Here is a 230,686-nt window from a genome sequence, read left to right as displayed (position 1 = left end):
GAGCAATTGAATACGATATGTTTCTACAAAACTGGAATTGCGTTTGAGGCTTCTCTAGTTATGCCTGCCATTCTCGCTAAGGTTCATGAGACGGAAATAGCATCATTGAAAAAATTTGCCTATCACGCAGGCATAGCCTTTCAAATTATGGATGATTTGCTTGATTTGGAAGGAGATCATCTCGTACTAGGTAAACCTATTGGCCAGGATGTTGAAAATAACAATTCAACTTTTGTCTCCATTCTTGGTCATGAGGGTGCCAGGAAAGAAATGTGGGAACACTACTGCCTAGCTATGGAAGCATTGCAAGAGATCCCTCGGAATATCGTGTTTCTGAAACACTTATTGAATTATATTGTTAATCGGGACCGTTAATAAGATTGTCGTACATGGTAGATATACTTTGTATAGCATAGGGGGCTATAGTATAATCTATTTATGACGGAAGGAGTTGTTGTTGCATGGAAGATTTAACTCAAGCGCACGGATCATGTAACTCTGATATACGAAAAAGTCATCATTCTGAAAATACTAAGAGCAATTTGGTCAGCAGGCTTAACAGAATTGAAGGCCAAATTAGAGGGCTAAAAGGATTAATCGAAAAAGACACTTACTGTGATGATGTGCTAAATCAGATCTCCTCAGTCCAATCTGCACTGAACGGCGTAGGAAAACTACTATTAGAGAATCATATGAAGAGTTGTGTCATCGAACGTATTCAGGATGGCGAGAACGAAGTTATTGATGAGTTACTTGTGACCATAAAAAAATTAATAAAATAATGCAGCACACCAAAGGGTTCGGAAGAATCCTTTTTTTGTTTGATTCAATTATAATTCATGCTGATTTTGCTTCCGAATCAAGGTTCGAGCACGGTATCGCTTTTTCTCTGCACATGATAAGTGAGCTCATTTTGGGGTATACAAATATAATGGGCTTGATGAAAGTAAGGACGTACTCTTGCTATTATAACTTGACACAATATAGGGTAGGGGGGTATACTAAATTTACGGTAGAGATGAGAAACGGTGAACGTCCTCGTTGACACTAAAGTATATGTGGCTTACTTACCCACTTGTTCACGCTGTATCTTATCTTAATCAGAAAGGTCTTTATAAAATAAAATCTCAAGTTAAAGGAGAAATGGTCCATGCAAAATGTAGTGCTAAGTGTAAAAGGAATGTCTTGCGGACACTGCGTCAACTCAATCGAAGGTGCTTTAACAATACTTGGAGTTAAGAATAGAGTAGATCTCAAGAATAACACTGTTACTGTAGAATTCGACGAAAACAAGCTAACTATAGATAGAATCAAGGGAGCTATTGAAGAACAGGGATACGAAGTCTAAAAAAACGAGGTGTTTATAGAATGGCAACTACTGAAACGGGACAATCACAAACTTCACTACAGATCACAGGGATGACTTGTGCTGCTTGTGCAAGTCGTATTGAAAAAGGCTTGAACAAACTAGAAGGTGTAACAGACGCCAACGTTAACTTTGCGATGGAAAGAGCCACAGTAACGTATGACCCAAGTAAAGTTGATGTTAGTAAGATGGAAGCGAGTATTCAGAAACTGGGTTATAGTACGGCAAAAGAAACTGTAGATTTGCAACTGGAAGGTATGACCTGTGCAGCCTGCGCAACGAGAATCGAGAAGACGTTAAACAAAATACCTGGTGTGAACACAGCTAACGTTAACTTTGCGATGGAAGTCGCACGTGTCGAATTTAATCCAGTTGAAGTATCGGTGTCCGATATGCAGAAGCGGGTGGAGAAGCTCGGATACAAAGCCGTTCCTAAGCAAGAACAAGGTGATCCATCACAACAACGTGAGAAAGAACTTTCCAGACAAAAGCGTAAACTTCTGGTCTCCGCGATTCTTTCATTGCCGTTATTGTGGGCGATGGTGAGCCACTTTTCGTTCACTTCATGGGTATGGTTACCGGAGCTCTTTATGAATCCATGGTTCCAATTAATATTGGCAACACCGGTTCAATTCTATATCGGAAGACAGTTTTACGTCGGTGCATATAAAGCGCTACGTAACGGCAGTGCCAACATGGATGTTCTGGTTTCACTAGGAACCTCAGCGGCCTACTTTTACAGCCTGTACCTGACCATTGTTTGGGCCATTGAAGGCGGTAACGCACATCACGGACCAGAAATGTATTATGAAACGAGTGCTGTACTGATTACCCTGGTTCTAATGGGGAAATTGTTCGAATCCCTGGCAAAAGGCCGGACATCAGAAGCTATTAAGTCCTTGATGGGTCTCCAAGCTAAGACAGCTTTGGTTGTTCGTGAGGGCCAAGAACTAAGTATTCCTGTAGAAGATGTTGTTGCAGGCGATATTGTTATTGTTCGTCCAGGTAATAAAGTACCTGTGGATGGCGAAGTTCTGGAAGGCACATCGTCGATCGATGAATCTATGCTGACAGGCGAAAGTCTCCCTGTTGAAAAGAAAGCTGGAGATACCGTTATTGGAGCAACGATTAATAAAAACGGGATGCTACGGATTAAAGCAACAAAAGTGGGTAAAGAAACAGCTCTCGCGCAGATCATTAAAGTGGTTGAAGAAGCACAGGGTTCCAAAGCTCCTATTCAACGGGTAGCCGACGTCATCTCTGGAATCTTTGTACCTATTGTTGTTGGGATCGCTGTAGTTGCATTCTTAGTATGGTTTTTCATCGTAACACCGGGTGACTTTGCAGGCGCTTTGGAGAAAGCAATCGCAGTTCTAGTTATCGCTTGTCCTTGTGCGCTCGGTCTAGCTACACCAACCTCTATTATGGCTGGTTCCGGCCGTGCAGCCGAACTAGGAATTCTGTTCAAGGGCGGGGAACATTTAGAGCAAACACATAAGATTGACACCATCATTTTGGATAAAACAGGTACAGTAACAAAAGGCAAACCCGAACTTACCGATGTTTTGACCCATGGAAACGAAACAGAATTTCTTAGACTTGTGGGTGCAGCAGAGAAAAACTCTGAACATCCACTCGCAGAAGCCATTGTTGCTGGCATTCTGGAAAGAAATATTGACCTACCAGGGACAGAATCCTTTGAAGCCATTCCGGGTTATGGGATCAAAGCGATTGTAGAAGGTAAAGAGTTGTTAATTGGCACAAGACGTCTCATGGATAAGTATGGTGTAGATGCAAAACATGCATATACCATAATGTCTACTTTAGAAGAATCCGGAAAAACAGCGATGCTTGTCGCCGTAGATAAAGAGTACATGGGTATGGTAGCTGTCGCAGACACTATTAAAGAAACCTCACAGGCTGCGGTCAGCCGGTTGAAGGAAATGGGTATAAAGGTCATCATGATCACCGGAGATAATGAACGGACGGCCAAGGCGATCGCGTCTCAGGTTGGCATTGATCATGTACTTGCTGAAGTTCTTCCAGAAGGCAAAGCGGAAGAAGTGAAAAAATTACAAGCCCAAGGCAAGAAAGTTGCCATGGTCGGTGATGGGATCAACGATGCTCCAGCCCTTGCTACAGCAGATATTGGGATGGCAATCGGCACGGGTACGGACGTTGCTATGGAAGCTGCGGATGTAACTTTGATGCGTGGCGATCTATCCAGCATCCCGGACGCCATCTTTATGAGTCGTAAAACGATGACTAATATTAAGCAAAATCTCTTCTGGGCACTTGGTTACAACACACTTGGTATTCCAATTGCTGCGCTTGGTTTCTTGGCTCCGTGGGTAGCAGGTGCAGCTATGGCGCTTAGCTCGGTTTCCGTTGTTCTTAATGCACTTCGTTTACAACGTGTGAAGATTCGTAACTAATCATCTACTGAGAGGGGAGTAGTTATGGGAGAAATAACGAAAATTGCAGTAGCCCCTCCAATCCAGGTGGGAGGAAGTCTATTTACGCCAGAACAGTTTGCTACAATCGGAGCTGCCCTAGGTACGAATGTGAAAATAGAAATGACACCTTTTAAACAGCTTTATTTGGAAGTTCACCTTGATCAACAAGAGTTGATTACAGCACAGCTCGAGCGTTCAGGCCTTGAAGTATATCCGGCGGGTTTTGTGACCAAAAGCTTAATCGCTTGTAATTTTTGCAAGGGGGCTGAGGAAGCAGGTCTGGAGGTAGCACAGCGATTAAATCAGTCCATAGCAGGCATTGAAACACCAATGCCACTTAAGATTGGTTATGCTGGTTGTGCACTTGGGACGAGTGAACCTTTGTTGAAAGACATTAGCGTTGTCAAAATGCGAAATACCTATGAGGTTTTTGTTGGTGGTGAACCCAAAGGCCTTAAGACTTCAATCGCTCAATCTCTTGTATCTGGCTTAACCGAAGACCAACTCGTTCCCGTTGTGACAACATTGATTAATTACTATAAGGCCAATGCCAAAGGTAAAGAAAAATTCAAGAAATTCATTGATCGAGTTACGTTAGAACAGCTGCAACAGCATGTTGCGGGTTTGTGAATACTGAACTGATAAACTAATTTTATTCTTCCCATAGAAAAGGATTGATCTTATATTTAATAAGATCAATCCTTTTTTGAATAACCAAAATAAGTAAGATACAATGGGCTCAAAGGCAAAATTAGCGCTTGGCCAACAATTGAATGTGATTGCGAATCGCTGTAACGGAACTCAGAGATGTTATTTGCGGTTTATTCCACTATTCTGGATTGTAACGGAACCAGCAGACGTTATTTCATCATTATTCATGCATTAGGGCTCATTTGGAAGGAATAAGGTCTTTCAGTTCCGTTAGAATTTGTTGTGACCCTCAAAACTTAAATTAAGGGCTGCTAGCGGTTCAACCCCCTAAATTTGGACACTTTCCACATCATTCTTAAGAAATCTCATCATAGCGCAATTTTTTGTGGGGGAATCAACCCCATGGTCATCAAACGTAAGTATTCCTTGGGTGGCCAATCCTTGAGACTGCCATGGATCCGTTCCGTATTGTAGTACCGAATGAATCGATCTACTTCTGCAAAGGCTTCTTCGTAATTTTCAAAACAATTGCGTTGGTAACATTCTCGCTCTATGATGCTGTGATACGACTCAATAAACGCGTTTTTGTTTGGTGTTTGGTTGGGGATCCGTTCGTGCTCTATGCCAGTTTGTTCGCAAAAAGTATAGAAAGCTTTACTAATAAACTGTGGCCCATTATCGGTCCGTATGACCAACTTGTGTTCTTGTTCGTGTATTCGCCGCTTTAGAAGCGCCTTCTGTACCGTACGTAAGATGTCCTGCGTGCTGCAAACCTTTCCGCGATGATGGGCGACAATGTTCCGATCAAACACGTCAATAATGCTTGCCAGGTAGAAATGCTGACGTTTACCGGCTACGTAACCGTACTTAATGTCCATCTGCCATAACTGGTTAGGTCCATCCACAACTCGGTTATTTGCAAGCCTTTTGGGTACAGGATTTGTCAGTTCACGCTGCGGATGAAGGATGCCCATTTCTTTGCATAAACGGTATACTTTCTTTTTGTTAATGATTAATTTATATTTTCGCCGCAACAACGTAGTTAGCTTTCGGTAGCCGAACGCTGAATTTGGCCCTTGGATAAGGCGTCTGAGGTACCCTCTAATACGAGCATCTACCACCTGTTTTCCATCCTTGTCAAATGAGTAACCCGGAATAGGCCGGCCGCTACTGACAGGTTGTTGGTGTTCAGGATGTTGCAGACGATAGTAGTAGGTTGAACGAGGGATTCCACACAGACGTAGTACTCTTTGAATAGGATATCCCTGTTCAATCCAGTGTGTTGCTACTTCCAATCGGGATACTTTTTTTTTACCAAGTCACGAAGGATGTTGTTTTCGAGTTCTTTTTCTCCCAACAGCTTCATGGCACTGTCATATTTCTTCTGCAAATCTTCGTAACTGGCTGCATTCTGTTTCAGTTTCTCGGCATCGATTTGCTTCTTTTTCATAAGGTCGTCCACCTCATCCTGATATTGGCGGACCCAGTTGCTTAACGTTTTAGGAGACATTCCGTGCTTCCGGGCTACCATCTCTACTCGGTAACCGGCAAGCACTTCAACCACTAGCTCCTTCTTCGTTTCAACAGGGCACCTGAATCGTCTTTTCATCGATTTACTCCTTACTCATTTTAGTGTATATGAGGTGGATTGGAGTGTCCAATTGGATTAGGGGGCTATATAGCTAGTTCCCTTAGAATGATGTTTGAATCCGTCAAACACTGATTATGGGTTAAGCCCTAAAATGTTACTGCCTTTTTTCTTTACTTGAAAAGAATTGAAATAGCGCTATATACCAATAACACCGCCATAATAATATTAAACTGTTGTCGGAACTGCGATAAGATCTTTTGAAAACTCGAACCAAATAGACTCCAACTATATGTACTCATTAAACCGACAATTCCCAAGAAGAGTGAGAAGACAAGGTAGCTAAAATATGAAGTGTAATAGGGAAGAATAAAGGTTGCTACTACTGTAATGCCAAAAAGAATACCCTTCGGATTAACAAATTGCAACAACGTACCTATTAAGAAAAAGTTTTTATTACCTTCCTCGTTGCTGTCTTCATTATGTTTACTAGTAAGTATTTTTAGAGCCAGATATAACATATAACCTACGCCAAAAATGGTCAAAGGAAATTCAATCATTGGCATTAGATTCTTAAGCAAAAGATTAAAAATAACACATAATAATGTGATAACAAAAAATCCGACACCGACTCCTAAACAGAATGTGGTTGTTCTTTTTAATCCATATTTGTTCGCAAACGCCATCGCCATGATATTGTTTGGACCTGGAGTAAAGCTGGTAACAAAAACAAATAACAAAAATGAAAATAATGGCACTATCGGACCTCCTAATCGTGTTGTATGTTATAATGACTGAAATAGACAGTATAACGTAATGCTATATATTGTACATAAAGGTCGCTATATTGTAAATGAGGTAGGAGTGATTTTATGGAAGAAATTCAACGTATTCTCGCTAAAAATTTAAAGGCAATTAGAGAGAAGGAAAAACTAAGTTTAGAGAAGGTCTCTGAATTAAGTGGAGTTAGTAAGACTATGATAGGGCAAATTGAAAGAGGCGAGTCTAGCCCAACTCTTACGACGATTTGGAAAATAGCTAATGGATTAAAGACTTCCTTTACGTCCCTAATAAATAATCCGCAACCTGATATTAAAGTTATTTTAAGAGATGAGATCCAAGTATTGTCTGAAGACAGTGGAAGGTGTAGAGTGTATCCCTCGTTTCCGTTCCATGAGGATAGACGTTTTGAAATTTACTCTGTTGAAATCGAAAAAGAGGGGGTATTAAGCTCTGATTCTCATAGAGAAGGCACCGAGGAATTTATTACTGTTTTTGAAGGAGAAGTAACTATCCATTTGAATGAATGTGAATATACCATAAAAAAAGGTGACTCCATCAGATTTAAGGCAGACAGACCTCACACTTATTATAATACTGGGGAAACCTTAACTCGTTTAAGTATGACAATATATTACCCAGCCTAACTGAGCTAAAAATTAAATCATTAATTAGTCTGTTGATTTGAATAACCTAAAGGGGAAACCAAAAATGAGCGATGTACAGTATAATTTACAATTCGAAAAACTGTGTAATACTCTAGAACTAGGTGAGATAATTGGTGTACCTGAAGAGATTTCGGGGGGACTCTTAAACCGAATGTACGCAGTTGAAACCACGCTGGGGAAATATGCGATTAAAGCATTGAACCCTCAGATTATGCTTAGACCTGAGGCAATGCAGAACTATATCAATGCAGAACGAATCGCTAATATTGCAGCGAAGAAAATCAATGCACTTCCTGCAATTCATGTTAATGGTACATCCATTCATGAAATAGAAGGTCAGTTCTATCTAGTGTTTCATTGGGTAGAGGGTAGAAGTCTGAAACTTCAAGAGATCAATATATATCACTGTGAAAAGATCGGTGCAATTCTTGCGGAAATACATAGATCTGATTATTCTAAATTAGAATTGGTTCATGATTTTTCAGATGATGTTCAGCTAACAGCTTGGAGATCCTACCTGCAAAAAGGACAGGAAAATGACTCGGAGTGGGTTAAACACCTACTTGAAATCATTGATAATCTTGACAATTGGACTGTGCAAGCAAATCAATCAGCTAGGCTCCTTGCAGCAGATAGTATTATAAGTCATCGGGATCTAGATCCCAAAAATGTTATGTGGCATAACGATAACCCCATGATTATTGATTGGGAAGCAGCTGGATTTATGAATGCAATGGTTGAAATGATCGAGACAGCAATGTACTGGTCTAAAAATGCAGAAGGAAATATGGACAAAGAGAAATTCATGGCATTTATAAGAGGATATAAAAGTATATATGGAACACTTCATGCAGATTGGAAAGTTATCTTTGATAATGGTTTCATAGGGAAATTAGGATGGCTTGAATATAACTTAAAGCGTTCATTATGGATTGAGTGTACAGATGAAGCCGAACAGCAGTTGGGAACAGCACAAGTGATAGGTACGATATACGAACTCAGAGGTTATGCAGATATGATTCCTGAATTAGAAGAATGGATAATAAATCTTCAAGGGTATGATTATTCAGCTGTGAACAGTGAGCCTCCAATTCAATTGTCGGATGACAATAATTCATAATTTCTAGAGGAGAAGGGCCAATTTGAAGAATAGTATCATAGATTACTGTATAAAGAAGCACGGAGCAACTAAAGAGTATCCCTTTGGAGACGATCCAATGGTGATCAAAATTGCGGGTAAAATGTTTGCACTTATTTTTGAGGATGAAGGGGATCATTTTCACTTGAACCTTAAATGTGACCCCGTGATTGCGGCAAACTTGAGAGAGCAACTTGAGGCAGTTCGACCTGGGTTCCACATGAACAAGAAGCACTGGAATACAGTTATGATCGATGGTTCCTTGTCTGAGTCGGAAGTCTATGACATGATTGACCACTCTTACGATTTGGTTGTCAACAATCTTCCTAAGAGATTAAAAGAATCTATAGCGGAAATGAACCCTAAAGATTAAGAAAAGCTCATTGCGAGAGGAACAGATTCCTCAACCTAATAGGTTAGAACCCATCAGAAACGGCCGTGATTATCACGGTTTTTTTTGTTGTGATGCGATCAAGAAAATCATATCGAGCACAAAATGTAGCATTGCATGATCGTTTACCGATCTCTCCTTTGATTGTTAACCATCAAATAAAATTCAGGTTTACAATAAACAAATATCAAGTTATCATATAAGCTAATACATAGACGTCGACTCTTGTAGGGATTAATTATTACAGTATTATAAACAATGGAGGTCAACAAGATGAAGACAAAAGATATGGTGTTTGCTGCGCTATTTGCTGCATTTTTAGGGGTATTAGGTATGATTCCACCGATTCCACTAGGATTTATTCCAGTACCCATTACCGTACAAACACTAGGTGTTATGTTGGCGGGATGCTTTTTAGGAAAGAAGACGGGTACGCTTAGCATAATTTTATTTATTGTAATAGTCGCTTTAGGTTTACCGTTATTATCTGGAGGACGTGGAGGTCTTGCTGTATTAGTATCACCGACTGCTGGATACTTACTAAGCTGGCCAGTGGCCGCTTTTTGCATCGGATATATGACAGAAAAGGTTTGGTCTAGGTTAAAAACATGGAAAGTTATTGCCATTAATGTGGTTTTTGGTGTGATACTTATTAGCTTAATTGGTGCTCCAGTCATGGCTCTCATAACACATACATCTGTGTGGGCCGGACTTGTGGGTGCTATCGCATTTTTACCTGGAGATTGTATCAAAGCCATTATCGCTGCCGTGATTGCAGTACAATTAAAAGGCATCAGCCCAATTGAGGAAAAAGTGCATAACTCATAGTAAATGAAATTTTGAATAGGTGTGATAAGCAATGAATCTAGTAGAACCTTTACTACGGTATGCAATGCAACAGCCTGACAAAGTTGCCTTATCCGACGGCCAAGTGTGCAATACTTATTCGTCATTGGTAATGAAGATGAAAAAGATAGCACAAGGTTTACAACAAAATGGACTCATCCATGACAAGGTAGTTATCTTATCGACGAACCGTATCGAATTCGTGGAGGTTTTTCTGGGAGCCATCTATGCAGGATGCGTTCCCATTCCTTTGGATCCAAAATGGAGTGCAAAAGAAATTAACACTATTTTACAGCAGTGTCAGCCGAGAATGATTTTTACAGAGAATACATTTACAGAGTTTCTAATTAATCAGGCCAGTGGAATCCCACTTTTCACCTATTCTGATGAAGAAATAGGTTCCTATGACAACTGGCTAGATACTTTAAAACCAGAAGCTGAAATAGATGACACCAACGAATTATTATTTATTGGTTTTACTTCAGGAACAACGGGTATGCCAAAAGGGTATATGCGCACACATTTATCGTGGATCAAAAGCTTTGAGGCGACGAGGGAAGCCTTCCAACTGAACAACATGGAGCATATTTTAGCCCCAGGTCCATTGGTTCACTCTTTATCATTATTTACCTTAATGCAGAGCCTTTACAGTGGTGCGACCTTTCATATAGTTAATCAATTTAATGCATCAAAGGTATTGCAGCTGTGCGAGCAGATCCCAGCTGCTGTTTTGTTTGTCGTACCAACCATGATTGAAGCGTTGATGAAGAAGGCCATCCCTGATCAGACGCAAATTCAAGCATTGATTAGCTCGGGCGGGAAGTGGTCTGAGGCATCGAAGAATAGATGCCAGGAGGTATTTGGCGGGGCAAAGTTATATGAATATTACGGTTCATCTGAAGCGAGCTATATCAGTTATTTAGATATTCGTTCCGAAGACAAGGCGAATTCAGTAGGCAAGCCCTTTCCTGGTGTACAAATATCGATTCGTGATGAATATTTTCAGGAGGTACCCACTGGCCGTATAGGACAGCTATACATTCGTAGTGATATGATGTTCAAAGGCTATTATCAACTACCTGAAGAAACAGCAGCTGTTTTTCGAGATGGATGGCTCATGCTTGGAGACTATGCCTCTATGGATCATGATGGATTTTTGTATATGGCCGGTCGAGCTAAAAATAGAATGGTATCAGGTGGCCTGAATATTTTCCCCGAGGAAGTAGAGGCGGTGCTAGAACAGATTCCGGAAATTCACGAAGTGATGGTATTTGGAATGCCAGATACATACTGGGGTGAACAGGTAACGGCACTCGTGAAGTGGAACGGTAAGCAGCGCTTATCTATAGAAGAAATAAAGAATTACTGTCGCCAGTATTTAGCTAGTTACAAAGCCCCGAAGCAGCTTATCACGGTGGATGAGTTCATCTATACAAGTAGTGGTAAATTGGCACGTCAGGCAATGAAAGACTACACGAAAAGAGTGATCCTATGACAGAGGCTGTCATTGTCATGGCTAAACGTACGCCAATTGGGAAGATGGGTGGCCTATTAAGCGTTCTTGAGCCGGAGGCATTATTAGCAGTTCTTATTCAGGATATCGTAGCAAATACGAAATTACCAAAAGACTTGATTGATGATGTCATCATAGGCAATGTCATTGGTCCAGGTGGTAATATTGCACGGGTTGCTGCGCTGGAAGCAGGGCTACCTGTCACAGTGGCAGGTGTTACGATCGATCGGCAGTGCGGTTCGGGCCTAGAAGCTATCAATATAGCAGCACGACTCATTCAAAGTGGCGCAGGTGAGGTGTATTTAGCAGGTGGTGTTGAAAGTACAAGTCGTGCACCATGGAAAATGGCCAAGCCACTGACGCTAATGGGTGTACCGCAGCTTTACACGCGCGCTCCCTTCACTCCGAGCTCCTATGGTGATCCCGATATGGGCATTGCGGCGGAGAATGTTGCCAAACTATATACGATTTCAAGGGAAGAACAAGATATATATGCTTTAAGGAGCCATCAAAAAGCGCTTGAATCCCAGCAAACGGGCCGATTTCAGCAAGAAATTGTTCCTGTTCAAGTGAATGGTGAGTGGGTTACCGTCGATGAATGTCCAAGAGCTAATACTAGCTTGGAAAAGCTGCAACAACTGTCACCAATCTTTCTGGAAGAGGGTACCGTAACTGCTGGCAATGCGTGTCCTATTAACGATGGGGCGGCTCTTGTTCTCATCATGTCCCTTGAGAAATGCCGGGCACTCCAACTAAAACCTATTTTACGTGTGGTGGATGCTCAGGTTGCAGGTGTAGATCCGCATTATTTAGGCATGGGTCCCGTTCCAGCTGTTCACAAAGTTCTAAGACGTCAGCTTCTGACGATTGCAGATCTAGATATAGTAGAGTTTAATGAAGCCTTTGCTTCGCAAGTATTAGCCTCATTAAGAGAGCTGCAGATCTCAGAGGAAAAGGTCAATCTTGGAGGTGGTGCACTTGCTATTGGCCATCCTTATGGTGCCTCAGGAGCCATCTTAATGACGAGATTATGTTCAGAGATGCTACATAAACCTTATAAGAGAGGTCTTGCAACACTAGGTATTGGCGGAGGAATAGGTCTCGCCACCTTAGTGGAGGCCATCGAATGAATAGGGTCAGGCATCAGCTCTATATCACAGCCGAATGGATTTCGCACTATGCGCAAAGTATCGAAGCGCCAATCCAGACAATCAATGGACATCTGATTGCACCTGCAACTATGCCCATTATTTTTTGGCAGGAATTCGATATTCCATGGCTGGTCAAAATTGAACCCTTGATTCACGGTTCGCAGCATTTTTCCTATGAGACACCAATTATAGCGGGTATGACTTTGGACTGTGAATTAACTTTAACGAGCGTGGAGAAAAAAACAGGCAGACAAGGAGGGCTAACATTGTATACTCATAGCCTTGTTTGTATGTATGATGGTGATCTCATTGTCACAGCGGAAACCGTATTAATCTCTGTAGGTGATGGTGTATGAATAAAAGAATTACAGCTGCGGCGATCCGGCAATACGCCGATGTCTCTAAAGACACGACTGCTATTCATCTGAACGCTGAAGCCGCAGCCAAGGTCGGCTACAAGCAACCTATCGCGCATGGCATGTATATCATGGGGCTAGCACAATCCATGTATTTAAACGAGCATCCATCACAATGGATCTCATCTTATAGCATGAAATTCCAAAAGCCACTATTAGTAGATTCGATTGCGATCTTTGACTTTGAAGTCTGTGACAGCACGATTCAAGTGACCATTACAGTAGAATCTGGCGAGGTGATCGCTTTGGGAGATTTTTCAGTGAAAGAGAGGCAGTGATGAATAAAGTAGCCGTAATTACAGGAGCGACTAGGGGAATAGGTCGCAGCATTGCCATACAGCTTGGGCAAGTCGGTTATCAGGTGATTGTTAACGGCATGAATCAAACGCTAATCGACGAAGTTGTGCGGGAGATTCAGCGAACTGGTGGTGAGGCAAACGGGTACGCTGCCAATGTGGCAGATCCGTCAGAGGTCACGGCGATGGTGGATGTTATAATAGCAAAGTATGGATGTATTGATGTATTCATTCATTCCGCCGGAAATTTGCATGACCATAAAATGATGAACATGTCGGATGAAACGTGGCAATCTGTACTAGACGTGCATTTAAATAGCGCCTTCTACTGTATTCAGCGGATATTACCCAATATGCACAATGGTGGGGACATTCTATTGATGACTTCGACTGCCGGATTGACCGGTTCTGTTGGGCAAGTGAATTACAGCGCAGCCAAAGCCGGAATACTCGGTATCGTGTGGACGCTAGCAGCCGAGCTACAGCACAATCAGATAAGAGTGAATGCCATTGCCCCTGCCGCTTTAACGGATATGACCAGACCTATCATCGAGCATGTGAAAGAAAAGTACGCCAACCGCAATGAGCCGTTCCCCGAGTTCTGGAAAGTGGGTAGTCCCGACGATGTCGCTAGATTCGTGGCCTTGCTGCTGGAACAGTCGGATCCGGATTTAACAGGTGAAATATTTGGTGTAAACGGTACGAAGGTGACAAAGTGGCAAAAGCCTACACCCGCCTTTTCCGCAAATAGCGTCGAGGAATTTTTCGGGACATGGCAGCACCAGAAGGGAAGATGAATCATGCTTACATTCGATCACGTCCATTTTTATTATAAAAAAGGACAACCTGTCATAGAGGATATGAGCTTTACAATAGAGTCAGGTGAATTTGTGACGATTGTCGGAGCAAATGGATGTGGCAAGTCCACGATTGCTAAGCTAATGGACGGATTGCTACTGCCGAAGGAAGGCCATGTGAAATTTAAGAGTCTAGATACGTCAAACTCTGTAGACCTTGATAAGATCCATAAACAAATAGGTTTTGTATTCCAAAATCCAGAGGACCAATTCATTACTACAACGGTTATGGAAGAGGTGATTTTTGGATTGGAAAATATTCGTGTCCCAAGAGAGGAAATTCGCAGCCGATTGGATTATGCACTACAAGCTGTTCAGATGGAGGATTACCTTGAGGCCATGCCACATCAGCTATCCGGTGGTCAAAAGCAACGTGTTGCTATTGCAGCGATACTAGCCATGCGCCCTCAGATCATTATCTTTGATGAAGCTACTTCCATGCTTGATCCACAGGGCAGGGAACAGGTGCTGTCCATTATGCATGAGCTACATACTAAGGGCATGACCATCATTCACATCACCCATCATATGGAGGAAGTGCTATCTGCAGAGCGTATTTTACTCATTCATGAAGGACGAATTGAATTTGATGGAGATCCATTGTCCTTTTTTGAAACAGTACCCGTTACAGAATATCAATTAGAACTGCCCTTTGCAGTGCGACTACATCACAAGCTCCAACTAAAGACGCCACTCATGGCAAATTGGAAGGAGATGATTTCTTTTCAATGATATATCAATTAAGTAATGTGAGCGTGAACTACGTCGATCGGGTGGCATTGCATAATGTCAGCTGTACGATTCAAGAAGGCAAATGGATTTCCGTCATTGGACAAACGGGCGCAGGCAAGTCTACGTTCGCTAAAGTGCTGAAAGGTCTGATTCCCAACATAGAGGGAGAATATTGGATTAATCAGCAACCTATTCATAAGGATGCCAAAGGACAATTAAAGGTAGTTCCTAATATAGGCTATGTTTTTCAGTATCCGGAGCATCAATTATTTGAAACAACGGTTTTAAAAGAGCTGGCCTTTGCTCCGAAGCTACAAGGGTATTCACATCAGCAAATAGCGAAATTAATTGAGACAATTCTGCCGCAAGTGGGTCTGACCAAGGATATTCTTCCATTGGTGCCGTTCCAATTAAGCGGGGGCGAAAAACGTCGTGTGGCTATAGCTTCGGTGTTGATGATGGATCCCAAACTGCTTATTTTAGATGAACCTACAGCAGGTCTTGATCCAGTAAGCCGAACGGCTCTACTACAGCTGCTAAAAAAGTGGCAGAAACAAGATAATCGCACCATTCTCTTCATTTCTCATCAGATGGATGATGTTGCCGAATATTCGAATGAAGTCATGGTATTACACGCAGGACAATTAATGGGACATTATGACACCAACACTTTGTTTCTAGAGAAGTCGGAATTACTGGAAGAAGTCGGATTGTCACTACCAGAACCTCTGCAACTTTTGAAGTTAGTGGAGGAACTATCCGGCCAGACAATTGAAGTTGCAAGTTGTAGGGAGCAGGTTATTATCGAACAAGTGCGGCCATTCTTGCAATCAAGGAGCTTCTAAATGGCGAAAACCGTATTAATTGGACAGTATGTGGAGACAAATTCAGTATTTCATCGTCTGGACCCTCGGACAAAGATTATAAGTATGATCATGATCATGCTAAGCTTCCTAACGCTAGAATCGTTCATTAGCTATGTAGTCGCAACTCTCTTCGTTGTTAGCATATTATTGCTATCCAAAATCTCATTTCACATTTTTGTGAGAGGGTTAAAGCCTATCTTGTTTATATTGATTTTTACTTTTATATATAATGTCGTATCCACGAAAGGAACCGTCATTTGGTCCTGGTCATTCATTGAGGTGACAGTGGAAGGGCTGTACAATGGGATACGTATCGTCTGGCGTATCATGTTACTTATTTTACTCGCTTCAATATTAACATTAACCACAAAACCGTTATCGCTAGCCCATGGTCTAGAAAAGTTACTAGCACCGTTATCCAAATTACACGTACCTGTAGAGCAGTTTTCTTTAATGATCGTAATAGCGATTCGATTTATTCCAACCATTGTGCAGGAGCTTGATCGGATTCTGCTAGCACAAAAGGCTAGGGGATATGATATTACGGTTTTAAAGCTACCGAAACGAATATTGGCTTATGTTCCGATTCTTATTCCTTTACTCTTCACGATCACTCAACGCGCCGAACAACTGACTTATGCTATTGATGCGCGTGCTTATGGGAATGGCAAGGGGCGGACTACTTTTAGGCCATTGAAATTTCAGCAAATCGATTATAAAGTAGGGGGAATACTCATTTTAATTACGGTGAGCCTACTATTATTAAATATGAGGGGAATTTAGATGGACATTTTTGGATCTGTCGTGGATAATCAAACACGATGTGTTCATTATCATACAGGAAAAGATATTATTGCTATTAAGTTTAAATGCTGCAATCGCTACTATCCTTGCTACAAATGCCATGAAGAACACGCAGATCATTGTATCGAGCGTTGGACACAAGATCAGTTCGACGAATTGGCTATTCTTTGCGGTAATTGCCACAAGGAATTAACGATTCACGAGTACATGAACACAACAAGTTGCTATCATTGCCGGGCTATATTTAATGAAAGATGTGCCAACCATTATCCCATATATTTCGAACCATCTACCGATAAAGAAAATAGGGAGAGATAAAGATGAAGTGGACAACACGAATAACTGAACTATTACAAATAAAATATCCTATTATTCAAGGTGGACTTGCCTATTTAGGTTATGCAGACCTTGCTGCTGCAGTTTCGAATGCTGGTGGATTGGGACAAGTTACAGCGATGAGTCTCCCAAACGCAGAGGCCTTGCGCGCAGAAATTCAGCGTACTCGTACCCTAACTGATAAGCCATTCGGAGTTAACTTTGCCATTGGTATGTATGGTTCTAACTATATGGATCGGGTACAAGTTGCAATAGATGAACAAGTACCTGTTGTGACCATTACGGGCGGGAACCCTACTGCAATTTTAGAGCTACTGCAGCCCACGGATATAAAGTCACTTGTACTCGTTTCTTCACGCCGACAAGCGCAAAAAGCTGAACAACTCGGAGCATCTGCTGTGATTGTTGTCGGACAAGAGGGTGGAGGACACTTAGGACGTGACGATGTTGGAACGATGGTGCTCGTACCTCAGGTCGTCGACGCGGTAGAAATCCCTGTCGTTGCCTCGGGAGGTATTGGAGATGGCCGCGGATGGATGGCCGCCCATGCACTTGGAGCGGAAGGAATCGAAATGGGCACGCGCTTTATCGCTACCCAGGAATGTGTGGATGCTTCGGATTCTTATAAAATGGCCTTAGTAGAGAGTTCAGAGTCAGATACAACGGTGATCAAACGTTCTATCGGTGCCCCAGCCAGGGTGTTGCGAAACGACTTCATCGATAATATTCTCGCAATTGAACGTGTGACACCTACCTATGAGGCGCTAAAAAACTATATTAGCGGTGAAGCCAATAAGCGGTGGATTTATGATGGCATCAAAGAAGACGGTTTTGGTTGGGCTGGTCAAGTGACGGGCATGATCCACGATATTCCTACGGTCGCCGAGCTGATAGATAGAATGGTTAAAGAGGCTGAGAGTATTCGTGGCAAATGGGGAGCTGTATAGCACAACAACTCCTAGCAATGATTTCAAGTCACAGTGAATAAGGATGACCATTGTAATGAAAATTCATATGAATGATCGTTTTGCGAACGAAAGTATTCCCAAGTTAATTTTTTTACTGGCTACTCCTGCCATCGTTGCGCAGTTGATAAATGCCATGTACAGTCTAGTTGACCGAATGTTCGTCGGAAGAATGGCTGAAAATGGAACGCTAGCCTTATCGGCTATTGGATTATCTTTTCCAATTATCATGGTGATTACAGCATTTGCGTCACTAATCGGAGTTGGCGGGGCACCTTTAGCTTCCATAAAGATGGGTGAAGGCGAACATAAAAAAGCAGAAGAACTGCTAGGTAGTTGTTTCTTAATGTTGTTAATTGCATCCGTAATTATTACATCTGTCTTTCTCATCTTTAAGTCACCACTCTTAACACTATTTGGCGCAAGCCCTGATACATTGCCGTTTGCTAACGATTTTTTAGGCATATACCTAATTGGCACAGTAGCGGTACTCGTATCTATGGGACTGAATCCATTCATTGCAGCACAAGGTTATGCTAAAACAGCCATGCTCACGATATGTGTTGGGGCAGTGGTAAACATTATTCTCGACGCTGTTTTCATCTTTGGGATGAATATGGGAATCAAGGGTGCAGCACTGGCTACTGTTATTGCACAATTCATTTCAGCTATTTGGGTATTGAGGTTTTTAACCTCCAAACGTGCCCATCTGCGCCTGCGCTTGGCCAATATGCGGATTAACCCAAAGGTAGTGACAAGTGTACTAGCCTTGGGACTTTCACCCTTCATTATGCAGTCGACCGAAAGTTTAATCCAAATTGTATTTAACACATCTCTCGGTAAATATGGGGGTGATCTCTATATAGCAGCCATGGGGATCTTGGGAACACTTATGCAAATATTTGCGCTTCTGTTATCTAGTTTTGCACAAGGGGCACAGCCTATTATTGGCTATAACTATGGAGCCCGCGATTTTGCTCGTGTTAAATCTACTATTAAATATAGTAGTGTTTTTTGCGCGGCTTTTGGTTTGGTCATGTGGGGAGTAGCCATCTTTATACCGGAGATTCCCATTATGATTTTTACTGATGATATTGAACTTATTGAGCTGACAGCTAGATTAATGAAGATATTTTTCTTAGGCACATGTATTTATGGTATTCAACTTGCCTTCCAGCAGATTTTTATTGCCCTGGGACAAGCTAAAGTTTCTATTTTCATTGCGATCTTGCGTAAAATTATCTTGCTTATTCCATTGGTTTACTTGCTTCCCACATTTATTAGTCCGAAAACTGATGCGGTTATTATTGCTGAACCGATTGCGGATTTCTGTGCGGCACTGACCTGCTGTGTTTTATTCGGACTCACGATCAAGAAGCTTCTTAAAGATGATTCAACATCACTAAGTAAGTGACTACAAGCACATTGAACATATAAGTAATTCAAACGTTGATGGCGATAAGGTCATCGCAAATGTAAAAGAGCCCGGTCATACGACCTGGTTCTTTTTAGTTTTGAACTTTAATTATGACTTTCGGGTTTTGTTAGAAAACAAGTGTGAAACAATGGGGGGGATAATGACGTATTATCATGTGAATTTTGCGGAGGGAGTTCAGAGTAAGAATAGATTAAAGTCTTTGATGGCGGAACAAATTGAAAGTATACTTGATAGGAGGTCATATTATAAGCATTGATAAGTGGCTAACAAAAACTAAAGAAATTGTGAGAGGTTTATATGACTGATTATCAATTGGTAAGTGACTACAAGGACATAGAAACATATAAGGAAAGCTTTAATGAATTGGCTAAAATAGTATTTGGACTGGATTTCAAAAAATGGTATGAAAAAGGATGCTGGAACGACAATTATATATGTTATTCATACGTTGATGGAGATAAAGTGATCGCAAATGCTTCCATAAACAAAATGCAATTTGTATCTAATGGTAAAGAGTACACAGCCATTCAAGTGGGTACAGTTATGACGCATCCCGACTACCGTAACCAAGGCTTATCGGGGAAACTGATGAATCATATTATTAAGAAATATGAACAAGAATTCGACTTTATTTACTTATTTGCGAATGAATCGGTTCTAGATTTTTATCCTAGATTTGGGTTTGGAAAAGTGCAAGAAAGTAGCTTCTCACTAAACAAGTTAGATCTAAAAGCACAAACGGCAACTACACATTCGATACGTAGGTTAGATACGGATAACACAGACGATTTCCGAATGATGGAGCAGTTTGCTGTGGAAAGAATACCTGTATCTTCAATAATGGGTGTGAAGAATAATGAACATCTATTGATGTTCTACTTCATATTAGCATTTAATGATGCGATTTATTATATCGAAGATGTTGATACCATTGTAATTTTTAAGCAGGATGATAAACATCTTCATATTTTTGATATCATCAGCAAACAAAAAGTTGATTACGATATAATTTTAAACAGTATAGTTTCTGCTGACACAGAGATTATTCATTTTTATTTTACACCAGATTACGATAATGAGAACCTTCATACTGAGTTCATAACAGAGAGTGATGATACATTGTTTGTTCGCCCGACATGTGACTTTGGAACAGAACATTTCTTAATTCCATTAACTTCACATTCATAACGGTTGTGCTGCTGTATATGGTTAGATGTTCGTTAGGGATAACAAAGAAGAAGCATTTAATACTAACGTTTCAAAAGTGGTGACTTTTTTGATGTGGAGTGGTGGACGTGGAAAAGAACCAATTAAAACATAAATATCGCAGGAAGCCGTAGTGGCATGCTCATTAGATGTCCAATGACATGACATAAAAGTGCAAACATAACGCAATGAAGTGAAGAAAAGCTTGATAAATCAGGCTTTTCTTTTTTTATGAGGAACATTTGTGTTATTGAATAGGCTAAGATTATATTCGATGGTCGATGATTTAACAAACTGGCAGGAAAGTTGAAAATGTAAGAGTCGTGTCGGAGCAAACGTTATATTGACAAATCAGCTACTAAGTGTTACTTTATAGCAGTAGTAAGTATTACTGCATACCGGTGATACAGAATAGAAAGAGGTGAGTGTGCTGGATAACCTAACTGAAATGCTCAAAGGGGTCCTTGAGGGCTGTGTCCTTGAAATTATAAGTCGCCAAGAAACCTATGGTTACGAAATCACACGACGGCTGAATGCCCTCGGCTTTACAGATATTGTGGACGGAACGGTGTACACCATCCTAATTCGGCTTGAAAAAAACAAGTTGGTGGAGATCACCAGGAAGCCCTCCGATATGGGACCGCCGCGAAAGTTTTTCACGATTAACGACGCGGGAAGCGAGGAACTGCTGAGGTTCTGGGAAAAGTGGGAGTTCGTATCATCAAAAATTAACGAGTTAAAGGAGAAAATATAATGAATTTTTGGGATAAAATCACGGGCAACGACATGACTAAAGATTTTAAAATTTTTGAATCTCGAGTCAAAAAGCTGCCAGTTGATTATCTAACAGCATGGACCGAAATTAATACCAATCTTTTTTCGTATTCAGATTTCACCGGTCGTAACCTCATGCCAATTCTTGACGGTGTGCTTGGCCTACTCGAAGAAACTGCGGCTGACGGTCAGCATGTTCAAGAGGTGTTAGGTGACGATATCAAAGGCTTCTGTTCAGCGCTGGCTGGTGAAGAAGGGGCAAAGTCTTATCGCGATAAGTGGCGTGAGCAACTCAACAATAATATCGCCAAAAAATTAGGTAAATAGGGAGGAAAAAATGAGCATAAACGATATCATCGTAGGCAAAAAAAAGTGGCGAGCGCATGTGGCGCGTGTCAAAGCGCTCCCGCAAGATTATCAGATTGTATATAAAGAAATTCAAAAATATCTCTTTAAAGTCGGCACTGTTGAACTAACCGACTGGACGGGTTTGCTCTCAGGGATTATTGATCTTTTTGAAGAGGGAGCGGTCTTGGGGAAAGGTGTGTTCGAAGTAACAGGCAGTGACGTTGCGGCTTTCTGCGACGATCTATTCAAAGATTCAAACACCTAAGCTGACATATATGAGAAGAACGAGTGATAAACTACGTACCTGATTGTTACGCTAACGGGTAGGTTTGCTGAAACGAATGTAAATCATGGCGGGAAGGAAGCGTAACAGTAAACTAGCAGGATGTCGAATAATATCTATACAACGTAGCCAAAATTGACTAAACCATTTTTCTAGGCTAAAATGTTTTAAATTATGTAATATAGAATAAACAGCTATGAAGAGAAGAGTAATTTTGATTAATTATTTCCAGAGAGCTCCGGTAGGTGGGAAGGAGTAATAATGATCTTAATGAAAAAGGGCTTGGAGCTTCGCACGGATCTAAGAATGTTCTTAGTGATGCTGCGACGGGATCTCCCGTTAAAGAGATAGGGTATAATCAATTATTTTAGTTGCCGTACCCGAAGAGGTTGGTAGGGTAACTTATCAACAAACTGAGGTGGTACCACGAAGTTAATAACTCTCGTCCTCAAGATGAATAATCTTGGGGGTGGGAGTTTTTTTGTCGTTTAGAAGTATAAATGCGAATTTACAAGCGAAAATATGCTTATAAAAATTGGAGTGGATAAGAATGAGTAATGAACAAACAACCCTTAGAATAGAAAAATTAGAGTCTATAAGATCGCAGGGGGTTCCAGTATATCCTGAAAGATTTCCGAGAAATTACGAACTTTACGAAGCATCTTCACTTGAGGATGGGACATCAGGGGTTCGAGTTGCAGCAAGAATCATGGGGATTCGTCAGTTTAATAAATTTAGTTTCATCACAATTTCAGACATACAAGGTAATTTACAACTTCTTCTGAAAAAAGGAGAGGTTGGGGAGCAGGCTTATAATGATTTCATCCACTTTTTCGATATAGGTGATTTTATTGGTGTAGAAGGAAATATGTATTCTACGAAAACAAATGAAAAAACGCTTCGTATCGAAAATTATGTTTTTCTTGGGAAAGCATTACACACACTACCAGATAAATGGCATGGATTAAGCAATATAGACACACGTTATAGACAACGTTATTTAGATTTAATGATGACAAAAGAAACACAAAATCGTATGTTAATGCGAGTAAAGTTAGTGCGTGCTGTTCGTAGATTCTTAGAAGAAAAAAACTTTTTAGAGGTGGAAACACCTGTATTACAACACACTTCCTCGGGTGCTTTAGCACGCCCATTTAGAACGTATCATAACTCGTTAGATACGGAATTGAATTTGCGAATTGCACCAGAGACTTACTTAAAAAGACTAATTGTGGGTGGCTTTACAAAAATATTTGAATTTGCAAAATGCTTTAGAAATGAAGGAGTCAGCCCTCAACACCTTCAAGAATTTACAATGGTTGAAGGTTATGCAGCTTATTGGAACTATGAAGATACAATGGCACTCATGCGTGAAATGATTTTATATGTTCTTAAACAAACATTTAATACAACAGAAATTAAAATACAAGGACAAACAATTGATTTTTCATTAGAGTGGAACGTTGTTTCATTTAGAGATTTAATTCTAAAAGATACGGGCATCGATATTGATTTGTATTCAAATGTAAATGACTTATATAGAGAAACAAAACGAAAAGATATTTATTTAGAACATGAGAATATCGAGACTTTAGGTAGAGGGAACTTTATTGATCTTCTATATAAAAAAATGTGTCGTCCACAATTAATAAAACCAACATTTTTAATCAAACACCCTATTGATCTATCACCATTAGCAAGAGCAAATAATGACAGTCCAGAAATTTCAGATCGATTCCAATTGGTAGTCAATGGTGCAGAGATTATCAATGCGTATTCAGAATTAGTGGACCCTGTTGAACAGAGAAAACGATTAGAGACACAAGCCACTCTGAAAAGTGGTGGCGATTTAGAAGCAATGGAAATGGATGAAGACTACTTATTGGCTATGGAATATGGAATGCCTCCAATTTCTGGTTGGGGATTCGGGATTGAACGTCTATTGATGGTTTTGACAGATAGTGAGACAATTAAAGATTGTATTTTATTCCCCTTAACTAAAAAAATATAATTTGGATCAGGGTCTCAGAAAAAATTTATACTTTCAAGCGCCATTGGCGAATATATATACGGTCTAACTCAACGAGCGATGGAACGGATCCATCGCTTTTGCTATGCTTAAGGGCAGACATGTACTGGAAGCCGCGTTGCGATTGGGCGGGATATGATATCTGGAAGAGTTCCAGATTAATAGTATAAGTCCAAGCAATTATATTAACCAATTCATACACTGTTACTATCTTATGTATAGGAGAGTGAAAGGAATGGGATTAATATTTAATCGAAATGTTAGAGTTACTTTTTTCTCGCGTTTTAACTTTACTGGAAGAAGTCTAACATTTAGACGGGGAGTGGCAGTTTCAAATCTGGGATTATTCGGTTTTAACAACATCATCTCCAGTTTTCGGCTAAGAAATGTTGTAATTCCAAGTCAAGTTACGTTAGTACTGTTTTCAGGCCGTAACTTTACAGGGAATTTCCGGATTTTCCGTGGTAGCCAGAATATTTCAAACTTACGAGCTTTTAACTTTAACAATGCAACCTCTTCGTTTATTCTGGTTGGATTTCGGATAACAACTTCTCAGATTCGTACCATTCAACACACAGGCATAGTTCCAAACGGAATTTCCAAATTATAGGATAATTAGACACTTCTAACATGTAACAATAGTTCAACAGAGCAAGGGTTACCGATTGGTAGCCCTTTTCTCAATGGGTAGGTTAGTTGAATAACCCAAGGAAAGCAGCGGCCATTGTTTAATCGCTCATTTTGATGTATAGCGAGTCTTTCTTTACCGATCGTTCTCAATATGTTATATTGACTATTAGGGAGGGAATAGAAGAATGGCAAGAAGCAAAGAATTCGATGAGAAAGTAGTATTAGATAGGGCGATGAAGCTCTTTTGGGAACAGGGTTACGAGAAGACATCTCTGACAGATCTTGTCGAGCATATGGGAGTTCATCGAAGAAGTATATATGACACATTCGGCGACAAGCATACGCTATTTTTGAAAGCAATGGACCGATTTCGCGATAAAGTGAATGCTGAGCTTACGGGTGAAGTTAAACGCTCTAAGACTGCAACTGAGGCACTTCAGCTTATCTTTAGTTTCATGATATATGGTGAAGAAGATTCACCCTCAGGCTGTTTGATGGTGAATTCAGCGGTGGAATTGGCAATGCGCGATGCAGATGTAGATTTGAAGTCCACTGAATCGTTCACATTATCAGAGCAGCTGCTCAAAGATATTATTCTGTGGGGCCAGCAGGATGGAGAATTTAACTCGGATTATAATGCCGATGATCTAGCGGAACATCTGCATGCTGTTTGTATTGGGCTAAGGGTAATGACAAGGACTACCATACCTAAAGAAAAGTTACACCGTATAGCCGATTTATCCATTAAACTTTTATAAAAATAATTATTATTTATATAGTTGTGGAGAATAAGAAGTAATTTGCTTTTGCATATTTTAGAATGAACGTTCTCACAATTGAGTATTGCCTTGTTTAAAGCTCACTTACAAGGGTCATTCTTTTGTTCTTTTTAGAATGATCGTTCTCAAAAACGTATTTCTTTCCTTGCTAAAGTACTTCAATGAATGATCTATTCTTGTGTGTATTTTAGAATGATCATTCCCATATAGTAAGAATATTCTATACCTATAACTTTTAAAAAAGTGAGTCACAGTTTGCTTAGTTTTATGAGGATTTGCACTCAAACAATGAATAAAAGGAGTTAATAAAATGAAAATTTCTGAACAAGTCGCATTTGTGACTGGAGCAAACCGAGGTTTTGGCCGCCATCTCACCCTTGAACTTCTATCCAGAGGGGCCAAAGTTTATGCTGGCGCAAGAAATCCGGAGACCATTGATATTCCAGGCGTTACACCTGTAAAGCTTGATATTACCAACCCTCAAGAAGTTGCAGCAGCTGCTATCCTCGCTAAGGATGTTACGCTTTTAATCAACAATGCAGGATCATCTACTGGCGCCTCTTTGCTGGACGATGATGTAGAAAAAATACATTTGGAGTTTGATACGCATTTCTTCGGTACATTATCCATGGTTCGTACTTTTGCACCGATACTAGAAAAAAATGGGGGAGGGTCCATATTGAATGTTCTTTCCGCATTATCTTGGTTTAGTTCAGGAACTGTGGGTGCTTATTCAGCTGCAAAGGCTGCAGAGTGGGCATTGACTAACGATTTACGTCTAAATCTGTATCCTCATAATATAAGAGTAGCAGGATTACATGTAGGCTTTATGGAGACAGATATGACAAACAGCTTAGAAGTTCCAAAATCCAACCCTGCAGATATCGCAAAAATAGCTGTTGATGGCATAGAATCTGGCAGCTTTGAAATTATTGCTGATGACGACAGCCGAAAGATACAAAGTGGACTTGCAGGGGGCGTTCCTGCACTATACCCATATCTTTCTTAATGACAATTTCGATGCCAACTTAATTTAAAGAGGAGTGTACAAAATGGACAAATTGTGGAGTAGAACTAAAATTGGAAATATGGAATTACCTCATCGTTTAGCAATGGCACCTATGACACGTAGTAGAGCGGAAAAGGACGGTACACCGGGAGAATTAAGCTCCCTTTATTATGCTCAAAGAGTATCTATGGGTTTAATTATTAGTGAAGGTACACAACCATCTGATGATGGACAAGGTTATTTAAATTCACCTGGTATCTATACTGAAAAACAAATAGAAGGTTGGAAAAAGGTTACGGATGCAGTGCATGAAGCAGATGGGTTTATGTATATACAATTAATGCATGTGGGACGAATTTCGCACCCCGACAATACTCCGCATCATCGTCAAGCAGTTGCACCCTCTGCGATCGCACCTGGTGTAGAAATGTTTACTGCTAAAGGAATGCAGGAAATACCCGTCCCACGAGAGCTGAGTGAAGAAGATATTCGAAATACTATTGCAGACTTCCGTAAAGCAGCCGCAGCAGCTATTAAGGCAGGTGCTGATGGGGTTGAAATTCATGGAGCCAACGGTTATCTAATCAATCAATTTATTGGAGAAAATTCGAATAAACGAATCGATAAATACGGAGGATCTGTGGAGAACCGTGCTCGCTTTGCAATCGAAGTAACGAAAGCAGTCGTTGAAGAAATTGGAGCAGAAAGAACTGGCTTCCGTATTTCACCAGGAACACCTCTTGGTGGGATTAATGAAGGCGAACAAGGACCGGAGGTTTATCTCCATCTTGTAAAAGAATTAGCTAAGTTTAATTTAGCATACCTCCATGTTATGCATTTAGGGAACGAAACACTGCTACGTAAAATTCGTTCGATTTGGACAAATCCATTATTGGTTAATCGAGCAGGACGGGCACTTGACGATATTAGTATAGATATTGATAACGGGACTGCTGATGTAGTGCCAGTCGGTATCTGGTCATTAGCTAATCCGGATTTAGTGGAACGTCTTAAAAAGGGATTTCCTTTAAATGAAGTTGATCCTAAAACATTATACGCAGGTAACGGAAGCTTAGGTTATACAGACTATCCTAAAATGGAAGAATTAAATTCTCAACAGCAGTAAGAATAAGTGAATCCAGAAATGGCGTACAACTAAAAATTGTACGCCATAAGATTTTTAAGTAGAAAGGACGCTGAAAGAACATGAGAGCTGCTCAAATGCAGAAATACTCAAAAGAAATACAATTGGAAATCAATAATGTGAAAATACCAGAAATCAATAACCATGAGGTACTCGTTAAAGTGAAAGCTGCAGGTGTAAATCCTTTAGATATTCTTATTTTGAATGGAAGTATCCGAATGATTGCTGATTATGATTTCCCATTAACATTAGGCAATGAACTATCTGGTGTTATAGAGGCAGTTGGTAAAGATGTTGTTGATTTTCAGGTTGGCGACCAAGTTTATACAAGGTTGCCAGTGAATAAAATAGGAGCTTTTGCTGAATATGTGGCGGTCAAAGATGACGCTATATCTAAAATGCCTAAAAATTTATCCTTTGTTGAAGCGGCTGCGGTTCCCCTTACTGCATTAACAGCTTATCAAGCATTGAAGGACGTATTAAATGCTCAGCCTAATGCAAAGCTATTTATTCCTGGGGGAACCGGCGGCTTCGGTGCTATGGCAATCCCTATTGCTAAATCAATGGGGTTATACGTTATTGCAAGTGGCAGTGAAAGAGGTCGATCACGTACACTGTCGATTGGGGCAGATGAATTTATAAATTATAAAGAGGAAAACTATGCTGAGGTTCTATCCAATATAGATTATGTTATAGACACCTTGGGTACAAATGAAATAAAAACTGAACTTGATATTTTAAAACCTCAAGGAAAATTAGTATCATTGAAAGGCTTACCAAATTATCGCTTCGCCGTTGAAAATAATTTTCCAATGTGGAAAAAAATGTTGTTTGGTTTAGTGGGTGCTCGTTTAGACCGATTAGCAGCTAGAGATAACAAAGAATATCACTTTTTATTTGTGCAAGCCAATGGAAGACAGTTACAAGAGATTACTTGTCTTATTGAAAATGAGAATATTACAACTTCAATTGATTCAACTTATACATTTGATGACATTAATAAGGCATTACATCAAGTTTCTACTGGTCATTCACAAGGCAAAGTTATTATAACTTTCTAATGGAAGCAAAATGCGTAAGCCTACAGATTTGTCATCACGTTCTGCAATCCCAATTTCGGTCACGAAATAGGTAACGTTGAAAAATCTCAAAAGCCAAAGGGGTAACCAATGAAAGAAAGCTCCCTTCACGAGAGCTTTCCATTCCATTCACCGCTATTCGTATCGAACCGCGGAAACTTCCTTCACGGGTGCAACCGGTGTTAATGCTACACCGCTTCTTGCAGGAAATCCAATTTATTGATCTCACATGAGAATGTATCGGGTAGGCGGTTAATAATTCTTTTTCAACAGTTCAAAAACTTCATCTTGGGTGAGGCCAAAGGATTTGTAGTATGAAACGTCGCTTTGCTTTAAGATCATTTCGTTACGCATTTGAAGCATTTCATCGGATGAGAACTTGGCTACAAAACAACCTTTACCTGATAATGTATTGATCAAACCACTTCGCTCGAGTTCTTCCCAAGCTTTCTTTACGGTGATGAAACTAACATGAAGCTCTAGTGCTGCTTGTCGAATTGGCGGCAAACACAAAATAACCACTATGAACTAGCATAAAAACACCAATATAAAGAGGCATGATAAACAACATTGGATAACGCTAATTTTAAATTACTAGGTTATACATACATATACTCCTTTTATACCGTACATCCTATTTATGTACAGTTTTTATCGAGGAAATTTTCATCTATTCCGAAAACAGATGCGTTTATTATTGCTGATATATAAGTAAATCAAAGTTTGCAGGAATTAAGATCCTCTTGTCGAATTGCTAGAACGAGTTACTATTGATAACAATAAATTCTATATGGATGTTGAGATATCACAAGTCTTTTAAAGGGGATGTTCTGTTCGATGGAATTTGAAAAAATCGCAACTCTTAAACCAAGAGAAATGGGGATTAAGCTTACCTTCCAGGAGATACACGACAAAATTTTTGAAAGCACTTTTCGTGGATATGATCAAAACCAGGTTAATGAGTTCTTGGATATAATCATTAAGGATTATGATCTCTATAACCAGATTATTAGAACACTCCAGGAGAAAATCATGCAGTTGCAGAAAAGCGAGAATCATTCGATGAATACCCAAGAAGATATTCTTCGACGTATCCGTGAACTTGAAACTTTCGCGTGGGGCAGTCCGAAAGCTTAATCAATACGATTCGGCGAAAATCGATGAGAGCGTTTATGCGTAATTATTAGTCGGCGTTCCTATAAAGGGTACCAGAGTAATAAAATCTAAGTCCATCACCTATAGTGGGTTCAGGAGCAGGGGAATTTGTTCTGAATAGAATGCCACTCCATTTACCTAGGGTTCCGTAGTCCTTATTATAGATAATTGATGCGGGAATATTCTCACTTGCTGCAAAGTCTCTTGAAATTGTAACGTTTCTTTGTAGATTATTAACCTCAATGGTGTCAGAAACAACAGTCAATTCATTAGATATGATAACAGATGGTGCAGGAGTAATGTTTAGAACTACTACATCTTTAGCAAAGGCGGAACCAGTAATTGAAAGTAGCATGATAGATAGCAGAAGTGCTACTTTGAAATGACGTTTCATAGATAATTTCCCCTTAGAATTTAATTTATGACTACTAAATTGTATTATTTAAACCATAATATGTAAAGTTAATATATTCTAATAAAATCACATACAGTTAAGCATCTAATGAACCTTTTTCCGTGATATATAGTAGATCGTTTTAGGACGATCTATTTTCCTTTGTTATGTTTAATATCTCCCCCTCATATTAATAAAGGAGAGGGGGAATATCGTGTGGAAAACGAGCAGCAAGTGATCGAATTTAAGAGGGACGTAGATCTTCGTATTGATAGTAAGAAGAGGTATTCTCCGCAGGGGGATGATCGGCTTCACCCGGAGGTTCATGAAGAGGAGATCTTCGAAAAGCGACTTCAAACCCTAATTCAGCATTTAGTCTCGAAGAATAACTTCAAAAATGTCGGTAATTTTTATGTAGATTCGCCAATAAAGCAGGAGAATCTGAAGAAGTATTTCAAAGCGTTAAACTCACATAATCCAGAATGGATGCTCCTCGGTGAAGCTCCAGGTATCCACGGCTGCGTAAAAACAGGAATACCCTTTACATCTCAACGACTTATCATGGATGGCAGCCTGAACAAACATTTTCCTAATACCCAATTTATTGCTGACGGAAATAAAGCTGAGGGTTCATCCACAGTAATATGGGGGTCCATAAATTCCCTTCTCAAGCCCCCAGTCTTATGGAATGCTTTCCCACTTCATCCGAAAAATGAGGTCGGCGGGAATCGTACTCCTACTCATGAAGAACTTAATTGGGGGATGGAGATCTTAAAACAAGTGTTATTTATCTTTCCAGACGTTAAGATTGTCACGGTCGGCCGGAAAGCCGAAGGTGTTTGTAAATCTCTAAACTTCCAAACATTCGCTCACTTAAATCATCCTTCTAGAAAGGCAAACCTCTTTAGAGAGCAATTTAAAGCGTGCTTTTCTTTATAAATCTATATCAGATTTAATAAAACTCCTTCAAGAGAATGGAACCATATCGTAAGATATGGAGACTACCTTGGAGGTTTTTTTGCATTGGTAACAAGAAATATTAAGAAGTTCTTCATTATTATCATAAATCTTTGTTAAGACTTTCGTTCTATAATTAAACTATGGAAGAATCGCAGTAGGAAGGTAGGTTGAGAAATGGAAGATTTTAATGTACTTGTTGTAGATGATGAAAAGGAAATACGGGACGTTATAGCGATTTACTTGAAAAATGAAGGAGTTACGGTGTTAAAAGCAAAGGATGGGATGGAAGCTTTAGAAATTATTAATGAACACCAAGTCCATCTGATTATATTAGATATTATGATGCCCAATATGGATGGGATTTCGACTACATATAAAATTCGTGAGCAGAAGAATATTCCTATCATTATTTTGAGTGCAAAAAGTGAGGATGCAGATAAGATATTAGGCCTCCATATGGGAGCGGATGATTATGTAACAAAACCGTTTAATCCAATGGAGCTCGTAGCCCGTGTTAAATCCCAGTTGAGAAGGTATATTACTCTCGGTACATATGAAGGTATCAAAAAAATAATTGATCTAAATGGGCTTACATTAGACAAATCAGCAAAAGAAGTGACAGTTCATGGAGACCTTGTGAAGCTTACACCGATTGAATTTAGAATTGTCGAATTACTAATAACTAACGCCGGCCGGGTGTTCTCGATCAGTGAAATCTATGAAAGAGTATGGAACGAGCCTTGCTATAACGCAGAAAATACGGTAGCCGTCCACATTAGAAAAATTCGTGAAAAAATTGAAATTGATCCGAAAAATCCTAGATTTATTAAGGTGGTATGGGGAATTGGCTACAAAATGGAAAAATAAATTTATCATTGGGGCTTGGGTTATCATGTTTACTTTTGGCCTAAGCGGGATCGTATCCTTTGTTACTTTCGGCAACAATTATTTTCAGCGGGATTATTTCCACACTTCTGAATTCCAAAACCTGCTCGCTCGATTCACTGGAGATTTAAACTTGTTCGAACTAAATAATATCACTTTGGAGGAAGCCAAAAGATCAATAATTGTCACTGAAGATGAAATTAATGCGCATCGTTATAGTTCTGGGTATCTAACTGATCAAATTACGAACATAAATGCTCAGTACGAAGATCTTATTCAGCAAGCATTAGTAATGGAGAACCAAGGGGCAGCGGATATATATCTTGAGGAGAGAGATAAGAAAATAGACGATACTATAAATGTATTCAAGAGTGATGACTATGTTTTAGCAAAGATTATAAAGGAGAAAGAACAGATATTAGAGGAGTTCTACAAGGAACGAGAAAATTACCGTCCAGAATATTTAAAATACAAAGAAGCTTTATATTTCTATTTTGAAAACAGTGCAACCGGAAAATTCTATACAAATCTGAACGAATCAGATGAAGAATCAGTAAAAAACCTTATGACTCCTAACAATATGTTGTATATTACCGATTATTCTATACCCAGTAATTATTCGATGTATTACAGCTTTGCAGGATTTGATGAACTGGAAAATTCTTTTATTCCATTCGAAGGAAAGATTGCGATATCTAAATCCCTGTCCTCATCAAACTGGGCTATGATCGAATACGAACGTTACAAACAGAAACAAATCATATGGTGGTTGTATTCCTTATCAAGCATCGTCGTTCTTATTTTGTGTTTCTATCTTCTGAAAAAAGCGAAAGTTATTCTTGCTGAAATTGAAAAATGGAGGACTTATTATAATAAGGTTCCCCTAGACTTGAGAGTTATTTTATTCGCTATCATAGGATTTTTTGCCGCTATCTTTCTGATTTTTATTAATGAACAAATCTTTTATGACATTGAAAATCCATTTGTTTACGGTCGGGATATAATTACCTGTATGGCAGTTGGATCGGTCCTTTGGTTTCTTACCCTTGTCCAAGGGAAATTACTTACTTTAGAATTTAAGGATCGGAAAAATGTAAAAAAAGTATGGGAAAAAGCGCTCTTTTATAAAACAGGACAGAGTATAAGGGTGCACTTCAATAAAGTAAAACGTAGTCTGAAAGACGCTTTTCTGAATACAAGCACGGGCATGCAGCTGTTTATTGTATTAGCTACAGTTTTTGGTTTAGGTTTTGCAGCGATCATGATTATCGCAGATCCATTTTTTCTTTTTATATATATATTATTGCTTGCGTTCATAGGGCTTCCAATTATTGTGGTATTGATCAAAAGCATTGGACATTTTAACCGGATCGTAAATAAAACGAATGAATTGGCTGTTGGAAATCTAGGGGAGGATCTACCGGTATCAGGGAAATCTGTTCTGGCAATGCTCGCTAGCAATATCAACGTGTTAAAGCAAGGGGTAAAGACGTCACAGAATGAGCAGGCAAAGAGCGAACGACTTAAAACAGAGTTGATTACCAATGTAAGTCATGACCTAAGGACACCACTAACATCTATTATTACTTATACAGAATTATTAAAATCGGAAGGGATATCCAATGAAGACAGGTTAGACTATCTCGACATCATTGATATGAAATCCAAGCGATTAAAGCTGTTAATTGATGATTTATTCGAAGTTTCGAAAATGGCCAGCGGAAATATGGAATTGACCTTGGAAAAAGTGGATCTCGTTCAGCTGCTACAACAGGCACTAGCGGAATATGATGACACTATTCAAGAGTCCAGTCTGCAATTCCGGATTACTTACACGGATATGCCAGTTTACGCCTTAGTAGATGGGAAAAAGCTGTGGCGTGTCTTTGATAACTTAATTGGAAATGTCCTGAAATATTCGTTAGAGAACTCGCGCGTTTATATTTCCGTATGTAGACTCGACACTCAGGTGATTATTTCGTTTAAAAATGTATCAAAATATGAGCTTAGTGAGAATATAGATGAGCTGTTTGAACGGTTTAAACGTGGAGATACTTCGCGTCATACCGAAGGTTCTGGCCTTGGGCTAGCCATTGCGAAATCAATCGTCGACATTCATGAAGGGAGTCTTGATATTGAAACAGACGGTGACTTATTTAAGGTGAGTATATCTCTGAAACTAGTGGTTTAATGAGGCGAAATGGTCTTTTAGCATCAAGGAAAACTTAGTACGGGTATCGGTCGAATGACACAAACATGCACACATTTAAAGTCGCTACTATAGCGGCTTTTTTATTTGCTGAGATAATTCCAACAGAGCGGCAGCTTTAAAAACATGAGATAGGGGTAAAATATCAATAAGTTTGATTTGATGGATAATAGATTGGTAGAAAATCCATTTGACAACATGTATATACAGGGTTAAAATCATTTTACTTGTATATACAAGATTCAATTTAAATTAATTAGGGGTGAAATTCACTGTGAACACTCTAACTCAACATGATTGGTGGAGAAGATCAACTGTATACCAGGTTTATCCTAAAAGCTTTAAAGATACTACAGGCACAGGATCAGGAGATATCAAAGGTTTAACTAGCAAACTTGATTATCTGAAAGAGTTAGGTATCGATATTGTTTGGTTGCAACCAGTCTATGTCAGTCCCCAAAATGATAACGGTTACGACGTAGCTGATTATTGTCGTATCAATCCTGACTTTGGTACCATGGAAGACTTTGATGAGTTGGTACAGGAATTAAAAAAGCGAGACATGCATCTGATGATCGATATTGTGGTGAACCATTCCTCAACAGAGCATGAATGGTTCAAGGCTTCACGATCATCGAAAGATAATCCATATCGTGACTATTACATTTGGCGAGATCCGGCACCGGATGGAGGAGTGCCGAACAATTGGCAGTCCAAATTTGGAGGTCCTGCCTGGCAGTACGACGAGACCACAGGACAATATTTCCTCACACTGTTCGATAAGACACAAGCTGATTTGAACTGGGAGAACGAGAAGCTCAGAGAAGAAGTTATTAAATTACTGACTTTTTGGGCCCAAAAAGGTGTCAAAGGTTTCCGGATGGACGTAATCAATCTAATATCTAAAAATCAGGAGTTTCCTAATGATGACGGTTCGATCGCTCCTGGTGACGGGCGTATTCATTACACGGATGGGCCACGTGTTCATGAATATATTAAAGAGCTTAATGAAAAGGTCTTCACACCTTATAACATCGTAACAGTTGGCGAAATGTCATCGACTTCTCTTCAACAATGCATCCGCTACTCGAATCCACAAGAAAAAGAGTTCTCGATGACGTTCAACTTCCACCATTTGAAGGTTGATTATCCGAATAACAACAAATGGGAGCTCATGCCTTATGACTTCGAGCAGCTCAAAAGTTTGCTTTCCGATTGGCAAATCGGAATACAACAGGGCGGAGGCTGGAATGCACTATTCTTCAACAATCATGATCAACCACGAGCATTGTCACGTTTTTTGAATGATGATATTTATTGGGTCGAAAGCGCAAAACTGCTAGCGATCACTCTTCATGGTTTACAGGGGACACCGTATGTCTATCAAGGTGAAGAAATCGGGATGCCCAATCCGAAGTGGAAGGATATGAGTGAATTCAGGGATATTGAATCCACTAATATGTACCGAATCTTGCAGGAGAGAGGCAAAACAGCTGAAGAGGCGTTTGCTATCATCAAAGAACGTTCTAGAGACAACTCGCGTACACCTATGCTTTGGGACAACAGTCCGCAAGCCGGGTTTACAACTGGAACTCCATGGATAAAGGTGGATGAACGCTATCCGCTATTGAATGTGGAGAAACAACTATCAGATCCAGACTCGGTTTTCCATCATTACCGTAAGCTGATTTCCTTCCGCAAAAACATTCAGGTGTTTACGGACGGAGATTATAAGCGTTTAGATGATGGCCATCCACAAATCTATAGCTACATCCGCAGTAATGAGAACGAATTGCTGATTGTCATGTCAAATTTTAGCGGAGACGAGACTTCGTTTGAATTTCCGGATTCGCTTTGGCAAAGCATTGGTCACAAAAGCATCGAGCTATTAATCGGAAACACAGGTGAAGAAAAAATACTTCGTCAGCAGATTACACTTAGTCCATATGCAGCATTTATGTGGATCGTTCGTTAACTATCGAGAAAATTCATGCAGAGGAGTGAGATAAATGGAAGTTAATAAGAAAAATGTAGAGAAAATCATTGAAGCCATCGGCGGGAAAAAGAACATTGAAGCGGCTACGCATTGTGTCACTCGCCTGCGTTTTGCGCTACAAGACGAAAGTAAGGTCGATGAAGCGGCGCTAGAAAACAATGATTTGGTCAAGGGACATTTCTCTTCGCAAGGTCAATACCAAGTCATTATCGGGCCAGGTCTTGTTGATAAGGTTTACGAAGAATTGATTCAAATTACGGGAGCGGAACGAGTATCTAAGGACGATGTAAAGAATCTCGCAAGTAACAAACAAAACCCGATCCAGCGTGCTATCAAAACGCTTTCCGATATATTTATTCCAATTTTGCCTGCCATCGTTACTGCCGGTTTACTACTGGGAATTAACAATATATTGACCGGTCCCGGTATTTTTTTCGCAGGAAAATCATTGATACAGGTCTATCCCCAGTGGGCGGATATTGCCTCAATAATCAATACTATCGCAAGTACTGCTTTTACATTTTTACCTGCCCTTATCGGATGGTCAGCTGTCGTCCGTTTCGGTGGCAGTCCTTTGCTGGGAATCGTGCTAGGCCTTATTCTTGTTCATCCTGATTTGTTAAGCGCATACAGCTATGCTGAAGCGAAGACTAATGGATCGGTACCAGTGTGGAATCTGTTTGGCTTCGAAATAAATAAAATCGGATATCAAGGCCAAGTTCTTCCCGTCCTGGTATCGGCTTATGTTCTGGCTAAAATTGAAACCTTCCTGAATAAAAGGGTACGAGACTCAATCAAACTGTTAATTGTAGCACCTATCACACTACTAATAACTGGTTTTCTTGCATTTACTGTGATCGGACCTGTTACGTTTGCTGCTGGAAACGCCATCACAACAGGGTTGGTGTATATATTTGACGCTGTACCAGCACTTGGCGGTTTAATTTATGGAGGATTGTACTCCCTTCTCGTTATTACAGGCATGCACCATACATTCCTGGCTGTAGACGTTCAATTGATCGGTTCCCAAGGAGGTACATTCCTTTGGCCGATGCTAGCTCTATCCAATATCGCGCAAGGTGCAGCAGCGCTGGCTATGATGTTCGTATTCAAGGAGCAGAAAAGCAAAGGTCTAGCTGTTACTTCTTCGGTCTCTGCTTTTCTAGGCGTTACAGAACCAGCTATCTTTGGTGTAAATGTAAGACATAAGTTTCCGTTTGTCTTTGGTATGATCGGTTCGGCTATAGCCGGTGTACTGCTGACCATAAACCATGTTCGTGCCACCTCGATTGGTGTGGGCGGAATTCCAGGATTCCTTTCTATTTTCCCGAATCAGTGGGGTGTATTTTTCCTGGGGATGGTCATCGTACTGGTGGTACCCTTCATTGCTACGGTAATTTACGGCAAGTGGAAAGGCAATAAGTCAGTAGACAATGGACAGATATTGGATAACGAGACAAAGAATAATTCAACTCGTCAACCTGAACCGGACCAGACCAATAAACAAGTTATTCCTACAAAAGAAGATAACGAAAAATCCGTTTTGTATATTAAAGCTCCTTTATCAGGAAATGGAGTGACACTCGAGAAAGTGCCTGATCCGGCATTTGCCAGTGGGGCGATGGGACAAGGCATTGCAATCGAACCTAAGGTGGGAAAGGTTGTTGCACCGTTTAATGGTGTCGTGGCTCATGTAATTAAAAGTAAACATGCTGTCATCCTAGAGCATGAGACCGGAATCCAAATTCTGATACACGTTGGAATTAATACCGTTGCGCTGAAAGGGGAAGGATACACGTCCTACGTTCAGACTGGAGATCAAGTCAAAGCTGGTCAACTTCTCTTGGAATTTGACCGTGACGTGATTACGAATGCCGGTTACCCTTTAATTACGCCTATTATTCTGCCGGATGGACAGGATCAAATAGAGCGAATCGAAATGATGGATCCAGCTCAGCTACAAAGCGATAAGGATGTTATATTGAAAGTTTACCTAAAAGATTAGTTGGTATTGTTCCTTACATCTAGCGCGTATTTAGCAACGGGTGTGCTGGATTTATGCTAAATACATGTTAAAATGAGTAGGGTGATTACATTGAATAAAAATATTTATTTACAGATTTATAATGATTACTCTGACAAGATTCAAAAAGGACAATTGGTTCCCGGGACCAAGCTGCCCTCAGAAAATGATATTACAGTCGAATACGGCACTTCTAGAGAGACCGTACGCAAGGCGCTAAATTTGCTGGTGCAGTATGGATACATTCATAAAGTTAGAGGGAAGGGCTCTTATGTGCTCGACATTGGACGAATGGATTTCCCGATTACCGGACTCATCTCATTCAAGCAAATGTCCAAGAAGTTTGGCTGGAATACGAAAACCCATGTGGATGAGGTCAAACGGGTACCAGCAAATGCTGAAGTCGCAAGACAACTTCACATCCCGGCAAATGAGCCTGTATGGAGAGTAACCCGGGCGAGAGAGATTGAAGGCGAACGGATCATCTTAGACAAGGATTACTTTCTATCATCCATTGTTGAACAGTTAAGCGAGGAAATTGCCAGTCACTCGATCTATGAGTATTTAGAGGGAGTACTTCAATTAAAAATCAGTTATGCGAAGAAAGAAATTTCTGTAGAGGAAGTTACAGCTGAAGATCGAAGACTGCTGGATTTACACGATTTCAACCACATTGTTGTGGTCAAAAACTATGTATTTTTAGAAAACACTACGCTATTTCAGTTTACAGAATCAAGACATAGGCTGGATAAGTTCCAATTTGTCGATTTTGCACGACGAGTTCATGGGGAAGATCTTCCCTAACACACTTTTCGAAATATAATAAAAGCAAAGTAGTCCTTGGCACGTTTGCCAAGGACTTTTTGTCTTTGAACATACGCCCTTTCGAGCGCAACAGGAAATATCTTCATGTCTACTTTTGAGAGAAAAATTGGTAAGGTAGAGAGATATCAATTTAAAAGAGGTGAAGACTTGTCATGATTAAGAAACACTGTTTATTCTGCGATGAGATTGTTTCGATAGAACCGGAAGGCGATTACGATAAATATTTAGGTTGTTCCTGTTCGCCCGGCAGGTTCTACACCCTACTAAGAGACAGTTACAAATCTATTCATTTACTGCCGCATCAACAGAAACGTACAATGCTTCATGTAGTATCGGCATATATACGAGAGCTGACAGATTGTGATGAAAAAGTTACTATAACGGCTAATGATTTGGAATCCATTGTGAATTCTCCGGAAATACCAGTGACCATTGAAGATAAAGGAAACCGTCTACTGCAGTATCTGTACAGACATTCCGAAGGTCCAGGGGAACCTGTTGTCATACAACCACTCTCCAGGAACTATAACTTGACGTACTCTCCAAGTCTACAAGAACTAGTATATATCATTGATAAGCTGAGTAATGAGAAGCTACTGGTCAGAGAAGGCGTAACTTATAAGCTTACAGATACGGGATGGAGTGTAGCGGCTGCAAGCGCCGGAGGCACAAAATTAAAACCATGTATGGTACTCATATCAGATGATGAAGATTTACACAAGGATTGGCTGGAAGAGTTGTTCCCAAGAATAGAGCAATGTGGTTATCTTCCACGTGTACTTACACAATCAAAAACTCAAAGTCATGAAGATTATTCCTTGGAGCATATCGCGGACAATAAGCTGATTATTGCGGATCTTACCGGCCAATCTCCAGGGGTATATTTTGCGGCTGGATATGCGCTCGGATTGAACATACCCGTGATATGGACCGTGAATAGCAGCGAAGCCGATAAACTTGTTGTGCAACTACAAGATATCCGTCCTATTGTTTGGGATACAGTCTCAGATCTGACAGTTATACTTCAGCAAAGATTGAGTAGATAGAGAGGGGAGCTTTTGAATAAAAAAATCACTCTAAATCCTTGATATTACTGCATATAAAAAGCCATCGTTTTGAATAAAGATTGTTCAAAATGATGGATTTCTTATATTTTATGAACTGATTTTCTATAAATAAATCAGTTCATCAGTGCTATCAATCAAGGAAACATCCCAGAATCGGCACAATGATTGTTCTGCCATTTCAGTTAAGCTGACCTTCCTATTTTGACGTTGACCATCAATCTCCTCATGCACATGGAGTACTAAAAGGACCAGAAGGAGTACTGTCAACACCCGGTGTATAAACATCCAGCGCTTCTTTAACTTTTTACGAAACATATAGGTGAGCGCAAGAAGCAAGGCGATAAAGAGGCAGGTAGTACCCAAATTAAGAGTAAAGAGTTTAGGCATCAATTCCATATCAAAAAGGTTAGTAGTTTCCTCGTTGCCAGCCAAAACACCATGCAGAAGGCCAGTGGTAATCATCCCTATCCCCAAGTGCTTGTGGGATTTACTAAAAAGGCGGTTTAACCGACGATTTTTGCAAATGCGTGCAATGTATTTCAGTGCTAACAGAATGGTAAATATCACTGCAACCCAAGCGAGTATTTCACTAATAATCATGATCTACTTTAAACCTGTAAATCTTTTTTCTATTTTTTCAAGCCACTTTCCTCTTTTTTCACTAGAACTGGCTTTTACCATATTCAAGCTCAACCATTTCACATTTTTAATACCTGATTTCTTTAGAGTTCCTTTTATGAGTGACTTTTTAATGGCATTACCATACGTTAACTTATACATAATTGCGGGTGTATTCATCGTGGTGATCACAGTAGCAGATTTAAGATTATTCATCAATGTAACCATTCCATAACCTGACTTTGTATAGTCGTAGGTTTCTCCAGGAAAGATGACTTTATCAATAAACCCTTTCATTAAAGCAGGCATCAATTCCCACCAAATAGGAAAGATAAAAACAAGATGATCTGCTGCTTTTATGCGCTGTATATATTCCAGAGCTTGTGGATCGATGGATTTTTTATTTCTAAATGCTAATAAATCTTCTGCTGTCATGACTGGGTTAAATTGATCATGATCTAAATGTATGACGTCAATTTCATGACCTGCTTTATTAAGACCCTTTTTAACTGAGTCTAAGATAGCATGACAATAACTTCCTACATAAGGATGATTAAAAACAATGGCAACTCTCATAATAAATATCCTCCAATTAATGATTTATTATTTACTATGAGATTTTAACTCGCTATGTCAGATAGACGCATTAACCATTGTTAATATCAGATGAAATCCTATTGCGAATCCTACTTAAAGAAACAGATGTTATGCCTAAATACGACGCAATATAATGGTGAGGAACGCGTTCTAAAAGTTGTGGATTTTGTGAGCATAACTCCATATACCTTTTTTGAGGAGAATCTTTTATTCGAGAAAGAAATAGTTTCGTATAATTCACAAATCTTTCAGCCAATATTTCTGATGCGTATTCCTTTAGTTGAGGAATCATTTTGAACATTTTTAGATAATTTTCTTTCTCAATTGTTATAAGATGTGAGAATTCAACCGTTTCTATGTTAAATAAACTCGTTTCATTATTGTAAAAGCTTTCAAAGGAAGATACCTCTTGTTGTTCAAAGAAAAATTGAAAGGTAATATCTCTTCCGTCATCATTAAACCATAATCTCAAGCAACCTTGATTTATAAAGTATATACGACTCGCTATTTCTCCTTCTCTTAAAAGAGTTGTCTTTGGGGGAACATGAATCTCAGTAAACATGCTTTGTAACTCTCCCCAATTATCTCTTATATAAGGTATATGATTAAAATATGACTTCATTATGCTGATCAGCTCCCTTTCTGCTCCATTTTTTCGATTATTTATAATTCCTTATTGGCTAATCTAACTCGTTGTATTCCATTTCGATGGATTCATGTCATCCGGGATCTTATGATTAAGAATATCTAGGTAGTGATTTGCTTTGTCTTCCATATATTTGGCTTTAAGTTTTGCTTCCTCCAATTGGGCCAGTGCAGTAGCTTTATGTTCCAAAATGATCTGATAGCGTTCCTGAACGGTAGAATCACCGGACAAACACAAGTCTACATAGTTCTTAATTGCTTTTACTGACATCCCGCATTGTTTTAAATATTTTACACCTGTAAGCCAATTGACTGATTCTTCATCAAAAAGCCGATTATTATTATTATCACGCTGTAAGGTGGGAACTAACCCCTTATCAGTATAGTAACGAATGGTATGTTCGGACAGATCAAGCAACTTTGCCACTTCTTTCACAGTATACATGGTGATCCTCCTCATTAATTGTATTTCAAAATCTTTCGTTTGCTCTTGACTTCGTGTTACTCGAATCTGATAGGCTAATAATTGTAATCCTAACAACAGAAGATGTAAATAGGATGAACCTTAGTAGGTCGACACTTACTACACAATAGGAGGATTCATATGCAAAAGGTAACTTTAAACAATGGTCTTGAGATGCCTATACTTGGTTTTGGTGTCTACCAGATTGAAGACGCAAATGAATGTGAACAGAGCGTTTATGATGCTATCATGGCAGGCTATCGTCTGATTGATACGGCTTCGGCTTATCAAAATGAAGAAGCAGTCGGTAGAGCACTTAGGAATCACAACAACTCCCCTTTGTGTCAGCCAACGATATGGAGTCGATTGCTGCATTAGATACGAAAAAAGGTTTATTCTTCTCACATCACGATCCCGAAATGGTGAAATGGCTTGGTAATACTAAATTTGATATTTAATCATTATCTAACAATAGATATCAGCAAGATTTATATATTAATGATTTAAGTGGCAAGCCAAATAGGCTTGTCTTTTTATATGGTAGACGAGCCTGGCTGAAAAGCTTTTTAACGATATAACAGTCGGGCTCGGTTTAGATCCACTGGAATGTTCGCCCTGATTTCTAAAAAATATTCCAATTGCCATTTTTGTGTTTTTTGAGCTTGAAGACTCAGCGGTCTGTCCCAAGGTGGATAGACGCGTATCGCCCTTTTTCCACCTTTTCCATCTTTTGATAAGATATCTTTTTCAAATAAAATGTTTTTTGGAAAAACAAAATGTCCAAAGTGATCATTTTGCCTTACGCAAATAACAAAGTAATCGATCGGATCAGAAACATCATAAGGCTGGATAGGTTTTTTGCCCACTCTTTCCCAAAGAGTAACGAATTGACCTATTTTCGTTGGTGTAATTTTGGCAGTTCGAAAACGAATCGAGAGATCATTCAGTTTAAATATATAGGCACCGTACTCCGCGTTTTGCTCTTCTGGCTTTAGATTAGAACATACAAATCCGCAGGGGAGGTAAATATATTTTTTTATCGCAATTAAATCGACGTGGACTTTTTTTTCATCCATGGTGGTCCCCCTTTTTAGGTCATTACAACATTATATATTAATATTTCGCTGAGAAGAAAGGGCTGCGTGCGTTATCGTCCTGGTTCAAAAAACAACAGTTAAGATAATCATATAAAAAAACGCATCGAATCCTTAGACTCGATGCGTTCATTTTTATAATTCATTATATAGCTCGCCATCAACAGGTTCTAACCATTCTGATTCCCCCGGTGTAATGGCTAGATGTACAAACCAACTGTCTTTTGTTGCACCATGCCAATAAGCCGAAGTATAGACCTGAAAGTACACTTTAACGAAAGTTATAATGAATAAATCAAATCCAGCAATATGGAATTGTCTAACATTGACTTAAAGTTAACTTTAAGTGATAGAGTGGCAAGAGATAAGAGAGGTGAAGATATTGAATATTACACAAGTGGCAAATCAGTTTGGTTTAGCAGCTTCGACACTGAGATATTACGAACGCGTAGGCTTGATTCCACCGGTTAACCGTAAAGAAAGTGGTGTGCGCGATTATGATCAGGATGATATCAACTGGATTGATTTTATCAAATGTATGCGAGACGCGGGTTTGACGATAGAGGCATTAATTGAATATACAACACTATTTATTGAAGGAAATCACACCATAGAGGCTCGCAAAAAAATCCTAGTTGACGAAAGAGAGAAACAAATACAGAAACGAATACAAATTGACAAAACAATTCAAAGGTTAGCTGGAAAAATTGAAGACTACGACGGGAAATTGCTAGAACGAGAGGCTGAACTCCAGCCAAAGTAGATCTTCGATCGATAAGAGGTTATTTAGTTTTTAAAGGTTGACTTAATGTTAACTTCAAGTTGTAAAGTGTAACTGTATTCATAATCAAGGAGGAATTCATCATGGCAAATATTGAAGGAAAAGTTGTTGTTATCATGGGGGCGTCAAGTGGAATTGGTGAAGCAACCACTAAGAAACTTGCAGAAGAAGGAGCAAGAGTAGTCATTGCCGCTCGTCGTGAAGATCGCTTACAAGCACTTGCCCAATCATTACCAAATGCTGAAATTTCATATCTAGTTGCGGATGTTTCTAACAAGGAAGAGGTCCAATCCGTAATCGATTTAGCAATTGAAAAATATGGCCGAGTAGATGTTCTTTTCAACAATGCTGGAGTCATGCCAACTGCGCCACTGTCGGAATCACGTTTTGATGAATGGCGTCAAATGTTAGACATCAACATCATGGGTGTATTGAATGGCATAGCTGCTGTTCTGCCTGTCATGAAAAAACAACAATCGGGTCATATCATTTCGACGGACTCTATAGCTGGACATGTTGTATATCCGGGTTCTGCTGTATATTGTGGAACTAAATTTGCTGTTCGTGCCATCATGGAAGGGTTACGCCAAGAAGAACGTGAGAACAATCTTCGCAGTACGATTATCTCTCCAGGGGCAGTGGATACCGAATTATATCTAACTTCGAAAGATCTTGAAACTCAAGAGTGGTTGAAGAATAATCAAAGCACAGAAGGTTTCGGATTAAAATCGAGCGATATCGCAGATGCTATAGCCTATGCAATTAGCACTCCTGAGACTGTGGCGGTTAGCGAAATCATGATTCGTCCAACAAAGCAAATGATCTAGTCTGGGTGAGGAGCATGACTTATTCAATTGGAGAATTTGCAGAAATCGTCGGAGTAATAAGAGCACGCTCAGATACTATGAAATGGAAGGATTACTAACTCCTCATCGAAATGAAAAGAATTTACGGATCATGATATTGGTTGGGTTCAATTCCTACTTCATTTGAAAAATTCCGGTATGACGATGGCAGAGCTAAAACAGTATACCCAGTGGCGTGCAATGGGAGACGATACGATTCCTGAAAGGCTGGATCTACTTGAACAGCGCAAGCATTTCGTAGAACAAGAAATTAAAGCATTGCAACAAAACTTGGATATATTAAATCGTAAAATTGTATTCTATCATGATCAGCTAACGGGGAATAAATACGATTTCGTCCTGTACCTAGATGAGCAACAACATGTAGATGAAAAAGTGAATTCATAACAAATTAAAGAGACTGATGGAAACTTTTTGATCCTAAAAATTTCAGTCAGTCTCTTTCTATATATGAGCTATTAGAAAGTTTTTTTAATCCATTTTGAAAAGAAGGGGAGATCAAACAAAATGAAGTCAGAAGATATATTTGAACGTGATAAATCAGGTGAACAAATTTCGCTGGAAGATCCAGGTTATCATAAAATTCGAGATGTAATTAACGAAGCACAAAAAATTACCGCAGAATTGAACAACTCATATCATGATGCGGAAGAGATCAGAAAATTATTTTCCAGGTTGACGGGAATAGAAGTCGATGGCACGTTCGATCTTCTTCCGCCTTTCTACACAGATTTTGGCAAAAATATCAGAGTAGGTAGAAATGTGTTTATCAATCACGCTTGTACTTTTATGGATAGAGGCGGTATAACGATAGAAGATGATGTACTAATTGGACCGAAAGTGAATTTGATTACAATTAACCATCCTCTGGATCCAGCTAAAAGACGATCTACTATATCTACACCTATCGTAATCAAGAAAAATGCATGGATAGGTGTAGGTGCGATGGTAATGCCTGGTGTTACGATTGGAGAAAATTCGATCGTGTCCGCCGGCGCTGTAGTCACGAAAGATGTTCCGCCCAATACTGTTGTTGCAGGCGTTCCAGCAAAAATTATAAAAACGATTGATTTAACGTGAAAATTGTAATGCTCTAACAAAGAAGAAGGCGCAATTTATTTATGATCCCGCCACGCATTCAACTGCGTTTGCACTTCTTTGAGTACCTCGTCGATGCCTGCTTGCTTTAGCTCCTCGTTAAAACGGGGGAGGATCGTATCGACATCGACTGAGCCAGTCATGAGACTTGGATAGTATTTCTTCCAAATCATTTGGATGTTATCGATTTGGGCGGTCATCTTGGATAGATCAGGAGTGAAGCCGAGCACGGTGGACTTGATAACTTCAGAGTTGTATTTACGGAATTGATCCCATTTATCGAGGGGTTCCGGATTATCACCGCCCATGGTTTTTAGGATAAACCAGTTCCCTTGTGTGTATTGTACCCCGGTATAGTTCGCTGGTGCGTTCGGGATCAAGTCACCGTTGCTATCTTTGCTAGGAATTAAGGCTATTTGCCCTTGTTCATCTAGGTTGTAGTGCACTCCTTCAATACCGTAATTAAATAAGTTTCTTATTTCAGGGTCGGTATTAAGTAGATTGAGAAACTTGATAGATTCAACGGGATGTTTCGTGTTAGCATTTACTGCCATAATTCCTCCGCGGACGGATTCCGTAGTGACGACAGTGGGGGTTACGGGATACGATACAATCTTGTAGCCGCGATCCTTACTCCAAGAAGTTTCCGGGAGTGGGCCACCACCAGAGGACTTCCAGAATACTTTATCCCCACGCTTAAGTCCTCCCGGCTCCCGCAGTGCTGCATCTAAGTTGATAAAACCCTCCTTATAATAATGACGTAAAGTGTCTAATACTTGCCGAGCTTCCTTTGTCTCGAAGATATTTACGACCTGAGCATTCGGGTCAAGTGATTTCACCATCAAGGGAACTTTATTGTTCACAATATATTCGTAGCCATAAAGAGCGAAGAAATTATGCGAATCTCGATCCAATTCCATGGGCAAGTATGAAGGCTCTTCCTGCCTAATCATCTGGAGCAACGGTTCGAGCGATTCCAGGGTATTGTATTGGGTAATGTCGATATTATACTTTTCCACTATTGATGCAGGGTACATCCAATGATCACGCACGGCCAACTCTTTATTGGTAGGTACACCGTAAATGCCTCCATCGTTCATACGTACCCCTTGCCAAAAGGTTGGGTCTACGCTGTCGTATAAGTCTTTACCCAGACCTGTAAGGTAATCATCAAGTTTCAGCCATGAACCACGCATAGCGGTGCTAGGATAATTGGTTGCAAAAGCAATGTCGAAAGAACTGCCTGCGGATATAAGCGTGTTCAGCCGATCTTCATACTCTTGCCAACCAACCTTGATATAGGTAATCGTAACACCAATCTTACGAGCCATGATTTCATTGATTTTATCATTTACGAGCTGCAGATCTTTATCGGGCTCTCCAATTGTGTAATAAATCAGATTTACAGTGTCACCAACATATGTGACATCATTGTTCTTACTAGAATCTAGGGAACAACCGGTCATACTTGCTGTGAGTAACAGTATAAGACTGATTGTCATGAAGCTATATCTGTGTCTAAGGCGCGTTAACATCGATATATTCTCCTTTCTGCCGAGTTCGTTGTTAACCTTATCCCCGCAGGTCAGAGGGGGATTTGCCGAAGAAGCTATGAAAGTGAGTATAGAAATAATTGAGATTGTTGTAACCAATGGAATAAGCGATATAAGAAATCTTCTCACCTGTCGATTGAATTCGTTCTTGGGCAAGAAGCATTCGGTAAGCCATTAGGTATTCCGAAAATTTCATTTTCGTTTCTTTAAGAAATAATTGTCCTAGGTAGGTACTGTTCATCTGGAAACGCTCTGCTACTGATTTCAACGTAATATTCTGAGCATATTCCGTTTTGATCATCAGCAGAATGCGGTTGACTAGCTTGGATAAGTTGTCATAACTAACATCCAGTACCGGATCCTTCTTCAAACGCTCGCTACTAATGTTACCTATCGTACCACCCAGATCTTCAACAATAATCTTCTCAATAACTTCCTGTAGCTTTGTACGTTCTATAGGTTTAAGTAGATAATCTTTGACACCACAGCGAAGAGCTTCCTGGGCATATTTAAATTCACTATAGCCGCTCATAATAACATATTTTGTAGGGATATGGAGCTCATTGAGTATGCGTATCGCATCATATCCAAGATTCTTGCCAACGCAGACATCAAAAATTGCGACATCTGGCAGCAACTCCACAACCTTGGAGATGGCCTTCTCTGTAGATTCACAGGTTTCGATCACACTGAAGCCGTATTGTTCCCAGTCTAGGATGCGCTTCATACCCTCCAAAATCTGAGGTTCGTCATCCAATATTAGCAGTTTGTACATTCTAAGGTCACCTCTTTTGAAATCCATACAGAAATCTTGACTCCAGCTTCATTATTATTCTCAATCTTCATAGAGAAGCTGTTCCCGTAGAAGAATTGAAGTCGTGTATTGACGTTCCGTAACCCGATACTATTGGATGAAGTATCATCATTATTAGACAGTGTACTCCGAACTGCTTTTAAACGCTCTGCATGAATACCACGCCCATTATCCACAAATTCTAATACATAATGGTCTTCAGCTTCCCAGCCATTAACTATATAGAGGTTAAATTCATTATTAGCGCTAAACCCATGGAGGAAAAAATTCTCTGCCAGAGGCTGCATCCAAAATTTCACGGTAGGGACCTTAAGTAATGCAGGCTCTACATTAACTTGATAATAAAAACGCTCTGGATACTTAAACTCCATAATCTCTAAGTACTTCTGCAGCAATTCCAGCTCACTTGCAATAGAAATAATATTCTCCTTTTTGACCATTTCACGATAGAGCGATCCTAAAGTAGCAATTGCGTCAGCTGTGTCCCTATCCCGGTTAACAAGGGCAGTGGAGCGGATAACCTCTAATGTATTGTAAAGAAAATGGGGGTTAATTTGGTTCTGAAGAGCTTTCATTTCGGTTTCTTGCTGTTTCAGCTTTAGTAAATATTCGTTACGTATATGCTTATCTAATTGTTGAATCATATCGTCTAATTCTCTTGCGATCATCCCGTATTCATTTCGACGATAACGAGCAGGGCGATTAAGTGTAAAATTGGCTGTCTTCACGCGACCAATCGATTGAATAATACGATGAAGGAAGAGGGCATCATCACGCAAATTGTACGCAATAAGTAGAAGTACGCTTAACATAGTCGCTAATCCGATCAGAAAGATGGTTTGAAGCATCCTAGCATGCTGATTAATCAACATAGATAAATCAATAATGCTAACGAATTTGAAATTGAACTTGGTGGAGGGGAAGGTAACAAAATATTTTTGCTTAAAAAGACCTCTCGAAATAAAACCATGACTGCGTCCACTTGCCGCAGCTTGGCGGGACAATTCCATCAAGTCTAGGTCCGAATCATCCCCGATTAAATAGACGTCACCAGAAGCACTGACTGCAGCAGACTTACCCAATCGATAATTTTGAATAGACTTGAAGATTTGATCACTACTGACCAGAAAACGTAGCTCACCGAATTCCTGAGAGCCCTGCGCTACATCCGATAGTTTCTTGCGATATACGAATCCCTTTAGAATTGTATCGTGAAAAACTTCATCCGTATTGGGAATACCGAACATGAAACTTTCAATTCCGTTATCGTTAAATCGTACGACATTTCCATACTGGTTGGTATGTAGACTAATCTGTGTAATTTCACCTTGCGCCCAGCTGTACAAGTAGGTTTTAATATCCTCTGGGAAGGATACCAAAGGCTGTGAGAATTGGCTGTTTTGTAGTCTATTGGTTAAGTAGCCTTCAGCACTGCTGCTTAGAAAGCTACGAGCATCATCCACTAGACTATGATTGGAGTATATACGCTGCATGTATGCCTCAATTCGGTCGGCATCATACTGTAGCTCATTCTCTACACCAGCGAAAGCATTAGTAGCCTCTATACGGGAATCAGCAACCCATTGATTCAGTAGCATTGCAACGGTCAGAATGCCAAGCGTGATTCCAATGATCACGACGAAGATGATATAGGCAATAAACTTTTGACGATAAATTTTGATTTGCAAAAAAGAGCTCATAGGACACCTCAATTACAGTAGGTCGCCTTAAAGTAAGCGTTTACTATACCACTTTAACATGATTAAACATAGCTTCATAGATAGTAAGTAAAAAGCATCCCATATCGAGTGAATCAATAGGGGATGCTCATGAATGTAATCTTACTTGAAGTAATTATTAATTTGCTCTTGAGCAGCTTTCATAATCGTATCCATACCAGCGGACTTTAATTCAGCTGTAATTTTAGGAACCATTTTCTCCGGATCGGATGCCCCTGTAATGAGTTCATATCTGTATTTATCCCATACTGCTTGGCAATTCGCCACTTCTGTCTGAAGATCGGCAACATCCAATGCGAAACCAAGAATAGAGGAAGATGTCGCTGCATCATTCAGTTTCTTAACCTGTTCCCACTGATCTACAGGAGCACCTTTTGTAACCGCTAGATCAAAGAATGTACCTTGTGTGTAGGCAGCTAGCGGCCAAGTATCAGAAATACGCTCGATTACCTTTTCACCATCAATACTTTGGTAATCTACACCTAACTCACCAAATGCTAGCATATTGCGCAATTTTGGATCTGTGTTGACTAATTCAAGGTACTTAATAGCTTCATTTTTATATTTGGAATTAGCAGAAATCGCATTTAGGGAACCTTGAATTGTACTCGTTGTATAAATAGGTCCATAGTGTTGGAACATAACATACTTATCAACAGCATCATTGATTTGCCAGCTTACTTCTGCACCTGGAAATGCCTGAGCTGCAAAGAATGCTCTGCCTTTGTCGTTCTCCGTTTTAGTCGGAGCATCAGGATTGATGATGCCATCTTGATACCACTGATGCAAGAGTTTGAGGTTGTTAATAACATCAGGCTGCTCGAGAACAGAGACAACCGTACGTGATGCATCGTCAGCTTTTACTCCAATTGGAGCGAAGCCTAGTGTTAAATCGTCATATTCGTTAAAGAAACCATTCAAGCCTTCACCTTGTGTCATTGGCAATGGGTAGAAGTTCTTGCCTTCAGCCTTCATATCATGCAAAGGCTTATCAAGATCTTGCAGTGTTTTGATATTGTTGATATCAATATTGTACTTTTGCACATATTTATCATCGAATACCCAGTACTGTGTTAAGGCTGAATCCTTATAGGTAGGAACGGAATAATACTTGCCGCCAATTTTTGTACCTTCCCATACCTTTTCAGGAATACTTTTGTATAAGTCAGGTGTTTCACTTTGAACTAGATCAGTGATATCGGCGAAAGCACCCATAGCCACTTGCTTACTGTATTTACCACTGTTTGTGAACATAATGTCGAATGGTTCGCCAGTATTCACAATGGTATTTATTTTGGTGTCCCATTCACCCCAGCTGGCTACCTTGATGTCAATTTTCACACCAATTTTCTCGGCCGTGTATTCATTCATGGCTTCAACTGCTTTGCTGAAGTTATTCGGTACTTGACCGCCGATGGTCCACCAGACCAAAGTCGGAATTTCCTTATTGTCTGTTGTGGTTTCCTTTGGTGTGTTGTTTGTCGTCGTAGATCCATCTGTAGTAGATGCATTCTTTGAACCACCACAAGCTGCTAAAGCGGTCAACATTAGTGTCAGTACGCACAGTGTAGAGATGAACTTGAAAGATCTTTTCATTCCATTTCCCCCTTTTAGTAAGTTATGCCACCGTAATAACTCTACGGTGATCTATCATAAACCAAGCAAGCTTGGCTTATTTCGTAGTTATCCTTTGACAGCGCCGATCGTTAGTCCAGAAATAAAATACTTCTGGAAGAAAGGGTAGGCGAAAGCTACAGGCAGAACAATGAGAATGGCTACAGCCATGCGGGCAGATTCCTTCGGCATTGTTGCGACGAGTAATGCGTAGCTAACCCCCATACTTGCGGCATTCTTTGCGAGTGCATCAACATTGCTCATCAAACTATTAAGTAGTGCTTGCAGAGAATATAGGTTCTGGTTGTCGATATAAAGCATCGATTGGAACCAGTCATTCCAGTAACCGAAGCAGAGAAACAGTCCAATTGTAGCAATTACCGGTAAGGAGATAGGTAGTATGATGGAGAAAAAGATTCGTAGCTGGCTCGCACCATCAATTTCAGCAGACTCTATCAGCCCATCGGGAATCGTACTTTTAAAGAAGGTTTTACAGATGATGACGTTGAATGAAGAGACAGCCAGCGGTAGAATAAGTGCCCAGACGCTGTCCTTTAGTCCTAATAGATTTGAATTAATGAAGTAACTGGATACCAGCCCGCCATTGAATACCATGGGGATGAATACCACCCAGGTTAGAAAGCCCTTCAGTTTGTATGTTGGGCGAGAAATTACATATCCCATGGAGGTGGTAAGGAATACACCGAGTATAGTACCCACCACTGTAACAAGTGCGGATACGCCGAACGCTCGTAGAATCATCGATCCTTGTTTAACAATATAGCCGTAAGCCTCTCCTGACAGGACAGTCGGCAATATATGATATCCTGTCTCCCGTATGGAGGCCTCACTGGAAAGTGAAATAGAGAGAACAACAACTACAGGGATGACGCAGATCAGCGCCAAAATGATAAATACCAAATTGAAACAGAGGTTCGTGACATTGCTAGTACGGTTAAATTTGTCAAGACCAGAGTCGTAAGTAGTAGTTTTAATTCTCATCGTCATACCTCCTTACATCATCGCGCTATCTGAATCAATTTTGCGTACGATCCAGTTAGCGGTCAGAATAGTTGCACAACCTAATACGGACTGAACAAAGGCAGCTGCAGATGCCATCCCTACGGTAGCGGTTTTTAATTGTTTATAGACCATGACATCGATGGTGGTAGCCACGTTGAACAGAGAGTTGGAATCTCGTGTAACCTGATAGAACAGACCAAAATCGGTGTAGAATATACGTCCAACTGACAAAATGAACATCATGACGATAACTAGCTTGAGCATGGGCAATGTAATATATCTCGTCTGCTGCCAAATGGAAGCGCCATCAATAATAGCTGCTTCATAATATGTGCTGTCAAGGCTTGTGATGGTTGCTAGATAAATGACCATTCCATAGCCTATTCCTTTCCAGACATTTAAGAAAATCAGAAAGAATGGCCAGTACGATGGTTCCATATACCAGTTAATAGGATCACCGCCCATACTGACGAGCATTGAATTGATAATCCCTTTATCAAAACTTAGGAACGCCCAACCGACTGCAGATACGACAACCCAAGATAAGAAGTAGGGGAGGAACATCATCGTCTGATAAACTTTACTTGCTTTGCGGCTGTGGAGTAGTCCGATCATAATAGCGAACAGAACGGGAAGCACAATGCCTAGTATGATAAAAATAATATTGTAGCCAATGGTGTTTCGAATAATGATCCAAGCGTCATTCGACTTGAATAGGAACTCAAAGTTTTTGAATCCTACCCATGGACTGTTAAACACATTGCTTAAGAATCCGCCGCTAATTCTGAAGTTTTTAAAGGCAATAATAATCCCGAACATTGGCAAGAAACAAAACAGGATGTACCAAATCGTCGTCGGTAATGCCAAGAGGGTTAATTCCGTATCCTGCTTGTGCCAACGGAAAGGTAAGCGCTTACGTTTTTCTTTTTGTTCGGCTTTAGAGCTCATATCTGTCACTCCTTATGGTGTTTTATCGCTTGTAATGTACTTGTTACATTCATTGTATAAGAGGAGCATAAGATGCTTCTAGATAACAAACTTGATACTATAGTCAACAAACGTTAGATTTTTAAGAATTCTGATCCCGCTGGAGGATGGCGACAAGGTTCGTATACGTTAGTAGCTATGCTATGATAGTGACTAATAATATTTTTTATAAAATATTAGGCTCAGTCAAAAAATCTGTGGTTGACATTACGAATACAACAGTGGAGTTTTGGAGGAATGTGAACAAGCGAAGCGTTCACCTTTAAAGGAGGATTTCTACCATATGATATTCAATTTAGGAAATCCTCCTTTAACAGTGATGGTAACATCCTCCAAAACGTAATGCTGCTTCCCTCTACGAGACATCAACCGCTGATTTTGGTTTTGAGCCAAATATATAAAAGTTTTATAGAAGATGAGGGTTCATGTCATGCCAAAAAACGATAATATGTTAGCAATTTTATGGATGCTGAATTCGGGCGTGAAATTGACAGCAAAACAAATATCCGAACAGTTAGAAATAAATATAAGGACAGTTTATCGATATATTGATGCTCTATGTGCCAGTGGTGTGCCTATAATATCCGATGCAGGTCATAATGGCGGCTATAGCTTGCTGAATAATTTTATCAGAGCGCCTTTGCTATTTGATATTGAAGAGAAAAAGGCACTTCTTCATGCTGCTGTGTTTGCAAAAGAAGCCGGATACCCTTTGAGTGAAGCATTAGACAATGCGACATCAAAATTGAAAATGTATTCGAATCAGGAGCAAGAAAGTATACTTAACCGTCATTTAGCAGGATTTGATGTTATAAATCGCATGGGAGACCCCTCTGATCAGCCAGTATTAGCGGAATTGGAGCAGGCAGTAGCAAACGAATTCTCAGTAGAAATTGATTATCGCACGAGCCGTGAAGAACAACCCAAGACTAGGTTGATAGACCCCTATGGCATGGTTTACTGGAACAATAAATGGTATATTGTTGCATTTTGCCACCTAAGAAATGAGATTCGCAGCTTTCGGGTAGATCGGATACTACAAATCACGCTTACCCAGATTAGCTTTAAGCGTTCCGAAGCTTTTTCGGCCCGTGAATTTTTTATGCGAAATCTGTTACCTGATTTAGAGGGCAAGGAAGGATTAATTTCTTTAGTTATCGGAGGCAGGGCAGAGGCATTGGATGACTTATGCCTGCATTGGTTTTTGGGGCATCATCTGAAAGAGCGGACAGCAAATCAAGCCATCTTTTTACTTGAGGAAGAAACCATTCACAACTATGTCCCTTATTTTCTCCTATCCTATGGAAAATCGCTTCAAGTAATCGAACCACAGAGTCTAAAAAAACAACTTGTTGCCGTTGCGTCGGAGTTAATGGAATATTATCAACTTTAGAAACTTCACTGACAGCAGATGTCAGTGAAGTTTTTTTATAATGATGATGATCATTGATTACCTATGGATGAATGGATGGAATCACTTGATGAATTGAAAAATAAGGAGAACTTGCAGATGAATAACAAGGTATATCTATATGTGTTTGACACGATGGCAGATTGGGAAATAGGCTATTTAACTGCCGAACTAAACTCGGGAAGATATTTTAAAAAGGGGCTATCCCCATCAAAAATTGTTACTGTGGGTATTGAAAAGAGCCCTGTAACTACAATGGGCGGGTTGAAAATATTGCCTGACATCATACTAGATGAGTGCAACATTGAAACCAATGATGCATTGATTTTACCGGGTGGAGAGACGTGGACAGAAACCATTCACCAACCCATCTTAAAATTCGCCGAGCGGTGCTTAAAAGAAGATATTTTGGTTGCAGCTATTTGTGGCGCTACAATGGGACTGGCCCAGATAGGATTGCTCAATTCACGCCTGCATACTAGCAATGATCTGGAATACCTTAAAATGGTCTGTCCCACGTACACGGGCGAAAAGTATTACAAAATGGAGTCTGCTGTCACCGATGGAAAAATGATCACGGCGTCTGGTGTAGCTCCGTTAGAATTTTCAGTACACGTCTTGAAAGCTCTAGGTGTGTTATCACCAAAAACATTAGATGCCTGGTATAGTCTTAATAAAACTCATGAATCGAAATATTTCTTCGAGTTAATGGATTCAATTCATTAAGCAATCAGGTGCTAGAAATGAAGATCAAGGCTGTCACTTTGACAGTCTTTTTTATGTTACTAACGGTGCAAGTCGAAACCGATAGCTCAACAAATCCTAGGAGCATACCCATAGCACTTCTCATACACTATCCAAAAAGGAGTTAAAAACCTAATGGTTAGAAGCTACAAACTAAGCAATGTGACACAAGCTTACCTGAATACTTACTATTATATCCTCAACACCATGATTAGAAGGATGACCAGTGTACAGCTTACGCATAGTATCTCAGAAAACTTTATTCAGCAGATGATTCCCCATCATCTAGCAGCGATTGAGATGTCTAAGAATATACTAAAGTACACAACAAATCTTGAAGTACAGAGTATCACTACAAATATTATTTCAGCCCAAACCAAAAGTATCTCTAATATGCAATCTATCCAGTCTAAATGTAGAATGCTGACGAATAAAGATTTCGAACAATCTAATTATATGAGAAGATTCGAGAAGATAGCGCAAACGATGTTTTATGAAATGGGATCAGTTCATGTAACCAATGGTGTAAATGCCAATTTTGTACGCGAAATGATTCCTCACCATGAGGGTGCTGTAAGAATGTCAAATAACGCACTGCAGTTTAATATCTGCCCAGAACTCAAACCTATTCTTTATTCAATCATAACTACCCAATGCGAGGGTATACAACAATTGAAACACCTGCTTAAACATCTCGATAATTGCTAATATAACCGTATCCCTAAAAGCAATGACGGATTATTCAGATCTAAGCTAATCTTATATATGAGCAATTGCTTCCGGAATATCCGGCTCTAAGCTATTGCTCTATTTGAATTGTAAGAGGTTATTACTCCGATTGTGCCCATTATTGGGGAGACTAGTACACATGTGAACTTTAATAAAGATGTTGACTCGACACCAAATGGCGTCCTATGATGAAAGTCACACTAAATTAAAATGATATCGAATTAAGAAATCACACGCGAGGGTGTTATGTCCGCAAAGTCGCATACTTTAAGAACATTGTGAAATTAACGGTTGCCCCTAGGTAATAATATTTAGGAGAGGGCCCAGTTTGAAAAGGTGTTGGAACAATAACCGTATGAGTAAAGGAAGATATCTAATGACCCAAGAATATATTGAAATCCGTGGCGCACGGGAGAATAACCTTAAGAATGTATCTTTACGCATTCCGAAGCGCAAAATCACTATTTTTACTGGCGTATCCGGTTCTGGCAAATCATCGATCGTTTTCGATACCATCGCTGCCGAATCCCAGCGTCTACTGAACGAAAACTTTACCATGTTCGTCCGCACCTTTCTACCGCGTGTACCGCAGCCGGATGCTGACGCGATCGAAAACCTGAGTATGGCCGTGATCGTCGATCAGAAGCGCTTAGGCGGCGGTGCTCATTCGACCATGGGTACGATTACAGATATCTCACCCATTCTCCGTCTTCTCTTCTCCCGCGTGGGTAAGCCACACATTGGACAAGCGAACATGTTCTCCTTTAACGATCCGCAAGGTATGTGTCCCGATTGCAACGGGATCGGTCGCAGTCTAGGCGTAGACATGAGTAAAGCGATAGATATGTCAAAGTCGCTGAATGAAGGGGCAATCATGCTGCCGGACGCTGCGGTGAACAGCATGGATTGGACCATGACTGTGCAGGCCGGTTCCTATGATACCGACAAGAAACTGAGCGATTTTTCCGAAGAGGAGCTAGAAGAACTGCTGTATGGCAAAGCAAAAAAAGTGGGGACGCAGTTCGGCGGGAAGACCATCAATATTACAGTGGAAGGCTTCATCGAAAAGTTTACCAACAAGTTCATCAAGCGTGATGTCAAAACGATGTCGGAGCGCACCCAGAAAAAGGTGGAGCCGTTTATCATCGAAGGACCCTGCCACCTTTGCCACGGTGCTCGCCTCAGCCAAGCGACTCTGAGCTGTAAAATCAACGGTAACAATATTGCTGAGCTCTCTTCCATGGAGGTTGGCCAGTTGATCGGGGTAATAAAGGATATTCAAGATCCAGTAGCAGCGCCTATAGTTAAAGCATTGACGGACAGACTGCAGCACTTGGTTGATATTGGTTTGGATTATCTAAGTCTTGACCGTGAAACTGACACTTTATCCGGTGGAGAATCCCAGCGTGTCAAAATGGTCAAACATCTAAGTGGCAGCCTTGTGGATGTAGTCTACATTTTTGATGAACCGAGCGTTGGTTTGCATCCTCGTGATGTACATCGCCTTAATGAATTACTACAAAAACTACGCGATAAAGGCAATACGGTTATTGTCGTGGAACATGACCCCGATGTGATACAAGTAGCCGATCATATCGTCGATGTCGGTCCTTATGCCGGGAGCCGTGGCGGCACTATTATGTATGAAGGTAGCTTTTCTGGCCTGCTAGAGTCAGATACTCTGACGGGCAATCATATGAAGCAAGCGATGCCGATTAAGGAGCATTTTCGAGCGGCCACGGGTAAACTATCCGTCGTGAACGCTAGTCTGCATAACTTGAACAATGTTAGCGTCGATATTCCAACGGGAGTATTAACTATAGTGACAGGCGTAGCTGGTTCCGGAAAAAGCACATTAATCAACGATGTGTTCTTGCAAAAGCATCCCGATGCGATTGTGATCGACCAGTCTGCTGTCGGTGTCTCGACTCGTTCGAATCCGGCTACCTATACGGGCATCATGGACGATGTGCGCAAGGCCTTTGCATCCGCCAACAAAGTGAACGCCGGCTTGTTCAGCTTTAATTCCAAGGGTGCTTGTGAAAATTGTCAGGGCCTAGGTGCTGTTTATACCGATGTTGCTTTTTTGGATAGTGTAAAAACAACCTGCGAAGTATGCGGCGGCAAACGCTTCAAAGAAGAGGTACTCGCTTACAAGTTGAACGGGAAATCAATAGCCGATGTGCTGGAGATGACCATTGAACAAGCACTCGCTTTCTTTGATATTAAAGAAGTTGTGCGCAAGCTTCAGGCCATGAGTGACGTGGGACTGAATTATTTGACACTCGGTCAGCCGCTCAGCACACTATCAGGCGGTGAGTGCCAACGCATCAAGCTGGCTAGCGAACTGCATAAACAGGGAAGTATTTACGTCATGGACGAACCGACGACCGGACTTCATATGTCGGATATCACTCATTTGCTGGATATCATGAATCGTCTGGTAGATGCCGGAAATACAGTTATCGTGATCGAGCATAACCTGGATGTCATCAGAAACGCCGATTGGATCATAGATATGGGGCCCGAAGGCGGTAAAAATGGTGGTAAAGTCATCTTCGAAGGCACACCCAAACAACTTCTAAGCGCAGAACATTCACTTACAGGCAAGTATTTAAGTAGATGAATGATATCCGTCGCTAATGATGATTCATTCGAAACTATTTCATAGAAGTTGTCGTCATAGTATGACGAGGTGATATTTAATGACGAAAATACGTGCCTTCCTCTTAATGTTAGTTTTAGTGATGGCTACGATTTTTACTGGATGTGCAAAGACAACAACTGAGTCTTTACCTGATTTAGTTGGTTCCATTAAGGTAGTAAATATAGACTCAGATACAACAATAACTTATACTTTTAAAAATCAAAGCGATAAAAAAGTTACTGTTATTGGAGGAGCGAGTTATAAGCTGCTAATGAATGACCAACTCGCGGAAGAAGGCGGAGTTCCAATTAAAGACTACATCGAATTGGAGCCTGGAAAAGAGTACACCGATACAAAAACGTTTTCGAATTTAGAGCCTGGCTCATATACCATATATGTGGATTGGGACAAAACGATAGTATCTGCTAAATTTGATCGAAGTTAAAGAAAATAACCGAGGAAATCAAGTTTAAACCCACTGATCAGAAATGAATCAGTGGGTTTTTGTAACTGTAAGAGAACAAGAACCTATAGAACCTATACCTAATGGAATCCGTGCTAGGGGCAGCTCTCTTATTTGGTGTACTTAGACCAGGTATAGTGGCTACATAATCAGAATTAGTATCCTTCATTTCATATCGCAAATGCTTTCTTCAAATGGGCTTAGATGTTCATCGACATCTTTTATAAAAATGACCTTTTAATTTGAAATTAGTTATAATGATTAGTTATATTATTATTTAGAGAAGATTAATAATGTGCATAATATGTACAATTATGTGGAGGGAGCGTCAAGAATTTTGTGTAAATGAAAATATACCTCTCTTGTAGAAGTTCGTTTAGTTTTTGTTAGAGAACATTGCTAGCAGTTCTGATCGAGCTTGATCGAAGCCAATATGACAACGGGTAGCAAAGCGTTGGTTATAGCTTTCAAACTGTGAAACCAAGAATTTTTCTAGTGCCTCTTCATGGGGAAATTGTTCTTTACGATTAGTGTATTTCTTAATCTGTTTGTTAAAGGATTCTATTAAATTCGTTGAATAAATGCTTCTCCAGATCGGCTTAGGAAAGCTGTAAAACGTGAAGATATAGGGATTTTCTCGCAGGGATTTAGTGACCTTAGGATATGCTGTTTTCCATTTATCACAGAAGGTTGCCAGCGCCGCTTTACCAGCTGCTTCATCGTCAGATCGATAGACGGATTTGAAGTCTTCACAGATCTCTGCTCGATCTGAGACACGAACTTTATGGGCAATATTACGTGCTAAATGAACACAGCATGTTTGGTACTTCGCCTGCGGGTAGATCTCCTGAATCGCATTCACAATACCTGTGAGTCCATCGGAGATAAACAGAAGGATTTGTTCCGTGCCACGCTGTTTCACGTCCTGAAGGAGTTCTTTCCAAATGTAAGCTGATTCGGTCGGTGCAACGGCGTACGTAAGAACTTCCTTGGAGCCATCCTCACGAATTCCCACGGCAATGTAGACCGCTTCCTTAGATACCGTTTCACGTTTAACGGCGATATAGGTCGCATCAATATAGACGCACACATAGCGCTCCTCAAGAGGTCGTTTCATAAACGCATCGACATGCTCTACCATCACTTTTGTCATGTTCGATATGGTTTGTGGTGTGTAGTGGTGACCGTACATTCTCTCGATTAGGTCGGCAATCTCCGTCATCGTGACACCCTTTTGAAACATGTGGATGACAAAGGATTCTAGCGTATCATTCGAGCGTTTGTACGGTGCTACAGTCTGTTGCTTAAACTCTCCGTTACGATCTCGAGGAATGTTGAGTTGCAGGTCCCCATACTCGGTATGAAGCGTTCGGCAGTAGCCACCGTTTCGAGAATTCCCTGAATTCATACCTATACGGTCATATTTTTCATAGTCTAGGAATGCAGTAAGCTCCGTCTCTAACAGGTGATTCATAGCACACTCTAAGTGACTGCGAAATACTTCCGTTACATCTTGTTTTGTGACTAGAGCTTGGACTAAATCTGTTGTAAAATGATTCATAGGGAAGACCTCTCTTTGAATTGTTGTGTGGTAACTCAATTCTACAAGAAAAGGTCTTCCTTTTTCTATTTATCTATTTACACAAAATATTTTACGCTCTCTATGTGGAATTTGTTGTCATCTTGTTGTCATCTTGTTGTCATCTTAGGAGGAGACTTATATTGGCGTTTAATATCATCATTTTGATTGTTCTCATCTTGGTAAATGCTTTTTTTGCTGCATCCGAAATTGCTTTAATTTCAATTAATGAAAATAAGATAAGAATTATGGCGAAGCAGGGTAATCGGAAAGCAATTATCATTGATAAATTAGTGTCCGAACCAAGTGGATTTTTGGCCACTATTCAAATTGGGATCACTTTAGCAGGGTTTTTAGCCAGTGCCTTTGCAGCAGACAGTTTTTCCAACGTGTTGGTGGATTATTTACTCTCACTGGGTGTAACGATTTCTCCTGATCTGTTGGACACCTTGTCCGTAATCGTGATTACACTAATATTGTCTTACTTTACGTTGGTATTTGGCGAGTTGGTGCCCAAACGTCTGGCTATGCAGAAGGCAGAACCAATTGCGATGATCGTAGCCATTCCGCTAAATGTATTATCTATTGCTGTTTCTCCTTTTGTGAAGTTTTTGACTGCATCTACTAATCTAACGGTTCGACTATTCGGTGTTGATCCAAATGCTGAAGAGGAAGAAGCCTCGGAAGAGGAGATCCGTATGATGGTTGATGCTGGCTTGGAGAGAGGTACAATACAGAAAAGTGAACGGATGATCATCCATAATCTTTTTGATTTTGATAATAAAACAGCTTCTGACTTGATGACACACCGTGTAGATATGATTGCGATTCATTCTGGTATTCAGCGAGCTGAAGCCATCAATCTTGTCGCTTCTGAGCAGTACACTAGATTTCCTGTATATGAAAAAGGGATCGATGACATCATTGGGATTCTGCACGCCAAGGATCTGATTAGATATATCGTGTCTAACAAACAAGAAGAATGGGATATCAAATCGGTCATACGGACTCCTTATTTTGTAATTGAAACAAAAAAAGCAGATGAGCTTCTGGAGGAACTTCAACAAAACAGGGTACATATGGCGGTAGTCCTAGATGAATACGGGGGGACTGCTGGTATCGTTACCATGGAAGATTTGATTGAAGAGATCGTTGGACTTATTTTTGATGAACATGATGAAGATGAAGCTGAATATGTGCAGGTGGATGAACGGACCTATGTGTTCTCAGGTACTTTCCACTTAGATGAATTGAAGAATATTTTATTAATTGACTTTCCTGAAGATGACTACGACACTTTAAGTGGTTTTGTCATCGGGACACTTGGCCGTATTCCAACAAAACAGGAACGATCAGAATTCGAGTACAACGGTTATCAGTTTAGAGTGGAGGAAGTAGGTAAACAGCGAATCCGCAAAATACGTGTAACGAAAAATATAAACTGACACAAATAAAAGGAGGCTGCCATTTTATGCAGCTCGATAGTGGAATAGCGGTTGCTTCGGCAACCTTTTTTTGTTTAACTAACTGGCAGTTAACTTCAACAAACAATAGTGAATTTATGGTACATTTATTTTCTAATGGGCAGTGCTTGTTTAATTGAACGGATGATATTTAAAGGGAACGATCGTGGTGGTGGATCGTGAGAAATACCTTTATGAAATGGAGGGACGTATTATGAGTGAAATAGAAGAAGTGCTACCAGGCGGGAATGTTAACAAGGTTGTGCGAGTAGGCGATACCATTCGCCGAAGTGCTACCAACAATTCGTATGTAAATGATCTTTTGCTTCATTTGGAAAAAAGCGGGTTCTGCAACGCCCCGCGTTTTCTCGGCAAGGATGAACAGGGGCGCGAAATGTTTACTTTTATCCCAGGTGAGGTTCCTGGAAATGATTATCCGGATATATCACCTTACATATGGTCGGATGCTTCGCTTATAGAAATAGCGAAATTACAGAGGAAATTCCACGATGCAACACGAGGGTTTGCTTCCGAAGCAATACCAAAAAACGCTTATCCAGATCCAGCAATAAATGAAGTCGTTTGTCATAACGACGCGGCGCCGTATAATATTGTCTTTAAAGACCAGTATCCAATGGCGCTCATCGATTTTGACATGGCAAGTCCCGGCCCTCGTATTTGGGATATCGCGTATACACTTTACACAACCGTTCCGCTTGCCAGTTTCGAGCCAGCTCCACCCGATGCGGCGACTGTGTCCTATAGTCCCGATCTACATGCTGGAAATCGGCGGCGTCGGATTGCTCTGTTTTTCGAAAATTATGGTATGGAAGCCCCGGATAATCTAAAGCAGTGGGTTATTGAGCGCCTTCAAGCTTTGTGTGCAACGCTTTCTCAAGGCGCAGCTAATGGAGAGGAAGCTTTTGTGAAAATGATTGAAGAAGGTCATTTATCTCATTATGAGCAGGAAATTAAGTTTTTGACTTTGAATTTTGACGATTGGACTATATATCAAGATTAATATACAGTGAGCAATTATTAACTAACTGGACACGATAGTTTAATAACAAGAGGGCTACCGAGTGGTAGCCTTTTTTATACTAATGAACGGGCAGGTTCAAGTCTGGTTCGTGGAGATTAAGGGTCGTGCAACCGTTTCTTCTTGTTTGGTATAATACATGGTACAAAGCATGCAAGGAGATGTTCATGATCAAAATACTTGTGGTAGATGATGAGAGCAGCATCCGGGCGGCTGTAGCTTATGCGCTACGTAGGGAAGGGTATGAGGTCGAGATGGCTGCGGACGGCAAGGAAGCGCTGGACAAGGTGGAGACGTTTCAGCCCACAGTGATGGTGCTCGATGTCATGATGCCGCGTCTAAGCGGTTATGACGTATGCCGCAAGCTGGATGGTCGGCCGCGACCAGCGATTCTGTTACTGACTGTCAAAGACGATATTGTCGATAAAGTGTTAGGATTAGAGCTAGGCGCTGACGATTACATGACCAAGCCCTTTGATATGCGGGAGCTGCTGGCCAGAGTCAAGGCACTATCACGCCGGGGAGATTATGTCCAACAAATGAAACAGGAGCAGCAAGATGTGCTGAGACTGGGAGAATTGTCCGCAGAGCTATTCAGCCGCGAGGTTTATATTCAAGGCGAACGGCTGGATTTAACGCCGAAGGAATTTGATCTAATGGTATTGCTGATGCGCAATCCGGGGCGGGTCTATTCACGGGAAGCTCTGCTGGAGAAAGTGTGGGATATGGGTTTTACGGGTGGCACCCGAACGGTGGACATTCATGTGCAGCGGCTGCGCAAAAAGTTGGGTAATCACCACGGACTCATTCAAACTGTTTACGGCATTGGTTATAAAAGTACGGGGTCACCATAGATGGGCGGCAAATTTCGGCTGGGCCTGAAGGGGAAAATGTCGTTGTTACTCGCCCTGCTGCTCGTGTTTATCGTAACCTGCCTGAGCGTGCTTGTACTGAGTGGCATCCGGGAGAACCAGCGGACGATGCTGGAGCAATCTTTTACCCGACAGGCAGAAGCGGCCAATCTGCGCGTGCGGGAGGAATACTTGACCGGAAGTAGAATTCCGTCGGATCAATTTATGATGCAGACGGGTCAACGGCTGGCCGTGGATTTGGGCGCACTGAGCGCTATGGCAGTAACTCTGTATACGGTGGATGGCTCATTTGCCGGCACCTCGCTACCGTTTCAACCTCGTGCCGATGTGCAGGATGCTCTGCAATTTACGGCTCAGGGCCAGTCGGCATACATTACCGAAGGGGATCAGCTGTTGTTCCTTGCTCCCCTGTACAATGCCGAGCAGCGGCTGGGCACGGTCCAGTTTCATGCTTCGCTCGCCGAGCAAAATACTTTTTACGCCCGAATTCGCCAGTTGTTTCTTCTTGCCGGTGCCACCGTGCTGGGTGTCGGTTTCCTTATCGGTTACTTGTATGTCCTCCGGCAGGTCAATGTCATTGACCGGTTGAACAGAGCGGCATTACAAATTGGTCAAGGCGATTATCTATCAGCTCCTTCGGTAGTCAGAAAGGATGAGCTAGGCGAGCTTGCACAAGGAATCTATGAGATGAGCATCAGCATTTCCACGTCTGTCGGTGCTCTGTATGGAGAAAAGCAAAAGCTCCTTGAAACGGTGGAGCGGCTACGAGAATTGGAGCAGCAGCAAAAGCAGTTCATCGGCAATATCAGCCATGAGTTGAAGACACCGTTAACCTCGATTATTGCTTACGCCGACCTGTTGACGATGTACAGCGATGATCCTACCTTGCTGGACGATGCCGGAAGACGCATCCATGCGGAGGCACAGAGACTGTACAGTCTTGTGGAGAAGGCACTACAATTGTCAGCGATGGACGTTTACGAGTTTGAGACACAGGCGGAGGCGGTTTCGCTATATCCCTTACTGGAGGAAGCTGTTGCCCGGCTGCAAGGGAAAGCGGACAGCTGCAGGGTTACGATTCATACTTCGCTTGTTGAAGGTGAAGTGTGGGCCGATCCTGAGAACGTGATGCACATCATGCTCAATTTGCTGGACAATGCGATCAAATATAACCGTCCAGGCGGGCAAGTTCACCTACTGAACTACATCGCGGAGTCAGCAGACGGAGCACTCCGGATGATCATAGAGGTTGCCGATACAGGAATCGGTATCCCGAAGGAAGCCATATCCCGAATTTTCGATCCGTTCTATACGGTCAGTAGAGACCGGTCAAGAGCTAGCGGCGGAACTGGACTTGGGTTAGCCTTAGTTCACAATCTGATCAAGAAGCAAGGCGGAACTGTACAGCTTGTAGAGACAGGACCTGACGGGTCACGTCTCAGGGTGGAGCTACTACTACATGCCTTTAATACGGAATGGACAACATATAAACCAAATGATATAGCCCGGAATGAGTGATCATCCGGGCTTTTCGCCGCGATTAAGACAATGCCGACTTTCTGAGTTGTTTACAAGTTCGTTACAAGCCGGATATGCTTATGCAATATTGTCTCTCTATAATAAAGGCCATGGGAAGCTTTGAACAACCGCGGCCCGGGTCAGAATAATTTTTGTGAGCAGGAGGTCCTGATGAACAAAGGGAAATACATCGCCGGTCTAATTGCCATGGCCTTGCTATCTACTGGTATCTTATTCGGCTGTGATGCAGAACAGGAAGGTAGTAAACAGGTGCGTAGCACGCCGGATACAACTGACCAATCCGGTTCTGAGGCGACAGGAGGAAAACGTGAACTGACAGTAGTCAAAGAGAGAAAACCGCCTGCTGAGCAGGGAATTGCCGTGCAACGCATACACCAGATGAATGGCGCTAATATCGAGAAATGGTTCTCGGACTACGAACTGGAGATCCAAGTCACCACGGTAGAGAAACAGGCCACCGCGACGGAGGAAGCGCAATTTAGCTACCATAGGTTTCTAGTTAATTTGGAAACTGGTGAGCGGCTGAGCACCGAGGAACAGACAGGAGCGGATCAGGGAGAAGTCATCAAATCTTATCTATCGCCGGATGGGAAATACAGCTTCATTCAGACCTGGAAGGACAAATATAAGGCCGTGAACGAGATCAAAAATATGGCTACAGGGGAGCGGCATAAGGTCGTGTTCGACAATTATATGGAAGTAGGTAGCTGGATTAATAATGACTTCTATGTTCTTGCCGCCGGCTCGATGAAGGACCGGGGCGAGATATGGAACATATCTGTGGATGGTACCCGGAAGAAGATTGAGCTTCAGGATCCTGATGTAGAGAACTTCACCGAATTTGCTGCGGGCAACGGGAAGATTTATTACACCGATGCCAAGGGTCGTATGAAGAGCTTCACCCCAACACAATCCCGGCCAACTCTGCTCGCAAAGGATGTCTCCACTTTGAGTCTGTCGCCTAACAGTCAGCGGATTGCCGTCTCCACCTCAAGAAGCGGCGGGCAGGAAGACTCGCGCCTACTCATCTACGATACGGGTGGTCATGTACAAGGTTTGTTGATCGGCAAGGGCGATTTACTGTCCCATCAGTCATGGTCCCCCGACTCCTCCAAGCTGGCCTTCGCGGTTTATACCGAGGATCAGGGTGGCATGAATGGGATCTATATCTTTGATACAATCTCCGGCAAGGTATCACCGCTAGGGTTATCGTACTATCCGGTATACCCGCTGAGCTGGAACCCTTCGGGCACGAGGTTGGGCATTACCGTGGACGATAAAGAAAAGCTAATCGTTACGCATGTTGTGGATTTCAAAAAATGATATGGTTCAAAAAAAGGAGAGATTCGTTGTGAAAAAAACACTATTGACCGCCATCGTATTGGGAATGACTTTATCGGGAGCCGCCGGCGTGTATGCTGGAAGCAAACTGGAGAAGATCAATGCTTATCTGAATCACGGCATTACCTTCATCGTAAATGGTGCGGATCAGTCTTTGACAGACAGTAACGGCAAAAAGCTGGTGCCGATCACCTATCAGAATACGACGTATTTGCCGGTGCGGGTCATTTCTAACCTGGCTGGTATTGATGTAGAGTTCGATGCCGCTAGCCAGCAGATTCGGCTGGAGACGGAACATGATGGCGAAAGCAGTGCAAATGAATGGACGACCATCAATTACAGTGAAGCACAGATCAAGGCCATTAAAGAGGCATACGCCAAGTTTGAATCCTTTGAGACGGCCTATGCTCCACAGCAAATGGCCAAAAATGACAATTACGTTAAAGCAGCAGCTACGGGCGATGGAGTCAATCTGATCTATAAGCATATGACAGTGAATGTGTCGCCACGGGATTATTCCACCGGGTATATATCCAAGGAGGTTAAGCTGTCTAACGGTGTTAGCGCGAAGTGGTATACGCCTTCCGAAACGCCGTTGCTGGGTTTCCAACTGAACGACCGGACGGTGACGATCAGCTCCCCTGACGGTTCCCTAAGCAGCAGTCAAATTGAACAGGTCGCTGTTAGCGTAGCTGAAATGAAGTAAGGAGTAGAGCAATCGAAACAGTATATAGACGACAAGAACATATAAACATTGAAAGTCGCTTAAATAGCGGCTTTTTTTGTTATAAGTAAAATTTTTCGGAACCGCTGAATCTGCTAGAAAAAAGCATATCGGCGGGTATGAACGTACACTACCAGGAACCCAAACATGATTTCAATATAGCATCATGTATAATGAAACATAACTACATCTTTCACGTATATCCCTTTAGTTTCATATTTTATAAGAGAAAACGATAGAGAAACCTATAGACTATCGTAGAGGTCACGTGTATGTCGGTTTTGAAAAAACGAAAGTGGATTTTTTGGTTGTCAGCTTTAGTCCTTATCGTTGCAGTTCCAATAACAATTTTCATGCAAATAATCATTCATTCTAATGTACCAGAACTTGCAGAAGGGAGCATTGAGCAGCGGTATGCACAGCAAGGAAGCTATCAAGTAAAGGTAGAAGAAATTAAGAATACAAGCGGAGAGGCTTTATTTAGAATATACTACCCAGCATTTCAAGGAGACGAATCCTATCCTATTATTTCTTGGGGAAATGGAACAGATGCCACGCCAGATCGTTATGATGAGCTCTTAACTCATCTTACTAGCTGGGGATTCATTGTAATAGATTCCTATAGCAAGACAACAGGAACAGGCAAAGAAATTGTGGAGGCTATTGATTATTTGAGAAATGAAAACCAACTAGCAAACAGCTTATTTTATCAAAAAATACAAATGGAACATATTGGTGTAGCTGGACATTCTCAAGGGTCTACTGGGGTTATTAATGCTCATACCAACTATGTAAGTGGATCGTTGATTAAGACGGTTGTATCCATCGCTCTTCCAAATTTGAAGCATTGTGATCCAGAAGACGTGTACGATACAGCACGTATTACCGTTCCTTTCCTCATTATGGGCGGTACACGAGATTTTCTAATCTCACCGGTATCAACGAATCAATTAGCTTTGCATAGTACTAACGCAAGCACGCCTGTTATGATGGGGATGGCAAAAGGTGCAGCTCATACAGCGATTGAAGGAAATGGCGGCAATCATAGAGGTTACTTGACGGCTTGGTTGAGATATCAGCTGCTTGATGATCGGGAAGCCATGAAGGCATTTTATGGGGATTCTTCGGAAATGATGCATAATCCAAATTGGATGGACGTTATACAAGCAAATATGGATGAAAAGTAATTCGTGCATCAATAACAAAGAAACAGCATGTTTGCCGTTTTTACTGTTAGCATAATCATGTCCTGCGGCCTTTCAGTAGTCGGGACACGATAGTTTAATAACAAAAGGGCTACCGAATGGTCAATGTCATTAAGATAAGCTCAAAACGAAACCGAGAATAAAAATGAAATCCGAAACGGCATGGGTAAAAGAACTGTGCCGTTTTTTTTTGCGCAAGCAAGAAAAAAAGCGTACAGCAAACAAAGCGGATGAAATACCCGCTTAAAAAATGTTCATGTGAAACGAATTATGCTACTCTGTAAACGAAGCTAACAGCTGATTTATAGCGAATTTTGCGCGTATTCTTCTGCCCTGGGCGAATGGGTCGAATCGGCAAAATGTTTTTGCGAATCAGTCCTTCAACATCGGGCGGGGATCCATTGTCTCTTGAGTGCAGGAAATGTCTACAAACGTGAACGGCGACCGTGAAGTTGACTTGGTATTGATGCCGTTTATTCATTTGAGAAATGACTACGTGCGAGGTAATCATTTCAGTGAAATTGTACATGATCATTCTTGCGAAAATCTCTTGGGTGATGGACTCTCGCTTCTTTGCGTGAAAACTCGTCAGACCGACTGTGTATTTTAATGCCCTGAAAGAGGTTTCTATACCCCATCGCATGTTATAAATAGACCTGAGTTCATCGGGTGGGAAATCAGTGCTAGAAAGATTCGTAATGACGGTTTCATAAGCGCCACTCGGCAGGACGAAACGAACAACCCGAAAAAAAATGGGATAAAACAAGTTCTCATGCAAATCCAAAAAATCAAAAGTAGACGTGGAAGGGACGAACTTGTAAATTTCGGGATGAGCCTTGATCTCTTTGGTTTGTTTTTTGGTGAGTGTCAGATAAACGTCCATATCAAACGTTCCACCAGAGGGCAAACGCAAGCCTGAAAGAATACCATTAGAATCTAAATCCTTTACCCGAATAACATAGTTCCACCCTTTGCGTTCAATATGCGCAAAATTGTTGTAACTTTCATAACCTCTATCGGCAGTAACAATGGTTTTGTCTTTAATGGAGGAACGGTCAACCATATCTGCTAGTGCTCTTCTCTCGTTACACAACCTTCGTGGCTGAACAATGGCATCCACGTAAAGTCTGCTGCACAAATCATAGGCTGCATTCAAATGCAGAAGGTTATAGCCTTTCGTGTTCGGCTGACTTTGAAAATAGGTGTCCGTATCCGCAGAGTCTGTTGCGATATGCAAATCGGAACCGTCAACAGCAAGTAATCGATACCCTCGGTAGTGCTTGATATCCGTATAGGTTTGCGTAAATTTGTGAAACAAGAATTCCAGAGCTGAAGGCAGGATTTTATTTCTCTGCTGGACAAAAGCAGAAGTGGTCGCGGTGTTTACGTCATAGCCTTGCGATTCTAAGAGTTCCTTATACATGCTGTTCCCACCCATGGAGATCAAGAGTTGCATAACCGTTTCAAAGGGTAGCTTTTTCTTTCGGGTAAAGTCTTTTTCAGGGTTTTTGACATAAGGTGCTGGTGCGGCTGACATTTCTCGTAGAAGGGATGTCAGCGTTTCTTTTAGTGAATTCGCATACTCATTCATTGGCGTAACCTCCTCGTTTTTTCAAGGGGCTACGCCACACATTTCAATCTACTTGTCAAGTTCTATTTCTCAGTTTCGCGCAAAAAAAAGAGCAGGCTATCTTTTCGATAACCTGCTCTTTTCTTAATTTTTGGACCTATGCTTTAACTTAATGACATTGACCGAATGGTAGCCCTTTTGTTTAGCCTAAATATTATGCTGCGGATACGTTTGATTTTCACGGACACCCGAAACCTCGTTTCATCCTACGCCGTTAAACCCGCATTGCAGCGATTGAGAAAACAACTAAAATTCAAATACACCCCAAAATTGCTATCCAAGTGCTACTTCCCACAGTAACTTAAGGACTGTTTTAATCGTTATAATTTAGTAGTTGAGTTTAATATTGCTGTAAATACATAGATTCAAATTTAGTTCACGTAATGAAATCTAAGATTTATCGACGGGAGGACTCATGAAAAAAAGATATATTTTTTTGGTACTCTTAGCATTCAGTATTTTATTGTTAATTGGATATAATAGATTCTTTTATAGTTTTCAAAACCTTAATAATAATGCAACATTATTTAGTGGTCCCTTAGAATCACCAGATGGTGAGTATAAAGCAAGTGCATATTACATCCCATATGGCGGCGCAGCAGGTGGCGTTATGTATATTATCGAGGTTGAAGAAACCCAGTCCGGTATGAAAAAAACGGTTTATTCAAGCAATCATAAAAACGATTTTTCTTTAGAATGGAGATCCCCAGAAGTCCTTAAGATTAAGAATGAAAGTCCAAATTATAATGAATATAGAAACATAGAGTTGAATGTGAATTCAGATATTTATGAAGAATCCGGAGCGGCTTGTCGAAGTTTATTGTTAAAAGGAAAGTATACAAATTGTTATAAGGAGGGGGATGACATAAGTTGATTCAGACTAGAATTGCGATCAAATCAACTACAAAACAAAAAGTCTTTTCAATCGTAAATGCAATTATTATCGGAGTTATTTTGGGATTAGCAGCAAAGATTGTGGATAATCCTTCTTATTTCAACCCAATATTCACTGGAATAGGTGATCGTCTTGGTATATGGGTATTTGTTGCTACACTTTTATCGGTTTTTAGTTATTCGCCCAAATTAGCGGCTGTAAAAATATTTGCCTTTTTTGGGTCGATGCTTACCGTTTATTATGTGTACACAACGCTTGTGCTACATTTTTTCCCGCAAAGAGAAATTATTTTTTGGGGCATATGCGGGGCGGTATCTCCTCTTTGTGCTTATATTATGTGGTACGCGCGTGGAAGCGGATTGTTTACTAATATTGTTTTGGCTCTTCCAATCACAGTATTGCTGTCAGAAGGGTTTGAATTACGGAACGCTTACTTACCCGTTCACACTCATTACTATTTAATACCATGGCTTATGGGAGTATATCTGATCATGATAGTTGTTTTGTTACTTACAATTACGAGAAATAAAAAGAAACTATTGGTCATTCTACCCATAGCTATTATCTTATCTTTAATCCTGATCTATTTTAATGCTTTTGGCCGTCTATTTCCTGGAATGAACAGTGTTTTGCAAGGCGTGATCTGAAAGCGTTACAGTTGTTTAAGTGATCCATCATTCGATGGCGACCGACCTAGACAAGCCTTTTCACTCAACAGGGTTTATAGTATGCTAGCCATAAAAGGGAGGAGAGGGAATATATGGTGAAACAACTGATCATCGGAGACGCTATACATGAGTTGGCCACTACGCGCCGCATCCTGATGTGCTTGCCCGATGAGCATATGACGTGGAGGCCGCATGTGAAATCGATGACTTTGGGAGGATTGGCCACGCACCTGATCAACCTGCTGAACTGGCAAGTAGCGATCTTACTTTACACGGAATTCGATACTTCGACCGTACCGCTTCGGCGTGAAGCTTTGGAAAGTCGGGAAGAGGTGCTGGAAGAATTCGACGCGAACGTCGTCAAGCTTGAAAAGCTGGTGGCCGAATGTGACGAGAAAACACTTGACGAGGAATGGACCTTGCGGAACGGTGAACATATTATTCTGCGCCAACCGCGGGCGAACGCGCTTCGCACCTTCGGAATAAGCCACATGATCCACCACCGAGCGCAACTCGGGGTTTATCTGCGGCTACTTGATATTCCTGTTCCGGGCTTCTACGGTACCTCAGCCGACGATGAAGGCAAATGAACTAAGACGGGAAACTCCGGATTAAGATCGGGAGGGGAGCTCCCGAAGGTTGAATAGATATAGAGTGATCCAGAAGAGGAAACGAATAATACAAAATAAGTGCCTGTCATTGAAGAACAGGCACTTTTTATTTCGGTTAATATTATTTTAAATTGGGAGTTTCCTCTTCAAACTACTAAATAGCGTGAGGCTCGATATGCACTTGGACATCATACACATCATACACTCGCTTAAGTTCATCCTCAACTCTGGTTGAAATATCATGAGCTTCCTGAATATCAAGATCAGATTTAACCAAGATGACAATATCTACAACTGGATTACTACCATAATTTCTAGCTTTAACATCCTTAACTCCTTCCACATCACTAATGGAAAGAACGGTTTTCTCGTATGCAGCTAATGTCTCTACATCAAATCCATCGGATAAATTATGTGTAGCATCACGGAAGATATCCCAAGCCGTCTTACAAATTATTAAACCTACAGCTATCGCTGTAAGGGGATCAAGCCAAGGTAGATTAAATTGGGCTCCGACTATCCCAACGACTGTACCAATACTTACTATAGCATCAGAGAGGTTATCTTTTGCTGCAGCCATGACAGCCTGACTCTTAATTTTATTTGCTAGGTTTTTGTTGTACCGATATACGAAGAACATGATAATCGCGCAAAAAACTCCTATCCACGCTGAGATTAAATCAGGTGAATCTTGTCTACCTTCAAACACTGAAGAAATAGCTCCAATAAGCACCTGTATCCCTACTGCTATCATAATAAAGGATGCTATTAAGGAAGCTATTGTTTCAGCTCTCCAATGCCCATAAGGATGATCATGATCCGCTGATTTCTGAGACATTCTCAACCCAATCAAGACAGCGATGGATGCAATAATATCCGTTGTATTATTCAATCCGTCAGCTTTTAGAGCTTCAGAATTAGCAGTGAATCCAATAAATAGCTTGATGGCGGATAAACAGATATATGCCAGTATGCTAATAATAGCTCCGCGTTCCCCTAATTTTAAATTATCGTATCTTTGTTGTTCCATCCCTGCAATCCTCCACAACCACTTTTCATTTTTCGATTTGAACAGTATATCAAGTGGTAATCGAGTGTGTCTAGAGAAACGTTTTTCCCTTGTACTAATAAAGTGAGGAGGGATAAAAAAAGTTGCCCTTAGTTAAAATATGAGGAAAGTCTATGTGGATATCCTTCGCAGAATTCTGTCTATTAGGTGCTCAACCTTACAGATTGCCCTTTCAAATAATTGGAAGGGTCTTTTTTGATTACGATAATTCAATTGGATGAACTGATTCCATTTGCCATTACAGTAATAATTGTTATACACTATTTTCTATCACTTCTTGTCGGATATTAGTGTAAATTCAATCATTCTAATTAAAAATCCTGAGGTTTTTCACTTAGTGATAAGAAAAAATTATTTGAAACGGGGAAATTTAATGAATCACAAGAGACATCAAAAATCTAATAAACTGAAGATTTTATCAAAAGTATCTTTTATTATTATTGGGGCTCTTATAGCTGCATATGGTCTAGAAGCAGTATTAATACCCAACAACGTTTCAGACGGTGGTGTGACTGGACTAAGTATCGTTAGCTCGAAACTGTTTGGATTACCATTAGGGATGCTAATTGCCATAATAAACATCCCTTTTGTTTGGTTAGGATATAAGCAAATTGGTAAAAGCTTTGCTGTGTATTCAGTTATCGGTATTGCCTCATTAGCCATTGGCACTAGTCTAATGCACCATGTACCCACGATTATTCAAGGTGATACATTGTTAGTTACCGTTGTTGGCGGGATTATCATCGGTTTTGGTATGGGGTTAGCGTTGCGTAATGGTGGAGCAATAGATGGGATCGATATGTTAGCTGTACTACTTTCACGTAAATTACCTTTTGGCACAAGTGATTTAATCTTATTCCTTAACATGTTTGTCTTTATTGTTGTTTCAACAGTATTTGGTCTACAAGGAGCTATTCTATCAGCACTTGCTTATTTTATTGCTTCTAAAGTAATTCATATTGTTGAAGAAGGTTTGAGCGGATCTAAAACTTTTAAAATCATCACAAATCAACCCGAAATCATGGTAGAAACCATTCGTGACCGATTAGGTCGTGGAGCAACCTACACAGATGCTTACGGCGGCTACTCAAATGAACAATTCAAAGAAATCACTTGTGTAATTAACCGTCTCGAAGAAAGCAAAATAAAAGATATTATTAATGAAATTGACCCGAATGCCTTTGTTGTTGTATACGATGTAGCAGAAGTTAAGGGCGGTAATTTCAGAAAGCATAATATTCATTAATTACTAAATAACGCGTTGGTCGAGAAAACATCCATTCTCTCGCCAGCGCGTTATTTGTATGCCTTTATGGTGGGAAGGCTTCATAACTTGCGCAAACAAGGGAACAGTTCCTAGTTACATATTTTCAAATATTTATATTTATTTTCATATGTTTTAATTGACGCTTAACTTATGTGAAGTTATATTTGCTACTTATAGAGAAATAACAGTTAAGGAGACAAGCAGAGTGGAGAAACGTTCAGGGAAGTTCAATAAAATTTATGCCATGCAACTGGCTACCGTATTTCTTGGTTTTATCATATTCGGGTTATCTGAAAATATAAAGGGACCTGCAATCCCACGTATTCAGTTTGAGTTTATGATCAATGAATCACAATTAGGTACTTTATTGTCCTTAAATGCGCTAGGATACCTAATTGCGTGTTCCTTTACCGCATACTTAACAAAAATATGGGGGATTAAGCGAGTAACCATTATAGCTTTTGCATCGATGGCGTTTTCGGGAATATTAATTTTCTTTTCACAATATTATGCTATGTTTTCTGCATCTTATTTCTTAATGTATATTGGAAACGGAATGCTGGAAATTGGATTAGCCATTTTAGGTGCCCGTATCTTCGTTAAGAACACAGGGACAATGATGAACTTATCCCATGGATTTTATGGCCTCAGTTCAACGGCAGCACCACTTATTGCAACAGGTTTGATGAAGCTAACGATCAATGGATATACCCTTGACTGGCGAGGGATGTATCTCATCACGCTTTTGTTATCATTAATACCAATCATATTAGTCCTATTCAGTACTTTTCCAGGGGATGATATTAAACATGAAGATCGTTTGCCTATTAAAACATTACTTAGAGATCCAGTTTTGTGGCTAATGGTTTTAGTTCTATCATTTGGTGTCGTCTCGGAGTTAGCTGTAGGAGGTTGGCTCGTTAACTTTCTAGAAAAAGCATATGGATGGGATACGGTATCTGCCTCAGGCATGTTATCTGCTTTTTTCTTATGTTTTGCCCTTGCGCGGATACTACTTGGGCCGTTAACAGACAAATTTGGTTTTACTCTTTCATTGGTTGTATTCTCAGGGATATCAGCGGTTTGTACTTTTGCAGCAATTCTGGGGGGAGAAGACCTAGCCTTCTTATTTGCTGCAGCCGGTGTAGGTATAGCCATGATTTATCCAACCGTCATGGCTTTTATTGCTAGAAGATACCCCAAAGGGAGTGATACTGCAATAACTATTACAGTAACTCTGATGGGGGTTGGCAGTGTAATTGGTAACTATCTGATCGGGGGAGTTATCGAAATCACGAAGGGTATATTCGGAGATAATTCTCAGCTAGGACTACTTCGTGGGCTACAGGTTGGGTATGGAGTTATAGGTTTATGCGCAGCTTTGAGTTTAATTACGGGAATTATACTATTTATTCATCTACACAGACGCAAAGAAGTTATCTAGGATTAGTTGTAAAATGAAGTAATTCAAAAAGCAAAGGGTTTCCCAAAAGGCAGTCAAACTAATTATGTTTGACTGCCTTTTAATAATTTCTAAATTCTGTTTTAAGTATACTGACACCCTTATATCATGGATACCAGCTATCAATTATTCTATAAACTTGTTGGCATGTTAAAATACCGTTAAATGTTGAATGTGATAAACGATGCATTCTACAAAGTCATTAACGAAGGGGGATGTGTCGCTAGCGGCTGCAATGTATTTATCGTTGTGATTTTGTCGCTTGATTCCAGGAAGAGATGGCAACTGGCCTGTTATGCGTGCATGCTGAACATAATCGAAAAACGCCTGTCCCGTTCGATGCTTGAAGAGGAGAAAGAAGTGCCGCTCGCTCATTCGGCATAAGCCAGCCATCTATATAAAGGATAACTTTTCACTTGAACGAGGAGTGTGAACAGCATAGAGGCGGAGCCGTTCAGTCGAGCAGAGTGTTCACGATGCATGGTATCAAGGAATACTGATCACCTGTGAGAAAAAAAATTAATATTTAATTTGATACAACCCCGGACTGGACAAAAAAAGCAGTGACACTAAAAATATGGATACATGTGACTATATTCGGATTGAGTATTCGCTTTTTCAGCCATATCGCATAGATATATGTGATATTTCCGCAGAAATCTATCCAATACCATTCCATTATTAATCTTTTAGCTTCGATCCAGTTCAAAAGAGTCTCTTTGATATAGCAATATGAAGCGGGTGGAGAAGGGTATATCGGTCATCTGCAGAACCGCTGCAGCAATAGAACGGGGGGCTCGAACAATTCATGAGACTTTTGGATAATGACAACCACACTTAAGTTTTTGTCCTTTGCTCACGCACCCAAAAGTAGATATGTATTGGGAATAAGAACTGAGGCACCAGGCTAGTAGAACCGTAACAAGTTAGTTAGGGAGGATAAAGGTTCTACCCGTGGCAATAGTCCATAGGTAGAACCTTTATCTGTATTACAGGCGTGTAATGCTTTCAATAATAATATCATGACGATGATGTGTAGAACCGCTTACTCGAATCGGCACACTCGTTCTGCCAGAAATAAGATGTCTATGACCTTCCACGAATCGAGTCAATTGACGGAAACGATGAAAGTGACGAGGTCCTTGACCATTGATTGCTGGTCCAGTTGTACCTGAATAGCGATGTCGATGTCCGTCAGCTACTTGAGTAATCCCATTAAACGTATGGCGATGTGTACCAATACCAGGAATAAAGCGATCGGTTAAGTTGCGAAAGCGATGTCTATGTCCATCATTAATGGAAGTGTTGCCAGACATCCGATGCTGAAAACGATCGGTTGTTTGTGAATAGTGTACGTCCTTGCGGGGGTGCTTTCCTTTTTTCATCTTCACATCTCCTCCCAATATCCAGTAATTTTAATCATCATAATTTATGAAGATGGCATATGGGGGGGGAACGGCGATTGCCAAATTATAACCACTAATCGTTACCTTGGTCCCATTGATAAAGGCTGATCTTTATTTGTTAATGATTAGCCTTTATTGTACTCTGATTAAGAGAAGAGGAGTCTGAATGGTAATCAGAATATATTCTTAAACACACAGTTGAAAAGGACAAGAACATATATACTTTGCCGATTAGATGATTGTCTAATGTTATTCTGCATCACCATTCTCAATTTAATGTTTAGGAGAGATTGAATGAATTCTTTGATTCTCGGTTTTCAGGAAATGGAAGATACGCAGCAATTGCTCGTAGGTGGAAAAGGGTTAAATTTAGGGAAATTATCAAAAATTGAAGGAATAAAAGTACCCGAAGGATTTTGTGTTACAACAGTGGGATATCAAAAAGCCATCGAACACAACGAAACGTATTATGCTTTGCTGGATCAACTAACCATGTTAAAAGTTGAAGATAGAGATCAAATTAGTGAAATCAGCAGGAAGATCAGGCAAATCATTATGGATGTAGAAATTCCTACCGATGTTGTGACGGCAATTACTCACTATCTCTCCCAGTTTGGTGATGAACATGCTTATGCAGTACGCTCTAGTGCGACTGCTGAAGATTTACCACATGCCTCTTTTGCTGGTCAACAAGAGACCTATTTAAATATCATCGGCACAGGTGCCATCTTGCAGCATATCAGCAAATGTTGGGCTTCCTTATTTACGGATCGCGCGGTAATCTACCGAATTCAAAATGGATTTGACCACAGTCAGGTACTCTTATCCGTTATCGTTCAGAGGATGGTTTTCCCACAGGCATCAGGGATTCTATTTACCGCTGATCCGATCACTTCTAACCGAAAGTTGCTATCCATCAATGCCAGCTTTGGACTTGGAGAAGCACTCGTCTCTGGCTTGGTATCTGCCGATTGTTATAAAGTACAGGAAGAGAAAATCGTCGATAAGATGATTGCAACCAAAAAGTTGGCTATCTTTGGACGGAAAGAGGGCGGGACAGAGACACAGCAGATCGATCCTGATCAGCAAAAGACTCAAACACTTACTGAACAACAAATTATACAACTAGAACGCATCGGAAGACAGATCGAAGCTTACTTTGGTTGCCCGCAGGATATCGAATGGTGCTTAGCCCATAATACATTTTATATTGTTCAGAGTCGGCCAATCACTACTTTATTCCCGATCCCTGAAGCGAATGATCAAGAAAATCATGTCTATGTGTCTGTCGGTCACCAACAAATGATGACGGATCCCATGAAACCACAGGGATTGTCTTTTTACCTGTTAACAACTCCTGCACCCATGCGTAAAGCTGGTGGAAGGTTGTTTGTTGATGTCACACCACATCTGGCTTCACCTAGCAGCAGAGAAATGATTATAGATGCCTTGGGGAAATCCGATCCACTCATAAAAGACGCACTTATGACGATCGTACGGCGGGAAAATTTTATAAAATCATCACCAGATGTTACAAATGCGCCGAGTCCTAGTAAAAGCAATGAAGGCGTATCTCCTGCGGGATCTCAAGCACAAATTAAATACGACCCTACAATCGTTCATGATTTGATTGAGCGTAGTCAAACATCGATAGAAGAGTTGAAACAAAACATCCAAACGAAATCAGGATCAGATTTATTTGATTTTATACTAGAAGATCTCCAGCAATTAAAGAAAATTCTATTTGACCCACAAAGTCTCGGTGTGATTATGGCTGCTATGGATGCTTCATCATGGATCAATGAAAATATGAACAAGTGGTTAGGTGAAAAAAACGTAGCAGATAAGCTTTCTCAATCTGTACTAAACAACATTACTTCGGAAATGGGTCTGGCGCTAATGGATGTCGCAGATGTGATTCGTCCTTATCCTGAAGTCATTGATTATTTACAACATGCACAAGATGATAACTTTTTGGATGAACTGGTTAAGCTCAATGGTGGGCAGGAAACTGGGGACGCTATCTATGCTTATCTGGTCAAATACGGAATGCGATGTAGCGGAGAAATCGATATTACCAGAACTCGTTGGAGTGAACAACCAACTACACTTATCCCCATGATTCTCAGTAACATCAAAAACTTTGAGCCTAATGCTAGCCACCGGAAATTTGAGCAAGGGCGACAAGAAGCTTTGAATAAAGAACAAGAGTTATTAGATCGATTGAAGCAATTACCAGATGGTGAGCAAAAAGCCACAGAAACAAAACAAAAGATCGACCTAATCCGGAATTTCATCGGGTATCGTGAATATCCCAAGTACGGCATGATTAATCGCTACTTCGTTTATAAACAAGCTTTACTAAAAGAAGCCGAACAACTCATACAAGCAGGTGTTATTCATAAAAAAGAAGATATCTATTTTCTCACTTTTGAAGAACTTCGCGAAGTCGTGTGCACAAACAAACTGGAATATCAGATCATTAGCAAACGAAAAGCCGAGTACAAATTATATGAAAGACTAACTCCTCCACGTGTTATCACATCTGATGGTGAAATCATTGCAGGTGAGTACAAACGAGAAAATCTCCCATCCGATGCTATTGTAGGCTTACCTGTTTCTTCTGGCGTTATAGAGGGGCGAGCACGTGTCATCTTAAACATGGAAGATGCTGATCTAGAAGATGGAGATATATTAGTTACCCCATTTACTGACCCTAGCTGGACAACATTGTTTGTTTCTATAAAAGGCCTAGTTACCGAAGTTGGTGGGCTGATGACACATGGGGCAGTTATCGCACGCGAATATGGCTTGCCAGCAGTTGTTGGGGTGGAGAATGCTACCAAACTGATAAAAGATGGGCAACGAATTCGCGTGCATGGAACAGAAGGGTATATCGAAATATTGTAATGGCTGAATACGACAAAAGAGCCTTTATCATAATGGACGGCATTAATACATTAACGAGATAGAAATATGACGGAAATCAGGGAATCAAGGAATCAAGTATTATTGAAAAACAAACGATGTAGGGATTCGAACTGAAGTTATTGGATACAGTAGTCATCGGGCTGGTCAGGCTGGGCTCGCCATGGGGTATCATTTGCAAAAGCAATCCGGATCAAAAACAAATGTTCACCGGTTTTTAATATTTCCCTAAGGAGGTTAATTAGATGAATGTTGTGGTTACAGAATACAACGATGATTGGAAACAGAAGTTTAGCGAGGAATCTCAAAAAATAAAGGATATTTTTGGGGATGAGTTAATCGACATTCATCATATAGGTAGCACTTCAGTTCCAGGGTTAAAATCCAAACCAATCATTGATATCATGCCAGTAGTAAAAGATATTGAAAAAATAGATTCGTTTAACGAACGAATGGAACAACTTGGTTACGAATGTATGGGCGAGCTCGGCATGAAAGGAAGAAGATATTTCCGGAAGGGCGGGGATAATCGCACTAATCAAGTGCATGTGTTTCAAGGGGATAACAAGGAAGATATTACTCGCCATTTGGCGGTAAGAGATTACCTCCGAACATATGCCGATGAAGCACATCGTTATGGAGATTTAAAGGAAAGCCTCGCTAAACAGTTCCCAAGGGATGTTGAAGCTTATATGGACGGTAAAGATTCGTTTGTTAAAGAGCTAGAAAGAAAAGCGCTATATTGGTGCAAAATTGACAAGTAGACTTTGAAAGTCGCATTTTCTATGCGGCTTTTTTTGAAGTATATAAGCTCTTGTCATAGCTCAATGACAGGAACTTATATACTTTACCGAAATTAACAAGACCATGTATGTTTTGCTGATGAGATGAATTTTTCATCATTGGTGTGAAGGAATTCAAAAGATGTATATAGCGGCAGAGAGAGGATTAAACCAGAACCTCAAAGTCATCGTGCAATCTGCGAAGGCGGTAAGCATTCATAGCGAATTCGCGCAGCTCCTCAAGAATGGAATAATTCGCCCATGCGCCGGCGATAGCGCCGATTCCAGGTACCATCTGCAGCATTTTCCGGAAGTCCATAGAATCACGATACTCGATTTGAAATGTCTCCCAGTCCATATTCCGAGAGTACTCAGCATCGGAGTTCCACTGTTCCTTTTCAATATGCCAATGCTTGATGGAATAGAGCAATTTGGCACGGCTTTCCGGCCCCGAAAACGTCATTTGAAACACCTTGAGAATAAATACCCGCTCGGAGAAGTGTTTGGTGTCATAACCGTAAACATGCGCCAGCTCGAACAAAAATTTCATTTTGATGGCAATTAAAGCTGGAAAGTCTACCATACTAAATATAATTCCTCCAGCTCCCGTTCCAGCGCCTTCGGCAACCGCGATTTTTTGATACAAGGCAAACAACTCTTTCGCTTCTTGGTCGGCAGATTCCAGTTCCAGAGTACGCTGCACCTTACGGCTAGGCGTATATTCTGCACCGAACAGTGCCGTGCGCACGATCGATCGTATGGTGGTCGTAATGATGCTGAGCACCTTCGGCGGAATCAAATGATTTATTCGATTGCTAATGGTTTTCGATGTTTTTTCCAGCCATCCCGGCGTTTTGAACATTTGTTGTTCCCAGTTGGAAACTTCCCTCTGTACTTTATGTTCATAATTCAAAATGAATCGCTCCTCCAAAAGACATTGGCTATATTATAACGAATATTTCCTTGATTCGGAACAGACCACGGGGGGGAGCGGCCCTCGACTGAAGTCCAGTATCGAATAAGGAACGTTATCAGTGAAGAAAAGAACGAAGAAAGGACATTATTAACATGGAAAACGTATCAAATGAAGATAAATTGGAAGCAATAAAATCTTTACAGTCGACAATTAATAAACTCGAGAATGCCTTGTCCCAGATGACTCAAAAAGGTGCAAATACTACTCTAGTAAAGAAACGGCTCAAAGCTGCATACATCGGCTTAGCCATGTTAGAAAGCGCTTGGAATCAAAGACCCCATCAATACACCCCTGAAGATATAGCAGAAGCTCGTAATGTTATTACTGGTTTACTTCCATCAATTGAAAACAGTTATGCTAAGTCAAAGGCTGGTAGTCCCCAAAGAACGCTTTTAGAAAGAAGAATTAAATCGTTGAAACTAGCTGTCCAAGCGATTGAAGATATTTCCACCTGAAGCACGCTTATGGGTAGAAGAAGCTTAATCTTCCTTGTAACCCTTCTAAGATTTCTTCTGGTACTTCTCTGACTTTGATATCTGCACCTAAGAAAAGAAGCCAATTCGTTATTTCGATTAATTCTTCTGAATTATTAACATTGATAAAAGTCTTTAGAATGGCTGTGGTTTGGTAAGGATTCGTATAGGAAATCGAAATATTTATAGGATGGTATTTTTTGAACTGGGCAATCGCCATTGAACCAAGTTCAAGGACAAGGTTGATTGCTTCTTCCTGTTTGCTTAGTTGTTCTAAAATCTTTTTCTTACTTACTCTTTTTTTCGTAGGGTATGGTTCCACATCGGTGAGATCATCGACAGGAAAAATCCGTCTCTTTTCTTCCTTTAAGTCAAAGCCTTCAATTAGCCATAGACTTTTTTCGCGATAAAGGTGCAAGAGATAAATGGGATAAGACTTTAATTCCCTCTCTTCTTTGATGGAAACCGATAAATAGCTATCCAAAAGAAGGAATTGGATGAGTTTTTCTAACATAGGATGGGGGAGGTCTGACAGGTCAAGCAGATCGGGATTATGGGGGTTGGTCCCTTCAAAAAGCAAAATTTGATTTAAAAGAACAAGGTCATCTTGCTGGTTTTCTGAGATGAGGCCTAGTAATTTTTCAGCTAAAGACTGACGGCTCTTTAGATAAGGGAGTTGTAGATTTCTTGTGGCCATAAAGGCAATAAACAGAGCCTTAATCTCATTATCAGTAAAACGAACAGTGGGCAGGACAGAGTTGTTCATGACAAAATAACCCCCATCCCTTCCAACTTCAGCGACAAGTGGCATCCCCATAGCTTCAATTTCTCTGATATCTCTTATAGCTGTCGAACGAGAGATATTAAATTCTTGCATGATTTCAGTAATTGTAAAGTGGGCACGATTGTTGATATACCGCATGATGATATTAATCCGTTCAACTTTTTTCATAGAAGCCCCCTAAACAGTATCATTATTTGACATGATTTAAGGCTATTATAAGCCTATCAAGTGAAAAGACAAATCATTTGATTAATTCTAAAAAAAGGTAGGTTTTGAATATGGCAGATTATACACTCGAGGAAAAAGACAGCTTTATCGTTTTAGGTATTGGAACTGAGCTTAAGAGCCATTACTCAGACTTTGCCGGCATCAACAAGGAAAAGGCAGAATTTTGGTCGGCTGTCGAACAAGATGGAAGGCTTGACACTTTAAAAGCAATCGCCACAAATGATTACATTTTTGCCGTGAACGAAGCGGTGAATAACAAGATGATGTATTATGCTGGCGTCATGACAGAGGAATCATTACCAGAAGCATCGAGAATTATTCAATTCCCAAAGGGGGAATACCTCGTTGTTAAAGGAGAAGCGAAGACGGCTGATGAACTCGGTAATCAGCTTGCCGGCATTGCCTTTGGACAAGTCTTACCAGAAGCAAAGAATTTTGCCTATGTTGGCGGACCGAATACAACGGCATTGATGGGGCAACGAAACGACATAGTATTTGGCGAAATGTGGATTCCTGTTGTTAGGAAATAATGTAAATGCTTCCGAGTAACGCTCGCAAAACTTTAAGGAGGGATCAATATGTCCTATATCGTTGATTTTAAAAATGTGTCTACAGTTGGTGTAGAGTCTTCACCAGTAGCAGATGCGCTTGCTGGTTTACGAGCTAATGAAGCCCGTTACTTTATGAACAAATACAAGCATGAGTTTACGGTTGTACCAGCTAACGAAAGCCAGGAGACCCTTGATTATGTGAATCGAATTTTGAAAGAAGAACGTGATATTGAGTTTGCGGCCAAACCTTTAGAAACGTCGCGTTTTCAAGTGGAAAATATTCAATTTGCCTACGTCTTTTATGAAGATGGTCTTGGACTCAATGTCATGTATACGGTTGATGAGCCTAAGAAACGGGCCGTTGGTTTTAAGCTTTCTGAAGGGATGGAGGTACCTAAAGAGTTAGAAGGGAAGTTTAAGTTTGCAAGGCAAAAGTCTAAATTAGCCGGAACAATTCGGGGCTCGTTTTTTGTAATTAAAAAAGAATATTAAAGTATTACGATTATAACTTGCTAACTAGAGTGTAAATAGGTGGTAATCTTATTGATTATCAACTGACAATTTGATTTTAACAACTTCTTCAGAGCTGCGGAATTTCGCAGCTCTTTTGTACATTCAAACCATGAACGCGGATAGTTCCAATCCAGAACCTTACCGAATGAGGATTGATACCAAAGAGACTACTACTCTAAGCCGATGGTTGCAAGTTATCGTAAAGGTGTTTCTCAATTTTACATAGATAAATGACCGCGGGATCGATGTAAGAGCTTTGTGTTATGTGCCGAATTTACCACTTTACTACATAGTAGAGGCGTTGAAGATATACCTTGACTTTAAAGTATACTTCAACCCTTATACTGTAAATATAGTAACGTATGTATTAGGTACAAACTATTGATGAAGTAATAAATGAATATATAAATTCATTTCGTGAAGTATAATTTAAAAAAATGTGCATCAAGAAAGGAGATATATAAGATGAGTGTCCAAGTATATAAAAAAAGACGTTCAATTAAAAGTTTTCTTTTTGAAAAATATTTAGGTTTACGAAATACAAAAAAGGGTTTTTCAAGTATTGAAAACACTACACAGTTTGTAAAACAAGTAGGAATTGAAAATTTTAAACCATATTCTATAGGGGCTGTTAATTTTTCCAACGATATTAAGGAGGAAGTGATTGAGGACATAAAGGTATTTACATTAAATGACCAAAAATCTTTGACACAAAAAGTAATTCTTTATATACATGGAGGTGCTTGGGTTAACCAACCTTTAATTTTTCACTGGAAGTTCATGGATATAATGGCTCAATCTCTTAATGCAAAAATTATTGCCCCTATTTATCCTAAAGTACCTCATTTTAATTATAAGCATTCCTACCCAAAACTCTTAAACTTATATATAGATATCCTTGGAACTGTTAAAAGTCCCAAACATTTGACCATCATGGGAGATTCAGCAGGTGGAAATATATCACTTGGTCTGGCACATCTTTTAAAGATGAATGATATACCTCAACCCAAGGACATCATTTTATTATCTGCTTGTGTTGATATGGTGCTTGATAATCCTCTTATTCCTGAATATGAAAAAAACGACCCAATGTTGTCTGTGGGGGGAATGGAAGTAATCACAAGAATCTGGGCGAATGATAAAAACTTAGATGACCCAATAATCAGCCCTATATACGGGGACTTTGAAGGACTTGGGAACATCACTCACTTTATTGGAACACACGAAGGTTTATATCCAGATGCTATGAAACTTGATGAAAAACTAACAAAACAAGGAATTGAAATAAATACATTTGTTTATCCCAAAATGAATCATGTGTTTGTTATTATGCCAATCCCAGAAGCCAAAGATGCTCAACAAAAAATTATTAACATCATTAATAACTAAGCAAGGCACTAATACTTCTACAGATCAGGCGACAAGAACATGTATTCATTGACAAAATGGACAATAACTTTTTTTTCATAACCGATTAGAGGATAGTCTAATGTTAACCGACCTCGACAGCCATTAAACTAACGGGAAGTTTGGAATTAATGGATTAAAAAATTCCCCTACATATTTTTTTTGTTGCAAATGCAACAAAAGTTATTATAATATTTATTATAAGTATTGTGTAGTAAAAAGGACTTGATGGAGTTGAAACATATGAAGGAAATTCTACGTGAAATCGGAATGATAGCGAGGGCATTAGATTCTATAAGCAATATAGAATTTAAAAATTATAAACTTACAAAAGGGCAGTACTTGTACCTTGTCAGAATTTGTGAAAACCCAGGAATTATTCAAGAAAAGTTAGCTGAAATGATTAAAGTAGACCGAACAACTGCAGCTCGTGCAATACAAAAGCTCGAAATGAATGGCTTTATTGAAAAGAAAGATGATGAGCATAACAAAAAAATAAATAAGCTTTTTCCAACAGAAAAAGGGAGAAGCGTCTTTCCTTTTATAAAAAAAGAAAATGATCATTCGAATAATGTCGCTCTAGCAGGATTTACCGAAAGCGAAGCAGATTCTTTGTTTCACCTTCTTCAAAGAGTTAGAAAAAATATAGAGTTCGACTGGGAAATTGTAAAAAAGGGGAACAAAAGAAACTATTAATGTCAAGTTAAGGAGACATATTTATAAATGACTATAATAATAAAAAAGTGTAGACGTGAAGATCTACAAATACTCCAAGAGATAAGTATTGAAACATTCAACGATACGTTTAAAGATCAGAACTCACCAGAAAATATGAAAGCCTATTTGGAAATAGCATTTAATTCCAAACAATTGGAAGAGGAAATGTCCAATATCTCTTCGGAGTTCTTTTTCATCTTTTTAAATGAAGAAATTGCTGGATATTTGAAGGTAAATATGAATGATGCTCAATCCGAAAAAGTGGGTAATGAGTCACTGGAAATTGAGAGAATTTATATACGATATAAATTCAAAAGAAAAGGGCTTGGAAAATATCTGTTTAACAAAGCGATGGAAATAGCTTTAAGACAAGGCAAACAGATGATCTGGCTAGGAGTATGGGAAAAAAACGCGAGCGCAATTGACTTTTATAAAAAAATGGGGTTTGTCCAAACTGGAGTTCACTCGTTTTATATGGGTGATGAGGAACAATTCGATTATATAATGACTAAATCACTGATATAACGTTTCTCTGAAATGATATTCAGATTGTATTCGGGAATTTATTTATTGTTGTTGGTTGTACTAATGATCCAAAATCCAATGAATCCAACAGTTCTGGTAGCAATGACACTAATGATAAGAAAATGATGAACGATAACAAACAAGAAAAGGATTCGTAGGCTATTCAAGCTACAAATCCTTTTTTATATTTAAGAAGATTTCCATTTTGTTGACTGTCCTATGGAGTGGAATCGTCTTCATATTTCCAATTTATTTGCTGTGGCCATTATGGCCCACAATCATGAAATATACTGCCACAACGCCAAAATGAACTCATAGACGAAATAAATCGAAAATCCGATAAGCAGAATACCAGCAAAGACGGAGACGCCCCGAATCATTTTACGACTCATGACCTTTCGTGTGACGGAAACGATGGATAACAAGCCAACATCATGGATAAGAATGCCGCTTAAAACGCCAATCGCTGCAATAGCGAAACTCCCTTTGTTGGAAGAGGTATACGACTCGGAAAGAACCGCGCCAAAAACAGATACCCAGAAGACTAGGTTACCGGGCGATACGGCCACTAGCAAGCCATTCCGATATGTGCTCCAGAACGATTTCTTTGTTTTTTCGTCTGCCGGTGTAATGTCCTTGTCCGCGTTTTTAATAGAATCGTAACCCAGATAAGCAAGAAACCCTGCGCCTATGATCCAAAGTGGAATCTGAATCAAAGGAAGAGAGAGGATGGAAGCAAACCCTAAAACCATAAAGATAATTAACGCAAAGTCGATCGTCATTCCGCCTAACCCAACAGCCCATCCGTGAAGGAAGCCGTTTTTCAGGCCTTGTTTGGTCATTTCGACCGTTATTGCTCCGACCGGCAGGGCAATGGCAAGACCGATCAGTAAGAATTTCAGATAAATCTCCATGCTATTTTCATTCCATTCTATGTATTTTGAAGACACGTAAAAATAATTCTAATATATTACCTAAACGAAGGCAACCCTTGCTATTCTTGTCAAGCTGCTGAGTCAATCTTGTCATCTGTAAGATATTCGCCATTAATGTAGCATCAGTCAATCAAGATGTAACATGGGAATTTATTAAGTATGTGTGCGGTGAAGATTATGCTCGTGTTAGCTCCAAATCTAATGAATTGTTGTTAGGTCAGCAACTGTTATTAAGTCGAGAACTAGAACTTGTGGAAATAGGACAAAAATCCCTTGATGAAGCAATAGCAACAGTAAGATCCGAAACGCAAGCGGTGCTTGATCAAACTGTAAATGAAATGAAATTAATGGAGTCAACTAAGTAGTAAGCTAGTTTTTTAATCAATCTTGCCCAATAAACTTTATGCTGTTTGAGGCCAAGAATATCCAATATATGTTCTTGTCCAAACCAAAAGACAAGAACTGATCTTCATATTTAAGAGCAGATCGTGCGGAGCTTTAGATTGTTATTCCAAAACGCTTCCTCTTTTCCTTGGATCGCAACCGTGAGTTTTAGGCAATTTTCAATACCGTAGATGATATCATTTCAATACATCCTTGACTTACCGCTAGACAAAAAAAGGTCCATGAGGTGATTCCTCGAGGACCTGTTTCAGTATTCTGACAGACTATTCAGGACATATTCATTTGGATTAATCAATAAGCGAATCCAGTATCTTCGTTAGTGTGTGATCAACGTTAACGGTCACTTAAACTTCAATGATGATTGGAAGAATCATCGGCCGCCGCTTTGTTCTTTCGTACAGGAACTTTCCTAGGGTGTCCTTGATGATTTGCTTGATAATATTCCATTGGCCCAGATCAGCCTTGCTCATCCCTTGAAGGGTCGTTGCTACAAGCTGATTAATCTCTACCATCAGCGTATCTGAATTCCGGACATAAACGAAGCCCCTAGAAATCGTGTCTGGCTCGTTCAGAATTCGACCATCCGCTTGGCTTAGTGAAATAACTGTGATGAGAATACCGTCTGCTGACAGCTGGCGCCGATCACGTAACACAACATTGCCAATATCGCCAATGCCTAGACCATCAACCAAAATCTGTCCCGCCGCTATTCGCCCCGATTGGCGAACAACGCCTGAACTCGATTCGACAATGTCCCCATTTTTTAAAATGAATATGTTATCGCTTTTAACCCCTACGTCTTCGGCCAACAAACTGTGGTGATGGAGCATTCGGTATTCACCATGAATTGGAATGAAATATTCGGGTTTCATTAAGGTCAGCATTAGCTTTAATTCCTCTTGGCTACCATGTCCAGAGACATGCAGTTCGCTGCGGGAACCATAGATAACTCGTACACCTAGGATGTAGAGATTGTCTATGATCCGGGCGACGTTACGTTCATTCCCCGGAATCGGATTAGCTGCGAGAAGGACCGTGTCCCCGGCTTGTATTTCCATTAATCTATGACTTGAGTTTGCTAAGCGGGATAATGCAGCCATCGGCTCGCCTTGACTTCCTGTGCATAGCACAGCCAGCTTTTCCGGAGCTAGTTTGGCAGCATCTGCCGGCTCAATCAACATTCCTTCGGGAATGTTTAAATAACCTAATTCTTCAGCTATTCTTACAACGTTAACCATACTTCTGCCAAGCAGGGTAAGTTTACGGTCGGTAAGACTGGCAGCATCAACAATTTGTTGTAAGCGATGTACGTTTGAGGCAAAGGTAGAGACAAATATTCTTTGTTCGGCTTTATGGAAAGCTTCTTCAATATGGGCTCCTACAAGCCTTTCGGAAGGGGTAAAGCCTGGGCGTTCGGCATTCGTACTCTCTGAGAGAAGAAACTTTACACCGTTCTTACCAAGGTCGGCCATTTTATGTATATCAGGATATTGCCTGTTGACCGGTGTCATATCAAACTTGAAATCTCCTGTATGCACAACGGTTCCTTCAAGCGTATCGAATGCGATTCCTAGGCAATCCGGGATGCTATGATTTGTATTGAAGAAGGTAGTGGTAATGGAACCAAATTTAAGTGTGGATTCTGCATTAATGCAATGAAGGCTGGTCTGCCGTAAAATTCCGTGCTCCTTCAGTTTATTTTCGATTAAACCTAGCGTCAAACGGGACGCATAGATTGGAATATTTAACTGTTTAAGAAGGTAAGGAATTCCTCCTATGTGGTCTTCGTGTCCATGAGTGACCACTAATGCTCGTACTTTATCTATATTGTTCAATAAATAAGTAACATCGGGAATAATTAAATCAATTCCCAGCAAGCTCTCGTCGGGAAATTTAGAGCCGCAATCAATGACAATAATATCATCAGCGTATTGCAAGAGGTACATGTTCTTACCAATTTCATTAACACCGCCTAATGCGGTAATCCATAGCCGCTCTCCTGACATCTTCATAGAAGTTCCTCCTTATTGAGTTCCCCTATATTATGCGTAAATCCCAATGAACTATCCATGTATTAGTATCCCTCGATCATTCAATACTTCCCGTAAAGATAATGAGGACTTAGTTTAAATATACCCCTTCGAATTTTGAAGAAAGAGCCAATCAGTTAGATGGGCCTGTTATTTATGAAACTCTATTAACGAACGATAAAATTATCTTAACTGGAAATCATTTTTTAGATTGTGTTAATCTGTCTAATAGTGAACTCAATTTAGAGAGAAGGATGTTACTTGAAAAGAAACGTATTATATATTGAAGATAATGAAAAAATAGGCAGCCTTCTAAAAGAAGAATTGGAACAGCGAGGATTTTCTGTTCGGTGGCTGCTTTCTGGTGAAGGAGCCGAAAAAGAAGTAAATCGTCATGAAATTGTTATTTTGGATATCATGTTACCTGGTTTAGACGGATTTACTGTGGGAAAACGATTAAAAAAGGCAGCTCCGGCTGTTCCTATTTTGCTGTTATCTGCTCGGACATCGATAGATGATAAGGTAGATGGTTTACAATTTGCTGATGACTATTTAACAAAACCATTCCATACAGATGAATTAGTTGCAAGATTAGAAGTATTAATTCGTCGAAGTGTTGGAATACATTCCGAACGCATTTCATTAGGAAATCAAATTGAAGTAGATCCAGAAATCCAAATGGTATTCGACAAATGCACAGGAGAAGAAATCATATTGACAGGGAAACAACATCAAATTTTAGTGTACTTCTTACGCCACCCTAATCAAGTTTTACCAAAAGAACAAATTTATGAAGCAATTTGGGAAGAAGCTTATATCACTGGTGATAAAACATTAATGGTGCATATCCATCGACTGCGTCAAAAGTTGGAACGTCATCCAGATTCCCCAGAGATTATTGAAACGTTGAAGGGAATAGGCTATCGGGTGAAACTATGAACCAGACTAAATCATTATTTCGTCGTTTTCTAAAAGGACATTTTCTATTTATCTTTTTTCCTCCTTTTGTACTTATTTTCTTCTCTGCGTTCATTGGGTTTTCTACCAATGGAGAAGAGCTGAATACGTTAAATCTATTTTACATTGTACTACTTTTGTTTGGTTTTATTATTGTCGCATTTGTTATAACATCTTGGATTTTCTTCTTGAGACTTCGTAAACGTCTCACCCGCTTACAAGAAGTTATGTCATTTTCAGCTAATAATAATTCATTTCCTAAACCAATATCTGTTCAAAGTGATCGAATGGATGAAATTGACCAGTTAGGAAGTTCTTTTAATTGGATGATTCAGCAGCTTGAAGACAGTCGCAAGCGAGAATATGAAGAAGAATTATTACGACATCGACTCATTGCGAATTTATCTCACGACTTACGGACGCCACTTACCATTTTGAGAGGACATGTCACCAGATTAAATAAAGAATCAATAAGTTTAGAAGGACAGAACTCATTAACAGAGATAAACCATACGATTACTAGAGTCGGAGATCTAATGGATGATTTACTTTCCTATACATTGCTTACGTCAGGGAAACATCCTTTTAGGCCCACTTCAACAGATATTGGACGTTTAGTAAGAGCATCTGTTGCTGCGTGGTATCCTGTATTTGAAGAAAAAGAAATTCAGATCGATGTTGATTTACCGACAGAGGAGACTTTTTATTGGGAAGCAGATCCTAAATGGATGACACGGGTTCTGGATAATTTATTTCAGAATATTCTTCGCCACGCAGCAGAGGGAAAATATGCAAACATTGTGGTTGATGTAGAAAAAGAACAGATCATTGTTGCAGACAGAGGTCCAGGTATGGATAACTCTTCCTATGAGTGTGGGGCGGGGATTGGTTTATCGACTTCAAGCTATATGTTGAAAAAAATGAAGCTGAAAGCTGACTTTACATCAAATGAAGATGGCACAAGAGTAGCTATTGGTAGAGCTTAACCTAAAGTTAACCCAGAAGTAAACAGCATGATAACCGAGATGTAACTTTGCTTCTTTATAATTAGAACCATAACAGAAAGGAAGTGTTATGGTTGCTTACAATTAATAACTTAGTCAAACATCGCGGAACGGAGGAAATCTTATCAGATATCAGTTTTGAAGCTAGACCAGGTAGAGTAACTGGTTTTTTGGGTCCAAATGGGGCAGGTAAAAGTTCTACACTTCGCATCCTGCTTGGATTAGATCGTGCCACCTCAGGGAGTGCACTAATTAATGGAAAGCCTTTCGCAGAATTACATAATCCTCTAGCAACAATAGGTGCTGCACTTGATGGATTTGGAGCTCATCGTATGCGAACAGGAAGGGCACACTTGCGTTGGATTGCTCGTGCCGCTGGACTATCTCGCTCACGTGTCGAGGAAGTTCTGGAAATCGTAGGTCTTACTAATGCAGCTGGTAAAAGAGTCGGGAGTTATTCCCTTGGTATGGGGAGAAGACTTGGGATGGCAGCTGCGCTACTTGGTGATCCACAAATATTGGTTTTAGATGAACCCGTAAACGGGCTCGATCCAGAAGGGATTCGTTGGATCCGGTCATTTTTACGTGAACGTGCTGAGTCTGGAAACACGGTGTTACTATCCAGTCATCTAATGGGAGAGCTTGCAGAGACCGTTGATGATGTGGTGATTATTAAACATGGGAAAATCGTTGCAGATGGAACATTGGAAGAAGTAATAGGTAACCATTCCACGCTAGAGGAAGCCTTTTTTGCCCTGACATCTGAATATGCAGGTGATGCTGTATGAGAGCATTCAACGCGGAACTATCTAAATTGTTCTCCCTGCCGGGCATTTGGCTTGCCTTTCTTATTGGGGCATTTGCCCCAGCGGTCATTACTGCCTTGGACAGTATAGCACAAAAAGAGGAGATTATAGCTGGAGTTAGCACACGGCTATCGGAAGTTGGCTATATTGGACTCGGTCTTGGTGTGCAAGGTGTCATTATTCTTGGTGTGCTTGCTGTTAGCAGTGAGTATTTGACAGAGAGCAGTGAATCTGGTGGAGGACAACAGATTACAACAAGTTTAACTGTTGTTTCATCAAGGCTTCATTTTTTGCTGGCAAAAGTAGGCGCTGTGACTGTGATCAGCATACTGCTGTGTATTGTTGCTATTATGACAACTGTGTTAGCAACGCATCTTATTCTTGGTGAATATGCCCCTGCATTTGAATGGTCTAGACTTATCGGTGCAGTTTGTTACTGGACATTCACTGCTCTTTTAGCACTTGGGATTACTTTGTTAACTAAGAATGGCATTATCCCGCTTGCTGTGCTCATAATAAATTCATCCGTTGTATCATTTAGTGTCCTGCTTTATAGGGTTACAAAGTTGGCGTTTTACTTACCAGATAGGGCTGGTGCTGAAATGTTTATGTTTACGAGCGGCACGCTCACAGGCAGTTTATTCGACAGATATCACACCCCGTTCACAGGCGGTTTAGTCATGTTTGCCTGGGTAGTCGTTATTTTCATTGTTGCAGCTATTGTATTCCATAGGAGAGACGTTGCATCATGAGTGTCTCATCTAGTAGAAAGATATCACAAATCCTTGGTGCTGAACTGGACAAATTAGTTACATTACCATTGATATGGCTCACTCTTATTGGTACATTCATTCTTAATTTAGCTTTAGCCGCAGCTTTTACTTCTGTTGGTCTACAAGGGGCAGCAGGAACACAAAGTATTCTGAATATAGGACTTGCATCTATGGGATATACTCAAGCAGGGTTCATTATTCTTGGTATCTTAGCTACTTGTTCGGAGTATACGGGTGGACAGATTCGAACTACTTTAACTACGATACCTTGGCGTGGGTTTCAATTATCTGCGAAGCATTTGGCCTTGGCAATTATAACTATTCCTGTGGCGTTTATTATTACTGCATCAGGTGTACTATATACTTTTATTATGATGAGAGACACAGCAGTAGTGATTGAAATAGACACAATGATAGAAACATTAGTAGGTGCAACAGGCTATCTAACATTAACCACACTTCTCAGTGCAGCTATAGGAGCTTTATTAAGACGAACCACTCCTGCTTTAGTAGTATTACTTGGATATTATTTCATTGTCAGTCCATTGGCGAGAGTTTATCTACCTAGTATTAAAAATTATTTAAATTATTTTCCGGATACGGCAGGATATTATATGTATACGCCACCTTCCTCTGATGAAATAAATGTCCTTTCACCCATGCAAGGGACAGGTATTTCAATGTTATGGACAATCATCTTTATTACAGTAGCTATTGTATTTTACCGTAAACGAGATGCCTAAGTTCTGTTTCATTTTGCTTATACACGAAGTTGGAAAGGGAGGTCATAACTTTTGTGGTCATGATGATAGAAATGAGTTCATAGGCCATCGTTCGCTTCAAGCAGGAGTAAAGAATTATCTCCAAGTAGCTTGGCGTGAGGGGGAAATACATATAGATGTTGAAGAACCGCTTGATTGGATTGACAGCTCTTATACAATCGAAGCAGGTCCTTATATTACCGAGCTCACGGATGAACGAATTAGAACTGAGCTTTATCCGGCATTACGCAAGCGAGTGAAGGAGCTCTTTTTATCAGAGAAACTAGGTCCTCGTTTTTTTGATTACCGGTTCCAGATCGTACTTTCCTTTGAAATGGAGGACGAAGACTTAACGATTTGCGAGCAGCTTGTAAACGAAGAGAAGCTGAACCAACTCCGGCAATCATTACACAATTTCATAAAATTCAAAATCATGCCCGAACTTCCGGTATTGCCGAGTGCGGATGAACAGTTTTCCTTTTCTCGGCACTTGATGAATCCTGATCTTATGAAACAGGAAGAAGAAGGCGTTGACCCTTTGAGCCAGCGTTTATCGGACAAGCTTAATAGTAACAGGGTACGCTTGAACGAATGGAAGACCTGTGAAAAACTTCGTAATCGATCGGGTAGAGCTAGCAGATGTACTGCTTCAAGAGCTGTTGTCTAAAGAATCATATGAACAGGAGCAGGTTATAAATCGAATTTTCGGAAGCCGTGCAAAGCTGGAAAAAACCGTTAAGTCAGATCAAACGGAGTATAAACTTAGACATATTCTTGCGGAGCTGCTGGCTCTTGTAAGTTGATTGTATAGGTGTTTGTTTGTAATTTTCCATACGGGAATTGAACATTAAAGTCTACTTGGAGGGGATTTATTATGACGAAATACGAGTATGCTATAATGTTGTCAAGAATGGTATACAGGATGGAAAGCGGTTTGTCAGGAAACTGACAGGAAATCGAGCCATACTGGATGCAAAAGTAAACTGAACTTATATTGTACAAAAGGAGCATACAACAATGAATAAGATTTTGCGCAGCAGCTCGGCGGAAGCTGAGATTAATACCCTAGGGGCGGAACTGGTCAGCTTTAGAAAGCTGGATTCGGAAGCTGAGTACATTTGGAGTGGTGACGCCATGTATTGGACAGGCCATTCTCCGGTGCTGTTTCCCATTATTGGTGCGGCTCGGAACGGAGAGATTAAGGTGGAGGGCAAAGCCTATAAGATTGCCAATCACGGCTTCGCCAGACGCAGCGAATTTACGCTGGTCCAAGAAAGCAACACCCAGTTGGTTTACCGCCTCTCTTATGATGAGAAAACTCTGGCCAGCTATCCTTTCAAATTTAACCTATATATTACATATAAACTGAACGCAAGCACACTGGAACTTAGTTACAGGGTAGAAAATATCGATGAACAGGATATCTTCTTCCAACTCGGAACCCACCCGGCGTTCAATTGTCCACTTGATGACAACGGTAGCCTGAGCGATTACTATCTAGAGTTTGATGAATCTGAAAACCTTGAAAGGTTGTTCCTGAATTCGGAAAACCTGCTGATCAGCGGGAAATCGGAGCCCGTTCTGAAACAAGAGAGCATCCTGCCGTTATCTCATGAAATGTTCTCCGAAGGCGCATTGATTTTCCGAAATGTGAGCTCTCGTCAGATTTCACTTAGAAGCAAGCACTCCGCCAAAAGCGTAGTTGTCTCCTATAAGGGTTTTCCAGACCTCGGCATCTGGCAGCCTTTGAACGCTCCCTTCATTTGTATCGAGCCTTGGCAAGGAGTGGCGGATACAGACGTCTTCGAAGGTGAACTTCAAGCTAAAGAGGGAATTATTACTTTGGAGCCGGGGGAATATTTCACAAGCTCCCTGATCATAGAAATCAACTGACGATTCGAATGGATCTGCAAGGTTCTTAACAGATTAAGCTCGACTCTATACCATTGCAAATAGCATCAATCTATAGGTACGGTGTTATCTAAGATCGATTAACTAGATTAATTATTCAATAGAGTGATAATTACTAATGAAATGAAAAACACTAAAAAGCCGCTTCGGGCATGACCCGGAACGGCTTTTGCATTTTGGTATGAACCAAGATTATTCACAGCAACGGCATAAAAAATAACGGTGTATTAACAAATATAGCCGATATTATCTACAGCAGCACCACATTGGCGAGAATGCACCAATCTGCTTACTTTGATAGTGGCACTATCAATCTCGAGCTCGTTGATCGTTATGTATTCCATAAAGATGTAGATAACCAATGGAAAGTGGATGATGTGAAGGTGGGCAGACAAATTATTACGCCATAATACAGACTAGCAGAGTTGAATCTTTCAGTTCGAGAAACAGACCTGTTGCGCTTATTTCAAAAATGAGCAATTGAAAAGAAATCACATCAGCCGAACCATGGTATACTATTCTCATACAAATATTTACATAAATTAAATTTTTATAACGAAAGGGGATTGAGCAATATGGCAAATATCGAGCACTTACAGACCGTGAATGTTCCAGCTTCAAGTGTATATGAAGCATTAACCACTGCAAAAGGACTTTCGGAAATATGGACAAATGAACTAGTAGTCAATGATCAGATCGGTTGTATAAATGAGTTCCGATTCGGCGGCAAAGGCTTAACAAAGATGCGAATTGATGAGCTTGTTACCGACAAAAAGATTTTGTGGCAGTGTGTTGATTCAGATCCAGAATGGATCGGTACGACAATTTCTTTTGATATGGAGGAAAAAAGAGGGAAGACTTCAATCATTTTTCGTCAGATGAATTGGGAGGAAGTAACTGCATTTTATCGCTTATGTAATTATAACTGGGCTATTTTTTTGTACAGTCTTAAACAGTATTGCGAAGAAGGCGAGGGGCTTCCGTATCATAAACGGAAATTTTAGATCGATTTAAAACACAGATGGGTGGACTAAAGTACATGATCCAGAGAACTGATTTCGGAAGTATTGGGAGTGCTCGGGCACTCACTTCTAGCTGGTATTGTATTTGCCTGGTATAAAAGTATACATGTTAACGCAGGTGAGTTGCGGGTGTTAGAAGAAAATAAAGTACTAGACTGAAAAATATCAAGACCTAAACTTAAGGAAATCAAATAAAATAAAGGGTTCTACTATGCATGACTAATATGTGGAACCCTTTATGTTTAACTATCGTGTCCCGTTAGCTTAATGACTTTTCTCTACATATAATTGCTTCAAATATTTTTTTACCTATAGAGTCTATCATAGTTCCTTGAGAAGGTTCTTTTTTAGTAATCAATTTTATTAATTGATCAAAATAATAATCCATAAGAGAATTTGAGAAAAAAGAATAATTTGATAGTAATACAATTCCTACACTAAGTTCCTTATTCAAAGCTAGATAACTATTAAAGCCAGAAGTGCCCCCGTTATGCCAGAGGATACATTTATCTAGAAGTTTATCCTCACCCCAGCCAAAATAACGGTTTGAATTTCCGATCCATATAGGGAGATGACTTTTTTGTAGTGTAGAGGCTATCGGATTATCATCATTTAGATTGGCTTGGACAAATAGACTCAAATCGCTAACAGAAGACTTAATCCCCCCAGCTCCTTCAAGTATAGAAAGATCCCAATGAGGGACTCTTTTCCCAGTTGAAGCATGTCCATTCAAAAACCTGTCATTTTGTTCTGAATCAAGCATAACGGCTGTCTCATTCATCTTTAATGGACTCGTTATATATTTTTTTAACAGTTCGTCATACTTACTTCCTGACACCTTACATAGAATATTTCCCAGTAAGCCCACACCGATATTGGAATATTCAAACGAACCAATGCTATCAGTGTAATCAGCATTAGCTAAAAATGCAGTTAAATCTTCCTCGGTATAAGTTGAATAAGGATTCGATCTATTTTTAGACAAAACGTGATTTGTTGCCAATATAGGTAATCCTGAGGTATGAGTAGCAAGACTTTTCAAGGTAATCTTATTCAAATATTCGTTTTCAACGTTTTGCACGTACTTACCGACAATGTCATCCGAGGAAACCAGTTTTTCCCGTTCCATTTCTAATAAAAGTATTGATGTAAATACTTTGGTTATGGAGCCGATTTCAAACAACATATTTTCAGGAGGGATCATACTTTTCTTTTTATTATTACAAAACGAAAAGTATTCAATATCTCCCTCCCTAATAATCCCGATAACAAGATGTAAATGTTTCTTATCTGTCGTATAATCTGAAACAAAACTTTGTAAATCCTTCATAGTAAAAGTTACTCCTTTTAGTTTAATGATGCTTCCATTACTCGAATGTTGAAATCACGTTAATCAACCTATTTCGGGAAGCTGAATTATGTATTCGTTTCCATTCCCCAACATTCCTGCCCGTTCGTATTATGAGATCAACCAGTTCTTTCTGGTTGATCCTTTTTTCATTTGCATAGAGGATTAAGGTAGCCTGGTCGAACGTACCTGCCCGTGGGACTTGATCCCGAGCGCTATAGTGTTCGCCCCTACTTGTCATGACCATGATTGAGGCTGGTTGGGACGTAAGATCCCGTATAACAAGCGATGCTATGGAGCGACAAGAAGAACTGTAGGGGATGCCGGTGAATCTAAACTTAAAGGGAGAGATGAGATGTATGAATCCAGTTGTCGGTCTAGATATTTCAAAAGAAGAAAGTCATGGACAAGCCTTTTTAGCACGCGGAAAGCCCTTCAGAGGGACATTCCACTTCGAGCACACTCGTGATGGCCTAGCAAATCTACATCAAGTTTTAAAGGACGTTGAATCGGTATCCAAACAACGTCCTTTGCTTATTCTAGAAGCAACAGGACATTACCAAAGCCCTGTTGTTCAGTTTCTAGAGGAACATCACTATATTTACATTGTCATTAATCCGCTCATCTCCAATCGGCTTAGAAAGTCTCAGCTTCGCAAAGTAAAGACGGATGCTGCTGACGCTTACCTATTGGGTGAGTTGTACTACAGGGAAGAGTTTGAACCTTTTAAGAAAAGAGGTGTGCAACTTCTCAATCTGCGTTATCTTACAAGGCAATATGAGTCTCTTTCAAAGATGTGTGTACAGACTAAACTACAATTCCAAGCTGTTTTAGATCAGGTTTTCCCGGGTTATAAAGGCGTGTTTGGTCATACCCCTGTCAAGTAGACAGATGAAAAAAACTAAGCAGCCAGTGCGTGCCGATACTCAATCGGCGCGCGCTGTTTGAGTTTACGCTGAAACCTCTGGTAATTATAAAAGTAGATATACTCTTCGACGGCTTGATGGATCTCTGCTTCTGATTTACACTGGTGAAGGTACAACTTCTCAGTCTTGAGATGCGAAAAAAAGGATTCGATGCATGCGTTATCTAGGCAGGTTGCTTTGCGAGAGTGGCTGCCTTTAACGCCGAATGCCTCTAATCGTGTGTTGTATGCCTGAGACGTATATTGGAAGCCTTGATCCGAATGGAGTACGGCTTCTGAAACGTCTCTTTTTCGTGTCCACTGCGTAACCGTGTCCAGGACCAGATTTACATCGTTACGGTCCGAAATATGCCAAGCGACAATCTCATTATTGAAGAGATCCTGAATTGCAGACAAATAATAAAAACGCGTGCCATCTGAGATATACGTAATATCGGTGACGAGTTTCTGTTGAGGCGAGGTAGCATGAAACTGACGCTTGAGTCGGTTAGGATATATCACAGAAGGTGTGTAGTTAGATCGGTTTCGTTTCTTTCGGATTACCGATTGGATCGACAATTCTTTCATGAGTCGCCATACTTTTTTATGATTGACGAGATAGCCTGCTTCCCACAGAGCTGTCCGCATTCGGGGGTACCCGAAATAGGGATGCGCCAAGTGAATGGCTAACATATGCTCTTTCATTTCATGATCCCGTGCGCGTATTTCAACCCGTCGTGAACGTGTAGATCGCCACTTATAATAACTGGCCCTAGGTAGCCCAGCAATGGCTAATAGAAGAGTAACCCCGTGTAGGACACGCAGTTCCTCAATAGCTTGGTATTTGTCCTGTGTTCTCAAATTCTCTCCTTTATTAGATTTGGATACCGCTTTTTTAAATAGTCTACCTGCGCTTTTAAGTAATCCCGTTCTTCTTCAATGCTGGCAAACGATGTACGTGAACGCCCTTTTATGGGATTAGGTGAGCCCTTGCGAGAATCGAATACTTCTCCATCTCGGTATTTTTTAACCCATACTTTAAGTTGGGTGCAGTTCCTGATCCCTAACATTTCCGCTACTATCTTATAACTATTCGTCCCCTCCAGATACTCTCGTACAGCTACTATCTTGAAATCTTCCGTGTACGTTTGAAACACTTGACCTTTCTTAGCCATAAAAAATATCCCCTCCAAGTTTCACTCGTTCCTCATGATAACATAAGGTTTTTTTTGAGTGTCTACTTGAAGGGGATAATACCAGTTTGGAGCTATGTATTCCGGTGTTTCACTGCGGTTTTTAAGTGAATTCCCAACCTCATATTCAGTTCTGCAGACGGATGAAGATGCACTCAGAGCTAAGATGAAAGAACTGCTTTCTTCGAAACGGGGGCGTTCAGAGGACTGGATTAACCAACGGGTTCAACGACTGGTAGATGCAGCAAAACAAAACCCATTTCAGCAAACCATGTACGCAAGTCATTTAATCAATTTGAAAGTTCTTATTACCCTTATTCTTCAATACCAAGAGCATCTTGCTGAACTGGAACAGAACATAGATGCTCTGGCTGAAGAAATTGAAGAGTATGAATTAATTCAGTCGATTCCCGGTATTGGTCATAAAATTGCTGCAACAATTTTATCTGAAATTGGAGAAGTCGACCGATTTGATCATCCTAAGAAGTTAGTAGCCTTTGCAGGCATTGACCCGAGTGTCTTTGCTTCCGGTAAGTTTACAGCGACTCGAAACCGAATCACGAAACGTGGTTCCAGGCAGTTGCGTTACGCGCTCGTGATGGCTGTTCAGTGTGGACTTATACGCTCCCGAAATATGCGAATCAAAGCGTTCTATGAACGCAAGAGAGCTGAAGGAAAACCACATAAAGTAGCTCTAATCGCATGTGCAAATAAACTCGTCCATTGGCTCTATGCAATCTTGAAAAACAAAAAGGAATTTCGTCCAATTTAAAAGATTTTCTTTGGCATAACCTTCCAAGATACTACGGAAATGGAGGGTTATTTGGCATGCTCATTTTAACTATACCACATGATTTAGAATCACTTTACTGGTAATCTTGACAAGCTATTAGCTGGTATAGCTCAATGAAGTGCAACTAAAATTTTTCGTAAATCTGAGCATAAGCCTTTTTCATTTTTTCTCGTATTTCTTTGTTCTCGTTCTCCAGTGCTTTGATTTTGCGTTTTAACGTTTCGATGAGTATATCCTTATTCGCATCATTCATCTCACGCTTTATTTGCTTTGGAGTAGGTGTTTGTGATTGTTGACGGCGTAAGGATTCGATCCTCTCGCGGATATCTGAATGGTTATATAAACTCGCTTTCGATACACCCGATTCTTCTGATACGCTATTGAAATTGATGGCTCGTAAGAGGCGTTTAATCGCCTGATCTACCTTCTCTAGGGTATTCGTCTTCCGTTGGGCATGGATTCTCTTCAGATGAGCTGTACGGTCGAATTAGCCATTTCCAGCACTCACCTTTCTTTTTATACGGTCTTGTCTACCGAAAATGATATTGCCTTCTTGAAGGTTAGTTAGAATCCACTGATAACGCAGTAGATTTTTCTCATTCTTCTCAGCCATACCTTAACGACCATGTTGTTTTGCTTCCTCAATAGCCTTTGATGTGGTTTTAATATGCAGTTCATATTTCTGTACATCCAATTCAGAGAAGCCTATGGCTAAATCTTTACATGGGCTTCCTCCAGCACGGCGAAAGGGATGCCGTTGCTCTGTTATTTTTTATGCGTTGAATTCAACAGAGAGTCAACAAGCGAGCAATGAAAGAATTGCTAGACCGGTAAGGATAAATGGAGATATTACCCCGGCGGACTCACAAACCTATTAAAATATGTTACACTATGCCATATTTGTTCATCCATGGAGGAGCTTATGAATCTGTTGATCGTAGAGGACGATATTGGGATATCGTATACAATTGCAAGAGTTATGCAGGATGAAGGGCATAAGGTTACGGAGTGTCATAACGGAGAAGAGGGCTTGCATCACGCATTGTACGGCGAGTTCGATTTAATTATTTTGGATATTATGCTGCCTAAGGTTGATGGATTTACGTTCATCCAAGAGATGAGGAAGCAAAGAGTTGATACCCCGATTCTTTGTCTTACGGCAAAAGACGGATTAAACGACAGGGTAAAGGGGTTAACGATCGGAGCGGACGATTATGTGGTGAAGCCATTTGAGATTCCAGAGCTGATCGTCAGAGTTAAAGTACTGCTGCGCCGTTATGGCAATGTTAATCAAGAAGAGCAGATTAGCTACGGCCCGATTGCTATTCAAGTTAGAAATCGAACAATAACGGTCACAGGAGAAGAGCTGACTTTAACAGAAAAGGAATATGAGCTGCTTGAGTACCTGCTCATGAATAAAGAGCAGATCGTGACGAAGGAGCAAATCTATAACCGAATTTGGGGACTCGATTCGGAAGCTGGAATTGGCATCGTTGAGCTCTATGTCCATTATCTTCGGAAGAAGCTGTCTTCATGTCATGCCGATCAATATATCCAAACCGTAAGAGGTTTGGGCTACATACTCAGAATAAACGAGTAGTTTTTAAAGGGAAATCAAAGGATTTCGGCACCATGATTCAAAAGATGGCGGTTGCCAGCCTGAATGAGGACCCCGAAAAGTGAATCAATATATCAAGTCCGTCAAATAAAAGGAGAGCAGATCCCGATATGATTAAACGCACGCTAGTACGAATGACGATATGGAACAGTACGGTCGTATTTTGCTTGTTTATCATACTGGGGGGAGCGTTATACGGGATGGCGCGTTATCGGATCTATTCCGACATTGACCGTCAGCTGGTGTTTAATATTGACCACATGCAACAATTTTCTCTAAGTAACGGGGAGCAAGTCATATACATTGATTCGAAGGAACCGGAACGTTTCATGATGATATTTTATTGGGATTCCAACGATACCTTACTTCAAAGCTTTATATATAAATGGCAATTTATCGATTTGAGTTCGATGCTTCGGGAAAAACAAAACCACATGGGACCCGAGTCAATACGCGTGGATAAGAAAACCTATCGATTCGTGAGCAGACCCTATCAGGGCAATTTGCCAGTAGTCGAGGAGCTGTCTAACAAGCCGTTGAAAACAGTTCAGATATTTACGGAAATTTCTGCCGAGGCGTATTATTTGAATCGGTTATTATGGAGTATTAGTATCGGAATTGGTATCGGCGCGTTATTATCTATCATCGCAGGTTACGCATTGGCTAGAAGGGCACTCATTCCGATTCAGAAGGCTTGGGACAAGCAGCAGCAATTCGTTGCAGATGCCTCTCACGAGTTGAGGAGTCCGCTTTCGGTCGTCCGAGGGCAAACGCAAATATTGTTACGCCATCCCGATCATACGATCGAGGAAGAAAGCGCTCCAATATCAGCCATTCTAAAAGAAACCAAAAGAATGAGCAACATGGTAGACGGGATGCTTCTTTTGGCAAGAGGCGATTCTCATGAGGAAGTCATCTCATGCAAACCTGTGCGAGTTGACGGGATCATTAAAGAGATTGCAAAAAATATAGAGCCGATAATGGATTACAAGCAGTTGCGGTTACAGCTTCATGTCGAAGGCTCGGAATTTCTCATGAATGGAGATGAGGATCGTCTCATACAGTTGTTCATGATTTTGTTGGACAATGCTATTAAATTTACGCAGGCAGATGGGCAAATCGATCTTGAGTGTCTTAGGCAAGGGAAATCAGTTCTCGTAACCGTCAAGGATAACGGAGTGGGTATTTCGGAACACGAATTGCCACTCGTATTTAATCGCTTTTACAAGGGAGATTCCTCTAGAAATAGAGGGGATCATGGAGCGGGGCTAGGGCTATCGATCGCGCGTTGGATCGTCGATCAACATCAAGGTTCTGTACACATTAGCAGCGGGGTAGGGTGTGGTACGACTGTTATGATTCGTTTTCCCGTGATTAGTTAAATAATAGAGTTCATAGGATACCGCGGCAGCCGACCAGACAATCGGCTGCCGTTTTCATTAAGCTAAAGGGCAAACAAGTTGACGATCAATTGCGGTGAACCTTACCTCGGGTCAGTGGGTGTAAAGCGGTAAATAGTATTGAAGGTTGACGAAGGAGCAAATCTATAACCGAATTTGGGGACTCGATTCGGAAGCGGGAATTGACATCGTGGAGCTCTATGTCCATTATCTTCAGACGAAGCTGTCTTCATGGCATGCCGATCAATATATCCAAACCGTAAGAGGTTTGGGTTACATACTCAGAATAAATGAGTAGTTTTTCAAAGGGAAATCAAAGGTTCATCTTATATATTCTTCTTATACTCTATAAAGGGGAGATTAATGCATGAACCTTGTAAGACAGATGTTTAAGAACACCAGATTGACTATTTTATTGGCAGTGGGACTTCTCGTATTGCTGATTGCAGGCGGTTTGTTATGGCAGACCCAACATCAGTCAGAGAGTTTCGACGCATTGATTCAGAAGATGGCGGTTACCACCCTGAATGAGGACCCCGAGTTGCAGCTTAAATATGGTGTGGAAGAAGTGAATGGTCTAGGGTGGGATCCCACTAAGCTCACGGACCTGTCGGATACCGATTACGAACAATTAAACGAAGAGAGAAATGGTTTTCTTAAAAAATTGAATGACTATGATGCTGCCAAGCTTTCCCCGGAAGACAAACTCACCTACGATATTCTCAAATGGAACCTAAGCGCGGCGCAGCAAGTATATAAATATTGGGATCTGAACACGAATGACTACCTTTCCCTATCCATTTTTCCGCCGTATTTCGCGAACAACTATCCGATTCGCAACCAAGCAGATGCAAAGAATTATATCGTTGCGCTGAACGGGTTTTCGGATAAAGTCGCGCATGTCATAGATAGAATTCAAGACAGACGGGAGAAAGGTATTGTCCCTGCTTCTGAATTTCTGAAGGAAATGCTTACGAGTTACAGCAATTTGCGAAATACGAAACCGGAAGAAACGATTCTGTACAGTTTATATGCAGAGAAATTAACCGAGTTAAAACTCGATCCCTCCGAAGAGGAGAAGCTAAAAAAAGCGTTAGTGCAAACCCTAACCGATCATGTACTGGCTTCTTACGGCAAACTTTCCGATGTGATCAAGAACGATCTTATGAAGCAAGCATCCGTGAGCCAAGGAATCTGGAGTCAGCCGGGCGGCAGCGAGTATTATTCTGCAAGCCTCAAACTTACTACGGGTACGGACCTCAGTCCTCAGGAAATGCACGAGATCGCTAAACGCAAGGTAGAAGAGATCGTGAAGGAGCTAAGAAGCGGGGCTTCGGGTCAAGCACAGACTACATCTGCAGCCAGATTCCTAACCGGAGATGAATTGCTGCAAGCGTTAAATAGCAGTCTGTCGGATGCCACGCCCTATTTGTCCGATTGGTTTGAAGAGGAACTTATCCCGGACCATCCAGTAGACGTGCGAGCGTATTCGGCTCTTTTCGCATCGGCAGGTGGAATGTATATCCCCTTATCAATAGATGGTGATAGGAGCGGGAGATTTGTCATTCCGCTCGAAATCCCGACCTCCGAAGAAATGGTTAAAATGCTTGCGTTGCATGAGGGTATTCCAGGGCATCACTTTCAATTTTCGATTCAATATGATCAACCAACCATTCCATTAATCCGCAAAATAATGATGACGTCTGGATACGTAGAGGGATGGGCGGTCTATATGGAAAGCTTATGTGCGGAGAAGGGCTTGCTTGATCGGAACACGGTACTAATCCGTTTGCTGGGCAATTCCTTAGGTACCGTGATAGATACGGGTATCCATGGGCTGAAGTGGACAAGAGAACAAGCTAATGAGTATCTGGTGAGTGCCATTGGAACGGGGAACGATGCTTTGATCGACAGTGTCATTGCCTATCCAGGACTAAACGAAAACTATGCGATCGGATCGGAGCAATTCCAATCCCTTCGAGAGAAGGCGGGAAGCGAACTCGGGGATCGCTTCGATATCAAGGCATTTCATTCCGTTCTTCTTCGAAACGGTAATATGCCATTTCCGATATTGGAGCAGCAAGTGAATCAATACATCAAATCCGTCAAATAAAAAGAGAGCAGTCCCCGGTATGATTAAACGCACGCTAGTACGAATGACGATATGGAACAGCATTTCATGTGATAAATTTGCTAGTATATTTATATTAAAATTATGGTCAAATTGAGTTTGAACCGAATGTAAGAACTGATTTTATAGATATGAAGACAACCGAAATATGTGAGATTAGTTTTTTAAAAAACAGGTTATCACTGAAAAGGCTGCTGCCTTTAAGTGATAGCCTGTTTTCGTCTGCACTAATAAGTGCTGGATTCTAAGTATATGGGAATCAATTGTACCTGTGCGGTAATCCATTTAACGGAACAGATGGTTGTTCTATAGGAAGTAGCAAGGGCCTTTCCCTATCCAATAACACGTCATTTTCTGTTCTCGTTTTCTCGATATTCTGATGGATTTAACCCTGTCCACCTTTTAAATTGCCTACTGAAATGAGCAAGGTTCTTGATGGACTGATTTGTTTTATCCTCAGAATTATGATTTGGCGCATCAACTTCTTATTCTGTTGTGAAAAAGACTGGAAGGTTGGTAAATCCAGTTGCAATTTTCATTATTTTCATTCGTAACGAAGGTTCATCTATATCAAAATGAGCACAAAAATAAGTCATAGAATCTGGAGAAATACATCTGCTTGCATGTTCAAATCCAGGAGGAATGAGCAGAATATCGTCCTTCCTTACTATATATCGGTTATTTTGAATTGTTGTTTCTTGTTCACCATCTAATATAACTAGGATCTCAAATCCATGGTGAGATTCCCTAGGTATACACAAATCAGGCGCAACCGTTTGAATGTGTGCACCAAAAAAACGTATATTCCAATCAATATATGGAAAGAACACAGCGTTATCTCCTATACCTGCATAACTGGATTTAATCTCCACCACAAACCCTCTCCTTTGATTTGGGTAAATCTAACTTTGTTAATACAATAGTACTCTCGCTTAAAGTTCTTTTATAATTTATTTAAACGAAAGAAGGACACTTCACAATTACATGTCCTCTCTATAAGTTAGATTTATTATATGGGGAACCCGAAGGGGATGGTGCTGATGGCTAAATTAGGATTAAGCAACAAATGGGACATCGGAAGCGTCTATTCATCATGCATATAACAGCTAGAGAGGTGGAACAGATGAATTTAAAAATGATGACGATATTCGGTGCCGTTATCGGTTCAATGCTCGTTTGGGCAGGAAGTGCGGCTGCGGAAGAACGGTTTACCGATCTGCAGCATGCGAAGTGGGCAAAAGACAGCATTAACTATATGGCTAAAAGGGGAACAGTTGCCGGATATGGCAATGGGAAGTTTATGCCCGAGAGGCATGTAACAAGAGCGCAAGCCGTAACTTTCATGGTGCGAGAGCTTTATCCTCAACAGTTGCAAGTTGCAACGGAAGGAACAAATTTTTCAGATGTTCCAACAACACATCCTTTTTATCGTGAAATCGCCATTGCGGAAAAAAATGGGCTGGCCAGCGGATTTCCTGACGGCACCTTTCATCCGGATACAGCGATGAGCCGAGCAGAGACGGCTGCCTTCCTTACACGCGCATATTCACTTGTAACAGGGAAGCAACCAGCAAGTTTGAAAGATACGGAGAATCATTGGGCAGCAGCACCAATTCTCATTATGAGCTCTAACGGATTGATCGGTGGATATACGGATGGCACCTATCGGCCGAATCGACCTGTCACTCGAGCGGAGTTTGCCGTGTTTATGACCCGGGTGATTCGATTTGAACGTGAAGCAGCTATTCAGGATCACGATTGGGATAAGCTGATATCATATATGACCGTCAGTGAGCAAATCGGCCAAATGCTCATGCCTGATATTAGGCAATGGAATGGTCAAGTGACAACGACCGTCAATGAAGGAATTAAACGCAGCATCCACGATCAGGACTTGGGCGGACTAATTCTGTTTGACAAAAATATTGTAGACGTACGGCAGGTTACAACACTCACACATAATCTGCAAATGGAAGCAGGTGACATTCCCCTGTTTCTCGGCATCGACCAAGAAGGAGGCGTTGTTAAGCGAATCCCCGGCGGGACGAATCTGCCAGGTCAAATGGCGCTTGGCGCAACTGGTGACGCAGCGCTGGCCGAAGCGGCAGGAAGGCTGACAGGGGAAGAGCTGAAGGCGCTCGGGCTGCAGGTCAATTTTGCCCCGGTGCTCGACATTAACAGCAATCCAGACAACCCGATCATCGGGATGCGTTCGTTTAGCTCAGATGCGGACTTGGTATCACGGCTTGGGATCGCAACAATAAAAGGGCTGCATCAATCTGGAGTCATCGCGGCAGTTAAACATTTTCCAGGGCATGGTGACACGACTGTAGACTCCCATCTGGGAATGCCGGTGTTGACACATAACCGCGAACGACTCGATGCGGTCGAACTGAAACCGTTTCGCGACTCGATCGAGAACGGGGTGGAGATGATCATGACCGCGCATATTGCTTTAACCGCAGTAGATAACGAGCACATTATGTCGCTTAAGGACGGAAGCAGTGTGCCGATCCCTGCCACGTTATCTAAAAAGGTGTTGACCGGACTGCTTCGGGGGGAGCTTGGTTATAAAGGCGTTATCATTTCTGATGCCTTCACCATGAATGCGATAGCGGAGCATTTTGGGGAGAATAAAGCAGTGGAACGTGCGGTCTCCGCAGGTGTCGATATCATCCTTATGCCGCAAGATCCAGCAGCTGCTCATCAAACGCTGGTTAACGCGGTGAAGAGCGGGACGATCCCGAAAGAAACCATCCATAATTCGGTGAAACGAATATTAGAGCTTAAATCAAAATATGGTTTGTTTGACCGCAGCGAAAGCCTTACGCATAAGTTGAGCGCACTTAACGATATCATCGGATCCGAGGCGCATCGCACGGTGGAACGGAAAATTGCAGAACGAGCGGTCACATTATTGGCCAGCCGCGACGGTGCCCTTCCGGATCAAATCCATCAAGGTGACCGGATTGTTATTGTCGCAGCTGAGCAGGAGCAGGCCAAGCAGCTTGAGAGACAGCTGATGCAAGCCGCCAGCAATCTATCGCTTAAGACGGAGTTTTCTGTTATCGGTCAAGGAAAAACGACGGAGGCGCTTAAAGCTATTGATAAGGCGGATTACGTCATCCTGGCCACTTACCAGTTCCGTAACGTGGCCAGTCAGTTCGGATGGACCGATGTTCAAACGTTGATCCAAGAGATGAACGAGCGTAATAAGCGATACGCGCTTTTATCGCTTGGTAACCCGTATGAGACGATCTTTTTGCAGAACGTGCGCTCAGGACTTGCGGTTTATGGAAAGCAGGAGCCCAATACAACCGCCGGGATCAAAGTACTTCTCGGCCAATTGGAAGCCGGGGGCGTACTGCCAGTGTCAATCGATCAAAGTAGGGTAAGTGATAATTAATTTTTCTCAGGTGGGAGATAAGAAACAGGATTAGTATGATGACGAAAGCAGAGTCAATGATGAATCGGAAATAATGGGAAATAGAAACAGCATATCTCTTGATGAGAGAGACATGCTGTTTTTAGCTTTTCAGCGAATCGGACAGGATGGAGCACCGGGTACGACAAAATCGTGATAAAGAGCATATTAAACCCGTTTGTATGCCAAAAGCGTCGGATACCTGGCAGATCAAAAGTCCAACGACTGCGCCGCTGAGACCGGATGCGACATAAATAACGGGTACAGATGGAGTATTATCTTATCGAAACTAAGCAACACATACCAATTTAGCTTAAACTTTTTTGATTTAATGAAAATAAATTAAAAATTACTATAATATTTTAACAAAAAAATTACTGAACATGTATTTCCGATTTGATATCATTTTGACTTAACAATTTCATTAAATCATTACTCAGCTGCATAATCTCATTGTTAGCATTATTCGCATAATCCGGCAACATCATATCCTTAACCATTTTAGTTCGTAGCCATGTCATAAAGAATAGATCCAATAATAAGTTTGGAAATTTAAGCACCATTTTAAGCATTGGTGGATCAATTGAAACGCCAGCTTTTTGTATTGCCCTTAGATACGTTTTTAAAGTGACTGTTATTTTACGTGCCGTCTTTCTGGTTCTGGCTGTTTTTTTGTCAATTATCTTATTCTCAGAATGCAAAAAGCTCAACATGGCAATGTCTGATACGGAATGTGTGATTAGATACGCTTGCATATCCTTTTTAATAACGTAGGGAAGCTTTGCTGTTTTAAATAAGTTTGCGAGTTTTTCTATGCGTTCTGTCACTACACCATTAATTTCTCCAAATGCAGTTGCCGCTATAATCTTTGGTAGAAATCGAGGATGCAATACTCCATCTTTAATCTGTCCGCCGAAGCCGGGAAAGGCTGGTAAAAGTCTATCCCCTACGATATCCAGCCACGAAGAAAATCCAATTGAATTACTAGTCATCGTAACTATATTTTTGCTTTGATTATCTTTTAGCGCTAACAACGCTGATTCGGACCGATCATAACGAACGGTAACGAAAATAAAATCGTATACATCGTCATTTTCGAGCGTATCAATGACATTCACTTGTATCGATCTAACTGTACCTTTTTCCATATATTGCAGGCCATTTTCTCTTAATGATTTAAATCTATTTGAATGTGCAAACAGGCTAACGTCAAACCCTGCTTCAATAAGCTTAATTGCGTACATGCTCCCGATGACACCTGCACCAAAAATTAAAATTCTATTTGCTGACATTGAAACCACCCCTACTTATTAACATTTCCTTTTTATTATCAAACAACATGTTGTATGATGTGATTGTAAATCTTTATTATTCCTTGATCAACCATCACTTTTTTATTATTTGTCGGATGATATTCTTATTCGAGTAGGAGGGAAACATGAAAAAGCAACCCCAAATAACGGAGCAAACAAGACAAAAGTTTGTAGAGGTTTTTTGTGAGTTATATAGCCAAAAGCCGATTGAGAAAATTTCGGTTCAGGAAATTGCGAATAAGTCAGGATATAACCGCAGCACCTTTTATCAATACTTTACTGACATCTACGAATTGTTAGACTCTGTTGAAAATGACTTATTGAATGACATGAAAAAAGAATTGGCGAATAAAGAGCTATCGATGCATACGGTTCAAGATTCGCTCTATTGTCTGGACAAAAGAGAACATCTCCTGGTTCTTAATGCCCTTTTGGGTGATTATGGAAGTGCCCGTTTTATAAAACGCTTAAAAAAAGAAATCACTTTGGATCAATTAGAATTAAACGTTCCGCAAAACCATTCCTTAACGCCATACTTTATTGAGTTCTACCTGACAACTTCCCTTTCCTTATTTCATCTTTGGCTCCAGCGTCAAAAGGATTTATCGTCAGAAGAATTTTTCAAGTTAGTGGAGAACCTATATTCAAGAGGGATTACGCCCTATTTTAAAGAATGAGTCTGTCATTCAAACCAAATCCATATGTTGTATAACAATAAAAAAGCGCGCATAAGCTTGTTTACACAATATACTCCATAAAGACTGACCTAACCTACTCTTAAGGGTCCGCATTCTGTAAATACAGATGAAGAGTTTCCTGAGATTTGCCCTGTTGCGTATGCTTATATGAACTGGAGAAAGGTCCTTAGAGATAAGAAGTATATTAGATGGATTTTTAATGATGAAAGAGGGGGGAGTCAATAGAAAAATTCTAGAATGGATACAAGAACAATGGACATATCAATTTAGCTTAAACTTTTTTTATAACTGTTTATCATCTTCTAGTCTGATACTGCAGCAAGATAATAATAAAGTATTATATTGGGATAGAGATTACTCAAAAAACAAAAGAGGAGTTTAAGGTTGTTTTTAAATATTCTGAAATACAGGATAATCGCATAAAGAACATGTTAAGATTAAAAATGATAATGGATAATAAAAAACGTGCAAATATGCAAATATTAGATTTAGGGAGAATCAGCTAAGGGATCAAGTTCTTGTCCTAGAAGGGACTATGTTCTTGTCCCTTGTCCAATGACATAAAAGTGCCTACATAAGCAGTATCTTTAAAGCCTGAAAAATCAGGCTTTTTATTTTTATGTAGGCAAATTGATGTCACGAAAAAATGCACTAATCTGCCTACATTATGGTATTTTGACATAAAGTTACCTACATTGTAGCGGTGCTTTTACTTAGCGCAATTTCAATCAGCTCGAAGGCGAAGAAGATTAGGCTCCTTTAAGAAAATCCGTTCCTATATTGTGAACTATCTCATCCAGACTCATCGGTAGAAGAAACATATTATCAAAAGGTAATGCTTTCAATTTTGCGTAATGGCTCGAAGAAGGTAGTGTTTACACCAACCGACCCTGTCTTCGAGAGGGTGGCCCTTCATAGGGTAGCCTATATAAGGGTTCCTGGATTTTATTTGTTGTACCTGGAGTGAAATACTGCCAATTCACAGTAAAAGTCCCTTCCGCCATTTCGGCAGAAGGGAATCGTCTTAAGGAAGGATGCAGTTAACTCGATCACTATTTTTCCTGTTCGAGAAGAATATCTTTTACATCACTTAGTTTAATAGAATCCAATTTCAGTTCCTCTAACCGATAATTCAAGTCTGTCTCAGAAGGGTACGTTAGGTTAGTACCATCCTCCATATTAAAAATACCCCATTGACTTTTATCCTCATCCTCAAAACGTTTATACACGATATAGCCCTTATTCCAGCCAATCTGAGTGATATCAGGCTCAATGACGGTAGGAGAGTTATCTTGTTTCTTGGATACATAATTCATTTCCCTATCGCTGCTAAAAAGGCGATAGTCATGTGGAAGTTTGATTATATCGTTACTTTGGGCATCCCTGTAATCATAAAACATATTCGAGCAACTGCTTAAAAGTACAACAAAGGTAAGGAGAAGAAGAATTCTTTTCACGTATTATACCCCTCCTCTTTTTCAAGCTATTAATGGACTATTCCATTTTACACCAGAAATAGTCCATATGTTAGGAACAATATGAAAACATCGGTAGGATTGAACTATTAAAGAGAACTAGAGTGTTATAAAGGAATCAGTTAAATAAATATACCGACTTAAAAGTGGACAAGAACATAGACCATTGGAATCCTCGATGGACGCGGTGTGGGCCAGTTTTATCTACCGCTCGAGTAGCGGGGGATAAGGTAGAATACAGCAAGCACAGTGAGCTTATAAAAATGATTTAAAGAAGATTGGCCATGATACTTAGTGAATATATCCGTTCATACAGAAGGTAGGTGCAAAATGAGCATTAATGAACGCTGGCAAAGGGGAAAACACATTGAAGATTTTGCTCGTGAACATGGGTTATTTCCTATCTGCACCTCATTTTTTTATCATTTTTGGTCAAAAGGAATGTCCCTCCTATTTGGCCTTTCGATTCTTTTTTTCTTGGCGCTAACGTTTGTTTTTTCAATAATTCCTTGGCTTTCACTGATAATCACAGTGGTTTTGATCATTGCAATTATGGTTCGGTTTAAGGATAAGGTTCGTATTGTAACATATGATCGTATGAAAGAAATATATGACTCTACTAATACTACAGAATGAATAATAATTTTCAAATTGAGCATTAGACACATCTTTAACAGAACAAATCGGTTCTAAAGGAGATTAAAAATATGAACATTCAGAAAGATTTAAATCCTAAATTATTAGAATCTGAATTAACAGAAAGTGAATTGCTAACTATAAGAACCAGTTTGTTTAGTAGTATTGAACACGTAGCGTCTGTTGTTGAACTTAAAATAAAGGAATCTGATAATGCATCGGTTTCTATATTTAAACGCGAATTAGATTCACTTTGCTCAGCAGATGAAAAAGTAGCATATATGGTTTATGTCCTTAATGATAAAGAAAGAAAATCTTTACAAAAGTGTCTGAGTAGAGAAGAGTTTTATAAAAGCTTAAAAGAGGATATGAGGCGAAAATTTCTCGTTATTTAGCTTGAATAGGAGCGTTAAATCAGACGTATCACAATGAATACCTGGTTGTGAAGGAAAGGAGCAATGAAAAGCGTGGACATTATAAAGAAGTTCAAAGGACCAAGGGACGAATTTACTAATCCCAATACTCTTGGACCCGGTTTTATAGGAACAACTGTTATTTTACTCATCTCTTTGTTTGCACTTTTTGCTTTCATCAAGTGGTGGAATGAATAGGAGTGAACTATAATGACAGTGATGAAGCACTCAGATGTAGCGAAGCTTCAAGAAGAAATGGATATCAAAGATTACAATGAAGGCGGTATGAGTCGCCCACCAATGAATAACTTTTTTGGTTTAGGAAAGGAATTCTAGCAGAACGCGAAAGGACTCCAATTATTAAGGAGTCCCTTGCATGTCTTTTTAATAGCTATTGATGAAGTCTTTGCCTTCTTGCATGGTGCGGCTTCCCATTCGTAAGATCGGAGGTGCGGCCCGTACGCCCATTATTTTTTGTGAAAATTGAAATAACATCGGTTCACTTTCTTGCTGCAACGTTTAATTCTGAATCCTTTATACGCATATTTTGTGTTACTGCAGAAAGGTAATAACTGTCATCAATTTTTAATATGACAGTCATTACTTTAGTTATTTAATAGTATGCACTTTCGCTATAGCCCCGTCTAATAGGAATTTTATCATCTTCACCGTCAAGTTTTTGTTGAGTAATGAGTGATATTCCATCCCCAGCAGCTAACAATTCTGATAAGGTAAAGAGTTCTCGACCTACAAATCCATAATTATAGTTTCCGGCATAAGCAGCGATTTGAATTTCACGACTTGAATGAAAGTTCAAATCCAATTGGTTATACCAAGGACCCCAACCAGAGACAATCTTATAATCCCATGCCCCTCCTGGTTTAACTTTATCAACAAAAAAGCCGACGGTGTTACTATAAGCTATAGCACCAGCGTTAGGCATTCCGGATAAGATTAGCGTATTTAACATATCAGCAAAGTAATTATGAACCGTTGTTTTATTTATACCTGCTATTGAATACATATTTTTAAAAGGTGGAGCGCCTGGATCACTAAAAGGAACAATAGTATTATCACTTCGAAGAATTAATAAGTTATCTAGATTATCACTAGTGGTATTATCCTTAAATTCCTTATATTCTTCAAGCGAACGCACATAAAAATTGAAGTTTTGATCAAATATTGCTCCACCCTCTTCAACCACATTATTAATACTTTGTATATCAGCTAAGTACTTTGAATATTCCTCCTTAGTAATAGTAAGATCGTCTGCAGTAGCAGTAATTTGTAGTAGATTTTTTTCATTTAAGTAACCCCAACCATTTTCAACAATGACGGAGTGAATTCGATGAAAATCATTATATTCCTTACTATAAGTAATAGAACTCTCTGTGGCTGACACAACACTCGTAAAAATCAAGAAAATTGTTAAGAACATGGGCACGATCTTTTTTAATTGAAACATTCAATCCCTCCTAGTTTATTGTCAATTAATACTTTAATACACTTTATAGGAAAATAATGTCGAAAATTGTAGATGTTATGAAGATGGTAGAAAAGTCCTAAGCTTGAGGAGGGAGAGAGTTGATAATATTCTTTTTGAGGCGGAAATTATATACTTCCTTTTTAGAGATATCTAATGTTTCTCGACCTATCTTAACTGAATTGTTATCAATCCATTCTACAAACGGGCTATAATCGTAATCATTAAAGTAAATAGTTTGTTTTTTCCCACTTGGAATCTCTATTAATTCAGCTCTTGAAGTTCTGTTATATAGAGATTTGTAGTGGTAAGTTCGTATCTCATGCTGCTTATCTGGAGAGAGGACTACCTGGTTTAAATATCCAGTTGGTAATAAAATAAAAGTGTAGAAGTGGAAATAATAAAATAAAATAACACAAATAAAACCAAAAAAGGCGATAGAAAAACTTTTTTTCGGAAACTTCTTTTTTTTACTTCTAAATTTGATTACTAAGAAGAAAAGAAAGACAACGATAGCTACAACAGAAATCATCAATACACCGACGATAGATAACAGTAGATAGATATGTACTTGTTCACTCAATTGTTCTCCTCCTTCAATAAGGTATTATTAATTAATTAACAAAGATTTACTAACATGTATATACTTTTTACTTTGATTTATATCACTAATTAATAAATAAGTAAATATAAGTATAGTAAAAGAGGTTTGTTTTCACTAATCCGTATAGGAATATATGCGTATCGATGTCGTGAACGGCGGTTTTGATGTAATAACAGGATCAGGGAATAGATTTTTAGCAAGAACGATTATTTGCGCATCTGGTTCCTTTAATCGTCCGTATATTCCCTACATTCCAGGATCAGAACTTTTTCAAGGGAAAACGCCGATATTACCTCGAGGAGCGCTCCAATACACTGAGATTAGTGATAATCATCGATACTGCTTTCTTGAAGTGTTAACAGGACTTTTGTTCCGACAATATGACTATGAGGAAGAAGCAATCATTCGTGACTGCGAATCACACAAAAGTTATGCTGCGTAGTTTAAGCGCAGGAGAATTACAACAGTTTTCAGTAGAATTATTACCACGGTTATATAGTGACTGGGGTCATGTTACGCAAAGCGGTACTGTGGAGACGCTTAAAACGCGAAAAGGGACACCTGACGCATTCTGCGAAAGAAGCGATGAATCAATGGTCTATATCCAATCTACCGGTGATACGGCTAAAGGAAAAATGTATGAGGATCTTAAGAAAAGTGTTAAGCAGCTAATAGAACTTGATTTAAATGAAGGCGCGTTATGTATTTCATTTCTAAGTTACGATCCGCAAGCTGATGAAGTCACTGCGTGCAAAAAACTCTGTAGGACACATCAATGTGAATTTAAATTCTACAGTAACTCTATAATATCCGACTTACTAGATAGTAATCATCACGATCTTCGGTATAAGTATTTAAAGATACCTGCTCCTGTTAAAGGGAAATATCGATCTGATAACAATTTTGTACTTACCGCTTCTACCGGCTCCGAACCCAAAACAGCGACCAAGATGAATAACGTTGTAAATTGGAATCTGAGTCCAGATGAACTTACGGGCACCCTGGAAAGCATTGTGGAGTTTTACAATCGTTTAAAGAATCTAAATGAACCTTCAAGGCAGTTTTTTTCAACAATTATAAAATTGGCTGATCCATTAAGGCGTAATCCCAGCATGATGACAGTCCCTTATTCGGAGATGACAAATGTATCAGGACGGGAAAATTACGAGATAAGAAATCAGATGGCTATCCTTGAAAAACACCCAAAGTTGAAAAGAGAATACAAACTCTCCCGTTGAAAAAAAAGGTTGAAATTGAGGATGAAGTCAAATGGCAGACGACCGAAAAGGATGGATGAGTAAAAAAATTTATATTTTGTAATAGTAATAGAGAATACACTTAAATGTAACAATTATCTACATAACTAGATTGATATATATATATTACGATGTTATATTATGGAATATATAAGATTTTTATGGAAAGTAGGGTTGTGTTGGCTCTGAAGTAAATATATGCAAAAAATAGGAGGATGTTATTATGAAATTTTTCAAATCTTCACTTGTATTAGTATTGCTAGTAGTAATGGTATGTTCTTTTTCAATCAGCGTTTCAGCGGAACCTTCTATTGATCCCGAGGGAACTCATCATTACTCACAAGAATTACTTGATTTCCTTGGAGTATCAGAAGAAGAATTAATCCAAAATCTCGAGAATGCAAAACCAGCTGAAATAGTAGATGTAAATAAAATAGATTTCATTCAGCTATTTGCATCTAAACTTGTCTATTCTTTTAAAGATATGCCCAAGCAAGGAACAAACAAAAACTTTTTGGTGTCTGATACAAGATTCCAGATTCAAATGGGACAGCCACGGTAACGTTAACTCAATGGAACCCAGATGGAAAAACCCCCTATGTTGCATATGTCTTGAAGAGTGATAAACAAGAAACGGATTATTATTATCTGAACGGGGAGTATAAAAGTACTAATACTTCTATAAAATTTAAAGGACTAGATTCAAATCAATCTTATGCTATAGTTATCATCAACGAGAACAGTTTTACAATTACAGGAAATGGGTATATTAATTAACATTAACCTGTATAATTAATATAATAACGTAGGGGGTGATTTTTCAATAACATGAATAAATACAAATTAAGAATTCTTCTCCTGAGCTCTGTCATCATATGTTTAGTATTAATTCCTTTCGCAATATCAAAAAGCTTTGCTGTAGAGCAACATGATACAGAAGGTGAGCCACAGCCACAATACGAAAATTTACATCCTTTTCATGTAACCGATGAGGAATACCAAGAAATTAAAAATAAGGTGAAACATATACTTACATCTTATGGAGATTTTATTCGTGTAAATGAGGAACAACCTTTTCCCACTTCTGAGATAGCCTATAGCATGTCAGAGATTAACGAGAACACAAATCAGATTATTCTTGAAGGAACTCGTATCTTTGTAAAAGAGTAAGCTTAATACAAAAGTCAGCCTATACGGCTACAGTAAGCGGAAATTACAAGATTGGTTTGGAAAGTGGGGCGTAGGGCAAACTGCCTATGGAGTACTGAAACATTTTTATTGAGAAAAAAGACTTTTGAGAATTTTGAAGTGCACCCCCTAGAATAGACATCGGAAAAACCCCTGGGTAAATCCGATGTCTATTCTAGGGGGTGCATTTTTTATGTCAGCACAGAAAGGTCAGAAGTTTAAGCATTATCCGGAGTCTCTGAAAGTAGAAGCTGTTCGACTGTTTGTAGAGGAAGGCTGGTGCTATCGTAAGATTACGGAACACTTAGAGATACATGATAAGAATAGGGTTAGAGTTTGGGTGAAGAAGTATCAGGTCAAAGGGCAAGCTGCCTTTAAGGATAGACGTGGAGATCCACACAGGACTGAGACCGAACAAGAACGAGAACTGCGTCGGTTGCAATTAGAGGTAGATGTTCTAAAAAAGTGGTTACACATCTTGAATCAGGGGGAGTTAGTCACTTTAAATGAATTTAATTATTCCAATAACTTCACAAGAGAGTTATATACTCGGAATTGTAAGATGACAAGAATATATTCCGATTAATATCCGCGTAGATCGCGGTTTTTTTATTTTATCGGAACAGATTCTTGTCATTACGCTTTGTCAAGAATCTGTTCCTATTGCCGTTAGAGGCCAAGAATATAGTCCGATTGCCGTTTGATTTTATGTTGGGAAATCTAAAAAAACGAATTATGTGGTGATTCTTAAATAGTACCTCAGAATTTTCACAACAGAGGGAGAATTTAATCACACCTTACCAATTAAGCGAACTAACCGGATTTGTATCCGGAACGGGTGTTGTAAAATTCAGGAAATTCAGAATGTTGAATAGCCAATTGAGTGTTAATTAGATTACATGTACAATAGGTTTGCTTCCAAACATTCTTATCTCTTGTTCATCAGTTAACCTATTTTGACTCGGTACAGCAAGAACAAGTTGCCATTTAGGACGTGACATTGCAACATAGAGCATGCGTTTTTTTTCATCTGGCATTTGAAGGGGCTTTTTAAAATCATTTAGCGATATATTTTGACCTGAACTATTTGGACTTAGAACAAGCATTATTGAGTCGAATGTTTTTCCTTTCACTTTATGGATTGTAGTTACCTTTGAGAAATTTTCTGGTTGTTGATACATTTCTTCAATTTTCTTGTTATGATCAGGTCTGTACTTTCCCTGTTTTAAAATAAAAGTAGGTGACTGTGCAAGGTCGAATATATTTTTGCAAAGCTCATTTAAATCACGCGTCCATTCTGTCAATGTAAGATCAAATACTGGCAAATTTTTTATGAGCAATATTATCTTTGATTTAAGTTCATAATTGTCATTATTCGCCTCCAGAAACTCTCTTTTTTTACTCGGATTCTCTTTTAATGAGGGGTCGAAAAGCACGGGAATAAGTTTGTAGATTCGTTTAATCGCTTCCTTGGTTTGTCCATGTTCCATATCAGACTTAGCGTGTATAAAGTGAATTGGTGAAAACGGTGATTCACTCCAATGGTTCTTATCATTCGGCATTGCTTTTAGTTCTTGTAATAGTGTCTTCCCCCGAACCAAAACAATATTGTTGTTAAACCTTGATGATAACTCTTCGTATTTTGAAACAAGATCATTAAGTTTATTATAGTAAATAAGATGTATCGGACTTTGTTCAACATCTGACTGGCTTGAATATAAATCGTCATGTTCTTTCAATCGGAAAATACTATATGCTTTTACAATCGGGAGAACCGAGCGCCGGCATTCTGACATCGTTAAGAAGTTCCAGTCAGGTGACTTGGTTTTATCGGTAAATAAATCAGGCCTTGCTTCTCTCCACTCGTATAGGGATTGATAGGGATCTCCAATAAGTTCAACATGTTCAAGTCCATTATTTATCAATTCATTAATAATTAAATGTTGGATTTCCGAAGTATCTTGGGCTTCATCTATAATGAGATACCGAAATCTTGAGCTTAGTTGTTTCGCTACACCAGGATTCTCTCTTAATATTTTTAGTGCCAAATAGAGTGAGTCAGAATTTTTTAGTATTCCTTTTTGGAATTGCATTCTCTTTAATGCAACACAATAATTTTTGAAAGTTATTAGGTTTTCTTCAATTAACTTAGGCTTATTCCCATCAAATAAGTAGCTTCCATCAGCTGCCACATCAATTTTTGAAGGTTTGTACATGTAAAGAATAGGCCTATTATTAATTTTATATTTATTTAGAGCATATGGTGAGAAAGAATCGAGCAAGGAATAATCCTCCAAGATAGTTGGTCTTGTTTTATAACCAAGTAAATGAAAATGAGGTAGAGTGATATATTGATTAATAAAGCTATCAATTGTGCTCACTAAATGAGGATAGCTAATTGATTTCCCAGTGAAATCATAGAATTTTTCATTTATTTCATCTTTAGCAACATTCGTAAATGAAATACAAGCAACTCCAGAATACTTAAAATCCCAATACTCAAGTAAATTTTTGAGTTTATAAGCGACAGAAGTAGTTTTCCCACTACCGGGACAGGCATTGACAATGACTTTACCTCTACTATCTAAGTATCGTTGACGTTGGTCAGTTATAACGAAATCCATCATAATGTTTCCTTCTTTAAATGTTCAAAGCCCATTTTGATATATGAAGGAACTTGAAAATTAAGTCTTGCGTAAGCAATATTATTTAATAAATACTCCGAAAAATCCTGTGAAAATTCTGACTTTCCAGGTAGTGACTTCCAAACTAATAAAGCAATTTTCTTTTGCTGTTCCTCAGTTAAAACGTCATCACACAAATCAATATACGCTTGTATAAATTCAAATTTTTCATTATCGAGCTCCTTAATAAATTGAAATAGGCAATTGTTTTGAAGATCATTTTTTAATCTACCGACATTAGAAATAGTTAACTCGAATTCAAAGGTTTTAAATCCCACAAAAATTTGTATGTTTTCTTGTTTATTTTTGTAATTATTTAAATTACCAATTCTGGTCGAAATTTCGCCTTCTTTAATATTGTCATATAATTCATTAAGTTTGGAGTAATTGTTTTCAATCAGTTTGTAGAATGAATATTCACTATTTTTCGAAGCAGTAAATCGATCATCATCTGTTATGACAGAAACTCTTTTATTAATTTTTTTGGCAGGGTTAGTCGAATTAAATAGAAGGAGAAATGGATAAAATGATGTTCCTGTTTGAATCACTTCAATATCCAATTCTTCAAAACGGAAATTTTCTAATTTTGAGAAGGCAAATAGTAATAACTCTTCTGATATACCCTCTACTAAAAATAATGATTTAGCATAAAACATCTGGGACTTTGTTACATCAATGTATCTTTCCAACATTTTTCGTTTGCTTTTGATATCATCATTATTTAAGGTCTTTTTATTTTGGACTAACTTTTCATTCTCTCTATCTACAAAACAATCGCCAACACATTTAAACGAATTTGACTCAGTAATAAATAGCTTTTCTAGCTCAGATTTTGAAGTTAAGGTAGGGGAGTGCGTTGTTATAAACAATTGACAATTATCATTACATATCTGTTCTTTCAAAAAGTTATATAGATTTAGCTGTAACTGAGGATGTAGGTGAGCCTCGGGCTCTTCAATTAATAAAGCATGGTGAATTGTGGAGTCCTTTTCAACTCGATCATTCATATCACTAAGTACAGTAGCGATGTAAATTATGTTGTTATATCCCAAGCTATTTTGAAATAAATTCAATCCCGAATCCGCCTCAAGGGATGCTTTGAACGGAAGATAAGGTTTGATTACATTTACGATAAAATCTAGTCTTGATTGTTCAATATGTAGTCCGATTGGTGATAAGGTTGAATATATTTTTGTGAGATTAGTATTGATGTTGCTTTTAGTTGTGCTTACCTCAGTTCGTTGGAGTAGTTCACTGTTAGCTCGGCTTATAATTCCTTTAAACTCTTGTTCGGAGTTATTTGTCTCAATATTTCTTTTAATTACACGTCCTAGCATATTTCTTTTTACTGAGAGGAGGTCGCTTGTACTATCTCTAAGGGCGCCTAAATAATAATGCTGGAATATCTCAAAAGTATTTACACTGGCTTTTTGACCCGGATAAGCACCTGTATAATAATCAAATTTTGGATGTTTATCTTTTCTTTTATCAAAAGAAATTTTAATGTGAGCATAATCTTCATGTGGATCAATAACTAGATACTCGTATAAAGCTCCTTTCTGCTCTTCAGTCAGACCTCTAAACTCATAGGATATCGCGATTGTATTTTTTGACTCTCCTGTGGCAAGATCCGTATTAAAGTCTTCGTTTCTAATAATAATTTCTTTTAATGGTTCTCCTAAGTTATACAATAATCGAATAGCATCAATAATTGTTGATTTGTATGAACCGTTCTCACCAATCAAAATATTAATATCTTTGTTGAACGAGAGGGACATTAAGGATATGCCTCTAAAATTTTCAATAGTCATTTTTGATAAGAACATACTATCACCTGTAAATTCATATTTTTATTTCAAAAAATAAGACATTTAAGCTAATATTTCGACATAGATACAGTGAAACCCTTTCATTGTTACTGGAATTGAAAAGGAATGAAAATTGTTGACTGAAATTATATTTAAATTTGGTTATCCATTGACCAAAGCTATGTGTGCTATGTGGGGTTTTCTACTCAGAACCTTAATGGTTATAACGAAATAAGGGATACGAAGAAGAATTAAATAGCTAATTACAACAAAAGTTCTTCCTTTCGAAAAGGCGGACTTTTTTGTTTTCAAATCCATTTAATAAAAGTATTTTGCTGATCATGACTTAATGAGTTTGTATAGGTAGGTAAAGAAATATATATATGTTGCAAATAACAACAGTTGTATGTTACATTGTGTTTGCTAGATAAAAATTCCACTACAGATAACAAAATTTCCGGAATGGTAAGAGTGTCTACAACTGATCATTATCGTTTTAGGACTTTGAATAATAATAATATTTTTTGCGTACTGAAGGCGGAGATAAAACGATGAAAAGAAAAGGAATTCATAAACCAACAATTGAGGACGCAGTTGAAATTAGTGGAATTGAAACCCTACATCCCGGGGGATTTGATTTAACCAAACGAACTGCAGAAATTGCAGGTCTTAGGCAGGGTATGCAGGTTTTAGATGTATCCAGCGGGAGAGGGACTCAAGCAATATTCTATGCAGAAAAATATGGTGTTCTGGTGACGGGAATAGACATATCTGAAAAAATGATCAAATCAGCGAGTAACAAAGCTAAATTAGCCGGTATGGAAAACAGCGTTTCCTTTAGGCAAGGAGATTCTCAGGCGTTACCTTTTGATGATAACACCTTTGATGTCGTAATTAATGAATGCGCGGTCGGAATCCCGGATGACTCACAAAAGGTTCTTAATGAAATGGTGCGGGTAGTAAAACCCGGAGGTGCCTTAGTTATCCACGAATCAATCTGGATGAAGAAGATATCAGAATTTGAGAGGGATGAATTATCCTAAAGATATGGAACCACTCCATTAGAGCTTGATGAATGGAATAAAATGCTACAAAAAGCAGGAGTAGCTAACATTATAGCGGAGCATGAGGAGTGGTCAAAACCAGAAAAATTCTGGAAAGTCAGAAAAGACCGTGATGTTTCTCATTATTCAAAAATTCTCACTTTTCCAGAAAGGCTTGTAACATTGAAGCGCATTTTGCAAAAGCAAGGGATCAAAGGTGTGCTCAAGACCATGGAAAACGAAAAGATTTTCTTTAAAGCCATCTTAGATGGTAAGGTAGGGTATTGTCTGTATAAAGGCGTTAAGGATATATAATATTAACCTACTAATTACTGAGGTGATTCAAATGAAAAACATTGATTTACTAAGAAATTTAATCAGAGTTTTAGATAAAAATATTGGCGCTTTGGAAAAAACTAAACTCATTTGCTGTGGTGCGACCATCGGACAATGTCATGCCGTTTTGGAAATTGGGTTTGCTGGTGAAATTTCACTTATTGATCTTGCAAATTTACTCAATCTTGATAAAAGCACAATGAGTAGGACGGTAAACAATCTTGTAACGGATGAATTGGTAGAGAGAGTCACAGATCCGGAAAATAGACGTTATGTGAAGCTAATGCTTTCAAAAAATGGTCAGATGCTTAATGAGAGAATTAATTCTGTTCTTGATTTATACTTCGAGAATGTTATGAATGATATCCCGGAGGACAAGAGGGAACAGGTTGCTGAGAGCTTGGTACTATTAATCAATGCATTAAATAAAAATAACTGCTGCTAACCGCATTTTCATATAAAGAGAAAGGCGAGATATATCATGACGAAGTTCTTGGATACAGTAGTCATCGGGGGTGGCCAGGCAGGACTCGCCTCTGGGTACCATTTGCAAAAAGCTAGACTAGAATTTGCTATTTTGGAAGCCAGTGACCAACCGACGGGATCATGGCCGCAATATTATGACAGCTTAAAGTTGTTTTCACCTGCCAGATATTCTTCATTGCCGGGGTCCCTTTCCCGAAAGATCCAAACCAGTACCCGGTACGAGATGAGGTTATATCCTATCTGCTGCAATATGCAGAGAAATTCGAACTTCCACTCAACTTGAATAGCAGGGTGGAACGTATCGAAATCGTGAACGGCGGTTTTGATGTAATTACAGGATCGGGGAGTAGATTTCTAGCAAGAACGATTATTTGCGCATCTGGTTCCTTTAATCGCCCATATATTCCCTACATTCCAGGATCAGAACTTTTTCAAGGGAAAATTCTTCACTCATCCGAGTTCAAGAACCCGGAACCATTCCTACAACAGCGGGTTATTGTTGTCGGACGAGGAAATTCGGCTGTACAAATTGCAGTAGAACTAGCTGATCATGCCAAAGTCTCATTAGCTGTTCAAAATCCAGTTCAATTTACTCAGCAGCGATTTTTAGGACTTGATCTTCACTTTTGGTTGAAAATAACAGGGATTGACGCGTTTCCTTTTTTATCGAATCGGCAAAGAGCCCCCAAACCCCATTTCAGTCTTAGACCTTGGTGGATATCGTAAGAAAATTAGAAAAGGCAATCCGGATCAAAGACAAATGTTTACGGGTTTTTATCCAGAGGGTGTCGTTTGGACAAATGGGCAAAGGGAGCCCGTAAACAGTGTGATATTCGCAACGGGGTTTCGCCCAAATATGCTGTTTCTTAACCATACAGACGGACTTGATTCTAATGGCAGACCGCTCCATATTGCCGGAGTGAGTAGAACAATTCCAGGGTTATATTATGTCGGCCTATCTAACCAACGTTCATTTGCGTCAGCCACCATTCGTGGTGTAGGTGCTGATGCTAGATATGTCGTACAAAGTATTAATAGGTTCCTACGTAAATGAAGTTGAAACGTGGAGAGTGTAAGATTCTAAGCCTACGGTTATTTATCTTTGATTTCTAAAGTGCGTAGGAGGGAGCTACCAATGCCTCTGTCACAATAATCACGGTGAATATATATCGAGAGATTCCTATCCTCCAATGAAAAGATTGATATTAAGGTTTAATCGCCTTGATTTATTGCAGAAACGATATAGTTATCTACGTTCGCACCTAGAACCCAATCTTAAATATAACATTTGGACTCATCATTAGAGCTAATTGATATGTAAGTATCATTGATTTGAGTTTCTTCAGCAATGTTTCATTTTAGAAATAGGTCGTTTTTGAAAAAGTATCATCTTGGTATTTCTTTATTTGCTGAACTATAGTGGTTTTCTGAACTAATTCTAATTATATTAAAATTGTACTTGAATGAGCTATGCTCAGCCCAAGCCCATTTTTCAATCCTTTAGATAGGCAACTGCATAGGATATAAGGAAAAGGTGAAATCTTGGGAGGAAAATGAATATGTACCGTAATTCATACAATCAATGGCATCATCCTATGCACAACAACAGCAATAACATCAATTGGAATCCTTATTATTACAATTGGAACAGTAACAACTGCAATACTTATTTTGGAAATATTAAGTTAACTGATTATGGACCAAAACCATTTGTGGTGAATATTGACCAAGCTACTAAGCAAAACAATACTTACCGGACCGCTTTATGGACAGGAAAACACTTTCAAGTGACCCTAATGAGTATAAATGTTGGAGATGATATTGGTTTGGAAGTTCATCCTACAACTGATCAATTCATACGTATTGAAGAGGGCCAGGGACTCGTTCAAATGGGTGATAGTAAAGATAAATTAGATTGTCAAGAAATGGCCTATAAAGATTTTGCAATTATAATTCCTGCTGGAAAATGGCACAATGTAACCAATATGGGTAATACACCACTCAAAGTATATGTTATCTATGCTCCACCAGAGCATCCGTATGGTACTGTACATGCAACAAAAGCAGTAGCCATGTCTGCTGAAGGAAACCATCAACTGAAGTGAAATTGAAGTGCATCAGCATGACATTTCATAAGATCATCCAAATAAGAGGAGGGACAGGTGAATTCCTGTCCCTCTAAATAATTAAAGCTAATTGTTCCAATTGCCGTTAGAAGGCAAGATGTTGTCTGATTGCTAATATAACCGTTGGGGATACCGAGAAATAGCTAACCTTGTTGCAAATGCATAGATGATACCCTCAATACCCAAGTTCTAAGGTATATGTGTGCAAAGAAGAGAAGATAACAATTGCGATACACATCACCGGCTCAGTAATTTTAAGTCATGAGATTTTATTTGAATGAACGGAACAGAATCCATCTACACTAGCAAGAATCCTAGTTGCATATGAGCTGTCCTTTAATCGAGAAAACTCTTGTGGTTGGCGACTCACATCCAAACTAAGGCGTAAATTGATAACAAGAAAGGAAAGCGAAAAACATTAACTCGACACCACTTAATACATAACACGATTGGTATGCATCCTTTAACTTTAGTTCTCTAAATATCGATATAAGGTGGATTTACTGATTCCTGTTTCTTCTTTTATTTCGGCAAGAGTATATTTTTTAGACTGATACATAAGTATGGCCTTTTCAACGTTTTCGTCAGCTTTTCTTGGCCGACCGGGAACATTCCCCTTTTGTTTTGCTTCAAAAAGTCCTCTTTTAGTTTTCTCGCTTATAACATCACTTTGGAAATCTACCAAATGTTTCACGATATCACTAAAAGAATCTCCCCTCATCTTGTTCGTATCGATATTCTCCTTTAGAGAATAAATAAAAGCCTGCTTCATATCGAGAACTTCAAGAAGCTCCACGAGATGTCGAGTGGAATCAGCAAAAGCAAATAGCTTAGAAACGACAATGGTATCGTTAGGTTTTAAAGTGCTCATCATATGATCTAGGTTGGTTCTACGCTTTGCCGATGCATGTTCCTCTACAACAATAATATCGCAGGGGAAAGAGGTCAGCATTTGAGTTTGATTTTCTAAATTCAGATCATCCTGATAAGGTCTCATGTATCCTATACGCATCAAGTACTCTCCTTTTTACTTTCTAAACCTAAAATTATCATACCATAATTATTTGTGTCAAAAAGGTTCCATTTAGGGAATGTTGATGGTACACTGTTTGTAGAAAAAATCGGCCTGATGCCTGGGTTGGCATTACCGAGAATTAAAAGGTGGAGAACAGAGTGATTGAGAAACTAAAAGGAAACTGGTTTTTTAACGTGAAGGGGGATGTTCTGGCAGGTATAGTTGTTGCTTTGGCACTGATTCCTGAGGCTATCGCATTCTCGATTATTGCCGGGGTAGACCCTATGGTTGGCCTTTATGCCTCTTTTTGTATTGCAGTCATCATTGCTTTTGTCGGCGGACGTCCAGGAATGATTTCAGCAGCTACCGGGGCTATGGCTCTACTTATGGTTCCGTTGGTCAAAGAACATGGACTTCAATACTTGCTTGCGGCTACCATATTAACTGGAATTATTCAATTATTGTTCGGTGTTTTCAAGATTGCCAAACTGATGAAATTTATTCCGAGACCCGTCATGATTGGCTTTGTGAATTCTTTGGCCATCCTGATTTTTTTGGCCCAAGTTCCTCACATTTGGGGGATTTCCGTAATGACATACGTTTTCGTTGCGGTCACGTTGGCAATTGTGTATCTTGTTCCATTGATCTTCAGAGCGATCCCCGCGCCTCTCATTGCTATACTTGTATTAACCGCGGTGGCTATCCTCTCAGGTATTGATCTAAGAACAGTTGGAGATTTGGGGATTATCAAACAAGAGTTGCCATCATTTTTTATTCCGGATGTACCCTTAAATTTTGAAACCCTCCAGATCATATTTCCATATTCCATAGCACTTGCGATTGTAGGGCTACTGGAATCTTTGTTGACCGCCTCTATTGTCGACGATATGACCGGTACGGAGAGCGATAAGAATCGGGAAGCTAGAGGACAGGGGGTCGCCAATATGATAACTGGCTTCTTCGGTGGTATGGCAGGATGCGCTATGATCGGACAATCGGTTATCAACGTAAAATCGGGTGGAAGAAGCAGATTGTCAACATTGGTTGCCGGTGGGTTCCTGATGTTTCTTATTCTTGTCCTAGGGGATTGGGTGGTACAAATCCCGATGCCGGTTTTGGTAGGTATCATGATCATGGTATCGATCGGAACCTTTGACTGGTCTTCCTTTGCCTATTTAAGAAAAGCACCAAGAACAGATGCGGCTGTCATGCTGGTCACTGTCATCATTGTTGTAGCCACACATGACTTATCCAAAGGAGTCATCGCCGGGGTTATTTTAAGCGCAATCTTCTTTGTCTCAAAGATATCCAACATCAAAGTTTTAAAGCGGCAAGACAACGATACTATTGTATTTGAATTGGAAGGACAACTGTTCTTTGCCTCTGTGGATGGATTCGTTGATGCCTTTGATTTCACGGCCACAGATTCCCATATTATCATCGACTTCTCAAATGCTCATATTTGGGATGATTCTGCTGTTGGTGCTATTGACAAGGTAGTCATCAAATACCGGGAAAACCATAATAAGGTCACAGTCAGAGGCTTAAATGCCTCCAGTAAAAAAATGGTGGATAAACTGGCGATCTATAATGATGCTAATGCAAAGTTAAGTGCACACTAATCTGTTTTCAGGAGTGAATGATGATATGTATAACCGAATAGTTTTGGCTGTAGATGGGTCGGAGAATTCGCTAAGAGCTACAAAAGAAGCGGTGAAACTGGTGTCTTTAACTCCCGGATGTCATATTGAAGTAATTACAGTGGTGGACTTCTCTAAATCAAAGAGCGAAATTTTGCATACACAAGGAAAAGAAGAACTCGAGCTGAAAAGACGGAAAAAACTGGCGACCGTCGAAGAAATACTGAAGCAGGGAATGGTGGAGTATACGTTAAAATTCCTTCATGGAGAGCCGGGTCCGACAATCATTGATTATGCCAACAAGAAAAAGGTTGAAATGGTCATTATCGGCTGCCGGGGGTTAAATACGCTGCAAGAGATGGTTCTTGGAAGCGTCAGCCATAAGGTTGTGAAACGTGTTAACTGCCCTGTACTGATCGTAAAATAGCGGGAAGACACCATAATTTATTATAAAAATCCAATCCCACAATAATGGGGGTTGGATTTTTTAATAATTGAAATCAAACCGATAATTCATCTCTGATGCCTAAATAAGAACGTTCACTAATTGATAAAAAAGTAGTTGTCGAATGGAGTATCAGGGAAAAAGACACTGAAATAATCGACTAATTTTCTTAAATCAAATCTACCGTGTTTATAATCCATAAGCCGCACAAGACCAACAACCCTATTTTAAGACTTTATTATCTTTGAACATCCAACAACAGCTTCTCCATAATCATCACATCAATATATTGGTCATCCATAATTCCCTGTTTCTCAAAGACACCTACTTCGCGGTAGCCCATCTTCTTATACAATCCTTGGCCTAATTGATTAAACGAAAATGTAAATAACACAATCTTCCGAAATCCATTCTCTTGTGCTTTGATTTCCAAAGCACGTAGGAGGGAGCTACCCATGCCCTTCCCACGATAATCACGGTCAATATATATGGAAAGATCAGCAACACCATCGTAAGCACAGCGGTGTGAATAAGGATTTAATGACGACCAACCAATGATCTGATGATTCAGCATTGCTACCAAAACACTAAACCTTCCTTGATGATCTTGAAACCATTTTTTCATATAGGGTATATCTTTTGTATCCGTTTCAAGAGTAGCTTCTCGATCCTCGATACCCTGATTGTATATGCGAAGAATGTCTTCGATGTCATCCTCGGTGGCTACACGTACTATAGTATTATTCATAGTGACCATCCTCCATAGAAAAGCTTGTTATTAAGGTTTATTCGCTTTGATTACTGCAGAAACGATATAGTTATCTACGTTCGCGCCTGGAACCCAATCTTTAATAAATGATTTAGATTCATCTTTAGGCTCAATCGAGATGTTATTAAAACCACTGCATTGTAGCATAGCTTTGAGTTCCTCAATGGAGGATGCACCAGAAATACATCCGGAATATAATTCATTCAAATCATTTTTAATCTCAGGTGGAAGTTCAGCTGTTGTAACAATATCTGAAATAGCTAGGCGACCACCAGGTTGAAGTACGCGAAATGCTTCATTAAATACTTGTTGCTTATCTGGTGATAAGTTAATAACACAGTTGGAGATAATGACGTTTACAATTTGATCCGCAATAGGAAGGTACTCGATTTCTCCCAAACGGAATTCCGTGTTTACAACTCCGGATTTGCCGGCATTGCTTCGGGCACGACTGACCATCTCCGGAGTCATATCCACTCCTATAACATGACCCGTTTCACTAACTTGACGTGCGGCTAAGAAACAATCGAATCCGCCACCACTCCCAAGATCTAATACAACTTCACCTGATTTTAATTCAGCGATAGCTTGGGGATTGCCGCAGCCTAGCCCTAGGTTTGCCCCCTCAGGAACGGCAGATAACTCTTCGCTTGAATAACCTAACTTGTTAGAAATAGCATTGAAATCTGTAGGTGTATCACAGCAGCTATCAGTGGAACAACAAGAATTATTGGTTTCCGTTATTTGAACTGCAACTTGTTTGTACCGAAGTCGAACATTTTGGCGGATCTCATCATTCGTAAGTTTTTTCAAGATAAGCACTCCTCGTTGAATTATTTAAATAATTAATATTACTGACTTTAGTGAATTAAATTGTTAAGCAGCAAGGAACGCTCGACAGAATAGGTTGCTTACGTGAGAACTTGGTAGGGAAATTGAATATTGCTGATTTAATTCTACCTTTAGGAGATCTCCATGATTTTTGATCCATTTTTTGAATTTCCATCTCCCGATAATTCATTAAATATTCAGCAACGTAAAAATTTTCATACATCTAAATGCCCCCTAAATTGATTATTTTACATGTTAATAATGTTGCAATTTACAACTATAGTATAGTAAGGGGAGAGACTACCCCGTTACTGGAGAACAACACTTACTTGATTTACCCATAGCCTCATTAAATAGCATTACAGAACGCAGCAGTGTTTCTTTTTCAAATTCGGTCATTTTAGAAAAAGCATCATTCAGATACTCGTTCATTTGCGTGTCTATAGTAGTAGCGACATACTTTCCTTCTGCAGTTAGTGAAAGGGTATGAACTCTTCGATCAGTAGGATCAGCTGTTTTCTTAACTAATTTTAATTTGATTAAAGATTGAACTTGGCGGCTAAATGTTGTTATGTCCGTCCCAAGCGTATCTGAAATCTGTTGCATAGAAGGTTTGTGCTGACGATCAATTTCATAAAGGATGTGACTTTGGACCAATGTAATATCACAACCACCAACACTACAACAATTTTTGTTAAGTAGACCAAAACGACGGGTCATAATTTGAAATAACTCGCGAGCATTATCCATTGATATCACCTCATAATTCATTTATAACTCTAATTGTTGTAAAATGCAAGTATAATAAAATTCTAATTTTTCTTTTAATGTGTTTTTCGGACCAAACGAAGCATTCATTACTTGTGATTGCTAATGTTGATTAATTCATATCAAAAAAGGAAAGGATGATTCTAAAACTGGAAAGGTAGATCCATTATGCATACATTGTGGAAAGGTGCATTAAGTTTTGGGCTAGTATATCTCCCAGTAAAGCTGCATTCTGCAACTGAGGATAAAGATATCACTATGAAACAAATTCACCGAATATGTAGTTCACCAATATCTTTACACAAAACGTGTAATCAGTGTAATAAGGATGTCGCATCTGAAGATCTTGTTAAGGGCTATGAATTTCAGAAGAACCAATATATCCTTTTTGAAAAAGAAGAGTTAGACCAGCTGCTCCCAGATTCAAATAAAGAAATAAAAATTATGGACTTTGTGAGTATTGATGAAATTGATCCGATTTATTTTCAGAAAACATATTATCTATCCCCTGATAGCAGAGCTGATAAAGGTTACACTCTCTTAATGGAAGCTTTAAAGACGACTAGCAAGATAGGTATATGTAAGGTGTCAATTCGTGCTAAAAGCAGTCTAGGGGCTATTAGGGTCATTAACAACTGTCTTGTATTAGAGACTCTTTATTACTCCGATGAAATCAGACCAATTCAAGATGTTCCTAATATTCAGACAGATCCTGTTGTTGATCCTAAGGAGTTATCTATGGCGCAATCCATAGTGCAACATCTCTCAGTTGCATTTGAGCCTACGAAATATCAGGATGATTATAGAAACCAACTAAACGATGTAATCAACAAAAAAATTCAAGGTGATCAAATTCAATATTCGGTTATTCAGCAGAAGAATAATGTATTAGATCTTATGTCTGCTCTTCAGGCAAGTCTTGACGCTTTAAATCAAAGTAAGAGTAAAAAAACTATAAAGTCAAAGGGAAAGCGAAAAAAAGAACAAACAGCTTGATATTACATAAGATCATCCAAATAAGAGGAGGGACAGGAAATAATTCCTGTCCCTCTAATTAATTTAAACTATTTATATAGACGTTCAAGAGTTGCTCGTTGAGCGTCATTAATGGATAGGATGGAACGCGCCTTTTTGGATTTCTCCTCAGCTTCTTCAATACTTGATACCAAGTTCAACTCCATTAAAACACCGATCGCAACAGCCCCCGTACGTCCACGGCCAGCGCCACAATGAAATGCAACTTTTTTTCCTTCGTTGTAAGAAGAAATAACTTCTTGAATCGCTCTATTCATTTGAACTTCTTCCACATCTTGTGAATCATCTTTTAAAGGTACATGAATCCTAGTGACGTTTGGAAATATTGTGGTATTGGGATCTAACTCAGCACGTAAATCAACCACGACCTCGACACCTTCGTCTTCAATGAGTCGATTCACATCTAGGGCTCCACACATATAAATATTCGTAACTAGTTCATTGTATGGCTTTTCATTAATTGTCATTGTGATTTCTCCTTTAATCTTGGATAAGGTGTTCTAATTGTCTCCAACCGGTAGGCTCTGTTGCTCTCCAGGGAACAAGTACTGTGTACTTCGAATGTTCAGTCACTCTCTGTATCCATTGTTTTTCGGAGATTGCCCGGCTTTGTAGGACTGGTTCAGATGTTTGAATGTCTTGCCAACTTTGGTTCACAACCCACCATTCAGGTTGAATGCCTGCTCGATTCAAATCGATTTGAAGGCGCTCAGCTTCCATAACCGGTGTGGCTTCAGGCAATGTGACAATTACCACGTGGGTTTCCTCTGGATTACGTAACCGAGGTAGCAGGTTGCGAACTGAATCAGGGATGTTGCCTGTTGAACGTTGAACCTCACGGTGATAAGCCTCTGCTGCGTCTAACAAGAGAAGGGTGTGACCAGTTGGTGCTGTATCAATGACAACAAAACCATGGTCTGCTTCCTCTACGATTCGTGCAAATGCTCGAAATACAGCAATTTCTTCGGTACAAGGGGAGGCAAGATCTTCTTTCAGAAGCGCACGACCTTCTTCATCCAAGTTCTTCTCGTTCTGCTCCATGATTTCGTTAGAATAGCGTTCTGTTTCCAGTTTAGGATCAATACGACTGACATGTAGGAGTGGGAATTTCTGTTCTGTATCGTCACCAAGTGCAAGATTTAGATGTGCTGCAGGGTCTGTTGTCGTCAGATGAACACGATGGCCATGGCTTGCTAAACCGATTGCTATAGCCGTAGCTACCGTCGTTTTACCCACGCCTCCTTTACCCATAGTCATGATCACACCATTTTGTTTCGTCTTAAGCGCATCCAGTAACTGAGCTAAACGTTGTAAATTAGTATCATCATCTAACGATGACATATCCATTTCAGACACAAGATCTTCCTCATTCTCAGTATTAAAAAAACCACGAAGACTTTTGATCCCCGTAAGACTATACGGCTTTAGCGGTATTTCGTATTTTGGGAATGATTTCAATTCCACTGGGATATTTAAAAGAGTTGTTACTTGTCTACTATGAAAAATCTGCGCAATCGGATCATCTGTTTGAGTATGCAAAACGCCATTAATAATGAGGTGTTGATTAGTTATATCCAATTCTAGAAGCTCACTAGACGCCCGAGCAGCTTCTTGCAACGCAGTACGCTCTGGTCGAGAGACTAAAATCAGAATAGTTTGCTTTGCATCGGATAAAGCTTCAACCGTTTTCGCATACATCTCTTGCTTATCACCTAAACCTGAAAGAGGACCTAAACAAGAGGCACCACTGATATTCGTATCCATAAAGCCTGACCAAGCTTTTGGTAGCTGCAGCAAGCGCAAAGTATGACCAGTAGGTGCCGTATCAAAAACAATATGATCAAATTCGCTCTCATTTGCAGATAATAATCTGGTGAACTCGTCAAAGGCTGCGATTTCAACGGTACATGCTCCTGATAATTGTTCCTCAATTTGTTGAATAGCTTCTTGGGGCAATATATCACGATAAGGTCCAACAACTTGATCGCGATATTCACGAGCTGCTTGTTCAGGGTCCAAATTTGAAGCATAAAGCCCAGGAACACCATTTATAGTTGTCGGTTCAGTACCTATTGTGGTTTCGAACAAATCATCTAAATTTGAGGCTGGGTCAGTACTAATTAAAAGCACTTTTTTTCCTTGACCTGCTAAAGCTATTGCAGTGGAACAGGCAACGGACGTTTTACCAACGCCACCTTTACCTGTGAAAAAGATATATTGGTTGTTAAGCTCAATAGGTGAAAAATCCATGATATTCTCCTCCTTAGCTTTAACAGCAGCCGCTTCCTGGTTCGCAGCAATCTTGATCTACAGAGTTAACCTTAATTATTTTTACCGCTTTCATCCCGACGGAAGGTTGACTAAGTGTAATACCGGTCCAGGCAGACAATTCTTCCCTTGTTGGATAGCGTTTTTCCGCCTTGAGTTCATCATCAATGAGGACGATAGGGAAAGCATCAGGACCGTTTTGCTGTAGATAAGTAAGAACAACGTTATTTATGGTAAATGCTTGTACGTCTTGAGACAGATTGAAGCGTTGTATCGAAACACCTTGTTTGTGTAATGCATCCACATCAGCAGCGATCCGAATTAATTCAGGATCAACACTCGGTCCACAGACACCTGTAGAACAGCATAATGCAGGATCATAAATTTCAATTTTCAATTGAGACATCTCCTTATTTGTGATATTCTCTAATACGTGTGTAATTATATAATCAATCACTTATATAATCAATAACTTATATGATAAAAAATAATTACTTGCTTATATAATCATTCGCTTATATAATAATTTTGAAATAGAGGGGAGTGTGAAGACACATGAGGATAACAATCGAAGAAATGGCGGAACAATTTAAGTTGTTGGGAGATAAAACTCGTTTAAAAATTGTTTCCATTTTATATCAGAAAGAAATGTGTGTATGTCACTTGGTGGAGTTACTTGAAACAACGCAACCAAATATTAGCCAACATCTCCGTAAATTGAAGGATGCAGGTTTAGTTCAAGAAGAACGAAGAGGACAATGGATTTATTATTCTCTCCATATTGAGGATAAACCACACTTAAATGATGCGCTTCAATATTTACCGCATCTCGCTGAAGAAGTACAAGAAAAGATAAACACAATGGTGTGTGAATAAGGAGTGTGAACCTATCATGAATCAAGGGAAACCCAAGAAATTATCCTTTTTGGACCGTTATCTAACGTTTTGGATTTTTGGGGCAATGGCAATCGGTATTGGTTTAGGATACTTAGTTCCAAATTTCTCTGATGTGTTATCCAGTATGCAAGTCGGAACAACCTCGATACCCATTGCCATAGGACTAATTGTCATGATGTATCCACCGCTTGCGAAAGTGAAATATGAGAATCTTGGACAGGTATTTAAGGATTGGAAAGTTTTATTGTTATCCTTAGTGCAGAACTGGGTTATCGGTCCGATACTTATGTTCTTATTAGCCATACTTTTTCTAAGTGATATGCCAGAATATATGATCGGATTGATCATGATTGGACTCGCTAGATGTATTGCTATGGTGTTAGTTTGGAGTGATTTGGCTAAGGGAGATCCTGAATACACTGCAGGTTTAGTCGCCTTTAATTCCATATTTCAGATTTTGTTCTACTCTGTATTTACGTATGTGTTCATAACCGTATTACCTGGGTGGTTCGGTGTCAGCGGAGCAATAGTGGACATCTCCATGGGTCAAATTGCGGAGAGTGTTCTCATTTATCTAGGAATACCATTTGCTGCTGGCCTATTAACACGCGTAATTGGGATCAAACTTAAAGGGGAAGCTTGGTACCAACAAGTATTCATTCCCAAAATAAGCCCACTTGCTTTAATAGCCTTACTATTCACGATTGTGTTGATGTTTACGTTAAAAGCAGAAATGATCGTTCAACTGCCATTAGATGTCGTGCGAATTGCCATTCCGATGGTGATCTACTTTGTAGTGATGTTCTTAGTATCCTTTTTCATGTCCAAGAAGTCTGGAACATCCTATCCTGTAGCAGCCTCGTTATCATTTACAGCTGCCAGCAACAACTTTGAATTAGCCATTGCGGTAGCCATTGGGGTCTTTGGGTTGGATTCAGGAGTTGCATTTGTAGCAGTTATTGGGCCATTAGTAGAAGTACCTGTATTAATCGGTCTTGTTAAAGTATCGCTTTGGATCAAACGAAAGTATTTTGAACCATCATTAAGTAAATAATAGTAAATAATAGGGAGAGATATCAGATGAACAAACCATTAATTTATTTTCTTTGCACAGGAAACTCTTGTCGAAGTCAGATTGCCGATGGATTTCTGCGAACACTTGGTGGAGAAAGCTATGAAGTGAAGAGTGCTGGTCTAGAAGCTCATGGGTTAAACCCTCGTGCCGTTCAAGTCATGCAAGAGGCAGGTATAGACATTACCAACCATACATCCGATGTTATTGATCCAGAGATCCTAAATAGAGCAGATTATGTTATTACACTTTGTGGTCATGCGGACGAACATTGCCCGATTATATCGAACAAGAATGTAGTCAAATGGCATTGGGGATTTGATGATCCAGCAAAAGCAACGGGAACAGAAGGAGAAATTATGGATCAATTCCGAAATGTACGTGATGCCATTAAATCAAGAATTGAAGAATTTTTAAGTGAAGGGAAATAAAAAGAATTTTGAACCGACCCTAGTGGTCGGTTTTCTAATTAGGTCAAAAAGGAGCTACTAGACATGAAAGGCACAAATGATTTGACCCAAGGTCCTATTATGCCTACCTTAATGAAATTAACGCTTCCCATTATTGCAACCAATTTTATATCAACAACATATGGTCTTGTCGATATGATTTGGGTTGGAAGATTAGGAAGTGGTTCTGTTGCAGCGATTGGCACGGCAAGTTTTTTCATCAATTTAGCTATTGCTTTATCAACAATGATAACGATCGGTACAGGGATCAAGGTTTCACATTGTATGGGAGCCGGCCAGAAAGATAAGGCTCAATCGTATATCAAGAACGGATTTACGATGTCTATCCTATTGGGAATTCTCTACATGCTTTTTATCTTTGTGACCAAGAATCAGCTCATTGGTTTCTTTGATCTAGGAAATGATGAAGTTGAGCTGATGGCAAAACAATTCTTGTTGATTTCGATTATCGGGATTATATTTTCAATCATTAATATCTTATTCGCCACTATCATAAACTCGATGGGAAATAGTAAGTTGCCTTTTCACATATTCTCGATCGGACTTATTTTTAATATCGTCCTCGATCCATTCTTGATCTTTGGTGTAGGTAACTTTAAGGGTTGGGGAGTTGCAGGGGCAGCAATTGCTACATTAGCTGCAAATATATTAGTGACAAGTTTATTTATCATTAAAACAAGAAATTCAGAATTGATTTCGAAATCTACCTCAAGCAACACTCTTCAAATGAAAGAAGTTATCCGAATGGGAATTCCGATTACAATCCAACGGGTCACATTTACGATCATATCGATCATAATCGCCAAGATCATCGTACGCTTTGGAGCTGATGCAATTGCAGTTCAAAAAGTGGGGATACAAATTGAATCCATTTCTTATATGACAATCGGAGGACTCCAAGGGGCCATTGCTGCTTTCTTTGGTCAAAATTATGGAGCACGTCGGATAGATCGAATTAAACAGGGCTATCATCATGCTCTGTTATTAACATCAATCTTTGGCATCATCATATCCATTGTATTCATCATATTCCCACAGCAACTCTTTTCACTGTTCTTATCCGATAAGGAAAGTTTAGAGCTAGGTACAAGTTATATGCGTATCATCGGATATTCACAATTGTTCATGTGTATGGAACTGATGACTGTTGGTGCTTTTAATGGAATTGGTAAGACACATATCCCACCGATATTCAGCATTATCTTTACCGCGCTAAGGATACCGTTGGCATTGGTATTATCTGAACCTTTTGGTTTAAACGGTGTATGGATGTCGATTGCACTGACTAGTGTTTTCAAAGGGGTTATTCTGGTCATCTGGTTTAGAAGATCTTTGCGCAGAATGAATGAACCACAAGTTAACATTTAAATTAATGAAGGATGGTAGTAAACATGACATTGTTGAATCGAAAACTCATACAGCTTCTGATAGATAAAAAGTTAAATGAAGATGTTTTGCGAGGTCAATTTGGTTTAGAAAAAGAAAATGTTAGAGTCGATCAAGATGGAAAACTTGCGTTGACACCGCATCCTAAAGCCTTTGGAAATAAAATGGATAACCCGTATATTCAAACTGACTTCTCTGAGAGCCAAATTGAAATGATAACTCCAACCTTTGACTCTATAGAAGAGACGTATCGTTTCATGGAAGCATTGCAAGATATTGTTTCTCTTGAATTGAATGGGGAATATTTGTGGCCGAGCAGCAATCCTCCAATGTTGCCCGATGACCAAGATATTCCGATTGCCAAAATGAACGATCCCATAGAGGACAAATATAGAAATCAATTAGCAGAAAAGTATGGACGCAAAAGACAATTACTAAGTGGAATTCATTACAATTTCTCTTTTGATGAAGGGTTTCTGAGAAAGCTTTATGAAAGTGAAGATCGTCATGAAGAGTATAAAGAATTCAAAAATGCTACGTATTTTAAAATAACTCGCAACCTATTGAAGTATCGATGGTTCCTCATCTATTTAACAGGAGCAAGTCCTGTCTTTGATAAGACATATATAGAAAGATGCGTCGCTCGTGGGATTTCAGATGATGAGAAAAGCATTTATTTCCCGAACATGAATTCACTTCGAAATAGTGAATGCGGTTATCGAAATGAAAAACCTCTATATGTATCCTTTAATTCGATGGATGACTATGTTCATGATTTGAATGAGTTGATTCGCTCCGAGCAATTACTAAGTGTAAAGGAGTTTTACAGTCCTGTTAGAGTAAAAACAGTTAGAAGTAATAACCCAATACAGGAACTAATACAGAATGGTATAGCCTATTTAGAGCTGCGTTTTATTGATTTGAATCCACTATATAAAATTGGAATCAGCAAAGAAACGATGCAATTCGTTCACTTGTTTATCATCTTTATGTTGCTGAAGAAGGATGAAGCCTTCGATGAAGAAGATCAAAAGATGGCAGACTTGAATCATGATCAACTGATCATGGAAGGTATAAACGGATGCTTACACGATCATGGTGATGGTAATATGACGATGAAGGAGATGGCACTAACTTTTATCCATGAGATGCAAGAAATGGTACAGTTCTTGTTTCCTAATGATGAGAAGTACTTACACATTCTGGGCGGGGAAAAGCAAAAAATTCTTCATTCTGATTTGAGCTTTGCCTCTGTAGTAAAGTCTGACATACAAAAATCATCCTATTTGACTTACCATTTGGATAAAGCAAAACAATATGCCCAGGAAAGTCTTCAAGATGGCTACCGATTCGTTGGATATGAAGATCTAGAATTATCAACCCAGTTGCTATTGAAGGCAGCGGTGAAACGAGGCATTACATTCAAATTGATCGATCGAGATGAAAATTTCGTATTACTTTCTCTAGGTGATCACAAAGAATATGTTAAGCAAGCCACGAAAACTTCATTGGATTCCTACAGCACCGTGTTAATTATGGAAAACAAAATCGTTACTAAAGAAGTCCTCAAACAACAAGGAATCCGAGTTCCAACCGGTGAAGCCTTTCGAAGTCTTGAAGAAGCGATGTTAGAATATGAAACTTATTATGACAAACCTATTGTAATAAAGCCAAAATCAACAAATTTCGGCTTGGGTATCACCATCTTTAATCGTGAATTTTCAAAAGAGGATTATCAAAAAGCATTCGAAATGGCATTCGTACATGATCAGACTGTTCTTCTAGAGGAATTCATAACTGGGAAAGAATATCGTTTCCTGATCATGGGAGATGAGGTCGTTGGGATACTGCATCGAGTTCCCGCCAATGTAGTAGGAGATGGGGTCCGCACGATTGAGCAACTAGTTCATGAAAAAAATAAAGATCCTCTCAGAGGTCGTGGATATAAGACTCCTCTTGAAAAGATTCAGTTAGGTGAAGCAGAAGAGATGTTTTTGAAAAACCATTCCTATAACTGGAGCGATATACCACAGCTAGGTAAAGTCATCTATCTACGAGAAAACTCCAATATTAGTACAGGTGGAGACAGTATTGATTTCACGGATGAAATTCCAGATAGCTATAAAAACCTTGCTATTCAATCTGCTAAGGCTGCGGGCGCAACCTTTTGTGGTGTTGATATGATGATTGATGATATAAGAGAAGATGCAACGGATGACAATTACAGCATTATTGAAATCAACTTTAATCCAGCAATCCATATTCATTGTTATCCCTATAAAGGGATAAATCGAAAAGCAGATGAGAAGATTCTCGATTTATTATTTGGTAAAACAAACAATTAATTCATAGTAAATAAGAAGAGCCCAAAGTAATTGACTTTGGGCTCTGATGATTAGCCTTTATTGTACTCTGATAAAGAAGAGGAGTTTTGATGGATTATGTCATTTATCGGAACATATTCTAGTCATCCGCGACAATTGTTAAATGATACAAAAGTACCAACATAACTTTACGCTAAAAAACTTTCTTAATGGTATTATCCCCTTTAAGTAGACACTCAAAACGCAAAGCTGCCTGCCTCGATAACGCATGCATCGAATCCTTCTTTTCGCATCTCAAGACAGAGAAGTTGTACCTTTACAAGGGTAATTCAGAAGGTGAGATACATCAAGAGTTCGAGGATTATATCTACTTTTATAACTACCAACGATTTCAAAAGAAACTTAAACAACATGCGTCTATTGAGTATCGGCACGCGTTGTTTACCTAGCTTTTTTCATCTGTTTACTGACAAGGGTATGACCATTTACAAGCCTTTTTATTTTTGTTTGCTTTTTTTATCATACAATTAATGCAAATATTTAGCTATATTAAGGTGAATTGACACAAATATTCCTACTTAATGATGATACAATATAATAATTCAGCATATCTTTCTTAGTCAATTTAAAAGAGGTGTTTAAATGGGTACTTCATTAAATCAAAACTACAAAAACCTTATTAATGTACGAAGAAAATACGGGGAACTAAGGAAATTCGAATTCCACATACATACTCCAGCCTCCCATGACTATAGAGTCATGAATAAAAGAATTTATCATAGCATGAATGTTGAAGAAATAATCCAGCTAGCTTATGAAGTAAATTACTATAATGAAGAACAAAAAGATTATTTTCTACAAAAACACATGAATGGAGAATTAAGTGACATTGATTCACTTCATTATTTTGTGGAAAAGGGCTTCGATTCATTTAAAGAATTTTTGACATACCAATTAATTGCGCATAAATTGTATGAAAATGAAGTGGAAATTGCTGTTATATCTGATCACAATACCATATCAGGTTATAAGAAATTGGAGAGAGCTATAAACGACTATTATCTAGAAAGATTAAAAGGTACTGAACAAAAAAAGGACATGATTAAACTGTTGCTTGGAATTGAAATCACTTGTTCAGAAAAAATACATTTGGTAGGTATATTTGATGATGATTTATTTGACATTGTAAATGATCTAATTAAAAACCATATCCCTTCTCAGGAAATGGGTACATATGAAACAAGTCTATCAATGATTGAAAAGATTAGTAATTTAGGAGGCATTGCATATATAGCTCATATAAATACAACTGATTTAAAAAATACTACTGGGCTCTATAAACAAACATTATTTAACAACAAAAATCTTAATGTTATTGGTTTAACTTCTTTAGAAGTGGAGCGGCATTTGGCAATCCTCAAATCTCATGGAGCTGTTAACCCTCAAGAAAAATTCTGTTTTTTGTATGAAGGTGATTCTCATCAAATCGATGAAATCGGCAAAAAAAGTACTTGGATAAAGATGAGCCAAGTTGGGTTTAATTCTTTGAAAAAAGCAATTTATGATCACAAACTGTGTGTGTTTATTGAAAAACCTAATATAACTGATAAATATATAAAAGGGATGCTCGTAGAACCCGGAAAAAGAGGATATTTAAAAGGGAAGAATGGTGAGAATTCATTTATCGTCGATTTTTCTAATGATCTAAACTGTATAATAGGCGGAAGGGGAACCGGGAAGAGTACAGTTATAAATATCTTGGAAGTTATTTTCACTCTGGAATGTAATTCATATGATACTCTGAAGTTTATTAGTGAGAACGAATACATTTTAGTGAATTTTGTTTATAATAATTCGGAATTTATACTCAGATTTATACCTCAGATAAAAAAGGATACATACCATACGTCAGAAGACATCTTTGAAGAAAAAGCATTTATAAAAGACGGTAAAAAATCAGGGAATTATGTATTACAAAATCATTGGGTAGAGCTGTATAAAGTAGAACACACTAGAGCTGGGTTTAAATTTCTCATAATTGATAATCCGACTGAAGTTTCTTCAATTTTAGAAAACGTGTACCGTAAAAGTTATTCAATAAATAACATTATAAATCAAATCAATAATCATATGACAGGTGATTTCATAAAAGAAGTTGTATTTAATGGACTTCCTTTCTTAATAAAAGATCAATTTCTTCGGAACTTGCGGAATTTACCTTCAACGAGAACAAGAACTTTTCTATCTAAAGAACTCTCTCTAATAAACGTTGCACTTGAAAAAAGAAAAAAGGAAATTGATAGCAAATTAAGTGCATTTAATAATAGTTATAATAAGCAATTTCAAGTTGTTTATTCACCAAAGGCAAAATCTAATAAATTTTATCTTGAAATTTTACTTTTTTCGTTAAGAAGAAAGGAAATTTATTTGCTTGACTATAATATTACTTGGGAGAATATCGAGAGTTTCATACTTGATGTCTGCGAAAAGATTGGCTTTTTGAACTTTTTGATTCTCCTAGTAAATAATAAATTCACAACCATAGAATCATATAATTCAATTATTAAATATGTTAACCAAGATATTGGGAGTATTGCCAGTGTGAACAGAGGAAGGAAAAATGTAAATAAAGATAGTTTGTTAGAAGTATATAGAGGAATCAGAGATAATATATTAGCAAATAAGAAAAGCATAATATATTGTCTAGAAAATTATTTTGAAGCAGTGGATGATTTTTCATTACTATTTAATATAAATTCGAAAGAAAATGTTAAAACAATAGCCCCTTTTATGAAAGATATCAGTGAATTATCCTTAGGCCAGAAAGTAGTTAGTATATTAACATTTATCTTTGAGTACGGAAAATTTTCTGATGATAATACGCCTCTAATCATAGATCAACCGGAAGATAATCTTGATAATCAATATATCTACAAAAACTTAGTGAGCAGTTTAAAGCAAATTAAAAATTCAAGACAAATAATTATAGTAACTCATAGCTCCACTATAGTTACCAATGCAGATGCTGAGCAAGTAATCGTTCTTGAGTCGGACAACAAAAATGGATGGGTTGTAAAAAAAGGATACCCAGATGATGATATTATAACTCGTCATATAATTAATTACTTGGAAGGAGGAGCAGATTCATTTAGACACAAAATAGGAATGTATCAAAAAGTTTTAACCATATAGAGTATTCTGCTTCTGCTCGCTAAACTGAGAGAGAAATACAGTCGTTGGAAGGCAGAATCCCTCGAGTGTGTATCATTGGTCTAAATATGTATTTTAATCAGTTTATTTGTAAGTTTAGGACTTACAAATAGTTGAATCAGATCTCAGGTCGTCGAGCTCATCTTTTTCAAACGTTACGTATTGTTTGCTTCTAAGGAATAGCCTTTTACTATATCTTCTGAATCAATGATTGAATTGCAGCTTGAACATATTCTCTGAGTTCGGGCAATCTCTATATAGCATGTGTAGTGCCAGTTCTTTTTCTTTTGTAGCAGCATAGAGTTTTACCGGTATATGAACTAATCCGAAACCAATAGCACCCTTTCATACTATATGCGTCTATTTGCACCTCTCAAAATTATGATTATTTAAATAAACCGCTAACTCAATGATATTGAGTAGCGGTTTATTTATCTTCAAACAGTTGTAGTGCAAGGATATGAAGTTTTTTAATATCATTTCCATCCAAAGTAACAAGGTACTCGACAAGATCGTTAAGATTTTTATCTTTTTCCATCAATCCTTGGCCGATAAGCTTTTCATATTGGAAAAGTTCCACAATATCCGCTTCTAACGCACTCGCTATTTTCTGTAAGCTCAAAAGGCTAATATTCTTCTCAGCTCTTTCGACTCCACCAATGTACGAAAAATGGACACCAGCGCGTTCTCCCAGTTCCTCTTGAGAAAGTCCTTTTTTCTTTCGCAAATCCCTTACTCGTAGTCCGATCATACGCAATATATATTCACTCATACCCACACCTCAAATTAAGTGTATACAAAGGAGGGATACGAATACATTCATATATAAGTATCAAAATCATTAATTGATACTTATAAGTATCAATTATAACAGATAGGGTTATACTTGCTATTGAGGTGAAATCTATGAGTAAAAAGAACTCATTATTAGAAGTTGGGATTGCAACAGTAACTTCAAAAGGGCTATATTTTGCAAATCATTATTACAGTAGTCAAAAAATGATCAAATCCCAATGGTTTGCTGAATCAGAAAAATACGGTGAATGGAAGATTCCTGTATTCTTTAATATTAAAGATCCATCTGTCTTAATATTGTTTGATTTTACGCAAATTGATTATGCATTCCAAATTGATCCAAGGAAAGAATTAGATGAAGAGCTAGTTTTAGCATATCATTTAGTGTTCAATAACTTAAAGAATCAATTCAATAGTATTAGATTACCTCACTAAGAAGATCTTTCAATGGGATTTGAAGCAGGGCAGACACTTGTATAAGCACATGTAACGGAACTGGATAGATGCCATTTTCGATATTACAAATTGTTGACTGGGATACATCCATTAGGTTAGCCATTTCAATCTGAGTAAGTTGATTAATATTACGAAAGTAACGAATACGTGTTCCAATAATTACATAAACATCGTTCTGCATATCAAATACCTCCTCTAAATATATAAACCTATCACTACTATTCCCATAAAGATAGATTCATAGACTTAGAAGTAGCTTTTTAAAAATATGTATATTTTATCAAATAATTGTGAATTCAGATATTAGTAATACTAATAAAGGAGCAAAAACGTGTACAAACCAGTAACTAAAAGAAAAAGAAATACGAAATACGGAAATAATAACTGGTTCAGATATAGCTCAAAAATTAATCGTAACGTTTATTTTTACAGTGACTTAGAATTTGATCATTGGTTGCTTATTGAATTTGATCGAAGTATAAAAGAATTTTGTGAACAACCGCTTCATGTTAATGATTATGTGAATGGAGAATACATAAACACAATATTCGATATGTGGACTATTGATGTAGATCGTAAAGAAATGTTTATTGAAGTCAAATATTCAAATGAGCTTGATCTCAAGAGTTTAAAATTTTCTCCTCGATCATTTCGTCAGGTTCAGTCTCAAAAATTATGGTGTCAGGAAATGGGATATGATCACGAAGTTCATACGGATGAATGGATATACAAAAATCGTCTTTATGTAAATAATTTAAGAAAGATAATCCCATACATCGATAAGCGAAAGCCGAATAATGAAGTTGCTCTTCGGAAGGTTTTGAATGTAATAACCAACCAAAACAAGTGCTCCGTTGAAATGATCGAAGCTAGGCTACATGAGCTAAGCAAACATCAAGTTAGAGAGTGCGTATGTAATCTAATTTACGACGGTATCGTAATTGCTAATACAGATACGTGTGAATTCGGTAAGAATTTGGAGGTCTGGATGAATGAGCCGTAACCGTTATATTGAAAACTCAAATGTAGATCCTGAAGACCTGGATTATTCGAAGTGGCCCGATGTTCACATTGATCCTCGGAATGAGATCTTTGAAAATCGTAAAAAAGCCGTGCAGCTGTATATAGATCAAAAATATTCCCTCAAAGAGATAGAAGATCAAACTGGAATCAAGCGGCAAGAACTTAATGAATTTGTAAAGAAGTGTTTGAAAAGAGATTACAATAATCGTCTAATTGGATTTCCAGCGTTAATACCATTCAAAAGGATCGGGTACAAATTTAAACGTTATGCCGCAACAGATGGATTTAACTATTCATCCCTAACAGGTGCTTTTGAGCAGTTATTAGAGAAATATCCTCAACTGGATGAATTGATAAAAGATTATATACTCCGTCGCAAACAGAGAAGGGCAGCAGATAATTACATAAGAATAAAGGATCTAAGGAAGAAGTTTCTGATTTTATGCAAATCCTTAGATATTAAACTTAATCAGTATCCATTTAATACTAAAGATATGTGTCTTCGTTCATTGTACAGATATGTAGATAAATTGATTAACAAAAACATGGAACAGGCGAGTGGCAGATTTGGTCAGGAGGTGCAACGCATTGTTAATCGTCTAAATGGAATTGAATCAGATAAAGACCTTATTATCGCTCCATTTGAAACTCTCCAGGTTGACGGCCATAAAATGGATATTCATTTGACAATTAAATTTACTAATGCATATGGTGATGAAATTGTTGAAGTTCTAAAACGCATATGGTTTCTATGTCTAATAGACGAAGGTACGCGAAATGTTATTTCTTATATTCTATGTTTAAGTGCGGAGCTTTCTTCTGTCGATTTGTTGCATTTGTTCAAAAAGGCTATCCACCCTTGGATTCCTTTGACTTTAACGATTCCTGGGCTTGTATACCCAGAGAAACCCTATATGCCTTCCATGGCCATTGAGGAGGCGCAGTGGGCATTATGGAATGAATTAAAATGTGATAATGCACTCGCTAACATTTCAAATATTGTTGAGGATCGGCTCACGAAAATAGTGAATTGCTCCATAAATCCAGGGCAAGCACAATACCCGGAGGGACGAGGGATAATTGAAAGATTTTTTGGTCTCCTTGAAGAGAATTATCTACATCGACTAAGTATGACGACAGGTAGTAATCCAAAAGACATTCGAAACCATGAAGGAGAGAAACATGCTAAAAAATACGAAGTTAATGTCGAGGAGATCGAGCAGTTAATGGAAGTAGCAGTAGCTCGTTATAATACAGACCCTCACTCTAAGTTTGGAATAAGTCCACTCATGGCAATGGAACAACGAATCGTGTATCGAGGTATGGTTCCTCGTCAACTGAATGAACACGAAAGATCTGATGTGAATTTCTTCACCTATCAAGTGCATCGAACTGTAAAAGGTTCTCGAACAAGAGGAACACGACCCTATATTAATTTTGAAGGAGAGAGATATACAAGTTCCTTATTAGCGAAGAACTACAGCTTAATTGGTGAAAAACTAATTCTTGAAGTCAATATCGATGATATATGTGTCGTAAAAGCTTTTTTACAAGACGGTCAGGAACTTGACTTCCTTAAAGTTAAAGGCCCATGGGGAAAAAAGCCGCATTCACTTAAAACCCGAAAAGTTGTTAATCGTTTAGTTAGGGGAAATCAATTGAGATTTGATGATGATGTGGATCCGATCGAAGCTTTCGGTAAATATCTTGAAGAAAAAGCAGAAAAACAAAAGAAATACAGGAATGAACTTGCAACTCAACGTCGTTATCAAAAACGAAAGAGTAAAGAAGAACCCGTTAATTTAAACACTGAGATAGGTGACGATCCAGTCAGCATTTTACCTGAAGACGAATGGACTGAGACATCAATTAATTTGGATCCTGAAACGTTTTTAGATAACTTTAAAACTATATGTTAGTGAGGGCTAGAATAATGGGTAGAGCAATGAAGAAGTCGAACTCAATAGAACCAGAACTCCAATTAACCGAGCGGCCAAATATTCCACCGGGAAGCCACCCCGTAGAGATAGATGATTACCAGATACCAACCAATGAAATCATGAAAATCTTTAAAAGTGTCTCCCGGTGGATTCAGTTGAGAATAACAGGTGCTGTTATCTATGGTAGACCTCGTTTGGGAAAGACTTGGATGATCAAGTATTTGAAAAATAAAATTCCCACTCACTTAGGTGTAGATCTGCCTATACACCATATCGTTAGTCTGCATGCCAAAATCGCTAAGGAAGAAGAGTTTATTGAATCCTTGCTCAGTGATATGGATCACGCATTTGCACTAGCAGGCAAAGTGGGGGCAAAAAGGCAACGCTTGCTAAAGTTTTTGGAGCAGCAAGGATGTACAAATTCTCTACGAATGGTCGTTTTGTTTATAGATGAGGCGCAGTGTTTGGACTCTCTGCATTTTGAATGGCTGATGGATTACTATAACAAATTAGATCTATTGAGGGTAACTCTTGTTGTTTTCTTAGTAGGACAACCACAGTTGTATACTCAAAAAACAATATACAGTCGAGGACATGAAGATCAGATCATTCAACGTTTCATGATAGAAGAACATAAATTCAATGGGTTAAAAAATGAAATGGATATTAAATCGTGTCTAATAAGTTTTGACGAAAGGAGCGAGTATCCAAAAGATAGCGGATGGTCCTTTACGAGGTACTATTTTCCGGAAGCATTCACAGTTGGAGAACGACTTCAAAACTTTTCGAAAGACATCCACGATCTTTATGTAGAACTGCGAACGAAGTATAACATCAAGGGACCTTTTGAAATCCCCATGAAGCATATGATTATTGCTATAAAAATCATTTTTGTTGACCATGGAATGAATAGTGATAAACCTTTACATTGGGTTACTACGAAGCATTGGAAAGAAGCGATATTGAAAACAAATTACATCGCTTCTGAACAGCGCAAACAATTTCAAAAATAGAAAGGAGAGCGAAGAAAGGAGATGAAACGGAATAAAATATTAGCCAGAGATAATCAGTATGGTAAGAATAAAGAAGTCCTTCTGCCAAATTATCGAGATGAATTAGTGAAAGATAAATGGGACGTACGAAAATTGGGGATCCCGTATAACAAAACCCGAGGAGATCACTTCTTATCTTTCGAAAAAATCCCATTCTCATTCAGAGATTCAGTAAAAAAATACGTTACGACGAGACTGATTGAAATGGATAGCATACAGTGGAACACGGCAAGACAAGACGTTCACCGCCTTAATGTATTTTTAGGTTTTTATGCAAAATTACATCCGGATCAGAATGACCTTCGAAATATGACACGTTCTGATTTTATCAGCTATGTAGATTATTTAAGAAACAATCCAATGGGTGGTAGTAGCCCCTCACAGTATCGCAATCAACCTCCAACTAATTATTATATATGGTCTATGGTAGCTAATGTTGAAAACTACATTACTTACATGCAGCGTTTTGATTGGGATGAGGCACCTTTAAAACCTTCAAGATCGTTAATTTTTCAGGAAGACCGTCCAAAGTTAGAAAAGAAAAAGATCACTGAATATGAATATGTTGATGATCATATATGGGAACAAATTACTGATAAGCTGCCGGATTTAGATTCTCAATATTTACCCATAGTCATTCTAATGGAGGCCACAGGTTTCCATCTTATTGATATTTTAAATTTAAGGTTAAACTGCCTTCAAATAAGAGAAGATGGCTACTGGATTGTCTCAGAGAGAAACAAAATCAAGTACATTCCGATAAGCGAAGAAATATACAATATGGTTAAAGCTCAACAAATATTTATAAGAGACAGATTTCCTTATGAGCAAAATAGTGAACAATATCTTTTTTTAAAATACAAAGGAAAGTTTAAAGACAGAGGAAAGCCCTATTTACAGCCTTCAATACTTCGTCAACTGAATTTTTTTGCAGAGAAGCATAGAATTACTGACCAGAAAGGCAAAGTCTTTCGTTTTGGTTCATTAACATTCAGACACCGATATGGAGTCAAGAAAATAAATGATGGGGCAACTATATTGGATGTACAAAAGTTATTGTCAAACGTAACCCCAGAAATGGCAGTCATCTATGCGAAAATTCATGACCATAATCTTCAAGTTCAATGGGATTATTCCAACGAATTGGGAGCAGTACGTCTTGACCCACTAACCGGTGAAGTCATTCAAACACAAATTTATGATCAGGCTTATGAAAATAATGTTGATATAGATTGGCTTAAACGAAATTTAGGTGAAACCAAGCTAGAGCAAGGATATTGTATTAAGTCGCCAAGGACCCACTGTCAATATTTGAGTCAAACCCTGGAGCAGCCTTGTATGGTTTTTAAATGCTCAAGTTTTTATATTGATAGTACATTCCTCCCATATTATATCGAGCAAATTCAAACTCTCCAAAAGCAAATCGAGGAAGGCAAGCAACAAGGGAGAAGTCGTTATGTAGAAATATTACAAGGTAAGCTTGATAAGTATATTGAGATTAGAGAGGCCTTTATTAAAATACCTAAACTAAGGGAGGAGCACATTGGTTGAGAATGAATAAATTGCGGATTGTTCAAGATGAATATGAGTCCCCATGGTCGATCATCGAGAATATAAAAATGAACAATTTTGTTAATACACGACAGTTTTTAAATACATTTGGATCAGAGCCCGCTGTAAATACTGGCAACTTAATAAGTAAGAGATATTTGAATTTATGGACCTTCGAGGGAATAGATGATCTGAAATTTAAGCAGACTTTTGGAGAATCCTTGTCTGATCATACCGAAAGTATTAAAAATAAACTCACTCACATGTTTCCATCATATATAAGACCCGAATCATTATTCAGAGAAAAACTCTTTTTTTGCAAAGAGTGTATAAAAGAAGGGTATCACAGCATGCTCCATCAGTTCAAAATGACTGAGATATGCCCGTACCATCTGTCCAAATTAGAAGATCTTTGTCCAAACTGCAAACAATCCATTCAATATTTGATGCCAGGACATCATTTAGAAACTGGTTTTGTTTGTAACTGCGGCGAGCCCCTTAGAGCTTCACAAAATTATCACTCTTCATCAGTGGAGCTTACAATTAAGGAAGCTTCTATTGCTAATTGGTTAATATTGTCAAGAGAACATATAGAAATTTTACAGAATACAATCATTTTCGGTCCTTTTTTAGACCAAGGCGATAAGCTAATGCAAAGTATATTAAAGATTCTACAAAGTATCGCAGTCATGAATACTGCATTTTATATCCCTGTTTGCCAAACTTCCTCACCAAAAAATTCTTTAATAAACCAATATAATAATTTCTATTATTCACTAGTAAGTACTTTGCATGGATATGAGGAGTATTTGATGAAGACAGTTATGAAAAATCATAGACATTGTTTGAAGAGATTACTAGGTATGTACAAGAAACCGGGTGAAGAGTTCCCAACCATTTGTCCGTATGCATATGCTTATGTCTTTTGGAAAGAAAGTTTTTTTAATATAAATCCTTTCATCGATCAATATAAGAAAACTCAAACTAATCATGTATCTCAGTTTGAGTTGCCCTTTCATTATATGAACGATGACTTCCGTAAGCTGCTTATGTTCTATAGTTCATACAATGCTAGGACCCTTACCTGGATTATTAACCATCTTTTATGGGAGGTGGCTGATCACCATTTTAAAGAATGGTTAGGAGTTGCTGAGGAGTACGCAAAAAGAAAGATAAGGCCAAGTCTGGAAAAGTTAACTCCACGAACCTCCCAATCAATTATTCTCTTCCCTTTAAATGAAAACAGAATAGAAAAGTTCATTTTTAACAAAATAATTCCTAACAGTCTACATTGCCCCTATGAAAATGAGAGCAAAATAAACGATGGTGAGATCTCATTTCTTCCTATGAGATTAGCAATCAACGATGGTAATAATGAGGAAAAGAAGGCTGCTGAGAGATATTTAAAAAGATTGCGTAGCGCACCAGCGATAATCAATACAAGCCGAAGGGATAACCTTACAGGGAATCCGTGTTTTACAAAAACAAGAGGGGAAGATTCGACGGCGATCTCTGTGCAAGCAAACGGAGTCGTGTAAGAAATTCAACAACCACATTTTGTTATGGAAATGAGATTCAAGCGATCAGTAGGAGCGTTTACATACGTGATGATGATTTCAAGGTGATTACAGTAACCATAAACGATAAGGGATTAAGGAGGAGGTTACCAAAAAGACAATCCTAGAAATGTCACATTTGCCAATGAGGTTAGTTATTACGGATAGTAATGAAGAAAATAAAAAAAACAGCCGAAAAATATCTTCGAAACTTACGGGTATTATCTACAATTCGGTAAATAAAAACAGCACGCAATTTGCGTGCTGTTTTTTGTTATAAATTTATTAGCATGGTAAAATACCGTTAAATGATCGATCGTTAGTGAAGATAATGTAGGGGGATTTATGTCATTAATGTAGGCAAATCTTTGTCACTGGACACGCATGGGCCTTAATATATAGGGGTTAATTTAACCTCTGTACATATGTACAAAATACGAGTTTTGTGAAGATGTCAGAAAGAATTTAAAGAAATTGTATTGGATCCCGGTTTCAATTGTCTTACATATTATTTACAGCAGCATTTCGTCATCTCTTCATCTGTCATAGTTATTAGAATTAATGAGTGCTCTATTTAGTTTGGGTACATCATTATTCTCCAGGTGATATCTCGTGTTGCATATGATGTAGAATATTTTCCAATCAGTTTCTCAATAAATCTTTATGTTAAGCTCCGGCTATTGCCTTGTCGGCCAATTGGTGATGATACAAATAAAATACTTCCAAATTTAATTTTACGACTTATTATTATATATCTTGCTTCATTCCTTACGTAAGATCCAATTTTGGCAACAATAATGGCTTTATCAGCTTATATGATCAAGTAACTCCTTCTTGCTTTTTGTTCTAATTCTCTTTGCAAGTGCAACACATTCTTTACCCAACCCCATTGCACGTCCATTTTTTAACATTTTTTAAACTGAAACTGGATGTAAATATAAAAAAATCCCTTATTGAATAAGGGATTTAATGCAACCGCTTTTATTTCAACGGACACCATACGTATATGGTGCTTAGTTGTATACTTGAGAAAGTAGGGGCCGTTAGACGAGAAACGGTCCCTTACTTTTTAGATTACTTTAGGAATTCAACCACTCTTCAGCACCTTCAACTGTATCGAAGGATTCAAAGGCAGTTTTGATATCGTCAAATGCTACTGAGGAAGCAACAACGCGCTTCATGCTGATTTTTCCGATGGTCTTCTCTGGCAGAACGATAGCTACAAATTTGATACCGGAATCCTGAATACGTTGATTATGTACGGTACTGATCCATTCTTGATCTTCTTGACTGATAACGGTAAGTTTGCGATTGTCAGAAATCATACGCTGTGCTCCCTTTTGTTGCTGAAGCTCCATAGCTTTATCACAGATCTCACGTAGTTCGTTACTATGCACGAAAGTGTTGAATTCAACGTGAACCGCCTTAGCTTTCTCATTCCATGATACCGTAGCACTGTCTGTTGTGAAAAATGTTGTCATCATGATTAATTACCTCCGAAGTTTTTTGTGTATGATAAATAAATTGCAATATAAAAATCCCCTTCACATGTTGTACAAAATGTGTGGAAGACTAAAACATAAAGTCAACTGACGTAAATAATTCTATTAGTACTGGAACAGAAGGCTCACGTTCTGCCAACCTGCACCGACTGTCCAAAGGACAATATAGTCACCACGGGAAACTTTACCGGTTTCAATAGCCTCGTACAGAGCAGTGAATGGACTGTTAGTCGAAGTATACCCGTATTTGTCGCCAATATATAGAGCTTTATCCTTATTGACCCCCAGACCTTCGATAACACCTTCGATGTTACCAGGTGCGAATTGAGATAGATAGTAACTGCCTACATCATCATTTGTCAGTCCGTTACGCTCGAGCAATCTTTCGATTGAAGCTACAGCAATTTTTACAGGAGCGCTGGTATCGAACGGTTCAAACTTCATCCGAGGTCCATCCTCGGGTTTACCCCAGCTAGAAAGCCCATTTGCAGGGAATAGTGCATTATCAATTACAGATGTATCTGTTTGATACTCAGAATCGATGAACCCAGTTCCTTCTGCTCGCTCAACAATAACAGCAAGAGCGGAATCAGCAAAGTTACAATCGAAGATAGGTTCTCCTAAACTATGATTTGAGATGTAGTCGGCTCCTACAACCAGTACACGATTAACATAGTTGTTAGCGATGATATTTCTACTTGCTTGTTCGACGGCAACAAGAATGCCAGCGCAGTTCCCGTTCAAGTCGAAGCAAGATGTTGTAAGCTTACCACCGATAGCTGCATGAATCTTAAGAGCGTTTGTAGGAATAAGATACTCAGGAGTTTGAGATACGAAAAGAATCATATCAATATCTTCAGCAAGGAGCCCTGCTTTATCCAGAGCAGATTTAGCAGCAATAATTGCCATAGTTACAGCATTCTCATCTTCGTTATCAATAATATATCGAATGTCTTTACCGAGAGAATCTATTAGCCCTCGAACATCGACACCTAAACCATCGTAACGGTCGATATAGTACTGATTATCAACCTTATGATCTGGCTGATAGAAAGCAACAGTGTTAATTTTGACCCCTTTAGCAATACATTGAATGTCTTTGTTGTTATCGTGAGCTTCTGTCATTTTCAAATTTCCTCCTGATGTTATAGCATCTCTATTTTCCTAATATTATGTAATCATGACATTAATTAAGAAGCTTTGTGGGAGCAAGTTTACGCTTTCGGCTATAGATAAATTGTGTATTCAGATAGTTTTCCATCAATAGGGTTCATGTAATGTATTCCCATCTGTTTATCCATCATCTGGAATCTACCTCCTTAATACAAGAATATCTTTTTTGTAATTATTCGTCAATATTCGTCAAATTACTATTTCACATGATTAAAGAAAGTCGTGGGAGTGAAGTCTGGCCTTTTAGAGCAAACAAAAAGCCGCCATTTTATCATGGTAGCTTGGCGAGATTTATATAGGACTATATTTAATAGGGTTAATGATAGAATTAAATTATCTATAGGCATATTCCCTTTCCATCCAGTTTAATTGTTAGTTGCATACTTTACTTTCTAGCATTAGCTATACCGCTTATTGTACTAAGTAGAGCAGAAAGCAATAATATGCACATAATCAATTTCATCAAAAGATTTGCGCTGTACTATTAAATCGTATGCAAATGCTACTAAACTACAGAGAACGAAAGTCCCAACAAAATTTATCAAGAATTTTTTCCAAGCGCTCCAACTAATTGATTTTTTAATAGACTGAGTCTCCCTTCGAATCATTGTTTCTCTTTTACGAAAGATAATTATTATAAGACACGAGCTTCATAAGCATATCCTCGACTTCTTTGCGATTGCTCCCAGCCAAAGATAACCGTGTTTCTGCACATTGGAAGCATCCAGTCGTTCCCGGAACAATCAGCGGCCCTATAATTCCTTCTCCCAAGGATACATAGGCACACAACCATGGAATACCACGCGACCCTAGCATCTGTTCAGCTTCAACATGATAGGAGGTGTTCTCCTCTTCCTGCAGCACCAAGACTAAGTCTACAGCGGGTATATTTTCACTGAAGTCCTTTCTTCGAACAAGCAATAGCCCAGACATACGCTTACACACGGTATCGGCAAGCATACCCTCCCCAATAATAGCGACAGTATTCAAGCGGACTCCTCCTCTACGAGAACTACTCCATATGCTACAAACGGCCCTTTGCCCCACAAAGATTCGCTGCGCAGTTCGAACACCTCAAGACGCTTATGGCACAGCTTCAGAGTTTCAATGGCTGATAATAGCAAAGAGCCATTGCTAACATGTTCGCCATTTGAAATTGTCATTTCTTGAACTTCATGATCATCACTAAGAACAGGAGAAACCGAAGTAGGCTCGGATTTACGGAGTGCCTTCTACAGAGAATGGCGAAGGGCAAGCGTGAAACTAAGATCTGCGCTGCCATACCATGAGGAATCTGAATAGACCCACACTGTTGGCAAACCGAACAACGGCTCACCTACTGTAATAAGGGATTCCCCCTCTAGAATGGTTAACGCTTGCAAATAATAATGACAACGGACGTCTTCGATTTGCTGGCATACTATACGCTGAACAACAATTGGATCATCAGACATAATCTGTTTTCCTAACTCTTTAGTTAAACCAGCCCGAACCCCTCGTCCAACGGCTTCAGCTATATCACACCCTACTCCGATGCTGATTCCTTCTTGCTGATGTGGAGGTAAGCTAGCAAACAGCAAAGGGATTATGCGGGTCACATGGGCTTCTAGCCCTGCCAATCCCGAATCTAACCGAGCCTCTACATGCGTTAGTCCACTTCGGACAATGGTCGGTAAAAGATGTGCAGGTTCTTTTGACAAAAGGTTTGCTGGCTGAACAAGACACTGTGCCAGAGGAAACTGGATTAAGTCCGACTCTTCCCATACATGAAAAATACCTGTTACCCCCGAAGTCAGTTGGTTGAATGCAGTAAACCATACATCCGAGCTTATCTGCTCATGATTTGTTCTTAGACTAAGCTCTATATTTTTCAACGGACGGGCAACGTCATATCCGGATACTAAAGGATGAGATAGAAAAGGATGCCAGCATCCAGTTAACGTGACAGGGTCAAGTAAAAAGCATTGATTTCTATTGTCTAATTCATGCTCACCCGTAATTGCTTTATGCCATTCATGAACAATAAGATTGGATAAGATACCTACAGCCGAAGTAGAGAATATCTCTGGCGTTTGTCTCTCGTAAAAGACGGTTGAATGAATTCTCAGATATGCTGACTCCCAGAGTCCGTCCCCATCAGGACCCAGCAGCGGTCCTACCATTCCCATTCCTCTTATCGCGATGCCAGGGAGCATTTGGTTCTTTTCTGCTATACAAGCTTGCTGAATAATCCGAAGCTCCTCTAATTCACCATGCTCCGCAACATACAAAATAAATTGAAAAGGCCGAACGATCGCCTTCCAATTCGGCTCCTCATCTCCTGTTGTAGCAATAATTTTTATTGTGATCTCGGTCTCACTGCCTAGAGTTTGTTCGCAAAGCTCTGTGAGTTTTCCCGTGTCTGTTGGTTCCTTGTTTGTTACGTAAATCGTGAGATTGGACAACCCGGATTCATACCATGATTCAGCAAGTGAGAGCAAGATTCGGCTGGAACCGACCGCAAGCGCACCTTCCTCCTGAAGAGACATCCTGCACAACTCCTTCCCCAACTTTGTGAAGCATAAATGAACTATTCAAGCTGGTCAAAACCCTGCCTCTCACGAACGATAAAATTCATTTTAAAGATATGTAGTCGACTGTTTATCTATGACTATTTACCTCGTCGGAGAATGGCATGCCTAGTTTCAATAATCTTTTCTATGCAGAAAATTTCGACTGACGTTTTGGTATTCACAAAACGCCCCAACCTTAGATAGCTCCTATCTTAGGTTGAGGCGTTTGTGGTCAAAACTTATTCCATAATTATTCTTCTTCCTTACCTCATCTTACGAATCAAGGGCGAAGCCCGCAGCATAGATACGGTGTTAGCTGATGTAACCGACCTCTTGATATACCTACACAAGACTTTTCTTCATTAATTCTAATTCTTTATTAATACTTGTTTCTATTCTTTCTATCCACTCATTTGGATTATTTATTTTTATTGGAAAGCCGCAATTATTCAAAAGATAATATTTAAGTTGAAGATAACTACTAATCGGAAAATCCTGAGCACACCATTGTTTCCTATATCCGATAATTCCATGATTCTTTAATAATACCTCCATTGAGTTAACCACTTCATAAATCATTTGCTTCAATTCACATTCTTCTAACAATACTAATTCTCCAGGGATTGTCTTTATACCATCCTTGTATAGAACTATTTTAATACGAACTTTTTCTTCTGATATCCTTTCGATAACCCAGTTATGAATTGCTGGCTCTGAATCCCAATCAAACTGAACCACATTCCGAACTTCATCTTCAGAGCTACATTCAGGAAGTAACAATTCAATTGATCTTACTAAATCAACCAGTGGCTCTGACAAATAACTTGGATAAAAATACATTTCTGTATTCCCAATCTGGAGATAAACATCAACCCAGCCCATATTATTAAGTTTATATGTAAACTTCATTGTATTACTCACCTCTATTTATTTTCTACCGGTTATTTCAGCTAACGTATTAATATATTCTTTATCCAAATAGATTTCAACTACAGCTTCTGCCCCTATGTCATCAAAAACACTTAAAACTGTACCATCGAATTCCCATATATATCCGCTAAAGTTACTATTCTCGAATTTTTTTCCATTTCCATATATTTCACTCTTTTCACTTTTAATTGTTTCAATAAGTGATTTCCTTTTTTCAGCTTGATCAATATAATACCAATACCCACCAGAACTTAGAGTGTAATTACTTTCTTCTAGGAACATGTACATCACATAAGAATCTTCTGAAAAAGTTGACGTATATTTATATTCTAGTACCTTTAATTTACCGCCTTCTTTAGGAGGTTCGAGTTTTAAGGTTTCTGCATTCTTAACTTCTGATATTGTCATACCCCAAATTATATTTCTAAAGTCTTTTTCCCTTGAACATGAACTTAATATAATTAATAAGATAAACACTAAAATAACAAATGAAATTTTCTTCATAATTTTCCTTTCTCTTTTGAATTTCACTTAACATTTTTGCATTCACAAACCCTCGCCGGCTTAGATAGCTCATATCTTAGGATGGGTCATTTGTTATCTAAGCTGCTTCCATTTTTACATATAAACAACCAAGGGAACTTCAGCTCCCGAACGTGAGTGTAGTGTTTACGCTATCATCAAGCCATTTTCGCTATATTTACAAGTTCTTTAATATCACTCGACCGTCGGAATTCATTTACGTTATCTCTTCCACTTTCATGCTTCTTCCAACTTGGCCACTTCTCTATATACCAACTTGCATAATACGACTCCATACCAAAGGCTCTGGCTGATGATAACTCATTGCTTCCACCATCACCTAGATAGATACATTCCTCGGGTATAATATTTAGTGATTAACAGGCAATCTCGAAAATTTTGGTATCAGGTTTCATTACTTCTGTTTGAAACGAATGAGTAAGAGTATCAAAATAATGCGCTAAATCGGGAGAGAATGCTTCTTGATCAGCCATTCGATAGCGTCGATCTCGGTCTGTTGGTCTTCAAAGACAGGAATATGGTGCACGTCTCATCCTTCCAATCAACATCAATTTCATATATTCATATTTTACCGATGAAGGTAGGTTTTTCAGATTCGACTATGGCGTCTTTCATTGTTTCAAACAGAACTCCTAATAAGCGAAATCATTACTCCCATATTTGATCTAATTTATCTGAATAAAAATGAATAGCTTTATGATATGACTGTATCCCCTCGTCATTACTTGTTTCTATCAATTGCTTTAATAAGATTTCCATTGCATCATTGTATTCTTTAAGATTGAACTTTACCATTGCATAGAATACTTGAAACTCTCTACGTTCCGGATATTCCTTTACTGCCATCTCATATACTTCCTTAGAGTTTTCATACATTCCTAATGTTCTATATGTGCTCCCCAATCCCAAAAGTGCACCTTGTCTATCTTCTCCTGACAAACCAAATTCCAATGCTTGTTTATAAAAAGGAATGGCCTCCCTTTCTTTCCCCAAGTTATCGTGAACCCAGGCACACTGATACCATATGGATGGATTTTGACTTTCCCCTTCTGTTATTAAATCTAATAATAATGATCTCGCCTCTTCAAGTTGTCCCGATTTTCTATACTGAATGGCCATTTCTAATTCATTCAATGTGTTTACCCCTTTTAGTTTTACATTTGTTTCATCTAATGTTCTGTAATAAATTGATTATTCAAGGCTCTCTTTAAAAATTACTTTCAGTAATTCATTTGGAATTTGCTGATTATGAAAAATTTGCAACATACCCTTGGGTGTTATTTTATATTCCTGTATTTCATCCTTATGAGAAAGAACTGATTTAGCTTCAACGTTTATATGTTCTTTAAAAGGAATAATTCGAACAAAATTATTATTAACATAAAATGATGGAATTTTTGCCCATAGTTTTTCATGAATTATTTGAGAACTACTTTCATAAATAAGTCCATATAGAACACAAAATCTCTGTTTTGTTTGTTCATCAAATTTCTCCAGGTAATTACGTATATCCTCTTTCAATAATAATTCTCCTTTATATCAAAATTTTTATTTAACAGAGCAAAAAGATAATATCTCTCTTCTCTTAATTTGCATATGTTTCATCTAACGTTTAAGTATTCACGAAACGCCCCATCCTTAGATAGCTCTTATCTTAGGCTGGGCGTTTGTTGACTGAGCATATTCTATGATTATATATTTGACTACCAAAGGGCGGTAGCCCTGTAGCGTGATATGGTGTTATGTGATGTCATCATATTCCTTGATATACTTACAAATCGCTTCTGAATAATGAATAATGTTTCTGATTTTTGTAATTCCCTTTCATTTTGAGTTGTTCTCTTAATATTCCTTCAAATTTCATGCCGACTTTTTGCATTACTCTTTCGGATCCAATATTATCTTCATTACATCTAGCCTCAATTCGGTTCACTCCTAGTTCATTGAAGCCATATTTTATTAGTTCCTGGATTGCTTCAGATATAAATCCTTTATTCCAATAGTGTTTTGATATAACGTAGCCAATTTCCGTCCTATCATTTTCTTCATCAAAGCTAATGAATGCTACTCTACCTATTAATTTCTGTGAATCCTTTTCTATTATTCCCCAGTGAAAAGCTTGCCTACTTTGATATTTCTGTTCAAGATATATTAAGTACGCAATCGAATCTTCTACAGTATTGAATAAATCCCATCTTGTATGTTTAATCGTTTCTGGGTCTGATAAAACATTAAAATAGTCTTCGGCATCTGAAACTTCTAGTTTGCGCAAGACTAATCTGTTGGTTTCAAGATTTGGGATATTTTCAAATAGTGATGTTGTGTTCAAGTAATCTCAACCTTTTTATTAGAGTTCTTTCAGATAACGTTTCCGCATTCAAGACGTTCAAGTGGCTTAAGGACCGTAGGTCCGGATGGCTCCGACACTTAGACGGTTGAATGTGTCCAGTGAATCCGCTCCACCGAAATGCCTCTTCCGGACCAAGGGTCGAGCTTGTCTCGGCTTGCAGCGTTGAATGCGATGTTATCTGATGCATCCGCCATCTTCGATAATGCTTATAAATATTTCGTTTCGTTTCCTATGTATTGAATCTACCGTAGCATCTTCCGTCATTGCTTATAATCACTTCCGCATCTTTCAAATAATTGAATTTTGGCAACTTTGACAAAGCGTTTTTAATAATATATTTTCTTATAGGATTATATCTATCAGCATTATTAGGGTTTACTATCCAACCCTTTTGAAAAAGTTTATATAAATCCTGACTAAATTTTAATATGATTTCATTTGCTAACTCACTCTTATCAGCTAATTCTGATAATGTAAGCCATAAGTAAAATGAAGGTATTTTACTCGTATTATTGAGAGTATGATCAATTAATTTCATAAGCATACTATTAATTGTTTCGATATCTTGTGGTTTATATGTATTCCAAAATCGTAATAACACTAGAGATAAGCCTACACATTCACCATCAACACAAAAACTATCAAAACATGAATGAACTAATCTCTCTTCAGTACATCTTAAGAATTTAAGAATATCAGAATCATCAAGTTTCCACATCGCTAAAAATCTTAGTGTCTCAAGTTCATATGCATTATGTGACAGTAAAAATGTCCTTGGTAACTCCCCTGTAATTAGTCTTATCTTTTTACTCCGCTCTACACGAGATTCCTCATATGTTGGTAGTAAAAAATGGGGATATAAATATTTATCCTTCTCTCTCCAGTAGATTATTTTATTGTTCTGGTATTTGCACCTACATAAAATTGATTCAATTAATCGTTCTTTTTCCGTTTCAGTAATCAGTTCATTCATTATTATTTTGTGATTGAATAATGAAATCCTCTTATGAAGCATTTCATTCCACCTTCTAACTATGATTAATTGATTTTTGATTTTCTTATGTATTGCGGATGTTCCAGATAACGTTTCCGTGTTCACGACGTCCATTCACCCTAAGCTGCACGAGTCGTACGACTAGCACGATCTCGGCCCGGCCGCGACCGCGGTTGGGTGAATGGAAGTGTCGCCTGAATCCGCTACATTGACTTATCTCCTGGCGACCGAGGGACGGCGTAGCCGGCCGATGAGTGAACACATTGTTATGTGAATTCATTGCCTTCCTCAAATTCGCTAAAATTACTAGTTAGATTAAGATGTTTATATAGTGGTGTTAGCGGAGGTTGGGGATTAACAACTTATATCTTGACTGTCTATTTCTAATAGAAAGCAGATATAGTGTTTGTGTTTCTTTTTATGATATAAAAATACAATATTTCATCGTGTCGTGACGATAAATAAAGTTCTTTAATTGACTATAGGAAATATACATAATCTATATGTTCAACATTTTGTTTCTTCCTTCTCTGACATATTGTGAATCCAACACTTTGATACATCCGCTGAGCAGGGATTAGGTCATCATTTGTGGTTACTATTATTTTTTTTACATCATTTTGGGTGATTCTATTAATTGCTTCTTGAAGCTGTAATTTACCATATCCATTACCTTTGTATTTCGAAACAATGCAATTATCACCAATTTCCGCATACTCAGGCATATTTCTTGGATCCCATGCAACAAATCCAATGGCTTCACCATTTAGTGTTGTTATAAAGCAGTATTTATCTGCAATTTGTAAATTGTTGAAGAAGAAATCGTCATTTTCCTGCCATTTAGATTTGTATGCTTGTTCATATTTACAGTCAAATGAATACGCATCTTTTAATAATTCAAAAAATATTCCTCGATAAAAGTCGCTCACTTTTATATATTCAATACTCATTTACTAGCAATCCCCCCGCCTCTTGGAAACTGATGACTCCCCATTTATTATGAATTCCTTCAATAATCCAAGAATCCTTCGTTACTATATCAATCAACAATTGATCTCGTACTTCTACTGTATTCTTTGGCCCGCAGCGTGAATACGATGTTAGCTGATGTTCGGTTCTTCTATGAGACTCTTACAAATGCAGTTCCGTTATCACTCTTGTTTGCAAATAAATCCTTCTCCGTGATAACTACTTGATCAACTTTATTATCTTCATTAACAAAATTGGCCATCACACTCATGTCATCAAGATAGAATTGACTACTACTTTTAGGTTTAAGCTTCTTATCCCCAAAAATAAATAAGCAGTTATCTTTTAACTCAACATTTAGACTAAAGTTCAAGTCCTGATTATGGTATATACCTGCATATTCCTTCAGTACTGATACCTCCACATCAGGATCAGGAATATATCTTAAATCGAATTCATTCATCAGTTGTTGCTCGTATAACGTATAATTCCGTGTAGAGTTTTCAATGGTTATTGTTTCGATCGACACTTCATTGACAATTTTATTAGCAAGTGCAGCATAGTCAAGAAAGAACGTTATATGTGATTCAGCTCCCTGCTCTATACGATTTATATAATACTTTTCATGTTTATATTCATTATGCTTTCGCAATAAAAATTCTTCTTTGCCTCTAATTTCAATCATTTTTTGAATTTCGGTTGGAGCATCATCTTGATAAAAATATACCAACTTACATTCTTCTACTTCTTTAAAAAGCTTGCTTACATTTACAATCAAAGATTTAATTATGTTTCTATCTACATCTTTATGTAACAAATGAACAATAGGGCTTTGGAATAAAGCTGATTCCATCACTACAACATCACTCTCGCATTGATTTAAGAGGAACGCCTTCCAGTGTCCTATATATGATTCTATAAACATGTTGTAATTATCAAATGATTCAGAAAAAATAATTGGATGGTTATATGTGGTCTCAAAGAATAAGTTGCAGGTGTAACCATTCCTTTCAAATTGATTGGCTAAAAATCTAGCAAATGTGGATTTACCTGAGCCAGGAATTCCTTCGACGAATAGCAATTTTTTCATTGAATCCTCCCTCTATTTACGGTTTAACCCAATTTCAGCTAACGTTGAGCATTTCTAACGTTCAAGCAGCTTAAGTGACCGTATGGAACGGGTCGTCAGACTTAGCTGGTTGAATGAGCAGCTTAGATACGCTGTTATGTGATGCCAGTGTCATCCTGAACTACATACAATAATGTTTGTTAATATTTCCCTTCCAAGCTTTTATTAAATACTTTAATAGGTTCTTCATAATCAATTGGTTTATATATCATTGAGTTTAACCAGGAACTAAGATCAAAAGTATGATTAAACTCCGTCGTGATGCCTGTACCTTCTTTGAATATACTAGTTGTCAATTTTCTTCCAAATGTTATTTCCCTGATGTACATATCCCCCTAAATTCTCCCATTCCCATTTCATTGATCTAATAAATCTTCTTGCCAATTCTCTTATCGTAACCCACTCTTCAGACTCGAGAACTTCACTAATCACGGACATATCTATTTCATCAACAGACCGTAAAAAAAGACACTTAAAAGCTTCCCCGCTATGCTCACTTAATATATGGTCAATTTGATTTATAATATCTACCTGTTCTGTAGTAAACCGACTCCATTGTTCAACAAAATAAAGTGTCCTGTAAGAATCAAACTCTTCCGCCATATCACATGTAATACAACCAGGTATTTCTGAAATCACTTGCTCTAAAGGATCAGCGGCTAAAGTTAATATACTTTTTTTGAATTGTCTTTCTAAATATTCATCCTGATTATATTTAATCATAAATTATTCCTTTCAAAATTTTGCACAGGTTTCACATAACGTTATATGTATTCACGAAACGCCCCAGCCTTAGATAGCTCTTATCTTAGGCTGGGGCGTTTGTTGTCTGAGCTTCTTCCATTTGTATAAATCTGTCAACCAAGAGCCGAATAGCACGATGCGTGAATACGGTGTTATGCGATATTTCTATTAATAGTTTCTGAAATTTCTACTTTGCTTCTAGAAGATTTAATCGCTCCATCACTAATGGCAGCCTCAATCCAAATTGAAAGTGTACTTGTTAAATCTAGGATTCAAATGCGAGAATTAATAATTATTAACTCCGTCTCTCCATTATATCTCCACTTAGATATGGACTCCAATTCTTCTATAAACTTACAAAACATCAAGTCACTATATGACCAATCTGTTCCATCAACTTTACAAATATCTACTGCGTCGGGATAATGACCGTACCAATATGCACCATACCCTGGAAGACAAAAGTCCATGAATTTGCCTGACCGATGATAAAAATAATTAATATCCGAAAGAACTTCCTACTTTACGATTTCAATATTTGGTCTTGCAAGTAATATCCCGATTGCTTTTATAGGCTCGTCGTATTCGCTTGTTGTTCTCCTAATATCATCTAGAGTAAATGCATGGTTCATCTAACTTAGTCGGTTGAATGTGTCCGGTGATTCCGCTCCCTCGAAATGCCTCTTCCGGACAAAGGATCGAGCTTGTCTCGACCCGCAGCGTCGAATGCGATGTTATCTGATGTTATTAGCCAACTTTGGTTCATCCCAAGAGAGTCTATAGGTTTATCTTCATCTTTTAGTTTTATTGAATTTTATTTAGTTGGCTATGATCTTTGTTTATAACTAGTGTTGAGGAGATCAAGTCATGTAATGCTTGCTTTTTATTTGTAAAACCAGCCATTATAAAACCGAATAGAAAAATAATCGCTGATAGTAATTTACTCCAATATCTAATACTTGCACGCCAAAAGGAGATTTTATGAAAGTTCAAATCGCAAACTTCTATTTTAAACGCCTGTTTTCCTATCGTTGCTTTCATTTTCGATGATTCAAAGAAAGCATAATAAACCCATGGAATCATTAGATAAATTGGAACGCCTAATGTTCCAAGAATACTTTCCTTTTGATCTTGTTCAATTCCTATTGAATTAAGAAATAATTCAAATACAGCCCATATAGATATAAAGCATACCACAGATAAATATATAATTATTAAATCAAGAAAATAAGCTCCAAAACGTTTCCAAAAGCCAGCATACATTTGATGTTCCCCCATCTTCTAAACAAGAGTTAATGCACTTAATTATTTCATAAATATGGAGAACTATACCTCATACAGTTAGTTAGACGAATACGATTAGATCTCTTCAATAGAGTGATAGACGAAGCTATTCGCCTGGGATCTTTCATTTAAATCACCTTACCCTATTTTTTGGAAATTTAATAGTTCAAACCTAACAATTTTGATTCTAAGGAATGAAAGAATATTCTAATAGATGTTAACTGCTGCAAGCGTGCCATAATCACGCTGGATAAATGCAGTATCGCCCAATTCATAACGCTGTCTCATGGTATTTACCCTCTCTTTCAAACTTTCGCCGCATCATCTGCCGATACTCTGTGGGTTGCATGTCCATTACATCCCGAAATGCCCGTGTAAAACTTTTGTAGCTTTCATACCCAACCATGGTGGCCACTTCGACGATTTTATGATCGGTTTCGGCCAGCAGCCGCCGGGCTTTATCTAGGCGCACATCGCGTAAGTATTCTGTAAATCCTTTACCGATATTCTTCTTGAACAGGTTTGAAAAATAGGCATAATTAAGCGACACATGGTTGGATACCATCGCAAGGTCCAGCGGTTTATGATAACTTTCGTGTATAAAGCGGATGGCTTCATTCAAGTCCTGCGAGTTGCGATAGCTGCACTTATATTCATAATAAAATTGATTCAGCCGAAGCAGCTGTTGTTGCAGCGCCTGAATATATTCGCGAATGCCCGGATAATCGAAAAGATTTCGCAAACATTCTATATCCAGCGCCTCTTCCCCCATGTAGGGGCGGATCACACGCTCATATTCCTCTAGCATCTGCACCATGGCGCGGCACAGCTGTTCTGTGTATTGGATATGATAGCGCTGCAGTACATTTTTGTGGAATAGCATAGAAATTTCTTGGGTGAGTTGTCCGCTATTTTTGGTGCCAATTAACTGGAATAGAGCATATAGCTTCTCATGGGGAAGTTCCCACTGCCGCTCCAGCCGTTGGGTATGCTCCCGCAGCACACAGCGCTTTTCTGGAAACAAGTAACTGTGGCGGTATAGGTCCAGCACTTGTGTATAGCTGCCGGGCAGCCCTATTAATCCTTGCTGTGGGTCGGTCATGGCAGTGATGGCATCTATCTGTCCTGCCTTGAGTGCGGCGGGTAAAGCACCTGGATCTACGGCCGCATCAACTGCGAGGATCAAGTGCGGGCGGTGTTGTAGGCAAATACATCCCTGCCTGCCATATACGAGGTAAGCAATGGATTCCATACTATGAGTACTACTGGCTCCCGGTTGGTTAATCCTTAGTTCCTCGCGCAGCAGGCATAGGCGGTAGCCTTGCCATAGCTCTGGATTTTGCTGCTGGGTTTGGCGGATCCACGCCTCATCGTTCACCGCGCCCTGCATAAACATGCACAGTTCTTTGCGGTCCGTCTCCTGGGCGCGACGGGATATATGCTCCATATTAAGCGAGAGTGCCTGCCTTGTCCTTATCTCCTGCCATACATGCTCTACCGCGGATTGCAGATCCTCCCGCTTCACAGGCTTGAGCAGGTAGCCCTTTGCTCCAAGCCCAATGGCTTTTTGGGCATAGGAGAAATCGCTATATCCGCTGATAATCAGGTAATCCACCTTGATGCGTTCTTCTTTGGTTTGTGCCATTAGCGTAAGTCCATCCATATCAGGCATCATAATATCGGTAATCACCAGCTGAATGCTGTGCTGACGCAATATTTGTAACGCCTCGATCCCGCCGGAAGCACAGTAAATGTTGTCAAGCTGCAGAGGAAATTGGCGCAGCATGGCCTGAAGGCCATCGCGTATGTGCTTTTGATCGTCAACAACCAGAATATTAATCATGTCCTACCATCCTCCAAGATTCACATTTTCCCAAGGCAACCGTAAGGTTACACAGGTATAGGATCCCTGCACACTGTCAATCCAAAGACCGCAGCCTTTACCATAATGAAGTTGCAGGCGTTTATGTACGTTTTCCAAGCCTAGTCCGTTCTTGCTAGCTACGATCGGTGTATCTGATTCGCCTCGCAGTACAGCCTGCAAACTGGCCAGCAATTCCGGGTCGACACCCGCGCCGTCATCAAATATCTCGATCAATAGCAAGCTGTCATCCTCCACTCTTACGGTAATTTGGATACGTACACTGCCACCTGAAGGCGACGCGTGATGAACGGAATTTTCAACGATGGGCTGCAAGCACATTTTAGGAATGGTATAGCTAAGCACCTCCGGGGGGAGATCCGCCTTCAATACAATGATGCCGCCTTCCATAAAGTTGATGAATTGAATATAGCTTTGTATATTGGCAAGCTCCTCACTGAGGGCAACGGTATCGCTACGCCACTGCATACTATAGCGAAGCTGCGAGCCTAACGACACCAACGCACCGGCAATAGCGGGCTGATGCTGAACCTCCGCTTGCATACGAATGGATTCCAGTGCATTATACAAAAAGTGTGAATTGATCTGCGAATGTAGTGAGTGCAGCTGTGCGTTTTTGGCAATCAACTGCTTATCCACCACCTGCGTCATCAGTCGTTTGATTTCGTCCAGCATTTTGTTGTAGTTGACGGCCACCTCGTCGATTTCATCTCCGGTTTCGTTGTCATCTAAGTCGGTAACAATCTTCGCATCCAGTTGGCCTTTCCGTACCTGGCGCATAGAAGATAACACACTATCTAACCGGCGGAAAATGCGCTGAGTGGTGTGTGATACGAGCAGCATGATCAGCAGCAGCACGAATAATGTAATTGCTACCACAAGTACATACCAGCTTCGCGGGCCCTTCATCAACGCCTGATGAGAGGCAATATCCACCACATAAGCATTCAGCGGGACGATATAACGGTATAGCGCGTAGTAGGTTTGATCTCCTACATGGACCTTAATAGGTTTATTCTGGTGCAGCACATCCAGCTGTCTATGTATATTGCCAAGGATTTCGTCTAGCCCTTCCCCCGCATTTTGAGAAAACACATGCTGAGGATTGTATACAGATCGGGAAGGATCTGTTCCGTCCATCACAACAGAAAAGAAATCTCCACTATCCTCCTGGAGCATTTCACTGAAAAAAACGCTGTGCTGTGATCGAACTTCCATAATGGTAGGGAGTTTTTGCTGCTGACCAGGAAGACGTACCAGACGGTAGTAGGATAACGTATGTTGACCATCTTTAAAAGCAAATAAGCGGAATGCTGCACCGCCTTCATCCCGAAGGGTTACCCAATATTCCTGAGGCCAAAACTTGTCATAATGGTAGATCTCGGGCCAGATTTCATAAAGGTTCGGGTTATCGACATAAAAGCTGAGCTCACTTATCATCTCGTGACTTTGGATGATATTGTGCATCTGCTCAAACTGATTTTGCCTAAATTTCACAAGACGCAGGCCGTCCCCTCGCATGTTGGAGTGAATAAAATCCACAAATGCCTTTTGAGTCAGTGCGGTTGAGGAAGCGTTTTCAAGTATATCCATTCTACTTCGTATCTGTTCGTTGAGACGTGAGACATGGCTGCTGCCAGTAGCCATAGCGTCCTTGTATAGCTGGGTTTCCTGCATGCGGATAAATAAAAAGGATACCAAAATACCTGGGATAACAATCATTATGCTAAAGGCCAGAAACAATTTTTGCGATATACGGGCATTGCGGTAAAGCTTCCTTAATTTAGCCAGCAGATACTTCATTCAAATGCCTCCCTACCTTTGTAATATATCATATATAGTAAATCGGCTGGTAGGTAAATAGCGTTGTTACAAGATAGTAAGAAAAGTAGATAATACCGGCCACCAAGTTGGTGGCCGGTATTAATCATAATATGGGTATTGTTACTCCGCCATTTTGGCTTTTCGAACATCCAGCTCGGCCTGGCGGTATTCCATCACCTTGTCAAAGCCGTAACCCAAGCGACGGTCAAGAAAACTCTCAAAGATTTTATCAAAGGCGGCTTCATCCTTGGCGGTAATCAGTTCAGGCATCACTTCCTCCCAATTTTGGGAAATACGCGTCCAAGCTACCGCTACTTCAGAATCGCCTTGTGGATCTAAGCCCTTGTAGATGCCGCTGTCAATATCGGCCTGTGCATTGGCAAAGTCCTCCATTTGCTTAATAACAGGAGTTTTCTCCGGTCTCCACTGGTTGACGATTACAGGATTACGCATCATCCAGTAGGTATCCATGATACCGTAGTCCTTTTCTAACTTCGCTAAATCGGTATCGAGCAATTCTTTAACTTCAGCCGTCAACTTCGGCTTACCATCCACCATTTCCCACGTTTCGCCTTCCTTGCCAAGGAATACATCCCTTTGGCCTTCCTCACTGGCTAGATAGCTCAAGAAGCGGATTGCTCGTTCAGGGTTTTCGGTAGATTTGCTAATCATAGTAACCATCCAGCCGTCCATGTTACCGGGGAACAGTTTGGCGGTATCACCCTTGCTGTTCTGCGGACCATCCACTGCAATATAGTAAGACTCAGGGTTTGCACTTGCAGCCAGCAGAGGATTGACAGCAGTCATGCCCGTCCACTCGCGAATCTGCATAAAATAACGGGCGTTGTTCGTTTTTTCCTCTACCTGAGTATCAGAATCTACTAGAAAATCCACATTGATCAGTCCACGCTCGTAAGCAGTGCGGAAGGTTTTCAGCCAGGTGATATAATCAGGATCAGTCATGCGGTCGTATACCTTGCCATCCTTCTCATACGGAACAGCCAGCAGGTTTTGCAGGTACTCGGTCATCCCGTAAGGAACATTCCCCATTGAAAAGAAGGGGCTGATGGGCTGGCCTTTATATTCAGAATACTGATCCTTTAGCAATTGCAGTGCACCCAGAAAACCATCTGGGGTGCTTAAGTCCGGTTTGCCCATATCCTCATATAGATCTTTTCGTACTAAAAAGGTTTGGTTGGCTGCCGTCATGCCAGTTTCATGCATCAGATTGGGGCTGAATGAATCATTCGGCACTCCATAAGTATTACCATTTTCTTGACGATACCATTTCAGTGTACCGTCACCCGCCACCTTGAAGAAGTAGGGATCATATTGTTCTGCTAATTCATTTAAGGCATACACATGGTCGCCTTCCCATAGCTTTTTGATAGCGGTTTCCCACGATCCCATCGAAATTAAATCCGGTAATTTACCGGAGGTCATCATCAGGGTAATCTGCTCGTTCGCTTCGCCGGAGGGTACTTCAAGTTTGATGTTGACGCCTGTTTTTTCAGTTATATACTTGGAGTTCACGCTGTCCCCCCAAGTTTGACCATACCAGTTTGCACCAACAAACCAAGTGAGGTCCACAGGACTGGTATCTTGCTTCCATGCAGGTTCATCGGGGCTCAGCGTTACTTCAGCCTGCGGCGTTGTACTATTCGTAGGCTGTGAAGTCGGCTTCGCTTCATTTTTTCCAGAATTGCTACACGCTGTCATACTTAGCGTTAGGATTACTGCCAAAACTATGGCCATGTATTGCTTGTTACGGGTGACCTTCATTAGATAATCATCCTTTCATTGCTATTACTGTATTTTTTGTATATAGGTCTCATTCGTTCTCAATAATGATGGCTTAGAGAAGCAAATGTAGACTTACCCTTTAATAGCGCCGATCATCACGCCTTTGACCAGATAACGCTGAATAAAGGGATAGAACACCAGAATAGGAAGTGTGGCCACCATCATGGATGCAAACTTGATGGAGTTACCGGGTAACTTTGCGCCGAATTGTGCCATGGCTTGCTGCTGCATGAAAGACATGGAGTTCTCCGCAACGATTTTGAACAGCATCGTTTGCATCGGTATCAGGTCCTGCGAGCGGATGTAAATCACGCCCTGATAATAATCATTCCAATGATAGACAGCTGAGAAAAGCGCTATGGTGGCAATCACGGCCATGCTGTTGGGCAATACGATTCTGAACAGGACGCCATAATCAGAAGCGCCGTCTACTTTCGCAGATTCCTCCAAGCCGTCGGGGATGGTACGAAAGAAGCTCATGAAAATAACCATATTGAAAAAAGTATACATGGCAGGAATGACGAATACCCAAAAATTATCGTATAGGCCCAGCTTCGTCATCAGAATAAACGAGGGAATCAGCCCGCCTGAGAACAGCATAGTAATCAGGGAAATTTTGAGATACAGCTTGCGGCCAATCAGATTAGACTTGCTCATTCCGTAAGCCACAATGGCGGTAAACAACACATGCACCACTGTCCCTAACACCGTGCGTAGCGTGGTGATGTAAAATCCGTTCATCAGCGCCTTGTCATTAAACACAACACTATAACTATCCAGCGATAGTTCCTTTGGAAACCAATTGACCGTACCCAGCATGGCCTGCGCTGGCGAATTGATCGAGTTTATGAACACAAACCACATCGGGTACAGAGTTACAAAGCAAACCGCCAGCATCAGTAGGGTATTGCAGACCTCAAATACTCCGATTCGTTGAAACCTTCTGCGTCTTTCCATGTATCTGCCCTCCCCCTATTAAAAGATACTCTCGTCCGTAAGTTTTTTGGATGTGTAATTGGCCAAAAACAACAGCGCTAGTGCTACAATTGAGCGGGCAAACAGTACGGCCGTTGAGAAAGAATAACGCCCAGATACCAAGCCCATGTTATAGATATACAAATCCAGGCTTTCTGCCATCTTTAGGTTCATGTTGTTCTTCAACATAAAGATTTGCTCAAAATTACTGCCGAGTATCCCGCTGACAGCGAGGATAAACAAAATGGAAATGGTAGGGCGTATGCTCTGAATCGAGATATGCCACATACGCTTCCAGCGGTTTGCACCATCTAGCTCCGCCGCTTCGTATAGTCCCGGATCAATGCCAGCTAGTGCGGCTATGTATATGATGGCACTCCATCCGGTTTCTTTCAGTGTATCGGAGAAATAGGTGATCCACCAAAAGTATTTAGGTTCGCTATTAAACAAGATTTGGCGCTCCTGGAGTCCAAGTGCAATCAACAGTTGGTTGATCATACCGCCCTCACCCAGCCAGTTGAGCATGATGCCGCCAAATATCGTCCAGGCAATAAAGTGCGGTAGGTACGAAATGGTTTGTACCGTACGCTTAAATCGAATACCTCGTATTTCATTTAGCAACAAGGCAAATAAAATTGGAATTGGAAAGCCCAACACTAGCTTGATGCTGCTCATCCCCAAGGTATTACGGATTGAACGCCAAAAACGGTCATCCGCCAAAAATTCCTGAAAGTGTTTCAGCCCTACAAAGGGTGATTCCAGCATGGGCCTCGCAATGCTGAAGTCCATAAACGCAATGATCAACCAAAACATGGGGATATAACAAAAGATAAGCATCCAGATAATGCCTGGGATGACCATGCTTTGCAATTGCCATTGATTAAAAAAGGTCTTCATTTTTCCTTTTCTGTCTTGAAACATATTCTGTGCCCCCTTCCATTTCATCGTATGAAAACGGACACATAAAAAAAAGGCCATGATTTTTGACCTTATCCCAATTTTTTAGATTTGGTTGACCGAGGGCTATAATTAAGTATGCTGTGATTAAATGAAAGGAGTGTGCAAAGAATGAACAAGCTTTTATGGGAGCAGGATTTTTTAAATAGCCAAACCGATTTGAGCGCATGGAACATTCGCCTTGGCAATGACTTACTTGATAACAATGGCAAGCCTATATGCCCAGGTTGGGGCAACGGAGAACAGCAGTTTTATACGGATCATTCTAATAACCTGTATATCGATGAATTTGGTTTAAACCTATGCGCGCGCCGAGAAACTATCGAACAGGACGGGCGGGTTTTTGCCTATACCTCGGCTCGTTTGGACACTAAGGACCATCTTTCCTTTTGTTACGGTAAGCTAATCGTACGTGCAAAGTGTCCGATAGGACACGGCGTATGGCCTGCCATCTGGCTACTCCCTCAGGAACAGGCATACGGTCCTTGGCCCGCTTCCGGCGAGATCGATATCATGGAAGCTAAAGGGCGTCTGCCTCAGCATATATCCGGAACGCTGCACTACGGGAAGGATTGGGACCATAAAGTCACCGATGAGTTCTCCTACCAACTTGAAAACGGAACAATAAACGAATTTCATGATTATGCATTGGAATGGGATGCCAACTCCATAAGGTGGCTGGTAGATGGTCATTGCTTCGCCGAGCGTCATCTGCAGCCGGGCATAATGCCCTTTGACGTGCCCTTTTATCTGGTGCTCAACCTTGCCGTAGGCGGCTGGTATGACAATGTGGCAGTGGATGAAGCTGCGTTGCCGGCGATAATGACGGTTTCAGGTATATGGCTGTATCAATAGTAAACGATTCCCTTTTACTAGACTACTAGCGCGAACAGATCAAACATAGATTGATATTCTTCATTATAGGGATTGTTATTCGTACAAAAGTAGCCGGTCATATGATCGGCTACTTTTACGTTCTATATGATCGGGTTATATTCACTTGATTTTGCCCATTAGCCATGTAGCCATGAACCACCACTACCGCTTTTATGGTTAATATACTTGTTGTGGAGGATGATATAAAGCTCAATCAAATTATGTGCACCTATCTAAGCAATAACGGATATGACGCCAAAGGGTGTTTGAACCCACGAGAAGCATACGATTTGATGTATAACAATCTATATGACCTTATCATTTCAGACGTCATGATGCCGGAGATTGACGGCTTTGAATTTGCGGAAACGGTGAGGGCTATTAACAAGACTATCCCCATTCTTTTTGTTACCGCCCGTGACGACATTTCATCGAAACAAAGAGGATTTCGTGCAGGGATTGACGACTATATGGTTAAACCTATCCATATGGACGAGTTAGTAATGCGTGTCGGTGCCCTGCTCAGGCGAGCAAATATTGCCCACGACAAAAAACTAGTGGTAGGAAATCTTATGATGAACGCAGATGATATAACCGCAACGGTAAACGGTACGGAAATTCCTGTGACGTTACGAGAATTCAACATACTCTACAAGATGCTTTCCTATCCAAAACATACCTTTTCTCGTGCCCAGCTTATGGATGAGTTTTGGGGCATTGCCAGTGAAACTAGCCTGCGCGCTGTAGATGTATATATTGTCAAACTTCGAGATAAGTTCTCCTGCTGTGAGGATTTCAAGATCATGACGGTGCATGGACTTGGCTACAAGGCAGTGCCGCAATGAGGAAGAAGCAAGATAAGAAAGTCCGACTCAAATCACAGAATTTTTCATGGAAAGAGTTTTTGTGGACCTTTATTATTCTGTCGATATTGACCGCAGGGCAAGCGATGATCTACGATGCCTATATTCCGATCGAAAACGTTCCGTCGCAATACATCTTCGGGATCGCGGGATATTGGATCATCGTTGCCTTCATTTTCTGCCTTGTCACCGCACGGCAGAAGTACAAAACCTTTGATAAGCCAATGCGCAAACTCAGCGAAGCGGCAAAACAGGTAGCAGAAGGTGATTTTTCCGTCTATTTAGAACCCATTCATAGGGCTGACAAGAAGGATTATGTGGACGTAATGTTCGAGGATTTCAACAAGATGGTTCAGGAACTGGGTAGCATTGAAACGCTCAAAAATGATTTCATATCCAGTGTGTCCCATGAAATCAAAACCCCTCTGTCCGTCATTCATAGCTACGCAATGGCGTTACAAAAGATGGAGTTATCGCCGAAACTTCAGCAGGAATATACAACAATCATATTAGCTTCTCAAAAGTTAACGACATTAGTAATTAACATCCTTAAACTTAATAAATTGGACAATCAGGAGATTAATCACGTTGCAGAGCCCTATGATATTTGTAGACAGTTATGCGATTGCGCCCTTACTTTTGAAAATTCCTGGGAAGAAAAGAATATCGAATTTGTGGTGGATTTAGAAGATCGTGCCATCATTTATGCTGACGAAAGTATGCTGGAGATCTTATGGCTTAATCTCCTCTCCAATGCTCTGAAATTCACTGCCCCCGGCGGGACCATCACCTTAATGCAGACTTCGGATGAAGATACGATTACCGTCATGATATCAGATACTGGTTGCGGCATGAACGAGGAAACGATGAAGCATATTTTCGATAAATTCTATCAAGGAGATACTTCCCACTCCGGGGACGGTAACGGCCTAGGTCTTGCTCTTTCACTGCGGGTCATTGAACTGGTGGGTGGTGCCATATCGGTTAACAGTGAGCCGAACAAAGGTACGACATTCACTGTCAAATTAAAAGTGGAATAATAGTAGCAATCAAATAAACAGCCCGAATTCGATCATATTAACTATGACCCGTAAGATGGAAACTTTGAAAAAAGTACCCTCTTACGGGTCATTTCTGTCTTAATCTAATAAATCCAGTTGGTCATCACGATTCTTCTAATCAGAGTCTTGAGCCTAGGTCACTTAGATGGAATATTGAACTTTAATGCTTCCAACCTTTTTGCTCGCTCAAATGCTTTATGTAAAAACTCTTTAGCCGATAAATTCTCATAATCCCAATTCATGGCCTCTATTGCAATCGCGCCTGAATAATCCGTTTCCACAATTTTTTTCATGGTTGTAGACCAATCAATCGTACCGTCAAAAGGTAACCCGTGTTGGGCATAACTTCCGTTATTATCATGTAAATGTACTGCCATCAACCGGGAACCGTATATGGATAATAAATCATTGCCTGGATAGTAGCGGTAGTGATGCCCACAGTCATAACAAAATCCGACACGCAGGGAATCCACTTGCTCCAGCACATACGCCAAATTGGTGAGATTATGCAAATTCTCCAGCGCAACATTGACACCAAGTTGTTCAGCTTTTTCAGTGATTCTCTTGATCCTATCCAGTCCCAATGCGTTATATGGATTGTCTTCGCCCGGTAGGTGTACCACCATTGTTGGAATCTCAAATTCGGCGCAATCGGCAACACATTGCAAATAGCAGTCGGTTAAGGCTTCACCGTCCAGATTATCAAGCCAGAGGTTGTTTTGGTTTTGGATTGGCGTGTGGATATTTTCTATAAAAAGACCTCTTTCTCGCGCAATTTGTGGCCCGTTGCGGTAATCGTTCCGATTAAAGCCTTCACTCCACCATAATAAAACACCATCAAATCCGGCTTCTTTTATTAACTGATAACGTTCCTTAATCGGCAATTCATAGCCAAACCAATCATAAATAGTTATCATAAGCCTCTTCCTTTCAGGATTTTTCAGTACAGCTTTTATATATTTCATAGACTTCACCCTAACAAAATACTATATATAACATTTTATACTTATATTGCGGATAATATCAATTAGATATCTTAAGCAATCAGGCCTACCATTCATGATTAGAATGATAATTCAATTGTCATATAATATCGCACCAAAAAAGGCTACCTTTATGGCAGCCTTTTCCTAATGATTGCTCTATTTACGAACTGAGAGAATGAATTTCTCCAGTGATCCTGTATCGGTAATGCTCTGATTACATCCTTGATTCTCCATGCAGATGTATTGACCCACAGCATAATAATCATCCGGTGAAGAGTTCACAGGCTTGGTCTTAACCGAGAAGAATGCAAGTTCATGTTGCCGATTACAGAACAGGCAATACCCTTTCTTGTTAGTCGGTGTGATTCTTCCCTCGATGCCAATGAATTGTCCTTCGAACGGATACACAATGAATAATTTGTTCGTAGCAATATCTACCCAGCTCAGATACGTAACATATCGAAAGTCGATGGATGCTAGATTAGGTACTTTCAACTTCTTATTCTTAGGAAATAGCTTCTGAATCTGTTTCGGCGTAATCGGCGGAAATGATTCTAAATAAGGTTCTAATGCGTCTAGATATCTCTGGAAATCATATGCCGTCTCGAAGGTCGATATTTGTTCCAACAATTGCTGTTGATCCTCTGTAAGATAATGAAATGCTTCAGTAATGATCGTTGCAGCACGAAATCTTACGGTCTCTAAGACTCTTCGATCCGCGACAGTTCTTAGTGTTTTCAGAAGAAATTCCGATTGTTTCTTAATAACGTTATATTGATGGTTTCTAATAAATGGTGTACTCATAGCTCTTCAGCCCCTTATATGTTATGAAAGATCATAAGGTGCAAAGCCCATTATTAGAAACGATAAAGTTAAGTGTGGGCGATCAAATCATCTTATCGCACCTCACGCAAAGTATCGCCCTAGGTTAGGCTTTGCATGAGGACCCCCTAGCAAATGTGCAATTCCGAATTGCCATCTACATCACCCCCAATTAGATTTAATTCGAAAAGTATAGCAAAAAATAACCTGAGCCGCAATTATCTAAATAATAAATAAAGGCAGGCCGCCGATCTCTCGGGGCCTGCCTTTTGATATAGCATTAGGTTGCGAATTATTTCCTTAATTGTTCTCTTGGATCGACTTCAGATGCTCGACCAATCTGTTCCAGGTATCTGTTATGCCCTGCATCATGCCCATATCCATCACCTGCTTCAGTGCTTCAGCCGTCGCATATTCACCGCGGTTAATTACCCTTGTTCCGTTATCCGTCTCGATGAAAGTCAGCGTCACGAGCGTTTGCGGCATATCTTCCGCCACGTTGCCCTCCGCATCGGAGAAATAATCCACATACACAATCTTCTCCGGCACGACGATTTCACGGTACGCTGCCTTGCCCCATGATTCCATACCATAGAAATCACCCTGGTTCTTGTCCTCGCACTTCATGCAATAATGCCAAACTCCGCCTTCGCGAAAATCAACATTGCATACCGGAAGCGTCCAACCTCTCGGCCCCCACCATTGCTTCAAATGCTCCGCCTTCGTGAAGGCTTGAAAAACAAGTTCACGAGGGGCATTGAATTCACGCTCTAGAATAAGCACATTGCCCTCAATCTTGGATATCATTTGATTTGTCACTTTAAATTCCTCCTCGATTTCATTTCTTGGTCCAAATAGTCCTGATACAGCGTTCAGCTCCGTTTTTCCTTGTCCTGCAACTTTTGCAAATAGTCATCCAGACGGTCGAACCGCTTCTCCCAGATAACACGATAGCGCTCAAGCCAATCGTCCAACTCTCGAAAAGGATCCGGTCGCAGCCTATAGATCCGGCGATTCGCGTCTACTTCGGCCTCCACGATCCCTGCCTCACTTAGTACACGTAAATGCTTGGATACTTGCGGCTGGCGCAGTTGCAGACGTTCTGCGATTTCTCCAACGGTGAGTGGACATTCACGTAAAAGCTCAACTATCTGCATACGGTTAGACTCTGCCAATGCACTCATGACGTTAATATTCATGGTTATCATCCGTTCTCTTGCTGAAATAATACGCATGCTTCGTTCTATGTTTGTAGGTTGATATCTTATTAAACCAATATACCACAACAGGAATATTCCTGCAAAGGAATATAGAGAACTATTTTTAAATCAACAGTGTTATTGTGCCTGCTACAATTACAATCAAACCTATGAAAGATTTCTTTGTTAATTTTTCTTGTAAGAACAAATATGAAAAAATAATCGTCACTAAAATACTCAATTTATCAATCGGTACTACTATACTCGCCTCTCTATCTTGGAGTGCTTTATAGTAGCATAACCATGAAAGTCCTGTCGTAATTCCAGAAAGACATATAAATAACCAACTCTTCTTATCTATATGTTTGACTTCGCCCTGTTTCTTAGTTGCAAATACAACAATCCACGCCATAAGAAGGACTACTATCGTTCGAATCGCTGTTCCAAGATTGGACTCAACGCCTTCAATACCAATCTTGCCAAGTATAGAAGTTAAACTTGCAAATACAGCTGATAGGACTGCATAGAACATCCATCCCTTTGCCTTTACTTCCTTCTTCGCGACTTCTTTCTTCGTAATCATCAAATATGTACCAACTCCGATAGCTACCATACCCAAAACCTTGATCACTGTTAATGCTTCACCAAGAATGATAAATGCCAAAATCATAGTCAGCACCGTACTAGACTTATCAATTGGGGTTACCTTATTAACATCTCCCAATTGAAGAGCTTTGAAGTAGCAAAGCCAGGAACCTCCTGTTGCCATGCCCGATAGCACCAGGAAAATAAGTGTCTTGGTATTCACTGCTGTAATGGTATCAAATGAACCTACCACAAATACCATTAACCATGAAAAAATTAATATAATAACGGTCCGAATCGCCGTTGCTACATTTGAATCCGTATTTTTTATCCCTATTTTCGCTAAAATGGCTGTGATCCCTGCAAAGAGTGCGGAACCAAATGCGAATAATAACCACATATTCTTTAACTCCTATTCTGCCTTTTTCTATTTGTTTGCCTTATGATTATACTATAATGTGTTCAGAGGGAGGTTAGAAGGGACAACTACAGAACGAGTTTTCTCCACATTATGCAGATTTATAAGGCGGTGTATCCTGTGATTTTGGTGTTTTTGTGTATGTTCGCTATTTATGGAGCTACTAACTATTATATTGGTAAGAAGGTTTTTAAATGGCTACAGCATATTTTTCCTATGATAAATTGGATCGTATTTGGAATTATATATAGCTGTTTTGCTTTAACTACCATCTTTAATTTATTGCTATCCTCTTCGACTATTCTGTTAAATTCAAGTATCGTTAGTTTGATCGCTCAATTAGGCGAATATTGGATGGGACTATACTGCTACTTGCTATTGTTGTTGATCATAATGGATTTGATCTTATTTATAGGTAGAAAGATAAAGCTTATCCGTACACCAGTTCCACAATCTATTGCATTCCATACAAAGTCCTTTGTTTTTATCACAGTCATAGGGTTAGTATTATATGGAAGTTATAATGCTACCCAGCTAAAAGAAGTATCTTACAAAGTCCAATTTGATAACAGCACATCATTAGATAATCTAAATATTGTTCTGATAAGTGACTTACATTTAGGATACATAAATGATGTTGATTTCATCTCAAAAGTTGTTAATCACATTAATAGTTTACATCCTGATATCGTACTAATGTCTGGTGATATATTTAATGGCAACTACTATGCGCTCTCGAACCCCTCTAAAGCAGTTGAAGAGTTAAATCAACTGAAGTCAACCTACGGTGTTTATGCTTCTTTAGGTAATCATGATGCAGGTCGTTCCTATGAAGAGATAGTAAGCTTTATTGAAAAAAGTAATATTAAACTTCTGAATGATGAGCATGTAATTATTGATAATAGATTTGTCTTAATTGGAAGGAAGGATTCATCCCCCATTGGTGATCAAGGAACAACACGGGGGGATATTACAGAAATCTTTGATAAGATAGATGCAAACATGCCCGTTATCGTAATGGATCATCAACCAGCTAATATGATTGAATACGGAAATGAAGTCGATTTAATACTGAGTGGACACACGCATCAAGGTCAAATATTCCCGGCCAACCTAATCACAAATGCCATGTTTACTGTAGATTATGGATACTACCAAAAGGATAAAGATAGTCCGCAAGTTATCGTTACATCAGGTGTGGGTACTTGGGGTCCGCCGTTACGAATTGGTACGAACAGCGAGATTGTGCAAATTACAATCGAATAATGAGATGGTTTATATTAAAAACAAGACCGGATGTAGCCAACGCTACTCCGGTCATTTCTATTATTATTCACTCATATATCGTCTGACTGGATAGCTCTCTTAAACTGGCTGTTATAAAGCTCGTGATAGACACCCTGAAGCGCTAAGAGTTGTTCATGGCTACCCTGTTCCGCAACTCGGCCGTCCTGGATGACGAGGATACGATCAGCATCTTGAATCGTACTGAGCCTGTGCGCTATCACAAAGCTAGTGCGTCCCTTCATCAAGGTTGTCATAGCTTGCTGAATATGCATTTCCGTCCGTGTATCCACGCTGCTGGTTGCTTCGTCCAGAATCAGAATGGCCGGATCGGCTAGAATGGCGCGCGCAATCGTTAACAACTGGCGCTGTCCATGGCTCAGATTTCCACCTTCTGTACCCAGTATAGTTTCGTAACCTTGCGGGAGTCTCGTAATAAACCCATCGACATTGGCAAGTCTTGCGGCCTCCTCAACCTCCTGATCGGTTGCATCTAGGCGTCCGAAGCGAATATTTTCCCGAATAGTTCCCGCAAATACATGCGCATCCTGAAGCACCATCCCGAGCTGGCTGCGGAGAGCGTTTTTGTCTAACTGCCGGATGTCCCGACCATCAATATACACGGCACCTGCACTGATTTCATAAAACCTTGTCAAAAGGTTGATGATCGTTGTTTTTCCAGCTCCTGTTGGTCCAACAAGTGCGATCTTCTCACCCGATTTCGCTTCAAACGTCACGTCCTTTAGGATCAGTGAATCGGACTCGTAACCGAAAGAGACGTTTTGAAAAACGACTTTCCCGGATAGCCTTGGCAGTTCTCCATCATCTTCATCACCGTACTCGGACGGCATATCCATGATTTCAAACACCCGTTCCGCCCCGGCAATGGCCGACTGAATGAGATTATACTGGTTAGCAAGCTCAGAGATCGGGCGACCAAACTGCTTGGAATAGTTGAGTAAGCTGACAATCACTCCTACCGTAGCTAAATCATGATAGGCCATCAAGCCCCCCACGCCCGCGATGAGCGCAAAGTTAAGGTTGTTGATCAAGTTCATGACCGGCCCTACAATTCCGGAAACAATCTGTGCCTTGATCCCAGCCTTGTTCAGCTCCCCGCTGATCATGCTGAACCGCCCAGCTTCTGTTTCTTCCATTCGATACTGCTTGACTACCTTTAATCCGCTAACCTTCTCTTCGATAAACCCGTTAAGCTCGCCTAAACTCTGTTGCTGCTTCTTGAAATAAACCCGGCTTAAGCCGGATATTTTACGGGAAGACAGCAAAACGAGTGGGATTGTCAACATAGCTACAATAGTGAGTGGTATGTTCAGCATAAGCATGATAACCAGTGAACCGCTGAGTGTAATCAAGCTGTTCAGAAGCTGAGTCACACTTTGATTCAGAGAGTTCGAAACATTTTCAATATCGTTAGTTGCTCGGGACATCAGTTCCCCGTTGGCATGCGTGTCAAAGAATTGTATGGGTAGTTGCTGATACTTCGCGAACAAGTCGCGGCGTAGCTCGAACACGGTATTTTGCGAAACTGCCGTCATGACATAAGCTTGAACCCAAGCCACAACACTACCGAGCAAATAGATACCGAGAAGGAGTAAACAAAACTGGACAAGCCTAGCATAGTCCCCAGGAATGACCGCAGTATCGATCGCTTTTCCAAGTAGGTATGGCCCAATCAACGAAATAACCGCATTAAGTACGGTAAATATGTATACTAGGATAATCCCTACTCGCTGACGGTTTAAGTATGCCCATACACGTTTAATCGTAGCTCCTCGGTTTTTGGCTCGTACCTTCGGTATGTTGCCGCGTCCTGCTCCAGGGCCCGGACCTTGCGGTCCTCCACCGAAACCTCCCGGCCGACCAGGAACCGAAAATGGCGTGTGATTATTGAAACTAGACATAAGGTGCCTCCTCTCCCTTCAGTTGAGACTGCCGGATATCCCGGTAGACATCACTGCTTAGAAGAAGCTCTTCATGAGTACCTTGGGCTACGATCCTACCATTCTCCAAAATGAGGATGCGATTGGCATCTATGACAGACGAGACCCGCTGGGTAATCAATATGTTTGTGCTATTCCGCATCTGTACTTTTAGCATTTGCTTGATCCGCGATTCAGTCACCGCGTCCAGTGCACTAGTACTGTCGTCCATGATAAGGATCATCGGACGGATCAGCAGTGCTCGAGCAATCGATAAACGCTGCTTCTGGCCACCGGACAGATTGACGCCGCGTTGACCCAATATAGTGTCGTACCCCTGTGGAAGACCTATGATGAAATTGTGAGCCTCAGCGGTTATGGCAGCTTGTTCAACTTCCTCCGCGGTAGCATCAGGGCGTCCATAGCGGATATTGTCACGAATGGTTCCACTGAACAGAATCGTTTGCTGCATGACAAGCCCTATTCGGCTTCGTAAGTGTTCCAGTCCCATTTCTCGAACATCCGTGCCATCGATCATAATCGAACCAGACATCACTTCGTAAAGCCTTGGAATAAGGCTGACGAGCGTCGACTTCCCCGCGCCAGTGGCACCAAGAATCGCAACCGTTTCGCCCGGCTCTGCAACAAAGTTGATCTCTCTCAGAACGAGGTGCTGATCATCTTTGTGATAAGAGAACGACACATTATTGAATTTGATACGTCCGTTATGTATCACGTCGGTCTTGGCTGAAGGAGCATCGATAATTTCGCTCGTTGTGGCAAGCACTTCGTTCACCCGGTCCGCTGACACCTTTGCCCGAGAGACAAAAGTAAGCGCATTGCTAAGCATCAACATCGACATCAATAGTTGGGTTACATAATTGATAAAAGCGATCAAATCACCAACCGGAAGCCCGTAGTTCCAGCTTTGCAGTCCTCCGAACCAAAGCACGGCAACAATACTTGCATTTAGGATCAGCATCATGAGCGGAAGATTTAGCGCCATAAGGCGCACGGCCTTGATTGCTGTTTGGGTATATTCCGTGTTAGCGACATCAAACCGCTTCTTCTCTTGTCTGGCTCGGACAAAAGCCTTAATCACACGAATTCCAGAAATATTCTCCTGAAGTACTGTATTGACGCCGTCCAGTTTGACTTGCATTTTCGCAAACAAAGGAAATGAGAGTTTGATTAGTACATACAAAATTATAAATAGCAAAGGAACGGAGATAAGCAGGATGAGGGTCAACGATGGGCTGATCCGGATGGCCATCACCAGGCTGCCGATTAGTAGCAGTGGTGAACGTACAAACATACGTAGAATCATCTGCACAAATGTCTGTAGCTGCACTACGTCATTCGTTAGCCGAGTAATCAATGATCCCGTCTTTAAGCGGTCTAAATTTTGATTAGAGAATGACTGGGTATGTTCGAAGAGACGAATCCGCAAATCGTTACCGAAATTCTGGGATGCAATACTTGAAAAAATGCTGCAACCTGCCCCTCCGATTACACCGATAAATGCCACGCCCAACATCGTTAGTCCAGTCGTAACGATATGCGCCAAATCGTTCGTCATGATGCCCTTGTTCACAATGCTTGCCATTAGTGTAGGCTGCATTAAATCCATAAACACCTCTATCACCATCAACAACGGTGCTAGCAAGCACCATAGCCAGTAAGGCTTCAAAAAACTCTTAAGTTTCCACATTCGTTCACCTTCGATTCTATATTGCTTACTGAAATAATTAATCCAACCAACAGGTGTTTAGTTTAGGACAGATAAGTGATTTTTGACATAATAGGCGTTCTTGGTTTGGCATTTGGAACTTCCGCAGGATATCCCACTCCAAATATACCAATAACATCATAATCTTTCGGCACACCAAGAATGTCACGATTATGGGGTAAAGCGCCCAAAGAAGCCCAATATGAACCTACACCCGCTTCATGAGCAGCCAATAAGAAATTTTGTGCGAAACATGAAGAAGCCATGACATTCTCATCACGTTCGAACGAAGTTGCGGCAGGTTTGGATAATATGGCAAAAACTACAGGGGCGCTACCAAAGTCTGTTTTATGATTTAATTTCGCTCTGGTATCTGGTCCAAGAAAAAGAAGCTCCCAAGGTTCGGTCATGCGATGATTAGGCGCGTAACTTGCAGCTTCGAGCCAATTCATCAGATCACTTTCACCAATCGGATCCGGCTTAAACATTTTTATCGTTCTACGAGTCTTAATTAAATTGGTTATTGTCATTTTTTATTCCATCTCCATCGTTTTTATTATTGTTAGAAGTTCTATCTTCCGAAGATATCTCATGAAGCTGAAACATATGGATAAACTCTTCAATAATCGCTTCAGTTGCTTTTAATTCACCGCTAATGACTTGTTTGATCGATTCTAGCTCAGGCTCATTTAATTGCCGCTGCAAAGTAGCACGATTCACATTAAGCTTATCCAAGAATGCTGTAGCTCTGCCGCGGCGAAAGGTTTGTGCGCTTTTTGGATGAGGTTCGCAAGACTCTTTGTGACCATGTTTATCCATGTGCTCTAAACCTCTGTGTTCTCTGTGTTCCCTATGACCGTGGTGCTTACCTTTAAATCCTTCTCGCATATTTTTTCCTCCTCTATATTGTGTATACAAACGTATACATTGATCTAGTTGTATACAAATGTATACGAAGTCGTCTATTCCTGTCAAGATTATTTTGGTAATCCACATCACATCAATGATGCAAAAAAATAAGAGCTTGTGTTAACAAGCTCTTCAGGCTGTCGAGAAAGTCTCGACAGCTTCTTTATGAATTAATTATTTAAGACGACACCGCGTTAATGTTGTATAATATAGGTAACTATTATAGAACGGATGGTGTTCTGTATGCTACGTTCCAACCGAGAAAAACAACAAGTCTACGAGTTTGTTTCCATAGAAGATTTGGTCCCGCAAGATCATTTGCTGCGCAAAGTAGATAAACATATCGACTTTTCCTTTATTAATGAAAAAGTTCGGCCCTTGTACTGTGCGGATAATGGACGACCCGCGATTGACCCTGTTGTTTTGTTTAAGATGATATTTCTCGGATACTTTTATGGCATTCGTTCCGAACGCCAATTAGAACGTGAAATTCAGACCAATTTAGCTTACCGATGGTTTCTAGGCCTCGGATTAACAGATAAAGTGCCCGACCATACAACTATTAGCTGGAATCGGCGAACTCGGTTTAAAGGTACGAACATTTTTCAGGATATTTTCGATGAGATTGTCTTGCAGGGCATTTCCCACCGGATGGTTGGCGGACGTGTTCTGGTGAGTGACTCTACCCACGTGAAAGCAAATGCGAATAAACACCAGTACACAAAACAGCAAGTGCTGCAAAATACCAAAGATTACGTGGACGAGCTAAACGCCGCCGTTGCAGAAGACCGGAAAGAGCACGGAAAAAAGCCCTAAAACCTAGAGAGGAAGTGACTGAGGACAAAGAAATTAAAGTAAGCAAGACGGATCCGGACAGCGGATATATGATTCGGGATGGCAAACCAGAGGGCTTCTTTTATCTGGACCACCGCACGGTGGATACAAAGTACAATTTTATTACGGACGTGCATGTCACACCGGGAAATGTCCATGATTCTGTTCCCTATTTGTCGCGTTTGGACCGTCAGCGAGAACGTTTTAAATTTGAGGTCGAAGCTGTTGCATTAGATTCAGGTTATTTAACTACGCCAATTTGTCGAGGTTTACAAAGCAGAAATATTTTCGCGGTAATTGCTCACCGAAGATTTCATCCGAAGCAAGGTTTGTTTCCGAAATGGAAATTCACGTTTGATGCAGAGCGAAATATTTACGTCTGCCCTGCAAGCCATGAATTGGGTTACCGAACCACAGATCGCAAGGGTTATCGGCAGTACGCGTCCGATCCAGAGCATTGCAAGAACTGTCCCTTGCTGGACCAATGTACGCAATCCCGAAACCACCGGAAGGTGGTAACCCGACATGTTTGGGAAGACAGCAAGGACTGGGTACGGAATAACCGGCTCAGCAAGTCCGGCAAACAGTTATACCGTAAACGAAAAGAAACGATAGAGCGAAGCTTCGCGGATGCTAAAGAGCTCCATGGGTTTCGCTATTGCCGTTTGCGAGGGCTACCAAACGTCAGAGAACAAGCACTGATGACGGCAGCCGTACAGAATATGAAGAAGATGGCGATCCACCTGGATCGCCTAGAGTACCGGGTTTAAACTCCTAGTTTCCCGATTTTATATCTGCCAAAATAAAAAGAGAAACCCGATGTCATGAAAATGACTGGGTTTCTCGACAAGCTGAAGAGCTTGTGTTAACAAGCTCTTATCGATAAGTGATGTGCGCACTCTTTATTCTAACTTCAATTTTTTAATTGCTTTTTGAAATTGTGGTTCGTATTTCGCAGGTTTATCCATATCAGCATGTGCCCAATAAAATAGCATCACATTTTCTGCTTCATAAATACGAGGAATCATCATGTCATATTTTTCCCTTTGTTTATTAAAATCTTCCAACCCTTTTTTGCGTGCATGTTCTGATTCAAAAACATAAATTGAAACCTGCTCTAATTTAGTTGGGTCTATATTTTCGATAGGATTACCTACTGTAAAGTTATTCGGTTTATTATTGTTCAACAACCAATCATAACCGTCTTCAACGGTTATTAATTCAAGTCCTTCTGCCTGCAAAGCTATTTTGAAGTCTTCCAATGTTATTTTGGCCATACTTGTCAGTTCATTTCCTTCTGTGTATTCCTCCACTACTTCTTTTTGACTGGGTTTGTTTTCAATTGATCCGTTAAAACATCCTGTCAAAGCAATTACCATAACACATGGCAGTAGAATGTATTTTAGTTTCACATATTTTCCTCCTTCTTCCCTCAATGAAATAAACGAGAAATATAGAGATTTTGTTGCTCTAACTTGCAACCAAGGATTCAAGGCGGGACAACAACGTGTACCCTTAAATCAAAAAAAGCCGCTAATATAGCGACTCTTAAGGTCATAACCAGTCAAAGGATCCCTCCAACTAAAAAACCCGTCTTTGTTCAGACGGGTTAGTTCTTATTACAGCGCACGCTTTTTTTATTTAATGATGATACGGTTTAAGGCGTTGGCGTACCACCATTAGCATTAAGGGTTTCCCCACTGATATAACTCGATTCCTGACTGGCCAAGAACACATAAGCCGGAGCCATTTCTACAGGTTGTCCTGGTCGACCAAGCGGCGTATTCTCACCGAAGTGTGCCAACTTCTCTGTTGGTTGTCCACCCGCTACTTGCAGCGGTGTCCATACGGGACCTGGTGCCACAACGTTTACTCGAATCCCCTTGCTCGCAACTTGCTGTGCGAGGGCTTTACTAAAGGTGTTAATTGCCGATTTCGTAGTAGCATAATCTAATAGAATGGGTGATGGTTTATAAGCTTGAATTGAAGAAGTATTAATGATTGAACTGCCCGGCTTCATATGTTGTACCGCAGCCTTACAGAGCCAGAATAGAGAATATACATTGGTCTTGAATGTGGCATCGAATTGTTCGGTTGTTAGATCTGCAATCTCCTCCACGAACTGCTGCTTGCCAGCCACGTTGGCAAGAATATCGATTCCGCCTAGTTTTTCCACCGCAGCCGCAATCAGTTGCTCGCAAAATTGCTCGTCCTTCAGGTCACCAGGAATGGCTATGACTTTCCTGCCCTCTTCTTCGAGTAATTTGACCACCTCTTGAGCATCCGCCTCTTCCTCCGGCAAGTATGACAGTAGCACATCTGCACCTTCACGTGCAAAAGCAATCGCTGTCGCACGGCCAATTCCACTGTCGGCCCCTGTAACCACAGCTTTACGTCCCTTTAATCTTCCAGTTCCGCTGTAGCTTGTCTCCCCTGCATCAGGTACGGGGGACATTTTCTTTTGTAGTCCTGGTTCCGGCTGTTTCTGCTTCCATTCTGCTGTTGCTTTCGGAAATTGTGTTGTTGGATCCTGCATCGAGTATTGGTCTTGATCTCGCATAGTCAATTCCTCCTCTTGGTTCTAAGTTTGTATTCAGTAGTTGTCCAAAAGTAACACTCTTCTCTTTTTGTAACCGAGATCGGGAATATTTAAACGTGCTAGACTAAAAATACGATTATTTCCCTTGTTCTTGGCCTATGATAATGATGAAAGCTACAGCTAGAGAGTGAGGGAAGTGAATTGAGCAAGACTCCGCGAAAGAAAAGGCGTTGGCGTATGAGGGTTTTGATAGGAATGGGCGTAGTACTTGTGTTGATAGTCTCCCTGCAACGCTGGACACTTGCAGCTGAACCGTCCGCCCATTGGACGCCCGATTACACTAAGGTCGATTTATCTACAATTCTAACGAAGGAAGTTCTGAGTGAGAATGACTACGAGATCCTACTCAAGCAATCTGGACTTGGTCGTCCAGTGGTTGACAATCTTCTTGCTACAGGAAATGAGAATACGATTTATCGAATGCAAAATCAATTCTTCACCACTCCTCTACTAGTTCGCGAAAAAAATAGTCCGATATCAAAAGAAGAATTCGTAGTAGACGAAAATGGTAAATATATAGCGGGAACCGAGATGATTGCACTTGAAGATGGAGACATCTTGATCACTCAAAACTCACTCACCTTTGGCTGGCGGAATGGACATGCGGCAATCGTGGTAGATGCGAACAAAGGAAAGACGTTGGAGTCAGCCGTCCTGGGGGAGAATTCCGGTATCCAAACCATTGGGAAATGGGAAAAATACCCGAGTTTTCTTGTCTTTCGCTTAAAAGACAGCTCTGCTGAAGATAGGCGTACAATTGCACAGGAAGCGGTCAAACGGCTCAGTGGCGTACCCTATGGTTTTGGAGCAGGGATATGGACTGCCAAGCACCCTGATAATATGTTAAAGGAAACACATTGTGCTCACCTGGTGTGGGAAGCTTACCGTCAGTTTGGTTACGACTTGGACAGCAATGGTGGCAGGCTTATCACACCAAGAAGTATTGCAGATAGCCCACTCTTAGAGCTTAAACAGGTCTATGGTATGAATCCAGATGAGCTGTAAACACCTATTATGCAGCAAAAAAAACACCCTCTAAGAATCTAGAGGGTGCTGAAATATTATTTGTAGCCATGCTAGCTTTAGCAAATGTTACCTCTTCTCCCTCTTCCTTTTTCTAACAAATAGAAGGATTAGTAACACAGGTATCGCTATGGAAATACTTTTAGCTGCGAGAAAGGATTTGCTCTCCTCGTTCAATGGACCTCTTAGCTTGTCTATTATGTGTTGACTTGTAATTAACGGGATTAATTGTTTGGAATAAACTTGATTATCGTTCGAGTCCATCACTACGAGCTGACCATTATTTTCATTTAATTCAACTTTGAATGATTCGGATTTCTTACTTGTAAAAACTAATTGATCCGGAACCTGAAACCGATCTTGGTATTTCTGAATCAATAAAGGATCTACTGTATACTGATTGGTTTGATAGTTGTTAAATCCATAATCAAAGAGGTTCTCCATATCGCTATAGGCTAACTCTGCTGAACCCGCATTTAAAGTAACCGCGATCCATTCCGAGCCATCCCTCATGGCAGAGGCAACCAATGTATAACCGGACTGAAGAACATAACCATTCTTCACGCCAGTTGTCCCTTCATAACGCCACAAAAGTCGATTGTGATTAAAGATTGTTGTCTCCCATCCCTCGCCTATCCACTCCAGACTCTTGGTACCGACTATAGATCGAAACAATGGATTATTCATCGCGTATTGTGTGATAATCGCCATATCGTAAGCTGTTGTTACATGGTTTACATCGAACAGCCCATGCGGATTTTGAAATGTAGTATTTCGAGTACCTATCTTGTCCCTAATAAATTGATTCATTCGTTCTGCAAATTGCGCTTCACTTCCATCAATATGTTCGGCAATAGCGGTTGCTGCATCGTTGCCTGAATTAATTAGCATGCCTTGTATAAGCTTTAACATTGGAACCTGTTCACCTTCGAGTAAGTACACTCTTGTACCGTCAATATTTCTCGCATTCTTGCTAACGGTTACAATATCTTTTATATTTCCTTCTTCAATCGCGATGATTCCTGTAACAATTTTGGTGATACTTGCGGGATACATCAACTTTTCGCTATCTTGTTCAAATAAAATAGTTCCTGTAGTTCCATCGATCAAAATTACTGATTCACTATTAAGCGGCTGAATCGCCTTGATTTCCATAGCATAAGCCTGCTTTTGGAAACTAAAAATGATGGTCAACATTAATAATAATGCAAAGAATCTTTTCATTTAGCAAATCCTTTTCTTGTTATAGAGTTCAGTTACTATGTATCATTCTCTATTAATGGTTCAGCACATTAATCAATTATCTAATATTTGATCTTACCTAGTACTGCGAATTAACTCAAGGTATATTATCACTGACACAATTTTTTTATCACTTCTATTAATTATGAAGTAAAACAGTTGAACCTATGCAAAAGTCGCTAAATCAAGATAGTGTAAAAAAAGACGTGATGGTTAAACTGGTACCCATAGACTGGACACTTTGAAAAAAAGGTGTCTAGGCTGTGGGTACTTTTGTATACTAGAGTAAGCATGGGGGGATGACATGAGTAAGAAACTTTTTAGTGAAGCAGATCAAATACTTTTACTTAAGAATAACTATGTAAGCAAAATTAGTGAAAGATCAATTACCTTTACAGACGAGTTTAAGCGGTTATTCATAGAAGAGCTTATGATAGGTAAATTGCCAAGAGAGATCTTTGAGTGCCATTGTCTTCCTGTCCATATCATTGGTATGACACGCGTGGAGCAGAGTGCAGATCGATGGAAAAAGGCATATAGCCGGGATGGGATTATCGGGTTATTAGATAACCGAAAGGGTGCTTCTGGTCGTCCTCTTCAAAGAGAACTAACCTCGGAAGAAGTGATTGCGAAACAAGAGGCACGAATCAATCTGCTCGAGTCTCAAATTGAACTGTTAAAAAAGTTAGACAAGAACGAAAGGAGGCTGTTACTCAGCGGAATAAAGCGAAGCATAAGCGTTAAGTTTGAACTCATCAAGAACACGGTAGATAAGGGATTTAGTAGACTGACGGGATATCTATGCGAGCTCCTTCAGGTTTCTCGTTCAGGGTACTACAACTATCTCGCATCCACAAATGCACGTCTAGAACGTGCTAAACGTGATGAAGAAGCCGGAAAACTCGTAAAAAAAGCATTCAACCGTCGTGGATTCAAAAAGGGTGCACGCTCGATTAAGATGGTCTTAAAGCAAGACTTTAAGGTCACTTATAGCTTGAAGCGAATTAGCAGACTTATGAAAAAATTCAATTTGGTATGTCCTCACCGTAAGCCTAACCCGTATAAACGCATTGCTAAAGCCACGAAGGAACACCGGACGCTGCCTAATCTCCTACAACGAGATTTCAGAAAAGAGATTCCTGGACTGGTTCTACTCACCGATATTACTTACCTTCCTTATGGCCGCTCTGAGATGGCCTATTTGTCTACCCTGCTAGATGCATCGACAGGAGAGGTGTTAGCTTATAACCTATCCGATCGGATCACGCTCGACATTGCCACAGATACGGTAGATGGTCTTTTAAAGCAACGAAATGTAAAACTGCATACGGATGCATTCATTCACTCCGATCAAGGAAGTCACTATACCAGCCCAGTCTACCAAAAACTGTTGAGAGATCATGGTCTAGGACAGTCTATGTCTAGACGCGGAAACTGTTGGGATAACGCTCCTCAAGAATCCTTTTTTGGTCACATGAAGGACCATGTGGATCATCGAAGTTGCTCCTCCTTCCTTGAACTTCAACGTCAAGTGAATCGATATATTCGTTATTACAACCATCACAGATATCAGTGGGGAAGACAAAAGATGACTCCTGTACAGTACAGGAATCATCTTTTGTCAGCCTCTTAAACATCAATAGCTCTTTCTTTTTTAAGTGTCCTTGACAAGGGGTACAGTTTAGGTTGTGGAAACCATCACGTCTTTTTTGTATTAAACTCAATTAAATCACTTATCCCTACCTAACGAGTTCCTTTGCAATCTAGGTATCAATGCATAGGCAAACGTAAATAACGGGCTTAACCACAAGAAGGTTGCATAGGGTACATATTCGATTACCGGAACACCAAGTGTAGCTGCGAAAAAAGCACCGCTGACGCCCCATGGAATCAATGGATTAACGAGTGTCCCGCAATCTTCCAGTGTACGAGATAGTGTCTTCGCTGGAATATCTCTACGGGTGTACTCATCCTTGAACATTTGACCAGGCAGAAGGATCGAGAGATATTGCTCTCCTGTCATACCGTTAACCGCAATAGATGATGCACCTGTCATCAGTACAATGCTACTTTTACGCTTCAGTGGTTGAATGACTTTATGGAAGAAGGCTTCGATAACGCCGCAATGCTGTAACAGTCCTCCTAATGATAAAGCGATTAAAATCAGAGATACGGACCACATCATTGATTGCAAGCCACCGCGATTTACGATGGAAGCGACTGTTTCATTGGTGATAGAGCTCTGGTAGCCGCTCTGCATCACGCTGAACCAGACATCCACTGCCGTTTGTTGCTGAATGAAGGCAGTCACTAGAAGTCCAGTGACAATACCAACGATTAGCGTTGGGATAATCGGAACCTTCTTGATGGAGCAGGCAATAACAGCAAGCGGCGAAATCAACGTTAACCAATGAATATGAAATCCATCTTGTAAGGCAAGTTTAATTTGTTGTAATGATGATAAATCGATAGTATCGGTTGTTGGCACGAGCAGGAAAAAGACCGTAGTCACGACAAGCGCCGGAACCGTTGTGTACACCATGTTGCGAATATGTGTGAATAAAGATATACCCGCCACCGCAGGGGCAAAATTCGTTGTATCGGATAATGGTGACATCTTATCACCAAAACAAGCACCACAAACGACCGCTCCTGCAGCCAAGGCCGGAGAAACCCCCGTCGTTAAGGCAATCCCCATGAAGGCGACGCCAATCGTACTGACTGTAGTGAAGGAGCTTCCCGTGAACATAGAGACGACGATCGTGACATATAACGCACTCACCGCAAAATAATGCGGGTTAATATAATCCATACCATAGTATAAAAGCGTCGGCACTGTACCACTCATCATCCACACGGCAATCAGTATACCGATGAGCGAAAGGATGAGAACCGGCATAATGGCCGTTTGAATGCCTTGAATGATGGCGGATTCGAGCTTCTGCCAAGTAAAGCCGAATAGGCGTAATAGCGTGGCTGTGCCAACGGTTGTTGCGAGAAGCGGGAGATGCGGTTCCGCTTTTAAGAGAAAGATAGATACAAATAGAAATGCTAGAATAAAGACAATAAGAATGATGCTTTTTGAGAAACTAAGCTGTCGGTCCATGATCATGAGGCTCCTTATACATTGTTGTAGCTTTTGAAGATTGATTCAAATCCTTATATATCGCTTCGATAATATCTTGTAGGATAGGGTAATCATCTTTTTCGCTTTTATGCTTTTTGGCTTTTGCGCATTGAAGCATAGGTTAATATAAACGATAAATAGGAATAGCGTCAATGTTATGTACATCCAAAGCAGGATTATTCATCCAAATGGACAGTCGTTGTAAATTACATAGCCCGGAAATTCCAAGTGACTCCGATGGAATATTCCGGGCTGTTAAGCTACCTTGTTTATAGGTTTTTCGCTTCGCCTATCCGATTTGCCATCTCATTTAGGTCTAATCCCTTCAATGCTCCTTCAATTAATTCAGGAAGCCGATCTGGCGAGCAACCGAAACATGGAATGCCAAAGGACGCCAACTTCTTAGCTACAGCATCATCGTAACTTGGTATTCCTTGATCTGATAGAGCGAGCAGACAAACTGCCTTCACTCCTGCTTGCTGCAACTCTGCCATTCTGCGTAGCAGTTCAGATCGATTACCTCCCTCGTATAGGTCAGAAACGAGAATGAAAATAGTCTTTTTTGGTTCTGCAATAAACTGTTCACAGTAAGCTACCGATTTGTTAATGTCTGTTCCACCACCAAGCTGTACGCCGAATAACATGTCAACCGGATCCTCGGCACACTGCTCGCTAAGGTCAACGACTTCCGTATCAAATACGATGACTTTAGTGTCTAAAGAAGGCATGCTGGCAAAAATCGAACCCACAATCGATGCATAGATAACAGAATTCGCCATGGAGCCGCTTTGGTCAATATCCAGAATGACGGTCCACTCCTTACTTCTGCGCGCTCGGTCGAAAAAGTAAACCTTTTCCGGTATGAGTAGCTGTCGGTCCATATTATAATGTTTCAAATTTTTACGGATGGTCGTATTCCAGTCGAGTCCAGAAGCTGACGGTAGCGGCGAGTGTTGCCTCCGATTCAATGCCCCCGTTACAGCCCGGCGCATATCATCGGCGAGTCGTTTGGTTATTTCCTCTACCACCGCTTTTACGAGTTGCCGCGCTGTATCTTTTGTCTTCTCAGGAATATGTCCTTTTAATGACATCAATGTCGCCACCATCTGGATATCAGGCTTCACTTGAGACAGTAGTTCAGGTTCGAACAGGAGCTGAGTTAACCCCTTCCGTTCAATGGCATCTGCCTGAATAATAGATACAACATCTGGCGGGAAAAATGACCGGATATCACCGAGCCATTTGGCGAGCTTGGGGGAAGATGCCCCCAAGCTTGCTGACTTTCGGCCCCCGGCGGATCCTGAACCGCTAGAATCCATACCACTTAACCCAGATGTTCCATCATAAATAGCTGCCAGCGCTTCATCCATTAACCTTGATTCCTCATCGAGCAGAGGGCCGATAGTTGTTCCATAGGATTGTAGCTTCGGCTCAGCATCTGCCCCAAGAATCAACCTCCATCTTTTTACCTGCTCCTCATGATTCATCGTCATAACTTACAAATCCCCAAAATCGAAATCATTGAGTTCATCGATTTTCTCCTTTTCTTCCTCACTAAGCGGCTGCTGAAGCAATTCCCCTGTCTCCAACGCTCCGCTTCCCCACAGATCGCCCATCAGTTCTGCTATAGATGCCTTTTCCCTTGGCTCAAAAGTGCTGAATGCCCTGCGTAAAAACACCAAGGAACGTTGAAATTGATCATGCTCAAGTGAATGAATATACTCATCGAGCTGCTTCCACAGAAAGATACGGGATAGTAAAGCATATCGGTTTCTCAAAGCCAAGCCTTCAAACCAGCCTGCACCAAGATCAGCAGGAATACCAGGAGATAGCCGCCTAGATACCTCTTGTGCACATTGGTTCTCTGACACTTCATTTCGTTCGAGCAATATGGCGAAAGCATAACCCGACATCCTAGCGTTCCGGTCATCACGCGAGGATAGTTCTTCTAGTTTCTGACGCCATAATTGATCGTCAACCACCTCAAAATGCTCTTGAGCAATCGTATGCAATGCATTTATTGCACTTATATTGTTCTTAGCCGCTTCTTCACTGCATAATGCAGTGTCCACTAGCAACAGTGCTCCGCGTAGAAATAATTGCTGAAGAAGCGGGATCAATGTCCCCGTCTCAATGAGGCGTATCGAGCCGTATTGAATCAATACGGACAGCTCATAAGCTGAAGTGGCTATCTCGGAGAAATTACCCACATCGACAGCCAGTCGCTGCAGCGTCATTCTAGCCTCCTCCATGATGGAAGATAGGTCGCAATCGCAAGCGATACGGATAATTTGTGATGCTTCCACTATACTGGTGCACTCAAGCAATTTTTCATGTAGTACAAAGGCAGCCGCTAACTCGACGGTCTCCCCTTTTAATGTGGATTCCACCGTCTGAATTTCAGCCTCCGGAGTCCACTGGAGCACCCATTGTTCTGCCCACGTGGCGGAATCTTGTCGGCTTCTTTGTTTCCTGGCAAAACTGATACCCATAAGCTCAAGCCGATGAAGTAATACAGAACGGTTCAAGTCAAGGAACGCCGCGTTATCTGACTTGACCCGATGATTCTCACGCAGATCAAGTGCGAGGTCAGTGGCAACCACTGATTTGTACTTCTCCAACTTGAGCCGTTTCAATTCACGCTTTAAGTCATCCTGGACCGGTGTCTGACTTACGCCATCTGGAAGACTACCAATTACTGTACCTATATCGGTCCGGGCCAAAGCCTCAGCGACAGTGGACAGCTCGCCGTTACCGAGACTTATCATCACCGCATCCCGCAGGTCCTTCCACGTTGGAAACCTACCGTTATGCAGCGAGGCAAGCGCCTCAGCTAGCCTAACCCCCTCAATAACCGACGCGGTTGAACGATACGTTCCATGCTTACGCATATGAGTGACTACATGAGTGAGATATAGCGAAGACAGCTTGTTAAGTTCATTACGCTGCAGACATCTCCAGAACAGTTCATAATAGGCGGGCGCATGATTTCCCGCCCCATAACCTGACTGTGTTGACAGCTTGTAATAGGAGTATGGCATGAGTGTAATTTTGGTAGCACTCCGCGGAAGGTTTGCCAACTGCGCGTCGCTCATGGAAGGCAAATCCGCCCGCAAAGCGGATACATGATGTGCTCCTGTCACAACAACGACTTTATCCGGATCATGTCCAGCATCCAGAACCTCATTGATTCCGCGACGCATATAGGCTTCACGAATTTCGTTATACGCAGCTTCCGCTGGTGCAAGTTCCCATTCATGTTGTTCCGTCATTTCCCTCATTTGTGCGGAATAATGATGTATCGCCTCACGATAAGTCTCCCCGCCCGTTTCATGTTCGAAATAACGTTCCCAATATGACTCATAATCCGACTCCCCCGCAAGAGCGGCGATTTGCTCATACAGGTCATGCTGCCTTCTCGCATAGCTACGGATGTCGCCACCTGCCGGGAGGACCTCTTCTTCTCCGTTGTTAGCATTGTGTACAGAGTCATTGTCTATGTCATTTTCGTCTTCATTACCTGGATCATTGTTTGAACTACCGTTTAATCCCTCTCTTCGCATTTCATACAAAGACAGCGAAATATCTGAAGGTAAATCGATAAACTCAGCATGGACACCGTTCTGTTCTGACCAAAGGAAAGCCTGATACTCAGGGGAATATACCGCATAGGGATACAAAAGTGTCCGTACCGGCAACTGATCCGTATAAGCCAAAAGGGCAACAGGAGGTACCACATTGCGGGCAACCAACTGTGAAATATATTCGCTGGCATCTCCCGGACCTTCCACAAGAACGGCGGTCGGCTTCTTCTCTGCTAGAAAAGCGCGTAAATGATAAGCGCCAGCAGGAGATAAGTGCCGGATCCCGAAAACATGGAATGGCTGCCGGTCGTTCATCCGTTCATCTCCGAACAAGCGTTGTACAGGCTCCGCCATGACGATCCTCGCTTCTTCATCACATTGTCCAAATATTCTTTCCATACAAGACGGTCCTTCTCTTCATCTTTCACGATGGCTCCCTGCAGTCCTGCAGCGATATCTTCCTCCTGGATGGTCCCGCTGCCAAAACTGGCTGCCAGCGCCATACTTCCGGTCAACAGTGAAATGGCTTCTGCCGTTGAAATAACACTGCTTGTCGGTTTCACCTTTTCCTTGCCATCCATCGTCATACCACTGCGAAGTTCACGGAAAATAGTGACAACCTTACGCACTACCTCATCTTCAGGCATGGATGCTGTCAAAGCGTAATTCGCTGATATTTCACTCACACGCTTGCGTACGATATCAATCTCAGTTTCAATATCCGCTGGCGCTGGCAGTACGATAATGTTGAACCGCCGTTTGAGCGCTGCAGACATTTCGTTCACCCCACGGTCGCGTGTATTCGCCGTGGCAATGATCGAAAATCCCCGTGCTGCTGGCACCTCAAGGCCAAGTTCGGGAATAGACACCGTCTTCTCAGATAAAATGGAAATGAGTGCATCTTGCACTTCAGACGCGCAGCGAGAAATTTCTTCAAACCGGGCAATCCCTCCGGTTTCCATTGCGCGAAAAATAGGACTCTTGATCAGAGCCTGATCCGATGGACCCTGCGCTAGCAACATGGCATAATTCCAGGAATATCGGATCTGCTCTTCCGTTGTACCGGCCGTACCTTGGATGACCTTAGAAGAATCGCCATGAATGGCGGCTGTTAGATTCTCAGACAGCCACGATTTGGCTGTTCCTGGCTCACCAATGAGCAATAAAGCCCTATCAGTTAGTAGCGTGGCTATCGCTATCTCAACCAGTCTTTTATTTCCTATATATTTAGGTGTTATTTCCTTATCTCCCGCCTTACCTCCGGTTATGTAAGTAAGAACAGCCTTAGGTGAAAGCTGCCAACCCGCAGGCTTTGGGTCCTTATCCGTTTTTTTCAACGCTTCTAGTTCCTCACTGTACAATTTTTCCGAAGGAAGCCTTAACACATTCTGATCATTATCCCTTGTCATCTTCCGCGTTCCTCTCCCTACTCAATTAAGATTGTTTGCTACTACACGATCCGCGATATCCAACACCTGTTGTTTGACACTCTCGTACCTAATTGTTTCAGCGAACTGTCGCAGTCTATCCGCATAGACGGGAGGTAGTTGAGATAGAAGCGCTGTCTGAGCACGGTTTAAGTAATAAAAGTGACTCGTTTTATCTCGCTCCAAAATATCCATCACCATTTCTGGTACATGATCATCACTGAGTTTGAAGAGCGCCAGCAGCATATCGACCGTAACATAATCCTGGAATTTCGGATGAGCAGCACACTGCTTGGAAAGATACGAGATGACTGCAGCATCGGAATGAAATGCGAACCGGGTGACAAGCTCTTTCTCATCCAGTTTTATCAATAAATGAACCCATCTTGGGTCCCATGTTTCTTTGGAAGAATTACCGCTCATCTGATCCGTGATATCTGCCGTAATCATCCCCAGCGTTCGCAGTAGTTCCTTCGCAGCCGAAGTTCGTTTATTGTGTAACTCGGGAGCGTACCTCTCGTATACCTCTTCCGGTGGAAGACTGTATACCGCTGCACGGAAGCTATAACCAATAAATCTGCGGTTATATGCCTGCTGCAGCCCAGCGGTGAATGCATAAGCCTCCGAATGGCCGAGATTCAAGAGCATTTGCACAGCCACTTCTTGTAATCGATCCAGCTCAGCTGTTCTCTCAGCGGGAACGGATAGGATCTTCTGCAGCAGGTCAAACAGTTCGTTCGATGAAGACTCTTCCATACTTGTCATGTATGAAATGAGGCGTTGTTCTGGCTCGTCTTTCTCCGTGCCTGCAAGAACTCCATCAAGCACATCTTCAGTATGACGGATGACACGATGGATCAAGTTATCCGATCCGCACAGCCGGATCGGCTCAGCTGCCAATTCATGATCCTTGGATGTCAAAGCTTCGAACAGACAGTCCTGTGCTTTATCCGAACCAAGCTTGGATAAAGCGTTCAAAGCAGCTCGCCGAATTTCTTTCTTCTTATCACCGGCCTGGTCTAGCAAGAACTGTTCCTGTTCCGGATATTCTCCCAGTATCTCAATACCGGCGGTACGAACTTCGACAGATCCTATAGTCGCAGCTTGGAGATACAGATCAATTTCAATTTTTCCCTCTATATTGTGAATTAACTGAAGTCTGCGAGCGTGTCCTTTGCCTCCTTGCAACTGAAACTGCTGTTTCAGCATAGGAAGAGCATCGGTTCCATACTGGGAAATCACTTTGTGAAAAAGAAACTCTGGAATTTCTGCGTAACTGTCATCCAGAGCAGTTACTGCCGCGGAAATCACACGGAAGTCGTGGAACAATCCTTCATTATATGCTTGGTGGATCTGCTCCAGTCTGCCTTGACCCTTTTGTGTTAATGCTTCGATCAAAGGAGCAATCTTCCGGTAAGGAAAAGAGGTATCCGCTTTGATGTTCGTACCAACCAAAGGAGATACTTCTCCAGCACCTTCTGTCTTACCCTGTGTGTATAGAACGGAATGCAGTAGCGTACCTAGTTCCAGCAGCTTTGATGCTGCATCCGTTCTTTCCGACGTTATAAGCTCATTTACAGCTTGTGCAAATCTATTGAATATGGGAGCGTTTTCTCCCAATTTCTCCAGCTGTGGTACTATTTTAGCGAGTCTCAAATCTCCTTCCGCCATACCACTTCCCGCAATGTACAGCCGGCGCAGCTCATGCTGCAGTTCAAACAGTATATTTATGCTCATAAACATGTCTCCTAATCTTGTTAATCAGTACAACAAACGAATTATATTATCACTTGTAATGATGCTTAACGGCTGAGCCAATAATTGATTACGTTCCAAGTCATGCTCAAACATCACCAACATTGCGTGATTACTAACATACTGTTGGTTTATCCACGATAGTAAGGGTGTTGTCGGATGATTCAGCCACGATATATCTGCAAGTCGTAGCTGCTTACCCTGTTTATCTACAAGCAGGAATCCTGCCTCATCGAATGCTATATCCGCATATTCTAAAAGCAAAACCGGATGTTTATCAGCGAGCGGGGTTTTGATCTGATTTTTAACCTGTTTGACCGCCTCGGGGATAGATTTACATGCATGCGATCGCATTCTATCATAATCCAGCTCCTCTGGCTGCTGGATCGTCGCATCTTCCCAACGCACGCGGGGATTCAAATCTCCAGGATAGATGAAGAGTTCTTTGACTTTTAGCACATCATAGAAGGAGTCTTCCTCCCGGATAAATTTAGATGTACGGTAAGGTCGGAATGTGCGTGTCATGCGAAGGTTACCGGTTAGAAGCTCCATCCAACATCCTTCGTCGACATACTCACCCCGGGCTTCATCCGTATAAGAGCGGAAGAACAACTGCCGAAGTTCGGCATCTGCTTGAACCCGGCCACACTCTCGTAACTCTACCAATTGCCAGGCGTGCCCGATCCATTCTTCGAGTGTGGAGTCAGTATCCATCATTACCTCTGGATCTGGATTATCTATTTTGCTCTGTAGGTAGTCCTTGCTTTTCTTCACAAGTGAATAAAGGATATTCAAATGTTCCATCGCAAGAGAATAGGTTGTTTCTCTGTCAACGTCGGACTTTAGCAGCAAGAGCATTTCTCGTAATGCTGTCTGTGCACCAGGGATATAATAGTTACCCAGTTGCTTCGCCTGCTCTTCCAACGTTTGAATCATCTTTTTGTCAATGCTGCCGAGTCCAGACTGGATAAGCTTTAGAATCAGTTTCTCCAATATGCCGATTCCTTCTAGTTGAGCAGTTACTTTTTTCACCAAAGCTGCTTTATTCGGTTTACGTTTCTTTACATTTACATTGTCCCCGCTAACCGCTTCTTTTTTCTTCTCTTCACGCTTCTCGGCGTTCTCCCTTTTGTCCACAATATCTTGAGGAATGTCTGTGGTTTCAAACGGTTTGCCCATTGTATAGGCATACATTAATCCTAAATTGTGTTTGCAGGGAAACTGCCGACTAGGACAAGAACAACGGAATACCGGGGCATCTGCTTTAATGAAGTCAACGGAACAGATATATGGAGTACTTCCACTCCCTTTACACTCGCCAAACATAAAGGTCTGATCAGGGGAGCTGCATAACTTGGACAATTTGTCCTTCTTGACTAAATCCTTACCATTCTTAATTGCATTGCTATTCAGTGCCAGACTGTCTACATAGGACTCTGTTATTTGATTCATCTTCTACCTCTCACTTATAGTTTTGATAAGAATTAACTTCCACATTTATTTGCAATTACCTCTTAAAATACGAAAAACCGACAAGAAATAGAACACGCGTATCTAAATAAAACGGTTATTTTAACCTGTTAAAAACGAAAAAAGCCCGTATTTCGGGGTTACCAACGGTAACCGTAAAATACGGCCTTGAAATCAAATTAATGCTAATAGAATGCGTTGATATCATTAGGTTATCCTTTTAAAACCCTTTTCTTCAAAATTCGGTTCACTCTCTCTGAACTTAAAATCATACATAGAAGGAAAATAAGTACGATAATCGGAAATACACGAATACTGATTTGTGAAGCTAACATCCCAAAAATGGGAGGAAGAAATGTCGTTCCTGTGTAAGCCAATGCCATTTGATATCCCATCAACTTGGCGGAATTTTCTCTACCAAACCGAGTTGGAGTTTCATGAAGAAGTCCAGGATAGATTGGCGCAAGTCCTAAACCAATAAGAATTAATCCGGCTAATGAAAACGGGATGGGTAACGGAAGAACCAAAATGACTCCACCCAGTATAGCCGTAAGCTGACCGATCAGGATTAGGACACGATTTCTTATTTTAAGAGTCACGAAGCCAGTAACTAGCCTGCCTATCGTAATTCCACCGTAGTATAAGGATATCCACACGGCAGCGGTTCCAGCTGTTATGTCTCTTGCCCCTACCAAATAGCTAGCTCCCCACAATCCTACCGTAGCCTCTACACCACAATAAAATAAAAATGCAACTAGCGAGTGTTTAACACCTTTAATCTTTAGCACTTTTTGCGCGGGTTTCTTCCCATCCTCTACAGAAATACTATCCATTTGGTTGTCGTCCGGTTTGGTTTGAGTTAAGTCGGCTTCTCTTATTGAAGCAACACGTTTCCATAAGGGTAGTGTAATAAACAATATAATAACAAGTCCGAACTGGATCAACGCTACGGTAGCGTAACCGCTTCTCCAAGAGTTCTGGTCTGCAATATAATAAGACATAATAATGGGTCCTGCTGTTGCACCAACACCCCAAAAACAATGCAACCAATTCATATGATGTGCCTTATAATGCTCTGCCACATAATTATTGAGTGTTGCATCAACAGCACCCGCTCCAAGACCAAGCGGAATGGCAAAGATAATAAGCCATACTAATGAAGGTGCAAACGAATATCCAAGTAATGCACCTGCGGTCAAGCAGCAGCTAATGAGCGTAATCTTGCCTGCTCCTATTTTGTGAGTGATACTTCCACTTGCCAGACTGGATACGATAGTGCCTCCAGCAACGACCATAGACAAGATTCCGGCTGATCCAAAAGAAGCTCCAATTTCAGGCCACATTACTGGCCAAGCCGAGCCAAGTAGAGAATCCGGAAGCCCTAGACTAATAAACGCTAGATATATAATAATAAGAAACCAAGTTGCCATAACCTCTTCTTTTCCTCCTCTTAAAGTTCGATAGCTCTAATTATTTGCGCCGGATTTCCACCAACAATCATATTATCTGGAACATCCTTGGTCACAACCGCTCCTGAAGCAATAACAACATTGTCTCCAATGGTGACCCCTGGATTAATCACTGCTCTCCCACCAATCCATACGTTATTTCCAATGGTTACGGGTTTGCCATACTCAGGCCCAGCTATACGTTCGAAAGGATTCAGCGGATGTGTAGCCGTGTAGATATGTACACCAGGAGCCAACATACAATTATCTCCAATACGCACTTCGCATACATCCAGGATTGTACAGTCATAGTTAGCAAAGAATTTATCTCCAACATGGATGTTGTACCCATAATCACAACGAAAATTTGGCTCCACGCTCAGGAATTCACCCGTCGATCCGAAAAGTTCCTTTAATATTTTGATTCGAAGCTCACTTTCTTCTTCTGTAGTTTGGTTATACAAACGTGTCAATTTTCTTGCGTGTTTATTTTCCTGCGACAATTGTGGATCTGAGGCTAAATACAACTCTCCATCCAACATTTTTTGTTTTTCTGATTTTGTAGTCATGGTTGTATGTCCTTCCTCTTTACTTATTAAATTGATTTAATAAGTGTCATTATAAATCATCATTTTACTCTTGTCTAATCAATTTATTCTATTCCGGATCCCTCATACTATTGGCCTAATTTTACTTGGCGCGGCGGAGATACGGAATTTATCTTATATAGTGATTTCAATGTTATCGATATAGGTGGATACACGAATTTGATCATCGAGCCTAAAAATAAAGAAGCTGATGCCGGTTGATTACCAGTGTCAGCTTCTTTATTTAGATTATTTTATGTCAACATTTTATGACCCAATTTTCTTTCTATCGTAACCCAATCCGTAAATGGGGTATAATGTCCTCTTTTGTATCGATATCTTTCAATTATTTGACGATTTGTCCCCGAATTTCACCGTCCGGATGCTGCACGGTATGCACGTTGACGTAAGTGTTGCCTCTTTCGATCTCCCGGACTAAATCAAGGATAGTTTTTCCTTGTAGAGGACCAACCAGATCGCTTTTGTTCAGGACCCCCCTCACAACGCCACGTTTTACTGAAATGCCGAATTTACTCGGTCCGAACAAAAAAGCGACAACGGGACCGTTTTTCCCCCTACGTCCAAGATGGATATGAGTTTGAGTAATCTGATTGATATTATTGACGACAAATTGGAATCTTAGTTGAGTGCCGTTAGCACTTAGCTTAAAAACCGCATTCCCCGTTGCAATAGTTTTCACAGGTGGTACCTCGTTGCGTCCATTTAAGAAAGCTCTAAAGGTTCTGATAAGTTTTCACTCCTCTCTTTTACGATACTCTAATGTATTCGGAATAGAGAGGTCGGATTGTATATTAGCCTTTGTTTCTTAGAAGTATTTGAATAGCATGAGATTCTCAATAGATTTTAAGCTTTAATCAAAACGGAGCTCCCCTTCTCTTCGTTTGTTTTAAATAGATCCGTACGTTTTCATTTTCGTTAACTGTTGCTAACATCACATCGCTGATATCCGCGTTTGTGCGTGCTAATTTGATATTAAGCCATTCAAGATCTTTTCCAATTTCCCGAAGAAGAGACATATCGATTATTCCATCTATGATGATCGGCCTTGAGATAGAAAATGGTTGGGTTTTTAATTTCATATCTGCCGGAGTAACCGGTTGGTATTGAGTATCCATGAACACGGATATTGTTCCACCTGGCTCCCAAACTGCAAGGGATACCTTTTGTATGTCCTCTACTTTTTCCTTTCTAAGCTCAGAGAATAAAAAATCAATAGATATCCTTGCTTTAGATAGGTTATCAAACTGAATGAGTCCGTTTTTGATGAGAGTAATAGGTAATGGATCAAGATATCGTTTGAAAATTGGAATTTTCAGACTCAACCACGTCGCTGTTACATATAACACGATTAGTACAATGGTAGTGATCATGGATCCTTTTAATCCTAATTCCTCATCGGAAAGAGGGTGAGCTATAATATTTCCAAGGGTCAACGCTATAATGAAGTCGAGAAACCTTAATTGAGAAATGGAACGCTGCCCCATCAGTTTAGCTACAAGGAGTAAAAAGACAAAACCAACAATGCCTCTTAAGATCCATTCCATGTTTGTTAACGATTCTTTACTTTCGAAAAAATCCAATCTTTTCAACCCTTCCCCAAAAATCCAAAAGTTATAAAATAGGATTCCCTCTTATTCCAAACTCTATTCACAATCCCCCTTTAGTTACTAGCTTAAAAGTCTTCTGAATACTTGTTCGATCATATTGATAGCGGTTTAGAGACTTAGTATCTCTTTTATTATGGTACGATTCTCTCCTATGGATTATAATGTGTTATCTGATGTAACTAGTTAGATTACAAGTGATATAATGGTACATAAGTAATGCTAAAGACATACTTTTTTTGGAGGTCATTATGAAAGTGAAATTTATAACAACCATGTTATTATCCCTCTCTTTTCTTGCTATAACTGGTTGCAACAACGATAGGAACCCAGCTGATTTAACGCAGTCCAAAGGATCGCGGGAATTAGATCTATTTGTAGCGACAGACCTCCACTATTTGAACCCTGACCTGCACGATAATGGGCAAGCCTTTCAGGACTATATTAAGAATGGAGATTCCAAATTACTCAATTATTCAGATCAATTGGCCGATTCCTTTGTAAATGATGTCATCCATGCGAAGCCAGATGTCGTCATTCTCATCGGCGATTTAACAAACAATGGTGAAAAGAAGAGTCATCTTGAGTTAGCAAATAAACTTAAACGAATTGAAGACGCAGGAACAAGCGTATATGTCATTCCAGGCAATCATGATATTTTGAATCCGTGGGCACGGAGTTTTAAAACAGATGGTCAGTACGTAACAGACTATATAACCCCTAAGGAATTCACATCCATTTACGAAAACTTTGGGTATGAGGAAGCGATATCCAGAGATCCTGATTCACTTAGCTATATCGCGCAAATATCTGATGATTTATGGCTGTTAATGCTGGATACTAGCAAATATGACAACAACGTGATCATGAAAATCCCCCAAACAGACGGCGAAGTTTCCAAGGAAACGCTGGCGTGGATTGAAACAAACAGCCAACTAGCAAAGGATAAAAATGCTAATATAATCACCGTCATGCACCATAACTTGATTGATCATAGTGACATTTCAAGTGCAGGGTTCACATTAAATAATGCCGATGAGGTACTTGATGTCCTTGTAAAGTCTAATCTATCTCTAGTGTTATCAGGTCATATTCACATCCAGGATATTCAGTCTGAGCAGAATGTCTATGATATCGCTACAAGCGCCTTTACTGTTTATCCACACCAGTATGGGGTCCTTCATTACTCCCCTGACGAGGCGGCTGTAGAGTATCAGACAAAACAAGTAGATGTGGAAAAATGGAGTACGGAAGTAGGAATTAATAATCAGGATTTACTCCACTTTAACTCGTACGCCAAAGATTTCTTTTATGAAGATTCCTATAGAAAAGCATATAAAGCTCTAGGTGACCAAGGGTATACTGAAGCTGAGAAAACAGAAATGGCCAAATCCATGGCAGAGCTGAATCTATTATATTTCTCGGGTAACGCGAGTAAAATTGGAGAATCAATCAAAAATTCAGAGGGTGTAGAACTATGGAAAAAAGCAAATTCACAGTTCCTGAAAAGTTATGTGCTAAGTATGCTTAATAGTGACAAAGAGAACACGCAGCTTAAGTTATCGCTTGACCCTTCTAATTAGAATCTAGTAACTTTTATTGTTACTCTATGTGGAATTTGTTACTATATAATGATTGAATTCATACTATTAATCAAAGGGTGTTCATCATAATTATTTCAATAATTGTACTGTTACTAATCATTATTGGGTCAGCCAGCTTTTACTTCTATCATGTAGCTATTGCTAGTGCGGATAAGGCTTTCCTAGATGGCAATCCAGATCTAGCAGCTGGTTCGGATGTAGGGCAACCACTAGAAGACACTAGTGCATGGTGGACTGAACAAGCTTTTGAAGATTGGAGCATAACATCGGGTGATGGGCTTCAGCTTCATGCGTATTATCTGGAAGCTAAGCAGCCGACAGATCGGACCGTCATACTTGCCCACGGATACTCTGGGCTACCTGAACAAATGAGCGGATATACTAAAATGTACCGAGATGTGCTAGGTTATAACGTACTTCTTCCAGACGCCCGCGGACATGGGAAAAGCGAAGGAAATTATATCGGATTCGGTTGGCCAGAACGTAAGGATTACGTCAAATGGATCAATAAAGTCATCGAACATACAGGTAACGATTCACAAATCGTACTTCATGGCGTGTCCATGGGAGGAGCGACAGTCATGATGACTAGTGGTGAAAACCTCCCTCCCAACGTTAAGGCGATTGTCGAAGATTGCGGTTATACTTCAGTTACAGATGAACTAAGCTACCAATTGAAACGTATGTATCATCTACCATCGTTCCCGATCGTTCAATTAACCAGTTTATTAACCAAAATTCGGGCGGGTTATACCTTTAACGAAGCTTCTGCCCTTGATCAAATCAAAAAATCTAAAACACCGATCCTATTCATACATGGCGACTCCGATCTATTCGTCCCATCCGAAATGGTGTATACACTATATGAGAACGGTCCAACGGACAAGAAGTTATTTGTCGTACCAGGAGCAGGCCACGGCAAGGCCAGACGAGTTGACCCCGTAGGCTATGATCGTGAAGTAACCCAATTTATAGGAAACTATGTGAAGTAGATCTAGAAGTTAAGGAACTGTGCTGAGTGGAAATTAACAGCACAGTTCCTTTTGTAGTTTAAACCTTAATATACTTACTGCTTCGCTCTTTCCGTGAGCATTTTAACGAGCTCTGCTTCAGCCCAAGTCCGAAACAATGTCATTAATCGCTATTTAGTTAGAAGCTTAAGCAGAAATGATTTTAAATCAATGATCCGCAAGTATTGCGGCTTTTGATCAGTTCCACTAACGATAAGGGGAATCAGCGATTCCGATTGTCCTAGAGATCCATGACCCCCACCTCCTTTGTGTGTTGGTGAGTTTCTGTCTGCCAGTTCATAACCAGGCTTTGCGGTGACAACTAAAAACTCTCCGGGGTGAGAATGTAAAGCTCCGGATAACCGTTGCAATACATCAGGGTACTGACCATAGTTCAATGTATGATGCTGAGAGTCTATTTTCAAATCCAACACCTCTGCATCTTGTTCGATCACCCATTTTTGTTGATAAGGATCGATCAGCTTTCCATTGGTTTTAAATCTGATTTCTTTGGAGGTTTTACCTTGAATGGCGTAAATCCACTCCTGTTCTTTCCATGCAATGAAATCGATGCGAGGTTCTTCTTTTAATAAATACGCAATGTCTTTTAGCTTATCCGCTTTAAGTTTATAGACATAAGCCATGGTTTCATTGACGGCGAGAACGATTTCCGTTTCGTCTGTTATTGATTCGCCCTGACGCAACAATTTATAGTCGTTGAATAAGGAAGGCAAATCGATAACCGGGTTATCTCGGGCAGGCAAGATTTGTGTCATTCCACTATCTCCAACGATAATAAAAATCGCTTGGTTCAAAGCCTCTTCCGGGGAGCCAAAACTTTGTAATAAAGATTGAAGTTGTCTATCTAATTCCTTCATTCCATTTTGATTTGAAGGGCCATTTTTATGAATTTTTTGATCTAAATCAGGTAGATAAACATATAAAAAATCGGGTAACTTGTTTTCTTTCACCAAATAATTGACAGTTGATATAGAAAATTGATTATTTAAACCCATACGGTCGGTTAAACCGTCAGGCAACTTTTTTATACCTTCTAGCGGATCGGATAATGAACCCAGCGCTAAATAATCTGGTCCTTTTACAGGAATCGTTTTTGGTAAAGAAGTAGGAACTTGTATCCAGGGTGGAATGGTTAAAGTATGATCTACGGTACCCCGATAAATCAAACCGTTAATACTACCGGATTTCATCCCGCGTCGGGCCAAGTCCTCGTAGATGGTGGGAAGTTGTTGGTTTAAGTGACTGCCGTTCAAGTTGACTAACGCATCAAACAATACCGGGTCTACTCCATGTTTGATGACCTCCATCGGTCCAGTTCCATAATTGATGAGTTTCTTTTCTTTTGTCGAATACCATGTCAAACCAGGCACACGATGACCATCCGGATATCTTCCCGTTAGTAGAGAACTATCAATCGTCACGGACATGGTAGGAAAAGAACTGACCATATCCTTAGAATATTGGCCATGTTCGATCAGAAACTGTATGGTAGGAAGTTCTTTTTGCGCTATACCTTTATCAATAGCTTGAGCCATTAAAGAATCGACCACAAGTAAGATGACTTTCTTTTTATCTTCACCGTTTATGGATTTTACTCTAACTAAATCTTGTTCTTTATGTGTTACTTCCTGTCTTTGGCATCCAAATACCACAATCAGTATCATCAGCAGAAACAGACCCATTTTTTTCGTATGAATGAAGATCACCAACCTAATCCATAAAGTGCTTAATATGTATATGCTGTTCCATTATCCACTTTTTATACAGAAATATCATTGAATAACGAGGAGTACATTAGTATTACAACAACGAACGCTTTCAACAATAATTAATCTACCTGTACCCAATAGACTTATTGGCAATAAGAAACCACGTCAAAAAGCCTTACTACTTTCTATAGTAATAAGGCTTTTTGACTATGCTTTTTGACTTATTTCAAGTTATGAAGTAGCTTTTCAAATTTATTGGGACTCATTATCTCATGCGTTAGAAATTTACCATTATTAAACATACTAAACGTAGTCCAAATGGCTGGTCCCTGCTGTGCTTCTTCTCTTGTTCTCAAATGATGAGTATGAAAGGCAACTCCTTTTTCACTGGCAACTCCCCTTAGATCCTCCAAAATTCCAACCGCAAAGGGACATTGAGCAGTGTAATATACATGAATTCCTTCTCCTGCAGCAGTAGTGTTCTTTACTGAATTTTTAAAAGCAGGCAGCGGAGCCCGTTCGTTCCACTTTAGTGCAACCAACTCAAAATAAGGCTCTGCTCGATCCACAACTTGAAAACCCAGGTGCTCAAAATACGGTTTATCACTCAAATAAGGCATCTTTTTCTTACCTACGATATGTACAATTCCATCCATTCCTTGCGCCATGGCGTCCTCTTTGCACTTTTCTAACAACTGTTTTCCATGTCCGTTATCCTTGTATCTACCAGAGACCCATAGACAATTTATGTACATATAATTAGGAGCATCTATAGGAATCCACGCTTTTTCTGCAGGCAAGTATTCAATAAATACCTTCGCACGCTCATTCAATCGATAGAATACCAATCCTTCTTCCATACGTTCACATAACCATTGCTTCTTCTCTAGAACGGCATGTTCATATTGTTTTGCTCCCAATGCACAGCAAATATGTTCTTGATCGATGTTCTCTCTCGTTATGTGCATATATTCCATCTTTTTCACACCCTCACTATAGTAATTATATTAAAACTTATACTTAATCCTTATATTGCAATAAAAAAACATCAAGCAAGCTGCACCTGATGTTATCTAATCGAATGGTTCTTATGTTCTTTTTTAATTATACACTATTTACCTTTACATTTATCATTTGCTTACTTCATCGAATTCTAATATTATTGATTCCATTTCACTACTTCATCATAGGTTGGTAATGCGGCAATGGCTCCTACTTTCGTACACACGATCGCACCTACTTGATTTGCAAAACGAATCATAACTTTCCAATCCTCAAAGGTAAGATTCGCTATGCCCTGATTAGAGATTTGAGAGAGTTGTACAAGAACCGCGCCAACGAACGCATCACCAGCACCTGTAGAATCAATAGATTGAATAGAGATACTAGGTATCGTAGCATGATCAGTCCCATTCGAGATCAATGTACCGTTCTTACCTAATGTTACTGCAATAACCTTCGCTCCCAGACGATGAAGTTCCGTTACGCCTACATTAAGATCCTCAGAGCCACTAATGAGCTGCAACTCTTCTTCGCTCACTTTTACAAAATCAGCAAGAGAGATTCCCTTGGAAGCTAGATTGATGAATTCTTCCGTCCTGTTGCCCCATAGGCTACTTCTGTAGTTCGGATCGAAAGAAACAAACTGCTTCTCTTCACGGGCTTTGATCATGAAGTCAAAGTATGCTTCTAAGTAATCTCCACCTAACATCGCCGTAGCTGAACCGAAATGAACGATGGCAGCTTCATGCAGCTTAGCAAGAGGAAGATCTTGCGTTACAAAATTTCCATCCGCACCGCGATTAAACATAAAATCACGTTCACCATCACTTTGTAATGAAACGTAGGCCATTGTCGTAAGCGCCGATGTGTCTCGAACAATCAGATCTGTATTTACTTTCACTTCATTTAAGGTCTGAATTAAGAAATCACCGAATGGATCACTACCCACTTTACCGGCAAAAGCAGCAACTCCACCGAGGCGAGCAATCGCGGCCGCAACATTAGCTGGTGCGCCACCGGCTTGTTTTATAAAATGTGATCCTTCAGCCAAATTAACACCTATATCACTACAGAAGAAGTCTATTAACAATTCTCCGATACAAAGAATTTGTTGGTGTTCACGACGATCCTGCATCCCTTCAATCAACTATAGTTCCCCCTTATCCCATACTATAGAATCCATCTATGTTATGATTTCCAAATGTCTTTCAAATTCCAATACTTACATTCGCGAATAACGTTTGTAATCTTTGCCGCGTGTGTGAGTCATTATTTATCCCCACGAGTAACTAAAAAAAGAGATCGGAGAATTTTTCAAACTCCAGTCCCTTTTTCTTCTACTATTAAGTTTATTGAACAGGCTCCCATTTACAACGAATTGGAGAAGTAATCGCTTCATCCTTCTTCAGTTCTTTGAATGCCTTATCAATTTCCTTGCGATCTAGTCCAGACAGTTGCTCAACTTCCCCTGCACTGACAGGCTTTCCTGCAGCTTTCATCGTTTCCAGAACCTTTTCCTTTACACTCACAACCGTCACCTCCGTTCCACTATTTTACATAATAGATTATCAAACATTCGTTCCCTAGCATAGTCTGTTCGAAAAATGTTCATTTTTGTGTTTTTATGGCTCACAGTTTAGTTTATGACATCATTTTGGATAATTATAGGGGGTGGAATAAACTGTTACCCATAGACTAAACACCTATTTTTCAAATTGAAACTTAATATCTTAGATAGAATCGATCTAGCTAACATAATAATAGTTATGTTAACTATTAGATATTCGCAGAATAAAATCATAATTAACATGATCTTGTCAAGTTAATCTTTTATCTACTCTCCCACTATTTCAGATAATAAACGGATTATTCGGTTCTTTCTGCGATCACAAGGCGAGTTTCCTTCAGGATATCTAAATGCTCGGAAATCGCAAGCTTTTATATATTAAAAATGTCAGGTATTCACAAAATAAATCAAAAAAATTCCTCTCTATACGAGAAAAAGCACCCCTACAGGTGCCGTTATCATAACTTTAATTGTTGTCTTTCAACTTCTAATTGGCCTCACTAAACATGCTATATTCGAACAGTAGCCATACTTTCATAGAGCTTGATGTATTCTTTTGTTGAGTCCTCCCACCCTACCGATTGAGTCATAACCCTGTTCACTAGCTTATTCCATATATCCTTCTTATGATAAAGCTCGATTGCCTTGCGGATAGTATCAAGCATGACCCATTGACTCGCGTATTTGAACGTAAATCCAGTCCCTTCTCCTGTGGATTCATCATATTGTTGTACTGTATCACGCAGGCCACCGGTCTCCCGTATAATAGGTACGGTGCCATATCTCATTCCAATCAATTGGCTGATGCCGCAGGCTTCTGTGTATGAAGGCATTAGGAATATATCCGATGCTGCATAGGTTTTGTAGGCGATATCGTCGCTATAGGTTGAATAATACATCTTGTCTGGAAAAGACTCCTTTATGTGCTTGAACAAATAATCATAATATGGAATGCCATCACCAATAACGATAAATTGCAAGTCTTCCTTCAGAAGTTCATGATATGATTTTTCGATCAAATAGAGCCCTTTGGTTATTTCCAATCTAGAAATGATCGCTACGATAGGTACATCCGATCTAACCGGAAGGCCAAACGCTTCCTGCAATCTCTTCTTATTCTCTGCCTTGCCTTCCATATGCTGTGCATCAAAGTTTGCAAATAACCGCTTATCCGCAGCCGGATTATTCTCATCCAGATCAATACCATTCAGTATGCCATGCAGATTTCTTCTACGCTTATGCAACGTCTCTGTTAGAGGTTCGATATTCATTGGCGAAATTTTGCTAATCTCTTTAGCGTAACTTGGACTCACCGTGCTCACTACATCAGCCAACATGATCCCTACCTTCATACAATTGACCTGGTCATAGTAGTCTAGTCCTTGTTCAACAAAGAAATCCCAGTCCACATTCAGAATTTCCGTAGTCAGTTTCTTATTGAAGACACCTTGATACAATAACGCATGGATCGTAAATAGTGATTTCATACCCTTATAGAATTCCAATTGGCCATACTGAGTTCTTAAGAAAAAAGGTATAAATCCGGTTAACCAATCGTTACAGTGTAGAATATCAGGCGTGAATGATAACATGGGGAGTGACTCTAACGCTGCTTTACAAAAGAAAACAAACCTTTCCATTTCATCGTCGTAATCATAGATTCGCTCACGATTGAAGTAAAACGGATTGTCGATAAAATAGATAATGTTCCCATTATAATCGATACGTTCCAAGCTATAGGTTACCTTTTTACCAGCAAACTGAATTGAATAAGATTGAATAAATTTAAGTTCATGACCGTATTTCTCCTCAATACCTCGGAACTTGGGCATCATGATTCGCACATCATATCCCTGTTCCCGAAGCGACTTCGGTAAAAAGGATGAAACATCCGCTAATCCCCCTGTTTTGGCAAATGGGAATACTTCCGTCGAAAGGTATAACACTTTTGGCGTATTGTTCATTTTACAATTCCTCCCCAGAGTTATTATATTGTGCAAGTCTAAGTAGGCTTTAATAGGCTGTATATCAACAACACTAGCAAACTTACAAAAAGTATTTTCCAGATTATACCTCCCATTTCATTAATGTACAAGTCTTGAGAATTAATTTTTAGGGGTTGAATTTTTATATCCATGGGCATTCATGCCTATCTCTCTTCTACGGGGTATTCTTATAATTTAATAGCTGATATAATTGCATTAAATCTATATTTAATGCAATTTAACTTCAAATCGATTGAATAGGCGGGATTCGATGATAGATCCAACAACTTTAGAGCCATATGAGCGCGAAATTCACCTATTTTTGATTTACATGAAGGACCGTGAATATTCGAAAGACACCCAAAAAGCATATATGCATGATCTGAAACATTTTCTACATCATTTACATGGAAAAGTTATTCCAGAGGTTTCAGATATCGATATTATGGAGCATCTCTCTAATGTGAGAGAATCAGGTGCAGGTGCCAGATACCGGAATAGATGTCAATCGGCTATCCGCCTCTTTTTCAAAGTGATGATTAAATTTAATGTAACCAAACATAACCCTACGATGGACATTGAAAAGGCAAAGGTCGAAAAGAAACGAAAACCAACGTTTCTCGAGAAGCAATACCTGGATGCATCTATGCAGCAAGTGAAAGGCAAATATTTAGTGCGCGATGTGTCCATCATCGCTTTGATGTCTTATGCTGGGCTTCGAGTAAGTGAAATCGTCCGATTAAACACTATAGACGTTAATTTTGAGCGATCGGAGATTGGTGTACTAGGAAAAGGCGAAAAGTGGCGTTATATCCCCCTCCCCCCGGAGTTGACTCAACTACTACAACTTTGTCTTTCTGAGCGAATTCCACCTAAGGGAAAAAAAGATGAGATGGCCTTCTTCATTTCGCAGTTTGGTCGGAGAATTAGCAAACGTATGGTACAAACCATTTCTGAGAAAACATTTAACTCATTAATTGAAGAGTTTCCTCAATTACAAGGAATGAAGCTATCCGCACATAAATTAAGACACTCCTTCGCCACAGACCTCTTACGCAACGGCGCAGATCTACGGGCGGTCCAAGAACTTCTTGGTCATGAAGATATATCTACTACGCAAATCTACACGCATGTGTTCGATGAAGCTAAAAGAAAAGCGATGGGCAATGTTCGTCCTGCGCTACCTGTTTTTATTCAAAAGGAGAATAATTGAAAACATGTTCTCTTTTTTGCGATTTAGTTACCATAACTATTATTATGTTAACCAGAGTGGTAGTGTTATACTGTTTTATCCAACTTTATACTGTAGAGCCTGGAATATTTATTTATAACATATAAACCCACTCTACTTGGGAGTGGGTTCCATTATGTGTATTTTTCTGTATGATTCCATAACAAATACTATATTAATCAAGTTCTAACATAAGTTCCTTGATTTTTAGAATGACTTGTTGTTCTTCATTTGCCACTTTATCTGTAGCGACTTGCATGAGGGCAGTATGTTCTCCAACACATACGGAACGCAGCGCATGTTTGAACATCGAAACATCATTTGCATCATTGCCAAAGGCAATATATTGCTTCGGCTCGATGCTAAGCGCTTGAAGTCCTGTCCATTTATCGACACCTTGCGGGCTGATATCAATAATACCTTCATTACCGTGTATATAGATTACGATCGGTAATTGCTGCAACTCCTCTAGCAATTGCTGCTCATTTAAGCTATGTAGAATTACTACTTTCACAATTTCATTTAGCTCATCTAAAGGTACATTTTTCGCACGTTGCTCAGGGTCCACATTTCGCCATATCGGATGCTCGTTATGACCTGTATAAGCATAATCCCACTTGCTATCAACTAAATAATCGGCCTCGTAAGTTCTCAATAACCTAACGATCTTGTCAGCTAGCTGTTTATCGAAATGAATCGTTGAAATGATCTCTCCACCCGTTGCCACAAATGCACCATTCCCACCTATCATCGGAAACTGTTGCATATGTGCCGGTAATATTGGTAACAAATCTCGTATAGGTCTGGCTGAGGCAAAGACTATTTCATGTCCTTGACCCACCAAGGAGTCTAAGACCTGTACCATATCTTCACTTAAAGGCTTACCTTTAAAGCAAATTATTCCATCTAAATCAAACACCATTTTCATCGGATTAGCCTCCTCTTTTTTATCTAATCATAACAGCTTCCAGTATAATAAAAAGGACAGATGTCCAAAAAGGAGTAAACGTTTGGATGTACTTTCGAAAGGTCTAAGATATGAATAAGGAATGGAGATCTTCCCCATTCCTTTGATCTTTTTATTATTTTATAGACTCCGGTGTTGCTTAACCTCCAAATTCACTTGTCTCTCCCCTAGTCCTCTTGATACGCTTCGATCTAATTCTCCATAGGATCAATACCAATAGAACAATGACAGCACCTAAGATCAGTAAGACATTATTTTCAAGTTGGACAGACCATAGCCCTTTGACAATCAAAGAGATAGCGAAGAAAAAAATCATATTTCCGGTTATTGTACCTATTATAAATGGCCTTAAAGGAACCGCACTAACACCCGCCGCAATATTGATCAAACTAGTAGGTGCAAAGGGAAATACTCTGCCTAAAAACACAAATAAAAAGCCCTTGTTTTCAACCTTGGTCCACTTTTGATATTTAGGGTTAAGATGTTTTAGTAGTAGGTCTTGAAACCAATAACGCGCCATCAAGAAAGCCAATATTCCTCCGATTACACTACTTACCCAACTCCACAAATAACCATTTACGAATCCGAACAAGGAGATATTAACTGAGATCACTAGAATTAAAGGAATGATTGTAAATAAATTCTGGACAACCATAATACCCAGCATAATGAGCAAAATGAGAAAAAGGTTCCCATTGGACATTTTACGGATCTGGTTTAAATCAACCTGAAGTAAAGTCGAAAAACCATCTGATTTAAATAAAATAATTAGAACAATTATTAGGATGACAAAGGAGATCATGCGTAATGATTTTTTGCGAATTGAAGTCCCCTCCTTTTACTTACACAGCGAATCCATCTACATCCATATAATTAATCACATTAAATATTACATTCTAATATACTTAACCAATAAACTACTATCAAGAGTAACCCCTACTATGAGTAGGTTAAATTCAACTTATTCCAGCTCTTTCATAGTCTATTCCCTAGATATTCCCCTTAAGCAAAGTAAGGATGAATATTTACCTTATATCATAACAGCCTTACATAAACTGAAAATCAACTGGACCGATACGAAGGAAAGATAATCTAGAAAACGACAAAGAAGCAAAGATAGAAATAACCCTTCTTCGCTTCTTTTAATGTATAGAAATTCTCGATTTGTTTAATTCCTGGTTATCTCGTTTGACTAACTTGTACACTATCTCCTGCAAAATTTCGGTTAGATACAAAAACGCCAAACAGAATTAGAACCCCACCAATTAATTGAGCTCCATGAATCGCATCTCCCAATAGGTAGTGACCCGCGACCAAGGAAATAAAGGGTGGGATATTCATGAACATAGCTGCTGTTCCAGGCCCCGTAATCGCTACACCACGTGTCCACCATATATTAGAGGTTGCCGTGATCAAGGCCAGTATCAGCAATATCAGCCATATTGTGACGCTGCTACTGACGATTAAGTTACCGCTAAACACATCTAGACCAGCAACAGGCGCCATCAAGGCAATACTTAGTCCTCCTGAGATGATGTTAATAGAGGTCAGTGACAGCGTCTTGGCTATAATCGGAGTATACATCATGCTAATCGTCATACCTAGCATAGCGATTAATAAATATACGTCTCCAGACGATAAACTGAATTTCCCACCACCAAAACTGATGATGATAACCACACCAATCATACCAAGAATGCCTCCGGCAAGCTTGCCAGCCGTCCAAGGTGTCTTGAGAAATATCCTTTCCATGAACACAGCAACTAGTGGTGCTACCGCATAGATAAGTGAAGCATTTGCCGCAGATGATAGCTGAAGCCCTTTAAAATATAAAGGTTGTTGAATCAAAGTGCCGAATACGGAGGATGCCACCATAAGTAGCCATTCCTTCTTCGTTGGTCTTCTTAACACACCTTTACTATAGAGCAAAGCAATCACGATAAGCCAAGTCAAACCCATGCGAGCGAAGGATAGGAAGGTCGGAGAGAAGAAATTCAATAGATAAGCGCTCATGATATAGCTACAACCCCAAAGCACTGCAACTCCAAAAAGTCCTAGTCGAGCCGATTTATAAACTGACATTAGACGCATTTCACTAGGCTAGAGAAAACCGAATTCATTATTTATCTCCAACCTTCTTGTATGGCAAACGGTCTTTACTTTGTAATGACCATTTCTCCCCATCGATATAGATGGCATCTACTTCTTCATTGTAAAAGCTTAGTCTACCCGCAATTTCATGAACCTCTGGTAGAGCTTCGGCATAACTCCAAACTACATCTCTATATTCTTTCCCACCCACTTGAATCGAATGATAGGAAGCCACGCCTTTATAAGGGCAACGAGTTATCGTATCTGACGGCACAAGATGATCGAAGTTAACATCCTCTTGTGGCAAATAGAACCGCGGAGTCAAGCCCGTTTCAAATAGGACTACGGATGAACGACTCTCCGCAATTACCCGCCCACCTACAACTACTTTAATATGCCTCGTGCTTGGAAGAGCATCGATTCTAGTATAGGGGTCCCTTGCATGAACATATATCTCCTCTTCCTCCTCGAACCATGCATCTGCCTTATTCCATACGAAGGAGACATACCCTGTAAGAATAGAACTAAGTTGAGGTGGGTTTAAATAACTCCAAGCCGCATTTTCCACAACCCGATCGCCAACTCTAATCGACCAATAGGTGGCTTCACCCTTATTAGAATCCTCTTTTCGATAATCCGATACTTCAAAGAGGTCACTTCGAACATCTTCTTTTGGAAAATAGTATACAGGCAGCTTTCCCGTCTCCGTTATAGATAGAACCCGTTTACTATCCGCAATATATACATCACCGAGTTTCACGCGAATCCATTTCGGACTTCGTTCAGCTCTAATCTGCCAGTCCTCACTATAATGATCTCTAAGATTCCATTGGGGATCATGATGAGCCATAGTAATCGCTCCTTAATTTAATTTGGTATATATAGCTCAATGTCAAAATCAGTGCTTGAAAAAATATAACGTAGATATAACCGCTCCGCGGACGGATTATCCTTACGATCGCTGTTGCCTCCAAATTTGTTTGAATATATCGCTATAGCGGTATAAATTTGGAGGCAAAGGCGAACGCTTCGCTTCTTCAGGACAATTCCGCCCTCTCCGCTATGATCTGCATATACTTTTTCTAATTACAAACAATGATTACAGTATTGAGCAGTAAATATAATAAACTTAAACTATTGAACCTCTTATACTTAATTCACTAACGAAACGCTCGAATCTCTCACTTTAGCTAACAACTTACCGCTTTTAAACAACTGGTAAGTTTGCTCGATATCTATGCTTAAATTTCGATCCTCCGCTAGAAACGGGACAACTGATCGAATGGATTCATAAGCAGCCTTTGTCCCTCTTCCAAGTTTTAATCCATTACGTAGATCAATGGCCTGCACTGCATGTAGAGCTTCAATTCCGATAATGTAATACAGTCGATCGATAATATCTCTTGTCTTTGCAACTACATAAGGCGAGTTCGCCGCATGATCTTCTATATCACCCGCTAATGAGAAATAATCCGCTGAAGCCGGATTAGACAAATGGCGAATTTCCGCATCTAGTGCTGTTATCGTCTTCTGGACTGTGCAGTAGCCAATGGATTTGTCCTCATCTGCCGTCAGAAACCGACTCAATCCTGTAAACGAAGGTGTCCCTAGTTTAATCGTCCGGTAACAGGCATTTTTGGACACATGATGTAGCGCACTTCCTAGCATTTCGAAGCCCAACGTCCAAGATACAGACTCAAAATTAGCGCAGGACAAAATCCTTTTCTCCTCAAGTAGCACACAGGGATTATCATCGGAACTATTCAGATGGATCTGGAGTTGCTCCTTCGTATAATGAAATGCATCATATGCAGCACCATGTATCTGACATCCACCACGGAAGCTCAGAGGATCTTGTAGAGAATCAGCTTGATTCGACTCCCATAGATCACTCTGTTCAAGAATATCTCTTACATGAGCTACACTTTTCAACTGTCCCTGATAAGGTCTCACTAGATGAACGGCTTCATCAAGCGGACTTACATTGCCGCGCAATGCTTCGAGTGATAGAGCATATACGATATCAGCGAGCTCGAGCAATTCTTCGCATGCATGCAGTGCTAGGGCACCCGTACCTGCTGAAAGTGCATTAGAGCTTACGATAGCAAGCCCATCCTTAGGCCCAAGTATGAGCGGCTTAAGTCCTTCCTTATCCATCGCACTCCCTGTAGTGAATCGCTCTCCGTTCACCTTCACCTCACCCTCGCCAATAAAGGCAAGCCCAATATGTGATAGGGTAGTGATATCTGCTGCTCCAACAGAACCTTTAAGCGGGAGTACCGGATGAATCCCAAGATTAAGGAATTCCATATATCGCTCTACTATCGCAGGTTGCACACCTGTACAACCTAGCAACAGTGAGTTCAATCTGACCAGCATGACGGCCCGCACTTCTTCTTCTGCCGCTTCCGCTCCAACCCCTGTCGAGTGTGACAAAATCAGATTACGATTAAATCGCTCGAAGAATTCCTTATCAATTACTTTATCTTTGTTCCAACCTACTCCACGGTTAAGACCGTATACAGGAACATCCTGATCTGCGAGTTCGAAGATCAGTTCACGGGACGCCCTTACCCTTGCCATAGCTTCTTCCGCAATTTGAATAGGTCTTCCCCCGTAAGCAACGGTGTACACATCTTGCACAGTCAGACTCCGTCCATCGAGTACGAGAACACTAGACATGGATCTTCTCCGCCTCGGGAAATGCCAGATTATACAGCTCAATCCCTAATGCCTGTTCCACCTCTGGGTAGACTGAAGGATCCTTCACGCTAGAGCTTAGTGGAATAAGTGATCTATCGATGACGAATACGCCTATCTCCTGTCCTTCATAGATGTGCCCGACACTTACGGGCAAGCCCGTCTCTAGAGAAAAGGTTGTGATCACATCGGGGAAAGTGCTTAGCCTTACACTGTTCTGCTCCTCAACCGCCATATATTCATTCATCACATGAAGTATCAGTGAATTACCACCTGAAACTTCTACTTCAATCGTACCGATATCAAAGGCACCTGAATATTCCACGTTCTTGCTCACGACCTTGCCCCTCCCGATGATGGTGCCACCAGTTTTCTGGCAGATGGTCTCTAGAACATGATCTGCTCCAAGAGGTTCTGCCTCTAGAATAGCGCGGCCAAGCTCAATTGCCAGCGTGATTCCGCCGATAGCGGCATGCTCTTTAATATATTTAGCTGGGAGTGGATGCCTCGCCGCTGCGATAAACCCACCGGCCATATCCGATGCTGTCCGCAGAATATTCGAGGTCCTAGCAGGAGTACCCTTCGTAACGAGTTCAATATAGCTGCCATCCTCTGGTTTCCCACCGGCAACCGCTTGAATTGTCTCAAAATCGATACTTGAAGCTATTCCAAGCGACCCCATTTTCCCTGTCGGATGCGCACGGATGTCTCCCGTTGCATCAACTACGACCAAACCAAGTGCTGCGGCGGGTAGCCACCCATTAATCGTGCTTGACATCCCGTTCTGGGGTGTCATGACACCAACGACTTTCCCCTCATAGTGATCGATGATTAATTGAACTGCTTTAATATAATCCTTCCCAAGCATTTGCCACTGTGTCCCGGCGGGAGCACCAATTGCCGTACAGGTTATAATAATGGCGTCATCCGGCAATTCATCCACGGAGACGAGTTTCGGCTTGCCAAGTGTTATGGCTGCTCCACCAATTTCTAATCCATGCTCTACCCAGCCCCCGCCACCTGAAGCGAATACAGAACCACCCTTAACAGCTGCTAGTACATCCTCTTTCGTTAATTCACGCATATAAGTTACCTCCGTAACGCTCCGTCGATATACGCCGGATTCCTGTTCTAGCAACTTCATCTAATGATTCCTCATACCCCGCATCAGCATAACGAAGCACGCCAAGTCCGGTATCATTATGAAGAGCGATACGAATCCGCTCATCTGAGTTCTCCGTTCCATCCGCCACAATCGTGATTCCAGCACTTGTCATGTAACCGGCATATCCCCCGCCACCAGAGTGTATCGCTACTAGATCCGCCATCGATGAGCAACTCATCATGGCATTCAAGAGCGGCCAATCAGCAATCGCATCGCTTCCATCCTTCATTCGCTCCGTCATAATGTTCGGATGAGCCATGGCACCTGCATCCAGATGATCACGAGAGAATGCAATCGGACCTGATAACTTCCCCTCTCTAACCATTAGGTTAACGGCCAATGCCAATTTCGTCCGATCTCCGTGGCCGAACCAACCGATTCTAGCAGGTAGTCCTTCTATGGGTACATATTGATTAGCGAGTCTAATCCAGTTCGTGACGACATCATTATCACGGAACTCTTGCAGAATATAGTCATCAATGATTCGGATATCCTCGGGATTACCACTAAGAGCAATCCACCGAAATGGTCCAATGGCACGTGCGAAGAGTGGTCTAAGGAATGCTTCTGTGAAAATATCAATCTCAAAGGCATTTTCCACTCCATATTTAACAGCCTGCGTACGTAGGTTATTCCCATTATCAAAGACGACTGCACCCCGTTCCTTGAAAGCAAGCAAAGCACGAACCTCTTCAGCAATCGAAGCCCCGGCATCATCTTGTAATTTGGCTGGAGCTTTTTGACGAACCTCGACCACTTGGGCAAGCGTATACCCCTTAGGAACATATCCATAGAGCAAATCATGGGCAGAAGTCTGATCCGTCACAATATCAGGAATGATCCCTTTGCTTACTAGCTCTGGATAAACCTCAGCGGCATTACCTAGTAAACCAATTGATAGACTTCGACCATCGTGTATGGCTTCCGTAACCCACTCCAAGGCTTCGTCAAGGTCTTTCGTCTTTTGCTTCAAATAACCATTTGCAATCCGCTTGTCGATTCGTTCTTCCGATACTTCAACACATAGAATAACTGCATTCGCCATCGTTCCTGCTAACGGTTGTGCGCCGCCCATACCACCAAGACCCGCCGTCAGAATGAAACGCCCTCGCAAATCTCCACCGAAATGAATCCGAGCTATACTTTGAAAAATCTCATAAGTGCCTTGAATCACACCCTGCGACCCAATATATTGCCACGCTGCAGCCGTTAAGCCACCCCATATAATTAAGCCCTTCTCCTGTAAATCATAGAAATTCTCACTAGTTGCCCATTTCCCTACTAAATTACAGTTAGCCATCACAACTAAGGGGGCTTGTTTATGTGTCCGGAATATACCGATTGGTTTGCCGGATTGAATAACGAGTGTTTCATCTTCCTCCAACTGCTTAAGCGTATCTACAATCGCATGATAGGAAGGCCAATTTCTAGCTGCCTTACCTAGAGAGGCATAGACAATGAGTTCCTTCTGATTCTCCCCATTCTCCAAGACGTTCTCTAACATGCGCAGGAGTGCTTCTTGTCTCCAACCTTTACAACGAAGCGTGAGCCCTCTTGCTGCTGCAATTCTTTCCACATTCATCACCTCAGTTTAGCTTGTTTGAACAGTGCTATAACGATTAGCGGGACGTGTTAGTCCTAGATGCTCACGAAGCGTGGTTCCTGTGTAGTCCTGCTTAAATAGTCCTCTTCGCTGCAATTCTGGGACAACCAGATCTACGAAGTCATCTAACCCACCTGGAAGGTGTGGGAACATAATATTGAAGCCATCTGCCGCGCCACTAACGAACCAGTCTTCCATTTGATCAGCAATTTGCGATGGTGTTCCCGCCACCCCACGTGAATTAATGCGTTTATACAATTGACGTATCGTCAAATTTTCACGTTCAAGTAAGTGAATAATCCGGGCAAGATTGCTTTTACTTTGATTGAATCCTTCTAGCTGTGGAACAAAAGGAAGGGGTTCATCCAGCGGATATCCCGAGATGTCTTGACCAAGGTAATGAGAGAGCAGATCAAGTCCAAGCTTCTCAGGGGTCAAGTCTTCAACAATCGCCAACCGTTCGGCGGCTTCCTCTTCTGTCCTACCGATAATCGGCATAAACCCTGGCAATATCTTAAGCTCATCACGAGACCTGCCGTATTTAGCCAATCTCCCTTTAATATCCTCATATAACTGAACCCCGTCCTCCACGGTTCCAAATGGACCAAAGGCAGAACCTGGTGCAAATACTACCTCTGCTGATGCAGCTGCTAGCTCTTTCCCAGCCTCAGAAGCGCCCGCTTGAATAAGCACTGGATACCCTTGCGGTGGACGTGATACATTCAGCGGGCCACGAACAGAGAACTCACTCGTTTTGTAGTCAAGGTTGTGTAGTTTATCTTTGTCGGCAAAGTTACCTGACTCCTTATCAAAAAGAAGTGCATCATCTTCCCAGCTATCCCATAACCCCTGAGTAACATCGACGAACTCGCCCGCTCGTCCGTAACGGTTCTCATGCTCCAAATGTTTATCCTTACCGAAATTACGTGCTTCTTCATCCGTCTGTGAGGTAACGATGTTCCATCCC

Annotated in this window: 223 protein-coding genes, 6 pseudogenes and 1 other annotated feature (2 of these 230 only partly in view); of the genes and pseudogenes, 128 read left to right on the top strand and 101 right to left on the bottom strand. The window is 40.1% G+C overall.

What is annotated here, in order from left to right; translation table 11 throughout:
* The 5 genes from NST85_RS15255 to NST85_RS15235 form a co-directional block, all read left to right on the top strand.
* Nucleotides 1–375: the final stretch of a polyprenyl synthetase family protein gene (locus NST85_RS15255; protein WP_341189703.1), read on the top strand. 2,010 nt of this gene lie to the left of the window's left edge; the window shows 375 of its 2,385 coding nt (coding positions 2,011–2,385); its start codon lies off the left edge, out of view; it ends in the stop codon at nucleotides 373–375.
* Between the two features lie 86 nt (nucleotides 376–461).
* Entirely contained in the window at nucleotides 462–782 is a 321-nt protein-coding gene (locus NST85_RS15250) for a metal-sensitive transcriptional regulator (protein ID WP_341189702.1), read from the top strand.
* Nucleotides 783–1,150: 368 nt separating this feature from the next.
* Nucleotides 1,151–1,348 (top strand): copper ion binding protein, encoded by a 198-nt coding sequence (locus NST85_RS15245; RefSeq protein WP_127192746.1) that lies wholly within the window; start codon nucleotides 1,151–1,153, stop codon nucleotides 1,346–1,348.
* 20 nt (nucleotides 1,349–1,368) lie between these two features.
* The gene (locus tag NST85_RS15240) at nucleotides 1,369–3,801 is read left to right on the top strand and encodes a heavy metal translocating P-type ATPase (RefSeq protein ID WP_127192745.1); all 2,433 of its coding nucleotides are present in this window, start codon (nucleotides 1,369–1,371) and stop codon (nucleotides 3,799–3,801) included.
* 24 nt (nucleotides 3,802–3,825) lie between these two features.
* On the top strand, nucleotides 3,826–4,452 hold the full coding sequence (locus NST85_RS15235; protein ID WP_127192744.1) for a nitrite reductase: 627 nt from the start codon (nucleotides 3,826–3,828) through the stop codon (nucleotides 4,450–4,452).
* A gap of 389 nt (nucleotides 4,453–4,841) precedes the next feature.
* Here NST85_RS15235 and NST85_RS15230 read toward each other — a convergent pair whose 3' ends face one another.
* The 3 genes from NST85_RS15230 to NST85_RS15220 form a co-directional block, all read right to left on the bottom strand.
* The gene (locus NST85_RS15230) at nucleotides 4,842–5,768 is read right to left on the bottom strand and encodes an IS3 family transposase (RefSeq protein WP_127195315.1); all 927 of its coding nucleotides are present in this window, start codon (nucleotides 5,766–5,768) and stop codon (nucleotides 4,842–4,844) included.
* Nucleotides 5,759–6,082 (bottom strand): transposase, encoded by a 324-nt coding sequence (locus tag NST85_RS15225; RefSeq protein WP_127195314.1) that lies wholly within the window; start codon nucleotides 6,080–6,082, stop codon nucleotides 5,759–5,761. Before NST85_RS15225 ends, NST85_RS15230 begins: the two co-directional genes overlap by 10 nt.
* 152 nt (nucleotides 6,083–6,234) lie before the next feature.
* Complete coding sequence (locus NST85_RS15220; protein WP_127192743.1) at nucleotides 6,235–6,819, bottom strand: LysE family transporter; 585 nt, start codon at nucleotides 6,817–6,819, stop codon at nucleotides 6,235–6,237.
* A gap of 114 nt (nucleotides 6,820–6,933) precedes the next feature.
* On the opposite strand from NST85_RS15220, the gene NST85_RS15215 reads away from it, so the two are divergent.
* From NST85_RS15215 to NST85_RS15100, 24 genes are all read left to right on the top strand, one after another.
* Nucleotides 6,934–7,488 carry a helix-turn-helix domain-containing protein gene (locus NST85_RS15215; RefSeq protein ID WP_127192742.1) on the top strand — a complete coding sequence of 185 codons (555 nt, stop codon included), beginning with the start codon at nucleotides 6,934–6,936 and terminating at the stop codon, nucleotides 7,486–7,488.
* A gap of 64 nt (nucleotides 7,489–7,552) precedes the next feature.
* Nucleotides 7,553–8,629, top strand: a complete 1,077-nt coding sequence (locus NST85_RS15210; RefSeq protein WP_341189701.1) for a phosphotransferase — start codon at nucleotides 7,553–7,555, stop codon at nucleotides 8,627–8,629.
* 22 nt (nucleotides 8,630–8,651) lie between these two features.
* On the top strand, nucleotides 8,652–9,020 hold the full coding sequence (locus NST85_RS15205; protein WP_341189700.1) for an MmcQ/YjbR family DNA-binding protein: 369 nt from the start codon (nucleotides 8,652–8,654) through the stop codon (nucleotides 9,018–9,020).
* Between the two features lie 291 nt (nucleotides 9,021–9,311).
* Nucleotides 9,312–9,866, top strand: coding sequence for a biotin transporter BioY (locus NST85_RS15200; protein WP_307397360.1), 555 nt, complete (start codon nucleotides 9,312–9,314; stop codon nucleotides 9,864–9,866).
* A gap of 31 nt (nucleotides 9,867–9,897) precedes the next feature.
* Nucleotides 9,898–11,379 carry an AMP-binding protein gene (locus tag NST85_RS15195; RefSeq protein ID WP_341189699.1) on the top strand — a complete coding sequence of 494 codons (1,482 nt, stop codon included), beginning with the start codon at nucleotides 9,898–9,900 and terminating at the stop codon, nucleotides 11,377–11,379.
* Nucleotides 11,376–12,527: a thiolase family protein gene (locus tag NST85_RS15190; RefSeq protein WP_341189698.1), complete on the top strand. Its 1,152-nt coding sequence runs from the start codon at nucleotides 11,376–11,378 to the stop codon at nucleotides 12,525–12,527. The genes NST85_RS15195 and NST85_RS15190 overlap by 4 nt, the downstream gene beginning before the upstream one ends.
* Nucleotides 12,524–12,904: an FAS1-like dehydratase domain-containing protein gene (locus tag NST85_RS15185; protein WP_127192736.1), complete on the top strand. Its 381-nt coding sequence runs from the start codon at nucleotides 12,524–12,526 to the stop codon at nucleotides 12,902–12,904. Before NST85_RS15190 ends, NST85_RS15185 begins: the two co-directional genes overlap by 4 nt.
* Nucleotides 12,901–13,242, top strand: a complete 342-nt coding sequence (locus tag NST85_RS15180) for a MaoC family dehydratase (protein ID WP_341189697.1) — start codon at nucleotides 12,901–12,903, stop codon at nucleotides 13,240–13,242. The genes NST85_RS15185 and NST85_RS15180 overlap by 4 nt, the downstream gene beginning before the upstream one ends.
* Nucleotides 13,242–14,057 carry an SDR family NAD(P)-dependent oxidoreductase gene (locus tag NST85_RS15175; RefSeq protein WP_341189696.1) on the top strand — a complete coding sequence of 272 codons (816 nt, stop codon included), beginning with the start codon at nucleotides 13,242–13,244 and terminating at the stop codon, nucleotides 14,055–14,057. The genes NST85_RS15180 and NST85_RS15175 overlap by 1 nt, the downstream gene beginning before the upstream one ends.
* 3 nt (nucleotides 14,058–14,060) lie before the next feature.
* Nucleotides 14,061–14,849 (top strand): energy-coupling factor transporter ATPase, encoded by a 789-nt coding sequence (locus tag NST85_RS15170; RefSeq protein WP_341189695.1) that lies wholly within the window; start codon nucleotides 14,061–14,063, stop codon nucleotides 14,847–14,849.
* Complete coding sequence (locus NST85_RS15165) at nucleotides 14,846–15,694, top strand: ATP-binding cassette domain-containing protein (protein ID WP_341189694.1); 849 nt, start codon at nucleotides 14,846–14,848, stop codon at nucleotides 15,692–15,694. The genes NST85_RS15170 and NST85_RS15165 overlap by 4 nt, the downstream gene beginning before the upstream one ends.
* Nucleotides 15,695–16,498 carry an energy-coupling factor transporter transmembrane component T family protein gene (locus NST85_RS15160; RefSeq protein WP_127192731.1) on the top strand — a complete coding sequence of 268 codons (804 nt, stop codon included), beginning with the start codon at nucleotides 15,695–15,697 and terminating at the stop codon, nucleotides 16,496–16,498.
* Nucleotides 16,499–16,837: a CHY zinc finger protein gene (locus tag NST85_RS15155; protein ID WP_127192730.1), complete on the top strand. Its 339-nt coding sequence runs from the start codon at nucleotides 16,499–16,501 to the stop codon at nucleotides 16,835–16,837.
* Nucleotides 16,838–16,839: 2 nt separating this feature from the next.
* Nucleotides 16,840–17,802, top strand: coding sequence for an NAD(P)H-dependent flavin oxidoreductase (locus tag NST85_RS15150; RefSeq protein ID WP_341189693.1), 963 nt, complete (start codon nucleotides 16,840–16,842; stop codon nucleotides 17,800–17,802).
* A gap of 55 nt (nucleotides 17,803–17,857) precedes the next feature.
* Nucleotides 17,858–19,234, top strand: a complete 1,377-nt coding sequence (locus tag NST85_RS15145) for an MATE family efflux transporter (protein ID WP_341189692.1) — start codon at nucleotides 17,858–17,860, stop codon at nucleotides 19,232–19,234.
* A 321-nt stretch (nucleotides 19,235–19,555) separates the two neighbouring features.
* Nucleotides 19,556–20,446 carry a GNAT family N-acetyltransferase gene (locus NST85_RS15140; protein ID WP_341189691.1) on the top strand — a complete coding sequence of 297 codons (891 nt, stop codon included), beginning with the start codon at nucleotides 19,556–19,558 and terminating at the stop codon, nucleotides 20,444–20,446.
* Between the two features lie 466 nt (nucleotides 20,447–20,912).
* A complete protein-coding gene (locus tag NST85_RS15135) occupies nucleotides 20,913–21,218 on the top strand; it encodes a PadR family transcriptional regulator (protein WP_341191117.1) in 306 nt (101 codons plus the stop codon).
* Complete coding sequence (locus NST85_RS15130) at nucleotides 21,218–21,565, top strand: DUF1048 domain-containing protein (RefSeq protein WP_341189690.1); 348 nt, start codon at nucleotides 21,218–21,220, stop codon at nucleotides 21,563–21,565. Before NST85_RS15135 ends, NST85_RS15130 begins: the two co-directional genes overlap by 1 nt.
* A gap of 10 nt (nucleotides 21,566–21,575) precedes the next feature.
* On the top strand, nucleotides 21,576–21,851 hold the full coding sequence (locus NST85_RS15125; RefSeq protein WP_341189689.1) for a DUF1048 domain-containing protein: 276 nt from the start codon (nucleotides 21,576–21,578) through the stop codon (nucleotides 21,849–21,851).
* A 205-nt stretch (nucleotides 21,852–22,056) separates the two neighbouring features.
* Nucleotides 22,057–22,322, top strand: a binding site (T-box leader).
* Between the two features lie 97 nt (nucleotides 22,323–22,419).
* Nucleotides 22,420–23,880: a lysine--tRNA ligase gene (gene lysS, locus NST85_RS15120; RefSeq protein ID WP_341189688.1), complete on the top strand. Its 1,461-nt coding sequence runs from the start codon at nucleotides 22,420–22,422 to the stop codon at nucleotides 23,878–23,880.
* An 833-nt stretch (nucleotides 23,881–24,713) separates the two neighbouring features.
* Nucleotides 24,714–25,286 carry a TetR/AcrR family transcriptional regulator gene (locus NST85_RS15115; protein WP_341189687.1) on the top strand — a complete coding sequence of 191 codons (573 nt, stop codon included), beginning with the start codon at nucleotides 24,714–24,716 and terminating at the stop codon, nucleotides 25,284–25,286.
* Between the two features lie 331 nt (nucleotides 25,287–25,617).
* The gene (locus tag NST85_RS15110; protein WP_341189686.1) at nucleotides 25,618–26,316 is read left to right on the top strand and encodes an SDR family oxidoreductase; all 699 of its coding nucleotides are present in this window, start codon (nucleotides 25,618–25,620) and stop codon (nucleotides 26,314–26,316) included.
* 43 nt (nucleotides 26,317–26,359) lie between these two features.
* Nucleotides 26,360–27,442, top strand: coding sequence for an alkene reductase (locus NST85_RS15105; RefSeq protein WP_127192722.1), 1,083 nt, complete (start codon nucleotides 26,360–26,362; stop codon nucleotides 27,440–27,442).
* Nucleotides 27,443–27,522: 80 nt separating this feature from the next.
* Nucleotides 27,523–28,521, top strand: a complete 999-nt coding sequence (locus NST85_RS15100; protein WP_127192721.1) for an NADP-dependent oxidoreductase — start codon at nucleotides 27,523–27,525, stop codon at nucleotides 28,519–28,521.
* A gap of 270 nt (nucleotides 28,522–28,791) precedes the next feature.
* Here the strand turns inward: NST85_RS15100 and NST85_RS15095 are convergent.
* Nucleotides 28,792–29,049: pseudogene (locus NST85_RS15095) on the bottom strand (GntR family transcriptional regulator); the annotation flags it as partial.
* A 327-nt stretch (nucleotides 29,050–29,376) separates the two neighbouring features.
* Between NST85_RS15095 and NST85_RS15090 the strand changes: the two are divergent.
* On the top strand, nucleotides 29,377–29,676 hold the full coding sequence (locus NST85_RS15090) for a DivIVA domain-containing protein (RefSeq protein WP_246054144.1): 300 nt from the start codon (nucleotides 29,377–29,379) through the stop codon (nucleotides 29,674–29,676).
* Between the two features lie 46 nt (nucleotides 29,677–29,722).
* On the opposite strand, the gene NST85_RS15085 is transcribed toward NST85_RS15090, so the two are convergent.
* Complete coding sequence (locus NST85_RS15085) at nucleotides 29,723–30,088, bottom strand: hypothetical protein (protein WP_127192719.1); 366 nt, start codon at nucleotides 30,086–30,088, stop codon at nucleotides 29,723–29,725.
* Nucleotides 30,089–30,304: 216 nt separating this feature from the next.
* Between NST85_RS15085 and NST85_RS15080 the strand changes: the two genes are divergently transcribed.
* The 7 genes from NST85_RS15080 to NST85_RS15050 all read left to right on the top strand — a co-directional run bounded on the left by NST85_RS15080 (nucleotide 30,305) and on the right by NST85_RS15050 (nucleotide 40,032).
* On the top strand, nucleotides 30,305–31,027 hold the full coding sequence (locus tag NST85_RS15080) for a uracil-DNA glycosylase (RefSeq protein ID WP_341189685.1): 723 nt from the start codon (nucleotides 30,305–30,307) through the stop codon (nucleotides 31,025–31,027).
* A 195-nt stretch (nucleotides 31,028–31,222) separates the two neighbouring features.
* On the top strand, nucleotides 31,223–31,915 hold the full coding sequence (locus NST85_RS15075; protein ID WP_341189684.1) for a response regulator transcription factor: 693 nt from the start codon (nucleotides 31,223–31,225) through the stop codon (nucleotides 31,913–31,915).
* On the top strand, nucleotides 31,893–34,124 hold the full coding sequence (locus NST85_RS15070) for a sensor histidine kinase (protein ID WP_341189683.1): 2,232 nt from the start codon (nucleotides 31,893–31,895) through the stop codon (nucleotides 34,122–34,124). The genes NST85_RS15075 and NST85_RS15070 overlap by 23 nt, the downstream gene beginning before the upstream one ends.
* A gap of 292 nt (nucleotides 34,125–34,416) precedes the next feature.
* A complete protein-coding gene (gene treC, locus NST85_RS15065; RefSeq protein WP_341189682.1) occupies nucleotides 34,417–36,117 on the top strand; it encodes an alpha,alpha-phosphotrehalase in 1,701 nt (566 codons plus the stop codon).
* A 34-nt stretch (nucleotides 36,118–36,151) separates the two neighbouring features.
* Nucleotides 36,152–38,143: a PTS system trehalose-specific EIIBC component gene (gene treP / locus NST85_RS15060; RefSeq protein ID WP_341189681.1), complete on the top strand. Its 1,992-nt coding sequence runs from the start codon at nucleotides 36,152–36,154 to the stop codon at nucleotides 38,141–38,143.
* Nucleotides 38,144–38,233: 90 nt separating this feature from the next.
* A complete protein-coding gene (gene treR, locus NST85_RS15055) occupies nucleotides 38,234–38,965 on the top strand; it encodes a trehalose operon repressor (protein WP_341189680.1) in 732 nt (243 codons plus the stop codon).
* Nucleotides 38,966–39,138: 173 nt separating this feature from the next.
* On the top strand, nucleotides 39,139–40,032 hold the full coding sequence (locus NST85_RS15050) for a hypothetical protein (protein WP_341189679.1): 894 nt from the start codon (nucleotides 39,139–39,141) through the stop codon (nucleotides 40,030–40,032).
* A 123-nt stretch (nucleotides 40,033–40,155) separates the two neighbouring features.
* Here the strand turns inward: NST85_RS15050 and NST85_RS15045 are convergent, their stop codons facing one another.
* The 4 genes from NST85_RS15045 to NST85_RS15030 form a co-directional block, all read right to left on the bottom strand.
* Complete coding sequence (locus NST85_RS15045; protein ID WP_341189678.1) at nucleotides 40,156–40,653, bottom strand: ferric reductase-like transmembrane domain-containing protein; 498 nt, start codon at nucleotides 40,651–40,653, stop codon at nucleotides 40,156–40,158.
* 3 nt (nucleotides 40,654–40,656) lie between these two features.
* The gene (locus tag NST85_RS15040) at nucleotides 40,657–41,247 is read right to left on the bottom strand and encodes an NAD(P)H-dependent oxidoreductase (protein WP_341189677.1); all 591 of its coding nucleotides are present in this window, start codon (nucleotides 41,245–41,247) and stop codon (nucleotides 40,657–40,659) included.
* A gap of 70 nt (nucleotides 41,248–41,317) precedes the next feature.
* A complete protein-coding gene (locus tag NST85_RS15035) occupies nucleotides 41,318–41,890 on the bottom strand; it encodes a Crp/Fnr family transcriptional regulator (RefSeq protein WP_341189676.1) in 573 nt (190 codons plus the stop codon).
* A 63-nt stretch (nucleotides 41,891–41,953) separates the two neighbouring features.
* Nucleotides 41,954–42,358: a MerR family transcriptional regulator gene (locus NST85_RS15030; RefSeq protein ID WP_341189675.1), complete on the bottom strand. Its 405-nt coding sequence runs from the start codon at nucleotides 42,356–42,358 to the stop codon at nucleotides 41,954–41,956.
* 159 nt (nucleotides 42,359–42,517) lie between these two features.
* Between NST85_RS15030 and NST85_RS15025 the strand changes: the two are divergent.
* Nucleotides 42,518–42,697, top strand: a pseudogene (locus tag NST85_RS15025) (aldo/keto reductase); the annotation flags it as partial.
* Nucleotides 42,698–42,942: 245 nt separating this feature from the next.
* On the opposite strand, the gene NST85_RS15020 reads toward NST85_RS15025, so the two are convergent.
* Together NST85_RS15020 and NST85_RS15015 are read right to left on the bottom strand one after the other, a co-directional pair.
* Nucleotides 42,943–43,452: a MepB family protein gene (locus NST85_RS15020; protein WP_341189674.1), complete on the bottom strand. Its 510-nt coding sequence runs from the start codon at nucleotides 43,450–43,452 to the stop codon at nucleotides 42,943–42,945.
* Nucleotides 43,453–43,605: 153 nt separating this feature from the next.
* Nucleotides 43,606–43,740, bottom strand: a complete 135-nt coding sequence (locus NST85_RS15015) for a hypothetical protein (protein ID WP_341189673.1) — start codon at nucleotides 43,738–43,740, stop codon at nucleotides 43,606–43,608.
* A gap of 112 nt (nucleotides 43,741–43,852) precedes the next feature.
* Between NST85_RS15015 and NST85_RS15010 the strand changes: the two genes are divergently transcribed.
* The 4 genes from NST85_RS15010 to NST85_RS14995 all read left to right on the top strand — a co-directional run bounded on the left by NST85_RS15010 (nucleotide 43,853) and on the right by NST85_RS14995 (nucleotide 46,197).
* Nucleotides 43,853–44,233, top strand: coding sequence for a MerR family transcriptional regulator (locus tag NST85_RS15010; RefSeq protein ID WP_341189672.1), 381 nt, complete (start codon nucleotides 43,853–43,855; stop codon nucleotides 44,231–44,233).
* Nucleotides 44,234–44,334: 101 nt separating this feature from the next.
* Nucleotides 44,335–45,078, top strand: a complete 744-nt coding sequence (locus tag NST85_RS15005; RefSeq protein WP_341189671.1) for an SDR family oxidoreductase — start codon at nucleotides 44,335–44,337, stop codon at nucleotides 45,076–45,078.
* A gap of 162 nt (nucleotides 45,079–45,240) precedes the next feature.
* Entirely contained in the window at nucleotides 45,241–45,504 is a 264-nt protein-coding gene (locus NST85_RS29335; RefSeq protein ID WP_445671156.1) for a hypothetical protein, read from the top strand.
* 120 nt (nucleotides 45,505–45,624) lie between these two features.
* Nucleotides 45,625–46,197, top strand: a complete 573-nt coding sequence (locus NST85_RS14995; protein ID WP_341189670.1) for a sugar O-acetyltransferase — start codon at nucleotides 45,625–45,627, stop codon at nucleotides 46,195–46,197.
* 35 nt (nucleotides 46,198–46,232) lie between these two features.
* On the opposite strand, the gene NST85_RS14990 is transcribed toward NST85_RS14995, so the two are convergent.
* The 6 genes from NST85_RS14990 to NST85_RS14965 all read right to left on the bottom strand — a co-directional run bounded on the left by NST85_RS14990 (nucleotide 46,233) and on the right by NST85_RS14965 (nucleotide 53,906).
* Nucleotides 46,233–47,750 carry an ABC transporter substrate-binding protein gene (locus tag NST85_RS14990; RefSeq protein ID WP_341189669.1) on the bottom strand — a complete coding sequence of 506 codons (1,518 nt, stop codon included), beginning with the start codon at nucleotides 47,748–47,750 and terminating at the stop codon, nucleotides 46,233–46,235.
* A gap of 37 nt (nucleotides 47,751–47,787) precedes the next feature.
* Nucleotides 47,788–48,543 (bottom strand): response regulator, encoded by a 756-nt coding sequence (locus tag NST85_RS14985; RefSeq protein WP_341189668.1) that lies wholly within the window; start codon nucleotides 48,541–48,543, stop codon nucleotides 47,788–47,790.
* A complete protein-coding gene (locus tag NST85_RS14980) occupies nucleotides 48,528–50,282 on the bottom strand; it encodes a sensor histidine kinase (protein ID WP_341189667.1) in 1,755 nt (584 codons plus the stop codon). The genes NST85_RS14985 and NST85_RS14980 overlap by 16 nt, the downstream gene beginning before the upstream one ends.
* A gap of 141 nt (nucleotides 50,283–50,423) precedes the next feature.
* Nucleotides 50,424–51,917, bottom strand: coding sequence for an ABC transporter substrate-binding protein (locus tag NST85_RS14975; RefSeq protein WP_127192701.1), 1,494 nt, complete (start codon nucleotides 51,915–51,917; stop codon nucleotides 50,424–50,426).
* An 87-nt stretch (nucleotides 51,918–52,004) separates the two neighbouring features.
* Nucleotides 52,005–52,937, bottom strand: coding sequence for a carbohydrate ABC transporter permease (locus NST85_RS14970; protein ID WP_246054142.1), 933 nt, complete (start codon nucleotides 52,935–52,937; stop codon nucleotides 52,005–52,007).
* Nucleotides 52,938–52,949: 12 nt separating this feature from the next.
* Nucleotides 52,950–53,906, bottom strand: a complete 957-nt coding sequence (locus tag NST85_RS14965) for an ABC transporter permease (protein ID WP_127192699.1) — start codon at nucleotides 53,904–53,906, stop codon at nucleotides 52,950–52,952.
* 469 nt (nucleotides 53,907–54,375) lie between these two features.
* Between NST85_RS14965 and NST85_RS14960 the strand changes: the two genes are divergently transcribed.
* The 5 genes from NST85_RS14960 (at nucleotide 54,376) to NST85_RS14940 (ending at nucleotide 59,921) form a co-directional block, all read left to right on the top strand.
* Nucleotides 54,376–55,338: a helix-turn-helix transcriptional regulator gene (locus NST85_RS14960; RefSeq protein WP_127192698.1), complete on the top strand. Its 963-nt coding sequence runs from the start codon at nucleotides 54,376–54,378 to the stop codon at nucleotides 55,336–55,338.
* A 117-nt stretch (nucleotides 55,339–55,455) separates the two neighbouring features.
* Complete coding sequence (locus NST85_RS14955) at nucleotides 55,456–56,082, top strand: type 1 glutamine amidotransferase family protein (RefSeq protein WP_127192697.1); 627 nt, start codon at nucleotides 55,456–55,458, stop codon at nucleotides 56,080–56,082.
* 153 nt (nucleotides 56,083–56,235) lie between these two features.
* A complete protein-coding gene (locus tag NST85_RS14950; RefSeq protein WP_127192696.1) occupies nucleotides 56,236–56,808 on the top strand; it encodes a DUF305 domain-containing protein in 573 nt (190 codons plus the stop codon).
* Between the two features lie 397 nt (nucleotides 56,809–57,205).
* Nucleotides 57,206–59,455 carry an ATP-binding cassette domain-containing protein gene (locus NST85_RS14945; protein WP_127192695.1) on the top strand — a complete coding sequence of 750 codons (2,250 nt, stop codon included), beginning with the start codon at nucleotides 57,206–57,208 and terminating at the stop codon, nucleotides 59,453–59,455.
* Nucleotides 59,456–59,534: 79 nt separating this feature from the next.
* Complete coding sequence (locus tag NST85_RS14940; protein ID WP_127192694.1) at nucleotides 59,535–59,921, top strand: hypothetical protein; 387 nt, start codon at nucleotides 59,535–59,537, stop codon at nucleotides 59,919–59,921.
* A 394-nt stretch (nucleotides 59,922–60,315) separates the two neighbouring features.
* On the opposite strand, the gene NST85_RS14935 is transcribed toward NST85_RS14940, so the two are convergent.
* Nucleotides 60,316–61,500 (bottom strand): IS256 family transposase, encoded by a 1,185-nt coding sequence (locus tag NST85_RS14935; RefSeq protein ID WP_341189008.1) that lies wholly within the window; start codon nucleotides 61,498–61,500, stop codon nucleotides 60,316–60,318.
* A 161-nt stretch (nucleotides 61,501–61,661) separates the two neighbouring features.
* Here NST85_RS14935 and NST85_RS14930 point away from each other — a divergent pair, with 161 nt between their 5' ends.
* From NST85_RS14930 to NST85_RS14900, 7 genes are all read left to right on the top strand, one after another.
* A complete protein-coding gene (locus NST85_RS14930) occupies nucleotides 61,662–62,963 on the top strand; it encodes a hemolysin family protein (RefSeq protein WP_341189666.1) in 1,302 nt (433 codons plus the stop codon).
* Nucleotides 62,964–63,195: 232 nt separating this feature from the next.
* On the top strand, nucleotides 63,196–64,002 hold the full coding sequence (locus NST85_RS14925; RefSeq protein WP_127192692.1) for a phosphotransferase: 807 nt from the start codon (nucleotides 63,196–63,198) through the stop codon (nucleotides 64,000–64,002).
* A 185-nt stretch (nucleotides 64,003–64,187) separates the two neighbouring features.
* Entirely contained in the window at nucleotides 64,188–64,874 is a 687-nt protein-coding gene (locus NST85_RS14920) for a response regulator transcription factor (protein WP_127192866.1), read from the top strand.
* Nucleotides 64,875–66,410, top strand: a complete 1,536-nt coding sequence (locus NST85_RS14915; protein ID WP_127192691.1) for a sensor histidine kinase — start codon at nucleotides 64,875–64,877, stop codon at nucleotides 66,408–66,410.
* A 207-nt stretch (nucleotides 66,411–66,617) separates the two neighbouring features.
* Complete coding sequence (locus NST85_RS14910; RefSeq protein WP_246054140.1) at nucleotides 66,618–67,754, top strand: TolB family protein; 1,137 nt, start codon at nucleotides 66,618–66,620, stop codon at nucleotides 67,752–67,754.
* Nucleotides 67,732–68,478, top strand: coding sequence for a hypothetical protein (locus NST85_RS14905; protein WP_341189665.1), 747 nt, complete (start codon nucleotides 67,732–67,734; stop codon nucleotides 68,476–68,478). Before NST85_RS14910 ends, NST85_RS14905 begins: the two co-directional genes overlap by 23 nt.
* A gap of 290 nt (nucleotides 68,479–68,768) precedes the next feature.
* Nucleotides 68,769–69,683 (top strand): poly(ethylene terephthalate) hydrolase family protein, encoded by a 915-nt coding sequence (locus NST85_RS14900; RefSeq protein WP_127192689.1) that lies wholly within the window; start codon nucleotides 68,769–68,771, stop codon nucleotides 69,681–69,683.
* A gap of 286 nt (nucleotides 69,684–69,969) precedes the next feature.
* Here NST85_RS14900 and NST85_RS14895 read toward each other — a convergent pair whose 3' ends face one another.
* A complete protein-coding gene (locus NST85_RS14895; protein WP_341188262.1) occupies nucleotides 69,970–71,292 on the bottom strand; it encodes an IS4 family transposase in 1,323 nt (440 codons plus the stop codon).
* Nucleotides 71,293–71,746: 454 nt separating this feature from the next.
* On the opposite strand from NST85_RS14895, the gene NST85_RS14890 reads away from it, so the two are divergent.
* From NST85_RS14890 to NST85_RS14880, 3 genes are all read left to right on the top strand, one after another.
* Complete coding sequence (locus NST85_RS14890; RefSeq protein WP_127191187.1) at nucleotides 71,747–72,205, top strand: DUF5412 family protein; 459 nt, start codon at nucleotides 71,747–71,749, stop codon at nucleotides 72,203–72,205.
* The gene (locus NST85_RS14885) at nucleotides 72,202–72,873 is read left to right on the top strand and encodes a hypothetical protein (protein WP_127191188.1); all 672 of its coding nucleotides are present in this window, start codon (nucleotides 72,202–72,204) and stop codon (nucleotides 72,871–72,873) included. The genes NST85_RS14890 and NST85_RS14885 overlap by 4 nt, the downstream gene beginning before the upstream one ends.
* Before the next feature lie 113 nt (nucleotides 72,874–72,986).
* Entirely contained in the window at nucleotides 72,987–73,484 is a 498-nt protein-coding gene (locus NST85_RS14880) for a DinB family protein (RefSeq protein ID WP_127191189.1), read from the top strand.
* Between the two features lie 175 nt (nucleotides 73,485–73,659).
* On the opposite strand, the gene NST85_RS14875 is transcribed toward NST85_RS14880, so the two are convergent.
* Nucleotides 73,660–74,535 carry a cation diffusion facilitator family transporter gene (locus tag NST85_RS14875; protein WP_127191190.1) on the bottom strand — a complete coding sequence of 292 codons (876 nt, stop codon included), beginning with the start codon at nucleotides 74,533–74,535 and terminating at the stop codon, nucleotides 73,660–73,662.
* A 412-nt stretch (nucleotides 74,536–74,947) separates the two neighbouring features.
* Between NST85_RS14875 and NST85_RS14870 the strand changes: the two genes are divergently transcribed.
* Complete coding sequence (locus tag NST85_RS14870) at nucleotides 74,948–75,820, top strand: YitT family protein (protein ID WP_127191191.1); 873 nt, start codon at nucleotides 74,948–74,950, stop codon at nucleotides 75,818–75,820.
* A 226-nt stretch (nucleotides 75,821–76,046) separates the two neighbouring features.
* Nucleotides 76,047–77,285 carry an MFS transporter gene (locus NST85_RS14865; protein WP_341189664.1) on the top strand — a complete coding sequence of 413 codons (1,239 nt, stop codon included), beginning with the start codon at nucleotides 76,047–76,049 and terminating at the stop codon, nucleotides 77,283–77,285.
* A gap of 1,007 nt (nucleotides 77,286–78,292) precedes the next feature.
* Here the strand turns inward: NST85_RS14865 and NST85_RS14860 are convergent.
* Nucleotides 78,293–78,688 (bottom strand): YmaF family protein, encoded by a 396-nt coding sequence (locus tag NST85_RS14860; protein WP_127191192.1) that lies wholly within the window; start codon nucleotides 78,686–78,688, stop codon nucleotides 78,293–78,295.
* Between the two features lie 315 nt (nucleotides 78,689–79,003).
* On the opposite strand from NST85_RS14860, the gene ppsA reads away from it, so the two are divergent.
* Nucleotides 79,004–81,619: a phosphoenolpyruvate synthase gene (ppsA, locus tag NST85_RS14855; protein WP_127191193.1), complete on the top strand. Its 2,616-nt coding sequence runs from the start codon at nucleotides 79,004–79,006 to the stop codon at nucleotides 81,617–81,619.
* Between the two features lie 263 nt (nucleotides 81,620–81,882).
* Nucleotides 81,883–82,401, top strand: coding sequence for a GrpB family protein (locus NST85_RS14850; protein ID WP_127191194.1), 519 nt, complete (start codon nucleotides 81,883–81,885; stop codon nucleotides 82,399–82,401).
* A gap of 184 nt (nucleotides 82,402–82,585) precedes the next feature.
* On the opposite strand, the gene NST85_RS14845 is transcribed toward NST85_RS14850, so the two are convergent.
* Nucleotides 82,586–83,332, bottom strand: coding sequence for an EcsC family protein (locus NST85_RS14845; RefSeq protein ID WP_307397675.1), 747 nt, complete (start codon nucleotides 83,330–83,332; stop codon nucleotides 82,586–82,588).
* Between the two features lie 155 nt (nucleotides 83,333–83,487).
* Between NST85_RS14845 and NST85_RS14840 the strand changes: the two genes are divergently transcribed.
* A complete protein-coding gene (locus NST85_RS14840; protein WP_127191195.1) occupies nucleotides 83,488–83,850 on the top strand; it encodes a hypothetical protein in 363 nt (120 codons plus the stop codon).
* Between the two features lie 7 nt (nucleotides 83,851–83,857).
* On the opposite strand, the gene NST85_RS14835 is transcribed toward NST85_RS14840, so the two are convergent.
* A complete protein-coding gene (locus NST85_RS14835) occupies nucleotides 83,858–84,820 on the bottom strand; it encodes a helix-turn-helix transcriptional regulator (protein ID WP_127191196.1) in 963 nt (320 codons plus the stop codon).
* Between the two features lie 110 nt (nucleotides 84,821–84,930).
* On the opposite strand from NST85_RS14835, the gene NST85_RS14830 reads away from it, so the two are divergent.
* From NST85_RS14830 to NST85_RS14810, 5 genes are all read left to right on the top strand, one after another.
* Nucleotides 84,931–85,410: a GyrI-like domain-containing protein gene (locus NST85_RS14830; RefSeq protein WP_341189663.1), complete on the top strand. Its 480-nt coding sequence runs from the start codon at nucleotides 84,931–84,933 to the stop codon at nucleotides 85,408–85,410.
* Between the two features lie 48 nt (nucleotides 85,411–85,458).
* Nucleotides 85,459–85,923, top strand: a complete 465-nt coding sequence (locus NST85_RS14825) for a phage tail protein (RefSeq protein WP_341189662.1) — start codon at nucleotides 85,459–85,461, stop codon at nucleotides 85,921–85,923.
* A gap of 486 nt (nucleotides 85,924–86,409) precedes the next feature.
* Nucleotides 86,410–87,333: an alpha/beta hydrolase gene (locus NST85_RS14820; RefSeq protein WP_341189661.1), complete on the top strand. Its 924-nt coding sequence runs from the start codon at nucleotides 86,410–86,412 to the stop codon at nucleotides 87,331–87,333.
* Nucleotides 87,334–87,594: 261 nt separating this feature from the next.
* Nucleotides 87,595–88,047: a MarR family winged helix-turn-helix transcriptional regulator gene (locus NST85_RS14815; protein ID WP_127191200.1), complete on the top strand. Its 453-nt coding sequence runs from the start codon at nucleotides 87,595–87,597 to the stop codon at nucleotides 88,045–88,047.
* 27 nt (nucleotides 88,048–88,074) lie between these two features.
* Nucleotides 88,075–88,593, top strand: a complete 519-nt coding sequence (locus tag NST85_RS14810) for a GNAT family N-acetyltransferase (protein ID WP_341189660.1) — start codon at nucleotides 88,075–88,077, stop codon at nucleotides 88,591–88,593.
* A 278-nt stretch (nucleotides 88,594–88,871) separates the two neighbouring features.
* Here NST85_RS14810 and NST85_RS14805 read toward each other — a convergent pair whose 3' ends face one another.
* Nucleotides 88,872–89,507 (bottom strand): LysE family translocator, encoded by a 636-nt coding sequence (locus tag NST85_RS14805; protein ID WP_127191202.1) that lies wholly within the window; start codon nucleotides 89,505–89,507, stop codon nucleotides 88,872–88,874.
* A 182-nt stretch (nucleotides 89,508–89,689) separates the two neighbouring features.
* Here NST85_RS14805 and NST85_RS14800 point away from each other — a divergent pair, with 182 nt between their 5' ends.
* Nucleotides 89,690–89,893, top strand: coding sequence for a hypothetical protein (locus tag NST85_RS14800; RefSeq protein WP_341189659.1), 204 nt, complete (start codon nucleotides 89,690–89,692; stop codon nucleotides 89,891–89,893).
* A 384-nt stretch (nucleotides 89,894–90,277) separates the two neighbouring features.
* Here NST85_RS14800 and NST85_RS14795 read toward each other — a convergent pair whose 3' ends face one another.
* Nucleotides 90,278–91,945: a ribonuclease J gene (locus NST85_RS14795; RefSeq protein WP_341189658.1), complete on the bottom strand. Its 1,668-nt coding sequence runs from the start codon at nucleotides 91,943–91,945 to the stop codon at nucleotides 90,278–90,280.
* Nucleotides 91,946–92,224: 279 nt separating this feature from the next.
* On the opposite strand from NST85_RS14795, the gene NST85_RS14790 reads away from it, so the two are divergent.
* From NST85_RS14790 to NST85_RS14745, 10 genes are all read left to right on the top strand, one after another.
* Nucleotides 92,225–92,902 (top strand): response regulator transcription factor, encoded by a 678-nt coding sequence (locus tag NST85_RS14790; protein ID WP_341189657.1) that lies wholly within the window; start codon nucleotides 92,225–92,227, stop codon nucleotides 92,900–92,902.
* A complete protein-coding gene (locus NST85_RS14785) occupies nucleotides 92,899–93,906 on the top strand; it encodes a sensor histidine kinase (RefSeq protein WP_341189656.1) in 1,008 nt (335 codons plus the stop codon). The genes NST85_RS14790 and NST85_RS14785 overlap by 4 nt, the downstream gene beginning before the upstream one ends.
* Before the next feature lie 92 nt (nucleotides 93,907–93,998).
* Nucleotides 93,999–94,712, top strand: a complete 714-nt coding sequence (locus tag NST85_RS14780) for an ABC transporter ATP-binding protein (protein WP_341189655.1) — start codon at nucleotides 93,999–94,001, stop codon at nucleotides 94,710–94,712.
* Nucleotides 94,709–95,482 (top strand): ABC transporter permease, encoded by a 774-nt coding sequence (locus NST85_RS14775; RefSeq protein ID WP_341189654.1) that lies wholly within the window; start codon nucleotides 94,709–94,711, stop codon nucleotides 95,480–95,482. Before NST85_RS14780 ends, NST85_RS14775 begins: the two co-directional genes overlap by 4 nt.
* Nucleotides 95,479–96,246, top strand: a complete 768-nt coding sequence (locus NST85_RS14770; protein WP_127191208.1) for an ABC transporter permease — start codon at nucleotides 95,479–95,481, stop codon at nucleotides 96,244–96,246. The genes NST85_RS14775 and NST85_RS14770 overlap by 4 nt, the downstream gene beginning before the upstream one ends.
* A 13-nt stretch (nucleotides 96,247–96,259) precedes the next feature.
* Nucleotides 96,260–96,931, top strand: a complete 672-nt coding sequence (locus NST85_RS14765) for a DUF6138 family protein (protein ID WP_341189653.1) — start codon at nucleotides 96,260–96,262, stop codon at nucleotides 96,929–96,931.
* A complete protein-coding gene (locus NST85_RS14760; protein ID WP_341189652.1) occupies nucleotides 96,867–97,067 on the top strand; it encodes a DUF6138 family protein in 201 nt (66 codons plus the stop codon). The genes NST85_RS14765 and NST85_RS14760 overlap by 65 nt, the downstream gene beginning before the upstream one ends.
* A gap of 214 nt (nucleotides 97,068–97,281) precedes the next feature.
* Nucleotides 97,282–98,157: an aldose 1-epimerase family protein gene (locus NST85_RS14755; RefSeq protein ID WP_341189651.1), complete on the top strand. Its 876-nt coding sequence runs from the start codon at nucleotides 97,282–97,284 to the stop codon at nucleotides 98,155–98,157.
* 284 nt (nucleotides 98,158–98,441) lie between these two features.
* Nucleotides 98,442–98,585: a hypothetical protein gene (locus NST85_RS14750; RefSeq protein WP_341189650.1), complete on the top strand. Its 144-nt coding sequence runs from the start codon at nucleotides 98,442–98,444 to the stop codon at nucleotides 98,583–98,585.
* Between the two features lie 165 nt (nucleotides 98,586–98,750).
* Nucleotides 98,751–99,179 (top strand): SRPBCC family protein, encoded by a 429-nt coding sequence (locus NST85_RS14745; RefSeq protein ID WP_341189649.1) that lies wholly within the window; start codon nucleotides 98,751–98,753, stop codon nucleotides 99,177–99,179.
* Nucleotides 99,180–99,456: 277 nt separating this feature from the next.
* Here the strand turns inward: NST85_RS14745 and NST85_RS14740 are convergent, their stop codons facing one another.
* Nucleotides 99,457–100,527: a serine hydrolase domain-containing protein gene (locus NST85_RS14740; protein WP_341189648.1), complete on the bottom strand. Its 1,071-nt coding sequence runs from the start codon at nucleotides 100,525–100,527 to the stop codon at nucleotides 99,457–99,459.
* Between the two features lie 377 nt (nucleotides 100,528–100,904).
* On the opposite strand from NST85_RS14740, the pseudogene NST85_RS14735 reads away from it, so the two are divergent.
* A pseudogene (locus tag NST85_RS14735) lies at nucleotides 100,905–101,414 on the top strand (IS110 family transposase); the annotation flags it as partial.
* Nucleotides 101,415–101,446: 32 nt separating this feature from the next.
* Here NST85_RS14735 and NST85_RS14730 read toward each other — a convergent pair.
* Nucleotides 101,447–102,624, bottom strand: a protein-coding gene (locus NST85_RS14730; RefSeq protein ID WP_445671152.1) for an IS3 family transposase whose coding sequence is annotated in 2 segments (ribosomal slippage) — nucleotides 101,447–102,336 and nucleotides 102,336–102,624 — 1,179 coding nt in all. Because the reading frame shifts where the segments join, the coding sequence is not laid out codon by codon here.
* A gap of 85 nt (nucleotides 102,625–102,709) precedes the next feature.
* Here NST85_RS14730 and NST85_RS14725 point away from each other — a divergent pair.
* Nucleotides 102,710–103,414 (top strand): annotated as a pseudogene (locus NST85_RS14725) (IS110 family transposase); the annotation flags it as partial.
* 145 nt (nucleotides 103,415–103,559) lie between these two features.
* On the opposite strand, the gene NST85_RS14720 reads toward NST85_RS14725, so the two are convergent.
* Together NST85_RS14720 and NST85_RS14715 are read right to left on the bottom strand one after the other, a co-directional pair.
* Nucleotides 103,560–103,904: a DUF6262 family protein gene (locus NST85_RS14720; RefSeq protein ID WP_341191116.1), complete on the bottom strand. Its 345-nt coding sequence runs from the start codon at nucleotides 103,902–103,904 to the stop codon at nucleotides 103,560–103,562.
* 18 nt (nucleotides 103,905–103,922) lie between these two features.
* A pseudogene (locus NST85_RS14715) lies at nucleotides 103,923–104,168 on the bottom strand (transposase); the annotation flags it as partial.
* Here NST85_RS14715 and NST85_RS14710 point away from each other — a divergent pair.
* The 5 genes from NST85_RS14710 (at nucleotide 104,143) to NST85_RS14690 (ending at nucleotide 108,566) form a co-directional block, all read left to right on the top strand.
* A complete protein-coding gene (locus NST85_RS14710; protein ID WP_341189647.1) occupies nucleotides 104,143–104,313 on the top strand; it encodes a hypothetical protein in 171 nt (56 codons plus the stop codon). The pseudogene NST85_RS14715 and the gene NST85_RS14710 overlap by 26 nt on opposite strands.
* 44 nt (nucleotides 104,314–104,357) lie before the next feature.
* Nucleotides 104,358–105,035, top strand: coding sequence for a response regulator transcription factor (locus NST85_RS14705; protein ID WP_127191214.1), 678 nt, complete (start codon nucleotides 104,358–104,360; stop codon nucleotides 105,033–105,035).
* 128 nt (nucleotides 105,036–105,163) lie between these two features.
* A complete protein-coding gene (locus tag NST85_RS14700) occupies nucleotides 105,164–106,435 on the top strand; it encodes a sensor histidine kinase (protein ID WP_127191215.1) in 1,272 nt (423 codons plus the stop codon).
* 145 nt (nucleotides 106,436–106,580) lie between these two features.
* Nucleotides 106,581–106,751, top strand: a complete 171-nt coding sequence (locus NST85_RS14695) for a winged helix-turn-helix domain-containing protein (RefSeq protein WP_127191216.1) — start codon at nucleotides 106,581–106,583, stop codon at nucleotides 106,749–106,751.
* A gap of 69 nt (nucleotides 106,752–106,820) precedes the next feature.
* On the top strand, nucleotides 106,821–108,566 hold the full coding sequence (locus tag NST85_RS14690; protein ID WP_127191217.1) for a DUF885 domain-containing protein: 1,746 nt from the start codon (nucleotides 106,821–106,823) through the stop codon (nucleotides 108,564–108,566).
* A gap of 503 nt (nucleotides 108,567–109,069) precedes the next feature.
* Here the strand turns inward: NST85_RS14690 and NST85_RS14685 are convergent.
* Nucleotides 109,070–109,456 carry a cupin domain-containing protein gene (locus tag NST85_RS14685; RefSeq protein WP_170220136.1) on the bottom strand — a complete coding sequence of 129 codons (387 nt, stop codon included), beginning with the start codon at nucleotides 109,454–109,456 and terminating at the stop codon, nucleotides 109,070–109,072.
* A 194-nt stretch (nucleotides 109,457–109,650) separates the two neighbouring features.
* Here NST85_RS14685 and NST85_RS14680 point away from each other — a divergent pair, with 194 nt between their 5' ends.
* Nucleotides 109,651–111,990 (top strand): glycoside hydrolase family 3 N-terminal domain-containing protein, encoded by a 2,340-nt coding sequence (locus NST85_RS14680; protein ID WP_127191219.1) that lies wholly within the window; start codon nucleotides 109,651–109,653, stop codon nucleotides 111,988–111,990.
* A 392-nt stretch (nucleotides 111,991–112,382) separates the two neighbouring features.
* Here NST85_RS14680 and NST85_RS14675 read toward each other — a convergent pair whose 3' ends face one another.
* Nucleotides 112,383–113,300 carry a ketopantoate reductase family protein gene (locus NST85_RS14675; protein ID WP_127191220.1) on the bottom strand — a complete coding sequence of 306 codons (918 nt, stop codon included), beginning with the start codon at nucleotides 113,298–113,300 and terminating at the stop codon, nucleotides 112,383–112,385.
* Nucleotides 113,301–113,446: 146 nt separating this feature from the next.
* On the opposite strand from NST85_RS14675, the gene NST85_RS14670 reads away from it, so the two are divergent.
* Entirely contained in the window at nucleotides 113,447–113,998 is a 552-nt protein-coding gene (locus tag NST85_RS14670) for a TetR/AcrR family transcriptional regulator (protein ID WP_127191221.1), read from the top strand.
* 1,073 nt (nucleotides 113,999–115,071) lie between these two features.
* Here NST85_RS14670 and NST85_RS14665 read toward each other — a convergent pair.
* A complete protein-coding gene (locus tag NST85_RS14665; protein WP_127191222.1) occupies nucleotides 115,072–115,476 on the bottom strand; it encodes a lipoprotein in 405 nt (134 codons plus the stop codon).
* A gap of 348 nt (nucleotides 115,477–115,824) precedes the next feature.
* On the opposite strand from NST85_RS14665, the gene NST85_RS14660 reads away from it, so the two are divergent.
* From NST85_RS14660 to NST85_RS14650, 3 genes are all read left to right on the top strand, one after another.
* Nucleotides 115,825–116,130, top strand: coding sequence for a hypothetical protein (locus tag NST85_RS14660; RefSeq protein ID WP_127191223.1), 306 nt, complete (start codon nucleotides 115,825–115,827; stop codon nucleotides 116,128–116,130).
* Nucleotides 116,131–116,201: 71 nt separating this feature from the next.
* Nucleotides 116,202–116,525, top strand: coding sequence for a hypothetical protein (locus tag NST85_RS14655; protein ID WP_127191224.1), 324 nt, complete (start codon nucleotides 116,202–116,204; stop codon nucleotides 116,523–116,525).
* A 228-nt stretch (nucleotides 116,526–116,753) separates the two neighbouring features.
* The gene (locus NST85_RS14650) at nucleotides 116,754–116,879 is read left to right on the top strand and encodes a hypothetical protein (protein ID WP_281278185.1); all 126 of its coding nucleotides are present in this window, start codon (nucleotides 116,754–116,756) and stop codon (nucleotides 116,877–116,879) included.
* A 277-nt stretch (nucleotides 116,880–117,156) separates the two neighbouring features.
* On the opposite strand, the gene NST85_RS14645 is transcribed toward NST85_RS14650, so the two are convergent.
* Nucleotides 117,157–118,008, bottom strand: coding sequence for a polymorphic toxin type 44 domain-containing protein (locus NST85_RS14645; RefSeq protein WP_127191225.1), 852 nt, complete (start codon nucleotides 118,006–118,008; stop codon nucleotides 117,157–117,159).
* A gap of 97 nt (nucleotides 118,009–118,105) precedes the next feature.
* Nucleotides 118,106–118,609: a DUF5412 family protein gene (locus NST85_RS14640; RefSeq protein ID WP_127191226.1), complete on the bottom strand. Its 504-nt coding sequence runs from the start codon at nucleotides 118,607–118,609 to the stop codon at nucleotides 118,106–118,108.
* A gap of 154 nt (nucleotides 118,610–118,763) precedes the next feature.
* Between NST85_RS14640 and NST85_RS14635 the strand changes: the two genes are divergently transcribed.
* The 5 genes from NST85_RS14635 to NST85_RS14615 all read left to right on the top strand — a co-directional run bounded on the left by NST85_RS14635 (nucleotide 118,764) and on the right by NST85_RS14615 (nucleotide 121,660).
* A complete protein-coding gene (locus NST85_RS14635; protein ID WP_341189646.1) occupies nucleotides 118,764–119,072 on the top strand; it encodes a hypothetical protein in 309 nt (102 codons plus the stop codon).
* Nucleotides 119,062–119,868, top strand: a complete 807-nt coding sequence (locus NST85_RS14630) for a hypothetical protein (protein ID WP_341189645.1) — start codon at nucleotides 119,062–119,064, stop codon at nucleotides 119,866–119,868. The genes NST85_RS14635 and NST85_RS14630 overlap by 11 nt, the downstream gene beginning before the upstream one ends.
* Before the next feature lie 241 nt (nucleotides 119,869–120,109).
* Nucleotides 120,110–120,448 (top strand): hypothetical protein, encoded by a 339-nt coding sequence (locus NST85_RS14625; protein ID WP_127191228.1) that lies wholly within the window; start codon nucleotides 120,110–120,112, stop codon nucleotides 120,446–120,448.
* A 266-nt stretch (nucleotides 120,449–120,714) separates the two neighbouring features.
* Nucleotides 120,715–121,056, top strand: a complete 342-nt coding sequence (locus NST85_RS14620; RefSeq protein ID WP_127191229.1) for a hypothetical protein — start codon at nucleotides 120,715–120,717, stop codon at nucleotides 121,054–121,056.
* A gap of 211 nt (nucleotides 121,057–121,267) precedes the next feature.
* A complete protein-coding gene (locus tag NST85_RS14615; protein WP_127191230.1) occupies nucleotides 121,268–121,660 on the top strand; it encodes a transposase in 393 nt (130 codons plus the stop codon).
* Between the two features lie 304 nt (nucleotides 121,661–121,964).
* On the opposite strand, the gene NST85_RS14610 is transcribed toward NST85_RS14615, so the two are convergent.
* Together NST85_RS14610 and NST85_RS14605 are read right to left on the bottom strand one after the other, a co-directional pair.
* Nucleotides 121,965–123,701: an ATP-dependent helicase gene (locus tag NST85_RS14610; RefSeq protein ID WP_127191231.1), complete on the bottom strand. Its 1,737-nt coding sequence runs from the start codon at nucleotides 123,699–123,701 to the stop codon at nucleotides 121,965–121,967.
* A complete protein-coding gene (locus tag NST85_RS14605; RefSeq protein WP_127191232.1) occupies nucleotides 123,698–125,584 on the bottom strand; it encodes an ATP-dependent nuclease in 1,887 nt (628 codons plus the stop codon). The genes NST85_RS14610 and NST85_RS14605 overlap by 4 nt, the downstream gene beginning before the upstream one ends.
* Nucleotides 125,585–126,117: 533 nt before the next feature.
* On the opposite strand from NST85_RS14605, the gene NST85_RS14600 reads away from it, so the two are divergent.
* The 7 genes from NST85_RS14600 to NST85_RS14570 all read left to right on the top strand — a co-directional run bounded on the left by NST85_RS14600 (nucleotide 126,118) and on the right by NST85_RS14570 (nucleotide 129,536).
* Nucleotides 126,118–126,609, top strand: coding sequence for a class I SAM-dependent methyltransferase (locus tag NST85_RS14600; protein WP_341189644.1), 492 nt, complete (start codon nucleotides 126,118–126,120; stop codon nucleotides 126,607–126,609).
* Nucleotides 126,610–126,651: 42 nt separating this feature from the next.
* Nucleotides 126,652–126,924: a hypothetical protein gene (locus NST85_RS14595; protein WP_341189643.1), complete on the top strand. Its 273-nt coding sequence runs from the start codon at nucleotides 126,652–126,654 to the stop codon at nucleotides 126,922–126,924.
* A gap of 31 nt (nucleotides 126,925–126,955) precedes the next feature.
* A complete protein-coding gene (locus tag NST85_RS14590) occupies nucleotides 126,956–127,390 on the top strand; it encodes a MarR family winged helix-turn-helix transcriptional regulator (protein ID WP_127191234.1) in 435 nt (144 codons plus the stop codon).
* A 36-nt stretch (nucleotides 127,391–127,426) separates the two neighbouring features.
* On the top strand, nucleotides 127,427–127,714 hold the full coding sequence (locus tag NST85_RS14585; protein WP_341189642.1) for an NAD(P)-binding domain-containing protein: 288 nt from the start codon (nucleotides 127,427–127,429) through the stop codon (nucleotides 127,712–127,714).
* Nucleotides 127,597–128,157 carry an NAD(P)/FAD-dependent oxidoreductase gene (locus tag NST85_RS14580; RefSeq protein ID WP_341191115.1) on the top strand — a complete coding sequence of 187 codons (561 nt, stop codon included), beginning with the start codon at nucleotides 127,597–127,599 and terminating at the stop codon, nucleotides 128,155–128,157. The genes NST85_RS14585 and NST85_RS14580 overlap by 118 nt, the downstream gene beginning before the upstream one ends.
* Nucleotides 128,158–128,191: 34 nt before the next feature.
* Entirely contained in the window at nucleotides 128,192–128,485 is a 294-nt protein-coding gene (locus NST85_RS14575) for a hypothetical protein (RefSeq protein ID WP_341189641.1), read from the top strand.
* A 505-nt stretch (nucleotides 128,486–128,990) separates the two neighbouring features.
* Complete coding sequence (locus NST85_RS14570; protein WP_127191235.1) at nucleotides 128,991–129,536, top strand: cupin domain-containing protein; 546 nt, start codon at nucleotides 128,991–128,993, stop codon at nucleotides 129,534–129,536.
* A 490-nt stretch (nucleotides 129,537–130,026) separates the two neighbouring features.
* On the opposite strand, the gene NST85_RS14565 is transcribed toward NST85_RS14570, so the two are convergent.
* Entirely contained in the window at nucleotides 130,027–130,569 is a 543-nt protein-coding gene (locus NST85_RS14565) for a recombinase family protein (protein ID WP_127191451.1), read from the bottom strand.
* Nucleotides 130,570–130,730: 161 nt separating this feature from the next.
* Between NST85_RS14565 and NST85_RS14560 the strand changes: the two genes are divergently transcribed.
* Both NST85_RS14560 and NST85_RS14555 read left to right on the top strand, forming a co-directional pair.
* Nucleotides 130,731–132,194 (top strand): SulP family inorganic anion transporter, encoded by a 1,464-nt coding sequence (locus tag NST85_RS14560; RefSeq protein WP_127191236.1) that lies wholly within the window; start codon nucleotides 130,731–130,733, stop codon nucleotides 132,192–132,194.
* Nucleotides 132,195–132,219: 25 nt separating this feature from the next.
* Nucleotides 132,220–132,639, top strand: a complete 420-nt coding sequence (locus NST85_RS14555; protein ID WP_127191237.1) for a universal stress protein — start codon at nucleotides 132,220–132,222, stop codon at nucleotides 132,637–132,639.
* 256 nt (nucleotides 132,640–132,895) lie between these two features.
* On the opposite strand, the gene NST85_RS14550 is transcribed toward NST85_RS14555, so the two are convergent.
* The 3 genes from NST85_RS14550 to NST85_RS14540 form a co-directional block, all read right to left on the bottom strand.
* On the bottom strand, nucleotides 132,896–133,405 hold the full coding sequence (locus tag NST85_RS14550; protein ID WP_127191238.1) for an arsinothricin resistance N-acetyltransferase ArsN1 family A: 510 nt from the start codon (nucleotides 133,403–133,405) through the stop codon (nucleotides 132,896–132,898).
* A 30-nt stretch (nucleotides 133,406–133,435) separates the two neighbouring features.
* Complete coding sequence (locus NST85_RS14545) at nucleotides 133,436–134,239, bottom strand: arsenite methyltransferase (protein WP_127191239.1); 804 nt, start codon at nucleotides 134,237–134,239, stop codon at nucleotides 133,436–133,438.
* A 318-nt stretch (nucleotides 134,240–134,557) separates the two neighbouring features.
* The gene (locus NST85_RS14540) at nucleotides 134,558–135,007 is read right to left on the bottom strand and encodes a MarR family winged helix-turn-helix transcriptional regulator (protein WP_127191240.1); all 450 of its coding nucleotides are present in this window, start codon (nucleotides 135,005–135,007) and stop codon (nucleotides 134,558–134,560) included.
* Nucleotides 135,008–135,193: 186 nt separating this feature from the next.
* On the opposite strand from NST85_RS14540, the gene ku reads away from it, so the two are divergent.
* The gene (gene ku, locus NST85_RS14535) at nucleotides 135,194–136,021 is read left to right on the top strand and encodes a non-homologous end joining protein Ku (protein WP_127191241.1); all 828 of its coding nucleotides are present in this window, start codon (nucleotides 135,194–135,196) and stop codon (nucleotides 136,019–136,021) included.
* 68 nt (nucleotides 136,022–136,089) lie between these two features.
* On the opposite strand, the gene NST85_RS14530 is transcribed toward ku, so the two are convergent.
* Genes NST85_RS14530 through arsD form a run of 3 tightly spaced genes read right to left on the bottom strand, consistent with a single transcriptional unit; the run spans nucleotide 136,090 to nucleotide 138,734 of the window.
* Nucleotides 136,090–136,527, bottom strand: a complete 438-nt coding sequence (locus tag NST85_RS14530; RefSeq protein ID WP_127191242.1) for a protein-tyrosine phosphatase family protein — start codon at nucleotides 136,525–136,527, stop codon at nucleotides 136,090–136,092.
* Nucleotides 136,528–136,540: 13 nt separating this feature from the next.
* The gene (gene arsA, locus NST85_RS14525; protein WP_127191243.1) at nucleotides 136,541–138,310 is read right to left on the bottom strand and encodes an arsenical pump-driving ATPase; all 1,770 of its coding nucleotides are present in this window, start codon (nucleotides 138,308–138,310) and stop codon (nucleotides 136,541–136,543) included.
* Between the two features lie 19 nt (nucleotides 138,311–138,329).
* On the bottom strand, nucleotides 138,330–138,734 hold the full coding sequence (arsD, locus tag NST85_RS14520; protein WP_341189640.1) for an arsenite efflux transporter metallochaperone ArsD: 405 nt from the start codon (nucleotides 138,732–138,734) through the stop codon (nucleotides 138,330–138,332).
* 149 nt (nucleotides 138,735–138,883) lie between these two features.
* Here arsD and NST85_RS14515 point away from each other — a divergent pair, with 149 nt between their 5' ends.
* The 7 genes and pseudogenes from NST85_RS14515 (at nucleotide 138,884) to NST85_RS14490 (ending at nucleotide 147,669) form a co-directional block, all read left to right on the top strand.
* Complete coding sequence (locus NST85_RS14515) at nucleotides 138,884–139,204, top strand: ArsR/SmtB family transcription factor (RefSeq protein WP_341189639.1); 321 nt, start codon at nucleotides 138,884–138,886, stop codon at nucleotides 139,202–139,204.
* 16 nt (nucleotides 139,205–139,220) lie between these two features.
* The gene (arsB, locus tag NST85_RS14510; RefSeq protein WP_127191246.1) at nucleotides 139,221–140,279 is read left to right on the top strand and encodes an ACR3 family arsenite efflux transporter; all 1,059 of its coding nucleotides are present in this window, start codon (nucleotides 139,221–139,223) and stop codon (nucleotides 140,277–140,279) included.
* A 26-nt stretch (nucleotides 140,280–140,305) separates the two neighbouring features.
* Complete coding sequence (gene arsC, locus NST85_RS14505) at nucleotides 140,306–140,728, top strand: arsenate reductase (thioredoxin) (protein ID WP_127191247.1); 423 nt, start codon at nucleotides 140,306–140,308, stop codon at nucleotides 140,726–140,728.
* A 63-nt stretch (nucleotides 140,729–140,791) separates the two neighbouring features.
* Nucleotides 140,792–142,135 (top strand): MATE family efflux transporter, encoded by a 1,344-nt coding sequence (locus NST85_RS14500; RefSeq protein WP_341189638.1) that lies wholly within the window; start codon nucleotides 140,792–140,794, stop codon nucleotides 142,133–142,135.
* A gap of 23 nt (nucleotides 142,136–142,158) precedes the next feature.
* Entirely contained in the window at nucleotides 142,159–144,498 is a 2,340-nt protein-coding gene (gene gshAB, locus NST85_RS14495; RefSeq protein WP_127191249.1) for a bifunctional glutamate--cysteine ligase GshA/glutathione synthetase GshB, read from the top strand.
* 221 nt (nucleotides 144,499–144,719) lie between these two features.
* Nucleotides 144,720–144,926 (top strand): annotated as a pseudogene (locus NST85_RS29330) (IS3 family transposase); the annotation flags it as partial.
* A 193-nt stretch (nucleotides 144,927–145,119) separates the two neighbouring features.
* Nucleotides 145,120–147,669, top strand: a complete 2,550-nt coding sequence (locus NST85_RS14490) for a Spaf_1101 family AAA-like ATPase (protein WP_341189637.1) — start codon at nucleotides 145,120–145,122, stop codon at nucleotides 147,667–147,669.
* A gap of 222 nt (nucleotides 147,670–147,891) precedes the next feature.
* Here the strand turns inward: NST85_RS14490 and NST85_RS29325 are convergent, their stop codons facing one another.
* Both NST85_RS29325 and NST85_RS14485 read right to left on the bottom strand, forming a co-directional pair.
* A complete protein-coding gene (locus NST85_RS29325; protein WP_425464328.1) occupies nucleotides 147,892–148,023 on the bottom strand; it encodes a Ku protein in 132 nt (43 codons plus the stop codon).
* A gap of 91 nt (nucleotides 148,024–148,114) precedes the next feature.
* Entirely contained in the window at nucleotides 148,115–148,459 is a 345-nt protein-coding gene (locus NST85_RS14485; RefSeq protein WP_127191252.1) for a helix-turn-helix domain-containing protein, read from the bottom strand.
* Nucleotides 148,460–148,593: 134 nt separating this feature from the next.
* Between NST85_RS14485 and NST85_RS14480 the strand changes: the two genes are divergently transcribed.
* On the top strand, nucleotides 148,594–148,917 hold the full coding sequence (locus NST85_RS14480; protein WP_127191253.1) for a hypothetical protein: 324 nt from the start codon (nucleotides 148,594–148,596) through the stop codon (nucleotides 148,915–148,917).
* Here NST85_RS14480 and NST85_RS14475 read toward each other — a convergent pair.
* Nucleotides 148,901–149,119, bottom strand: coding sequence for a helix-turn-helix domain-containing protein (locus tag NST85_RS14475; protein ID WP_127191254.1), 219 nt, complete (start codon nucleotides 149,117–149,119; stop codon nucleotides 148,901–148,903). The genes NST85_RS14480 and NST85_RS14475 overlap by 17 nt on opposite strands.
* A gap of 150 nt (nucleotides 149,120–149,269) precedes the next feature.
* On the opposite strand from NST85_RS14475, the gene NST85_RS14470 reads away from it, so the two are divergent.
* From NST85_RS14470 to NST85_RS14450, 5 genes are read left to right on the top strand one after another with little or no spacing between them, the layout of a single operon-like run.
* Nucleotides 149,270–149,941, top strand: coding sequence for a hypothetical protein (locus NST85_RS14470; protein WP_127191255.1), 672 nt, complete (start codon nucleotides 149,270–149,272; stop codon nucleotides 149,939–149,941).
* Nucleotides 149,931–151,880, top strand: a complete 1,950-nt coding sequence (locus tag NST85_RS14465; RefSeq protein ID WP_127191256.1) for a hypothetical protein — start codon at nucleotides 149,931–149,933, stop codon at nucleotides 151,878–151,880. The genes NST85_RS14470 and NST85_RS14465 overlap by 11 nt, the downstream gene beginning before the upstream one ends.
* Nucleotides 151,881–151,894: 14 nt before the next feature.
* A complete protein-coding gene (locus tag NST85_RS14460; protein WP_170220138.1) occupies nucleotides 151,895–152,914 on the top strand; it encodes an ATP-binding protein in 1,020 nt (339 codons plus the stop codon).
* A gap of 21 nt (nucleotides 152,915–152,935) precedes the next feature.
* On the top strand, nucleotides 152,936–154,504 hold the full coding sequence (locus tag NST85_RS14455; RefSeq protein WP_127191258.1) for a tyrosine-type recombinase/integrase: 1,569 nt from the start codon (nucleotides 152,936–152,938) through the stop codon (nucleotides 154,502–154,504).
* On the top strand, nucleotides 154,501–156,042 hold the full coding sequence (locus NST85_RS14450) for a hypothetical protein (RefSeq protein WP_127191259.1): 1,542 nt from the start codon (nucleotides 154,501–154,503) through the stop codon (nucleotides 156,040–156,042). Before NST85_RS14455 ends, NST85_RS14450 begins: the two co-directional genes overlap by 4 nt.
* A 1,097-nt stretch (nucleotides 156,043–157,139) precedes the next feature.
* Here the strand turns inward: NST85_RS14450 and NST85_RS14445 are convergent.
* The 20 genes from NST85_RS14445 to NST85_RS14350 all read right to left on the bottom strand — a co-directional run bounded on the left by NST85_RS14445 (nucleotide 157,140) and on the right by NST85_RS14350 (nucleotide 177,635).
* The gene (locus NST85_RS14445; RefSeq protein WP_127191260.1) at nucleotides 157,140–157,544 is read right to left on the bottom strand and encodes a hypothetical protein; all 405 of its coding nucleotides are present in this window, start codon (nucleotides 157,542–157,544) and stop codon (nucleotides 157,140–157,142) included.
* Nucleotides 157,545–157,667: 123 nt separating this feature from the next.
* Nucleotides 157,668–158,687 (bottom strand): 3-oxoacyl-[acyl-carrier-protein] synthase III C-terminal domain-containing protein, encoded by a 1,020-nt coding sequence (locus NST85_RS14440; RefSeq protein ID WP_127191261.1) that lies wholly within the window; start codon nucleotides 158,685–158,687, stop codon nucleotides 157,668–157,670.
* 666 nt (nucleotides 158,688–159,353) lie between these two features.
* Nucleotides 159,354–159,725, bottom strand: a complete 372-nt coding sequence (locus NST85_RS14435) for a TOMM precursor leader peptide-binding protein (RefSeq protein ID WP_341189636.1) — start codon at nucleotides 159,723–159,725, stop codon at nucleotides 159,354–159,356.
* On the bottom strand, nucleotides 159,722–159,898 hold the full coding sequence (locus NST85_RS14430; RefSeq protein WP_246053998.1) for a hypothetical protein: 177 nt from the start codon (nucleotides 159,896–159,898) through the stop codon (nucleotides 159,722–159,724). Before NST85_RS14430 ends, NST85_RS14435 begins: the two co-directional genes overlap by 4 nt.
* A 69-nt stretch (nucleotides 159,899–159,967) precedes the next feature.
* Nucleotides 159,968–161,263 (bottom strand): hypothetical protein, encoded by a 1,296-nt coding sequence (locus tag NST85_RS14425; protein WP_246053999.1) that lies wholly within the window; start codon nucleotides 161,261–161,263, stop codon nucleotides 159,968–159,970.
* Between the two features lie 366 nt (nucleotides 161,264–161,629).
* Nucleotides 161,630–162,196 (bottom strand): hypothetical protein, encoded by a 567-nt coding sequence (locus tag NST85_RS14420; RefSeq protein ID WP_127191262.1) that lies wholly within the window; start codon nucleotides 162,194–162,196, stop codon nucleotides 161,630–161,632.
* 18 nt (nucleotides 162,197–162,214) lie between these two features.
* Complete coding sequence (locus NST85_RS14415; RefSeq protein ID WP_127191263.1) at nucleotides 162,215–162,721, bottom strand: hypothetical protein; 507 nt, start codon at nucleotides 162,719–162,721, stop codon at nucleotides 162,215–162,217.
* Between the two features lie 687 nt (nucleotides 162,722–163,408).
* On the bottom strand, nucleotides 163,409–163,894 hold the full coding sequence (locus NST85_RS14410) for a tetratricopeptide repeat protein (RefSeq protein ID WP_127191265.1): 486 nt from the start codon (nucleotides 163,892–163,894) through the stop codon (nucleotides 163,409–163,411).
* A 57-nt stretch (nucleotides 163,895–163,951) separates the two neighbouring features.
* Nucleotides 163,952–164,281: a DUF1801 domain-containing protein gene (locus NST85_RS14405; protein ID WP_127191266.1), complete on the bottom strand. Its 330-nt coding sequence runs from the start codon at nucleotides 164,279–164,281 to the stop codon at nucleotides 163,952–163,954.
* A gap of 250 nt (nucleotides 164,282–164,531) precedes the next feature.
* Nucleotides 164,532–165,089 (bottom strand): GNAT family N-acetyltransferase, encoded by a 558-nt coding sequence (locus NST85_RS14400; RefSeq protein WP_127191267.1) that lies wholly within the window; start codon nucleotides 165,087–165,089, stop codon nucleotides 164,532–164,534.
* Between the two features lie 250 nt (nucleotides 165,090–165,339).
* Nucleotides 165,340–166,209, bottom strand: a complete 870-nt coding sequence (locus tag NST85_RS14395) for a hypothetical protein (RefSeq protein ID WP_127191268.1) — start codon at nucleotides 166,207–166,209, stop codon at nucleotides 165,340–165,342.
* 374 nt (nucleotides 166,210–166,583) lie between these two features.
* On the bottom strand, nucleotides 166,584–167,054 hold the full coding sequence (locus NST85_RS14390) for a GNAT family N-acetyltransferase (RefSeq protein WP_127191269.1): 471 nt from the start codon (nucleotides 167,052–167,054) through the stop codon (nucleotides 166,584–166,586).
* 170 nt (nucleotides 167,055–167,224) lie between these two features.
* Nucleotides 167,225–168,163: a hypothetical protein gene (locus tag NST85_RS14385; protein WP_127191270.1), complete on the bottom strand. Its 939-nt coding sequence runs from the start codon at nucleotides 168,161–168,163 to the stop codon at nucleotides 167,225–167,227.
* A 324-nt stretch (nucleotides 168,164–168,487) separates the two neighbouring features.
* Nucleotides 168,488–168,925, bottom strand: a complete 438-nt coding sequence (locus NST85_RS14380) for a hypothetical protein (protein ID WP_127191271.1) — start codon at nucleotides 168,923–168,925, stop codon at nucleotides 168,488–168,490.
* 825 nt (nucleotides 168,926–169,750) lie between these two features.
* Nucleotides 169,751–170,209, bottom strand: a complete 459-nt coding sequence (locus NST85_RS14375) for an RDD family protein (protein ID WP_307397088.1) — start codon at nucleotides 170,207–170,209, stop codon at nucleotides 169,751–169,753.
* Between the two features lie 292 nt (nucleotides 170,210–170,501).
* On the bottom strand, nucleotides 170,502–172,073 hold the full coding sequence (locus NST85_RS14370; RefSeq protein WP_341189635.1) for a response regulator transcription factor: 1,572 nt from the start codon (nucleotides 172,071–172,073) through the stop codon (nucleotides 170,502–170,504).
* Between the two features lie 3 nt (nucleotides 172,074–172,076).
* Nucleotides 172,077–173,915 carry a sensor histidine kinase gene (locus NST85_RS14365; protein ID WP_341189634.1) on the bottom strand — a complete coding sequence of 613 codons (1,839 nt, stop codon included), beginning with the start codon at nucleotides 173,913–173,915 and terminating at the stop codon, nucleotides 172,077–172,079.
* Nucleotides 173,916–174,056: 141 nt separating this feature from the next.
* Nucleotides 174,057–175,718, bottom strand: coding sequence for an extracellular solute-binding protein (locus NST85_RS14360; protein ID WP_341189633.1), 1,662 nt, complete (start codon nucleotides 175,716–175,718; stop codon nucleotides 174,057–174,059).
* 93 nt (nucleotides 175,719–175,811) lie between these two features.
* Nucleotides 175,812–176,696, bottom strand: a complete 885-nt coding sequence (locus tag NST85_RS14355) for a carbohydrate ABC transporter permease (RefSeq protein WP_127191276.1) — start codon at nucleotides 176,694–176,696, stop codon at nucleotides 175,812–175,814.
* An 18-nt stretch (nucleotides 176,697–176,714) separates the two neighbouring features.
* Nucleotides 176,715–177,635 (bottom strand): ABC transporter permease, encoded by a 921-nt coding sequence (locus NST85_RS14350; RefSeq protein WP_341189632.1) that lies wholly within the window; start codon nucleotides 177,633–177,635, stop codon nucleotides 176,715–176,717.
* 147 nt (nucleotides 177,636–177,782) lie between these two features.
* Between NST85_RS14350 and NST85_RS14345 the strand changes: the two genes are divergently transcribed.
* From NST85_RS14345 to NST85_RS14335, 3 genes are all read left to right on the top strand, one after another.
* The gene (locus NST85_RS14345) at nucleotides 177,783–178,526 is read left to right on the top strand and encodes a glycoside hydrolase family 16 protein (protein ID WP_127191278.1); all 744 of its coding nucleotides are present in this window, start codon (nucleotides 177,783–177,785) and stop codon (nucleotides 178,524–178,526) included.
* A 212-nt stretch (nucleotides 178,527–178,738) separates the two neighbouring features.
* Nucleotides 178,739–179,392 carry a response regulator transcription factor gene (locus NST85_RS14340; protein ID WP_341189631.1) on the top strand — a complete coding sequence of 218 codons (654 nt, stop codon included), beginning with the start codon at nucleotides 178,739–178,741 and terminating at the stop codon, nucleotides 179,390–179,392.
* On the top strand, nucleotides 179,389–180,450 hold the full coding sequence (locus NST85_RS14335) for a HAMP domain-containing sensor histidine kinase (protein ID WP_127191280.1): 1,062 nt from the start codon (nucleotides 179,389–179,391) through the stop codon (nucleotides 180,448–180,450). Before NST85_RS14340 ends, NST85_RS14335 begins: the two co-directional genes overlap by 4 nt.
* 158 nt (nucleotides 180,451–180,608) lie before the next feature.
* On the opposite strand, the gene NST85_RS14330 is transcribed toward NST85_RS14335, so the two are convergent.
* From NST85_RS14330 to NST85_RS14310, 5 genes are all read right to left on the bottom strand, one after another.
* Entirely contained in the window at nucleotides 180,609–181,436 is an 828-nt protein-coding gene (locus tag NST85_RS14330; protein WP_211350051.1) for a sugar phosphate isomerase/epimerase family protein, read from the bottom strand.
* Nucleotides 181,437–181,613: 177 nt separating this feature from the next.
* Nucleotides 181,614–182,261 (bottom strand): FusB/FusC family EF-G-binding protein, encoded by a 648-nt coding sequence (locus tag NST85_RS14325; RefSeq protein ID WP_127191281.1) that lies wholly within the window; start codon nucleotides 182,259–182,261, stop codon nucleotides 181,614–181,616.
* Nucleotides 182,262–182,579: 318 nt separating this feature from the next.
* Nucleotides 182,580–183,098 (bottom strand): SRPBCC domain-containing protein, encoded by a 519-nt coding sequence (locus NST85_RS14320; protein WP_341189630.1) that lies wholly within the window; start codon nucleotides 183,096–183,098, stop codon nucleotides 182,580–182,582.
* A 53-nt stretch (nucleotides 183,099–183,151) separates the two neighbouring features.
* Nucleotides 183,152–183,478 carry an ArsR/SmtB family transcription factor gene (locus tag NST85_RS14315; RefSeq protein WP_127191283.1) on the bottom strand — a complete coding sequence of 109 codons (327 nt, stop codon included), beginning with the start codon at nucleotides 183,476–183,478 and terminating at the stop codon, nucleotides 183,152–183,154.
* Nucleotides 183,479–183,602: 124 nt separating this feature from the next.
* Nucleotides 183,603–184,463 (bottom strand): EamA family transporter, encoded by an 861-nt coding sequence (locus NST85_RS14310; RefSeq protein ID WP_341189629.1) that lies wholly within the window; start codon nucleotides 184,461–184,463, stop codon nucleotides 183,603–183,605.
* A 159-nt stretch (nucleotides 184,464–184,622) separates the two neighbouring features.
* On the opposite strand from NST85_RS14310, the gene NST85_RS14305 reads away from it, so the two are divergent.
* Complete coding sequence (locus tag NST85_RS14305; protein WP_341189628.1) at nucleotides 184,623–185,747, top strand: metallophosphoesterase; 1,125 nt, start codon at nucleotides 184,623–184,625, stop codon at nucleotides 185,745–185,747.
* Between the two features lie 71 nt (nucleotides 185,748–185,818).
* Here NST85_RS14305 and NST85_RS14300 read toward each other — a convergent pair whose 3' ends face one another.
* The 4 genes from NST85_RS14300 to NST85_RS14285 all read right to left on the bottom strand — a co-directional run bounded on the left by NST85_RS14300 (nucleotide 185,819) and on the right by NST85_RS14285 (nucleotide 190,322).
* A complete protein-coding gene (locus NST85_RS14300; protein ID WP_127191286.1) occupies nucleotides 185,819–187,687 on the bottom strand; it encodes an ABC transporter ATP-binding protein in 1,869 nt (622 codons plus the stop codon).
* Entirely contained in the window at nucleotides 187,680–189,416 is a 1,737-nt protein-coding gene (locus NST85_RS14295; protein ID WP_127191287.1) for an ABC transporter ATP-binding protein, read from the bottom strand. The genes NST85_RS14300 and NST85_RS14295 overlap by 8 nt, the downstream gene beginning before the upstream one ends.
* Nucleotides 189,417–189,478: 62 nt before the next feature.
* Nucleotides 189,479–189,964, bottom strand: coding sequence for a nitroreductase family protein (locus tag NST85_RS14290; RefSeq protein ID WP_127191288.1), 486 nt, complete (start codon nucleotides 189,962–189,964; stop codon nucleotides 189,479–189,481).
* Nucleotides 189,942–190,322 (bottom strand): hypothetical protein, encoded by a 381-nt coding sequence (locus NST85_RS14285; RefSeq protein WP_127191289.1) that lies wholly within the window; start codon nucleotides 190,320–190,322, stop codon nucleotides 189,942–189,944. The genes NST85_RS14290 and NST85_RS14285 overlap by 23 nt, the downstream gene beginning before the upstream one ends.
* A gap of 264 nt (nucleotides 190,323–190,586) precedes the next feature.
* Here NST85_RS14285 and NST85_RS14280 point away from each other — a divergent pair.
* Nucleotides 190,587–191,947, top strand: a protein-coding gene (locus tag NST85_RS14280) for an IS1182 family transposase (protein ID WP_341188322.1) whose coding sequence is annotated in 2 segments (ribosomal slippage) — nucleotides 190,587–191,157 and nucleotides 191,157–191,947 — 1,362 coding nt in all. Because the reading frame shifts where the segments join, the coding sequence is not laid out codon by codon here.
* Between the two features lie 132 nt (nucleotides 191,948–192,079).
* On the opposite strand, the gene NST85_RS14275 is transcribed toward NST85_RS14280, so the two are convergent.
* Together NST85_RS14275 and NST85_RS14270 are read right to left on the bottom strand one after the other, a co-directional pair.
* Nucleotides 192,080–192,589 (bottom strand): hypothetical protein, encoded by a 510-nt coding sequence (locus tag NST85_RS14275; RefSeq protein WP_127191290.1) that lies wholly within the window; start codon nucleotides 192,587–192,589, stop codon nucleotides 192,080–192,082.
* A 245-nt stretch (nucleotides 192,590–192,834) separates the two neighbouring features.
* Nucleotides 192,835–193,737, bottom strand: coding sequence for an SDR family oxidoreductase (locus tag NST85_RS14270; protein WP_341189627.1), 903 nt, complete (start codon nucleotides 193,735–193,737; stop codon nucleotides 192,835–192,837).
* A 234-nt stretch (nucleotides 193,738–193,971) separates the two neighbouring features.
* Here NST85_RS14270 and NST85_RS14265 point away from each other — a divergent pair, with 234 nt between their 5' ends.
* Nucleotides 193,972–194,781 carry a hypothetical protein gene (locus NST85_RS14265; RefSeq protein ID WP_170220139.1) on the top strand — a complete coding sequence of 270 codons (810 nt, stop codon included), beginning with the start codon at nucleotides 193,972–193,974 and terminating at the stop codon, nucleotides 194,779–194,781.
* Between the two features lie 87 nt (nucleotides 194,782–194,868).
* Here the strand turns inward: NST85_RS14265 and NST85_RS14260 are convergent, their stop codons facing one another.
* Complete coding sequence (locus NST85_RS14260; protein ID WP_127191293.1) at nucleotides 194,869–196,023, bottom strand: D-alanyl-D-alanine carboxypeptidase family protein; 1,155 nt, start codon at nucleotides 196,021–196,023, stop codon at nucleotides 194,869–194,871.
* A 322-nt stretch (nucleotides 196,024–196,345) separates the two neighbouring features.
* On the opposite strand from NST85_RS14260, the gene NST85_RS14255 reads away from it, so the two are divergent.
* Nucleotides 196,346–197,674 carry an IS3 family transposase gene (locus tag NST85_RS14255; RefSeq protein WP_341188377.1) on the top strand — a complete coding sequence of 443 codons (1,329 nt, stop codon included), beginning with the start codon at nucleotides 196,346–196,348 and terminating at the stop codon, nucleotides 197,672–197,674.
* 96 nt (nucleotides 197,675–197,770) lie between these two features.
* Here the strand turns inward: NST85_RS14255 and nhaC are convergent, their stop codons facing one another.
* From nhaC to NST85_RS14205, 10 genes are all read right to left on the bottom strand, one after another.
* The gene (nhaC, locus tag NST85_RS14250) at nucleotides 197,771–199,147 is read right to left on the bottom strand and encodes a Na+/H+ antiporter NhaC (protein ID WP_127191294.1); all 1,377 of its coding nucleotides are present in this window, start codon (nucleotides 199,145–199,147) and stop codon (nucleotides 197,771–197,773) included.
* 290 nt (nucleotides 199,148–199,437) lie between these two features.
* Nucleotides 199,438–200,661, bottom strand: a complete 1,224-nt coding sequence (locus tag NST85_RS14245; protein WP_127191295.1) for a VWA domain-containing protein — start codon at nucleotides 200,659–200,661, stop codon at nucleotides 199,438–199,440.
* Nucleotides 200,662–200,664: 3 nt separating this feature from the next.
* Nucleotides 200,665–203,067: a DUF5682 family protein gene (locus NST85_RS14240; RefSeq protein ID WP_341191114.1), complete on the bottom strand. Its 2,403-nt coding sequence runs from the start codon at nucleotides 203,065–203,067 to the stop codon at nucleotides 200,665–200,667.
* Nucleotides 203,064–204,161, bottom strand: coding sequence for an AAA family ATPase (locus tag NST85_RS14235; RefSeq protein WP_127191296.1), 1,098 nt, complete (start codon nucleotides 204,159–204,161; stop codon nucleotides 203,064–203,066). The genes NST85_RS14240 and NST85_RS14235 overlap by 4 nt, the downstream gene beginning before the upstream one ends.
* A 21-nt stretch (nucleotides 204,162–204,182) precedes the next feature.
* A complete protein-coding gene (locus NST85_RS14230) occupies nucleotides 204,183–205,916 on the bottom strand; it encodes a HEAT repeat domain-containing protein (protein ID WP_341189626.1) in 1,734 nt (577 codons plus the stop codon).
* Nucleotides 205,917–205,940: 24 nt separating this feature from the next.
* Entirely contained in the window at nucleotides 205,941–207,386 is a 1,446-nt protein-coding gene (locus NST85_RS14225) for an SWIM zinc finger family protein (protein WP_341189625.1), read from the bottom strand.
* Nucleotides 207,387–207,616: 230 nt separating this feature from the next.
* A complete protein-coding gene (locus NST85_RS14220) occupies nucleotides 207,617–208,834 on the bottom strand; it encodes an MFS transporter (protein ID WP_127191299.1) in 1,218 nt (405 codons plus the stop codon).
* Between the two features lie 20 nt (nucleotides 208,835–208,854).
* Nucleotides 208,855–209,421 carry a maltose acetyltransferase domain-containing protein gene (locus NST85_RS14215; RefSeq protein WP_127191300.1) on the bottom strand — a complete coding sequence of 189 codons (567 nt, stop codon included), beginning with the start codon at nucleotides 209,419–209,421 and terminating at the stop codon, nucleotides 208,855–208,857.
* A 364-nt stretch (nucleotides 209,422–209,785) separates the two neighbouring features.
* Nucleotides 209,786–210,187, bottom strand: a complete 402-nt coding sequence (locus tag NST85_RS14210; RefSeq protein WP_341191113.1) for a CHRD domain-containing protein — start codon at nucleotides 210,185–210,187, stop codon at nucleotides 209,786–209,788.
* Between the two features lie 127 nt (nucleotides 210,188–210,314).
* Nucleotides 210,315–211,040, bottom strand: a complete 726-nt coding sequence (locus NST85_RS14205) for a DUF421 domain-containing protein (protein WP_127191302.1) — start codon at nucleotides 211,038–211,040, stop codon at nucleotides 210,315–210,317.
* A 275-nt stretch (nucleotides 211,041–211,315) separates the two neighbouring features.
* Here NST85_RS14205 and NST85_RS14200 point away from each other — a divergent pair, with 275 nt between their 5' ends.
* Both NST85_RS14200 and NST85_RS14195 read left to right on the top strand, forming a co-directional pair.
* The gene (locus NST85_RS14200; protein WP_341189624.1) at nucleotides 211,316–212,647 is read left to right on the top strand and encodes a metallophosphoesterase; all 1,332 of its coding nucleotides are present in this window, start codon (nucleotides 211,316–211,318) and stop codon (nucleotides 212,645–212,647) included.
* A 77-nt stretch (nucleotides 212,648–212,724) separates the two neighbouring features.
* Nucleotides 212,725–213,660 carry an alpha/beta hydrolase gene (locus tag NST85_RS14195; protein ID WP_246054000.1) on the top strand — a complete coding sequence of 312 codons (936 nt, stop codon included), beginning with the start codon at nucleotides 212,725–212,727 and terminating at the stop codon, nucleotides 213,658–213,660.
* A 149-nt stretch (nucleotides 213,661–213,809) separates the two neighbouring features.
* On the opposite strand, the gene NST85_RS14190 is transcribed toward NST85_RS14195, so the two are convergent.
* The 5 genes from NST85_RS14190 to NST85_RS14170 form a co-directional block, all read right to left on the bottom strand.
* Nucleotides 213,810–215,381, bottom strand: coding sequence for an alkaline phosphatase family protein (locus tag NST85_RS14190; RefSeq protein WP_341189623.1), 1,572 nt, complete (start codon nucleotides 215,379–215,381; stop codon nucleotides 213,810–213,812).
* 248 nt (nucleotides 215,382–215,629) lie between these two features.
* Complete coding sequence (locus tag NST85_RS14185) at nucleotides 215,630–216,385, bottom strand: GNAT family N-acetyltransferase (protein WP_341189622.1); 756 nt, start codon at nucleotides 216,383–216,385, stop codon at nucleotides 215,630–215,632.
* Between the two features lie 182 nt (nucleotides 216,386–216,567).
* Entirely contained in the window at nucleotides 216,568–217,545 is a 978-nt protein-coding gene (locus tag NST85_RS14180; RefSeq protein WP_341191112.1) for a carbohydrate kinase family protein, read from the bottom strand.
* Nucleotides 217,546–217,759: 214 nt separating this feature from the next.
* On the bottom strand, nucleotides 217,760–217,939 hold the full coding sequence (locus NST85_RS14175; RefSeq protein WP_127191306.1) for a transcriptional regulator: 180 nt from the start codon (nucleotides 217,937–217,939) through the stop codon (nucleotides 217,760–217,762).
* 547 nt (nucleotides 217,940–218,486) lie between these two features.
* Complete coding sequence (locus tag NST85_RS14170; protein ID WP_127191307.1) at nucleotides 218,487–219,941, bottom strand: glycogen synthase; 1,455 nt, start codon at nucleotides 219,939–219,941, stop codon at nucleotides 218,487–218,489.
* 292 nt (nucleotides 219,942–220,233) lie between these two features.
* On the opposite strand from NST85_RS14170, the gene NST85_RS14165 reads away from it, so the two are divergent.
* Nucleotides 220,234–221,175, top strand: coding sequence for a tyrosine-type recombinase/integrase (locus NST85_RS14165; protein ID WP_341189621.1), 942 nt, complete (start codon nucleotides 220,234–220,236; stop codon nucleotides 221,173–221,175).
* Between the two features lie 193 nt (nucleotides 221,176–221,368).
* On the opposite strand, the gene NST85_RS14160 is transcribed toward NST85_RS14165, so the two are convergent.
* The 8 genes from NST85_RS14160 to NST85_RS14125 form a co-directional block, all read right to left on the bottom strand.
* A complete protein-coding gene (locus NST85_RS14160) occupies nucleotides 221,369–222,121 on the bottom strand; it encodes an HAD family hydrolase (RefSeq protein ID WP_341189620.1) in 753 nt (250 codons plus the stop codon).
* Nucleotides 222,122–222,299: 178 nt separating this feature from the next.
* A complete protein-coding gene (locus NST85_RS14155) occupies nucleotides 222,300–222,962 on the bottom strand; it encodes a TVP38/TMEM64 family protein (RefSeq protein ID WP_341189619.1) in 663 nt (220 codons plus the stop codon).
* Nucleotides 222,963–223,339: 377 nt separating this feature from the next.
* Nucleotides 223,340–224,242 (bottom strand): DMT family transporter, encoded by a 903-nt coding sequence (locus NST85_RS14150; RefSeq protein WP_341189618.1) that lies wholly within the window; start codon nucleotides 224,240–224,242, stop codon nucleotides 223,340–223,342.
* 37 nt (nucleotides 224,243–224,279) lie between these two features.
* Nucleotides 224,280–225,101 carry a DUF427 domain-containing protein gene (locus NST85_RS14145; RefSeq protein ID WP_127191312.1) on the bottom strand — a complete coding sequence of 274 codons (822 nt, stop codon included), beginning with the start codon at nucleotides 225,099–225,101 and terminating at the stop codon, nucleotides 224,280–224,282.
* 302 nt (nucleotides 225,102–225,403) lie between these two features.
* The gene (locus tag NST85_RS14140) at nucleotides 225,404–226,933 is read right to left on the bottom strand and encodes an HAL/PAL/TAL family ammonia-lyase (RefSeq protein ID WP_127191313.1); all 1,530 of its coding nucleotides are present in this window, start codon (nucleotides 226,931–226,933) and stop codon (nucleotides 225,404–225,406) included.
* Nucleotides 226,926–228,035: a DUF917 domain-containing protein gene (locus tag NST85_RS14135; RefSeq protein WP_341189617.1), complete on the bottom strand. Its 1,110-nt coding sequence runs from the start codon at nucleotides 228,033–228,035 to the stop codon at nucleotides 226,926–226,928. The genes NST85_RS14140 and NST85_RS14135 overlap by 8 nt, the downstream gene beginning before the upstream one ends.
* Nucleotides 228,028–229,698: a urocanate hydratase gene (locus NST85_RS14130; RefSeq protein WP_445671155.1), complete on the bottom strand. Its 1,671-nt coding sequence runs from the start codon at nucleotides 229,696–229,698 to the stop codon at nucleotides 228,028–228,030. The genes NST85_RS14135 and NST85_RS14130 overlap by 8 nt, the downstream gene beginning before the upstream one ends.
* A 9-nt stretch (nucleotides 229,699–229,707) precedes the next feature.
* On the bottom strand, nucleotides 229,708–230,686 hold the 3' portion of the coding sequence (locus NST85_RS14125; RefSeq protein WP_341189615.1) for an LLM class flavin-dependent oxidoreductase. 380 nt of this gene lie beyond the right edge of the window; 979 of the gene's 1,359 nt are visible here — the last part of the coding sequence; its start codon lies off the right edge, out of view; it ends in the stop codon at nucleotides 229,708–229,710.

It is taken from the genome of Paenibacillus sp. FSL K6-2524 (assembly GCF_038005525.1).
Lineage (GTDB): Bacteria > Bacillota > Bacilli > Paenibacillales > Paenibacillaceae > Fontibacillus > Fontibacillus anaericanus.
Note: the sequence above shows the minus strand (reverse complement) of the source record. Positions and strands in the feature narration are given on the sequence as shown.

Bases quoted from the DNA above. Each gene is read 5' to 3' on its own strand.
- NST85_RS15250 (WP_341189702.1), top strand. From the start codon at position 462: ATGGAAGATTTAACTCAAGCGCACGGATCATGTAACTCTGATATACGA.
- NST85_RS15245 (WP_127192746.1), top strand. From the start codon at position 1,151: ATGCAAAATGTAGTGCTAAGTGTAAAAGGAATGTCTTGCGGACACTGC.
- NST85_RS15240 (WP_127192745.1), top strand. From the start codon at position 1,369: ATGGCAACTACTGAAACGGGACAATCACAAACTTCACTACAGATCACA.
- NST85_RS15235 (WP_127192744.1), top strand. From the start codon at position 3,826: ATGGGAGAAATAACGAAAATTGCAGTAGCCCCTCCAATCCAGGTGGGA.
- NST85_RS15225 (WP_127195314.1), bottom strand. From the start codon at position 6,082: ATGAAAAGACGATTCAGGTGCCCTGTTGAAACGAAGAAGGAGCTAGTG.
- NST85_RS15215 (WP_127192742.1), top strand. From the start codon at position 6,934: ATGGAAGAAATTCAACGTATTCTCGCTAAAAATTTAAAGGCAATTAGA.
- NST85_RS15210 (WP_341189701.1), top strand. From the start codon at position 7,553: ATGAGCGATGTACAGTATAATTTACAATTCGAAAAACTGTGTAATACT.
- NST85_RS15200 (WP_307397360.1), top strand. From the start codon at position 9,312: ATGAAGACAAAAGATATGGTGTTTGCTGCGCTATTTGCTGCATTTTTA.
- NST85_RS15195 (WP_341189699.1), top strand. From the start codon at position 9,898: ATGAATCTAGTAGAACCTTTACTACGGTATGCAATGCAACAGCCTGAC.
- NST85_RS15190 (WP_341189698.1), top strand. From the start codon at position 11,376: ATGACAGAGGCTGTCATTGTCATGGCTAAACGTACGCCAATTGGGAAG.
- NST85_RS15185 (WP_127192736.1), top strand. From the start codon at position 12,524: ATGAATAGGGTCAGGCATCAGCTCTATATCACAGCCGAATGGATTTCG.
- NST85_RS15180 (WP_341189697.1), top strand. From the start codon at position 12,901: ATGAATAAAAGAATTACAGCTGCGGCGATCCGGCAATACGCCGATGTC.
- NST85_RS15175 (WP_341189696.1), top strand. From the start codon at position 13,242: ATGAATAAAGTAGCCGTAATTACAGGAGCGACTAGGGGAATAGGTCGC.
- NST85_RS15170 (WP_341189695.1), top strand. From the start codon at position 14,061: ATGCTTACATTCGATCACGTCCATTTTTATTATAAAAAAGGACAACCT.
- NST85_RS15165 (WP_341189694.1), top strand. From the start codon at position 14,846: ATGATATATCAATTAAGTAATGTGAGCGTGAACTACGTCGATCGGGTG.
- NST85_RS15160 (WP_127192731.1), top strand. From the start codon at position 15,695: ATGGCGAAAACCGTATTAATTGGACAGTATGTGGAGACAAATTCAGTA.
- NST85_RS15155 (WP_127192730.1), top strand. From the start codon at position 16,499: ATGGACATTTTTGGATCTGTCGTGGATAATCAAACACGATGTGTTCAT.
- NST85_RS15150 (WP_341189693.1), top strand. From the start codon at position 16,840: ATGAAGTGGACAACACGAATAACTGAACTATTACAAATAAAATATCCT.
- NST85_RS15145 (WP_341189692.1), top strand. From the start codon at position 17,858: ATGAAAATTCATATGAATGATCGTTTTGCGAACGAAAGTATTCCCAAG.
- NST85_RS15140 (WP_341189691.1), top strand. From the start codon at position 19,556: ATGACTGATTATCAATTGGTAAGTGACTACAAGGACATAGAAACATAT.
- NST85_RS15135 (WP_341191117.1), top strand. From the start codon at position 20,913: ATGCTCAAAGGGGTCCTTGAGGGCTGTGTCCTTGAAATTATAAGTCGC.
- NST85_RS15130 (WP_341189690.1), top strand. From the start codon at position 21,218: ATGAATTTTTGGGATAAAATCACGGGCAACGACATGACTAAAGATTTT.
- NST85_RS15125 (WP_341189689.1), top strand. From the start codon at position 21,576: ATGAGCATAAACGATATCATCGTAGGCAAAAAAAAGTGGCGAGCGCAT.
- lysS (WP_341189688.1), top strand. From the start codon at position 22,420: ATGAGTAATGAACAAACAACCCTTAGAATAGAAAAATTAGAGTCTATA.
- NST85_RS15115 (WP_341189687.1), top strand. From the start codon at position 24,714: ATGGCAAGAAGCAAAGAATTCGATGAGAAAGTAGTATTAGATAGGGCG.
- NST85_RS15110 (WP_341189686.1), top strand. From the start codon at position 25,618: ATGAAAATTTCTGAACAAGTCGCATTTGTGACTGGAGCAAACCGAGGT.
- NST85_RS15105 (WP_127192722.1), top strand. From the start codon at position 26,360: ATGGACAAATTGTGGAGTAGAACTAAAATTGGAAATATGGAATTACCT.
- NST85_RS15100 (WP_127192721.1), top strand. From the start codon at position 27,523: ATGAGAGCTGCTCAAATGCAGAAATACTCAAAAGAAATACAATTGGAA.
- NST85_RS15090 (WP_246054144.1), top strand. From the start codon at position 29,377: ATGGAATTTGAAAAAATCGCAACTCTTAAACCAAGAGAAATGGGGATT.
- NST85_RS15085 (WP_127192719.1), bottom strand. From the start codon at position 30,088: ATGAAACGTCATTTCAAAGTAGCACTTCTGCTATCTATCATGCTACTT.
- NST85_RS15075 (WP_341189684.1), top strand. From the start codon at position 31,223: ATGGAAGATTTTAATGTACTTGTTGTAGATGATGAAAAGGAAATACGG.
- treP (WP_341189681.1), top strand. From the start codon at position 36,152: ATGGAAGTTAATAAGAAAAATGTAGAGAAAATCATTGAAGCCATCGGC.
- NST85_RS15050 (WP_341189679.1), top strand. From the start codon at position 39,139: ATGATTAAGAAACACTGTTTATTCTGCGATGAGATTGTTTCGATAGAA.
- NST85_RS15045 (WP_341189678.1), bottom strand. From the start codon at position 40,653: ATGATTATTAGTGAAATACTCGCTTGGGTTGCAGTGATATTTACCATT.
- NST85_RS15040 (WP_341189677.1), bottom strand. From the start codon at position 41,247: ATGAGAGTTGCCATTGTTTTTAATCATCCTTATGTAGGAAGTTATTGT.
- NST85_RS15035 (WP_341189676.1), bottom strand. From the start codon at position 41,890: ATGAAGTCATATTTTAATCATATACCTTATATAAGAGATAATTGGGGA.
- NST85_RS15030 (WP_341189675.1), bottom strand. From the start codon at position 42,358: ATGTATACTGTGAAAGAAGTGGCAAAGTTGCTTGATCTGTCCGAACAT.
- NST85_RS15020 (WP_341189674.1), bottom strand. From the start codon at position 43,452: ATGGATGAAAAAAAAGTCCACGTCGATTTAATTGCGATAAAAAAATAT.
- NST85_RS15005 (WP_341189671.1), top strand. From the start codon at position 44,335: ATGGCAAATATTGAAGGAAAAGTTGTTGTTATCATGGGGGCGTCAAGT.
- NST85_RS14995 (WP_341189670.1), top strand. From the start codon at position 45,625: ATGAAGTCAGAAGATATATTTGAACGTGATAAATCAGGTGAACAAATT.
- NST85_RS14990 (WP_341189669.1), bottom strand. From the start codon at position 47,750: ATGTTAACGCGCCTTAGACACAGATATAGCTTCATGACAATCAGTCTT.
- NST85_RS14985 (WP_341189668.1), bottom strand. From the start codon at position 48,543: ATGTACAAACTGCTAATATTGGATGACGAACCTCAGATTTTGGAGGGT.
- NST85_RS14980 (WP_341189667.1), bottom strand. From the start codon at position 50,282: ATGAGCTCTTTTTTGCAAATCAAAATTTATCGTCAAAAGTTTATTGCC.
- NST85_RS14975 (WP_127192701.1), bottom strand. From the start codon at position 51,917: ATGAAAAGATCTTTCAAGTTCATCTCTACACTGTGCGTACTGACACTA.
- NST85_RS14970 (WP_246054142.1), bottom strand. From the start codon at position 52,937: ATGAGAATTAAAACTACTACTTACGACTCTGGTCTTGACAAATTTAAC.
- NST85_RS14965 (WP_127192699.1), bottom strand. From the start codon at position 53,906: ATGAGCTCTAAAGCCGAACAAAAAGAAAAACGTAAGCGCTTACCTTTC.
- NST85_RS14960 (WP_127192698.1), top strand. From the start codon at position 54,376: ATGCCAAAAAACGATAATATGTTAGCAATTTTATGGATGCTGAATTCG.
- NST85_RS14955 (WP_127192697.1), top strand. From the start codon at position 55,456: ATGAATAACAAGGTATATCTATATGTGTTTGACACGATGGCAGATTGG.
- NST85_RS14950 (WP_127192696.1), top strand. From the start codon at position 56,236: ATGGTTAGAAGCTACAAACTAAGCAATGTGACACAAGCTTACCTGAAT.
- NST85_RS14945 (WP_127192695.1), top strand. From the start codon at position 57,206: ATGACCCAAGAATATATTGAAATCCGTGGCGCACGGGAGAATAACCTT.
- NST85_RS14940 (WP_127192694.1), top strand. From the start codon at position 59,535: ATGACGAAAATACGTGCCTTCCTCTTAATGTTAGTTTTAGTGATGGCT.
- NST85_RS14935 (WP_341189008.1), bottom strand. From the start codon at position 61,500: ATGAATCATTTTACAACAGATTTAGTCCAAGCTCTAGTCACAAAACAA.
- NST85_RS14925 (WP_127192692.1), top strand. From the start codon at position 63,196: ATGAGTGAAATAGAAGAAGTGCTACCAGGCGGGAATGTTAACAAGGTT.
- NST85_RS14920 (WP_127192866.1), top strand. From the start codon at position 64,188: ATGATCAAAATACTTGTGGTAGATGATGAGAGCAGCATCCGGGCGGCT.
- NST85_RS14915 (WP_127192691.1), top strand. From the start codon at position 64,875: ATGGGCGGCAAATTTCGGCTGGGCCTGAAGGGGAAAATGTCGTTGTTA.
- NST85_RS14910 (WP_246054140.1), top strand. From the start codon at position 66,618: ATGGCCTTGCTATCTACTGGTATCTTATTCGGCTGTGATGCAGAACAG.
- NST85_RS14905 (WP_341189665.1), top strand. From the start codon at position 67,732: ATGTTGTGGATTTCAAAAAATGATATGGTTCAAAAAAAGGAGAGATTC.
- NST85_RS14900 (WP_127192689.1), top strand. From the start codon at position 68,769: ATGTCGGTTTTGAAAAAACGAAAGTGGATTTTTTGGTTGTCAGCTTTA.
- NST85_RS14895 (WP_341188262.1), bottom strand. From the start codon at position 71,292: ATGAATGAGTATGCGAATTCACTAAAAGAAACGCTGACATCCCTTCTA.
- NST85_RS14890 (WP_127191187.1), top strand. From the start codon at position 71,747: ATGAAAAAAAGATATATTTTTTTGGTACTCTTAGCATTCAGTATTTTA.
- NST85_RS14880 (WP_127191189.1), top strand. From the start codon at position 72,987: ATGGTGAAACAACTGATCATCGGAGACGCTATACATGAGTTGGCCACT.
- NST85_RS14875 (WP_127191190.1), bottom strand. From the start codon at position 74,535: ATGGAACAACAAAGATACGATAATTTAAAATTAGGGGAACGCGGAGCT.
- NST85_RS14870 (WP_127191191.1), top strand. From the start codon at position 74,948: ATGAATCACAAGAGACATCAAAAATCTAATAAACTGAAGATTTTATCA.
- NST85_RS14860 (WP_127191192.1), bottom strand. From the start codon at position 78,688: ATGAAAAAAGGAAAGCACCCCCGCAAGGACGTACACTATTCACAAACA.
- ppsA (WP_127191193.1), top strand. From the start codon at position 79,004: ATGAATTCTTTGATTCTCGGTTTTCAGGAAATGGAAGATACGCAGCAA.
- NST85_RS14850 (WP_127191194.1), top strand. From the start codon at position 81,883: ATGAATGTTGTGGTTACAGAATACAACGATGATTGGAAACAGAAGTTT.
- NST85_RS14840 (WP_127191195.1), top strand. From the start codon at position 83,488: ATGGAAAACGTATCAAATGAAGATAAATTGGAAGCAATAAAATCTTTA.
- NST85_RS14835 (WP_127191196.1), bottom strand. From the start codon at position 84,820: ATGAAAAAAGTTGAACGGATTAATATCATCATGCGGTATATCAACAAT.
- NST85_RS14830 (WP_341189663.1), top strand. From the start codon at position 84,931: ATGGCAGATTATACACTCGAGGAAAAAGACAGCTTTATCGTTTTAGGT.
- NST85_RS14825 (WP_341189662.1), top strand. From the start codon at position 85,459: ATGTCCTATATCGTTGATTTTAAAAATGTGTCTACAGTTGGTGTAGAG.
- NST85_RS14820 (WP_341189661.1), top strand. From the start codon at position 86,410: ATGAGTGTCCAAGTATATAAAAAAAGACGTTCAATTAAAAGTTTTCTT.
- NST85_RS14815 (WP_127191200.1), top strand. From the start codon at position 87,595: ATGAAGGAAATTCTACGTGAAATCGGAATGATAGCGAGGGCATTAGAT.
- NST85_RS14810 (WP_341189660.1), top strand. From the start codon at position 88,075: ATGACTATAATAATAAAAAAGTGTAGACGTGAAGATCTACAAATACTC.
- NST85_RS14805 (WP_127191202.1), bottom strand. From the start codon at position 89,507: ATGGAGATTTATCTGAAATTCTTACTGATCGGTCTTGCCATTGCCCTG.
- NST85_RS14795 (WP_341189658.1), bottom strand. From the start codon at position 91,945: ATGAAGATGTCAGGAGAGCGGCTATGGATTACCGCATTAGGCGGTGTT.
- NST85_RS14785 (WP_341189656.1), top strand. From the start codon at position 92,899: ATGAACCAGACTAAATCATTATTTCGTCGTTTTCTAAAAGGACATTTT.
- NST85_RS14775 (WP_341189654.1), top strand. From the start codon at position 94,709: ATGAGAGCATTCAACGCGGAACTATCTAAATTGTTCTCCCTGCCGGGC.
- NST85_RS14770 (WP_127191208.1), top strand. From the start codon at position 95,479: ATGAGTGTCTCATCTAGTAGAAAGATATCACAAATCCTTGGTGCTGAA.
- NST85_RS14755 (WP_341189651.1), top strand. From the start codon at position 97,282: ATGAATAAGATTTTGCGCAGCAGCTCGGCGGAAGCTGAGATTAATACC.
- NST85_RS14745 (WP_341189649.1), top strand. From the start codon at position 98,751: ATGGCAAATATCGAGCACTTACAGACCGTGAATGTTCCAGCTTCAAGT.
- NST85_RS14740 (WP_341189648.1), bottom strand. From the start codon at position 100,527: ATGAAGGATTTACAAAGTTTTGTTTCAGATTATACGACAGATAAGAAA.
- NST85_RS14710 (WP_341189647.1), top strand. From the start codon at position 104,143: ATGGCTAAATCTTTACATGGGCTTCCTCCAGCACGGCGAAAGGGATGC.
- NST85_RS14705 (WP_127191214.1), top strand. From the start codon at position 104,358: ATGAATCTGTTGATCGTAGAGGACGATATTGGGATATCGTATACAATT.
- NST85_RS14700 (WP_127191215.1), top strand. From the start codon at position 105,164: ATGATTAAACGCACGCTAGTACGAATGACGATATGGAACAGTACGGTC.
- NST85_RS14690 (WP_127191217.1), top strand. From the start codon at position 106,821: ATGAACCTTGTAAGACAGATGTTTAAGAACACCAGATTGACTATTTTA.
- NST85_RS14680 (WP_127191219.1), top strand. From the start codon at position 109,651: ATGGGACATCGGAAGCGTCTATTCATCATGCATATAACAGCTAGAGAG.
- NST85_RS14675 (WP_127191220.1), bottom strand. From the start codon at position 113,300: ATGTCAGCAAATAGAATTTTAATTTTTGGTGCAGGTGTCATCGGGAGC.
- NST85_RS14670 (WP_127191221.1), top strand. From the start codon at position 113,447: ATGAAAAAGCAACCCCAAATAACGGAGCAAACAAGACAAAAGTTTGTA.
- NST85_RS14660 (WP_127191223.1), top strand. From the start codon at position 115,825: ATGAGCATTAATGAACGCTGGCAAAGGGGAAAACACATTGAAGATTTT.
- NST85_RS14655 (WP_127191224.1), top strand. From the start codon at position 116,202: ATGAACATTCAGAAAGATTTAAATCCTAAATTATTAGAATCTGAATTA.
- NST85_RS14650 (WP_281278185.1), top strand. From the start codon at position 116,754: ATGACAGTGATGAAGCACTCAGATGTAGCGAAGCTTCAAGAAGAAATG.
- NST85_RS14645 (WP_127191225.1), bottom strand. From the start codon at position 118,008: ATGTTTCAATTAAAAAAGATCGTGCCCATGTTCTTAACAATTTTCTTG.
- NST85_RS14635 (WP_341189646.1), top strand. From the start codon at position 118,764: ATGCGTATCGATGTCGTGAACGGCGGTTTTGATGTAATAACAGGATCA.
- NST85_RS14630 (WP_341189645.1), top strand. From the start codon at position 119,062: ATGCTGCGTAGTTTAAGCGCAGGAGAATTACAACAGTTTTCAGTAGAA.
- NST85_RS14625 (WP_127191228.1), top strand. From the start codon at position 120,110: ATGAAATTTTTCAAATCTTCACTTGTATTAGTATTGCTAGTAGTAATG.
- NST85_RS14620 (WP_127191229.1), top strand. From the start codon at position 120,715: ATGAATAAATACAAATTAAGAATTCTTCTCCTGAGCTCTGTCATCATA.
- NST85_RS14615 (WP_127191230.1), top strand. From the start codon at position 121,268: ATGTCAGCACAGAAAGGTCAGAAGTTTAAGCATTATCCGGAGTCTCTG.
- NST85_RS14610 (WP_127191231.1), bottom strand. From the start codon at position 123,701: ATGATGGATTTCGTTATAACTGACCAACGTCAACGATACTTAGATAGT.
- NST85_RS14605 (WP_127191232.1), bottom strand. From the start codon at position 125,584: ATGTTCTTATCAAAAATGACTATTGAAAATTTTAGAGGCATATCCTTA.
- NST85_RS14600 (WP_341189644.1), top strand. From the start codon at position 126,118: ATGAAAAGAAAAGGAATTCATAAACCAACAATTGAGGACGCAGTTGAA.
- NST85_RS14595 (WP_341189643.1), top strand. From the start codon at position 126,652: ATGCTACAAAAAGCAGGAGTAGCTAACATTATAGCGGAGCATGAGGAG.
- NST85_RS14590 (WP_127191234.1), top strand. From the start codon at position 126,956: ATGAAAAACATTGATTTACTAAGAAATTTAATCAGAGTTTTAGATAAA.
- NST85_RS14585 (WP_341189642.1), top strand. From the start codon at position 127,427: ATGACGAAGTTCTTGGATACAGTAGTCATCGGGGGTGGCCAGGCAGGA.
- NST85_RS14575 (WP_341189641.1), top strand. From the start codon at position 128,192: ATGTTTACGGGTTTTTATCCAGAGGGTGTCGTTTGGACAAATGGGCAA.
- NST85_RS14570 (WP_127191235.1), top strand. From the start codon at position 128,991: ATGTACCGTAATTCATACAATCAATGGCATCATCCTATGCACAACAAC.
- NST85_RS14565 (WP_127191451.1), bottom strand. From the start codon at position 130,569: ATGCGTATAGGATACATGAGACCTTATCAGGATGATCTGAATTTAGAA.
- NST85_RS14555 (WP_127191237.1), top strand. From the start codon at position 132,220: ATGTATAACCGAATAGTTTTGGCTGTAGATGGGTCGGAGAATTCGCTA.
- NST85_RS14550 (WP_127191238.1), bottom strand. From the start codon at position 133,405: ATGAATAATACTATAGTACGTGTAGCCACCGAGGATGACATCGAAGAC.
- NST85_RS14540 (WP_127191240.1), bottom strand. From the start codon at position 135,007: ATGGATAATGCTCGCGAGTTATTTCAAATTATGACCCGTCGTTTTGGT.
- ku (WP_127191241.1), top strand. From the start codon at position 135,194: ATGCATACATTGTGGAAAGGTGCATTAAGTTTTGGGCTAGTATATCTC.
- NST85_RS14530 (WP_127191242.1), bottom strand. From the start codon at position 136,527: ATGACAATTAATGAAAAGCCATACAATGAACTAGTTACGAATATTTAT.
- arsA (WP_127191243.1), bottom strand. From the start codon at position 138,310: ATGGATTTTTCACCTATTGAGCTTAACAACCAATATATCTTTTTCACA.
- arsD (WP_341189640.1), bottom strand. From the start codon at position 138,734: ATGTCTCAATTGAAAATTGAAATTTATGATCCTGCATTATGCTGTTCT.
- NST85_RS14515 (WP_341189639.1), top strand. From the start codon at position 138,884: ATGAGGATAACAATCGAAGAAATGGCGGAACAATTTAAGTTGTTGGGA.
- arsB (WP_127191246.1), top strand. From the start codon at position 139,221: ATGAATCAAGGGAAACCCAAGAAATTATCCTTTTTGGACCGTTATCTA.
- arsC (WP_127191247.1), top strand. From the start codon at position 140,306: ATGAACAAACCATTAATTTATTTTCTTTGCACAGGAAACTCTTGTCGA.
- NST85_RS14500 (WP_341189638.1), top strand. From the start codon at position 140,792: ATGAAAGGCACAAATGATTTGACCCAAGGTCCTATTATGCCTACCTTA.
- gshAB (WP_127191249.1), top strand. From the start codon at position 142,159: ATGACATTGTTGAATCGAAAACTCATACAGCTTCTGATAGATAAAAAG.
- NST85_RS14490 (WP_341189637.1), top strand. From the start codon at position 145,120: ATGGGTACTTCATTAAATCAAAACTACAAAAACCTTATTAATGTACGA.
- NST85_RS14485 (WP_127191252.1), bottom strand. From the start codon at position 148,459: ATGAGTGAATATATATTGCGTATGATCGGACTACGAGTAAGGGATTTG.
- NST85_RS14480 (WP_127191253.1), top strand. From the start codon at position 148,594: ATGAGTAAAAAGAACTCATTATTAGAAGTTGGGATTGCAACAGTAACT.
- NST85_RS14475 (WP_127191254.1), bottom strand. From the start codon at position 149,119: ATGCAGAACGATGTTTATGTAATTATTGGAACACGTATTCGTTACTTT.
- NST85_RS14465 (WP_127191256.1), top strand. From the start codon at position 149,931: ATGAGCCGTAACCGTTATATTGAAAACTCAAATGTAGATCCTGAAGAC.
- NST85_RS14460 (WP_170220138.1), top strand. From the start codon at position 151,895: ATGGGTAGAGCAATGAAGAAGTCGAACTCAATAGAACCAGAACTCCAA.
- NST85_RS14455 (WP_127191258.1), top strand. From the start codon at position 152,936: ATGAAACGGAATAAAATATTAGCCAGAGATAATCAGTATGGTAAGAAT.
- NST85_RS14445 (WP_127191260.1), bottom strand. From the start codon at position 157,544: ATGATGACAACATTTTTCACAACAGACAGTGCTACGGTATCATGGAAT.
- NST85_RS14440 (WP_127191261.1), bottom strand. From the start codon at position 158,687: ATGACAGAAGCTCACGATAACAACAAAGACATTCAATGTATTGCTAAA.
- NST85_RS14430 (WP_246053998.1), bottom strand. From the start codon at position 159,898: ATGACAATTTCAAATGGCGAACATGTTAGCAATGGCTCTTTGCTATTA.
- NST85_RS14425 (WP_246053999.1), bottom strand. From the start codon at position 161,263: ATGTCTCTTCAGGAGGAAGGTGCGCTTGCGGTCGGTTCCAGCCGAATC.
- NST85_RS14420 (WP_127191262.1), bottom strand. From the start codon at position 162,196: ATGAAGTTTACATATAAACTTAATAATATGGGCTGGGTTGATGTTTAT.
- NST85_RS14415 (WP_127191263.1), bottom strand. From the start codon at position 162,721: ATGAAGAAAATTTCATTTGTTATTTTAGTGTTTATCTTATTAATTATA.
- NST85_RS14390 (WP_127191269.1), bottom strand. From the start codon at position 167,054: ATGAGTATTGAATATATAAAAGTGAGCGACTTTTATCGAGGAATATTT.
- NST85_RS14385 (WP_127191270.1), bottom strand. From the start codon at position 168,163: ATGAAAAAATTGCTATTCGTCGAAGGAATTCCTGGCTCAGGTAAATCC.
- NST85_RS14380 (WP_127191271.1), bottom strand. From the start codon at position 168,925: ATGATTAAATATAATCAGGATGAATATTTAGAAAGACAATTCAAAAAA.
- NST85_RS14375 (WP_307397088.1), bottom strand. From the start codon at position 170,209: ATGTATGCTGGCTTTTGGAAACGTTTTGGAGCTTATTTTCTTGATTTA.
- NST85_RS14370 (WP_341189635.1), bottom strand. From the start codon at position 172,073: ATGATTAATATTCTGGTTGTTGACGATCAAAAGCACATACGCGATGGC.
- NST85_RS14365 (WP_341189634.1), bottom strand. From the start codon at position 173,915: ATGAAGTATCTGCTGGCTAAATTAAGGAAGCTTTACCGCAATGCCCGT.
- NST85_RS14360 (WP_341189633.1), bottom strand. From the start codon at position 175,718: ATGAAGGTCACCCGTAACAAGCAATACATGGCCATAGTTTTGGCAGTA.
- NST85_RS14355 (WP_127191276.1), bottom strand. From the start codon at position 176,696: ATGGAAAGACGCAGAAGGTTTCAACGAATCGGAGTATTTGAGGTCTGC.
- NST85_RS14350 (WP_341189632.1), bottom strand. From the start codon at position 177,635: ATGTTTCAAGACAGAAAAGGAAAAATGAAGACCTTTTTTAATCAATGG.
- NST85_RS14345 (WP_127191278.1), top strand. From the start codon at position 177,783: ATGAACAAGCTTTTATGGGAGCAGGATTTTTTAAATAGCCAAACCGAT.
- NST85_RS14335 (WP_127191280.1), top strand. From the start codon at position 179,389: ATGAGGAAGAAGCAAGATAAGAAAGTCCGACTCAAATCACAGAATTTT.
- NST85_RS14330 (WP_211350051.1), bottom strand. From the start codon at position 181,436: ATGAAATATATAAAAGCTGTACTGAAAAATCCTGAAAGGAAGAGGCTT.
- NST85_RS14325 (WP_127191281.1), bottom strand. From the start codon at position 182,261: ATGAGTACACCATTTATTAGAAACCATCAATATAACGTTATTAAGAAA.
- NST85_RS14315 (WP_127191283.1), bottom strand. From the start codon at position 183,478: ATGAATATTAACGTCATGAGTGCATTGGCAGAGTCTAACCGTATGCAG.
- NST85_RS14310 (WP_341189629.1), bottom strand. From the start codon at position 184,463: ATGTGGTTATTATTCGCATTTGGTTCCGCACTCTTTGCAGGGATCACA.
- NST85_RS14305 (WP_341189628.1), top strand. From the start codon at position 184,623: ATGTTCGCTATTTATGGAGCTACTAACTATTATATTGGTAAGAAGGTT.
- NST85_RS14300 (WP_127191286.1), bottom strand. From the start codon at position 187,687: ATGTCTAGTTTCAATAATCACACGCCATTTTCGGTTCCTGGTCGGCCG.
- NST85_RS14295 (WP_127191287.1), bottom strand. From the start codon at position 189,416: ATGTGGAAACTTAAGAGTTTTTTGAAGCCTTACTGGCTATGGTGCTTG.
- NST85_RS14290 (WP_127191288.1), bottom strand. From the start codon at position 189,964: ATGACAATAACCAATTTAATTAAGACTCGTAGAACGATAAAAATGTTT.
- NST85_RS14285 (WP_127191289.1), bottom strand. From the start codon at position 190,322: ATGCGAGAAGGATTTAAAGGTAAGCACCACGGTCATAGGGAACACAGA.
- NST85_RS14270 (WP_341189627.1), bottom strand. From the start codon at position 193,737: ATGCGAGATCAAGACCAATACTCGATGCAGGATCCAACAACACAATTT.
- NST85_RS14265 (WP_170220139.1), top strand. From the start codon at position 193,972: ATGGGCGTAGTACTTGTGTTGATAGTCTCCCTGCAACGCTGGACACTT.
- NST85_RS14260 (WP_127191293.1), bottom strand. From the start codon at position 196,023: ATGAAAAGATTCTTTGCATTATTATTAATGTTGACCATCATTTTTAGT.
- NST85_RS14255 (WP_341188377.1), top strand. From the start codon at position 196,346: ATGAGTAAGAAACTTTTTAGTGAAGCAGATCAAATACTTTTACTTAAG.
- nhaC (WP_127191294.1), bottom strand. From the start codon at position 199,147: ATGGACCGACAGCTTAGTTTCTCAAAAAGCATCATTCTTATTGTCTTT.
- NST85_RS14245 (WP_127191295.1), bottom strand. From the start codon at position 200,661: ATGACGATGAATCATGAGGAGCAGGTAAAAAGATGGAGGTTGATTCTT.
- NST85_RS14240 (WP_341191114.1), bottom strand. From the start codon at position 203,067: ATGAACGACCGGCAGCCATTCCATGTTTTCGGGATCCGGCACTTATCT.
- NST85_RS14235 (WP_127191296.1), bottom strand. From the start codon at position 204,161: ATGACAAGGGATAATGATCAGAATGTGTTAAGGCTTCCTTCGGAAAAA.
- NST85_RS14230 (WP_341189626.1), bottom strand. From the start codon at position 205,916: ATGAGCATAAATATACTGTTTGAACTGCAGCATGAGCTGCGCCGGCTG.
- NST85_RS14225 (WP_341189625.1), bottom strand. From the start codon at position 207,386: ATGAATCAAATAACAGAGTCCTATGTAGACAGTCTGGCACTGAATAGC.
- NST85_RS14220 (WP_127191299.1), bottom strand. From the start codon at position 208,834: ATGGCAACTTGGTTTCTTATTATTATATATCTAGCGTTTATTAGTCTA.
- NST85_RS14215 (WP_127191300.1), bottom strand. From the start codon at position 209,421: ATGACTACAAAATCAGAAAAACAAAAAATGTTGGATGGAGAGTTGTAT.
- NST85_RS14200 (WP_341189624.1), top strand. From the start codon at position 211,316: ATGAAAGTGAAATTTATAACAACCATGTTATTATCCCTCTCTTTTCTT.
- NST85_RS14190 (WP_341189623.1), bottom strand. From the start codon at position 215,381: ATGGGTCTGTTTCTGCTGATGATACTGATTGTGGTATTTGGATGCCAA.
- NST85_RS14185 (WP_341189622.1), bottom strand. From the start codon at position 216,385: ATGGAATATATGCACATAACGAGAGAGAACATCGATCAAGAACATATT.
- NST85_RS14180 (WP_341191112.1), bottom strand. From the start codon at position 217,545: ATGCAGGATCGTCGTGAACACCAACAAATTCTTTGTATCGGAGAATTG.
- NST85_RS14170 (WP_127191307.1), bottom strand. From the start codon at position 219,941: ATGAACAATACGCCAAAAGTGTTATACCTTTCGACGGAAGTATTCCCA.
- NST85_RS14165 (WP_341189621.1), top strand. From the start codon at position 220,234: ATGATAGATCCAACAACTTTAGAGCCATATGAGCGCGAAATTCACCTA.
- NST85_RS14160 (WP_341189620.1), bottom strand. From the start codon at position 222,121: ATGAAAATGGTGTTTGATTTAGATGGAATAATTTGCTTTAAAGGTAAG.
- NST85_RS14155 (WP_341189619.1), bottom strand. From the start codon at position 222,962: ATGATCTCCTTTGTCATCCTAATAATTGTTCTAATTATTTTATTTAAA.
- NST85_RS14150 (WP_341189618.1), bottom strand. From the start codon at position 224,242: ATGTCAGTTTATAAATCGGCTCGACTAGGACTTTTTGGAGTTGCAGTG.
- NST85_RS14145 (WP_127191312.1), bottom strand. From the start codon at position 225,101: ATGGCTCATCATGATCCCCAATGGAATCTTAGAGATCATTATAGTGAG.
- NST85_RS14140 (WP_127191313.1), bottom strand. From the start codon at position 226,933: ATGTCTAGTGTTCTCGTACTCGATGGACGGAGTCTGACTGTGCAAGAT.
- NST85_RS14135 (WP_341189617.1), bottom strand. From the start codon at position 228,035: ATGCGTGAATTAACGAAAGAGGATGTACTAGCAGCTGTTAAGGGTGGT.
- NST85_RS14130 (WP_445671155.1), bottom strand. From the start codon at position 229,698: ATGAATGTGGAAAGAATTGCAGCAGCAAGAGGGCTCACGCTTCGTTGT.